Genomic DNA, 227,681 nt, shown 5'->3' on the forward strand with positions numbered 1-227,681 from the left:
CTGAAGGGCCGTCGAAGACTACGACGTTGATAGGTTGGGTGTGTAAGCGCTGTGAGGCGTTGAGCTAACCAATACTAATTGCCCGTGAGGCTTGACCATATAACACCCAAGCAATTTGCATGCTCTGTGCTGAAAAGCAAAGAGACCAGATTGCGGTGTGTGAAGACGAAATGAACCGAAAGTTCGAATCTCACAAAACACCGAAAGCTGTCACATACCCAATTTGCTGAAGCGAGGCCATCTGGTCACGACTCAGTACCCGAATTTCTTGACGACCATAGAGCATTGGAACCACCTGATCCCATCCCGAACTCAGCAGTGAAACGATGCATCGCCGATGGTAGTGTGGGGTTTCCCCATGTGAGAGTAGGTCATCGTCAAGATTAAATTCCAGAGCCCCTGTTTGCTAACGCAAACAGGGGCTTTGTTTTGGGCGGTCGAAAACATTCCGGTCATCACCGTTTCAGTCGGCTTGCCTCACTTGCAGCCTGCGGCCGCCTTCAATGCTAAAGTCGCTGCCTCGATTTTGCTTTTCCCAAGGAAGCCGTTATGCCGGATGCGACGTCCCTCAGCGCTGGATTCATGGTGGTTCACGGCAACCGCCTGGACGAGCTGCGCAGCTTGGTGGTCAGCTGGATGCGCCGCTATCCGCTCGCGCCCTTGGAAAACGAAATCGCTCTGGTACAAAGCAACGGCATCGCTCAATGGCTCAAGTTAGCCCTGGCTGAAGACCCAGAAGACGACGACATGGGGGGCTGCGGCATCGCTGCGGCAATCGACGTGCAACTGCCCGGCAGCTTCATGTGGCAGCTCTATCGCATGGTCCTGGGCCGTGACGAAATCCCGCCCAAGTCCCTGCTCGATAAAGCGCCTCTGACGTGGCGCCTGATGCGCCTGCTCCCTGAACTCATCGATCAACCGCACTTCGAGCCGTTGCAGCGCTTCCTTACTCACGACACTGACCTGCGCAAACGCTATCAACTGGCTGAACGCCTGGCCGACCTGTTCGACCAATACCAGGTGTACCGTGCCGACTGGCTGGAAGACTGGGCTGCTGGCCGCCACCAATTGCGTAACGGGCGAGGCGAATCCAAGCCCCTTAATCCCGCAAACTGCTGGCAGGCCGAATTGTGGCGTGCATTGCTGATCGACGTCGGTGAGGAGGGGATGGCCGAAAGCCGCGCCGGTGTGCACCAGCGCTTTATTGAACGCATCAATACCCTTGAACAGGCGCCCGCAGGCTTACCATCCCGAGTGATTGTTTTCGGCATTTCCTCATTGCCTGCGCAAGCCCTTGAGGCGCTCGCCGGCTTAGCGAGGTTCAGCCAAGTCTTGCTCTGCGTGCACAACCCTTGCCGTCATCACTGGTCCGACATCGTTGCCGACAAGGACCTGCTGCGTAATGAATACAAACGCCAAGCGCGCAAAGCCGGCATGCCGGTCACCATCGATCCGCAAACCCTGCACCAGCACGCCCACCCGCTGCTGGCCGCTTGGGGCAAACAGGGCCGTGACTACATCAGCCTGCTGGACAGTTACGACGACCCCAACAGCTACCGCGCCGCCTTCCGTGATGGCCGCATCGACCTGTTCAGTGACAGCGAGCCCACCACGCTGCTCAACCAGTTGCAGGATGACATCCTCGAACTGCGCCCACTCAACGAAACGCGCGAGCTATGGCCGGCCGTCGATCTAAATAACGACAGCTCCATCCGCTTCCACATCGCCCACAGCGCCCAACGCGAAGTGGAAATTCTCCACGACCAATTGCTCCAACGTTTCAGTGCCGACCCGACGCTGCGCCCGCGCGACATCATCGTCATGGTCCCTGACGTTGACAGCTACGCGCCGCACATTCGCGCCGTGTTTGGCCAACTTGAGCGAAGCGACCCACGCTTCATTCCCTTCACCCTTACCGACCAAGGCCAGCGCGGCCGTGACCCTCTGCTGATTGCCGTCGAACACCTGCTCAAACTCCCGGACAGCCGCTTCCCGGTCAGCGAAATCCTCGACCTGCTCGACGTCCCCGCCTTGCGCGAACGTTTTGCCATCAAGGAGCGTGACCTGCCTACGTTGCACCGCTGGATCGAAGGGGCGGGTATCCGTTGGGGCCTCAACGCCGAGCAACGCGCGGGCCTCGGCTTGCCGCATGAGCTGGAACAAAACAGCTGGCGATTTGGCCTGCGCCGCATGCTGCTGGGTTACGCCGTCGGCACCGGCGTCGCCTGCGACGGCATCGAACCCTACGATGAAATCGGCGGCCTCGACGCGGCCCTGATCGGCCCGTTGGTCTCCTTGCTCGATGCGCTAAACGACGCCCATCAGGCCTTGTCTCAACCGGCAGCGCCCCATGAGTGGGGTGAACGCCTGCAACGCCTGATGCAACTCTTCTTCCTGCCCAGCAGCGAACACGACGACTACCTCTTAGGCCAACTCGAACAACTGAGAGAGGACTGGCTGGAAACCTGCGAGTCCGTCGGCCTGCAGGACGAGTTACCCCTCACTGTAGTCCGCGAGGCTTGGTTGGCCGGCCTGGACCAGGGCCGTCTGTCCCAGCGCTTCCTCGCCGGAGCTGTCAATTTTTGTACCCTGATGCCCATGCGCGCCATCCCGTTCAAACTCGTTTGCCTGCTCGGCATGAACGACGGGGATTACCCGCGCGCGCAACCGCCGTTGGACTTCGACCTGATGGGCAGCGACTACCGCCCCGGCGACCGTTCACGCCGCGAGGACGATCGCTACCTGCTGCTCGAAGCCCTGCTGTCCGCCCGCGACCAGCTCTACATCAGTTGGGTCGGCCGCAGCATCCGCGACAACAGCGACAGGCCGGCCTCGGTACTGATCGGCCAACTGCGTGACCATATCGCCAGCGGCTGGCACAACGCACACCAGCAAGAATTGCTCGAAGCAATGACCCAGGAACACCCGCTCCAACCCTTCAGTGCGCGTTATTTCCATGAGGGCGATGCGCTTTTCAGTTACGCCCGCGAGTGGCAGTTGCTCCACGAGGCACCCGAGGTTCCAGTTAAAGAACACGAACTGGCAGAGCACCAACAGGAAGAACCCCTGAGCCTCGGCCAGTTGCAGGATTTCCTGCGCAACCCGGTCAAACACTTCTTCAGTCAACGTCTGAAAGTGTTCTTCGAAGCCGCCGAAGTACCGCTCGCCGATGAAGAGCCCTTCGTGCTCGACGCGCTGCAACGCTACAGCCTCAGCGACAGCCTGCTGAACGCCGCACTGACCCAGCCCGATCATGTGGATCAAGCACTCAGCGCCCAGGCCCTGCGCCTGCAAGGCAGCGGCCTGCTGCCCATGGTGGGTTTCGGCGAGTGCCTGCGTAACGAACTGATCGAGCCGTTGCCCGATTTGCTGCAACGCTACCGCCACTTATTGGCACTTTGGCCCACGCCACAAACCACCGCCGAGCCGATCAGTTTTGAGCATCAAGGCATCCAGTTGGAAGGCTGGTTCAGCGGCCTGCACCGACGCAGCGATGGCGGCTTGCTCAGCGTGACCACCATCCCCAACAGCATCGGTTCGATCAAGACGCGTAAGTGGCACCGTCTGATTCGCCCCTGGGTCAATCATGTGGTGGCGTGCGCCTGCGGCCTGCCACTCAGCACCGGTTTGGTGGCGAGTGACGACACCTTGTTACTCGCCCCGCTGGATCAATCCAATGCTCGGGAAATCCTTGGCAACGTGCTGCTGGCCTGGCATACCGGCATGCGCAAGCCGCTCCCGGTAGCCGTTAAAACCGCCTTCGCCTGGCTCGGCCAAACCGATCCCGCCAAAGCCCTGGCCGCCGCAAGCAAAGCCTATGAAGGCGACGGCCTGACCACCGACGGTGAGCGCCGCGAAACCCCTGCACTCACCCGCCAATTCCCCGACTTCGCCACGCTCATCGCCAGCGAAGAATTCGAAGGCTGGGCCGAAACCCTGTATCGCCCATTGCTCAATGCACCCTGGCGATCGCTCAACAGTGAGGAGGCCAGCGCATGATGGGTAAACCTTTAGCCCTGGCCTTCCCGCTAAAAGGCAGCCAACTGATCGAAGCCAGCGCCGGCACCGGCAAGACCTTCACTATTTCCGCGCTGTACCTGCGCCTGGTGCTTGGCCATGGCGGCGACGAAGCCGGCTTCGGCCGCGAGTTACTGCCGCCTCAAATTCTGGTGGTGACCTTCACCGATGCCGCCACCAAAGAGCTGCGCGAACGCATCCGCGTTCGGCTGGCGGAAGCCGCACGTTTCTTCCGCGACGAAATCGAGCAACCGGACGCATTGATCGCCGACCTGCGCGACCAATACCTCCCCGAACAATGGCCCGCCTGCGCCAATCGCCTGGACATCGCCGCGCAATGGATGGACGAGGCCGCCGTCTCGACCATCCACAGTTGGTGCCAGCGCATGCTGCGCGAGCACGCGTTCGACAGTGGCAGCCTGTTCACCCAAACCCTGGAAACCGACCACAGCGACCTGCTCGGCGAAGTGCTGCGTGACTACTGGCGGCTGTTTTGCTACCCGATGCACGACGACGCGCTCAACTGGGTGCGCAAAAACTGGAGCGGCCCCGCCGCCTTGATGCCCCGCGTACGTGCGCTGTTCGGCAGCGAACGGCCCACTGGCGAAAGCCGTGAGCCCGCCGAGCTGATCAACGCGTGCCTGCAAGAGCGCCGCGAAGCCTTGGTAAGTCTCAAGGCGCCGTGGCAACAATGGGCCGCCGAACTGCGTGATATCTGCCTGCAAGCCGTGGCCGCGAAAGCCGTCGACGGCCGCAAGATGCAGGCGCGTTACTTCGAGCCCTGGTTTGAAAAAATCAGTGCCTGGGCGGCTGACGAAACCCTCGAACAACTGGACATCGGCACCGGCTTCACGCGCCTGACGCCCGACGGCATGGCCGAAGCCTGGAAGGGCGAGCCGCCGAATCACCCCGGCATCGACGCCATGGCCACTCTCAAAGCCAGCCTCGATGCCTTGCCAACACCCGACGCCGCGGTGCTGCAACACGCCGCCGGCTGGGTGGGTAAACGCTTCGAAGAAGAAAAACGCCGCCGCGCCGAAATGGGTTTCGACGACATGCTGATCCGCCTCAACGCCGCCCTGCAGGCCGACGGTGGCGAACGTCTTGCCAGTGTGATCCGCGAGCAATTCCCGGTCGCCTTGATCGACGAATTCCAGGACACCGACCCGGTGCAATACAGCATCTTCGACAGCATCTACCGCATCGAAGAAAACCACCTCGACAGCGGCCTGTTCCTGATCGGCGACCCCAAGCAGGCGATCTATGCCTTCCGCGGCGCCGACATCTACACCTACCTGCGCGCCCGTCAGTCCACCACTGGCCGTCACCACACACTGGGCACCAACTTCCGCTCCAGCCACGCAATGGTCGAGGCGGTGAACCACGTGTTCCAGCGCGCCGAAAGCGGCCGGGGGGCTTTCCTGTTCCGCGAGCCGAATGGCGACAACCCGGTGCCGTTCCACTCGGTGCTGTCCCAGGGCCGCAGGGAGCAACTGCAAGTCGATGGCCACACGTTGCCGGCAATGAACCTCTGGCACCTGCCCACCGATCAGCCGATTTCCAACGCGGTGTATCGCCAGCAACTGGCGGCTGCCTGCGCCACCCAAATCGTCGCGTTGCTCAATGGCGGGCAGCAAGGTACCGCCGGTTTCCTACACGCGGACGCCAGCTTCAACGGCGTCCTTCCGTCAGACATCGCCATCCTGGTACGTGACGGCAAAGAAGCCCAAGCCGTGCGCGCCGAGTTGGCCGCTCGGGGCGTGCGCAGCGTGTACCTGTCTGACAAAGACTCGGTCTTCGCCGCCCAGGAAGCCCACGACCTGCTCGCCTGGCTCAAGGCCTGCGCAGAGCCCGACGTCGAGCGCCCGCTGCGTGCCGCGCTGGCCTGCGTGACCTTGAACCTGTCACTGCCGGAACTGGAGCGTCTGAATCAGGACGAACTGGCGTGGGAAACCCGCGTGATGCAGTTCCGTGGCTACCGCGCGATCTGGCGCACCCAAGGCGTGCTGCCGATGCTGCGGCGCCTGCTGCATGATTTCAAACTGCCGCAAACCCTGATCGCCCGCAGCGATGGCGAACGCGTGCTGACCAACCTGTTGCACCTCAGCGAGTTGCTGCAGCAGGCCGCGTCAGAGCTGGACGGCGAGCAAGCGCTGATCCGTCATCTGGCCGAACACTTGGCCCTCTCTGGTCAGGCCGGTGAGGAGCAGATTCTGCGCCTGGAAAGCGATGAGCAATTGGTCAAGGTAGTGACCATCCATAAATCCAAAGGCCTGGAGTACGACCTGGTCTTCCTGCCGTTCATCTGTTCGGCCAAGCCCGTGGATGGCAGTCGCCTGCCGCTGCATTACCACGACGAACAGGGCAAATCGCAAGTCAGCCTGCGGCCCACCGCCGAATTGATTGCCCAGGCCGATGATGAGCGCCTCGCCGAAGACCTGCGTTTGTTCTACGTGGCGCTCACACGGGCCAAACATGCGTGCTGGCTGGGCATTGCCGATCTCAAGCGTGGCAATAACAGCAGCTCGGTCCTGCACCTGTCCGCGCTCGGCTATTTGCTCGGCGCCGGTGCGTCGCTGGGCGAGTCTGCCGGCCTGGCGCGCTGGCTGCTGGATTTGCAGCAAGGCTGCGCCGCGATCCACTACGGCCATGTCCCGGACGCGCAAGACACGCTGTTTCACCCGCCGCGCAACGCAGCCACGTTGCTCGCGCCGTTGCTGCCCAAGCGCAAGGCCGCCGAAAACTGGTGGATCGCCTCTTACAGCGCATTGCGCATCGGCGACAGCATGAGCGCCGCGCCCCTCGAAGCACCGGAGAGCCCACAAGCCCAGAAGCTGTTTGACGACGAGCGTCTCGACCCCGACGCACCGCGTGAAGTGGCGGCGTCTGGTGGCGACATACACCGTTTCCCACGCGGACCAAACCCCGGCACCTTCCTTCATGGCTTGTTGGAATGGGCGGGCGAAGAGGGTTTCAACGTCACCCCCGAAGCCATCGAAAAAGCCGTAGGCGCGCGCTGTAACCGGCGCAATTGGGAAGGCTGGATCGTCACCCTCAGCGCTTGGCTCGGCCACCTGCTGCAAACGCCGCTGCCGGTGGATAACGATCAGCTCACCCTGAGCAGCCTGCAGCAGTATCAGATCGAGATGGAGTTCTGGTTCGCCAGCCACAAAGTCGACGTGCTGGCCCTCGATAAACTGGTGTGCCAGTACACCCACAACGGCGTGTCCCGCGTCGCCGCCGAACCGGTGCTGCTCAACGGCATGTTCAAAGGCTTTATCGACCTGACCTTCGAACACGACGGCCGCTACTACGTGGCTGACTACAAATCCAATTGGCTCGGCCCTGACGATTCGGCCTACACCTTAGAGGCCATGGAACACTCGATCCTCGAGCATCGGTACGACCTGCAATACGTGCTTTACCTGCTGGCCCTGCACCGCCAGCTGAAGGCGCGCCTGCCGGATTATGACTACGACCGCCACGTCGGCGGTGCGCTTTACGTGTTCCTGCGCGGCACGGAGTCGGTGAGCAAAGGCGCGTATTTCACCCGGCCGCCACGTGAACTGATCGAAGGCTTGGACGCGTTGTTCCAGGGCAAACCCATACCGCCCAAGGTTGAGCCCGCCTGGGAACAAGGAGTGCTGCTATGAGCCTGTCGCCGTTACCGCTTGAAGCGCTGATGCCGCTCAACCGCGCCGCCGACCTGCTGCAACTGCTCGAACGCTGGGTTGACCGGGGTTGGCTGCGCGCGTTGGACAAGGCTTTTGTGGGCTTCCTGCACGAACTCGATCCGCAGGCCGACCCTCTGGTGTTGCTGGCCGCGGCCTTAACCAGCCACCAATTGGGCCATGGCCATGTGTGCCTCGACCTGTTCGAAACCCTCAAGGCGCCGGATTTCGCCCTGTCGTTGCCGCCCGAAGGCGACCTGCAGACCGGCGCGATGCTGCTGCCGTCGCAGCTGCTCGACGGCCTCGACGGCGCCCACTGGTGCCACGCGTTGGCTGCCAGCCAATTGGTCGCCCTGGCGCTTGATGGCAGCGAAGCCGCGCAGAGCCGCCCATTGGTCTTGTCCGGCAAACGCCTTTACCTGCGCCGCTACTGGACGTACGAACGGCGCATCGACACAGCCTTGCGCCTGCGCCTGGCCACCCAGGAAGACATCGCCGCCGATTTGCCGCAACGCCTCAACAGCCTCTTCAACCAACCGCCGCCCGACGGCGTGATCGACTGGCAAAAGCTTGCCTGCGCCTTGGCCACGCGCGGTGCTTTCAGCATCGTCACCGGCGGCCCCGGCACCGGCAAGACCACCACCGTGGTGCGCCTGCTCGCGCTGTTGCAGGCGCCGGCCGTGGAAGCCGGCAGCCCGTTGCGCATCCGCCTGGCTGCGCCCACCGGCAAAGCTGCCGCACGCCTTACCGAATCCATCAGCCAGCAAGTGCAGTCGTTGACCGTGCCCGACAGCGTGCGGGAAAAAATCCCGACAGAGGTCACCACTGTCCACCGTTTGTTGGGCAGTCGCCCGGGCACGCGGCACTTCCGCCATCACCTGGGCAACCCGTTGCCGCTGGACGTGCTGGTGGTGGACGAAGCCTCGATGATCGACCTGGAAATGATGGCCAACTTGCTGGACGCCTTGCCGCCCCACGCACGCTTGGTATTGCTGGGCGACAAGGACCAGCTTGCCTCGGTCGAGGCCGGCGCCGTACTGGGCGATTTATGCCGCGACGCCGAAGCCGGCTGGTACAGCCCCGACACGCGCCAATGGCTGCAAGCGGTCAGTGGCGAAGACCTCAGCGCCAGTGGCCTTCACGAAGACCTCGACGCCAGCCATCCGCTGGCCCAGCAAGTGGTGATGCTGCGCTATTCGCGACGTTTTGGTGAAGGCAGCGGCATCGGCCAATTGGCACGCTGGGTCAACCAGCAAAACGCCGAAGAAGCGCGCCAACTGCTCGCTGCGCGCAGCCACGATGACCTGTTCTGCCTCAGCCTCAAAGGCGAGCATGACCACGCCCTCGAACGGCTGATATTGGACGGGCAGGGTGGCGACGCCCAAGGCTATCGTTATTACCTTAACTTGCTGCAAAGCGCACGCCCGGCCCTCGACACCCCGCGCGAAGACCTCGCCTGGACGCACTGGGCGCAGCAACTGCTGCAAGCTTTCGACGCCTTCCAGTTGCTCTGCGCTGTGCGCAAAGGCCCGTGGGGCGTAGAAGGGCTGAACCTGCGCATCACCGCGGCCTTGCGCAAAGTGCGGTTGATCGAAGGGGACGAGCAATGGTACGAAGGCCGCCCGGTGCTGCTGACCCGCAACGATTACGGCCTGGGCTTGATGAACGGCGACATCGGCATCGCGCTCAAACTGCCCGAAAGCGATGGCGGCCCCCACGTGCTGCGCGTGGCCTTCCCACGTAACGATGGCCAGGGCGGCGTGCGCTTTGTACTGCCCAGCCGCCTGAACGATGTGGAAACCGTGTACGCCATGACCGTGCACAAGTCCCAGGGCTCGGAATTTACCCACACCGCGCTGATCCTGCCGGATGCGCTGAACCCGGTGCTGACCAAAGAACTGATCTACACCGGTATCACCCGCGCCAAACGCTGGTTCAGCCTGATCGAACCGCGTGGCGGCGTGTTTGAAGAAGCCGTGCGGCGTAAGGTCAAGCGCTTGAGTGGGTTGATGCTGGATTTGGACGTACCGGCTGGAAAAACTGACTGATTGGTCATGAAATATTTCTGATTCAGTCGTCTGAATTTTCTGGAAAAATAGCGGACTCCGCGAAGGCCCAGCTTCGCGGGGCCTTCCGCCGCTGTGCTATCGTTGCGGCATCACCCTGAAAAACCTGAAGAGAATCGCTGCATGAACGTGGCTGTCTCGCCCACAGAGCGCAGTTTGAGCTGGAGACGCATGTTACTGGTGGCACTTCTGTGCGTGCTCGCCCCGCGAGCATTTGCCCAGGCCCCCGGCCCGGCAGATCAGCGCGCCCAGGCGGTGACGCAAGTGGTGCTCGGCATCCTCAGCTATGCACGCTGGCCGGTGGAGCCTGCGCAACTGCGCTTGTGCATCGTCGGGCCCACCCAATACACCGATGACTTGGTCAAAGGCACTACCCAGGCGACCGGTCGTCCGGTGGTGGTGCAGCGTTTGCTCGCCGATCATCCTGATATCGTCAGTGCCTGCGACGCCGTGTACATCGGCAAACTCAGCGCCGATGAACGCTCGCGGTTGTTTACCTCACTGATCGGCCACCCGGTGCTGAGCATCAGCGAAGGCGGCGACCAATGCACCGTGGGCAGCCTGTTCTGCCTGCGCGTGGGCGATGAGCAGGTGTCATTTGAGGTCAACCTGGACTCCGTCGCCCGCAGCGGCGTGCGCATTCACCCCAGCGTGTTGCAGTTGTCCCGCCGTCGAGCGCCTGCGTCATGAGAACCCCGAAAGCGCGGCCGACCTTGCGCTCGGTCATCGGCCGTGGGCATTTGATCCTGGCGTTGGTGGCCGTGACCCTGGCCAGTGTGTCCTTAACCCTGCTCGGCGTGCTGGCGCTGCGCGTGTATGCCGAGCACAACCTGCACCTGATCGCGCGGTCGATCAATTACACCGTGGAAGCGGCTGTGGTGTTCAACGACAGCGCCGCCGCCACTGAAGCACTGAGCCTGATTGCCTCCACCGAAGAAGTGGCCCAGGCCGAAGTCTTCGATGCCAGCGGCAAACTGCTGGCGCAATGGGTGCGGCCGGAAACCGGCATGCTGTCCCAAGTCGAACTGGCACTGGCGCATGCCTTGCTCGAACAGCCCATCAGCCAGCCGATCCTGCACCAGGGGCAAACCGTGGGCAGCATTCACGTGGTCGGCCACGGCGGTAGCCTGCTGCGCTTCCTGCTCAGCGGCCTGGCCGGCATCGTGATTTGCACCGCCCTCAGCGCCTGGGTGGCGTTGTACTTGGCGCGGCGCCTGCTGCAGGGCATCACCAAACCGTTGCAAAGCCTGGCCGCGGTGGCCCACGCCGCCCGTAGCGAGCGAGACTTTGACCGACGCGTGCCACCGGCGCAGATCGCCGAGCTCGACAGCCTGGGCAGCGACTTCAACGCCCTGCTCGGCGAGATGGAAGCCTGGCAGAGCCACCTGCAAAGTGAAAACGAAACCCTGGCTCACCAGGCCAGCCACGACAGCCTGACCGGCTTGCCCAACCGCGCGTATTTCGAAGGCCGGCTGATCCGCGCGTTGCGCAGCGCCGCCAAGGTCAATGAACGGGTCGCCGTGTTGTTTCTCGACAGCGACCGTTTCAAAGACATCAATGACAACTTCGGCCACGCCGCCGGCGATGCAGTGCTGGTGGCCGTCGCCGAGCGGGTGCGCGCGCAGTTGCGTGAAGATGACCTGGTGGCGCGCCTGGGCGGTGATGAGTTCGCGGTGCTGCTGGCGCCATTGCATAAAGCGGAGGATGCCCAGCGTATTGCCGACAAGATCATTGCCAGCATGGACACGCCGATCCGGGTGCCCGGCAACACCGAGGTGTTGACCTCCCTCAGTATCGGCATTGCCATCTACCCCGATCATGGCGCCACTCCCGGCACCTTGCTCAATGCCGCCGATGCGGCGATGTACCAGGCCAAACGCTTGTCCCAGGGCGGCCAGCAAACGGCGGATTCGGAGCCCACCGCCGCAAACGTTATCCACAGGAGTTGATCCCTTGTTCTCGACCGCGCGTTTCATGTTTATCACGTTACTGGTGGCATTCCTTGCCCTCGGTGGGTGCCAGACGGCCCCACCCAAAGGCCTGACACCGGCGCAAATTGCAGTCCTCAAACAGCAGGGTTTTGAACTGACTGACGAAGGTTGGGCGTTTGGCCTGTCGGGCAAAGTGTTGTTTGGCAGCGACGTTGAAAGCCTCAACAAAGCCAGCACCGATATCGTTGAACGCATCGGCAAAGCCCTGTTGGGCGCCGGGATCGAACGCGTGCGCGTCGACGGCCACACCGACGCCTCGGGCAAAGAAACCTACAACCAGCAACTGTCCCTGCGCCGCGCCAAAAGCGTGAGCAACGTGTTGACCGGTGTGGGCATGAAGGAAGAAAACATCCAGCTGCGCGGTTTGGGCAGCAGCGAGCCGGTGGCGCCGAACACCACCGTAGCGGGCCGCACCGAAAACCGGCGCGTGTCGATTGTAGTGATCGCGGACTGAGCGGGTTCACCCCTCTCAATCTGAAATGCCATCAAACTGTGGGAGCGGGCTTGCCGGCGATAGCGGTGTATCAGCAGCAAATAAGCTGGCTGACCCACCGCCATCGCAGGCAAGCCAGCTCCCACACTAATTTGTGCCTGACGCAAAATTTCCACCCGGCACAGTTCAAAAATGTGGGAGCGGGCTTGCTCGCGAATGCGGTGTATCAGCAGCAAATAAGCTGGCTGACCCACCGCCATCGCAGGCAAGCCAGCTCCCACACTGATTTGTGCCTGACGCAAAATTTCCACCCGCCCCAGTTCAAAAATGTGGGAGCGGGCTTGCCCGCGAATGCGGTGTATCAGCAGCAAATAATCTGGCTGACCCACTACCATTGCAGGCAAGCCAGCTCCCACACTGATTTGTGCCTGACGCAAAATTTCCCGCCCACCACAGCCCCAAATGTGGGAGCGGGCTTGCCCGCGAATGCGGTGTATCAGCAGCAAATAATCTGGCTGACCCACCGCCATCGCAGGCAAGCCAGCTCCCACACTAATTTGTGCCTGACGCAAAATTTCCACCCGCCACAGTTCAAAAACTGTGGGAGCGGGCTTGCCCGCGAATGCGGTGTATCAGCAGCAAATAATCTGGCTGACCCACCGCCATCGCAGGCAAGCCAGCTCCCACCTACATTTGCGCCTGACGCAAAATTTCCCACCCACCATAGTCCCAAATGTGGGAACGGGCTTGCCCGCGAATGCGGTGTATCAGCAGCAAATAATCTGGCTGACCCACCGCCATCGCAGGCAAGCCAGCTCCCACCTACATTTGCGCCTGACGCAAAATTTCCCACCCGCCACAGTTCAAAAATGTGGGAGCGGGCTTGCTCGCGAATGCGGTGTATCAGCAGCAGATAATCTGGCTGACCCACCGCCATCGCAGGCAAGCCAGCTCCCACACTAATTTGTGCCTGACGCAAAATTTCCACCCGCCACAGTTCAAAAAGTGTGGGAGCGGGCTTGCCCGCGAATGCGGTGTATCAGCAGCAAATAAGCTGGCTGACCCACCGCCATCGCAGGCAAGCCAGCTCCCACACTAATTTGTGCCTGACGCAAAATTTCCACCCGCCACAGTTCAAAAAGTGTGGGAGCGGGCTTGCCCGTGAATGCGGTGTATCAGCAGCAAATAATCTGGCTGACCCACCGCCATCGCAGGCAAGCCAGCTCCCACACTGATTTGTGCCTGACGCAAAATTTCCCGCCCGGCACAGTTCAACTGTGGGAGCGGGCTTGCCCGCGATGGCGGTCGTTCAGGTAATGATGTATTGGCTGATCCAGCGCATTCGCGAGCAAGCCCACTTCCACCTTTATGCCGCAGTGTTCGCTTAACTGCCCGGCGTCATCGCTTGCGTCAGGTCATCCACCACGGCTTTGCCCATCTCACACAGGTAATGCGCGGCCCAGGCGTATTGCTCGCCGCGCACGTCCATGGCGGCTTCCATCGCGAGTTTCTTGGAGTAAAAAAGCAGGGTGGAGGCGTGTTCCAGGGCTTGCTCAATCGGCATGCCGGCGTTGACGCGGAACAGGGGTTGTTGGTTTTCGCCGTAGTCGCCGAACGTGACGACGCCGAGGGTGGTAATGGAGGAAAGCGGTGGATCGGGGACGATTTTTGACATGATGTTTCCCAAATTTGCAGTAGGGGTCACCACGGCATGTCGCTAAACATGAAGAGGTGGCAGCTGTACACGGGTTAGCGAACCGGTAAATTTGGGAACCCGGCAGACCCGAAGGTCTCCCGCGTACAGCCGCCATAAAACGGTAAAGACAGGTCAAACGCCTGGCAATACTTTGGCATCACATCCCCAACTAATCCGAGTCGCTAAACCCGATCGCTGATGAGCAGCGAAGTCAGGAGGCTAGTGACCCAAACGGTAAGGCGCAATGGGGTAGAGAGTCTCTAGGAAACGTCCTGCAAATTAAAGCGAATCGTCATTGATGGCCCTTTAATCCGCGAACGTTATCTCCCGCGTTTCCCCCATCAACAACCCGGTGTTCTGCTCTGTCACCTCTCGGATGTAATCCCACAACAACGTAATCCGCTTCAACTTGCGCAAATCCTCCCGGCAATACATCCAGAACTGCCGCGTGATCGAAATCTGCTCCCCCAATACCGGCAACAACCGCGGATCCTGCGCCGCCAAAAAGCACGGCAATATCGCCATCGACCGACCCTGCTGCGCCGCCACGTACTGCGCGATCACGCTGGTGCTGCGCAAACTCGCGCTGGCGCCGGGCACTACATTCGCCAGGTACAACAGCTCCGAGCTGAACGCCAAGTCATCCACATAACTGATAAACGGATGCTCAGCCAAATCCGCCGGGCGTTGGATGGGCGGGTGTTGGTCGAGGTACTCCTGGGTCGCGTACAGCTGCAGTTTGTAGTCGCACAGCTTGCAGCATACATAGGGCCCGTGCTCCGGGCGTTCCAGGGCGATGACGATGTCGGCTTCGCGCTTGGACAGGCTGATGAAGTGGGGCAGGGGCAGAATATCCACCGAAATCGCCGGGTACGTGTCGACAAAATGGCTGAGCTGCGGGGTGACAAAAAAACTGCCGAAGCCTTCGGTGCAGCCCATGCGCACGTGGCCGGACAGCGCCACGCCGGAGCCGGACACCTGCTCGCACGCCATGTGCAGCGTGCTTTCGATGGACTCCGCGTAACCCAGCAAACGCTGGCCTTCGGCGGTGAGCACGAAGCCGTTGGTCCGGGATTTTTCGAACAGCAGCGTGCCTAGCGACACTTCCAACGAGCTGATGCGCCGCGACACAGTGGTGTAGTCCACCGCCAGGCGCTTGGCGGCGACGCTGGCCTTGCGGGTGCGGGCCACTTCGAGGAAAAACTTCAGGTCATCCCAGTTCAGGGAGCCCAAGGACGTGATGTTTTTTTGCATATTGGACCGGCTTTTATGTGCGTTCTTATTAGAGATTTGCACATCTATACTCCAAAAACAGTCCGAACGCCTCATTCCCAAGGCGATTCACGCGCCTTGTCTCTGCATAACTACAAGATTGGAGACCACATGAACGCTTCTGCCGACATTTCCGTGCAACAGGTCAAGTTGCTGATCAACGGTGAATGGGTCGAGTCCAAGACCACCCATTGGCAAGACATCGTTAACCCGGCCACCCAGCAAGTGCTGGCCAAAGTTCCTTTCGCCACCGCCGATGAAGTCAACGCGGCCATCGACGCTGCCCATCAAGCCTTCCAAACCTGGAAGCTGACGCCGATCGGTGCGCGCATGCGCATCATGCTCAAGCTGCAAGCCTTGATCCGTGAACATTCCAAACGCATCGCTGTAGTCCTCAGTGCCGAGCAGGGTAAGACCATTGCCGATGCCGAAGGCGATATTTTCCGTGGCCTGGAAGTGGTCGAACACGCGTGCTCCATCGGCACATTGCAGATGGGCGAATTCGCCGAAAACGTCGCCGGTGGCGTCGACACCTACACCCTGCGCCAACCTATCGGTGTGTGCGCCGGTATTACCCCGTTCAACTTCCCGGCGATGATTCCGCTGTGGATGTTCCCGATGGCGATTGCCTGCGGTAACACCTTCGTACTCAAGCCGTCCGAGCAAGACCCGCTGTCGACCCTGTTGCTGGTGGAGCTGGCGCTGGAAGCCGGTGTGCCGGCCGGCGTGCTCAACGTGGTGCACGGCGGCAAGGATGTGGTGGATGCGCTGTGCACCCACAAAGACATCAAGGCTGTGTCCTTTGTCGGCTCAACCGCCGTGGGCACTCATGTGTACGACCTGGCCGGTAAACACGGCAAGCGCGTGCAGTCGATGATGGGCGCCAAGAACCACGCCGTGGTGCTGCCGGACGCCAACCGCGAACACACGCTGAATGCCTTGGTCGGTGCCGGTTTCGGCGCGGCGGGCCAACGTTGCATGGCCACCTCGGTGGTGGTGCTGGTGGGCGCGGCCAAGCAATGGCTGCCGGATCTGAAAGCGCTGGCGCAAAAACTCAAGGTGAATGCCGGCAGCGAAGCCGGTACGGATGTCGGCCCGGTGATTTCCAAACGCGCCAAGGCGCGCATCCTGGAGCTGATCGAAAGCGGCGTGAAAGAAGGCGCCAAGCTGGAGCTGGACGGTCGCGACATCAAGGTGCCGGGCTTCGAGCAAGGCAACTTCGTCGGCCCCACCCTGTTCTCGGGCGTGACCACGGACATGCAAATCTACACCCAGGAAATTTTCGGCCCGGTGCTGGTGGTGCTGGAAGTTGCGACCCTCGATGAGGCCATCGCGCTGGTCAACGCCAACCCATTCGGCAACGGCACCGGCCTGTTCACCCAAAGTGGTGCGGCGGCGCGTAAGTTCCAGAGCGAAATCGATGTAGGCCAGGTCGGCATCAACATTCCGATTCCGGTGCCAGTGCCATTCTTCAGCTTCACCGGTTCACGCGGTTCCAAGCTCGGCGACCTCGGCCCCTATGGCAAGCAAGTGGTGCAGTTCTACACCCAGACCAAAACTGTCACGAGCCGCTGGTTCGATGACGACACGGTCAATGATGGCGTCAACACCACCATCAACCTGCGCTGATTCGGGAGACGACCATGAAGATTGCATTTATCGGCTTGGGCAACATGGGCGCGCCCATGGCCCGGAACCTGATTAAGGCCGGGCACGCGCTGAACCTGTTCGACTTGAACCAGACCGTGCTCAAGGAACTCGCCGAACTGGGCGGCACCATCAGCGACTCACCACGCGATGCCTCAAAGGACGCTGAGCTGGTGATTACCATGCTGCCGGCCGCCGCCCATGTGCGCAGCGTGTGGCTGAATGAAGACGGCGTACTCGCTGGAATTGGAAAGGGCGTGCCCGCGGTGGATTGCAGCACCATCGACCCACAAACCATCCGCGATGTCTCTGCGGCGGCGGCCAAGCAAGGTGTTGCAGTGGCTGACGCGCCGGTCTCCGGTGGCACCGGCGGCGCACAGGCTGGGACGCTGACCTTTATGGTCGGCGCCACCCCGGAGCTGTTCGCCACCCTGCACCCGGTGCTGGCGCAGATGGGCCGTAACATTGTGCACTGCGGCGACGTCGGCACCGGCCAGATCGCCAAGATCTGCAACAACCTGCTGCTCGGCATCAGCATGGTCGGCGTCAGCGAAGCCATGGCGTTGGGCGATGCGCTGGGCATCGACACCCAAGTGCTGGCCGGTATTATCAACAGCTCCACCGGGCGCTGCTGGAGTTCCGACACCTATAACCCCTGGCCGGGTGTGATTGAGACCGCGCCGTCATCGCGGGGCTACACCGGTGGTTTCGGCGCCGACCTGATGCTCAAGGACCTGGGCCTGGCCACCGAGGCTGCGCGTCAGGCCAAGCAACCGGTGATTCTGGGCGCCGTGGCCCAGCAGTTGTATCAATCGATGAGCCAGCGCGGGGAAGGCGGTAAGGATTTCTCGGCGATCATCAATAGCTATCGCAAACCCCAGTAGAGTGCCAAGCCCGCTTGCCGTAGCAAGCGGGCTTTCTATGGCAAATGGGCTTGTATGGCAAATGGGCTTTTTGTGGCTGGCAGACTTGTTGTGGCGAGCGGGCTTGCCCCGCGTTGGGCTGCGCAGCAGCCCCAATAAAGTCAACGCATTTTCCCAGCCAAACCGCGGTGCCTGGACCAGGGGCCGCTACGCAGCCCAACGCGGGGCAAGCCCGCTCGCCACAAGGAAGTAGTCCGAGTTAGGTTGCTCAGGCAAACACAAAATACTTACGCACCGTCTCAACCACTTCCCACGTGCCCTTCATCCCCGGCTCCACCACAAAGATATCCCCAGCCCGCAGGTGAATCGGCTCCAGGCCTTCCGGGGTGATCACGCAATAGCCTTCCTGGAAATGGCAGTATTCCCACTTCACGTATTCCACGTACCACTTGCCCGGTGTGCAGATCCAGGTGCCCATGATCTTGCTGCCGTCTTCGCTTGTGTAGGCGTTGAGGTTGACGGTGTGCGGGTCGCCTTCGAGTTTTTCCCATTTGCAGGCATCCAGGACCGGCAGTGGGTGGGTGTCGCGCAGTACGGTGATGGGCTTGGACATGGTGGCTCCGAGGCAGGGGGACGAGAGTGGAACCCTATAGCGTCGGCGATCGGGTCAGTGGTCTGAACTCGACATCGGGATGCCCAGAAGCGCAGGCGAATGCGATTGCTCTGACACCCATGCAGTCCCTGTGGGAGCGGGCTTGCTCGCGAAAGCGGTGGCTCAGCCCGCACATGTCTTGACTGGCACACCGCCTTCGCGAGCAAGCCCGCTCCCACATTGGATCTCCAGTGTTTGAGCGGCTTTGGTCAGAAAAAATATTCGGGCGCCAATCCGGCATTTCCTCGCAGTAGCTGCGAAAGAATTCCCGCCTGGCGCTGGAATTAGCAAGAAAATGCACGGCCGGCCCTCGTATCATTCACCCCAGAACGAGTGAGAGCCTTGAAATGAACCCAATAAAAACGTGGTGGGATATCAGCCCGCCCTTGAGCACGGCGACCCCGACCTGGCCGGGCGATACGCCGTTTCAGGAAGAGCGCGTGTGGCAGTTTGGCCCCGAGTGCCCGGTGAATGTGGGCCGCGTGACGTTCTCGCCGCACACCGGCGCGCATGTAGATGCCCCGCTGCATTACAGCGCTGACGGCGCGCCGATCGGCGAAGTGTCGCTGGACGTGTACATGGGCCCGTGCCGGGTGTTGCATTGCCTGGGCAGTGGCGCGCTGGTGCAGCCGCATCAGTTGGAAGGCCGTGTGGATAACTTGCCCGAGCGTGTGTTGCTGCGCACTTATCCACAAGCGCCCCTGACCGAATGGGATTCGAACTTCACCGCCATTGCGCCGCAAACCATCGAGCTGCTCGCCAGCCTGGGCGTGCGCCTGATCGGTATCGACACGCCGTCCCTGGACCCGCAACAGTCCAAGACCATGGATTCGCACAATGCCGTGGCCCGCCATGGCATGGCGATTCTCGAAGGCATCGTGCTTGATGACGTGCCGGAGGGCGACTATGAATTGATCGCGCTGCCGCTGCGCTTTGCCAACCTGGACGCGAGCCCGGTCCGCGCCATCCTCCGCCCGCTCAAGGAGCCCACGCGATGAGCCAATGCCCCTTCTCACCTGATTACCAGCCCCCGGAAGAATGGCATAACGCCGAGCTGAATTTTTCCGAGTCCATGAGCTACGGCGACTACCTGAACCTGGGCAAGGTCCTGAGCGCCCAGCACCCGCTGTCGCCCGACCACAACGAAATGCTCTTTATCATCCAGCACCAGACGTCCGAGCTGTGGATGAAACTGATGCTCCACGAACTCAAGGCTGCCCGCGAACACGTGCGCCTGGGCGAGCTGCCGCCGGCGTTCAAGATGCTGGCGCGGGTGTCGCGGATCTTCGATCAACTGGTGCACGCCTGGGCGGTGCTGGCCACCATGACGCCGTCGGAATACAAGGCCATTCGCCCGTTCCTGGGGCAGTCGTCGGGGTTTCAGTCGTTCCAGTACCGTGAGATCGAATTTATCCTCGGCAATAAAAGCGCGGCGCTGTTGCGGCCTCACGCGCACCGGCCGCAGTTATTGAACGAGTTGAAAGTGGCGATTGCCACGCCGTCGCTGTATGACGAGGCGGTCAACCTGATGGCGAAAGCCGGTTTGGCGATTGACCCCAAACGCGCCGAGCGCGACCCGACAACGGCCACGGTTCACGATGAGTCGGTGGAAGCGGCCTGGCGTGAGGTGTATCGCGACCCGAACCGGTATTGGGATTTGTATCAGTTGGCCGAGAAGTTTATCGACCTGGAGGATTCGTTCCGCCAGTGGCGCTTCAGGCATGTGACCACGGTTGAGCGGATCATCGGCTTTCAACCTGGTACGGGCGGCACCGAGGGCGTGGGGTATTTGCGCAAGATGCTCGACACGGTGCTGTTCCCCGAATTGTGGCGAGTGCGTTCCACGCTATAAAAAAAGCCCCGGAATCCCGGGGCTTTTTCATGAGCAATCCAATCAAGTGTGGGAGGGGGCTTGCCCCCGATGGCAGCGTGTCAGCCACCGCATCCGGTGTCTGACTCACCGCCATCGCGGGCAAGCCCGGCTCCCACAGGGATCAATGTGCATTCACCACAGCGCTACCCTTTTTGACCCGCATCCGGTAGGCCATGTAGATAATCCCCACCCAAACCGGCATCGCATACACCGACTCACGAATGCCATCGATCGCCAGCATCACGCTGACAATCATCGCCATGAACGCCAGGCACAGGTAGTTGCTGAACGGGAACCAGAAGGTCTTGAACGACGGCGTCACGCCTTGCTCGCCCATGGCCTTGCGGAACTTGATGTGAGTGATGCTGATCAGCGCCCAGTTGATCATCAGCGAGGCAACCACCAGTGCGAACAACAACTCCAGGGCGCTCTTGGGCGCGACGTAGTTGACCACCACGCACAGCATCGTCACCAGTGCCGAAATCGCCAGGGCGCGCAGCGGCACGCCTTGCTTGTTCAGCTTCATCAGCGCTTTGGGCGCATCGCCTTGCTCGGCCAGGCCGAACAGCATGCGGCTGTTGCAGTACACGCCGCTGTTGTACACCGACAGCGCCGCGGTCAGCACCACGAAGTTGAGGATGTGCGCGGCGGTGTCGTTACCGATCAGCGAGAAGATCTGCACAAACGGGCTACCGCTGTAGGGATCGCCCGACGCGCCGAGGGTTTGCAGCAGTTGGTCCCACGGGTACAGCGACAGCAGCACGGTCAGTGCGCCGACGTAGAAAATCAGAATCCGGTAGACCACCTGGTTGATGGCTTTGGGGATCACTTTGCGCGGCTCGCTGGCCTCGGCAGCGGTGATGCCCACCAGCTCCAGGCCACCAAACGAGAACATGATAAAGGCCATCGACATCAGCAGCCCCATGCCGCCATTGGGGAAGAACCCGCCGTGGCTCCACAGGTTGCTCACCGCGGCTTGCGGGCCGCCGGTGCCGCTGAACAGCAGGTAGCAGCCGAGCACGATCATGCCGACAATCGCGACTACCTTGATGATCGCGAACCAGAATTCGGCCTCACCGAAGAACTTCACGTTCAGCGTGTTGATCAGGTTGACCGCCACAAAGAACACCAGCGCGCTGACCCAGGTCGGAATTTCCGGCCACCAGAACTGGATGTACTTGCCCACGGCGGTCAGTTCGGCCATGCCCACCAGCACGTAGAGCACCCAGTAGTTCCAGCCCGCCAGGAAGCCTGCGTAGCCGCCCCAGTATTTGTGGGCGAAGTGGCTGAAGGAGCCGGCCACCGGCTCTTCGACGATCATCTCGCCGAGCTGGCGCATGATCAGGAACGCGATGAAACCGGCAATCGCGTACCCCAGGATCATCGACGGGCCCGCCGACTTGAGCACCCCGGCCGAGCCGAGGAACAACCCCGTGCCAATCGCCCCTCCCAAGGCAATCAGCTGAATATGCCGGTTCTTCAGGCCACGCTTGAGGCCTACCGGGTTAACCATGTCATCCGCCATTAACATTCCCTTCTACTTGTTTTTCTCAGGGTTGATTGCACGCCGCACCCGCCCCTCAAAAGTACTGAGGGGTCAGATATTACTCTGCGTAAACTTTTCGTAATACAGCTGAACGCCAACAAGTGCCTGATCCAGCAGCCATTGTTGGATGGATTCGACCATCGGAGGGGGGCCGCACACGTACATATCCGCCGATTGGTCCCGCAATTCGGCCAGGTCGAAATGCTCGGTGAGGTAACCGCGCTTGCCGGGCCACTCGGGCGATGGGTCACTCAGCACTTGGGTGTAGCGAAACCCCGGGATTTTCGACGCGTAGGCTTCAATGCGTGTTGCTTCGCACAAGTCCTCGGCGCCCCGTACGCCGTAGTACAGGTGCACCGGCTGCTCGCAACCGTTGGCCGCCAGCTCATCGAGCATGCCGAGCAACGCCGACAACCCGGTGCCGCCGGCCACCAGCACCAGCGGTTGGGTGACATGCCGCAGGTAAAACGCGCCCAACGGTGCTTCCATCAACACTTCATCACCGACCTGGCAGCGCTCGCGCAGGTAGTTGCTCATGACGCCATCGGGCAGCAGGCGCACCAGAAACTGCAGCAGGTTACCCGGTCGGTTGGCGAAGGAATACGAGCGCCAGCTGTCGGTGCCGGGCACCGACAGGCGAGCGTATTGGCCGGGCAGGAAGTCCAGCGGCGCCTCCAACTGCACGTGCAATATGGCCGTGCTGGCCGAGACCAACTGCACCGCACTCACCAATCCGCGTACCTGCACCGGCCCCGGCGCATTGCACAGGCTCGAATCGAAATCGAAGTAAAACGTTGCATCGGATTTGACCCGCGTTTGGCAGCTGAGCATTTTACGTTGCTGCAGGTCGAGGCTGGAGAGCGCTTCCTCGTCGACATAATCCTGGCTGTAGTCGCCCGACTCGCAACGGCCCTGGCAGGTGCCGCACACACCTTCACGGCAATCCAGCGGGATCTTGATGCCGTTGCGCAAGGCCGCGTCCAGCAGGATTTCGTTGGCGCCCACCGGGAAAAACAGGGTTTTGCCGTCGGCAAAGCTGAAGGCCACTTTGTGATTCATCCGCATAACTCCGCGTATCTGATTGGATGGCTGACGAGTGAGCTTTTGTGGCGAGCGGCCTGTTGTGGCGAGCGGGCTTGCCCCGCGTTGGGCTGCGAAGCGGCCCCAATAAGGTCACTGCATTTGTGCAGTCAAACCGCAGTGGCTGGGCCAGGGGCGGCTTCGCGCCCCAACGCGGGGCAAGCCCGCTCGCCACAACAAGCCTTCTCGCCACAACCGGCCCGGTCGCCACGCCAGGCACGGTCAAAGGTGATAAAAATCCAGCACCGAATTGATGGTGTCGTTGAGCAGCAGGGCGTGCTTGCGGGTGATCAGCCAGCTGTCGCCGTGGGCTTTCAGGCTGTAGGTGGCGCTGCCATAGAACTGCTCCGACATGGCCAGCCGATAGAACAGCGTGTGCCAGTTCAACTTCACTTCCAACAGCCCGCCGGGTTGCTCGGCAATCCGCACATTATTGATCAGGTGCAAGGTGCGCGGCATTGGCGTGGCCGACGCCGCCTTGCCGGTGCGCAGGCGGAACACGCGGTCTTCCAGGCCCGAACGGTTGGCGTAATAGATCAATGACATCTCGCGCTTGGGGTCGCGGGTGTAGACGTGTTCCGAGTCCCATTGCGGCAGGTGAAACTCACTCTGCGGGTCGAACAACTGCACATACGCGTCCCAGTCCTGGGCGTCGCACAACTCGGATTTACGGTAGAAAAACTGCTCGATCTGGTACTGCAATTGCGCATTCATCACTTCACCTCCCGCAGCTTCAGCGCGTGTTGGTCCAGGCCGTTGAGCAGGAAGTACTGCCAGTTGCGGTGCTGGTTGACGTACAGGCCTTCGTGGGTGAACTCGGTGCCGGTCATCGCCGGTTGGATGCCGATGGCTTCGCTGTTCGGCGTAGGCCCGGTCTCCCAGCGATGGCTGCCGCGTGAGATATCGCTCCAGCGTTCCAGGCGGCCCTGGAAACCGCGCTGGGCTTCGCGAAATTCCACCAGGTCATCGGGTGTGCCCATGCCCGACACGTTGAAGAAATCCTCGAACTGGCGGATGCGGTTTTCGCGGTCGGCGTCGGACTCGTTTTTCACCCCCAGGCACTGACTGATAATTTCGGTCTTGTTCCACGCCACCGGGCGAATAATCCGCAGCTGCGAGCTGATCTGGTCGAGGAAGAACAGGCTCGGGTAGATGTTCAGGTTGCGCAGGCGGTGCATCATCCACTCGGCCTTTTGCTGCCCGTGTTCTTCCACCAGGCGGGGCATGATGGTGGCGTAACCGGAGCGCACGCTCGGGTTGGGCATGTCGCTGAACAACAGGCTGTGGCCGTTGTTGAAGGCGAACCAGCCGTCATCGGTGTTCGCATCGCCCGCGCCGAGCTTGCTGTAGTCCAGCGTGCTGGCGGAGCCGCTGCCGTTTTCGGTGTTCACCTGCTGACGATGCTGCACCGTGGCCACGTAGTTGTAGTGCACGGTGCTGACGTGATAACCGTCCAGGCCGTTTTCGTTCTGCAGTTTCCAGTTGCCGTCGTAGGTGTAGGCGGATTTGCCCGGCAGCACTTCCAGCTCACCGGTAGCGGACTGCGCGACCATCATGTCGAAGAACACTTTGGCGTCGCCGAGGAAGTCCTCCAGGCTGTCGCTGCCATTCACGTCCAGGCTGATAAACACAAAGCCCTTGTAGCTTTCGATGCGGGCTTTCTTCAGGCCGCGCGTGGCTTTGTCGAAGCCTTCCGGGTATTCCCCCGGCGCCTTGACCTTCACCAGCCGGCCATCGCTCTTGTAGCACCAGGCATGGAACGGGCAAGTAAAGGTGGATTGATTGCCTTTGCCGACGCGCGTCAGCGTGGTGCCGCGATGCTGGCAGGCGTTGATCAGCGCATTCAGTTGGCCCTCGCCATCGCGGGTGATGATCATCGGCTGGCGCCCGGCGCGCATCGTCACGAAGTCGTGGTTATGGGCCAGTTCGCTTTCGTGGCAGGCGTAGATCCAGTTTTTTTCGAAGATCAGTTCCATCTCCAGGTCGAACAGCTCCGGCTCGGTGAACATGTCCCGGGCGATGCGGAACACAGCGTCCGCCGGGCGAAAATCCAGGCAGCTTTCGATAAACGTTTTCCACTGCTCGACGCTTTTTGCACCACTCATGGGAGGCACCTTTTTGATAGGGGCTAATCGGTGGTTCATTAGAGGCAGCGCGGCAGGGTGCGGGCTATCCGCTTAATGGGCAGAGATGGGCCGCATAGTTGGGCCATATAGTTGGGCCGCATAGTTGGCGCGCGTCATTGGGCAGCAAATACCCAGTTCGGTGCAGCGAGGTGACGCGATGCGCTACTGTCATACCAAGGGAAAGTCGCAAAAACCTGCGGCTTATCCACATAGTCGATCGTTGCTATCCACCCCGTTGCATTACGGCGCGCGTGGCGTAGAACTTGCTGTCGATTGTCAACGACGCGCCGCCAGAGCGCGCAACCGCCTAACCGCCGTGGGTGCACCCTGATGAGTAGCCATACACGCGAAATCCATATTCGACGCTTCGACCTCGAAGGCGCCTGCAGCTGGATGTCCGGCATTTGTGGGCCGCACCGCCTGGCGACGTCGACGCCCGAGCGCCTGCGCTTTCACCACAGCGCCAATGTGTTCAAGTCCCGCGCTACCACCTTGGGCGTGATCGAGTACGGCACGGACGTGACCATCGGCATCGAAGACGCCGAGCACTTCAGCAGCTACAGCCTGAGCCTGCCATTGGTGGGCGAGCAGGAATTGAGCAAGAACGGCGAGCGGCTGAGTTCCAATCGCGACCAGGGCGTGATCCTGTCGCCCAACGAGCATCAGGTGCTGGCAATCTCCGGTGATTGCCGCAAGTTGCAGGTGGTGATCACCCGCGCGGCGATGAGTGAATCCCTGGAAGGCTTGCTGCAACGGCCGATTGAGGCGCCGCTGCGCTTTGAGTCGGTGATGGACGCGGTGGAGGGGGCTTCAGCGTCGTGGTGGCGCATGGCGCGGTATTTCATTGCCGAGCTTGAGCGCAGCAGCGAGTTGTATGAGCAGGCGGCCTTTACGCGTGACTTGGAAAGCTCGTTGATCAAAGGCTTGATCCTTGCCCAGCCCAATAACTATTCAGAAGAGCTGCGCGACGTGCTGGGCGTGAAGCTGCCGCATTACCTGATTCGTGCCCGGCAGTACATCCACGACAACGCCCGCGAAGCGGTGCATCTGGAAGACCTGGAAGCGGCTGCGGGCGTGTCGCGGTTCAAGCTGTTTGATGCGTTTCGCAAGTACTTTGCGCTGTCGCCCATGGCGTACTTGAAGAAGTACCGGCTGGGCGCTGTGCGCCAGGAAATCCTTGAGCAGGGCTCTACTCGGACCATTTCCGAGATTGCCCTGGGTTGGGGCTTTACCCATTTAGGGCGATTTTCGGCAGAGTACCGCAAGCTGTTTGATGAATCGCCCAGCCAGACCCTGCAGCGCAAGCGCCTGCGCAGTCTCTAAACCTTATGAAGATCAGAATGTGGGAGCTGGCTTGCCTGCGATAGCGGTGGTGAATGTTCCACCGCCATCGCAGGCAAGCCAGCTCCCACAGGGGATTTGTGTCGTTTGGGAGATCTCAGATCAACTCTTCCACCAACTGCAAACAATGACTGAGCCCCGGCGACTGATCATTCACCCGCCGGCTGAGAATGATCGGCGAGGTCGCGGTGGTTTCCACAATCGGCGTGTAGCCGATATCCGCGCGGTGCAGCACCTGCACCGAGGCCGGCACCAGCGTCACGCCCATGCCGGCACCGACCAGGCCGATGGCGGTCTGCAATTCGTTGGTCCACTGCGCCACCTTGAGGCTCAGCCCGTGGGCGTCGAACAGTGCGATCACATGGTCGGCATAGCTGGGGCGCGGGTTGCCGGGGTAAAGCACAAACGGCTCGGCGGCCAATTGGGCGAGGGTCGCGGGCGCACCCAGCAGCGGGTGGCCGGCGGGCAGTACGGCGACCAGTCGATCCTCCACCAGCACACGCTGGACGATGGCCGGGTCGTCGATGCGAATGCGCCCGAAGCCCACGTCAATGCGGCCGGCTTTCAGCGCGTCGACCTGCTGCAAGGTGGTCATCTCCGACAAGCCCAATTCCAGCTCCAGCACGGCGTGGTTGCGCAGCCGCCGAATCAACTCAGGCAGCACGCCGTACAAGGTCGACGGCGCAAAGCCGATGCCCAGCCAGGTCTTTTCGCCCTGGCCAATGCGGCGCGTGGTGTCGCAGACCTTGCCCAGTTGCTCGAGCAGCACATTGGCGTGTTCATAGAAAAACCGCCCGGCTGCGGTCAGCCGCAGCGGTCGGCCACGCTCGAGCAGAATTACCCCCAGTTCGTCTTCCAATTGCTGGATCTGGCGACTCAGCGGCGGCTGGGCGATGTGCAGGCGTTCGGCGGCGCGGGTGAAGTTCAGCGTTTCACCCAGCACCTGGAAATAGCGCAGATGACGCAGTTCCATGGCGGCTCCTTTCATACCTTGAAGGTATTGTGCGAGACCCATTCTATATTGGAAGCCACGAAAAATACGGCACAGAATCGGCTCAAACCTATAAAGAACCCCACGGGTATAGCCATGCCGATTTGCGCCATCGAGTCGATTGAAACGGTCATCGTCGACCTCCCCACCCTGCGCCCGCACAAGCTGGCCATGCACACGATGCAAAACCAGACGCTGGTGATCATCCGCCTGCGCTGCGCCGACGGCATCGAGGGCATCGGTGAGGCCACCACCATCGGCGGCCTGAGCTACGGCAACGAAAGCCCTGACAGCATCAAGGTCAACATCGACCGCCACTTCGCGCCGCTGTTGATTGGCCAGGACGCGAGCAATATCAATGCGGCGATGTTGCGCCTGGAGCGCAGCATTCGCGGCAATACCTTTGCCAAGTCCGGCATCGAAAGCGCGTTGCTCGATGCGCTGGGCAAACGGCTTGACTTGCCCGTCAGCGAGCTGCTCGGTGGGCGGGTGCGGGATGCCTTGCCGGTGGCCTGGACCCTGGCCAGCGGCAACACCGAACAAGACATTGCCGAAGCGGAAAAGATGCTCGACCTGCGCCGTCACCGCATCTTCAAATTGAAGATCGGCGCCGGTGAGGTTGGCCGCGACCTGGCCCACGTGATCGCGATCAAAAAAGCCCTGGGCGAGCGCGCCAGTGTGCGCGTTGACGTCAACCAGGCGTGGGACGAAGCCGTGGCCCTGCGTGCGTGCAAGGTGCTCGGCGACAACGGCATCGACCTGATCGAACAACCGATTTCGCGCAACAACCGCAGCGGCATGGCTCGGCTGAATCTATCGAGCCCGGTGCCGATCATGGCCGACGAGTCCATCGAGTGCGTGGAGGATGCCTTCAACCTGGCCCGCGAAGGCGCAGCCTCGGTGTTCGCGCTGAAGATCGCCAAGAACGGCGGCCCGCGCGCCGTGTTGCGCACCGCTGCCATCGCCGAAGCCGCCGGTATTGGCCTGTACGGCGGCACCATGCTTGAAGGCGGCATCGGCACCCTGGCCTCGGCGCATGCCTTCCTGACCTTGAACAAGCTGGCGTGGGACACCGAACTGTTCGGCCCGCTGCTGCTCACCGAAGACATCCTCACCGAGCCGCCGGTGTACCGCGATTTTGCGCTGCATGTTTCCACTGCACCGGGCCTTGGCCTGGCTATCGATGAAGAGCGTCTGGCGTTCTTCCGTCGTGACAACCACTAAGAGGCGCCTGCCATGTTGTTCCACGTAAAAATGACCGTGAACCTGCCCCTGGACATGAACCCTGAGCGCGCGGCTGGCCTGAAAGCCGAAGAAAAAGCCCTGGCGCAGCGCCTGCAGCAAGAGGGCAAATGGCGCCACCTGTGGCGCATCGCCGGGCATTACGCCAACTACAGCGTGTTCGACGTCGGCAGTGTGCAAGAGCTGCACGACCTGCTGATGCAGCTGCCGCTTTTTCCTTACATGGCCATCGAAGTGAATGCCTTGTGCCGCCACCCTTCGTCGATCCATGAGGACGACCGCTGAGCCTGTTTTGCACCCAATAATGACAAGATGAGGATTGCACCATGTCCATCCGACTTTCCCAGACTGCCCACGCCCAAGCGTTTCTCGAAGAAGCCAGCGGCAACCACAATGACGCTGGCAACCCGCGCGCCAAGGCGCTGATCTACCGGATCCTGCGCGACACGGTGAACATCATCGAAGACCTGGAAGTGACCCCGCAAGAGTTCTGGAAGGCGGTCAACTACCTCAACGAGCTGGGCAAACATCAGGAGGCCGGTTTACTCGCTGCCGGCTTGGGCCTGGAGCATTACCTGGATTTGCTGATGGACGCCGCCGACGAAGAAGCCGGCAAATCCGGCGGCACGCCGCGCACCATCGAAGGCCCGCTGTATGTGGCCGGGGCGCCGCTGAGCCAATACGAGGCGCGGTTGGACGACGGCAAGGACGACGCGGTGCCGCTGTTTATGCGCGGGCAAGTGCGCGGCACCGACGGCAAGCCATTGGCGGGTGCCATTGTGGATGTGTGGCAGGCCAATACCGGTGGCACCTATTCGTGGTTTGACCCGACGCAGTCGGAGTTCAACCTGCGCCGGCGCATCGAGACCGATGCCCAGGGCAACTACCGTTTTCGTAGCATCGTGCCATCCGGCTACGGCTGCCCGCCGACCGGGCCGACTCAACAGCTGCTCGACCAACTGGGTCGCCATGGGCAGCGGCCGGCGCATATTCACTTCTTTATCTCGGCGCCGGGGCATCGGCATTTGACCACGCAGATCAACTTGTCGGACGACCCGTACCTGCACGATGACTTTGCCTATGCGACACGCGATGAATTGATTGCTGAGATTCGCTTCAGTGACGATCAACAACTGGCGCGGGAGTTTGGGGTGGAAGGGCGCTTTGCGCAGATTGATTTTGACTTTGAGCTGCAACGGGCTGATGCGCCGGTAGAGCAAAAACGCATGCAACGCGTGCGCGCCCTTGAAGACTAAACACGGTTAAAAAATGTGGGAGCTGGCTTGCCTGCGATGGCATCAACTCGGTGTAACTGTTGCACCGAGGTGTCTGCATCGCAGGCAAGCCAGCTCCCACATTTGAATGGAGGCGTTTTGGCTATTTGCGCAGGACCAAGTCCAACACTTCATCCCGATCCTTGATCTTCTGCAACACAATCTCCGAGCGAATATCCATCACCCCCGCCGTACGGTTCAGGTGGTTCACGATAAAGTCCGAAAAGTGCTTTAAATTTCGCGCCTGCACCCGCAGCACATAATTGCTCGCGCCGGTAATCACGTACGCGCTGGCCACCTCCGGCCAGCCTTGCACCTTTTTGATGAACGTCTCGTGCCAATCCTCCACGTCCTGGCGCAAGGACAGGTGCACGATGGCTTCCAGCTCGATTCCCAGCTGCTCGGCATTCAGCACCGCGCGGTAGCCGCTGATGATTCCCTCGCTCTCCAGCAGGCGCAAACGGCGCAGGCAGGCGGAGGGCGACAGGGCGACTTTTTCGGCCAGTTCCTGGTTGCTGATGCGGCCATCCTGTTGCAGAAAATGCAGGAGGCGCAGGTCGGTGGCGTCGAGAATCATGCTTAGAATAAATCCGCGTGTTTTGGGGTTAAATTCGAATTTCCTACAGCTTAATTAGCCTGTTACCCACCACTTTGCACGAAAATTCTCTAAAGCTTCGTTCATTATTTGCTGCATCTTCACTATAAAAACCAGGACAGCCCATGACCACCCGAAGCCACTGCCAAGCCCTCGACGCTCAGGACCCGTTGGCGCCACTGCGTCGTCAGTTCGCCTTGCCTGAGGGCGTGATCTACCTCGACGGCAACTCCCTCGGTGCGCGCCCGGTGGCGGCGTTGGAGCGGGCGCAGCAGGTGATCGCCCAAGAGTGGGGCAATGGCTTGATTCGCAGCTGGAACAGCGCCGGTTGGGCAGATCTGTCCCAGCGCCTGGGCAACCGCCTGGCGCCCTTGATTGGCGCGCGCGACGGCGAAGTGGTGATCACCGATACCACCTCCATCAACCTGTTCAAGGTCCTCAGCGCCGCGTTGAGCGTGCAGCGCCAACGCCAGCCGGGCCGTAAGGTGATCGTCAGCGAGGCGAGCAACTTTCCCACCGACCTGTACATTGCCGAAGGCCTGGCCGAGTTGCTGCAGCAGGGTTATTCGTTGCGACTGGTGAACAGCCCCGATGAACTGCCGCAGGCTATCGACCAGGACGTGGCGGTGGTGATGCTCACCCACGTCAACTACAAAACCGGCTACATGTACGACATGCAGGCGCTCACCGCCTTGAGCCACGAATGTGGCGCGCTGAGCATTTGGGACCTGGCGCATTCGGCGGGCGCGGTGCCCATCGACCTGCACAAGGCGCGGGCCGATTATGCGATTGGCTGCACCTACAAATACCTCAATGGCGGGCCGGGTTCCCAGGCGTTTGTGTGGGTCAATCCGCTGCTGGTGGACGTGGTGCGCCAGCCGTTGTCGGGCTGGTTCGGACATACCCGGCAGTTTGCGATGGAAGCTCAATACGCGCCGAGCGCCGGCATTGCGCGCTATCTGTGCGGCACGCAGCCGATCACTTCGCTGGCCATGGTCGAATGCGGCCTGGAGATTTTTGCCCAGACCGACATGGCCAGCCTGCGGACTAAATCCCTGGCGTTGACTGACCTGTTTGTCGCGCTGGTCGAAGCCCGCTGCGCCGCCCACGGCCTGGTGTTGATTACCCCGCGCGAGCACGCCAGGCGCGGCAGCCATGTGAGCTTCGAGCACCCCGAAGGTTACGCGGTGATCCAGGCGCTGATCGCCCGAGGGGTGATTGGTGATTACCGCGAGCCGCGCATCATGCGTTTTGGTTTTACGCCGTTGTACACAAGCTTCACCGAGGTATGGGATGCCGTGGAGATCCTCGGCGACATTCTTGACAACGGCACCTGGGACCAGCCGCAGTTCAAGGTCCGCAACAGCGTCACCTGATTCACGCCGATTAAAAATGTGGGAGCGGGCTTGCTCGCGAAAGCGGTGGATCAGCCAGCACGTGTAGTGACTGGCACTGCGCATTCGCGAGCAAGCCCGCTCCCACAGTGGATCTGCGTCTATATCCAAACTGTGCAATCACAATAATAAAGGGGCACACCACGTGACCACACCCGACAACGGTTTTGCAGAGATCACCCATCGCGAACTGGGCCTGAGGCGCCAGCTCACTTCCGGCCAGATGAGCATGATCGCCATCGGTGGCGCCATCGGCACCGGACTGTTCATGGGCAGCGCCTATGCGATCGGCTATGCCGGGCCCAGCGTGCTGGTGAGCTACGCTATCGGCGCGCTGATCACCTTGCTGTTGATGGGCTGCCTGGCGGAAATGACGGTGGCGCATTCCACCTCGGGCTCATTCGGCGCGTACGCTGAGTTTTATATCAGCCCGCTGGCCGGGTTTCTGGTGCGTTACGCCTACTGGGCGGCGATTGTGCTGGCGGTGGGCGCCGAGGTCACGGCGGTGGCGATGTACATGAAGTACTGGTTCGCCAACGTGCCGGAGTGGGTGTGGATTGTGTCGTTTTCCAGTGTGCTGATCCTGCTCAATGCCATCAGCGTGAAGACCTTCGGCAATTTCGAATACTGGTTTTCGACGATCAAGATCAGCGCCATCGTCGGCTTCATCATCCTGGCGGTGTACGTGGTGTTCGGCTCCGGCAACCCGCAGTACGGCGTGCAGAACTACACCGCCCACGACGGCTTTTTCCCGCATGGCTTGAGCGGCATGTGGATCGCGGTGATCGTGTCGATCTTCAGTTACCTGAGCGTGGAGATGATCGCGGTGGCCGCCGGTGAAGCCGCCGACCCGGAACAGGCAGTGAAGAAAGCCTTTCGCGCGACCATCGTGCGGCTGGTGGTGTTCTACCTGCTGACCCTGGCGCTGATGCTGGCCATCGTGCCGTGGAACCAGGCCGGTCAGACCCAGAGCCCGTTCGTCACGGTGATGCAGACCATCGGCATTCCCGGCGCCACCGGGGTGATGAATTTTGTGATTCTGATCGCCGCGCTGTCGGCGATGAACAGCCAGCTCTACATCACCACGCGCATGATGTTCAGCTTGTCGCGGGCAGGCTTTGCGCCCAGGTCGATGGGCGCCTTGAGCAAGAGCGGCATTCCGCTGAACGCCTTGCTGCTGTCCAGTTCCGGGATTGCCCTGGCGACCTTGCTGAACGTGGTGTACCCGCAAAGCTCGTTCACACTGATGATGGCGATCTCGATGTTTGGCGCGATCTTCACCTGGTTTATGATCTTCCTCACGCACCTGTTTTTCCGCCGCTACCGCAAGCGCCATGGCGGGGCGAAGCTGTCGTTCCAACTGCGCCTGTTTCCCTACAGCACGCTGTTGGGCCTGGTGCTGATGGGGGCGGTGATGATCACCACGTATTTCACCGAGGCGTTCAAGATGACGCTGGTGTTTGGCGTGCCGTTCCTGCTGATTCTGTCGGCGGTGTATTACGGGTTTTTCCGCAAGGGCAGGGCGAGGGCATCGAACAAAGCCTTGGCGTAACCGGGCAATTGTTCGAAGGACCGCGCGCATAACAGCAGCGTGCGGCGGGCCCACTCTTCGTGCAGCGGTTGGGCTTTGAAGCGGCGCTGCAGCGGCCAGCGCTCCAGTGCCGCTTGGGGCACGATGCCCAGGCCGGCGCCGCCCGCGACCATGCGAATCAACCCATCAAAACCATCGGCGCGGATACGGGTTTGCAGGCGAAAGCCGGCGTGCAGCGCCTGTTCCTCCAAATACACCGCCAGCGCGCTGTTGGCGGCCAGGCCGACGTAGTCGTATTGCAGGCTGTCGATGAAACTCGCTGTCGTCAGCGGATGGTCGAGGGGCATGATCAGTACCAGCGGGTCATCGCGAAAGGGCAGGGTTTGCAAGCCGTGGGTGTCCACTGCGTCGGAAATGATGCCCAAATCCGCGGTGCCCTGACGCAAGGCCCGGGTGATGCGCAGGCTCGGCAGTTCTTGCAGGTCGATATCGAGGTTGGGGTGTTCGCGCAGAAAATCGGCAAGCAATTCCGGCAGGTATTCACTCAGGGCGGTGGTGTTGCACAGCAGGCGCACCTGGCCTTTGACGCCGTTGGCGTATTCGGCGAGGTCTTGTTGCAGGTGTTCGGCTTGTTGCAGCAGCAAGCGCGCGTGGCGGGCCAGGGCTTTGCCCGCTGGCGTCGGTGTGACGCCACGGCGGCCGCGCTCAAGAAATTCGATGCCCAATGACGCTTCCATCGCACGGATGCGCGCACTGGCGGCAGCCAGGGATAAATGGCTGCGCGCCGCGCCGGCGGTGATGTTGCCGGTGTCGAGAATGTGCAGGTAGAGGCGCAGGTCGATCAGGTCAAAGTGCATGGCTGAAGCTCTTCGGTGACTGGGCTGGCGCCTTCGCGAGCAAGCCCGCTCCCACAGTTGAAACGCATTCCAAAGGTGGGAGCGGGCTTGCTCGCGAAGAGGCCTTCAGCCTCACACAAAACAAGAGGCTGCCTCAGTATATGGCGAATTTGCGACCTCATCGAAATACACCACAATCCTGGCATGACTACTTTCATGGCGTTCTACCAAAACCTCGGCCCCGCCCTGACCCTATTGGTCATCGGCACCTTCCTGCTGGCCGGCACCGTCAAAGGCGTCATCGGCCTGGGCCTGCCGACCGTGGCCATGGGCATGCTCGGCCTGGCTATGCTTCCGGCGCAGGCTGCAGCATTGCTGATTATTCCGTCGACGGTCACCAACCTGTGGCAACTGGCATTCGGCGGCCACTTGAGCGCGTTGCTCAAACGCCTGTGGCCGATGCTGCTGCTGATTTTCCTCGGCACCGGGCTCGGCACGCTGTGGTTGGGCATGGACGGCGGCCATTGGGTCGTTCGCGCGTTGGGTGGCGCGCTGCTGGTGTATGCGTTGAGTGGGTTGTTCCTGCCCACGTTCAAGGTGCAGCCTCATACCGAGCGCTGGCTGGGACCTCTGTGCGGGCTGATCACCGGCATCATCACCTCGGCCACCGGCGTGTTCGTGATTCCCTCCGTGCCGTATCTGCAAGCCTTGGGCTTGAACCGTGATCAATTGGTGCAGGCGCTGGGGCTGTCGTTCACCGTTTCCACATTGGCGCTGGCGGCGGGGCTGGCATGGCGTGGCACCCTCGGCGGCGGCGAAATAAATGCCTCCATACTGGCCCTGCTGCCTGCGCTGTTGGGCATGTGGCTGGGTCAGGCACTGCGTCAGCGCATCAGTGCGGTGCTGTTCAAACGGGTATTTTTTATCGGCATGGCGCTGCTGGGCGGCCATTTGCTGATCAGCGGTTAAATCAAGAGTACGGCGTTATTCGTGCGTTTTGATCAAATGTATTTTGCCGCACCGCTGCTTATTCCGAGGGTTGAATGTCGATAGCCTGCCGGCAGACATTTCTAACCCTTTGGATTCGCTCCCATGAAAAAAGTACTCCTGCTCAACGGCGGCAAGAAATTCGCCCATTCCGACGGCCGCTATAACGCAACCCTGCATGAAGCCGCCGTGGCGGTGCTGGACCGCGGCGGTATCGACGTCAAAGTCACCCACATCGACGAAGGCTACGACGTGGCCGAAGAAGTGGCCAAATTCCTCTGGGCCGATGTGATCATTTACCAGATGCCCGGCTGGTGGATGGGCGCGCCGTGGATCGTCAAAAAGTACATCGACGAAGTCTTCACCGAAGGCCACGGCAGCCTCTACGCCAGCGATGGCCGCACCCGTTCCGACTCGTCGCAAAAGTACGGCAGCGGCGGCCTGATCCAGGGCAAGCAGTACATGTTGTCGCTGACCTGGAACGCGCCGCAGCAAGCGTTCGACGACCCGACCGATTTCTTCGAAGCCAAGGGCGTGGACGCGGTGTACTTCCCGTTCCACAAAGCCAACGAGTTCCTCGGCATGACCGGCCTGCCGACCTTTCTGTGCGTGGACGTGATGAAACGCCCAGCCATCGAGGCGGATGTGGCGCGCTACGAGCAGCATCTGGCGCAGGTGTTTAACCTGTCGGTGTAAGCTGCTACCCACCGATCAAGAAGGACAGCCTGTGAAAGCCCGATCCGATGAGTTACAGATCTTCGTCAGCGTGATTGAGTGCGGTTCGATTTCCGCCGCGGCGGAGCAGGTTGGGCAGACGCCGTCGGCGGTCAGCCGCACCCTGTCGCGCCTGGAAGCCAAGCTCGACACCACGCTGATCAACCGCACCACGCGGCGCATGGACCTGACCGAAGAGGGTAAGTACTTCTTCGAGCAGGCCAAGGTGATCCTGGCGCAGATGGATGATCTGGAAGAGCGCCTGTCGTCACGCCAGAAAAACCCGGCCGGGCGGCTGCGCATCAACGCCGCCGTGCCCTTCATGCTGCACGGGATCGTGCCTTACATCGCCGAGTTTCGCAGCCTCTACCCGGAAATCCAGCTGGAGCTGAACAGCGATGACTTGATCATCGACCTGCTGGAGCAGAGCACCGACATTGCCATCCGTATCGGCGCCCTGGCCGACTCCACGCTGCACGCGCGCTCGCTGGGCTGTACGCCGCTGCATATCCTTGCCAGCCCCGACTACCTCAAGCAGTTCGGCACGCCGACCACGGTGGCCGAGTTGGCGGACCATACATTGCTGGGCTTCACCCAGACCGAAACCCTTAACCATTGGCCGTTGCGCCATGTGGAAGGCGACCGTTGGCTGATCCAGCCGAGCATCGCCGCCTCCAGTGGCGAAACCCTGCGCCAGTTGGCGCTGGAAGGGCAGGGCATTTGCTGCCTGTCGAACTTCATGACGGTCGAAGACATCAATGTCGGGCGGCTTGTGCCGGTGCTGGAGGCGTTTAACAGTGGTTATCGCCAACCGATCCACGCAGTGTTCTATCGCAACTCGCAATTGGCGTTGCGCATCCAGTGTTTCCTGGACTTCATTCAGACCAAGCTGGCGCGGTATGCCTGCTGATTCGTGACCTGTGCGCAAGATTGAATTGGGCAATAGGCTCTTATTCGACAGGGATGAGTCCTCGATACTGGACCCATCACTTACCCAGTCAGGAGCACACTCCATGAATGTATTCGTTACCGGCGCAGCAGGTTTTATCGGCGGCTCCATCGCCACTGGCCTGGTCAAGGCTGGCCACACCGTTACCGGCCTGGTGCGTAGCGCCGAGCAAGCCGCTGAAATGACCGCCCTGGGCATCACCCCCGTGATTGGCACCCTGGATGACGCTGGCATGCTGACCGAGCAGGCCTCGAAGGCCGATGCGGTCATCAACGCCGCCAGCAGCGACCATCGCGCTGCCGTGGAAACCTTGCTGGCCGCCTTGAAAGGTTCGAACAAGCCCTTCCTGCACACCAGCGGTTCGAGCATCGTTGGCGATGCGTCGGGCGGTAAGGCCAGCGATGTCATCTATTTCGAGGACACGCTGCCGGCGCCAACCGTCGACAAGGCTGCACGCGTGGCCATCGACAACCTGATTCTGGCGGCGGCCAAAGACGGCGTGAATTCGGCGGTGATCTGCAACACCCTGATTTACGGCCACAGCCTGGGCGTGAAGCGTGACAGCGTGCAATTGCCACGACTGCTCAAGCAGGCGCGCAAAAGCGGCGTGGTGCGCCATGTGGGCACCGGGCAGAATATCTGGTCCAACGTGCATATCGAAGACGTGGTGGCGCTGTACTTGCTGGTACTTGAGAAGAATGTACCGGGCACTTTCTACTTCGTGGAAAGCGGTGAAGCGGCCTTTGTCGACATGACCACCGCCATCGCCGAAGCGCTGAAGCTGGGCAAGCCGCAGGATTGGCCGTTGGCCGAGGCTGAAGCCGAGTGGGGCTATGAAATGGCCAACTATGGCCTGGGCTCCAACAGCCGCGTACGTGGCAAGCATGCCCGTGAGTTGCTGGGCTGGGCGCCGAAGCGTACGTCGGTGGTGGAGTGGATTCGCAACGAAATGGTCTGACCCCGTAGCTGGCCCGGCATCCACGAATGCCGGGTCGCGTCGTTACGGCAGGCTATAGGTCAGCAGCAGTACGCCGAAACCGATAAAGCAAAGCCCAATCACCCGGCTCGCCAGGGTCGCGATTCGCGGCTGGCTCAGCAGCCTGACCATCTTGCGCGAAGCCAAGCCGTAACCTTGCAGCGTCAGCAGCGACAGCAGCATGAAGATTCCCGTCAACACCACAAACTGCATGCTCAAGGATGAGGTGGGCTTGATGAACTGCGGAAACAGTGCGGTGAAAAACAAGATGGGTTTGGGGTTGCTGATGGAGAGCAAAAATGACTCCTTGAACAGCGCGCCAAACGACCGCGCCGCAGCAGGGCTTTCTGCCTGCGCTCCAAACAGTTTCTTTTTTGCGATCAATTGCTGCACGCCCAGGTAGAACAGGTACAGCGCCCCTAAGGTTTTCAAGGCAGTGAATACCCATGGGTTAGTCTTGAGCAGCAAACCCACCCCGAGCATGGCCGCCAGCGACAGAAAAAACAGCCCGCAGATATTGCCCAATGCGCCGTACAGCACAGCCCCCGGACCTTGCCGCAGGCTGTTTTTTATCGCCAGCACGACCGCAGGGCCGGGGCTGGCAATGGACAGCCAGGCGATCAGGGAAAAAGTGAGGATCTGTCGTATATCCATATCGCCTCAGGGTCAGTCTTTTTTGGCCAGGACTGCGCGGTGCAGGCTGGGTGTTCCGTGATTGGCAATCAGCTCTTGGCGGATTCGGCAGATTCGCCATTCGCCCTCGCGCTTGGCCAGGTCAAAGAAGTAACGGCCGTAGGAGTGGAAAAAACCCGTCTCGCCCTGGCAGTTTGCGGTACGGAAGCGATAAATCTGGTAGTTGCACTGCGCACTGGCGTTATCCCCGCTGACGCTGACCAGGAGATTGGAGAAATTATGCTGCATCTTAAGCTCGCTCAGGGCTGCTTGGCGCAGGGCGATGTAGGCCTCACGCGTGATGAGCCCCGGCGGTTCGTCCCTGAAACTTGAATAATCAACGTGCAATTGCTCCCACAGGCAGCCCTCCATGCGCTGCCAGTCCAGCAAATCGAAGGTGGTTTGGAACTGGCAAAGCCGGTCATGAATGGCGAGCCTTTCAGCCAGTAACCTGTCGTTCATTCAACGGCCCTCACGTATGGTCACAGACGGTGCGCACGACGGTGTCCAGCGCCTGTTGCAGGTTGTTGGGAACGCAGGTCAAGGGCGGCATGATCTTGATCACGCGGCTCTGCCCGCCGCACTGCTCGACCAGGATGTGTTCGTTGCGCAGTTGTTCCAGCACCTGTTTCGCGGTGGCGGTATTTTCCAGTTCGATGCCGTGAATCATGTGGCGACCCCGCACCGGACAGCGCCCGGCAAGCTCGGCCATTGCCTGGCGCAAGATCTGTTCATTGCCCGTGAGCTGTTGGCGAAACGTGCTTGAAGCGAACATATCGAGCATGAAGCACGCTGACTGTACCGCCAACGTATTGCCCCTGAAGGTGCCGCTGTTTTCGCCAGGGTTCAAGGTGTCCAGTTCTTTTTTGACCAGCACCAGGGACATTGGCAGCCCAAAGCCGGAGAGGCTTTTTGCCAGGCAGATGATGTCGGGATAGGTCTGCGAGAGGGCTTCAAAGCTGAAGAACCCACCCGCGCGGCCACAGCCGACCTGGATTTCATCGGCAATGGTGACGATGCCTTTTCGCGCGCATAGCGCCAGCAGTCCTTCATACCAGGCGCCGGAGCAGGTGTGCAGGCCGCCTTCGGCCTGGATCGTTTCAAAGATCACGGCGGCCGGCAGGCCGTAGCCCGAGCTTTCGTCGTTGAGCAACTGTTCATACAGGGCGATGGCATCGACGTCTGTGCCCAAGTAGTGCTCATACGGCAGGCGCAGTACCGAGGCGAGATCGGTATAGGCGGACTTGCGCTTTGTAGCATTACCGGTCAATGACAAAGCGTTGTACGAAAGACCGTGGAACGCGTTGGTGAAGCACGCCACTTCGCGCCTGCCGGTGGCGTTTCGTGCGTATTTGATGGCCGCCTCGATGGCCAAGGTGCCGGCGGGCGGTGCGAAGTAGTAGTGGTAATAGCCCCGGTAGCGCTGCGGCAGGACAGTGGTTTCGAACAAGTGAATGAAGTCGGCCTTGGCGCTGGTGAAAAAGTCCAGGCTATGCACCGGCCCATCCTGCTGCAGGTAATCCATCAGGCGTGCTTTGATCGTGGGGTTGTTGTGCCCGAAGTTGGCCACGCCGGCAGATGAAAACAGGTCGAAATAGGCTTCGCCATCGGCAGTGAAAAAGTATTCATTGCGGGCCCGGACTATCTGTTTACCGAACGGTGTGCCATAGGCGTTGACATTAGATTCCATGGTTGACGTCCTTGTTGACCAAGCGGTGGTAGAGATCTTTTATGGCGGTGCGCGGGTTGCTGCCGTCGAACACAAAACCCCGGCTTTTGTTGTCGTTGTAATGCGGGTCGATCTCACTGAGCGCCTGGTCTGCGACAGCACTGTATTTCCAGTGCAGACGCGGATGCAGGTGATGCAGCAAATGGTAGGAATCGGTCAGTGGGCATACCAGTGTGCGCATCAGCAAGCCATTGAAGTGACCATACTCGGTGCGTTGGGTGACCTGTTTGTCATGCGCAGACTTGTCGTTGCCCGACGCGGTGTACGGCATGAACCAACGGTGTTCCACCAATAACGACCACCAGGAATACAGCGGGTAGAACACCAACAAGGCAACCACGTAGGCACAAAGGGCGTAAGGACCGGCAACAAGGTAAAGCACCGACAGGATCAGGCCATTCACCCCCAGGCGGGGCCACTGACTGTGCGAGCCTGCGCAGCCGTCCCTCATGATGGTCAGGGTTTCACGCAGGCCACTGGGTGTGAGCGGGTGGAAGAACAAGCGCCAGAACCGTGCCGGGCTGATTCCCGGTACCAGGCCGATTCTTCTCAGCCGTGCCACGTTCGGGTCTTCTTCGGTGGCGGCATGCGGGTGATGAGCGACGCAGTGGCTCTGATAACGGGCGCTGGAGTCCGCGCGAAAGGTCGGAAAATTGCCCAAGTAATCGGCGATGCGAAATTGCAGCTGCCGGTCTGTGCCGAACCCCATATGCAGGGCCGTGTGCCCGATTTCCTGGAGCACGCGAAAGCGTCCCCCCATGAACACGGCAGCCGCCAGGGCCATTACCGGGTGCGGCCACCCGTGACACAAACCGGCCAACAGGGCTATTTCCAGCCACACGGCGCTGAACGAGAGCACCTCGTACCAATGGTCATGGGCGAGCACTGTATTGGGCCGTTCGCCCGCCAGGATGGCTTCGCGCACCGGGCGGTCGTCGCGGTAGCGACGCCACTCCAACAGCCTAACCAGCGCCCAGGCGATCAGGATCATAGACATGGCGTGCTCCCTAGGCCCTGAGTGTCTTGAGCAGTTTGTCGACGCCACGCATATCGCGGCTCATGCTGGTTGACGTGGTGCTGAAGTGCGCGTGGACACCGTGCGCGGCGAGGATCGTTTCGTACATGCTGAAGTCATGCAGCAGAAAGCTGTCACGGGCATGCTCGATGGCATCGCTGAGAAAGTTCGCTTGTTGCGGTTCAAGGGCGTGCAACAAATCGTGGGTGGCTTCAATGAATATCAGCGAGTGAATGGCCTCGTCGCGGTTGTGCTGGTCCACCAGCGCGCGGTTACTCTCCTTGATGGTGGTGCAACGCGACAGGGTTTCCAGGAACGCATTGATACTGACTTCAGCCACTGCCGCATAGGCGACGATGATCAGTTCGCGATTGAACGGGTCCGGCTCCTCCTGCAGCTGTGCCTGCATCGTCTTGACCGTGACTGAAAGGGCCGGTGAAAACGCCAGTGCGTAGCGCTTCAAGGCGTCGTCGATAGCCAGGGTATGAAAGTAAGTGTGGTACTGCTCGTCGGTGGCGGTCTGCATCAAGCCGCGCTTGACGGTGGTGCGTAAACCTTTTTGGCTGACAAGAAAGCGAATCGCCGGCAGGGCGATATGTTCTTCGGCCTGGATAGTGCGCCAGTTGTAGTTGAGCCACAGTCCAGTGGCGATGGAGGCGCGCTGGGCTTCAAATTGTTCCAAGTCGGGCGTTGTAAACGCCGGCAGCAGTTCCAACGGGTAGTCGGGCTTCTCATCCGCGATGAACTCGGGGTACCAGTGGCGTACGGAGGCCTTGTTCTTCCAGTGGGTCAATGCAGTGTCGATCTTAGACATTGACGTTTCCCTCCAGGATCGACAGGTAAGTATCGACGCTGATCTTGTGGTGGGGCGACGGCGGAAAGACATTGGCCGTCGCCAACGTCAGCAACTTTGAAATGCAGGTATTGATGAGTTCATCGGTGTAATGCGTGGTGACTTTGTCGCGCTCGATCATGGCGGTCGGCGGAAAGAAGATCGATTCCCGCCCGGACTTGACCACCGCGTCCCATACATTCAGCGATTGCCCGGAAAAGCGCGCCTTGCCGGAGAAGATTGAGTAGGGGATTACGCCGTTGTCCAGGGCATGGCGGGTCAGGATCTGGTTGGCGATTTCGGTGACGCGCTCGAAGATGACAAATCGCGCACCGGCGGCAATACCCTGGTCGAGCAGCTGTTTGAGCCGGCCGATTTCTTCAGCGTCATTGCCGTAGACACGGTTTTCGTTTTTTTGCGGCGTATAACCGATATGGATCGCCCACTCATGGTGCTGGCTACCGACTTCAAGCAATGGCCATAGATCCGCCTGCTCAAGAATTTCCAGCTTGATGATGTCGGCGCCGGCCTGGATGTAATCCGCAGTAATCGCCAGGGTTTCCTTGGGGGTCAGGCCTCCGGGGATGTCGGCCATGAGGGCCGGTTTGGGGATGTTGTATTCGTTTTTGTCTATTTCCTGGCGCACCTCGGCCACCAGCCCAGGCAGCAGGGTCTTGGACAGCGTCAGGTCCTGCTCACTGAGTTGGGTGGTGTGGCGACCCAGGTGTGTCATGAAGTAGGAATCACCGACCATTACCGACTCGACATTCTTGAGCTTCAAATCGGCGATGGCGCGGGCGACCGCTTTGTATTCGAAGTCGCGGTAAAGGTTGATTTTCAGACCGCAGGCTGCATCTGGCGAGGTTCTTGAGTTGAGCATTGTGGTGATCATGTCAGTTCTCTCGGGCAATCAGGGAGGTCAACAGGGCAAGGCATTCCTTCAGACGTTGCGGGGGTTCCGAGGTGAAGCACAACCGGACATAGGAAGCGTAATGCGCACCGAACAATCGGCCGTCGACCACACCGATACCGGCATTGAGCAGGTCTTCCAGGGTGAGTGCGCCAGGCAGGGGCAGGAACGCAAAGAACCCGCCACTGGGTAACGGGCAGTGGCCGTTCAGTGCCGCGCGGGTGAGGTGCAGGTTCTCGAAATACAACCTGCGGCGCTCGCTGATCAGGTGTTTTTCCAGCAGGAAGTGATGGGCGATGGTCTGCGAGAAACTGTTGAGTGTGTAGTTGGTGTTACGGTATAGCCTTTCCAAGTGAGCGGCATGGGTTGCGCTGCTGTGGATAAAGCCGAGCCGGGCGCCGGGTATGCCCATCAGTTTGCTGAAGGTGAAGACGTTGCTGACCCTCGCGTGCTGGTACAGATCAGGCAGTGGCGCAAGGTGCTCGGTGTCGGTGTCGCGCTCACCGAAACCGAAATACGCGTGGTCGACGATCAGCGCGATATCGTGGCGTTCGCACAGGCCAATCAAGTGCATGACAAAGTCGTCGCTGGCGTAGTTACCCAATGGGTTGGCAGGCACCGCCAGGTACAGCGCCGCCGAGTCGCAGCCCAATCGTGATTCGATCAATGCCAGTAACTGTGGCTCAGGCACCAAGGCGCCGTCGTGGAGGGCCGCTATTTCATCCATTTGCCCGCCCGCCTGCTCAATCACACCGGGCAAGTACATCCAGTACGGACTGATCACGTGCACACGGTTTTTCCCAGGGTGCACGAACAGGTTGAAACACAGGCTTAGGCCGTGGGTTCCGCCGTTGCACAGGACGATTTCATCGTGCCGGCCTGCCTGCGCCAGAAAGACCTCGGCGAGCTTGCGCTTGAGCGGTTTTTCACCGCCCTCGATGGAGTGTTTCCCCGGCGCGATCAGCGGGGCGGGGATGTTCTTGAGGGTCTCGATCAGGTCGGGGTTTTTATACAGCTTGCCCTGATGCAGGGAATAACTGTGCGCAAGCAGGGATAGCCTGGCTTCCAAGTCGGCGAAAATGTCCATATTGCCCCTTCCATATCCATTGGCTGAGTGACTCGAATGCCTAAAACTGCATTTCAGATTCAGAGGTCACTACGGGGACAAATCCTTTCCACGACCCTAAGTGCAATACGTGCTGAGAAAGAATTGGATCCAATTAATGGCGCGCTTTGAGTTCTAGCTAATCGAAACCCGATCGCCAGTACAATGGCGTATTCGTCGTTATTCTTGGCGTATATGGCTTGCAAATAGGTCGTTGATGGGCGATTACCGATTGCTGGTCGGCATCACGTCAATTCCGTAAGATTCGCCACCTTCCTTTTCACCGCTGTTCGCCTGGTAGACCCATGAACCTGACTCGTCTGCGCGCCGATGCCCTGGCCGGCCTCACCACGTCCTTTGCGCTGCTGCCCGAATGCATTGCCTTCGCCCTGGTCGCCCACCTCAACCCGCTGATGGGGCTCTACGGCGCCTTTATCATCTGCACCCTCACCGCGTTATTCGGTGGCCGCCCCGGTATGGTTTCGGGCGCCGCGGGTTCGATGGCGGTGGTGATCGTCGCGCTGGTGGTGCAGCACGGCGTGGAGTATTTGCTGGCGACGGTGTTGCTGGGCGGGCTGATCATGGTCGCATTCGGTCTGTTGCGCCTGGGCAAGCTGGTGCGCATGGTGCCGCACCCGGTGATGCTCGGTTTCGTCAACGGCCTGGCGATCATCATCGCGCTGGCGCAATTGGAGCATTTCAAAAGCGGCGAAAGCTGGCTCAGCGGCGAGCCGTTATACGTAATGATCGGCCTGGTGGCGGTGACCATGGCGATTGTCTACTTGCTGCCGCGCCTGACGCGCGCTGTGCCGCCCGCGCTGGTGGCGATCCTCGGCGTCGGTTTGGCGGTGTACCTGCTCGGCTTGCCGACGCGCACCCTCGGCGATATGGCCCACATCGCCGGTGGCCTGCCGACCTTCGCGCTGCCGCAAATCCCCTGGACCCTGGAAACCCTCGGCATCATCGCGCCCTACGCGTTCCTGATGGCGATGGTCGGTCTGCTGGAAACCCTGCTGACCTTGAACCTCACCGACGAAATCACCGAGACCCGTGGCTACCCTGACCGCGAAAGCGTGGCCCTGGGCGCGGCGAATATGGTCTCGGGCCTGTTCGGCGGCATGGGCGGTTGCGCGATGATCGGGCAAACCGTGATCAACTTGAGCTCCGGCGGGCGCGGGCGTTTCTCCGGGGTGTTTGCCGGGGTGATGATCCTGTTGTTCATTTTGTTTCTGTCGCCGCTGATCGAGCGGATTCCGCTGGCGGCGCTGGTGGGCGTGATGTTTGTGGTGTCGCAGCAGACCTTTGCCTGGGCGTCGTTGCGGGTGATCAACAAAGTGCCGGTCAATGATGTGCTGGTGATTCTGGCGGTGACGGTGATTACGGTGTTTACCGACCTGGCCACGGCCGTGCTGTGCGGCATTGTGATTGCGGCGCTGAACTTCGCCTGGCAACAGGCGCGCGAGCTGTATGCCGATGAACATCTGGAAGCCGACGGCAGCAAGCTGTACCGCCTGCATGGCACGTTGTTCTTTGCCTCGACCACGCCGTTTCTGAACCAGTTCGACCCGGCCAACGACCCGGCTCAGGTGACGCTGGATTGTCGTCACCTGAGCGTTGTCGACTACTCGGCGATTGCCGCGCTGATGACCTTGCGAGAACGCTACCGCAAGGCCGGCAAACATCTGCGGGTGCTGCATTTGTCCGAGCGCTGCAAGAAGCTGTTAAAGCGTGCGCGCGTTCATCATGAGTAACTGATCATGGCCCGACCAGGTCTTCGAGCTCCTGCGCGCGGGTCTGGGTCATGTCCAGCACGCAGCCGGAGCCGTTGACCTGGTCGATGGTGCCGCCCGTGGCACTGCCGGCGAAGGCGCAATTGGCGTCACGGTATTTGAGCCACAGGCGCTGCACGTCCTGCAGCTTCTGCTTGCGGTCGCCTTCCTGGGCGGCCAGGGCGGTTTTATAGGCTTTGTTCAGGCGATCGTCCTGAACCTTGGTTTCCTTGACGTTGCAATTGACCATGTCGACGGTGGTGTTGGCGCTGTCCATGCATTTTTTCAGCGCCGCATTCTCGGCGGCCGAGGCGCTGGTGCAGAACGCCAGCAACAGCGCGCTGGCGGCGAAAGGAACAAGCAGGGTCTTGCGATTCATTGTCGGGATTCCTGATCGACGGTAGGGCTGCCCTCTCAGACTCGGCCCTTATGGTTGAGTTTCGGCGCGGCAAAAACTTCATGTAAGAACACCCCGCGGATTTTCATCGGCTGGCGCTGGGCATGTCCCCAAGCGACAGCACTTATCCGTGGGCGAAAATTACTTTCATAAAAATTGAAAATTTAGTCGAGGAATGATTTATGAGTTTCACAACCAATTCGACGTGACCCTTTCCAAGGAGTACCGCATGGCCGCACCACTGGGCTTGGGGCTGTTGGCATACGCTGCCATCGCCATCATTGCATTGATCGTGCTGATCGCACGTTACCGACTCAACCCGTTTATCGTCATCACCTTGGTGTCCATCGGCCTGGCGCTGATGGCCGGCATGCCGGCAGACACGATCATGGGCTCGTACGAGGCGGGCGTGGGTAAAACCCTGGGGCACATTGCTCTGGTGGTGGCGCTGGGCACCATGCTCGGCAAGATGATGGCCGAGTCCGGCGGCGCCGAGCAGGTGGCGCGCACGCTGATCAACCGCTTCGGCGAGCGCAATGCGCATTGGGCGATGGTGTGCATCGCGTTCCTGGTGGGGCTGCCGCTGTTTTTTGAGGTCGGTTTTGTGTTGCTGGTGCCGATCGCCTTTACCGTGGCGCGGCGCGTTGGGGTGTCGATCCTGATGGTCGGCTTGCCGATGGTCGCCGGTTTGTCGGTGGTGCATGCGCTGGTGCCGCCACACCCGGCGGCGATGATGGCGGTGCTGGCGTATAACGCCTCGGTTGGGCAGACCGTGCTGTACGCAATTTTGATCGGTATTCCCACGGCCATCATCGCCGGCCCGCTGTACGCGAAGTTCATCGTGCCGCGCATTCACTTGCCGGCGCAGAACCCACTGGAACGCCAGTTTATCGAGCGCGAGCCGCGCACCCGTCTGCCGAGCTTTACGTTGACCATGGGCACCATCCTGTTGCCGGTGGTGCTGATGATGATCGGCGGCTGGGCCAATGTGATTTCCACCCCCGGCACTGGCTTTAACCAATTCCTGCTGTTTATCGGCAACTCGGTGATTGCGCTGTTGCTAGCGACCTTGGTGAGTTTCTGGACCTTGGGCCTGGCCCAGGGTTTCAACCGCGAGGCGATCCTCAAGTTCACCAATGAATGCCTGGCACCGACCGCCAGCATCACCTTGCTGGTGGGCGCGGGCGGCGGCTTGAACCGCATTTTGGTGGACGCGGGCGTCACCAACGAAATTCTCGGCCTGGCCCACGCCTTCCATCTATCGCCGCTGGTGATGGGCTGGTTGTTTGCTGCGCTGATGCGCATCGCCACCGGTTCGGCCACGGTGGCCATGACCACGGCCTCCGGTGTGGTCGCGCCCGTGGCAATGGGCCTGGGTTATCCACACCCTGAATTATTGGTGTTGGCCACCGGCGCGGGTTCGGTGATCTTTTCCCACGTCAACGACGGCGGCTTCTGGCTGATCAAGGAATACTTCAATATGACGGTGATCCAGACCTTCAAGACCTGGACCGTGCTGGAGACGTTGATCTCGGTGGTCGCGTTCGGTCTGACTTACGGTCTGTCTCTGGTTCTATGAGCCTTATTGTGTAACCCGGAGCCCCGATGGACATCCTCTACCAGATCCGCGCCCGCCAGGATTCCTTCAGCGCCGGCGAAGGCCGTATCGCCAAGCTGATGCTCGATGACGTGGGCTTTGCCGCGTCGGCCAGCCTGGAAGAGTTGTCCCAGCGCGCCGAGGTCAGCACGGCGACCTTGTCGCGATTTGCCCGCAGCGTCGGCTGCCGCGACTTGCGCGATTTACGCTTGCAACTGGCCCAGGCCAGCGGGGTGGGCAGCCGCTTCCTGGACCCGGCGGGGTTGCCGGAGCAGTCGGCGTTCCATCGACAGATTCTCGGCGATATCGAATTGACCTTGCGCCAGCATCTGTCGGGGTTCAACCAGGCGAGTTTTGTCGATGCCGTCAGCCTGTTGGGCAAGGCGCGGATGATTCACGCCTTTGGCATGGGCGGCCCGTCGAGCCTGTGCAGTGAAGAGTTGCAAGTACGACTGGTGCGCCTGGGTTACCCGATTGCCGCTTGCCGCGACCCGGTGATGATGCGCGTCACCGCCGCGACCTTGGGCCCTGAACAGGCGCTGATCGTGTGCTCGCTCTCCGGCCTTACGCCCGAGTTGTTGGACGTGGTGAGGCTGGCGCGCAATTACGACGCGCCCATCGTCGCCATCACCCTGGCCGATTCACCGCTGGCGCAGCTGGCGGATGTGTTGTTGCCGCTGCAGCCGGCCGAAACCAGTTTTATCTACAAGCCCACCGCGGCGCGCTACGGAATGCTGTTGGCCATCGACCTGCTCGCCACTGAGCTGGCGCTGGTCATGCCGGACGAAAACCAGGAACGCCTGCGTCGGATCAAGCTGGCTCTGGACGATTATCGCGGCGGCCCCGATAGCCTGCCGCTTGGAGATTGATATGAAGTACGACACGCTGATACGCCAGGCGCTGATCATTGATGGCAGCAACACACCAGGTTATGTCGCCGATGTAGGGCTGCGTGACGGGCGTATCGAGACAATCGGCGATCTGTCGAACGCCCAGGCTGAGCATGAAATTGATGCAGATGGCCGCGTCTTGGCCCCCGGTTTTATCGACGTACACACTCACGATGACACGGTGGTGATCCGCCATCCGCAGATGCTGCCCAAACTCAGCCAGGGCGTGACCACGGTGATTGTCGGCAACTGCGGCATCAGCGCCTCGCCGGTGAGTCTGCGCAGTGATCCGCCGGACCCGATGAACCTGCTGGGCACGCGTGAAGCATTCGCTTACCCGCGGTTTGCCGATTACCGTGCTGCCGTGGAAAGTGCTCACCCTGCGGTCAATGTCGCGGCGTTGATTGGCCATACAGCGCTGCGCAGCAACCATATGGACGACCTGCACCGCACGGCCACACAGGCTGAAATCGCCGCCATGCGTGTGCAGCTGCGAGCAAGTCTTGAGGCTGGCGCGCTGGGTTTATCCACAGGCCTGGCCTACGCCAGCGCGTTTAATGCCGAGACCGATGAAGTGCTGCAACTCAGTGAAGAACTGACGGCGTTTGGCGCGGTGTACACCACGCATTTGCGCAGCGAATTCGAGCCCGTGCTGGAGGCGATGGACGAAGCGTTTTTGATCGGCCGACATGCCAAGGCACCGGTGATTATTTCCCACCTCAAGTGCGCCGGTGCAGGCAACTGGGGGCGCAGTCCGCAGCTGTTGGCGTCGCTGGAACTGGCGGCGAAAACCCACCCGGTGGGCTGTGATTGTTATCCCTATGCGGCCAGCTCTTCGACGCTGGACCTCAAGCAGGTCACTGACGCATTTCGCATCACCATTACCTGGTCGACGCCACACCCGGAAGTCGGCGGGCGCGACTTGCAGGACATCGCCGCCGAGTGGGATGTTTCGTTGCTGGACGCGGCACGCCGCCTGCAACCGGCGGGTGCGGTGTACTACGGCATGGATGAAGCAGATGTGCGACGCATCCTCGCGCATCCGCTGTCGATGGTGGGCTCCGATGGCTTGCCGGAAGACCCGTTCCCGCATCCACGCTTGTGGGGCGCGTTCCCACGGGTGTTGGGGCATTTCAGCCGCGATGTGGGGTTGTTTCCGCTGCACACGGCGGTGCACAAGATGACCGGGCTGTCGGCGGCGCGCTTTGGCTTGGCTGAGCGTGGGGAAATTCGTCAAGGGTATTGGGCTGACCTGGTGTTGTTCGACCCATTGCGGGTGCGCGACGTGGCGGACTTCAAGGAGCCCCAACGCGCGGCGGAGGGCATTGATGGCGTGTGGATCAACGGCGTGTTGAGCTACAGCGACGGGCAGGCCAATGGTCAGCGGCCAGGGCGGTTTTTGGCGCGCAATGGGGATTTGCGTGGTGGGTTTTCGACTCTATAGTGGGCGCTTTCATACACGGAGCTGTGGTCATGCACTTAGGAAAAGTCACCCCCATTCTGCGGATATTCGACGAAGCCAAAGCGTTGGAGTTCTACGTCGACTTCCTCGGGTTCAAGGTCGACTGGCAGCATCGCTTCGAGGCGAATTTCCCGTTGTATCTGCAGGTGTCGCTGGGTGAGTGCGTGCTGCATTTGTCCGAGCATCATGGCGATGCGTCGCCGGGGTCAGCGGTGCGGATTCAGGCGCAAGGCGTGGACGCGTATCAGCAGCAATTGCTGGCCAAGGATTATCGGTATGCCAAGCCTGGCGTTGAAGAAACGCCTTGGGGCTCGCGGGAGATGAGCATCGGCGATCCGTTTGGTAATCGGCTGGTGTTTGTCGAGGAAGGCGAGGGCTGATCGGTCAATTGCAGGCAATAAAAAACCGCCTTAGTAGGGCGGTTTTTTATTGCAAACCCAGTGAGTGGCTGGGGTTGCTGTCTCAAAGGACGCATCGACCCGCGGGTGGATACTACCTGCCAGTCACATCGTCACGCAAGACGGAAAGGATGGTCGGCAGGGAGCGCTTTTCGGACTTCATCCCTGGACAGATTTGATCGCAAAAGCTTGCAATGAATCTATCGATAAATGCTGGATGTTTGACCACTGTTGGACACACCTCCGGCAGGAATGTTGGTTAGGCTCTTCCTCGTTCTGCGTTTGTCGCTTTTCAGGTGAGCCGGGTATGCGCGCGAATTCTGGACCGACCGCCACGGGCTAGTAATCCGTGCCGGATTGATGCGGAAGGACCACTAGCCCGGCCACCTCAAAGGACGCATTGACCCGCGTCCAAAGGCTCACGTGTTCCGGTAAGTGCGCTGGAGGTAAGGCCCAACGCTTGGAGGGCCGAGTATGTCTAAGTTTGCACGACGTACGTGGAACCTCGTAGTGAGTGCCCTGCGTGTTTATCACGTGTGGACATTCCTGCGGGACAGCTTCGATGACCTGTAAGGTCTGAGAAGTGGAGCCGCCTCGATTTCGGCCGAGGCGGTTTTTTGGTTTTTTAAACCCGGAAGTGGCTGACCATCTGCTGCAATTGGCTGCCCAGACGCGCCAGTTCCACGCTCGACTTGGCCGTCTCGTCGCTCGCCGTTGCGGTCTGTTCGGACACATCACGCACGTTCACAATGCTGCGGCTGATCTCTTCGGCCACGGCACTCTGCTGTTCGGCCGCGGCTGCAATCTGCTGGTTCATCGATTGGATGTTCGACACGGTGCGGGTGATGTTTTCCAGCGACACGCCGGCCTTGCGCGTCAGCTCAACGCTGCTGTCGGTGAGGCTGCGGCTGTTGTTCATCACGGTGGCCACTTGCTGAGTGCCGTTCTGCAGGCCGGCGACCAGGCCTTCGATTTCTTCGGTGGATTTCTGTGTGCGCTGGGCCAGGCCACGCACTTCGTCGGCGACCACGGCAAAGCCGCGACCGGCTTCACCGGCACGCGCCGCTTCAATCGCGGCGTTGAGTGCCAGCAGGTTGGTTTGCTCGGCCACGGCCTTGATCACGTCCATCACGCTGCCGATCTTGTTGCTCTCTTGCTGCAGGTGCGTCATGGCGTCGGTGGAGCGCGCCACTTCAGCCGCCAGGCGTTCGATCTGGGCGATGGCCTCGGCCACCACTTTGTCGCCTGCGCGGGCTTGACCATCGGCATCGGCGGCGGCCAGGGACGCTTGCTCGGCGTTGCGTGCGACTTCCTGCACGGTGGCCGTCATTTCGTGCATCGCCGTGGCGACTTGATCGGTCTCGATCTTCTGGCTGTTGACGCCGGCACTGGTCTGCTCGGTTACGGCCGACAGTTCTTCGGCGGCGCTGGCGATCTGGGTCACGCCATCGCGAATACCGCTGATCAATTCACGCAGGGTGGTGCCCATGCGCTGGATGCCTTGTTGCAACACGCCCAGCTCGTCACGACGGGTCACCTGGATGTTGTGGCTCAGGTCGCCGGAAGCGATACGCTCCACCACGGCCAGGGTGTCCTGGATCGGGCGAGTGATTTGGCGGGTGATCACCAGTGCAGCAATGATGCCGACCAGCAGGGCGAGCAGCGTGCTGATCAGTTGCAGGCTGCGGGCCTGGGTACTTTCGGCGTCACGACGGTCTAGTTGAATGTCATACAGTTTGTCGCTGATGGTGACGATATCGGCGCCTTGAGTGGTCATTTCGGCGCGGGCGCTGACGATGTTGGCGTTGGCCGCCTTGTAGCTCTGCACGGCGCTGCGATAGGCGCCCAGGGCGGCTTCCAGCGAGGTCAATGCGCTTTGCTGGCTGGTGCCGAACGCCGCGCTGAGGCCTTTCAAACCGCCGATGGCTTTCTCGATTTGCGCAGTGGCGCGAGCTTCGGTCTCGGCATTGACGGTGTTGGTGTAGCCGCGCACCTCGTAACGGGCCAACTGGAACTCTTCCTTGGCGTGAGTCACGGCCTGGTACTGGGTGAAGCGCTCCGGGCTGTCGGGCATCTGCTGCACGCTGTTATCCAGTGCATCGATCTGTGCGTTGGCGATGTCGGCTTTGTCGCCCATGACCTGGCGCGCGGTGTTGCCATTACGGTAGGCCTCACGCATTTTGTTCAGGGACTGCTGATACGCGGTGATGACGGCCTTCTGCTCGGTGAGCAGCTTGAGGTTTTCCGGGCTCTTGAAGCTGTCCAGCAGTTTCTGTTGCTGTGCGGCGAAGGCGTCGAGACTGGTCTGTACGTTCTGTGCCACGGCTTCGTCGCCGTTGGCCAGCATGTATTGCAGGCGCACGATGCGCAGCTTGGTCAACGAGGCATTGAGCTGGGTGATGTCGCTCATCCAGTTGCTGCGGTCGATCAGGCTGCCCAGGCTGGTCCAGCCGGTCAGTGCCAGGATCGACGTGAGGACCAGCACCAGGCCGAAGCCCAGGCCGAGTTTGAGGTTGACGCTGATGTTGCCGAACCAGCTATTCATCGAATGCTCCGCAAGAATGATGTGTGTCTGCTGGACGGTGTTTTTTGTTTGAGCCAGCCAAAGTGTGTAGGGCTGTATCGGCGAAGGCGGGGGATTCTGAAATGTTTTTAATCTGGGTGCGACAAAGTGTCGCCATCGCCGCGGAGCAATCCATTCCCTGCCTGCCCTCAGAGGCCGGGGATGGGGGGCTCATCATCGGCCGGTCTTGTGTGCTAGTCTGCTGGCCCTTTTAGTTCAGGGCCGCCACGCAAAACAGCGTTTTTCGTAATGGCCCTACAGCGGAGCCTCTTCATGTCCGAAGTTAATCTGTCCACCGACGAAACCCGCGTCAGCTACGGTATCGGCCGTCAGTTGGGCGACCAACTGCGCGACAACCCGCCACCGGGCGTGAGCATCGACGCCATCCTGGCTGGCCTGACCGACGCGTTCGCAGGCAAACCAAGCCGCGTTGACCAAGAGCAAATGGCGGCCAGCTTCAAAGTTATCCGTGAAATCATGCAAGCCGAAGCGGCTGCCAAGGCTGAAGCCGCGGCTGGCGCTGGCCTGGCGTTCCTGGCTGAAAACGCCAAGCGTGATGGCATCACTACCCTGGCTTCCGGCCTGCAATTTGAAGTATTGACTGCCGGTACAGGCGCCAAGCCGACCCGTGAAGACCAAGTGCGTACTCACTACCACGGCACGCTGATCGACGGCACTGTGTTCGACAGCTCTTACGAGCGCGGCCAGCCTGCAGAATTCCCGGTTGGCGGCGTGATCGCCGGCTGGACCGAAGCCCTGCAACTGATGAATGCCGGCAGCAAATGGCGTCTGTACGTGCCGAGCGAACTGGCTTACGGCGCTCAAGGCGTTGGCAGCATCCCGCCGCACAGCGTTCTGGTGTTCGACGTCGAGCTGCTCGACGTTCTGTAAGACCTGAGAGCACTGGCATCGGCTTTATGTGGGAGCCGGGCTTGCCCGCGATGCGACGACTCGGTCTGACGTCTTACCGAGTTGAGGCTATCGCAGGCAAGCCAACTCCCACATAGGGCCTGTGTGTTGGCTCGCTCATGGATGGAACTTGCCATTGAGCTCCGTCGCCGGGCGCAACGCTCGGGCATAGCAGAACAGAAACAGATTACGCACCACTTCCTTCAGCACCCCAGGTTCACTGGAACTCAGGCCATTCACGTCCAGGTCGCCCTGGTCCTGCAGTTCATTCAGCGCTTCTTCTTCCAGCACTGCACAGACTTCCCCGGTTTCCCGATGCAGGATTCGCAGGTAGGGGTGTGGGCGGTCCAGCCAGGCATCTATCAAATAAGTCATGAGTCGTTCTCCTTGATGAGTTTCAATGAGAATAATTCTTATTCGTAGAATAGCAAGTGCCTATTGGCGGTTTCCTGGTTTTTCTGTGTGGATATTGCGCGTGATCAACGCTGAGGGCGAAACGCCATCCCGCGGCGGGCGCGGGATGGATGCAGCAGATTCAGACTTTACGGACGAACTCGGACTTGAGTTTCATCGGGCCGATGCCGTCGATCTTGCAGTCGATATCGTGGTCGCCGTCGCACAGACGGATGTTCTTGACCTTGGTGCCGACCTTGACCACCAGCGACGTGCCTTTGACCTTGAGGTCTTTGATCACGGTAATGGTGTCGCCGTCTTGTAGGACGTTGCCTACAGAGTCTTTCTTCACGGTTTCATCACCGGCTGCTTCGGCCTCGCCATCGGCGGACCACTCATGGGCGCATTCCGGGCAGATCAGCTGGGCGCCATCTTCGTAGGTGTATTCGGAATTGCATTTTGGGCAGGGTGGCAACGTGCTCACTAAAGCTCCTTGAAAGTCAGGAATGGCTAAAGTCGCACATTATATAGGGATTTGGGGCGCGAGCGGGGGAGTGGGTTGGCAGTGGGATCTGGATGTGGGAGCGGGCTTACTCGCGAAGGCGGTGGATCAGCTGGATATTTCTCACTGATCCACGGTTTTCGCGAGCAAGCCCGCTCCCACACAAGCCCACTTCATCAATCGTCTTCAGTGCGTACGCGCGACCGCGAACTCACTCAGTTCGACCAGGGCATCCCGGTATTCGCTGGCAGGCAGGGCTTCAAGGCACTTGATGGCGCGGGCGACGTAGTCACGCGCCAGTTGCGCGGTGTACTCCAGAGAGCCCGAAGCTTCAACGGCTTCGCGGATGGCCTCCAGGTTTTCGATCCCGCCTTTCTGGATCGCCTTGCGCACCAGGGCGGCCTGTTCTGGCGTACCTTCGCGCATGGTGTAGATCAGCGGCAAGGTCGGTTTGCCCTCGGCCAGGTCGTCACCGACGTTCTTGCCCAGGGTCTCGGCGTCGCCCTTGTAGTCGAGCAGGTCGTCCACCAACTGGAACGCCACGCCCAGGTGATCGCCAAAGGTGCGCAGGGCTTCGGCCTGTTCGGCAGTGGCGCCGCACAGGGCGGCAGCACTGTGAGTGGAGGCTTCGAAGAGCATCGCGGTTTTGCCGCGGATCACTTCCATGTAGGTTTCTTCGGTGGTGCTGGCGTCGCGGACCTTCGACAGCTGCAACACTTCACCTTCGGCGATGATGCGCGTGGCTTGTGAAAGAATCTTCATCACCGGCATCGAGCCCAGTTCGACCATCATTTCGAACGAGCGCGAGTACAGAAAGTCGCCGACCAACACGCTGGGGGCGTTGCCCCACATGGCGTTGGCGGTCTCACGGCCACGACGCATGCCGGACATGTCGACCACGTCGTCATGCAGCAGGGTGGCGGTGTGCAGGAATTCGATAGTGGCGGCCAGCAGGCGCAGGTCATCGCCTTCGCGGCCCAGGGCCTTGCCACACAGCAACACTAATAAAGGACGCAGGCGTTTGCCGCCCGCCGACGTAATGTAGTCGCCAATTTTGGAGACCAGCGGCACTTTAGAAGTCAGCTGCTGCTTGATGATGCCGTCGACGGCGCTAAAATCGTCCGCGACCGCGCGGTAGAAAGCTTGGGGTTGCATCAGCTACAGTCGCTCCAGAAGGGTTGCGCGGCATGCTAGGACCCTCACCCCCGGGTGTCAAGGCGCGATAGACGGCCTCTTGCAACGCTCCGTTGCCTTGCGTACAATCGCGCACCCTGAACTTCCTGGGCAGCACCTGCCTTACGCAATTGCATTCGGGACGTCCATCCCATGCAGCCATGCCAGCCAATACCTCTTCTTATAAAGCGCTGGGTGAGCAGGATTATCGGAGAAATACCATGTCGTACGCAGTAATTGTTACTGGTGGCAAGCAATACAAGGTCGCCCCAGGTGAATACCTGAAGATCGAAAAACTGGAAGTCGCCACTGGCGAATCCGTTACCTTTGATCGCGTTCTGTTGGTCGCCAATGGCGATGACGTCAACATCGGCGCTCCAGTTGTTGCTGGCGCTACCGTTGTGGCTGAAGTGATCTCCCAAGGTCGTCACGATAAAGTCCGCATCATCAAGTTCCGTCGTCGTAAGCACCACATGAAGCGTATGGGCCACCGCCAGTGGTACACCGAGATCAAAATCACCGGTATTCAGGCTTAATTTCAGCCTAATTCCTCACTAGGAGAATTGACTCATGGCACACAAAAAAGCTGGTGGTAGTACCCGTAACGGTCGCGACTCAGAAGCCAAACGCCTTGGCGTGAAGATGTATGGCGGCCAGAAAATCATTCCGGGCAACATCATCGTGCGTCAGCGCGGCACCCAATTCCACGCCGGTTACGGTGTTGGCATGGGTAAAGATCACACCCTCTTCGCTAAAATCGAAGGCGTGATCAAGTTTGAAGTAAAAGGCGCTTTCAACCGCCGTTACGTGAGCGTTGTCGCCGCTTAATTGCGCGATCGCTGGAAAAGCCCTGTCTCGCGACGGGGCTTTTTCGTTTGTGGAGTGAGTCTCTTGCAAAGCTGTTTGTAATGAGCTCAGGCGCTGGATAGGCGGTCATTGTTTGAGGTCGCTGCGCTCATTTTTGCAAGAGTCTTATGTCTTGGTTTCTTAAGCTCGTCCATGCGACGAGAGGCGTTTTGTTATGAAGTTCGTTGATGAAGTTTCCATCCGAGTAAAAGCAGGCGACGGCGGTAACGGTTGCATGAGTTTCCGTCGCGAAAAATTCATCGAAAACGGTGGCCCCAACGGTGGTGATGGCGGTGACGGCGGTTCCATCTACATGATGGCCGACGAAAACCTCAACACCCTGGTCGACTACCGTTACACCCGGCACTTCGATGCCGAGCGTGGCTCCAACGGCGGCAGCACCGACTGCACCGGTAAAAAAGGCGAAGACCTGGTGCTGCGCGTACCGGTCGGCACCACGATCATCGACTCGGCCACCCAGGAAGTGATTGGCGACCTGACCAAGGCCGGCCAGAAACTGATGGTTGTGCAGGGCGGCTGGCACGGTCTGGGTAACACCCGATTCAAGTCCAGTACCAACCGTGCACCACGCCAGACCACGCCGGGCAAGCCGGGCGAGCAGCGTGACCTCAAGCTGGAAATGAAAGTACTGGCAGACGTCGGCCTCTTGGGCCTGCCGAATGCCGGCAAAAGTACCTTCATCCGCTCGGTCTCGGCCGCCAAGCCGAAAGTCGCCGACTACCCGTTCACCACCCTGGTGCCAAACCTGGGCGTGGTCAGCGTGGACCGCTGGAAAAGCTTCGTGATCGCCGATATTCCAGGCTTGATCGAAGGTGCTTCCGATGGCGCCGGCCTGGGGATTCGCTTCCTCAAGCACTTGTCGCGTACCCGTCTGCTGCTGCACCTCGTCGACATGGCGCCGCTGGATGACACCAGCGCACCGGACGCCGCCGAAGTGATCGTCAGCGAACTGACCAAGTTCAGCCCGGCCCTGGCCGAGCGCGATCGTTGGTTGGTGCTCAACAAGTGCGACCAGATCCTGGAAGAAGAGCACGAAGAGCGCGTCAAGGAAATCGTCGATCGCCTGGAGTGGGAAGGTCCGGTCTACGTGATCTCGGCCATCGCCAAAGAAGGCACCGAGCGCCTGAGCCGCGACATCATGCGCTACCTGGAAGACCGCGCCGACCGCCTGGCGGCCGACCCGGTATTCAAGGCCGAACTCGCCGAGCTCGATCAACAGATCGAAGACGAAGCCCGTGCCCAGCTGCAAGCCCTGGATGACCAGCGTGCCCTGCGCCGCAGCGGCGTGAAGTCGGTCCATGACATCGGCGACGATGATTGGGACGAAGAAGACGTGGATGATGAAGACGGTCCGGAAATCATTTACGTGCGCGACTGATTCGTTGCAGTAAACTTAAGCGCCGCTCACTCGAGCGGCGTTTTGGTATCTGGGTATACGGGTAGTCACTAAAGTAGTCACGAATAACGTTATGGGCCGCGCTGGGTCGCGCAGCCCTCAATCTAAGGTTGAAGATGATGCGGAGCAAAGTGACAGGTGCGCAGCGCTGGGTCGTAAAGATCGGAAGTGCGCTGCTGACGGCGGATGGCAAAGGTCTGGATCGCGCAGCCATGAGCGTCTGGGTCGAGCAGATGGTGGCCTTGCATGAGGCCGGTGTCGAGTTGGTGCTGGTGTCGTCCGGGGCCGTTGCCGCCGGCATGAGCCGCCTCGGCTGGACCGCGCGACCCAGCGCGATGCACGAGCTGCAAGCCGCCGCTGCCATCGGCCAGATGGGCCTGGTGCAAGCCTGGGAATCCAGCTTTGCCGAACATGGCCGCCACACGGCGCAGATCCTGCTGACCCACGACGACCTGTCCGACCGCAAGCGTTACCTCAACGCCCGCAGCACCTTGCGCGCGCTGGTCGAGCTCAAAGTGATCCCGGTGATCAACGAGAATGACACGGTGGTCACCGACGAAATCCGCTTCGGCGACAACGACACCCTGGCTGCGCTGGTGGCCAACCTTGTGGAAGCCGACCTGCTGGTGATCCTCACCGACCGCGATGGCATGTTCGACGCCGACCCGCGCAACAACCCCGATGCCCAACTGATCTACGAAGCCCGCGCCGATGACCCGGCGCTGGATGCCGTGGCCGGCAGCGTCGGCGGCGCGCTGGGCCGTGGCGGCATGCAGACCAAGCTGCGTGCTGCACGCCTGGCCGCGCGTTCCGGCGCGCATACCATCATCGTCGGCGGGCGCCTGGAGCGTGTGCTGGACCGTCTCAAGGCCGGTGAGCGTATTGGCACGTTGCTGTCGCCGGAACGCGGCATGCTGGCGGCGCGCAAGCAGTGGCTGGCCGGGCACCTGCAAACCCGTGGCACGCTGGTGCTGGACGATGGCGCCGTGTCGGCGCTGTCCCAAGGCAACAAGAGCCTGCTGCCAGTGGGTGTCAAGCTGGTGCAGGGCAGCTTCCGCCGTGGCGAGATGGTGGTGTGCGTTGCGCCCGACGGTCGTGAGATCGCCCGTGGCCTGGCCAACTACAGCGCCCTTGAAGCGCAGAAAATCATTGGACAATCGTCTGACGCGATTGTCGGACTATTAGGGTACATGGCCGAACCGGAACTGGTTCACCGCGATAACCTGATCCTGGTCTAAATAAAGGGAATACACGATGCGCGTGATGAACGGAGTACTCGGTCTGTTGCTGGCCCTGCCGCTGCTGGCCTCGGCTGAAGAAATTGGCCAGGTGTCGACGGTGTTCAAGTTTGTCGGGCCTAACGACCGGATCGTGGTCGAGGCGTTTGATGATCCCAAGGTTGATGGCGTGACCTGCTACCTGTCGCGCGCCAAGACGGGCGGCGTCAAAGGCGGCCTGGGCCTGGCCGAGGACCGCGCCGAAGCCTCGATCGCCTGCCGCCAGGTTGGCCCGATTCACTTCAAGGGTGAACTCAAGGATGGCGACGAAGTGTTCAAGGAGCGCACCTCGCTGGTGTTCAAGACCATGCAGGTGGTGCGCTTCCTCGACAAGAAGCGCAATACCCTGGTTTACCTGGTTTACAGCGACCGTTTGATCGAAGGCAGCCCGCAAAACGCAGTCACGGCGATTCCGATTTTGCCGTGGCCGACCGCTCAGTAGCCGACAGGCGAGTTTTGTAATCGGCGTCTATGATTGCAGGCTTGCAGTCTGTAATCTCGAACGGCCGCAATGCGAAGAACATGGGATATCTGGAGTTCGTCATGAGTGCTTTCCACGACCTGAAACTCAAAGCTTTGGATGGTCAAGAGCTACCGCTGGCGCCCTTCAAGGGGCAAGTTGTGCTGGTGGTGAATGTGGCCTCCAAATGTGGCTTGACCCCGCAATACGCGGCGTTGGAAAACCTCTATCAGCAGTACAAGGGCCAAGGGTTTACCGTATTGGGCCTGCCGTGCAACCAATTTGCGGGCCAGGAACCGGGCACCGAGGAAGAAATCCAGGCGTTCTGCAACGTGAACTACGGTGTGACCTTCCCGTTGGGCAGCAAGCTCGACGTCAACGGCCACGATCGCCACCAGCTCTACCGTTTACTCGCGGGCGAGGGCGCCGAGTTTCCTGGGGATATCACCTGGAACTTCGAGAAGTTCCTGCTTGGCAAGGACGGGCGAGTGCTGGCTCGATTCTCGCCGCGTACCGCGCCGGATGATCCGACAATCGTGCAGGCCATCGAAAAAGCCCTGAGCTGAACGCCACCAAAGGTTTTTGTCGGCGAGTGCGCTTCTGTGACAAGCGCGCTTGTTGTGGCGAGCGGGCTTGCCCCGCGTTGGGTTGCCAAGCAGTCCCAAAACAGACACCGCCATTAAGCCGATCAACGCGCTGGCTTCACATGGGGCTGCTGCGCCGCCCAACGCGGGGCAATCCCGCTCGCCACGGTTTTTTTGGTGATTCACTTCCTGACTTTTACCCCTTAATCACCCAGATCAATAGTGCTTTCAGGCGCTGCACACTGCTCATATTATCCGCATCATAAATACCTCTTCCGCGGAATGCTCCCATGCCTGTCCAAGCCTTGTTCAAACCTTTCCAGCTCGGTGCACTGCAACTGTCGACCCGCGTGGTCATGGCGCCCATGACGCGTTCGTTTTCGCCGGGTGGCGTGCCCAATGCCAAGGTCATCGAATACTACCGCCGCCGTGCCGCCGCCGGCGTGGGCCTGATCATCACCGAAGGTACCGTGGTCGGTCATCAGGCCTCCAACGGTTACCCGAACGTTCCGCATTTTTACGGTGAGGCCGCGCTGGCTGGCTGGAAGAAAGTGGTCGACGCCGTACACGCCGAAGGCGGCAAGATCGTGCCGCAACTGTGGCACGTGGGCAGCGTGCGCCGTATCGGCACCGAGCCTGACGCCAGCGTCCCGGCCTACGGCCCGATGGAAAAACTCAAGGACGGCAATGTGGTCGTCCACGGCATGACCACCCAGGACATCCAGGACGTGATCAATGCCTTCGCCCAAGCCGCCAAGGATGCCCAGCGCATCGGCATGGACGGCGTGGAGATCCACGGCGCCCACGGTTACCTGGTCGACCAGTTCTTCTGGGAAGGCAGCAACCAGCGCACCGACGAATACGGTGGCAGTCTGGCCAACCGTTCGCGTTTTGCCATCGAACTGATCCAGGCCATCCGCGCCGCCGTAGGCCCGGACTTCCCGATCATCCTGCGTTTCTCGCAGTGGAAGCAGCAGGACTACACTGCGCGCCTGGTGCAAACACCCGAGGCGCTGGGTGAGTTCCTCAAGCCATTGTCCGACGCGGGTGTGGATATTTTCCACTGCTCAACCCGTCGTTTCTGGGAGCCGGAATTCGAAGGTTCCGACCTCAACCTGGCCGGTTGGACGCGCCAGCTCACCGGCAAGCCGACCATCACCGTTGGCAGCGTCGGCCTGGACGGCGAGTTCCTGCAGTTCATGGTCAACACCGACAAGGTCGCGCAGCCGGCCAGCCTGGAAAAGCTGCTGGAGCGCCTCAATAACGATGAGTTCGACCTGGTCGCCGTGGGCCGTGCCTTGCTGGTGGATCCGGATTGGGCGGTGAAGGTGCGCGAGGGGCGTGAGGGCGACATCCTGCCGTTCAGTCGTGAGGCGTTGACGACCCTGGTGTAAGAGGCGAAAGGGCGGGCACCGGGTGTCCGTCCTTGCACACGCCGCGTAACTGACGTTCGAACTGTTCGATAATCGCCGGCCAGCCCTGGCGGCTCGCATGTTGGCGAGCGTTCAGGCGCATACGGCGCAGGCTCTCTGCATCTTCCATCAACCAATTGGCGGCATCGCAAAACGCAGCCTCATCCCCTGGCATCGCCAGCACGCCGTTGTAGCCATGGCGGATATGCTGGGTTGCGGCCGCCTGATCGTAGGCCACCACCCCCAATCCCGAGGCCATGGCTTCCAGCACCACGTTGCCGAAGGTTTCGGTCAGGCTGGGGAACAGGAACACATCGCCGGAAGCGTAATGCCGGGCCAGTTCTTCACCGCGCAGGGTGCCGCAGAAAATCGCCTCTGGCAGTTCCTTTTCCAGCATCGTGCGTTGTGGGCCATCGCCGACGATGATCAGTTTCATCTGGCGCAACGGATAGGTGTCTTGCAAGGTTTCAAAGCAGCGCTTGAGCAACCCCAGGTTTTTCTCCTGCGCCAGTCGACCTACGTGCAGCACGGCGATCTGCTCAGCGTTCAATGCCCAACTTTCACGCAAGGCGTGGTCGCGTTTCGCTGGGTGGAACAACTGGCTGTCGACCCCGCGCGCCAACATTCCCAGACGCTCGAAATTCCGCCGCTCCAGCTCCAGGCGCTGACTGGTGCTGGGGACCAGCGTCAGCGTCGAACGGTTATGGAACCAGCGCAAATAGTGCGTGACCATGCGGCTGAGCAGGCTCAAACCGTACTGGTTCGAGTACTGCTGGAAGTTGGTGTGAAAGCCGCTGACCACGCTGATGCCCAGGCGCCGTGCCGCGCGCAACGCCGACAAGCCCAACGGCCCTTCGGTGGCGATGTAGAGCACGTCGGGGCGCTGACGGGTCCAGCGGCGCAGTAACTTATGCATCGACGACTGGCCCCATTGCAGGCCGGGGTAGCCTGGCAGCGGCCAGCCGCGGCACAGCAGCAGCGCGTCATCGCTGGGGCGGGTCTGATCGCTGCCCTGGCGTGGACGCACTAACTCGACCTGATGGCCGCGCGCGCGCAAACCTTCACACAGGCGGCCAAGGGTATTGGCCACCCCGTTGATCTCTGGCGGGAAGGTTTCGGTGATCAGGGTGATGTGAAGCGAAGCTGTCGTCATGACCCACAGTGTCACCGTGGGCCATGTCGTCATTGTGTCATTGGCATGATGGATTTATGACCGGGTCACTTTCTGCATCGCCATGGCCTCGGCGCCTTGTTCGCGCACCCAGAACAGCGTGGCCCCGGCCACCGCCGCTGGCATCATCAGCAGGTTGACCACCGGCACCAGCAGCACCAGATAGACGATGCCGCCGAAGCTCATGCTCTGCCAGCGCTTCTGGCGCAGCCAGGCGAGCATTTCGTTCCAGCCCAGCTTGTGGTTGTCTGCCGGGTAGTCAATGTACTGGATCGCCATCATCCACACGCCGAACAGCAGCCACAACGGCGCCGCGATCAGGTTGACCACCGGAATGAACGACAGGATAACCAGGCCGATGGCGCGTGGCAGGAAGTAGCCCAGCTTGCGCATTTCCCGCGCCAGCGTGCGGGGCACCATCGCCACCAGTTCGCCCCAGCTGAACGGCGGGAAGTCGTCGGTGCCGCGCACCACCACTTCAACTTTCTCGGCGAGAAAGCCGTTGAAGGGCGCCGCGATGATATTCGCCAGCATGGTGAAGGTGAAAAACACCATCAGCACCACCAGCACCACAAACAGCGGCCACAGGATGTAACTGAGGAAACTCAACCAGCCCGGCAGCGTCGGCATCAAGGTGTCGACCCACAGGCTGAACTGATGGCCGGCGAAGTAGATCAAACCGACGAACAGCACCAGGTTGATCGTCAGCGGCAGCACTACAAACAGGCGCAGGCCTGGGCTCAATACCAGTTTGAGGCCTTCGCGCAGGTACTGCGGGCCGGAAAGAGCAGGGGCGGGCATTGGAGAACTCCGAGCAGGATGACAAACGCGCCGACCTTACCGCCTTTGCATCTTGGGTGAAAGCAGCGACATCAGCGGTAACATCTAAGCACAATGGCGTCGATTAATCGGGTGGCAGGGATAGAGACCACCTATGAGCTGGATTGTTATTCCGTATTTCCTTAATCTTGCCCCCCTCTATACGCTGCACCCATTATTTTCAGGATCTGCGAGTTCAAGCCTTCCCCAAGTGCTTCGCGGTCCTTTTTTATTCCAGCCGTTCTGTAGTCCGGACGGTCGATAGGAGTGAGTCATGTCTGATACCCGTCATTCGCGAGTGATTATTCTCGGTTCCGGCCCTGCCGGTTACAGCGCTGCCGTTTACGCTGCCCGAGCCAACCTCAAGCCGCTGCTGATCACCGGCATGCAGGCGGGCGGTCAGTTGACCACCACCACTGAAGTCGACAACTGGCCGGGCGACGTCCACGGCCTGACCGGTCCGGTGCTGATGGAGCGGATGAAAGAACACGCCGAGCGCTTTGAAACCGAGATCGTTTTCGACCACATCAACCAGGTCGACTTCTCGAAAAAGCCTTACAGCCTGACTGGCGACAGCGGTGTGTACACCTGTGACGCGCTGATCATCGCCACTGGCGCCAGCGCCCGTTACCTGGGCCTGCCGTCGGAAGAAGCATTCATGGGCAAAGGCGTATCCGCCTGCGCGACCTGCGACGGTTTCTTCTACCGCAACAAGCCTGTTGCCGTGGTCGGTGGTGGCAACACCGCCGTGGAAGAAGCGCTGTACCTGGCTAACATCGCCAGCACCGTGACCCTGGTTCACCGCCGCGAGACCTTCCGCGCCGAGAAGATTCTGATCGACAAGCTGCACGCCCGTGTCGCTGAAGGCAAGATCATCCTCAAGCTCAACGCCACCCTCGACGAAGTTCTGGGCGACAACATGGGCGTGACCGGCGCTCGCCTGAAAAACAACGACGGCAGCTTTGACGAGCTGAAAGTCGACGGCGTGTTCATCGCGATCGGCCATACCCCGAACACCTCGCTGTTCGAAGGCGTGCTGGAAGCCAAAGACGGCTACCTGGTGGTGCAAGGCGGCCGTGAGGGCAATGCCACCGCAACCAACATCGAAGGCATCTTTGCCGCCGGTGACGTGGCTGACCACGTCTATCGCCAGGCCATCACCTCGGCCGGCGCCGGCTGCATGGCGGCCCTGGACGCCGAGCGTTACCTCGACGGTTTGAAGAACGCTTCGTTCTAAACCCGTTGAAATGAAAAAACCGGCTGCGAGGCCGGTTTTTTTATGTCTGCGATTTATGCAACACCGCCGTTCAAATGTGGGAGCGGGCTTGCTCGCGAATACGGTGTATCAGTCACCAGACGTATTGACTGACACTCTGCATTCGCGAGCAAGCCCGCTCCCCCATTTTGGTCTATGCCTGACTCAGGATTTGCGGGTCAGTGGCTGTGCGGCGAACTTCACACCCGCCAACTCATGCTCGATCAGCGCACGAATGTTGCCGTGATCGCTGCCTTCAGGCGTAGCCACCACCGAGCGGTAATGCTCGCCAAACGCCAGCAGTGCTTCCTGATCGCTCAAGCCTTCCAGCAACGCCAGGCCCAGGGTCTTGCACGACCCTTCGTTCTGCCCGGCAGCGTTTTCCACGTTGCCATTGGTGAAGGCTTGCGGCTGGTAGTCGTAACCCGCGGCTACAAAAGCCAAGGTGTCAGCAAAGGCATGTTCGCCGCTGTTGAGGCTGGCGCGCAGGGTGTTCAAATCAGTCATGGGTTTTTCCTTCGGCAAACGCCGCCTGTTGCTCGGCATTGGCTTCTTTCTGGTATTGGGCTTTCCACTCGGCGTACGGCATGCCGTACACCACTTCACGGGCGTCATCGAGGCTCAGCTCGATGTGGCGCTCATCGGCCTCGGCCTTGTACCACTTGGACAAGCAGTTACGGCAGAAGCCCGAGAGGTTCATCAGGTCGATGTTCTGTACATCCTTGCGGCTGTCCAGGTGTGCAACCAGCCGGCGGAAGGCGGCGGCTTCAAGTTCGAGGCGTTGTTGATCGTTCATGGTGGTCTCTTTGAGACAGCTTCAAGCGGGCGAGCTTCAAGCTGCAAGTTGGAGTGTGGTCGGCCTTTAGCTTAGCGCTTGCAGCTAGCGGCTTGCAGCTAGCGTTATCGACACCGACTCGGCAAAGCGCAGCGCGTGAGGCTTGTCCACTTCGACTTCGGCGTACAGCACCGACTCGTTGCTCATCACCAGGTCCAGCAGCTCCTGGGTCAGGCGCTCGAGCAGGGCGAAGCGGTTGCCTTCGACGTGGGCGATGATGGCCTTGGTGATGGTGCGGTAGTTCAGCGCGTGATCGATGTCGTTGTCGCGCACGGCTTCCTGGGCGGCGTACAGGATGGTCAGGTTGATCAGCACGTCCTGCTTGTTGAGGATCTCGTCCTCGTTGATGCCGATAAAGGTGCGCAGGCACAGGTCCTTGACCCGGATGCGCGCCATGCCTGGTTGAAGTTGTGGCATTGCTACTTGCTCCGTCCAATCAGTTGCAGGAACTCCATGCGGGTGGTGTTCGACTCGCGGAACGCGCCGAGCATCACCGAGGTGTTCATGGTTGAATTCTGTTTTTCCACGCCGCGCATCATCATGCACATGTGCTTGGCTTCGATCACCACTGCCACGCCGGCGGCCTGGGTGACCTGCTGAATCGCGTCGGCAATTTGCCGCGTGAGGTTTTCCTGGATCTGCAGGCGTCGCGCGTACATGTCGACAATGCGCGCCAGCTTCGACAGCCCGAGCACCTTGCCGGTCGGAATATAGGCCACATGGGCCTTGCCGATAAAGGGCAGCAAATGGTGCTCGCACAGCGAATACAGCTCGATGTCCTTAAGGATCACCATTTCGTCATTGTCGGACGCGAACAGCGCACCGTTGACGATTTCGTCCAGGTTCTGCTCGTAGCCGTGACACAGGTACTGCATGGCCTTGGCAGCGCGCTTGGGGGTGTCGAGCAAGCCTTCGCGTTCCGGGTCTTCGCCCAGGCCTTTGAGAATTTCGCGGTAGTGTTGGGGCAGGGACAAGGTCATACAACATCCTCACAAACGGCTTACTTGATATGCCGCCCGCCGTTGACGGTCAGGGTGGTACCGGTGACATAAGGGTTGTCCAGCAGGTAACGCACGCTCTGGTAGATCACCTCGGGCCCGGGTTCGATGCCCAGTGCCGATTTGGCCAGGACGTTGGCGCGGTAGGCCGCGTCGTCGCCCTCGTTGAACATCACCATCGCCGGCGCAATGCCATTGACCTTGATCAGCGGCGCGAACTGCGCAGCAAACGACAACGTGAGGCTGTCGAGCCCGGCCTTGGTGGCGCAATAGGCAATATGCTGGCGGCTGCCTTTGCGCACTACGTCGTCGCTGATATGCACGATATCGGCAGGTGAAGAGCGTTGCAGCAAGGGTGAACAATGCAGGTTGATCAGGTACGGCGCAAGCATGTGCACGCTGAACATGTCGGTAAACGCGCGGCTTTCGTCGCCGGGCGTTTCCGCGACCCACGCCGATGCGTTATGGATGATCGCGCGCAGGCTGTTGGTGTGGGTTTGCAGTTGGGCGATGAAGGCCAGAATCCCGGCTTCACTGGAGAAGTCGGCAAACACGGCGACCGCGCCACGCTCGCGCAAGGCCTCAACGCCTGGACGCTCGCTGCGGTAGCTGAAAATAACCGGCTGGCCCTCGTCCAGCAGGCGCTCGGCGCAATGCAGGCCGACACGCTGGCCGGCACCAGTGATCAGGATCGGGGCGTTCGTTGCAGTCATGGGAGGCTCAAGTCGCTGGCAGGCTGAAACTATACCAGCGACCGGCCGCCCCTGTACTCAAGCGGCAGCTTCGGCGACCTTGCGCGTCGGCGGTGTGGGGTGCAGCCAGTGCGCCAGCAGGTGCGTCGACAGGGGAATGAACCAGAAAACCATCAAGGGCGTGAGCGCCAAAGTGCTGACCAGCACGCGTGGGGCCAGGTCCAATTCGTTGAGCAGCGGCCCCAGGACGAAGTTGAACAGCAGCGACACCGGGAAAAACGCCAGCCAGATCGCCACAGCCTGTTTCCAACGCGGCGGCCGTGCACCCACGGCGCCGAACCAGCCATCGATGCCACTGACGCGATGCTCGGACGGGTCGGCGAACAGCTCGCTGCCACGGCTCAACCAGGCACTGCGCGAGGCGGAAAACTCCCAGGCGTGCAGGGTTTTTTCGTCGGCAAAGCGGAAGATGATTTGAAACTCGTCGTCATGGGGCGGCGGAGCCAGTACACCGGAACCCAGGTAACCGGGGAAGTCAGTGGCCAATTGCTCGCCTTCACGCAGCCAGGCCATCAGTTCTTCATAACGCCCTTTGGCCACGCGGCGCGCAACCATCAAGGTGACAGGGGAGGTAGACATTGTGTATCTCCAAATAATCAGGTGCGCTGAGCCGGGTAGACGGCGCACAAAGGTGGCGGCCGGGTAGGCCATCACCTGAAAAACAGGCAAGGATTATTCCTGTTTTGCAAAAATACGCCAGTGACATTGGTCAGAAGGGTGCGGGCCTTGAAAAGGAGAAGTGGAAAGGTGTTAAATGGGATCCAAATCTACATGGATGTTTTTTGATCCCCGATGCCCGAAATTACTGCTCCTGTTCACGAAATCGCCCACGGCAGCCTTGCCGATTCCAGCGAGCTTTTTCCGATTCGTGAAGTCTCGAGATTGACAGGTGTCAATCCGGTCACCTTGCGAGCCTGGGAGCGACGGTATGGCCTGATCCAGCCCGCGCGCACCGAAAGTGGGCATCGCCTCTACTCCAGGACCGATATTGAGACCGTCAACAGGATTCTCGATTGGATTGAGCGCGGCGTTGCGGTAAGCAAAGTCGGCAAGATCCTCGCCCGCGATGATCAGCAAGCCGATGTGGTTCGCGCCGAGCGAGACTCGATCGAGGACACGCAATGGCAAACGCGGTTGAGACAGGCCATCAGTGCTTTCGATGATCGCGCCCTTGAACACCTGTACAGCCAGTTGTCAGCGACCTACCCGCCGAGTGTGGCGTTTCAAGACATCCTCATGCCCCTTTGGAGCAACTTGCTGCGTCATCAAGGCCGCTTCGGCCAAGCCAGCGAGTGGTTATTTTTCGATGCTTTCCTGCGTGAGCAAGCCTGGCTGCGCTTGCAACTGGGCAGCGGCTCGCCCGGGTCCCTGGTCTTGCTGGCGGCGTTGCCCGGCGAATGCCGTAAGTTGGAATTGCTGGTGGCGGCGCTATTGGTCGGCCGGCAGGATTTGCCCATGAAGGTGCTGGAAGTGGGTCAGCCCCTGGACGAACTGACATTGGTCTGTGAAAAAATCCGGCCCCAGGCGCTCGTCATCTTCTCCAACCATTCACACAACCATGAGCTGGCCGAGCGCCTGAGTCGCTTGGCGATGACGCTCGATTGCCCACTGTTTCTGGCGGGCGCCGCGTCTGACTTCGCCGAAAAAGACCTGGCAGGTTCCTCGGTCGGCTGCCTGGGCAGCGATGGGCTTGTGATGCAGCGCCGCTTGCAACAGTTTCTGAGTGGGCAGCTGGATACCTGAAGTCAGGCGTGTACGTGCGGATGAACCAGGCGATGCTGGTGCAGGATGAACTGGCGCAGCCGCTCGATTTCATCCGCATCGCTTTGGCTCAGGCGGTAAGCGAATAAGCCGCGAGCCGTTTCCCGCTCCAGCGCGCCGCGCAAGGCAATGCGTTCGTAGCCGGACGGGCTGAACCACAGGGAAAAGGTTTTCGGCGGTTTGACCCGGCCACGAATCTCAACCAGCACGCCTTTGAATGACACCTCGTGAACCCATAACGCGGCAGGGTTGCCCTTGACGTTTTCCAGTGCCACCGGTGCTTCAAGGGCCAGACGCCACGGCCGGATCATCGGCCCGTCTTCAAAAATGCTCGGCACGCCCAGGCGCAGATGAACTGCGTGAAACTCGTCTTCTACCAGGTGCAGCGGGAACGTGAGTTGCTGGTTGTCGAACTGCGCCTGGATGGTGACGTGGTCGTGAGCGGCCAAGCGCGTGAGCAAATCACGAATCTGTGCACCGCCGTTGACCGTCAGGCTCGACCACGCATCCCGCAGGTTGAGCTGCGGGTTGTGCTGCATGTCCTGGATAAAATCCAGTTCGTCCTGCGTCAAAAGCGCGTCGCGGTGCATTGATGGAGCTCAACGATGAGACATTAAAAAGCCATTATCGCTCTAAAGACCGTGTTTTTTACACTTTGTTAATTCCGCTCGTCGCTTTGAGCGCCGCCAACTCGCCTTTAAGCTCGGCCACCTGTGCTTCCAGCTGGGCCACGCGTAGTTGTGCTTTCACCTGCGCGCTGACGTCTTTTTGCAAGCCCACAAAATAGGTCTGCTTGTCGGCTTCGTTGTAAACCGTCGACAGCGATAGCTCGTTCCAGAAAGGCGCGCCGTCCTTGCGGTAATTGCGCAGGATCTCCCGGCAAGAACCGCCGCTGTCGAGGGCTTCACGAATCGCCATCAAGGCTGGCTGGTCGCGGTCGCCCGCCTGCAGGAAGCGGCAATCCTGATACAGGATGTCGTCCAGTGCATAGCCGGTCATGCGCTCGAAGGCCGGGTTAACGTAGATCAGCGGCTTGTCTTTGCCTTCGCGTTCGGCGACGACGATGCCGTCGTTGGAGGCGTTGATGACCAGCTGCATCAGTTTGGCGTTAATCATTGAGCGGTCCATGGCTTGTTTTTAGAGCCTGCAGTGTATGGCATGCCCTGAATGTTGCGCGGCATGCGCCGAAATATTTGCGCCAGCTGCTAACATCCCACGCTTTGGCTCAACTACAGGATCAGATTGATGAAAGTCGCCATCCTTTCCGGCTCGGTCTACGGCACCGCTGAAGAAGTCGCTCGCCACGCGGCCGGCATCCTCAACGCGGCCGGTTTTGAAGCCTGGCACAACCCGCGCGCCACCTTGGCCGATGTGCAGGCCTTTGCTCCTGAAGCCCTCCTGGCGGTGACGTCCACCACCGGCATGGGCGAGCTGCCTGACAACCTGCAACCGCTGTATTCGAGCATCCGTGACCAACTCCCCGCCGCCTGGCGCGGGCTGCCCGGTGCCGTCATCGGGCTGGGCGACGCCAGCTACGGCGACACCTTCTGCGGCGGCGGCGAGCAAATGCGCGAGCTGTTCGGCGAGTTGGGCGTGCGCGAAGTGCTGCCGATGCTGCGCCTGGACGCCAGCGAAAGCGTCACCCCGGAAGCCGATGCAGAACCGTGGCTGGCCGAGCTGGTCACTGCACTGCGCGGTTGACCGGGAATTCACGCAGCAGCGCCAGCCAGGCCTGGGCGGCTTTGGACAGATAAGCGCCCTCACGCCAGATAAAGGCAATGTCCCAGCGCAGGAAGTCCGGCGCCTTGAGTGTCAGGCGCACCACGCCCGGTCGCACCAACCCGCGGGCGACCACGCTGGGCAACAGCACCACGCCCTGACCGGCCGCGACCAGGGCGACGAGAAAGTCCGCCTGGCCGCTGCGGCCGATCTCCTTCGGCGTAAAGCCCAATTGCTGACAAGCCTGCATCAGTCGGTCATTGAGCACAAAACTGCGTTGGTACATCAGGAAGGGCGTGTCCGCCAGTTCCTCCAGGCGTACCTGGGCATTCTCGGCCAATGGGTGATCCATCGGCAGCAAGGCATCCAGCGGCTCGTCGCAAAAGGGTTGCCAGGCAAAGGCCGGATCACTGGGCATCAGCGTGCCACCCACGTCCAGCTCACCACTGAGAATCGCCTGCTCGATCGTGCGGCTGCCGCCTTCGAGCAATTGGATGGTGACCTTGGGGTAACGCCTGCGGTACTCGGCAAACAGCCCGGCAAACAGCGTGTCGCCCGCCAACAGCGGCAAGCCCAGGCGCAGCTCGCCACGGGCCAGTTGCTGCATATCATCGAGCTCACTGAGCAGTTCTGTTTGCAGGCGCAACATGGCTTCGGCGCGCTGCAACACCACCTCGCCGGCGGCCGTCAGGCGAATGTGCGAGCCCGTGCGTTCCAGCAGCGGCGTGCCGAGGCTCTGCTCCAACTGTGCCACTTGTTTGCTGACGGCCGATTGGCTGATGTGCAAGGTTTTACCGGCCTGGGTAAAGCCGCCCCGACGGATCACTTCGACAAAACTGCGCAGCTGTTTGAATTCCATAGGCCTGATTCCAGTTTGGAATAGCTGGCAGTCTAACAATTCGCTGTGGGGATGGGGGAGGCGTCTTTAAACTGAGCGCCTGTGAGGATCAAACGCTTATGAATCGTTTCAGCTTCAAACATATCGCCCGCCTGCTGACTGAGCTGGTTGTGCTGCTGGCTATCTATTTTCTGGGTACCCAGCTTGCTGTGTGGTTGGCTTGGCCCATACCCGGTGGCGTGGTGGGCTTGGGCCTGTTGCTGGCGACATTCGCCACCGGCCTGGTCAAGCCGGCCGCCCTGCAACTGGGCGCCGGGGTGTTGATGGCAGAGATGCTGCTGTTTTTTATTCCCGCACTGATGAGCCTGCTTGATTACGGCGGCCTGGTGCGCAACGACGGCTGGCGCATCCTGCTGGTGATCGGTTTCAGCACACTGTCGGTGATGCTGGTGACGGCATTCACCGTAGAGATGGTCTGCCGCTGGAGCATGCGCCGTGAAGCTTGAGCTGATGCCGGTGTTCTGGCTCGCCCTGACCCTGGGCGCCTATGTCTTCAGCCGCTGGATCTATCGCCGCACCGGGCGCTACGTGCTGTCGCCCTTGATCCTCGTGCCGGCGCTGCTGTTGGCGGTGGCCGCGCCGATGCACACGGCGTACGCCGAATATGCCGCCGACACCCACTGGCTGATGCTGGTGCTGGGCCCGGTCACCGTGGCGTTTGCGGTGCCGATCTGGCAACAACGCCGCTTGCTGGCGCGTCATTGGTCGGCGTTGCTGCTGGGCATGGTCGCCGGCAGCGCGGCCTCCATCGGCACCTCGTTCGGGCTGGCCAAGGCGCTGGCATTGAACAGCTCGGTGACGATGTCGCTGTTGCCGCGCTCGATCACCACGCCGTTTGCCATGCCGGTTTCCTCTGACCTGGGCGGTGTACCGGAACTGACCGCTGTGTTTGTGATGTTCACCGGCGTGTTCGGCGCCATGCTCGGCGGCGTGCTGCTCAAGTGGTTGCCGTTGCGCACGCCCCTGGCGCGTGGCGCGTTGTTTGGTGTGGGCGCTCATGGCGCGGGCGTCAGCCGGGCGCAGGAAGTGGGCGGTGAAGAGGGCTCGGTTGCGGGCCTGGTAATGGTGTTGACGGGCTTGCTCAACCTGTTCGCCGTGCCTTTATTGGCGGCGCTTCTCTGACGCGGCGCCCGCTGACTTCAACTATTCTTGTTGCTGACTCGTTCGGTCATCAAGCTGGCTGCGAAGGCGACTACTTGCGCGATGGCGTCTGACTAGACTGGCCCTTCACTCAAAAAAACAATAAGAAAATGTGCCAAGGAGGTCGTTGCCGTGAGCCTAGCCCCCGTTCTATCGCCACAGAATGTCAAAGACCAGGTCAGCGCTGCCGAATGGCAAGCCCGTGTCGACCTGGCCGCCTGTTATCGCCTGGTCGCGCTGCATGGCTGGGATGACCTGATCTTCACGCATATTTCGGCCAAGGTGCCGGGCACCGATGATTTTCTGATCAACCCCTACGGGCTGATGTTTCACGAGATCACGGCGTCGAGCCTGGTCAAGGTCGACCAGGCCGGCAACAAGCTGATGGACAGCCCCTACGAGATCAACCCCGCGGGCTACACGATCCACAGCGCCATCCATGACGTGCGCCACGACGTGGCATGCGTGATACACACCCACACGCCCGCCGGTGTTGCTGTTTCGGCGCAGAAGCAAGGCGTGTTGCCGATCAGCCAGCAATCGTTGTTCGTGCTCGCAAGCCTGGCGTATCACGCCTACGAAGGTGTGGCGCTCAACCATGAAGAAAAGGCGCGCTTGCAGGCAGACCTGGGCGACAACAATTTCCTGATGCTGCACAACCATGGCCTGCTGACCTGCGGCGGCACCATCGCTGACACGTTCCTGATGATGTTTATCTTCCAACGCGCCTGCGATATCCAGGTGCTGGCGCAAAACGGCGCGGCTGAGTTGATTGCCATCGAGCCGCAGATTCTTGCCGGGTCCAGGGCTATGGTGGCCGCGGTCACCAAGAGCGCTCAGGGTATGGGCGGCGCGCTGGCCTGGCCCGCGCTGCTGCGTAAATTGGACCTGCAAGATCCCGGGTATAAAAGCTGATGCCACTCGCCGAAATCCCGCTCAGAGCCTGGCGCAAACGCGCTCAGGAATTCGTCTTCCGTGGTCGTACGATCCGTTACTGGGTGGCCGGGCAGGGCGAGCCACTGCTGTTGATTCATGGCTTCCCCACGGCCAGTTGGGACTGGCACTACCTGTGGCAGCCGCTGGCCCAGCGCAACCTGGTGATTGCCTGCGACATGCTGGGGTTCGGCGACTCGGACAAGCCGGTGGATCACGACTATTGCCTGTTGGAGCAGGCCGACCTGCAGCAGGCGTTGCTCGACCACCTGCGCGTGGAGCAACCGGTGCATGTGTTGGCCCACGACTACGGCGACAGCGTCGCCCAGGAATTACTCGCCCGTCATTACGAAGGCCGTTTTCAGATGGCCAGTTGCGTATTCCTCAACGGCGGGCTGTTCCCGGAAACCCATCGCCCGGCGCTGGTGCAAAAACTGCTGCTCAGCCCGCTTGGCTGGATGATCGGCCGTGCCTTCGGGCGCAATGCCTTGTCGAACAGCTTCAGCCAGATTTTTGGCCCGAATACGCGGCCCAGTGAAAGCGCGCTGGATGATTTCTGGAGCCTGATCAATTGCAATGACGGCACGCGCATCCTGCACAAACTGATTGCCTACATTCCCCAGCGCCGCCGCTTGCGGGAGCGCTGGGTGGACGCGTTGCAGCGCGGCGAGGTGCCGTTGCGCGTGATCGACGGCGAAGTCGACCCGATCTCCGGTGTGCATATGGTGGAGCGTTATCACCAGTTGGTGCCGCACGCCGACACGGTGTTGCTGGCCAATATCGGTCACTACCCGCAGATAGAAGCGCCGGTACTGGTGCTCAAGCATTACCTGGCGTTTCGCGAGCGCGTCGGCCAGCCCGCGCCACGGGTGGCCTATTCCTGAGCCACCCGTTGTGGCGAATGAGCTTGTTGTGGTGCGCCAGGCTTACATCAGCGAGCGGGCTTGTTGTGGCTGCGCCAGGTTTACATTAGCGAGCGGGCTTGTTGTGGCGAGCGGGCTTGCCCCGCGTTGGGGCGCGAAGCGGCCCTGAAACCTGCCACCGCGATACACCAGAACACTGTGCAGTAACCTTATCGGGGCGGCTTCGCCACCCAACGCGGGGCAAGCCCGCTCGCCACAACAGCCCGCTCGCCACAAGAGGCCTGCTGCTCAGCAAGCCTGCTTACCACAGAAGACTCGCTCGCCACTGAGAAGGCGACGCCCTGCGAAAATCTGGGACGCACAATCATCCCGCTGCCTTATCGAGCACCATTCAGCCTCGGCCGACTTTATTGTGACCGGAGGCTGTGTGCCTGACACTCACGCCATTGCCATTGTCGCCAGCGGAGTTCGGTATGAGTGAGTCAGTGCAGTTCCAGGATAAGGTCGTGATCGTTACCGGTGCCGGCGGCGGGTTGGGCCGGGCGCATGCGCTGCTGTTCGCCCGACACGGGGCCAAGGTGCTGGTCAATGACCTCGGCGGTTCTACTCAAGGCGAGGGCGCCAACGCCTCGGCCGCCGATCGCGTGGTCGCCGAAATCCGCGAAGCGGGCGGCATTGCCGAAGCCAACCATGACTCCGTCACCGACGGTGACAAAATCGTGCAGAACGCGCTCGATGCATTCGGCCGCATCGATGTGGTGGTCAACAACGCCGGCATCCTGCGCGACAAGACCTTCCACAAAATGGACGACGGCGACTGGGACCTGGTGTATCGGGTGCATGTCGAGGGTGCCTACAAAGTGACCCGCGCTGCCTGGCCGCATTTGCGTGAGCAAGGTTATGGCCGGGTGATCTTCACCGCGTCCACTTCGGGCATCTATGGCAACTTCGGCCAATCCAACTACGGCATGGCCAAGCTGGGCTTGTACGGCTTGACCCGCACCCTGGCGCTGGAAGGGCGCAAGAACAATATTCTGGTCAACGCCATCGCCCCCACCGGCGGCACGCGCATGACCGAAGGCCTGATCCCGCCGCAAGTGTTCGACCGCCTCAAGCCGGAGCTGGTCAGCCCGTTGGTGGTGTACCTGGGCAGCGAGGCGTGCCAGGAAACCTCCGGCCTGTTTGAAGTGGGCGGCGGCTGGATCGGCAAGACCCGCTGGGAGCGCAGCCTGGGTGTGGGGTTTGACCCCGAAGCCGGGTTTTCACCCGATGATGTGGCTGCGCATTGGGCGCAGATCTGCGACTTCGAAGGCGCCGCGCACCCCAAGGACAATATCGAGGCATTGAAGGAGATGATGGCCAACTTGCAGAAATTCAGCCTCTGATCGTTGCTCGAACACTATCGAATACCGCGGGGCGCTGATGGCGCCCCGTTTTCGTTCAGGCATAAAAAAGGCCGCTGCATAGGCAGCGGCCGAAGTAAGACGTTGGATCAAGGAGCGACAAATCAACGTCAGTGAACACGGGTAACAGATTGAATAAATTAGCCAATCCGTCGAAATTCAGCTGTTCTCCCCAGGTTGGGAGCGGGCCGTTTGCCCTGAGAGCGAGGTAAGAATAGTCGGTTGTAACAAATTGAGTAATAGCGGTTCAAGACAAGGACTGTTACCAAATTGGCAACAGTCGCGCCGCAGGCCATCCATTCCCCTGATAACGCGCTATCTACCCCAATCATGGGCCGGTCAAAACCCCGGCCAGAGCGGCTGCTAATCCTTTCGAGCGACACTGCGAATACCCCTTTGGTGCGCTTATCGCTCCTCGCGGGCGGCAGTAGGGTGGGGCCTTCTGTCACTCACCGGGGAAGACGCATGACAAAAACAACAATGCGCGCCATCTTCACGCCACAGGCGCTCGCCGCGGCGGTTGCACTGGGCTGCTGCGCCCAGGCACAGGCTGTTTCGTTCAACATTGGCGAGATCGAAGGGCAATTCGATTCTTCGCTGTCGGTCGGCGCCAGTTGGGGCATGCGCGATGCCGACAAAAAGCTGGTGGGCATTCCCAATGGCGGCACGGGTCAGGCGTCCACCGGGGATGACGGGCGGCTGAACTTCAAGAAGGGCGAAACCTTCTCCAAGATCTTCAAAGGCATTCACGACCTGGAGCTCAAGTACGGCGACAGCGGCGTGTTTGTGCGCGGCAAGTACTGGTACGACTTCGAACTGCAGGACGAAGACCGCGAGTTCAAGCAGATCAGCAATCACCATCGCGACGAAGGCGCGCGGTCGTCCGGCTATGAGCTGCTGGATGCCTTCGTCTATCACAACTATTCGATTGGCGACCTGCCCGGCAACGTGCGCGTCGGCAAGCAGGTCGTCAGCTGGGGCGAAAGTACGTTCATCGGTAACTCGATCAACAGCATCAACCCCATCGACGTGTCGGCCTTTCGTCGCCCCGGTGCCGAAATCAAGGAAGGCCTGATCCCGGTGAACATGCTGTTCGCGTCCCAGAGCCTCACCAACCAGCTGTCGGTGGAAGGGTTCTACCAGTTGAACTGGGAAAACACCGTGGTGGACAACTGCGGCACTTTCTTCGGCAACGACGTGGTTGCTCACGGCTGCAACAACAACTACACCGTCGGCAGCCCGGCGATTGCGCCGCTGCAGCCGGTGGCGGCCGCGTTCGGCCAGGGCTTTCAAGTCACGCGCGAAGGCGTGGTGGTGCAGCGTGCCAAAGACCGCGAAGCCCGCGATGGCGGGCAGTTCGGGGCGGCCTTGCGCTGGCTTGGCGATGACACCGAGTACGGCCTGTACTTCATGAATTACCACAGCCGCACACCCACCGTGGGCACGATCACCGCCAACACCAACCTGGCCACCATCGGGCGTATCGCGGCCACCGCCAACGCCATCGCGCCCGGCAGCGGCTCGGGCCTGGCCCAGAGCACCATGCTCGGTCGTGGCCAGTACTACCTCGACTACCCGGAAGACATCCGTCTGTACGGCGCCAGTTTCTCCACCACCTTGCCCACCGGCACGGCGTGGACCGGCGAGATCAGCTACCGCCCGAATGCGCCGGTGCAGCTCAACACCACCGACTTGACGCTGGCGTTGGTCAACCCGATTGCCGGCCAAACCGCCTCGCCGATCCGCAGCTCGTTCGGCTCGGATAACTCAGGCTACCGCCGCAAGGAAATCACCCAGATCCAAAGCACCATGACCCAGTTCTTCGATCAGGTGCTGGGCGCCGAACGTCTGACATTGGTGGGCGAGGCGGCCTATGTGCACGTCGGCGGCCTGGAGGCCAAAACCAAACTGCGCTACGGCCGCGACTCGGTGTATGGCGCCTATGGTTTCGGCGGCGATACCGACGGCTTCGTCACCGCCAATTCCTGGGGTTATCGCGCCCGCGCAATCCTGGATTACAACAACGTGTTTGCCGGGGTGAACCTCAAGCCCAACCTGTCCTGGTCCCATGACGTCAGCGGCTATGGGCCGAACGGGATATTCAACGAAGGCGCCAAGGCGATCAGCGTCGGTGTGGACGCGGATTACCGCAACACCTACACCGCCAGCCTGAGCTACACCGATTTTTTTGGCGGCGACTACAACACCCTCACCGACCGCGACTTTATCGCCCTCAGCTTCGGCGTGAACTTCTGATCTGCTTTAAGAAAGGACAACAACCTATGCGTAAGATATTTGCAGTGATGGCCCTGAGTCTGCTGGCCGCCCACGTGATGGCGGCGGTATCGCCCGAAGAGGCCGCCAAGCTGGGCACCACCCTGACGCCGGTCGGCGCTGAAAAAGCCGGCAACGCCGACGGCTCGATCCCGGCCTGGACCGGCGGCATCCCCAAAAACGCCGGCGCGGTGGACAGCAAGGGTTTTCTGGCCGACCCATTTGCCAATGAAAAACCGCTGTTCGTGATCACCGCCGCCACGGTCGACAAGTACAAAGACAAGCTCTCCGACGGCCAGGTGGCGATGTTCAAGCGCTACCCCGAAACCTACAAGATCCCGGTGTACCCAACCCACCGCACGGTCAACCTGCCGCCGGACATCTACGAGTCGATCAAGCGCAGCGCGCTCAACGTGCATGCGATCAACGACGGCAATGGCCTGGAGAATTTCACCGGCAACCGCTACTACGCGTTCCCGATTCCGAAAAATGGCGTGGAAGTGCTGTGGAACCACATCACCCGCTACCACGGCGGCAACCTCAAACGCATCATCACCCAGGCGACTCCGCAAACGAATGGCAGCTACACGCCGATCCGTTTCGAGGAAGAAGTGGCAGTGCCGCAAGCCATCCCGGACATCGACCAGGCCAAGGCGGCCAACGTGCTGAGCTTCTTCAAGCAATCGGTCACCGCCCCGGCACGTCTGGCGGGCAACGTGCTGTTGGTGCACGAAACCCTTGACCAAGTGAAGGAACCACGCCTGGCCTGGATCTACAACGCCGGCCAGCGCCGGGTTCGCCGCGCGCCGCAAGTCTCCTACGACGGCCCGGGCACCGCTTCCGACGGCCTGCGCACCACCGACAACTTCGACATGTTCTCTGGCGCGCCCGACCGCTACGACTGGAAGCTGGTCGGCAAAAAAGAGATCTACATCCCCTACAACAGCTACAAGCTCGATTCGCCGACCCTCAAGTACGACGACATCATCAAGGCCGGGCACATCAACCAGGACCTGACCCGCTACGAACTGCACCGCGTGTGGGAAGTGATCGGCACCGTCAAGCCGAGCGAACGGCACATCTACGCCAAGCGCCACATGTACATCGACGAAGACAGCTGGCAGGTCGCGCTGGTTGATCACTACGACGGCCGTGGCCAACTGTGGCGGGTTGCCGAGGGCCACGCGCAGTTTTACTACGACCATCAGGTGCCGGCCTACACCGTGGAAACGCTGTACGACATCATCGCCGGGCGCTACATCGCGCTGGGCATGAAAAACGAGGAGAAGAGCAGCTTCGTGTTCGGCTTTGCGGCCAAGGCGGCGGATTACACACCGGCAGCGTTGAGGTCTGAGGGCGTGCGCTGATCCGGGACCAAACTGGGATCAAAATGTGGGAGCGGGCTTGCTCGCGAAGGCGCAGTGTCAGTCACCGAATGCCTGGACTGATACACCGCCTTCGCGAGCAAGCCCGCTCCCACATTGGGTTTTGTGCATGGCTATAAATCACCCCGCTGAATACTTCTTCAACAACCTCCGACCACAGGACTAGGGTAGGCGCCAGGTTGCATAACAATAAAAAGCAGGATGCAGCAATGACCGCCATGACACGCTGCCTGGACCGTCCTGGATTCATGCCACGGCTGTCCGCCCACCATCTGTTGCGCCCGCGCCTGGCCGGGCCTTTGCTGGCGGCGCCGGTCAGGGTGAAGCTGCTCTGCGCGCCGGGTGGCAGTGGCAAGAGCGCGTTGCTCGCCGAGTGTGCGTTGCAGGCGCCGGCGGAGTGTCAGGTGTATTGGCTGGCGCTCAATGGCGCCGTGCTCAGCCCCGATGATTTTGGCGCGCGGCTGGCGCAACACCTCGGTTTGTCGTTCGTCGACGAAGCCACCTTGTTGCTCGACCTCAGCCGCTGGCACAGCCCGGCGTGGATATTTCTCGACGATTTCTGCCGCCTGCCGGCCCCCGAACTGGACGCCTTGCTCGACCGTTTGCTGAGCGCCGCCAGCCCGGCGCTGACCTGGTGGCTGGGCGCCCGGCGGCGCCCGCTGTGCAACTGGCCGCGTCTGCTGCTCGACGATGAGCTGCTGGAATGCAGTGAGTTGATGTTCAACCCTGCGGAAATCCAGCAACTGCTCGGGCCCACGCACACCGTCGACAGCGTGATGCAGTTCAGCGGCGGCTGGTGCGCCGGCGTGCGCATCGCCTTGCTCGGTGACGGGCACCCGGACAGAACCTTGCTCGACTACCTGCAACACGAACTCTTCGGCACCTTGCCCGCCGAGCTGGCGGAGGCCTGGCGTGTGTTGGCGCATATGCCGCGCTTCAACCCGGGCCTGTGTGAGCACTTGTTCGGCTTTGGTGACGGCGATCACTACCTGCGCGACCTGCAAGCGCTGGGCGCATTTATCCAGCCGTGGGAGGACACCACTGATTGGCTGCAAATTTTTGCGCCATTGGCGCAACTGATCCGCGATGAGCCCTGGCCGGCCAAGCGTTCCTGGCACCGTCGCGCCTGCCAGTGGTTCACCGCGCAGCAGGACTGGCAGGCCGCCTTTGAACAGGCGCTGCTGGCCGAAGCCTACGAAGTGGCGGTGAGCCTGTTGCAGCACTTCAGTTTTGAAGACTTGTTCCGTCAGCAGAACGCAGTGCTGCTGTTGCGTCTGCATGAGCAGCATGGCGATGAATTGATGCTCGGCTCGGCGCAACTGGTGGGGCTGGTCACGGCGGCGTTGCTGTTTGCCGGACGCTTCGACCAGGCAGCCTTGTGTATCGATCAATTGGCGCGGTTCGCCCCGCAACCGACGGCGGCGCAACAGCGTTATCTGTTGGCCCGCTGGCAGGCGCAATGGGGCTGGCTGTTGCACTTGAGCGGCGATGCCCAGCGCTCCCGCGAGCATTTTCTCGAGGCGCTGCAAGCCTTGCCCGACAGCGCTTGGACCTCGCGCCTGATGTGCCTTTCGGGCCTGACCCAGCAAGCTTTGCTGCGCGGTGAACTGGACGTGGGCCAGGCCTTGAACCGCGAAGCCCTGTGCCTGGCGCGTGCACAGGGTTCGTTGGTGCTGGAGGCATTGCTGGAGCTGGATCACGCGCAACTGCTGGAACAACGCGGCGCACCCTATCGGGCGCAGAGCCTGTTGGAGCATGTGCAGGCAATGCTGGTGGGGCAGCGGCTCAAGGCCGGCCCGTTGGTGGGGCGGATTGCCTTGCGGCGCGGGCATCTTGCGCTGCGACAAGGCCAGGATGCGCTGGCCACTGAGTGTTTCGAGGCCGGTTTGACGATGTGCCTGCACAGCCAGGACAAGCGCGTGCTGTACGGTTTTCTCGGCCTGGCGCTGCTGGCAGCGAACCGAGGCGATTACGCCCAGGCGTTTATCCAGCTGCGTGAGGCCGAGCGCTTGATGCAGCAGCGCCAGGTACCGGACACGGTGTATCGCGCGGTGCTGCTGTTGGTCAGCGGGCATTTCTGGTTGCAGCAGGGCCGCGCCGAATTGACGCTGGAAGCGATGCGCCGGGTGCTGCGCCACTTTCGCGGGCCCGATGCCAAGCAGGCGCCGCCGGCCACGCTGGAATTGATCCCGCGCCTGGAGTATTTGCTGGTGCTGGCCGAAGTGAAGCTGGGCTGTGCCGAGCAGCCGATTGCACGGCTCAACGATTTGCTCGACACCACTCGGCAGCGCGGCATGCTGTGCCTGGAAACCGAGTTGCAACTGGTGCTGGGCGAGGTGGCCTGGCAACTCGGTGATCCGCTGATGGCTCGTCGGGCCCTGGAGGCTGGGCTGGCGCTGGCCGGGCGCTGCCAGGTGCAGCAGGCGATTCGCGAACTGCGGTTGCGCTCGCCAGGGTTACTGAGTGAACTGGGCCTGGAGGCGCAGGCGGCGCCCAGCGGCGTGGCGGAAAATCCCCTGAGCCAGCGCGAGCTGCAAGTGCTGCAATTGATCGCCCTGGGCAACTCCAACCTGGAAATCGCCGACCGGCTGTTTATCTCGTTGCACACCGTCAAGACCCACGCGCGGCGTATCCACAGCAAGCTCGGCGTGGAGCGGCGCACGCAGGCGGTGGCGAAAGCCAAGACATTGGGGTTGATGGCGTAGGCGGCGGGATCATCCATAGGGTTTGAATGCCGTCTCATGCTTTCGTGGCGAGCGGGGCAAGCCCGCTCGCCACGGGTGCGGGTGTGCTGGAGGGGTTGTGTTTAGCCGTAGAAGGCTTGGCGGTAGTCGCCGGGTGTGGCCCCATGGCTTGGCGAAAGCGATGGGCAATGACGTCTCATGCTCTCGTGGCGAGCGGGCTTGCCCCGCGTTGGGCTGCGCAGCGGCCCTGTAAGGATATTGAGATTTTCCTCGTGGAGCACGGCGACTGTTTTTGGGGCTGCTGCGCAGCCCGACGCGGGGCAAGCCCGCTCGCCACGGGTACGGGCGGGCTGGAGGGTTGTGTTTAGGCGTGGAAGGCTTGGCGGTATTCGCCGGGTGTGGCCCTATGGCTTGGCGAAAGCGATGGGCAATGACGTCTCATGCTCTCGTGGCGAGCGGGCTTGCCCCGCGTTGGGCTGCGCAGCGGCCCTGTAAGGATATTGAGATTTTCCTCGTGGAGCACGGCGCCTGTTTTTGGGGCTGCTGCGCAGCCCGACGCGGGGCAAGCCCGCTCGCCACGGGTACGGGTGTGCTGGAGGGGTGTGTTTAGCCGTGGAAGGCTTGGCGGTAGTCGCCGGGTGTGGCGCCCATGGCTTGGCGAAAGCGGTGGGTGAAGTGGCTGGCGCTGGAGAAGCCGCACATCCAGGCAATGTCGCCCAGTGGGAGCGTGCCGGCACGCAGCAGGCTTTGCGCGCGGGCCAAGCGTCGCGCCAACAGGTATTGATGGGGTGGCAGGCCGAAGCTTTGGCGGAACATCCGCGCGAAATGGTATTCCGACAGCGCACACATCCCGGCCAATTGCCCCAGGCTGATCGGGTCGTCGAGGTGATGGTCGATGTAGTCCATCAACCGCCGGCGCTGATGCGCGGCCAATCCGCCTTTCAAACGCAGACCGTCGCGCGCGCCAACCTGGCTGAGCAAGGTGTGGCTGAGCATTTCATGGGCCAGGCTGCTGGTCAGCAGGCGTTCGGCGGGCTCGTGCCAGTTGAGCGCGATCAACTGGTGAAAGCGCCGGGCCTGGCTGGCGTCTTCAAGAAAGGTGCTTTCGCGCAATTGCAATGCGCGCGGTTCGCGGTCCAGCAGGGTGACGCAGCCGAGGGCAAATTGCTCGGGGCTGAAGTACACATGGGCCAGGCGGATTTCACCATTTATCACCCAGGCTGACTGATGCTCGGCCGGCAGGATGCAGAGTTTGTCAGGGCCACCTTTGGTGCCGGGCTGATCACGGCGAAAAGTCCCGGTGCCGCCGCCGATGTAGCAGGACAAGGTGTGGTGGGTGGGCGCCTGGTAGTCCTGAGCATCGTGATGGTTGCTCCACAACGCCGCAGACAGGCCGTCACCGAGCTCGGCGCAGGCTTCGAGGCGTGCGTTGGGCGAGCGGTTAAGGGCTTGAAAGACTTGCAGGGATTCCAGCTCTGGCATGGTTGTTCTCTCCGACGCCTTGCATCCTACTCCGCAGCGCGGGCGCTGTGATCCCGCCGCCCGACAAAAGCGCAAGAATGTGCAAGAGCGCGGGCCGGTCTGCGGGCAACACTGTGGCTCAATCGACGGAGCCCGCTATGAACCTTTTCCTGTACTTACTTACCGTGCTGATCTGGGGCACTACCTGGATTGCCCTCAAGTGGCAATTGGGTGTCGTGGCGATTCCTGTGTCGATCGTCTATCGCTTTGGCCTGGCGGCGCTGGTGCTGTTTGCGCTGTTGCTGCTCAGCCGCAAATTGCAGGTGATGAACCGGCGCGGGCACCTGATTTGCCTCGCCCAGGGCGTGTGCCTGTTTTGCGTCAACTTCATGTGTTTTCTGACGGCCAGCCAATGGATTCCCAGCGGCCTGGTGGCGGTGGTGTTTTCCACGGCCACGCTGTGGAATGCCCTCAATGCGCGGGTGTTTTTCGGTCAGCGGGTGGCGCGCAACGTATTGATGGGCGGCGCGCTTGGATTAATGGGGTTGGGTTTTCTGTTCTGGCCGGAGCTGGTCGGGCACACCGCCAGCCCGCAGACGTTGCTGGGCTTGGGCTTGGCGTTGTTGGGGACGATGTGTTTTTCGGCCGGCAACCTGCTGTCTAGCCTGCAGCAGAAGGCCGGGCTCAAGCCGTTGACCACCAATGCCTGGGGCATGGCCTACGGTTCGGTGATGCTCGCGACCTATTGCGCGGTGCGCGGGATACCGTTCGACATGGATTGGAGTGCGCGTTATGTCGGAGCGCTGTGGTACCTGGTGATTCCGGGCTCGGTGATTGGTTTTACCGCCTACCTCACGTTGGTGGGCCGTATGGGCCCGGAGCGCGCGGCGTATTGCACGGTGCTGTTTCCGGTGGTGGCGCTGAATGTGTCGGCGTTTGCCGAGGGGTATCAGTGGACGGCGCCGGCGTTGATGGGGCTGGTGCTGGTGATGCTGGGGAATGTGTTGGTGTTTCGTAAGGTCAAACCGAGCCAGCCTGTGGATCCGATGCTCAAGGCCAAGCAAATCTGATGGGGGCGCTGGCTTGCCGGCGATGGCGGTAAGTGGATGAGCCGGCAGGTACACCGCTATCGCCGGCAAGCCAGCTCCCACCTTGGAGCGAGTTGTTCCTGCGTTCAGGCTGGGTGATCGTTCTATTTGAGACCCAGACGCCTGGCCATGCGGCCGAGGTTGGCGCGGTCGAGGCCCAGTTCGCGGGCGGCGCCGGCCCAGTTGTGCTGGTGGCGCTCCAGGCAGGCGCTGATGACTTGGCGCTGGTAATGCTCGGTGGCCTGGCGCAGGTCGCCGGTGACCAAAGGGGCCACATCGGCCGGTGCTTCGATTGCCAGCGGCGCGCTGACATCGGGCAGGTCCAGGTCGTGGGCACTCAGGCTCAGGATCTTCGGACGTTCGCGACAGTTTCCCAGGGCTTTTAGCGCGCAGCGTCCGATCAAATGTTCCAGCTCGCGCACATTGCCCGGCCAGTTGTACGCCAGCAGCGCCGCTTGAGCGTCGCTGGTCAGGCGCAGACTGCCCAGGCCCATGCGTGAACGGTTCTGCTCGAGGAAGAAGCCCGCCAGCAGCAGCACATCACGGCCACGTTCACGCAGCGCCGGCACTTGCAGCGGGTACACGCTCAGACGGTGATAAAAGTCGGCACGGTAGCGGCCGTTGCGCACCTCTTCGGCCAGGTCGCGGTTGGTGGCGGCGATCAGGCGCACGTCCACTTGATGCTCCTTGTCCGAGCCCAGGCGCTGCAGTTGGCCGCTTTGCAGCACGCGCAACAGTTTGGCCTGCACGGTCAGCGACAGCTCGCCCACTTCATCCAGAAACAGCGTGCCGCCATTGGCCAGTTCGAATTTGCCGCGGCGCTCGTTCAGCGCGCCGGTAAAGGCACCGCGCACATGGCCGAACAGCTCGCTTTCCACCAGGGTTTCCGGGAGTGCAGCGCAGTTGAGGCTGATCAGGGGTTTGTCTGCGCGCGGCGACGCGGCGTGGATGGCCTGGGCGACCAGTTCCTTGCCGACGCCGGTTTCGCCGGTAATCAACACGGTCAGGTCGCTGCCGCCCACCAGCTTGATTTCTTCGACCAGGTGCTTGTGGGCCTTGCTCTGGCCAATCATTTCCTTGTGCTGCTGGCCGCTGGCCTGGCGATAGATCTCGGCGCGCTGGTGCTCATCTTCGGCGCGCAAGGCCAAGCGCTCCATACGTTCGGCGACGTTGACGGTAGCCGCTGCCAGGCTGGCGAAGGCCTGCAGGGCGTCGAGTTCGACACGCTCGAAGCGCTCGGTGTCCAGCGCGTCGAGGGTCAGCAGGCCCCAGGGTTTGTCGTCGATAAACAGCGGGCAGCCCATGCAGTCGTGCACTTGCAGGTGGCCGTGCAGGCCATCGACCAAACCATCGTAGGGGTCCGGCAGTTCGCTGTCGGTGTCAAAGCGGGTAGGGCCGGGGCTGCTCAGCAGCACCGCAAAGCGTGGGTGCTCGCTGACCTTGAAGCGTCGGCCGAGGGTGTCGGTGCTCAAACCGTCCACCGCCAACGGCACCAGCCATTCACCGTCCAGGCGCAACAGCGCGGCGGCATCGCACGGCAGCAGCGCGCGCATGGCTTGCAACAGGCGTCGGTAGCGCTCGCCTTCGGGCAGGTCGCGCGACAAGTCGGCAACCAGAGGCAGCAGGGTAGTGAGCAGCGATTGTGCAGTCATAATGACTCCTTGTAGTCCTTATGACTATAAAGTGTAGGAAGTCATATTGACTACTTTATATTTAACTTATTGAAAAATAACGGTTTATAAGTTGGCACGAATACTGAGTACGTAAGGGCAATCAGTAAAAAGACCCAGGAGTCTGCCATGCTTAGTGCCCAAGACCGTGCCATCGTCAAATCCACCGTGCCCCTGCTGGAAAGCGGCGGCGAAGCGCTGATCACGCACTTCTACCGCATGATGCTCAGCGAGTACCCGGACGTTCGCCCGCTGTTCAACCAGGCCAATCAGGCCAACGGCGACCAGCCCCGCGCCTTGGCCAATGGCGTGCTGATGTATGCGCGGCATATCGACCAGTTGGACCAACTGGGCGATCTGGTCGCAAAGATCATCAACAAGCACGTGGCCCTACAGATCCTGCCGGAGCACTACCCGATTGTGGGCACGTGCCTGCTGCGGGCCATTGCCGAGGTGCTGGGCAGCGAGATTGCCACGCCCGAGGTGCTGAGCGCCTGGGGCGCCGCCTATGGTCAGTTGGCCGATATCCTGATTGGCGCCGAAGCCGCCATCTACGACGAAAAAGCCCAGGCCCCGGGCGGCTGGCGCGGCGCGCGGCCGTTCCTGTTGGTCAAGCGCGTGGAGGAGAGCAACGAAATCATTTCGTTCTATTTTGCCCCGGTGGATAACGGCCCGATCCTGGCGGCCGCGCCGGGCCAGTACCTCGGCATGAAGCTGATGATCGATGGCGAAGAAGTGCGCCGCAATTATTCCTTGTCGGCCCTGAGCGATGCGGGTTTGTACCGCATCAGCGTCAAGCGCGAGGCCGGTGGGCGGGTGTCCAACTACCTGCATGACCAGATGCACGTCGGCGCGACCCTCGACCTGTTCCCTCCATCGGGCGAATTTACCCTGGTTGCCAGCGACAAGCCGCTGGTGCTGATCAGCGGCGGGGTGGGCATCACACCGACGCTGCCGATGCTCGAAGCAGCCCTGGCCACCGAGCGCCCGGTGCACTTTATCCACTGCGCGCGAAACGGCGGGGTGCATGCGTTCCGTGACTGGGTCGACGCCCTGGCGGCCAAGCACCCGCAACTCAAGCGCTTCTATTGCTACGCAGAAGACGATGGCGTGAGCCCGGCCGCAGACAAAGTTGGGATGCTGAGCCAGGAGCAACTGGCGGCGTGGTTGCCCGAACAGCGCGACCTCGACGCCTACTTCCTGGGCCCTAAAGGCTTCATGGCGGCGGTCAAGCGCCACCTTAAAGCCCTCGGTGTGCCGGACAAACAGGCGCGCTACGAATTTTTCGGCCCGGCCGCGGCCCTGGAATAAGGTTTCCAGGCACAGCACCGTTCAACCTGTGGGAGCGGGCTCGCTCGCGAAGGCTCAGTGTCAGTCGACTTATAAGTGGCTGATCCACCGCCTTCGCGAGCAAGCCCGCTCCCACAATTGGCTTTGCATGCCTCCCGATTAATCCGCCGTTAACCCCTTTCTGTTTTAACCATCCCCTGTGTGTAAACTTGCGGCCATCAGGCACAACCATAATCAGGCAAAGGGAAACGGGGATGAGTGACGAATTGCGTTTAGGCAGGGAGCGGCGCTTTCTGGTGTTGCTGGGCATCATCTGCCTGGCGCTGATCGGCGGTGCGTTGTACATGCAGGTGGTACTGGGCGAAGCGCCATGCCCGCTGTGCATCCTGCAGCGCTACGCCTTGCTGTTGATCGCGGTGTTTGCGTTCATCGGTGCCGCCATGCGCCGCAAAGGCGCGGTCACCTTCTTTGAAGGGTTGGTGGTCCTCAGCGCCTTGGGCGGCGTGGCTACGGCCGGCCATCATGTGTACACGCAGTTTTTCCCTGCGGTCAGCTGTGGCATCGATGTCCTGCAGCCGATTGTCGATGACTTGCCGCTGGCCAAAGTCTTTCCCCTGGGCTTCCAGGTCGATGGCTTCTGCAGCACGCCGTACCCGCCGATCCTTGGCCTGTCCCTGGCACAGTGGGCGCTGGTAGCGTTTGTGCTGACGGTGATCCTGGTTCCGCTGGGCATCTATCGGAATCGCCAACGCACGGCCTGAAGCGGCCCACTGAAACGCCCTGTTCTGGCTTAATGGAAGGACGGGGCGTTTTTGTATGTAGGGTTTTGTGAAAGGGACGTGACGAAGGGCAACTTGAGGTGCGCGCAGCGTGCGACATGTTGTCACACGGACACGGTCGCAGGACGTTTCTGACGCGCCGCGCCGGTCCATAAATTTGCATAAAACGGCCAAGATGTGCTGTCAGTTCGTCGATTGAGCGGTGCCGCGAACGTCGCACCGGTTGCCTCATTCGGTGATGTCCGAATGCCTTGTTTTATGGGGACTTGGATACGTTTTGCATGCCCTTACAAGGTGTAAGGGAAGGGCGCTGTCACGCAATAACACGGCAATTTTTGTGGTTTTTGTTGAGAATCGAACACGATAAGATCCCGAACCTTTACAAGATTGGTGAAGGATTGTTGCTGGAATCGATAAAAATTATTTCTTTATAAGACATGGTTTATACATCGCTAGCTAACTACAATCGCCCGCACTGAATGTCCGGTGCTGTTCAATCTTTGAGCATTGGAGCGGTCGAGGGGCAGATGGATGGCTCTGTGCGACCCCAGGTTCCGGCAGCCTTTCAACTATCCGCACCAAATGGAATTGGTCTGTAACAAGGCCTTTAGCCACGAAATCGAATAAGAACTCACCGCAGGTCCGTGCAACGTCCATGTATGGCGTGCCGGGCAGGCTCTTATTCAATCGAAGAGAAATGCCAACCCTTGGCAGGGTGAAGTGTTGGCGATCAAAACCCAACTGCATTGCGCAAGCTGCTTTAGAGGTCGTGAGATGAGTAAAAACAGGTACCCCCGATTACTAGGCTTTTTGCCGCTGCTTGGCATGTTGTTAATGCTGGGAGGCTGCAAGTGGACCTTGCTCGACCCAAAAGGACAGGTCGGTCTGGATGAACGAAACCTGATCATCACCGCCACCCTGCTGATGCTGCTGGTCGTGGTCCCCGTGATCATCATGACCTTCGCCTTCGCCTGGAAATACCGCGCGTCGAACACCAGCGCTACCTACGCGCCGAAGTGGTCGCACTCCACCAAGATCGAAATCGCAGTGTGGCTGGTGCCGGTCCTCATCATCATTGCCCTGGGTTATGTGACCTACAAGTCCACCCACGCACTGGACCCGTACCGTCCGCTGGAATCCGACGTCAAGCCGATCAACATCGAAGTCGTCGCGCTGGACTGGAAGTGGCTGTTCATCTACCCGGACCTGGGTATCGCCACTGTTAACGAAATCCAGTTCCCGGAGCACACTCCGCTGAACTTCAAGATCACCTCCGATGCTGTGATGAACTCGTTCTTCATCCCTGCTCTGGGCGGCCAGATCTACGCGATGGCAGGCATGCAGACCAAGCTGCACCTGATCGCCAACCAGAAAGCTGAAATGGAAGGCATCTCCGCCAACTATAGCGGCGCTGGCTTCACCGGCATGAAATTCAAAGCGATCTCGACGAGCCAGGAAGATTTCGACGCCTGGGTAGCCAAAGTCAAGGCCGCACCTAAACAGCTTGATCAAGCTGAATACGATGCTCTTGCCAAACCAAGCCAGAACAACCCAGCCACTCTGTACTCCGCGTACACGCCGGACCTGTTTCAGAAAATCGTCGACAAGTACGAAGGTATGAAGCCAGGCAAGCCGGTCAAGCACGAGAAGAAAGAAGTGGCCGTGGTTGAAGGTTCTGACACGGGCTCGCATTCAACTGCTGGGGCAGAGGAGTAAACGATGTTTGGTAAATTAAGTTGGGATGCGGTCCCGTTCCACGAGCCGATCGTGATGGTGACTATCGCCATGATCGCGCTGGGTGGTCTGGCACTGTTTGCTGCAATCACGTATTTCAAGAAGTGGACCTACCTGTGGACCGAGTGGCTGACCTCTGTCGACCACAAAAAAATCGGTGTCATGTACGTCATCGTTGCCATGGTCATGCTGCTGCGTGGTTTTGCCGACGCCATCATGATGCGTACCCAGTTGGCCATGGCCACCGAGGGTTCGCCTGGCTACCTGCCGCCTGAACACTATGACCAGATCTTCACCGCTCACGGTGTGATCATGATCATCTTCATGGCGATGCCATTCTTCACCGGCTTGATGAACCTTGCCTTGCCGCTGCAGATCGGTGCGCGTGACGTTGCCTATCCGTTCCTGAACTCCTTGAGCTTCTGGCTGCTGGTTTCCGGCGTGGTGCTGATCAACCTGTCCCTGGGCGTCGGCGAATTCGCCAAGACCGGTTGGGTTGCGTATCCACCGCTGTCGGGCATTCAGTACAGTCCGGGCGTGGGTGTGGACTACTACATCTGGGCGCTACAGTTATCAGGACTCGGGACGACACTGACGGGGGTCAACTTCCTGGCCACCGTCCTGAAAATGCGCGCCCCTGGCATGAAACTGATGGACATGCCGATCTTCACCTGGACCTGCACCTGGGCCAACGTCCTGATCGTGGCTTCGTTCCCGATCCTGGCCGCTACCATGGCGCTGCTGTCGCTTGACCGTTACCTGGATTTCCACATTTTCACCAATGAACTTGGTGGCAATCCGATGATGTACGTGAACCTGTTCTGGGCATGGGGTCACCCTGAGGTGTACATCCTGATCCTGCCAGCGTTCGGTATCTTCTCTGAAGTGATCTCGACCTTTACCGGCAAGCGCCTGTTCGGTCACCACTCGATGGTTTACGCATCGGGCGCGATCTCTATACTGGGCTTCATGGTGTGGCTGCACCACTTCTTCACCATGGGCTCGGGGGCCAGCGTCAACGCCTTCTTCGGCCTGGCGACGATGCTGATTTCCATCCCGACGGGGGTGAAGCTATTCAACTGGCTATTCACCATCTACCACGGCCGTCTGCGTATCACCAGCCAGGTTCTGTGGACCCTGGGCTTCATGGTGACCTTCGCAATCGGCGGCATGACCGGCGTACTGCTGGCCATCCCGGGTGCTGACTTCGTACTGCACAACAGCCTGTTCGTGATCGCTCACTTCCACAACGTGATCATCGGTGGTGCTGTATTCGGTTACATCGCTGGTTTCGGCTTCTACTTCCCGAAAGCGTTCGGCTTCAAGCTGCACGAAGGTTGGGGCAAGGCTGCATTCTGGTTCTGGATCTCGGGCTTCTTCGTCGCTTTCATGCCGCTCTATGCACTGGGCTTCATGGGCATGACACGTCGCCTGAACGCTACCACCAACCCTGAGTGGGTGCCGTACCTGTACGTTGCCATGTTCGGTGCGTTGATGATCGCTGCCGGTATCGCCTGCCAGCTGATCCAGCTGTACGTGAGTATCCGTGACCGTAAGCAGAACGCTTGCGAATCCGGCGACCCATGGAATGGCCACACCCTGGAATGGTCGACTTCGTCGCCACCGCCGTTCTACAACTTCGCTGTGATTCCTACTGCGAACACGATCGATGCGTTCACCGAAGCGAAGGAAAACGGTACTGCGTACCAGCAACCCAAGCATTACGAGCCGATCCACATGCCGAACAACACCGCCACTGGCGTGGTGATGGGCGCGCTGTTGACCGTGTTCGGTTTCGCGATGATCTGGCACATCTGGTGGCTGGCAATCGTGGGCCTGGTAGGCACCATCGGTTACTTCATCATTCACGCTGCCCGTGATGATCAAGGCTACATGGTGCCGGTCGAAACGATCGAGCGCATCGAAGCCGAGCAACACGCTCGCCTGGTAGCCGAGAAGAAAATCCCGGCCAACCGTGTAGAAACCTCGTTGGAACAGGCTTAAACCATGTCGAACTTAGTGACCAATGCTGGACACGCCCATGTCGATGACCATGGGCACGATGACCATCACCACGACTCGGGGCCAATGACCGTATTCGGTTTCTGGCTCTACCTGATGACCGACTGCATCTTGTTTGCGTCGATCTTCGCGGTGTACGCGGTACTGGTAAACAACGTAGCGGGTGGCCCATCGGGCCACGACATCTTCGAACTGCCTTACGTGCTCGGCGAAACCGCCTTGCTGTTGTTCAGTTCGATCACCTACGGCTTCGCCATGCTGGCCTTCTACAAGGGCAGCAAAAAGGGCGTACTGAGCTGGTTGGCACTGACCTTCCTGTTCGGCCTGGGCTTTATCGGTATGGAGGTCAACGAGTTCCACCTGCTGATCTCCGAAGGCTACGGCCCGCACCGTTCCGGCTTCCTGTCCGCGTTCTTCACGCTGGTAGGCACCCACGGTCTGCACGTATCTGCCGGCCTGCTGTGGATGGCGGTGATGATGTATCAGGTCAATAAACACGGCCTGACCAACACCAACAAGACTCGCCTGAGCTGCCTGAGCCTGTTCTGGCACTTCCTGGACGTGGTCTGGATCTGCGTCTTCACCGTTGTTTACCTGATGGGGACTCTGTAATGGCTAATGCACACTCCCATGACCATGACAGCCATGATGCGAGCCACGGCAGCGTTAAGTCGTACGCCATCGGCTTCATCCTGTCGGTAATCCTGACGCTCATCCCGTTTGGTCTGGTGATGTACCCGACCCTGCCGAAGTCCATCACGTTGATGATCGTTCTGGCATTCGCGGTGATTCAGGTTCTGGTTCACCTGGTGTACTTCCTGCACCTGGATCGTTCCAAAGAGCAGCGCGATAACGTGATTGCGTTTGTGTTCGCAGGCCTTGTGATCCTGCTGCTGGTTGGTCTGTCGATATGGATCATGTTCAGCATCCACACGTTCATGATGGCGAAGTGAGGTAAGACCCGATGTCGCTTAAGCACTTTATCCAAATCACCAAACCGGGGATCATTTTCGGTAACGTGCTTTCTGTGGCAGGCGGTTTCTTCCTGGCCTCCAAGGGACATGTCGATCTGGCCATCTTCCTGGCTGCAATGATCGGCACCTCCCTGGTGGTAGCTTCCGGTTGTGTATTCAACAACTGCATTGACCGCGACATCGATATCAAGATGGAACGCACCAAGAACCGCGTGCTGGTCCAGGGCCTTATCTCCCTGAAACTGGCACTGCTGTTCGCGACCGTCCTGGGTGTTGCCGGCGTCGTGTTGTTGTACAAGGTGGCCAACCCGTTGGCGGCGCTGTTTGCCGTGATCGGCTTTGTCATCTACGTCGGCCTTTACAGCCTGTACCTCAAGCGCAAGTCGGTTCACGGCACGCTGGTGGGCAGTCTGTCGGGGGCGATGCCGCCGGTGATTGGTTATGTGGCTGTGACCAATAGCTTCGACATGGCCGCGCTGGTGCTGCTGGTGATGTTCAGCCTGTGGCAGATGCCGCACTCTTATGCCATCGCGATTTTCCGCTTCAATGACTACCTGGCTGCTTCGATCCCGGTTCTGCCGGTCAAGCGTGGCATCCAGGTGGCCAAGAAACACATCCTGCTCTACATCCTGGCCTTCCTCGTGGCGACCTTGATGTTGACCTTCAGTGGCTATGCCGGCATGAGCTACCTCGCCGTCGCTGCCGCCATGGGCATGTACTGGTTGTACATGGCCTGGACCGGCTACAAGGCGGTGGATGACACCGTCTGGGCGCGCAAGCTGTTCGTGTTCTCGATCTTCACCATCACCGCGCTCAGCGTGATGATGTCCCTGGACTTCCAGGTACCGAAAGAGCTGTTGCTGACCTACGCACACTGAGTCATCGAGCAGTAAAAACCCCGCCTTCGCAAGAAGCGCGGGGTTTTTTTATGGAGTGGCCTTTAAACTATTGCCGAATTCTACAAATGCAGGAAGCAAACCGATGAGTAAAAAAGCCGTTATCGTATTCAGTGGCGGGCAGGACTCCACGACCTGTCTGATCCAGGCACTGCCGCTGTATGACGAAGTGCACTGCATTACCTTCGACTATGGCCAGCGCCATGTGGCAGAAATCGAGGTCGCCCAGAAGCTTGCCAAGCAGTTGGGCGCTACCGTTCACAAAGTCATGGACGTGTCCCTGCTCAACGAGTTGGCCATCAGCAGCCTGACTCGGGACAACATCCCGGTGCCGACCGTGAACAGTTCAGGCGACAGCCTGCCCAGCACCTTTGTGCCGGGGCGCAATATTCTGTTTCTGACCCTGGCGTCGATCTACGCCTATCAGGTAAAGGCGCAAACCGTCATTACGGGGGTGTGCGAAACCGACTTCTCAGGCTATCCCGATTGCCGCGATGAGTTCGTCAAAGCGCTGAACAAGGCGCTTGAACTGGGCATGGAGTACACGCTGCGCCTGGACACCCCGCTGATGTGGCTGAACAAGGCCGAAACCTGGGCCCTGGCGGATTACCATAACCAGTTGGACCTGGTTCAGCACCAGACCCTGACCTGCTACAACGGCGTCCTCGGCAGCGGTTGCGGTAACTGTGATGCGTGCAACTTGCGGGCTCGCGGCCTGAATGACTACCTGCAGAACAAGGCCGATGTGATGCACAGCCTCAAGCAGAAGTTGCAGCTGAACTAAATCAGCCCACACCCGCCTCGTCATACTCCTCTGTACGTGTTGTGCGAATCCAACACCCGCCTACAAGGAGTAGTCCATGGTCAGCGTAAGTCGTCGGTCCCTTCTCGCCATTGGCGCGGCCCTGCCGGTGCTGGGGCGCCTGGATTGGGCGGTGGCCAGCCCGCCGCCGGCACCCGCTGACAAGGTGCGGCTCAATTACAACGAAAGCCCCTACGGCCCCTCAGCCGCTGCCCGTGAGGCGATGCAGCGCGGGGTGGCCATCTCCGGGCTGTATCCCTATGGCCACATGTACGCCTTGGCTGGGCTGTTTGCCCAGCAGCAAGGCATCGCCGAAGAACAGGTCGCCGTGTTTGCCGGCTCCATGGCAGCGCTGCGCTACGCCGTGCTGGCGTTTACCAGCCAGACACGCGGGCTGGTGATGGCCACGCCGTCCTACGAAGTACCGCGCCAGGCCGCCGACTCATGGAAAGCGCCGGTGCGCGAAGTGAGCCTCAATGCCGAGCATGCGCACGACGTGCCCGCCATGCTTGCCGCCGATCCGCAGGCGGGCATGCTCTACCTGTGCAACCCCAACAACCCTACCGGCACCCTGACGCCAACCGAGGCGATCCGCCAGGCGTTGGCGAACAAGCCCAAAGGCAGCGTGCTGGTGGTGGACGAGGCGTACATCGACTTCTCTGATGCCCCAAGCTGTGTGAGTTGGGTCAAGGACCATGACGATTTGCTGGTGCTGCGCACCTTCTCGAAACTCTACGGCATGGCCGGCGCGCGTCTGGGCTTGGCGATTGGCCACCCGGCGCTGCTGGAACGGCTGGCGGTGTTCGGCGGCGACAACGTGCCAGCAGCCTCCACCTTGCTCGGCGCCCGGGCGAGCCTGGAAGACGTCAAGCTGCTGCCCCATCGCAAGGCGCTCAACGCTCGGTTGCGGGATGAGACCGTGGCGTGGCTGAAGGCGCGGGGGTTTGCCTGCACCGCGTCGCACAGCAACTGCTTCATGATCGACGTGAAACAACCGGCCCAGCAGGTCATCGAAAAGCTCGCAGCACACAATGTGTTGATCGGGCGGGTCTGGAAAGACTGGCCGCAATGGGTACGGGTGACGGTGGGCAATCAGCACGAGATGCAGCGGTTTCGCGAAGTATTTGCGGCGCAGGTGGCCTGAGCCAGGGCGCTCGGCAGCGCAAATGGCCATTGCGTGCTGATGGTCGGCTCGGTCCAGGAAGCACTGGACAAGCCCTGTACGGCATGTTTCATTCTTGTCTTTGTGTAGAGATATTTCCTACAGTATGGGTCGACTCTGACCAGAGGCTTCGGGATTGAAGCGTTCCCGTCAGAGCATTAGCCTCATACGTTGTCACTCATCAGGGACGATATTCATGCGAAGCGATGGCCAATCCAGCAACACCATGTCCATACAGCCCGCCGATGTGCGCCAATTGCTCGATGCCGAACTGACCCGGCGCGGCCTGGGGCACTTCGAGGTGTATCAGTGTGGGCCGACACTGGATGAAGCAGAGATCATCACCAACTACCCCGACGCGCTGGACCGCTCCGACTCGGCGGACGACTTTTACCAGCGTGGCCAACTGCTGTCCTTGTCCAAGGAGCGGGTCAAACCTTTTTTCTGGAGCGATGAAAACATCCTCGCGCCTGCCGCAGAAGCGGTGCCGGTGCCTGGGCCCTGTGCACCGGTGGGCGAGGGCGCAAGCTTTATCGTGCATGGCAACCGCGGTTTTTACTCGATCCTCAACCTGTGCAGCTTCGGCGAAGACCAGCAGTTTCGCGACACGGTGTTGGCCAACAAAAGTGAGCTGCAGATGCTGCTGGTCTCGGTCTACGACGAGGCCCTCGAAAGCTGCGCCACGGTCACGCCTGCGCCGATACAGGAAACGGTACTGACCCCACGAGAAACCGAAGTGTTGTCCTGGACCAGCCTGGGCAAGACCTACAACGAAATAGCCCTCCTGACCTCAATGAGCCCGCGTACCGTCAAGTTTCATATGAAGAATATCTTCAGCAAGCTGGACGTCACCAACGGCAAATCGGCGATTCGCAAGGCCCTGAACCTGGGGTACATCCGCGAACAGGCCTGATCTAGAGGCTTCCCACCTTATAAACGCTACGCTCGCCGGTGATTTTTCAGCGGCGAGTCTACGCGTGCGTCTCGTCGCAGCCTACCTGTCTAAAAGGGCAGCTTGTTCGCCATCGAGCGGTGCTTTAGTTTTTTTTGCAGCCGATGAGTCTAGCTCAGGCAAAAAAAACAATAGCCGCACCACCTGAAAAAAATCCTTTGCCCAGCAATGAGACGGGTGTTGCAGCGTGCCGCTTAATTATGGAGTGATTATGCTGGTCGATAAAAACAAAGAACCTGCTGGCGAATACGCCGCGGGCATTTCCCGTGAAACCTTTGGAATGCTCAAGCACCTGTGCAAAAAAGATAACTATCACTGGGCCATCGCGTTGGGTAAGGATTACGCAATCATTGCCTTTGCCATCTACCTCTCCTTGGGCATCAGCTACTGGTTCTACCCGGTTTCGCTGTTTCTGATCGGCACCACACAACGCGCCCTGGCGAATGTGCTGCACGAGTCGGCGCACAAGATGCTGGCCAAGAACCGCGTTATCAATTGGGTCTCCGGCACGTTTCTCTCAGGCTACCTGATCTTCCACCTGCATCAGTCCTACAGCACATCGCACATCAAGAACCACCACGTGCACCTGGGCGATCCGGAAAAAGACCCTGACTACGCCTTCCACTTGCAGTGCGGCCTGTACGACGTCCAGCAAAGTGAACGTGAGTTCTTCCTCAAGAACGTCTTGCTGGCGCTGTCCGGCTACCGGACCGTGCAGTACATCCGGTACATCATCAAAGACCGCGTCAAAGCCCAGGGTGCGGATAAAACCATCCGCAACGAACGCATCATGCTGTGGGCTTACTGGGCGGTAATCTTCGCCGTCGCCGCCTGGTTCGGGGTGGTCGCGCAGCTGTTGCTGTTCTGGCTGGTGCCGCTGTTCACCACCGCCGTGGCCGTGGGCTGGATCATCGAGTTGGCCGAGCATTACCCATTGCCGGCTGCTGAGACCGAGAAGCTGCTGCTCACCCGCAATCGCAAGGGCAACGCCCTGGAGAACTTCTTCTTCGGCCGACATGACGACAACTACCACCTCGTGCACCACCTGCACCCGGCCATTCCTCACTGGAACATGCGCAAGGCTCATGAGCTGCTGATGTCGCACCCGGAGTACGCGCGTTGGGACAACCTGTGGGCGGGGATCTTTACCCGTGACCGCCATGGCCGCCACAAGGAAACCATGCTCAGTTACGCGGCCAAGTTTCGCGCGCACAAGATTGCCAACCACACCGATGATTCGAGCTTCGCACGTCGGATGCTGAACCAGGCCTACGGGGTTTAACGCCATGAATGACATCGACAACAGCCTGCTGGCAACCCTGGCCCTGAAGAAACTGGCGGCGAACAAGACGTACCGCGACCTGTTCCTGGCCAGTGACACGCTGCGCGACTTCCTGCGCCCGGCCGCCCTGCGCTACATCATTTCCGAAGACCGCCTGGAGATGCTCGACAAGCTGGCCGCCCTGCAAGGCAAAGGCTATCGCACCGGCGTCGAATACGTCGGTGAAGAGGCCACCACCCTGGCCGAGGTGACCACGGCCACCGACGAATACCTGAAGCTGATCGACCTGATGGCGCTGCACCCCACACTGGCCGAGCCGCCACAGCTGGGTTTTGACCTGTCCAACGTCGGCACGATCATTTCCCGTGAACTGGCGATCGAGAACTGCTCGAAGATCCTTGCCCATGCAGCCGACAAGGAGGTCGGTGTGATCCTCAGCATGGAGCGGTCCCAGTGGACCGACTCGATCCTGGATATCTTCATGCACCTGAGTGCACGTTTTGCCAACTTGGGTATCACCCTGCAGGCGCAGTTGAACCGTACGCCCGATGACCTGGCGCAAGTGCTCGCAACGGGCTGCAAGGTGCGCCTGGTCAAGGGCGTCTATGCTGAGCCTGCTGCGATTGCCTTGCCGCGCGGTGCGCAACTGAACGAGCGTTACCTGGGGCTATTGGACCGCATCAACGGCGCCAGCACGAACTACGCGTTCGCCACCCAGGACCCGCTGCTGGTGAAGGAGATTCTAGCCAGCGGGATTGCCAGCCGAGGCGAGCTGGAGATGCTGCACGGCGTGCGCCCCGAGCTGATCAAGGCGGTCAAGGACCAAGGCCAGGTCAAGACGCGTGTTTCAGCGGTCTACGGCACCAACTGGTACCTGCACCTGCTGCACCGCGTGGCTGAGTTCCCACAGAATATTTTTCTGGCGCTCGATGACGTGGCCTCGCCACGGCCTTCCGAAACCGCCAATCACTACTGAAAAGGACATTCTCATGAAGCAGTACGTCGCGTTGGTAGATGTCTATTCGAGCGGTAACTTTTTGCCGCAGTTCTTCCATGAGGCGGGCATCGGCCTGATCCATGTGCAGAGCACGCCGGAACTGATGCCGAGCATGCTGGGGCCGAACCTTTCGGAGTTCGAACACAACCTGATTTTCAACGGCAACCCCGAAGACGTCGTGCGTCGCCTGCGTGAGTTCAACGTGATTGCGGTGATCGCCGGCCAGGAACCCGGCGTGCCGTTCGCGGACTACTTGAGCGAACAGCTGCAACTGCCTTCCTCCAACGGCAGTGCCGGTTCCCGGGCACGTCGCGACAAGTTCGAGATGATCAGCAAAGTGGCCGCCGCCGGCCTGCTGACCGCGCGGCAAATCAAGTCCGCCGACCCGGCCGAGTTGCTGGCCTGGGTGCAGGACGGCCACGTGTTCCCATGCGTGATCAAGCCGCTGAGCTCGGCCTCAACTGACGGCGTGTCGATCTGCCATAACGTCGAGGACGTGAAACGCGCCTGCGAGGAAGTGGTGTCCAACCTGGATATCTTCGGCCTGGCCAATACCGAAATTCTTTGTCAGTCCTACCTCAAGGGCCCGGAGTACATCGTCGATACGGTCAGCCGTGACGGGCAGACCTATGTCTGCGGTATCTGGCGCTATGTGAAGCGCGAGATCAGCGGTGGCAAGAACATCTACGACCGCGACGTGCTGATTGCTCCGGACAGTGCCGAGGCCAACGTGCTGGTGGACTACATCGTGCAAGTGCTCAAGGCGCTGGGGATCAATAACGGCCCGGCCCATTCGGAAGTGATTCTCACCGAGGCCGGCCCTGCGCTGGTGGAAGTCGGCGCACGCTTGAACGGCAACATGGAACCCAGGTTCCATGACATCAGCCTGGGCGGCAACCAGGCGCAGCTCACCTATCTGGCGTACTGCGACGGTGAGGCGTTCAAAGCCGGTTATGCCGGCAAGCGCTACCACAAGCTCAAGGAAGCCTGTGTGATCAACACCGATACCACGCTTCAAGGTGAGGTCACCGGGTTCAACGACGCCGCCATCCACCTGATCGAGGCATTGCCCTCGGTGCATAAACTGAGTGTCAAATACAAGGCTGGCAAGTTGATGAAAAAGACCGTGGACCTGCTCAGCAGCCCGCTGCGCGTGTTCCTGGTATCGGAAAACCAGCGCGATATCGACAAGGACTACGAGCAGATCCGCCAGTACAAAGACAACGTGTACGTGATCCGCTGATGATGGGCACCTATCGCGCGTTACGCGGGCTCAACGGTCGGTTGCAGTCGCTGTTCCTGATTACCCTGGTGTTCCGCATGGGCACCATGGCGTTCCCTTTCTATGCGGCGTACCTGATTCATCAGCACGCCGTGTCGGCGGGCACGGCTGGCTTGCTGGTCGGGGTGTACGGCGCGGGTGCGCTGTTTGTGGACTTGATCATCGGCGCGGTGATCAAGCGCTTTTCCGCCAACCGGGTGATCCTCGGTTCGTTGCTGCTCAATGCCGTGCTGTTGCTGATCATTCCTTCAGTGGACAACACGGCCGCGCTGTTTGTGTTGTCGTTTCTGTGGGGCGCCTGTTACGAGGCGTTCACGCCGGCGACGTTCTCCGAAACCGTCACCCACAGCAGCAGTGAGACGCGCAAAGTGGCGTTCTCCTGCAACCGTCTGGCCATCAACATCGGCATGGCCATCGGGCCACTGTTGGGCAGTCTGATATTCCTCAGCAACGCCGACGCAGTGTTCTACCTCAACGCCGCCTTGTCGTTGGTGTCGTTCGTCGCCTGCCTGCGGTTTGGACGCGCGGTTCCGGTGGCACCGGTGACCACGCTCGCCGGCAAGGGCAATGGGTTGCCGGAGAGCGCGCCGCATGAGCGGTCGCGGTTGCTGGTGATCCTGTTGGCGGCATTGCCGGTGCACATCGCCTACGCGCTGCCGCCGACTTTCCTGTCGGCCTACATCATCAATTACACCGAGTTGCCGGCTTACTACGTCGGCATCATTTTCTTTATCAATGCATTGTTGGTGATTCTGTTCGAGGTACCGATCAACCAACGTATGTCGCACCTGTCGAGCAGCCGCTCGTTGGTGGCCGGTTTCCTGGTGGCCGGCGTGGGGTTTTTCCTGATGGGGTTCAGTCACATCGGCGCGTTGCTGCTGGTGGCCACTGTGCTCTGGAGCCTGGGCGAAATGATCGTGTTTCCCGGCATCACCCACTACGTCAGCAGTATTTCCAGTCGCCATACCGTGGACCGCAACCTCGGTTACTACTCGGCGGGCGTCAACATCGGGGTCATGATCACCCCGTCGCTGGCGTTTATGTTGGTGTCCCAGCCGTCCTTGCCTTCGCCGTGGCTGCTGGCCGGCACCGTATTGCTGCTGTTCGCGGTGGCGGTGGGCGTGATGAAAAGCTCGACACTTTTGTGGAACAAGGAAGCGTGAAATGAATATCGTGCATTTGAACACTGCCGGTGCCGGCCTGATGTCATCGGCCACCCTGAACGCGATCCAGCGCTTCACGGCCATCGAGGCCCAGATGGGCAGTTATGAGACCGAGCTGGCCTACGACGAGTTGCTCAACGTCGACCTGTATCGGGCGGCAGCCGGGCTCTTGAATGCACAGCCCGCGGACATCGGTTTTTTCAGCAGTGCCACCGAAGCCTGGACCAGCATCCTCGGCAAACTGAAATTTCCCCGTGGTAAGCGCGTGTGGGTGTCGACCTCGGAGTACGCCGCAAACCTGATCTTCTTCAACTACCTCAAGCTGTCGCGCGATATTCGCGTTGAAGTGATCCCGACCACCGCCACCAGCCCGCTGGACCTGGAATGGGTGCGACGTCATCTGGACGACGATGTGTTCCTGGTCAGCGTGTCGCACTTGCCGTCGTGCTGCGGCGTGATCAACCCGGTGGAAGCCCTGGGCGCGCTGCTCAAAGAGTCGAACACGCTGTATGTGGTGGATGCGTGCCAGTCGCTGGGGCAACTGCCGCTGGACGTGCGGGATATCCATTGTGATTTGCTCACCGGCGCGGGCCGCAAGTTTCTCTGTGGGCCACGCGGCAGTGGGATCGCCTACGTGTCGCCACGCCTGCTCAGCCAGTTGACGTTGAATTTCGCTGACTTGCACGCGGCCAGCACGGATGGCCAGGTCAATCGGATCGAGGTGTCCGGGGCTCGGGTGCTGGAGATTGCAGAAAAGAGCTTTTCAGCGTTGGTGGGGTTGCACACCGCGTTGAGTGAATACACGCAGGTGGCAGCAAAGGTGAGCACCGAACCCTACGCGCTGCTGGCACAGGAGCTACGGCGCCTGCCGCAGTTGACGCTGCTGTGTGATCAGTTTCAGCAGACCGGGATTGTCTCGTTCGTGCCGCACAACCTGTCGGCCAAGGCGTTTGTCGGCCAGGCCCGCGAGCTGGGGCTCAATCTGTGGGCGGGCACTGCCGCCCATACGCCGCTGCTGTTGAAGGACCTCGGCGCGACGCATTTCGTGCGCGCCTCGGTGGGCCGGCATGTCACCCAGGCCCAGGTTGAGCAGGCCCTGGTGACCTTGCGCGCACTTATTGCGCAGTGATGGCGTAACCGTCAAAGGCGCTTTGTTGTTGCAGCGCGGTCACGATGCTTTTGCGCGTGACCGGCTGTTCTACGCCGCTGTTGTCCACAAAGGTTTCACTTTCCAGTTCCGCCTCGTTGCCTTCACCCACGAACGTAAAGCCCAGGAATTCCAACGCCTCACGGTCAACGTTCAGCTTGGAGCGAGGTGTACGCAGTGGCAGGGTGACGCTGATGCCATCCTTGCTGATCACAAACACTTCGGCTTCCTTCTTCGCGCGTGCTGCCTTGCTCTTGCCGGCGCTGGGGTTGCTGATGGCCTGGTGAGACTGGTTCAGCACCTTCAGGGCCAGGCCATAGACCAGTTCCTGGAACTCGGGGTCGTCCTTGAAGCTGGACAGAATGCGGCTGATCGAGAACTTGCTGCTGAGGTCCTCCAGGGCGATGTTGTCGGCGGCCTCGGCGTCTTTCAGTTGCTTGAGCTGGCCCATCAGGTCGTAGGCCTTGTCGTCGTCGAAGGCGTCGTGGGCCTGGCGGATGGCCACGCGCAATTCGCGGATCTGGTCGCTTTCCTTGGAAGTGTGGAATGCGTCCAGCACCATCTCACTGATGATCTTGGCCGCAGGCACATGCTGTGAAAGATTGATGGCGTTTTCGTATTCAGCTTTGGACTGCAGGGCTGTTACGGATTCTTCGGTGGAGTGTTCGGTGTAAGAATCGGACATTGAAATTTCACTACTTCAGTAAACGGGACAAAAAAGCGTCGCGCATTTTCAGCGGGGTGGGTGATCAGGTCAAGGCGGCACAATGCCCTTGTCGCGGCGCAACGCGGTCAGCGCCCGCTGCAGCCGCAGGGCGCGTCCACAGAACAGACCAACGGTAAACCCCGAGACACCGCCCACCGCCACCAGCATCGCTGGCGTGCTCAAAAACAGCGGATGCACCGCCTGCTGGTAGCCGAAGCAGTACTTCGCTGCAAAGAACAACTGCGAGATCAGCAAGGTTTTCCACGTGCCTGGCAGCACCAGGGTGTCGCCATCGGCGTCGAGCCTTGCGCCTTCTGCGTTGAACAGCAACATGCCCAGCAGGCCGCCCATCAATGCGCCGCCGACCCAGGCGCTGCTCGACAGCATCGACGGCGTCAGCGACGTCAGCGACCACACCACCAGCACCACCGGCAGGATTATCAACGCGCGACGATTCTCGCGCCCGCCCAGGCAGGCCTTGAGGCCGTAGTAACAAATCCACAGGTAAACGGCGTACACCCAAAGGGGCGTGCCTTGAAGAATATCGAGCATGGGGCGCTTCCGTGCGGTGAGGGTAGGTGGCGGATAGTCGTTGAGGCGTCAGGGGGTTGTCCATCAATTTGGCCCTGACCCACATCAACACCGTGCCCGACAAAAGCCGTTACAACACAGAGGCCTGATGAACCCATAAAAACGATGACCTACCTGCGCCGAGGAGACCGCTCCAGGCCAGGTTATTAAAGGATTAATGCCATGGCCTTTTCTCTGTCACGCCTGGCCTTGCTGGGGGCGACGCTCTGTCTGGCGCTACCCCTGCACGCCGCCTCCACCGAAATCGAACACGGCAAATATGTTGCGCAACTGGGCGACTGCATCGCCTGCCATACGGCCAAGCAAGGCAAGGTGATGGCCGGCGGGCTGGCCCTGAGCACGCCGATGGGCACGATCTATTCGAGCAACATCACACCCGACCGTGAGTCCGGCATCGGCAGCTACACCTTTGAACAGTTCGACAAGGTGATGCGCGAAGGCGTGACGCCTGCAGGTGTGAATCTTTACCCGGCAATGCCCTATCCGTCCTACGCCAAAATGAGCGAAGAGGACATGCGCGCCTTGTACGCTTACCTGATGCAGGGCGTTGAGCCGGTGCAGCAGGCCAACCTTGAGGCGGACATGGGCTTCCCGTTCAATCAACGCTGGGGCCTGGCACTGTGGAACGTTGCCTTTCTGGACACGCAACCGTTCCAGCCGGACCCGAGCCGCAACGAGGTGCTCAACCGTGGCGCCTATCTGGTCCAGGGCCTGGGCCATTGCGGCTCCTGCCATACCCCGCGCGGCATCGCCTTCCAGGAAAAAGCCATGAGCGATGAGGGCCGCAGTGGCCGGCATTACCTGGCTGGCGAAACCGTCGAGCACTGGCGCGCCCTGAGCCTGCGCAACTTGTGGACCGTGGAAGACACCGTGCAACTGCTCAAGACCGGGCAGAACCGCTTCGCCACCGTGGCCGGCAACATGGCCGATGTGATTCACCACAGTACTCAGCACTTCAGTGACTACGACCTCACGGCCATCGCTAGCTACCTCAAATCCCTGCCGCCAGGCGAAGACGATCTGCTAATGCCGTCGGTGGCCCGTGCACCCGCCGCGCCGCCGGCCGACTTGTTTACCAGCCGTGGCGGCTTGGGTTACCTGCAGTTTTGCAGCGACTGCCATCGTAGCGACGGCGGCGGCGTGAAAGGCCTGTTTCCACCGTTGGCCGGTAACCCGAGCATCGCTGCCAACGACCCGACCTCGCTGCTGCACATCACCCTGACCGGCTGGAAGACCGCACAAACCGCCACCCACCCACGGGTCTACACCATGCCCGGTTTCAGCCGGCTGGCGGACTCGGAAATCGCCGAGATCCTGAGCTTCGTGCGCACCCGCTGGGGCAACGAGGGCACGCCGATCAGCGCCGCCCAAGTGAAAACGCTGCGTGACCAACTCAACCCCGCCACCAGCGATTCATCGGCCTTCGAAACCCCACGCCTGGCCGACTTGCTCGCCGCACCGAATGCCGACCAAGTGGTGCGCGGCATGCGCCTGCACCTGCAGACCCAGGCGCTGCTGCCGGAGAACGTCGGCAACGCGCTCAACTGCACCAGTTGCCATCTCAACGCTGGCACCGTGGCGGACGGCTCGCCGTTTGTGGGCGTGTCGGCGTTCTTCCCCAGCTATGCGCCGCGTGCCGGCAAGGTGGTGACCCTGGAGGAGCGCATCAACGGTTGCTTTCGTCGCTCGATGAATGGCAAACCGCTGCCGCCGCAATCGGCGGATATGCAGGCGATGGTCGCGTACTTCGACTGGATGAAAAACAACACCCGCCCCGAAGACAAAGTCGCCGGGCGCGGTGTGGGCAAGATCGACCCTTCAATCAAGCCAGACCTGGAAAACGGCAAGCAGGTGTACGCCAAGCAATGCGCGGTGTGCCACGGCGACAACGGCCAAGGCCTGGCGCGTGCCGACGGCGAGCAAGTGTACCCGCCGTTGTGGGGCGAGCAGTCGTTCAACATCGGCGCCGGCATGGCGCGGCCGTACACGGCGGCGGCGTTCGTCAAACGCAACATGCCGATTGGGTTCCACGAGAAATTCCCGTTGGGGCAGGGTGGTTTGTCGGACCAGGAAGCCGTGGACGTCGCGGCGTATTTCTCCGGCCAACCGCGCCCGGATTTTCCGGACAAGGTCAAAGACTGGCCCAACGGCGGCAAGCCCGCCGATGCGCGCTACTGAGTCAGTTGCTTGAGACAGGCCTCAAGGATATCCAGGCCTTCCTCCAGCACCGCAGGCTCGGTGGTCAGCGGTGCCAGCAGGCGGATGATGTGTCGCGACTTGCCGCTGGGCATCAGCAGCAAACCGGCATCCCGCGCCAGGCCCAGCAGCTGGGTCAGTTGCCTGGACGCGGGCGTGCCGTTGGCATTGGCCAGCTCGATGCCGCGCATGGCACCGACGCCGGTCAGGCGGCCCAGATAGGGCACACCTTGCGCACGCCATTGTTCATAACGGCTGACGATGGCTTCGGCCTGGTGTGAACCCCAGGTTTTCAGGTGTTCATCCGTCATCGCGTCCAGCGTGGCCAATGCGGCCGCGCACGCAATCGGGTTGCCGGAGTAGGTGCCGCCCAGGCCGCCTTTGGGCAAGGTGTCGAGCAAGGCTTTGCGCCCGACCACCGCGCCCAATGGCACGCCGCCGGCGATGCTTTTGCCGAGCAGGATCAGGTCCGGTTCAATTCCAAGGCGCGAGAAGGCGAAGCGCTGGCCGGTGCGGCCGAAGCCGGACTGGATTTCGTCGGCGATCAGCAGGATGTTTTTCTCATCACAGAAACGTCGCAAGGCCTGGGCGAATTCGACGTCCAAGGCCAGGAAACCGCCTTCGCCCTGTACCGGCTCGATGATGAAACAGGCCACGTCCTCAACGTCGATTTCCACGCTGAACAGGCGGTCCATGGCCTTGAGTGCTTCGGCACAACTCACGCCGTTATCAACACTGGGGTAGGGCAGGTGGTACACCGGCCCAGGCAACACACCGACCTTTTGCTTGTAGGGCGCTACCTTGCCATTGAGGTTGAGTGTGGCCAGGGTGCGGCCGTGAAAGGCACCGTCAAACGCGATCACCGCCGTGCGCCCAGTGGCGCCGCGCACAATCTTCAACGCGTTTTCCGCTGCTTCCGCACCGCTGTTGGTGAGCATGCCGCTTACCGGGTAATCCACCGGGATAAACGCGGTAAGACGGTCCATCAATTCGATGTAGGGCGCGTGAGGTGCGGCGTTGAACGCGTAGTGGGTCAGTTTGGTTGCCTGCTGCCGAATCGCTTCGACCACGCCTGGGTGGCAATGCCCGAGGTTGAGCACGCCGATGCCGCCGACAAAATCGATGTAGCGTTTGCCCGCGGTGTCCCAGACCTCGGCGTTCTTGCCGTGGCTGAGGCTGATGGGGTGAACGATGGAAATCGACTGGCTGATGGTTTCGCGGCTCATGAATCTCGGACTCGGCAATGGCGGGCGTCTTTTTATCTAAGCCGCGCGCCCGGTCTTGCCGCAAACGAAATAAAGTCGCCGGGTCATTATTAAAAGTCGGGATGTGCTTTTAAGTAGTCCACCATCCAGTTCAAGAATGCTTTTACCTTAGGGACCTCGCCGGCGTGTTCGGCATGCGCGATAAAGTGCGCGCCGGCGCTGGGCATTGTGTAATCCCAGGGTGTCATCAGGCTGCCACTGGCCAACTCTTCGGCCACAAGGTATTGCGGCACCAACGCCACGCCGTAGCCCGACTGCGCTGCGCGAATGCACATGTAGAAGGTGTCGAAACGCGGCCCGTGATAGCTGTTCTGCGAATGCAGGCCCTGCTCCAGAAACCACTCATGCCAGGCTTGCGGGCGTGACGTGCATTGCAGCAAGGTGTGGCGCGAGGAGGCATCGCTGCCTTCGGCGACAAACCCCGGTGCGCAGACCGGCACCACCGCCTCGCGAAACAGCTCGATGCACGTCGCTCCCGGCCAAGAGCCCTGGCCGAAGAAAAACGCAATATCGGCCTTGGCCTGCAACACGTCGAAGGGCTCCAGCTCGTTGCGCACATCCAGGTGGATGTTCGGATATCTGGCCGCAAAATCCTTGAGCTTGGGCACCAGCCAGCGGTCGCCGAAGGTCGGCTGGGTGGCGATGCGCAGCACTTCGGTCTCGCCGCCGTAGGTGAGGATGTAACGGCTGGAAATGTCCACCTGAGTCAAAATCTTGTGGACCTCGGCGAGGTACAACGAGCCCGCTGGCGACAGGTACAGACGCTGGCGCACGCGCTCGAACAGGTTGTGGCAGAGCATCTCTTCGAGCTGCGCGACCTGCTTGCTCACGGCACTTTGGGTCAGGTGCAGCTCTTGGGCGGCGCGGGTGAAACTCAGGTGGCGGGCGGCGGCTTCGAAGCACTGCAGGGCGGTCATCGAAGGGGTCAAGCGTTTAGAGATCATGCAGTTCATTCCAAATCGGAAGGAGCCTTTGCCTAAAGGTCGTTTGTGACAGGGGCGTAAAGCCGTCGATACTGCGCGGCCACACTATAAACCGGCGCGGGCTGTGCGGCGCCGAATAATAAAGATCGACAGGGAGTGCCTCGCATGAACAACCTCAAGACCACCTTGACCGCCTTCATCGCTGCTGCGGTGGTGGGCCTGGCGGGCAGTGCCCACGCCGGCGTGACCCTCGACGCAATCCAGAAAAAAGGCTTTATCCAGTGCGGCGTCAGTGACGGTTTGCCGGGCTTCGGCGTGCCGGACGCCACCGGCAAAATGACCGGCATCGATGTAGACGTGTGTCACGCCGTCGCCGCGGCGGTGTTCGGCGACGCCTCAAAAGTGAAGTTCAGCCAGTTGACGGCCAAAGAGCGGTTTACCGCGCTGCAGTCCGGCGAAATCGACTTGATCTCACGCAACACCACCTGGACCAGTTCCCGTGACTCGGGCATGGGCCTGGTGTTCACCGGCGTCACCTATTACGACGGCATCGGTTTTCTGGTTAACAACAAGCTGGGGGTGACCGGCGCCAAGCAACTCGACGGCGCGACTATCTGCATCCAGGCCGGTACCACCACCGAGCTCAATGTCTCGGATTACTTTCGCACCAATGGCATGAAGTACACGCCAATCACCTTCGACACCGCCGACGAAAGCGCCAAGGGTCTCGAAGCCGGGCGCTGCGATGTGTTGACCACCGACCAGTCGGGCCTTTACGCGCAGCGCATCAAGATGGCTCACCCGGATGAGTTCGTGGTGTTGCCGGAAGTGATCTCCAAGGAGCCACTGGGGCCGCTGGTACGCAAAGGCGATGACGAGTGGTTCAGCATCGTCAAATGGACGCTGTTCGCCATGCTCAATGCCGAGGAAATGGGCATCACCTCGCAGAACGTCGTAGCGCAGGCCAAATCCAGCAAGAACCCCGACGTTGCGCGGCTGCTGGGTGCCGACGGCGATTACGGCAAAGATTTGAAACTGCGCAAGGACTGGGTGGTGCAGATCGTCAAGCAAGTGGGGAACTATGACGAAGTGTTCGAGCGCAATATCGGCCAGGGCAGCGTGTTGAAGATCAAGCGTGGGCTCAATGCCTTGTGGAGCAACGGCGGCATCCAGTACGCGCCGCCGGTGCGCTGATCACGCCAAGCCGGTGCGGCCGCTGTATTTACTCCGACACCACGTCCTTTCCCGCCGCCTTGGATCGATACAGCGCTTGATCGGCGCGTGCCATCAAGGCGGCAGGGGCCTCACCCATACGACGCTCGACCACACCCAGGCTCAGGGTCACTTTGAAATCGCCCACGGCAGGGATCTCGGTGATTTTCTGCCGCACGCTTTCGGCCAGTTGCTTGGCCGAATCGAGGGTGCTTTTGGGTAGCACCACCATAAACTCGTCACCGCCCCAGCGCGCCAGCAAATCACCGGGCCGCACACAGGCTTCCAGGTTTTCCACTACCCGAATCAAGGTCCTGTCGCCGACGCCATGGCCGTGTTGGTCATTGATCGGCTTGAAGTCGTCGATATCCATGGCCACCAATGCCAATGGCACGCGGAAGCGCTCGGCGCGCTCACATTCCTCCAGCAGCACTTTTTCCAGGCGATACCGGTTGGCGATACGCGTCAGGGCGTCCTGTTCGGCCAGGGAGCGGTTCTCATCCAGCTGCAATTGCAGTTGCTGATTGACCCGAGACAACTCACGGGTGCGTTCGGCCACCAGAGCCTCCAGCGATTGATTACGCTTTTGCAGCTGTTCGATGGAGTTCTTGCGGGTGTGAATATCGCGGTGGGCGCCGACCATTCGGGCTACCGAGCCGTCAGGGTTACGCGCAATGACGTAGCCCCGGTCTTCGATCCACAGGTAGCTGCCGTCTTCTTTTCGGCAGCGGTACTCGGCCTGGTAATGGGGGGCGCGCTGATTGATGTAGTCATCAAACACGGCCATCACGCGGGGGTAATCCTCGGCGTGGATCACGCTCTCCCAGGTGAACACAGTGTTTTCCAGGGAGTGGCGGGGGTAACCCAGCATTTCGTACCAACCGGGGTTGCGGTAGACGAAGCCGGTATTGGCGTTCCAGTCCCAGATGCCATCGCTGACCAGTTCCATGACGGCATGCAACATATCGGCGTTGAGTTCGGAAAAGTCATTGCGCAGCGGGTTATTGCCGGAGGTATCGTCCATCTTTGCGCTTCCCTGCGTGGGCTGGTTTATAAGGCCAGTCTTCGTTGACGCCGATACTCCGTGGCTGGCGCTACTGTACATCGGGACTTGCGCGGTTTGAATAGGGCGGCTGTGCTGCTTTAGATGTATGGCTATGAGCCATCTATGCTGCAGTGCAACACTATTTGCTGAATTTACGTGGGCTGAGTTTCACGTCATCACCGGTCATGTATTGGTGTTCGGTAAAAGCCGTACTTCTACCCGCTGGCCCAAAGCTCTTGCAGCACTCGCCAGGGTTGCCAGAGTCATGCCGGCATCGTTTTGATCCAGCGCCCTATCCACAGCAGTGCGGCTGGTGTGCATACGTTCTGCCAGCGCTTTCTTGCTGACTTTCTGTGCCTTCATTGCTTGCGCCAACTGCCAGGCGATAACACGCTTCAATGCGGCAGCGGAGACTTCTTCTATGAGCCCATCGTCACTGAGAAAATCATCGAAGTTTGAGCCGATATGTTTATTCATGGTGGTCCCTCAAAGCTTGTTTTTACGACGCCTGGCAGTGTTCAGGTCCACTGACGTCGTTTTCTGGCTCTTTTTGATAAAGCCGTGCAGCAACACAATTTCGCGGTCAACTAACGTAAAAATGACCCGTGCAATGTTCTCATTGAGGTCACTTCGTATTTCCCAAAGGCTGTGCTCCAGCTTTCGAACCAGCGGCATTCCCAGCGGCCATCCAATCTGGACTGCTTTGATGTCAATGCCTATGAGTCTGCGTGACTCCCTTGGCAGTTCCAGCAGCCATTCACGCACCGGCTCGTTGCCAGCCTGCGTCCGGAAAAACGCGACGCTCAACATGAGAGGTAAGTCGTTCACAAGAGTGCACCAAAATAGGTTCATGCGGCAATCGACGATTGATGAAGCTTTTCGCGAAAAGCGGTCAGAGCCTGGCACTTTTTTTGTGAGCGATGGATGTTGAAGGTTTTCTGAAAATTACAGCAAAAACAGGTGTTTATGATTTTTCCGCAAAGTGAGTGCGAGCGTGGTTTTGCATGTGTAAGAAAATTTACTCCGGCGCCAGCATCCTCGTCCGGGGCTTTCCATCGGCGTTGTGCTGGTAAATCGCCTCCGGTTGGCCGTGGTCGTTGAAAAACACCTGACCGATGCCCGCCGAGTTCCACAGCCGTTCGCCCGCTTCGGCATGTTCCGGAATATGGGGCACCACCTGCATGGTACGGCGGCGTGTAAACCAGTTGAGCGGTGAGCGTGGTGAGTAGAGCCAGCGGTTCAGGCGGTCGAACCATTCCAGCAGGCGTGGGGGGAACTCGTTCTTGATGCCGCTGCTGGTGATCTGCCAGATTCTCGGCCCGCCGTTGCGGTGGCGGATCAGCACTTGGTAGACGAACGAGTAATGCACGTCGCCCGAGAGGATTACGTAGTTACCCGGCGTGCGCGAGTGGCGGAAGATGTTGAGGATTACCTGGGCGGCGCCGCGATGGGCCATCCAGTTTTCGGCGTCTACCAGCAGCGGGTAGCCGCACCAACTGAACACCTTCTGCACGGTTTCGATTAGCTTGACGCCAAAGATCGGCGCGGGCGAGACGATGATGGCGCAGGGGTGGTCCAGCAGTTCCTGTTGCAGCTCGCTCAAAGCTTCCCAGTCCAGCAGGCCGGAGGGCTGCTTGAGCGTGAACTCGCTGCGCCAGCGGCGGGTACGGGTGTCGAGCACCACCAGGGCCGGTGTGGTGGGCAGCACGTAATGCCAGTGCTGGAATTTCAGCAGCGCTGCCAGCAGGCCATCTTGCAGGGCGGCGTCCAGATGGTTGCCTTTAACCTCGTTGGCCAGTGCCTGGGTTTGGCTCAGCAGCTCAGCAAATACATCTGGCTGGTTGCCCCAACCCTGGCACAGCAGGTAGGCGAGCAGGGCATTGCCGATAATGCGCCTTGAAAACGGGTGGCCGTAGGCGGTTTCCTCCCATTGGGCACTGAGGTTCCAGTCGTCGGTGATGTCGTGATCGTCGAAGATCATCAGCGTCGACAAGTGAGCCAAGACCCGTGCGGCGCCCGGCAACCCGTGTCGGAATTGATCAATGGGCACCTGTTCGCGGGCATAACGCTGCTGCTCCTCGACGCTCAGTTGCGGTGGTTGTGGCGTGATCAATTGCCAGGGCGTGGGCGACCAGGCCAGCAAGTACATTGCAATGACCTCGGCAAAGCTCACCAGGTGATTGTCGGCCGTGCTGCTGGTGAAAATCGGCTTTTTAACGCCACCAAAAAACCGCTCGCGCAGGGTCTCGTTGCTGTCCAGCGCCGGGAGCAGGTCGGCGCGATGGTAATAGCTGGCGCGGTGCCCGTAGAGGCTGGCGCTGTCAGTCACCACCGCACCCTCCAGGTATTCGTCAAACAGGCCCAGTCGCGCGATCAGCGCATGAATCGCGCGCAGCATCGGGCCGGCGACATCGTCGGCGTAGATCTGGTCACCGCTCATCATCAGCAAGGCCGGGCGTTCGGCCGACGTGTGTGCGTCGGCCAGCAGGCGGTCGATGCACAGCAGGCCGTCGTCGGCTCGGTGGTGCGGTTTGCGGCAGGAACCGTGTACCAACTGGTGGATACGGCTGTGCAGCACGAAGTTCGGCTGCCGGGCGTCGGCATACAGCAGGTGCGGCGCCCACTCGGCGATGCCCAGGTTGTCGATCAGCAGGTCATAGCCGATGACCACGTCCAACGGCAGGGCGTCGTCCAGCGCCACGTCGAGCAGGTGAATGAAAGCGTGGCGCCCCACCGGCACGACTTGGCATTGGCCTTGATCCAGGCGGATATCGCGGCTGTGTTCGGCAACGTGCAGCCTCAAGGTCGGCGACAGTTCACGGCTTGCCACTAACCACAACACCAGGCGGCGAGGCTCCAGCCGCCGTAACAGCGGCCCGGCAAGAACGGCGGGCAGTGTGCCTGCTTCAAGCATAGGGATGAGAACTCTGTGCAGGAAAGGCCGGCAGGTTAACCCAGCGGATGTCAGTGTTTTGTTAAGGGATGGCGGGGGCGGGATGGCTTGGCCCCGCCTTGCATAGGCTAGAGCAGATTGCCCTTGCCCAGGCTTTCCAGGTTGCCTGAGCGGTTGTCCTTGTCTGGGGCATTTGCGCCGCTCAGGCCTGTGGCTGCCGCCTGATCGGAGCTTGGCTTCGGCGGTTGTGGGGGCGGCGCGGCGTTGGTCAGCTGGATAGTGTTGATGTAGTTCAGGTTAGCGCTGAGAAAAAAATCCATTGGGGTGTGCTCGGTAAGGCCAGGAAAGTGTTGTTGCGTTGCGAACGCGCACAGAACTTACAAAGCCTTGGCTGGCGCGGCTATACACGCGTTGGGTCAAAACGTGACAAGGCTACCGGCCACCAATCCGTGGCGGGCGAGACGCCCAGCGCCGGGGTGGTGTGTTGCCGGTATCGCCAGCCGGCCTGATGTGGAGAGCAAGCCCGCTCGCCACATCAAGTGCACTTGCCGCTGTCAGGGGTGTGCCCCCTCAGTTCCCCTGGGCACCGTAAAGCGAAACTCGCTGCCCCGGCCAACCTCACTGTGCGCGTCGATTTGGCCGCCATGGGCCTGGACGATGCCCTGAGTGATGTACAGCCCCAAACCACTGCCGGTCGGGTTGTTTTCGGTCTGGGTCCAGTAGCGATCAAACACATGCGGTAACTGTTCAGGCGCAATGCCTTCGCCGGAATCGCGCACCGAAAACACGATCTCTTCGTCATTGCTCATGGCGCTCACGCCGATATTTCCCTGGCGCGGGGTGAACTTGATGGCGTTGCCGATCAGGTTCGACAACACCTGGAACAGGCGCTCAGGGTCCCCGTTGATCTGCAACCCCGGTTCCGCGTTGAACGACAGCTCGATGCCTTTCTCCATCGCCAGCGGCGCGAGCAGGGCATAGGCTTCTTCAAACATCTGGCTGACGTCCAGCACCACCGGCTTGACCACATAACGGCCCGCCTCGATCTTCGAGGTGTCGAGCAAGTCCTCCAGCAGCACGTTCATGCGCCCTGCGGCCTGTTGCATGGTGTCGATCGCCGAAGAAATACGTCGCGAGGTGTGCGGGCCTTCGGAGCTGAACGCCTTTTGCATCATGCCGCAAAGCATCGAGATAACAGTCATCGGGTTACGCAGGTCGTGGGACACCACGGCCACCAGGTCATCGCGCGCGCGTACGGCTTGTTGTTCGCGTAACACTTGGCGGGCGAGGTCATTTTCCAGGGCTGAACGGCGCAGGTCGTTGGCAGCAAACCGGTCACCATGGCTCCATTTGGTGGAGATGCCGGCCATTTCCACTTTCCAGATTTCAAACGAAGTCCGTGGGCGAAGGCGCAAGCCAGCGTCTGACTCTTCCAGATTCAACGGCTTGTCCGGGTTGCCGCTCCAGTTGATGTTCTCTTTGACTTCCGGGCGAAACCACAGCACGCCGTTATCCACAGGCTTTGGCAGGCTCATGGCCAACACGCCACTGGCCACGTGCTGGAACTCGGCGGCCGGCGGGTACACCGAGGTCAGGTTGTGGCTGGAAAACACCGGTTCGCCGCTGGCTTGCAGCCATGCGTGCAACGCGCGAATCTGCTCGGGCTGCGGGCAGTTGCCGTAACGGTGCAACTGTTTGTCCTCGATGATCGCCACGCCGCCCGACAGGGTCAGGTCCATCAAGACTTGCGGCTGCTGGGCCAGGCCGTCGAACACGTTTTGTTCGGATGCTTTCATCGCGCGATCAAGCAGGGCCAGGGCCTCGACTTTTTCGTCGCGTTGGCGGCTCAGGTCCAGGGCCTCCATGGCGCTGATCTGCAACGACAGCACCTGGCCGATGGTTTGGCAGGCCAGGCGCAGGTCATTGGGCACCAGCAGTGGCTCGCGGTTACCGCAACTGATCAGGCCCCAGAGCTTGTCGCCTGCCATCAAGGAGATGCTCATGGACGACAGCACGCCCATGTTCTGCATGTACTGGCAGTGAATCGGCGACACGCTGCGCAGGGTCGCAAAGCTCAGGTCCAGCGGTTGGCCGGTGTCCGGGCGCAGCTTGGGCAGCAACGGCACAGGCTCATAGGCGGCATTCGGGATGATGCGCAGCCAGTTGGTGCGGTACAGCTCGCGGGCCTGCTCGGGGATGTCGGACGCCGGAAAGAACAGCCCGTTGAACAGCTCCATGGACGGCGCCGAGGCTTCGGCGATCACCTGGCCATGGCCTTCCTCTTCAAAGCGGTAGATCAGCACCCGGTCGTAGCCGGTGATGGCCTGGATTTCATGCACGCTGATTTCGTACAGCGCTTGCAGGGTTTTCGCTGACTGTAGGCGTTGCAGCATCTTGCCCAGATCGCTGGTGCGACCCTTCAGGGCTCGCGGTTTGAAATCTTCCAGGCGCGGTTCGAATTCGAGCACCAGCACCTCTTGATGGCGGTGCAGCAGGCCTTCGAATTGCGCGCCGTTGAAGGTGACATGCAGCGCTGGGCCGTCGGAAAACGTGTTGTGTTCAGCCATGGTCTGCACGGCTTGAGCATGTTCTGCGCCCATCAGCGTGTGCAGCGGCTGACCCAGCAGCGACTCGGGCGTGTGACCGAACAGGCTGCCAACGTTGGCGCTGACCTGAATGATGCGCAGGTCCGGCTCCGACAACGTCAACAGCACGCCATGGGGCTGTATCGCGCCGGGGGTGCGGATGGGTTCGTCGGCACAGTTGGCAAGCAGTTCTTCAAAATCTTCGGGTTTCATAGCAGTACCTCCTGGCTGACGAGCCAATGCTCGAAGCCGCTGAATGTCGAACAAGCTGCATGCACTGCGCGCTGTTTGGCGTGCGCATCCAGGGGTTGGCGGCTCAGGTAATCGAGAAAGTCTTTCCAGCGTCGACCGGTCTCGGCGCCGTATACATTGAGAAACGCGCCGCCGTGTTCGGCGTCGATGCCCAGGCGCTGGGCCATTTCCCGGCGCAGCACTTGCCCACCCAGGGTTGCGCCTTCCAGTACATAGAGGGCACCGAGGCAGGCAGCAGGGGTCTCGAACAGGGGGAGGCTGGAACAGCGGGGCAGGGCGGTGATGGCGTCGTCAGTCAACCCAAGGGCGTAAAGATCGTGCAGGAGTGTGGGCGTTTTCACACGCAATGACGTATCGAATCCATCGGGGATCAAGCCACTGTCATACAGCGCGGCTTCCATCGGCTCATAAAAACCGTAGTACGCCTGAAGCAATCGTCGGTACCAGTCGGCATCCAGACGCTCGGAAAAAAACGGCAGGCGTTTTTCCAGCGCAACATGCAGCGAGCCAGTGCCTGAACGTAACGCTTCCAGCAATGAGGGCGCACTGACGTCAGGGGCCTGTGAATGCATTCAATGAGCTCGAACTGTGGGCCTTTCGGCCATGAATGACGCTGTAAATGGGCGACGATTCTACACAACTCATTGCCACCACCTGTGCGCACTAGGCGAAAAGGCTGACCGGCGGATCAGAAAAGTCACTCCTTGCGTGATTAATGACCACGGAAAAGCACCTCAAGTTCGCTTTCAGTGATATCGCGGCGATATCAGTGCAGGGACATACCCTGTTGGTTCAGCGCCGTTTGTACGCACTCAACCAGGTGTTCGGCGCTCCACGGCTTGGGTAAAAAACGCACGGAACCGCCCAACTGCGCCGCCAGCTTGATATTGCCGGAGGTCAGCACCACGGGCACAGACGGCCAGCGATGCGCCACCACCTTGCTCAAGTCATAACCATTGAGCAAACCGGGCATCTGGATATCACTGACAATCAAATCCACGGGGTCGTCGCCGCGCTCCAGGTAAATCATCCCTTCATCCGCCGAAGGAAATGACGTGACGTGCGCCCCGAAATCCTCCAGTACATCCACCATTAACGAGCGAATGATCTCGTCGTCTTCCAGCACTAAAATCGATGGCTGAGCCATGATCCTTACTCCACCATCAGGGTTCAGTAAGGTGGAGTGGGGCGGGCGTGAATAGGTTCGATTGGATATATTCCGGGCGATGGATGGTCGTTTTAGAGCGGTCAGGAAGGCGTTGCCCGCAGCGGCATACGTCGCTTGCAGGCATAATCGCCCCACCGTTGCCTGATGTGGAGCCTTCATGAAGCACGCCTTATTGACCCTCGCCCTGATTCTCACCACCGGCCCGGCTTTAGCGGCAGGCGATGCCGAGGCCGGCGGTAAGCTTTTCAGCAAGACCTGCGGCGGTTGCCACAGCATCGGCGAAGGCGCGCGCGGCGGCTTCGGTCCGCAGCTTAACGGCATCATCGGCCGCCCTGCCGGCACCACCACGGACTACCAGTACTCCGACGCGATGAAAAACTCGGGCGTGGTCTGGACCCGCGACAAACTCGCCGCCTATATCGAGGCGCCAAAAAAAGTCGTCAGCGGCACGCGCATGATCTTCTGGGGCATCAGCGACCCGCAAAAGATCGAAGACATCCTGGCCTACCTCGAAACCTTCCAGCCCAAATGATCACTCGCGCACGTTCCTGAACAGCATCAACCGCGCACTTTCATGCAGCCCGCGCGTCAGGCCCTGCAGGCGGTGAAACTCTTCAGGGTGCTGCTTGGCCACGTCTTCGCGAGGTGTTTGCGACGCCAGGTCATGCAGGGTTGGTGAACTGCCATCGTGTTGCATCTGCAACAGGAAGTCCTGGGTCACGCCGCCGATAATCGGGAACGTGCCCTCGTGCAACACCAGTGGCACCACACGTTCGCCTTCCGGGGCCGGCTGCTGGATGTCGCGGCCCATCGCGCCAGTGCGAAAGGGGATGCCTGCCATGCCGGCGACTGTCGGCAACAAATCCGCAAGGCCCACCGCCTCTTCAATCATCCGTGGTTGCAGGCCCGGCGCGTGGATCAGCAACGGTACGTTGTTGCTTTCCAGACCCAGTTGCTCGAAGGCCGGGGCCATGTGCGGTATCTGGCTGATGCGGGTGTTGTGGTCGCCGAAGAACACAAAAATGCTGTTGTCGTACCAGCCGCCGGCCTTGGCGATGTCCATCAGGCGGCCGATGTTGAAGTCCAGTAAACGCACTGCGTTGTACTGCTCGACGCTGCGCGAGCCAGCGGCCTGGGCCTGTTCCAGGGTCACGTCTCTGACCTGGAAGCCGTCGTTCTGCTTGGGAATGGTGAACGGGCGATGGTTGCCGGAGGTTTGCACGTAAGCGAAGAACGGCCTGTCCTTGGGCACGGCGCGCAGCAGTTGGTCGCCCTCCTTGAACAGGTCCAGGTCAGAGATGCCCCACACGTCCACCCGCGGTGAGCGCCAGTAGCTTTCGTCAAACAGCTGCACGCCATCGATGCTTTGGCGGATCAGCGCATTGATATTCGCCCAGCCAGCGTTGCCGTTGATCATGTAGAACTTCTGGTAGCCCTCGAACGCGTTGATCAACGTGTGCTGCCGCGTGATCAGCGGGTTACGCGTGGCGGTCTCCTGGCGGGTCACATCGGGCACGCCGGTGATGCTCGCCCACACGGTTTTGGCGGTGCCGGTGACGGGCACATAGAAGTGTTTGAAGAACCAGCTTTGCGTTGCCAACGTGTCCAGGTTCGGTGTGGGGTTCAGCGGGTTGCCGTAGGCACCGACGGCGCTGGTGCCGAGGGATTCGAGCATCACGAAAATCACATTGGGCGGGCGCTCGCCTTGCAGACGGTAGGGTTGCACGCCTTGTTCGCGGGTGAAATTCAGTTGTTGGGGATCGGGCTGGTCAACGCCCAGATACTCGGCAACCTGCGCATAATGTTCGCGCACTGTGGCTTCATCGAATTGCGCCTGGCCGACCTTGAGCGTGTCGTACAAAAACAGCACCGGGTTCAGGCCCACGGCGGCAACCTGGCTGTTGCCGGAAAAAAACGCATCGCTCCAGCGCAGCGGCACCGGGTTTTCCAGGTTGAGGTTGGCCACGCGGCCAAGCAGCGCCAGCAGCACGGCGACAACGCCGACGACGGCCACACAAGCCACGGCCCATTTGCTGATGACTGTGGGTTCGCGATCCAGGGTCAATCGCTCCAGGCACATCAACGCCCATACCCACAGCGCCACGGCGGCCAGCCAGCAGGCGGTTATCCACAGCACCGGGTAGGTTTCCCACACCATCTGTTGCGAAATCTGTGCGTCTTGCGGGTAGCGCAACACGGTCGCGTTGATGCGCACGCCGAGGTAGGCGTAGTGGCCGAAGTCGATGATGTACACCAGGCCGACCACGGCCAGGGCTACGACCAGATAGCCGCGCGCCAGCCAGCGCAGGGCGGGCAGGGTGGTGAGGTTCCAGCGGGGAAGCCAGGCCAGCACGGCCAGTGGCAACATGATCAACACGGCCAGGCGCAGGTCGAAACGCAGGCCGATGCCCAGGGTTTCCGCCAGCGCCGGGGTGTTTAAATCCAGACCGGAAAAGCTGATCAAAAACACCAGCCGCAGAGCCGCCAGCAACGCAAATACCAACCCGATCGCGCCCATGCCGTAGCGCAGGCTGCGTGATTGCAACACACCCATCATTGACCTCTACTCAGTCTCACAAACACCACACAGCAAATGTGGGAGCGGGTTTGCCCGCGATAGCGGTGCTTCAGTGCCAGCGTGGTTGCCTGACACGCCGCCTTCGCGGGCAAGCCCGCTCCCACAGTTTGAGTTGCATTAACCGGGTGACTACGCAGTAGCCCGCCAGAACCGGATCGACCCAATCGGATCGCCATCAGTGACCCTTCCCAATTTCCAAAACGACATCACTCCAATGTGGGAGCGGGCTTGCTCGCGAAAGCGGTCTATCAGTGCCAAAGTTGTTGCCTGACACGCCGCCTTCGCAGGCAAGCCAGGTCCCACAGTTTGGATCGTGTTAACCAGTGACTACGCAGTAGCCCGCCAGGAGCGGATCGCCATCGGTGACCCTTCCCAATTTCCAAAACGACGCTGATCAAAGGTGGGAGCGGGCTTGCCCGCGAAAGCGGTTGATCAGTGCCAAAGTTGTTGCCTGACACGCCGCATTCGCGGGCAAGCCCGCTCCCACAGGTTGAGTTGCATTAACCCGACGACTACGCAGTAGCCCGCCAGAACCGGATCGACCCAATCGGATCGCCATCAGTGACCCTTCCCAATTTCCAAAACGACACCACTCCAATGTGGGAGCGGGCTTGCCCGCGAAAGCGGTGGTTCAGTGCCAGCGTGGTTCCCTGACACGCCGCATTCGCGAGCAAGCCCGCTCCCACAGGTTGAGTTGCATTAACCCGGCGACTATGCAGTAGCCCGCCAGGAGCGGACCGCCATCGGTGACCCTTCCCAATCTCCAAAACGACGCTGATCAAAGGTGAGAGCGGGCTTGCCCGCGAAAGCGGTTGATCAGTGCCAAAGTTGTTGCCTGACACGCCGCCTTCGCGGGCAAGCCCGCTCCCACAGGTTGAGTTGCATTAACCCGACGAATACGCAGTAGCCCGCCAGGAGCGGATCGATCAGGTAATCCCAATAGTTCTCCGACGCCTTGAGCCGCAGTGCGAAGGCCAGGGTGCCCACTGCCAGCATCCACACCGCCAACGTGTTGCGCAGCCAGAGCAGCAGTAACGCCGCCGCGCCCACCAGTACAATCATCGGCCGCGGGTTGAAGCCCCAACGGTAAGGGTCGTAATACGTCAGGCCCATCGTGGCTGGATACGCGTATTGGCAGCCAGTTGCTGACCATGGCGCGCATCGAACCGCAACTGAACAACCCCGTGTGTAAGCCTGTGCAACTGACGGAACTGGTGCGCGAAGAACTGGCTGAGCTGACGCCACTGGCGATGGAGAAGGGTGTGGAGCTGGTGCTGGAAGGGGAAGAAGAATGCTGGGTGCAAACTGAGCCGGTGGCGCTGGCGATTGCGTTGCAGAACCTGGTGACCAATGCGCTTAACTTTTCGCCTGCGGGCAGTGAAGTGAAAGTGGTGATCGACGCTGACTGCTTGAGCGTGGAAGACCAAGGTCCGGGGATTGATGAAGCGGAAATGGAGCGGTTGTTTGAGCGGTTTTACAGTCGGGATAACGCTAATGGCGCTGGGCTGGGGTTGGCGATTGTAGAGATGATTGTGGGGAAGATTGGATGCAGGCTTACGCTGCACAATCTGGAGCAGGGCGGCCTGCGCGCGCGGCTGGTATTCAACGAAACCTGAATCAACCCCGGCTCAAATGTGGGAGTTGTCGAGCCCCAGCGAGGCTACGATGGGATCGCCTCGGTACGCCTGACTGACCGAAGCACTTGCATCGCTGCGCTCTTATGTCCTTTGCGCCTCTAGCGGCAAAAAATCCGTCTGGTACGCCGCGAAGGCGACGCGGAACAGCGCATGAAAACACGGAGATAGTGTGTTGAGGGACAGTGACTAGGCCAAGTAGAGCTAAGAGATCGGGCCGAACAAATGCGGGTGCTGCGCCTGGAAGGACCTGAAGGTCTGGTACTTCCAGCGCTCACCACCTGGGTCTTCGTCTGTCGTGCTGACCTCGCCGAAGTACCAGTGCTCTGACTCGAAGATATCTCCGTCTTCATTCTCGTGAACGAAGTGAAAGCCGACTTCGTGAAGCCCCGGTGGGATGGTCAGGCTCCATTCTTTGGCCAGGCTTCGGCCAGTGATTCGAGCTTGGCGAAAGTACTCATAGTCGAAAGGTTGAGTGTGGCCGAGATAGCGAGCTTTATCGGTGTAGATACAGACGCGGCTTGAGAACATATCCGGAACCATGACGCAGGCGACAACCCAGCATTCCGGGGCGTCGTCTGGTCGCGCTTTAAGCAGATGGCCTGAGACATTGATCAACTGTTGAGCACAGTGCGCCTGAATTTCCGGTGTGGTTTGTTTGCCCTCAACAAGATTTTCGATGACGGGGATTCTTTCGGTTACGTAGTCAGGTTGAGGCGGTAATTCTTCGTAGAAACAGCCTTCGAAGCTGTCGGCCCAGCGGCTCAGGGCTCTTAGGCGCCTGGGGATGTTGCGGAGCTTTTTGTTTGTTAGTGAAAGTCTGCGCATGGAGTCTTATTTTTCCTAAGTGAGGTCACAGTTATGCATCTTCGTAATCGAGTGCTATGAAATAGTCGCTGTCTGTAAGAGCGATTTCATGAGCGAATAAGGGTTGCACAAGCGATAGCCATTCCCGGCGCAGTTCAAACATGCCGTTATTGACTACCTCCTCCTTCGAGAGCCCTAGCGTTGTGACAACGGAGTAGTCCTCCCCCAGATCCTTTGAGTCTTCGGTGCCAACCAACCATTCCGTGGTTTTGTCGAACCAATCTAATCTCACTTTAAGTCCCATATAGCCTCACAAGTATTTAGCGATGTTTCGTTTTTTGTTTGCCGGTTTCAGTTGCTCGCCCGTTATATGACTGAATGCCCCGATGTGGCTTCCATCACTTGCTCGATAGGCTTCTAGCTCGCCGTGTTGTGAATCCCATTCATAGATTGTCCGCCCTTTTTCATCAATCCAGCGTTCTCTTAACCCACCGCCGCCCTGTTTTGGAGTTTTAGGCTTTGCCTTTATCAGGTTCAAAAATCCGGTTATTTGCTCCGCTTTAGGCGCCTTGTGGTACTTGTGATCCCCAGCCCGAACGCTAACCACCACATACAGCGGCCGAACCCCCGACTCCACTGGAAACACCAGAATAAAGTCCCGATACTCCGGCGGATAAATCGGGTTCACCAGAATCTGTGCGGCCTTCTCCGTCGGGGGGTAAATCCAAATCACCGGCGCTTGTGGCGCAGCTTCCAATGCCGGAATACCCAGCGTATCCCCCGGATCAACCGCAGGCGTCCAGATCAGTTCCACGCCCTCACCCAAGTCCGCCACAAACTGGTCGCCACGGCTTTGGAACTGCACCACATCAATCATCTGCCAGTCGGCATGGTTGCCCGTGTAAAACCCGTACCCCTTGAGCGTACCGTCCCCACGCTGCTCGACATGCAAACGCATCTGCGACCGCGCCCGTTGCAGCGAACGCAACTGCTCCTCGCTGTAGAGCGCGCTATCACCCAGCTCCGACGGCCAAGCCAGCGCCACCAAGCCCGCCAATAAACCACCGGCTACAGTGCCAGCGGCGGTTGCTGCGGATTCCACCACCGCCGAACGCAACGCCAACTGCCCCAAGCCAACGGGCAGGGCACTGCCGCTGATCTTGCGCAAAGCAACCGCGCCTCGGCTGTCCACCTCGCGCCCACCCAACAGGCTGAAGTGGCCGTAATCCTTGATCAGCTCCAACGGTACGTAACCGCTGGGGTCGTTGTAGCGAATGATGCCGTCGGGCAGTTGGCAGGGTTTGGTGAACACGCAACCGGGAAGCTTCGCGGGCGTAGGCGCCGGTGCAGGTGTTCGGTCGAGCAACACCATGGGCGGCGAATAGGGCACCCGTTTCGGCTGCGGCATCAGGATTCGTCGTTTGAGTTGTTCTTCTTCGGTGATGGGGTACACGCGTTCTGACATGACGGGCTCACTTCCTTGTGCGAGGGAGTGAGCGTACGAGGTGGGATCAGAGGTTGATGTCGGGTTTGTTCGATGGTGTGCGTGGGAAAAGTCAGCTGGTTTCTAGCGACCCAAAAATGGGGAGTTGGGTTGCTGATGTTAGTGCCTACAGGCAGGTAGGACCGTTCTGAATTTGCTCCTGGGTCATCTTTAGCTCCTAAGCGTTTGCTACGGTCGCGAGCCAAATACGCGATGGATACGCCGAATGCTCACGTTCAACACCCTTTGGAAAAACCATCCCGAAATTTTCGGAGACGCTGCTCCATGCCGAACCAACGGCGCCAAGAATTTCAGTGATCAATGCGCGATCAACCTTGGCGTGCCGCCATGGACAACAGCACGGATCGCTGCGCCTGGGCGGCGCATTATTTGGGGGAGATGGCGAAGGCGGTGGTGGATGATTTGGCCAATGGGCTGTTGCCGAATGGGTGATGGAGGAGGGTGACGCTGTTGGTGTGTAGGCGGGTGAGTTGAGGGTGTGGCGGCTGGCGTCTTCGCAGGCAAGCCAGCTCCTACATTGGAGGGTGTACATCCGTTGAATCAGTGTTGGCAGTAAAAGAGACCTTGGGGCGCCAAGGTCTCTTTATTTGTCTATGTGTATGACGTTTTGCTCGCGGATCTGTATCTAACGGCCTGCTTTTCAACGCCCTACCATGGTGCCCAGCACAACTCTTAAGGAGCGACACCATGCCCGAACTGTCCAGCTGGCTGGCCTACGGCCTGATCTCACTCGGCATGGTACTCACGCCCGGGCCGAACATGATTTACCTCATTTCCCGCTCGATTTGCCAGGGGCGCACGGCCGGGTTGATCTCACTGGGCGGCGTTGCGTTGGGCTTCCTTGTTTATATGTTTTGCGCGGCATTGGGCATCACCGCGTTGGTGATGGCGGTGCCGTTTGCCTACGACGCGCTGCGACTCGGCGGGGCGTTGTACCTGGTGTACCTGGCCTGGCAGGCGGTCAAGCCGGGTGGTCGTTCGCCCTTTCAGGTTCGGGAATTGCCCCAGGACAGCCCGCGCAAGCTGTTCATGATGGGCTTTGTGACCAACCTGCTGAACCCCAAAGTGGCGGTGATGTATTTGTCGCTACTGCCGCAGTTCATCGACCCGAACGGGCATGGCAGCGTGCTGACGCAGTCCCTGGTGCTGGGCTTTACGCAGATTGCCATCAGCGTGAGCGTTAACGCGTTGATTGCCATGATGGCGGGCTCCATCGCGGTGTTCTTCGTCACCCGCCCGGGCTGGCAGGTGGTGCAGCGCTGGGTGATGGGCTCGGTGTTGATGGGGTTGGCGCTGCGGATGGCGGTTGAGGGGCGGCGGTAAGTCGCGCGTCACAGGATGGCTTTCAGGTAGTCCTTGAGTGCGTTGAGCGGGGCGTGGAGTGCTTCCAGTGTCGGGGCTTGGCGCACGTCCACCGCAAGCCGTTGCAGCTCACGCCCCATCACCGTGCTTGGGCCGCCCAAGGAGTCGAGTGCTAACGTTAGGCATTCATCAAGCTTGAGTTGAATCGTGGCCAAATCCCCCTGACGCACCAACAAACCGAATACCTCGCGCTCATACCCGTCCATGACCAGGTCATCGCGCAGAATCGGGCTCGCGCCTTCGGTCTCATGCACCAGCTTGAGAGCAAAAAGGGCAACAGCTTCCAGCGTCAATTCCATGGTCCCGGCTCCTTAACGTCTGCGTTCGCCTGCGGCTGCTCACTTTTCGACAGGCGAAAAAAAAGACCTTGAATTTCAAGGTCTTTCTTTAAGATGGTGCCCCGAGGGAGACTCGAACTCCCACTCCTTTCGAAAACGGATTTTGAATCCGCCGCGTCTACCAATTCCGCCATCAGGGCTCAATGGCGGCGAAGTATAGAGATGAGATTACCGTTGGTCAATCACGTTTCATGGTCTATTTTCACTATTTCCGCTAGACTTCCCGGCCCTGCTAGACGAACCCCATCATGCGCGTTGCTGACTTTACTTTTGAGCTCCCTGATTCGCTGATCGCTCGCCACCCTTTGGCCGAGCGTCGCGCCAGTCGACTGCTGACCCTGGACGGGGTGAGCGGTGCCCTCGCACACCGTCAATTCACTGATTTGCTTGAGCATTTGCGCCCAGGCGATCTGATGGTGTTCAACAATACCCGGGTGATTCCGGCACGGCTGTTTGGCCAGAAAGCGTCCGGCGGCAAGCTGGAAATTCTGGTCGAGCGGGTCCTGGACAGCCATCGCGTGCTGGCCCATGTGCGCTCCAGCAAGTCGCCGAAACCGGGCTCGAGCATCCTGATCGATGGCGGTGGCGAGGCCGAGATGGTCGCGCGCCATGACGCGCTGTTCGAGCTCAAGTTTGCCGAAGAGGTGTTGCCGCTGTTGGAACGCGTCGGCCATATGCCGTTGCCTCCTTATATAGACCGCCCCGACGAAGACGCGGACCGCGAGCGCTACCAAACGGTGTACTCCCAGCGCCTGGGTGCTGTTGCCGCGCCGACGGCCGGGCTGCACTTTGACCAGCCGCTGCTGGATGCGATCGCCGCCAAAGGCGTCGAAAGCGCCTACGTGACTCTGCACGTGGGGGCCGGCACGTTTCAGCCGGTGCGTGTGGATAACATCGAAGACCACCATATGCACAGCGAGTGGCTGGAAGTCAGCCAGGAAGTGGTGGATGCGGTGGCGGCGTGCAAGGCGCGCGGCGGTCGTGTTGTGGCGGTGGGCACCACCAGCGTGCGGTCGTTGGAGAGTGCGGCGCGTGATGGCGTGCTCAAGCCGTTCAGCGGCGACACCGATATCTTTATCTTCCCGGGCCGGCCGTTTCATGTGGTCGATTGCCTGGTGACCAACTTCCATTTGCCGGAATCCACGCTGTTGATGCTGGTGTCGGCATTTGCCGGTTACCCGGAAACCATGGCCGCTTATCAAGCTGCTATCGCCAACGAGTACCGTTTTTTCAGCTACGGTGATGCGATGTTTATCACCCGAAACCCTGCGCCGACTGCTCCTAAAGAAGCGGGCCCTGAGGAACAACTATGAGTCGTATGTCGTTTGAATTGTTGGCCACGGATGGCAAGGCTCGTCGTGGTCGCCTCACGTTTCCGCGCGGCACCGTCGAAACCCCGGCTTTCATGCCCGTGGGGACTTACGGCACCGTCAAAGGCATGCTGCCGCGTGACATCGTCGCCACCGGCGCCGAAATCATCCTCGGCAACACCTTCCACCTGTGGCTGCGCCCGGGCACGGAAGTGATCAAGAAGCATGGCGACCTGCATGACTTCATGAAGTGGCAGGGCCCGATCCTCACCGACTCCGGTGGTTTCCAGGTGTTCAGCCTGGGCGCCATGCGCAAGATCAAGGAGGAGGGCGTGACCTTCGCCTCGCCGGTCGACGGTTCCAAGGTGTTCATGGGCCCGGAAGAGTCGATGCAGGTGCAGCGCGACCTGGGCTCCGACATCGTGATGATCTTTGACGAATGCACGCCGTACCCGGCGGACGAAGACGTGGCGCGTATCTCCATGGAGCTGTCGTTGCGCTGGGCTCAGCGTTCGAAGAATGCCCACGGCGACAACACCGCGGCGCTGTTCGGTATCGTTCAGGGCGGCATGCACGAAAGCCTGCGCAAGCGCTCGCTGGAAGGCCTGGACAAGATTGGCTTTGACGGCCTGGCCATCGGCGGTTTGTCGGTGGGCGAGCCCAAGCACGAGATGATCAAGGTGCTGGATTACCTGCCAGGCCTGATGCCGGCTGACAAACCTCGTTACCTTATGGGCGTTGGCAAACCGGAGGATCTCGTAGAGGGTGTGCGCCGCGGTGTGGACATGTTCGATTGCGTGATGCCAACCCGTAATGCCCGCAATGGGCATCTGTTCATCGATACAGGCGTGCTGAAGATCCGTAACGCGTTCCATCGCCATGATGATTCGCCGCTGGATCCCACCTGTGACTGCTACACCTGCCAGAACTTCTCGCGCGCTTATCTGCACCATCTGGACAAGTGCGGGGAAATGCTGGGTAGCATGTTGAATACCATCCACAATTTGCGTCACTACCAAGTCCTGATGGCTGGTTTGCGCGAGGCTATTCAACAGGGTACATTGGCCGCCTTCGTCGATGCCTTCTATGCCAAGCGCGGGCTCCCTGTGCCGCCCTTGGACTGAGTTTTCCGACCCTAAGATTCACTATTTGCAACTGGAGTGCTAAATGAGCTTTTTTATCTCTAATGCCATGGCTGACGCCGCTGCGCCTGCCGCTGCCGGCCCTATGGGCGGTGGTTTTGAGTGGATTTTCCTGGTCGGCTTCCTGGTTATTTTCTACCTGATGATCTGGCGTCCACAGGCCAAGCGCGCCAAAGAGCAGAAAAACCTGCTGGGCAGCCTGCAAAAAGGCGACGAAGTTGTGACCACTGGCGGCATCGCCGGCAAGATCACCAAGGTTTCCGATGCTTTCGTGGTTCTGGAAGTCTCCGACACCGTAGAAATGAAGTTCCAGAAGGGCGCCATCGCCGCCACGTTGCCAAAAGGCACGCTCAAAGCGATCTGAGTAACAACCTTTACCAATCGACGGGGCGCGCAAGGCGCCCCGCGTTATAAGCGGGCGGCGTGATGCTGAACAAATACCCTCTGTGGAAATACGTACTGATCCTGGCGGTGCTGGCGATCGGTTTTATTTATTCCGCTCCCAATCTTTATCCTGATGACCCTGCGATCCAGATCACGGGCGCCAGCACTTCGCTGCAAGTCAATCAGGCTGACCTGGAACGCGCGAGCAAAGCGCTCACCGACGCGGGCATTCAGGTTAAAGCGGCAACATTGGCGGCTGATGCGAAGGGCGGCTTGTTGCGCCTGACCAAGGCAGAAGACCAATTACCGGCCAAAGACGTTGTGCGCAAGGTCATGGGTGACGACTACGTTGTCGCGCTGAACCTGGCACAGACCACGCCAAAGTGGCTGCGCAGCATTGGCGCGCACCCGATGAAGCTGGGTCTGGACTTGTCCGGTGGTGTGCACTTCCTGTTGGAAGTCGACATGGACAAAGCCCTCGACGCACGCCTGAAAGTCTACGAAGGCGATGTGAAGAGCCTGCTGCGCAAAGAGAAGTTGCGTTATCGCAGCCTGCCGCAGCTCAACGGTGCCATCCAGCTGGGCTTCTCTGACGAAGCGTCCCGCGAACAGGCCCGTGCGCTGATCCGCAAGAACTTCAACGATTTTGACATCGTGCCGGCCGACCTCAATGGTCAACCTGTACTGCGTCTGGCGATGACCCCAGCCAAGCTGGCGGAAATCCGCGAATACTCCATCAAGCAGAACTTGACCACGGTACGTAACCGCGTCAACGAGCTGGGTGTGGCTGAGCCGATTGTTCAGCGTCAAGGCGCCAACCGCATTGTGGTTGAGCTGCCGGGCGTGCAGGACACTGCTGAAGCCAAGCGTATCCTGGGTAAGACCGCCAACCTGGAGTTCCGTCTGGCTGCTGAGCCGGGTGCTTCTCGCGCGACTGCCGAAGAATTCGAGTTCCGTGAAGGTAACCGTCCTCCAGCGTTGATCGAGCGTGGCTTGATCATCACCGGCGACCAGGTCACCGACGCCAAGGCAGGTTTTGGCGAGCACGGCACGCCTGAAGTGAACATTCGTCTGGATGGTCATGGCGGCGAATTGATGAGCCGCGCCACGCGCAGCAACGTTGGTCGCAGCATGGCGGTGATCTTCATCGAGCAGCGCCCGATCACCACCTACACCAAGCAAGTGGTCAACGGCGTCGAGAAAGACGTGCCGGTGCAGACCTTCAAGGAAGAGAAGAAGATCATCAGCCTGGCGACCATCCAGTCGCCGCTGGGTGCTCAATTCCGCATCACGGGCCTGAACGGCCAGGGCGAATCGTCCGAGCTGGCACTGCTGCTGCGTGCCGGTGGTCTGGCGGCGCCGATGTACTTCGCTGAAGAGCGCACCATTGGCCCGAGCCTGGGTGCTGACAACATCACCAAGGGTATCGACGCAGCCTTGTGGGGCATGCTGTTCGTGTCGCTGTTCATCATCGCCATCTACCGCTTCTTCGGTATCATCGCCACCGTGGCCCTGGCGGGCAACATGGTCATGCTGCTGGCGCTGATGTCGCTGCTGGGCGCTACGCTGACCCTGCCAGGCATCGCCGGTATCGTACTCACCATGGGTATGGCGGTAGACGCCAACGTACTGATCTTCTCGCGGATTCGTGAAGAGATCGCGGCGGGCATGACCGTACAACGTGCAATCAACGAAGGCTTCGGCCGGGCATTTACCGCTATTCTCGACTCCAACTTGACCACTTTGCTGGTCGGCGGGATTCTCTTTGCCATGGGCACCGGCCCGGTCAAAGGTTTTGCGGTCACCATGTCCCTCGGTATCTTTACCTCGATGTTCACGGCCATCATGGTGACCCGCGCAATGGTCAACCTGATCTTTGGCGGGCGTGACTTCAAGAAGTTGTGGATTTAAGGGGCTGCCATGTTACGTACAATCAACTTCATGGGCGTTCGCAACATTGCGTTCGGCGTCACTGTGCTCCTTACCGTTCTGGCGCTGTTCAGCTGGTTCCATAAGGGCCTGAACTACGGTCTGGACTTCACCGGCGGTACGCTCATCGAGCTGACCTACGAGAAGCCGGCCGACGTTACGCTGGTGCGCAACGAGCTGGTCAAGGCCGGCTATCACGAAGCCATCGTGCAGAGCTTTGGTGCGACCACCGACCTGCTGGTGCGTATGCCAGGTGAAGACCCGCAACTGGGTCACCAGGTAGCCGAAGCCTTGCAGAAGGTCGGCGGCGACAACCCGGCGTCGGTCAAGCGCGTTGAGTTCGTAGGCCCGCAGGTGGGTGAAGAGCTGCGCGACCAGGGCGGCCTCGGCATGCTGATGGCGCTGGTCGGCATCATGATCTACCTGGCGTTCCGCTTTCAGTGGAAGTTCGGCGTCGGCGCAATTGTGTCGCTGATCCACGACGTGATCGTGACCGTGGGTATCCTCGCGTACTTCCAGATCACCTTCGACCTGACGGTGTTGGCGGCGGTGCTGGCGATCATTGGTTATTCGCTCAACGACACCATCGTGGTATTCGATCGGGTGCGTGAAAACTTCCGCGTACTGCGCAAGGCGTCGCTAATCGAGAACATCAACGTCTCGACGACCCAGACCCTGCTGCGGACCATGGCGACATCGATCTCCACCTTGCTGGCGATTGCTGCGTTGATGATCTTCGGTGGCGACAACCTGTGGGGCTTCTCCCTGGCGCTGTTTATCGGCGTTCTGGCGGGTACCTACTCGTCGATCTACATCGCCAACGTGGTGCTGATCTGGCTGAACCTCAACAGTGAAGACTTGATCCCTCCTGCCGCTACCGGCAAGGAGGTCGACGACCGTCCTTGACGGGCGCTTGTTGACACGCTGTTACAAAGAAGGCGCGAGTATTGAACTCGCGCCTTTTTTTTTGCTCCAAGGCTGGGTATAGCGCGGACGTTTCGGTCCGTTTGTGATGGTCAGGAGGTTCACGTGAACAAGTCGTTGCTGGTTGGTGCGGTATTGGGTGCTGTCGGTGTGACTGCCGGGGGTGCTGTTGCCACCTACAGCCTGGTAAAAAGCGGCCCTGAGTATGCGCAAGTGCTGGCGGTGCAGCCGGTGAAGACCCAGATTAAAACCCCGCGCGAGGTCTGCAAGGACGTCGCCGTAACCCGGCAGAAGCCGGTGCAGGATCAACATCAAATCGTCGGCACCGTGGTTGGTGCGCTGGCCGGTGGCCTGTTGGGCAACCAGGTCGGTGGCGGTAATGGCAAGAAGCTGGCGACTGTAGCCGGTGCGGTGGGTGGCGGTTACGCCGGTAACAAGGTTCAGGAAGGCATGCAGAACCGCGATACCTACACCACCACACAAACCCGTTGTAACACCGTCAACGACATCAGCGACAAGGTTGTCGGCTATGACGTGCGGTACACCCTGGATGGCAAAGAAGGTTCGGTGCGCATGGACCGTGATCCAGGTGGCCAGATTCCAGTGGATAAAGAAGGTCGTTTGGTCCTGGGGCAAAACCAGCAGTAATTCCAGGCCGAGCGCGGTTCAAAATGTGGGAGCGGGCTTGCTCGCGAACGCGGAGTGTCAATCAACAGATTTATTGACTGGCTACCGCTTTCGCGAGCAAGCCCGCTCCCACATTGGGTATGGGTGACGCTGGAATTGCCGTATCGCCCAAATGACAGGCATAAAAAAAGCACCCCTCGGGGTGCTTTTTTGTGCCCGCTCGCTTAGCGCTTCAGCGAAGCCGGCAGGTGCGGCTGGATCGCCGTCAGTACAGCCTTGAAGCACTTGGTGTTACCGGCAACGACGTGGCCTTTCTCAAGGAAGTCGTGGCCGCCAGTGAAGTCGCTCACCAAACCGCCAGCTTCTTGAATCAGCAGGGCGCCTGCGGCCATGTCCCACTCGGACAGGCCCGACTCCCAGAACGCATCAAAACGACCGGCAGCTACATAGGCCAGGTCCAGGCTGGCTGCGCCAGCGCGACGGATACCGGCGGTCTGGCCAACCAGGGCGCGGAACATGCCCAGGTAGTTTTCCAGGTTGTCCATCTGGTCGTCACGGAACGGGAAGCCCGTGCCCAGCAGGGCGCCGTCCAGGCTGGTGCGACCGCTGACACGCAGACGGCGACCATTCAACTGGGCCCCACGGCCGCGGCTGGCGGTGAATTCTTCCTGGCGAACCGGGTCCAGAACCACTGCGTGTTCCAGGCGGCCGCGGTATTTGCAGGCAATGCTCACGGCAAAGTGTGGAATGCCGCGCAGGAAGTTGGTGGTGCCATCCAGTGGGTCGATGATCCACAGGTAGTCTTCGCCTTCGCCGCTGCCTTTGTGCAAACCGGTTTCTTCGCCGAGGATGCCGTGGGTAGGGTAGGCCTTGCGCAGAGCGTCGATGATTTTCTGTTCGGCGGCGCGATCCACCTCGGACACATAATCCTTGGCGTCTTTTTCGTCGACCTTGATGGTATCCAGGCGCTCGATGGAGCGGAAGATCAATTCACTGGCGCTGCGGGCGGCGCGCAGCGCGATATTCAGCATGGGCTGCATGGATGTGTCACCTAAGGTTGTTAAAGAAAGCCGGGCATTCTAGCAGAAACTTTCTTCAGGTGAAGGACGACGTTAGCTTTCATGGCATAACCTTAGGCTGTTCTGTAAGATTTGCTCCCCTTTCCCGTGTCCGAGAGCGCCTCCCTTGCTGCAAAACATTCGTGTCGTTTTGGTCAATACCAGTCATCCCGGCAACATCGGCGGGGTGGCGCGAGCCATGAAAAACATGGGGCTGACGCGCCTGGTGCTGGTCGAGCCGCGCGTGTTCCCGCACCACGAGGCCGATGCCCGTGCATCCGGCGCCAATGACATCCTCGAAAAAGCCCAGGTCGTCGCCACGCTGGAAGACGCCTTGGTCGGCTGCAACCTAGTGCTCGGCACCAGCGCCCGCGACCGTCGCATCCCCTGGCCGCTGCTGGATCCGCGCGAGTGCGGCACCAAAGTAGTGGAAGAAGCTGCCGGCGGCGCAGAAATCGCCTTGGTATTCGGCCGTGAAGACTCCGGCCTCACCAATGAAGAGCTGCAGCGATGTCATTACCATGTGCACATTCCATCAGACCCTGAATTCAGTTCGCTGAACCTCGGGGCGGCGGTGCAGGTATTGAGTTATGAAGTGCGCATGGCCTGGCTGGCCGCTGAAGGTCAGCCGAGCAAGGTAGAAAAGGATGAAGTCGCATCGACCAAGAGTGGCGAACTGGCCACGATGGACGAGCTGGAGCGATTCTATGAGCACCTGGAGCAAACCCTGGTGGCCATCGAATTCCTCGATCCGGAGAAACCACGGCACTTGATGGCGCGCCTGCGTCGCTTGTACGGGCGCAGCTCGGTCAGTCGAGCAGAGATGAATATATTGCGTGGCATCCTCACGGAAACCCAGAAAGCGGCCCGTGGCGAGCTGCTTAAGCGGAAGGATTAAAAATGTTCGAGCGTTTGCGAGAAGATATCCAGAGTGTTTTCCACCGTGACCCGGCGGCGCGCAACGCCTTTGAAGTGCTGACCTGCTACCCGGGCATGCACGCGATCTGGATTCACCGCCTGTCCGGCGCGTTGTGGGGCATGGGCTGGAAATGGCTGGCGCGCGTGGTGTCGAACTTCGGCCGCTGGTTGACCGGCATCGAGATTCACCCGGGTGCCAAGGTGGGGCGTCGCTTCTTTATCGACCATGGCATGGGCATTGTGATTGGCGAGACCGCCGAAATCGGTGATGACGTGACCCTGTATCAAGGCGTGACGCTGGGTGGCACCACCTGGAATAAAGGCAAGCGCCACCCGACTTTGGGTGATGGCGTGGTGGTAGGGGCGGGCGCCAAGGTGCTCGGTCCCTTTACGGTGGGTGCCGGTGCCAAAGTAGGTTCCAATGCTGTGGTGACCAAGGCCGTGCCGCCTGGCGCCACCGTTGTGGGCATTCCTGGGCGGATCATCGTCAAGCCGGAAGTCGGCGACGAGCAGGAAGCCAAGCGCAAGGCCATGGCTGAGAAGATCGGCTTCGATGCTTACGGCGTCAGCGAAGACATGCCTGACCCCGTGGCGCGTGCCATTGGGCAATTGCTTGACCACTTGCAGGCAGTTGACGGCAAGCTGGACGGCATGTGCGGCGCGTTGAAGGAGCTGGGCAGCAGCTATTGTGCGAAAGATCTGCCTTCGCTGCGCGAAGAAGACTTCGCTGAGATCAAGAGCGAACACGCCACAACCAAGGCTGGGTGAGCGCGGCCCCTGTGGGAGCTGGCTTGCCTGCGATAGCGGTCTGCCAGCCACCCTTTCATTGCTGATCCACCACTTTCGAGGGCAAGCCAGCTCCCACATTTGATCTCCACTGGTCTTGAGATAAGGCTTGGGCCCTGTTCCCGCTGTTCGATCCCACCCCATCCTGCTATGATTCGCGCGCCCTTTTTACGGGTAATCCTGACTAAAGTACTAGGTCTTATAGTTGACTTAAATACTCGGGAATCGCATACTTGCTCCCATTCTGAAACACCTTGGTACTTGTCCATGAGACTGACTACAAAAGGCCGATACGCGGTAACCGCCATGCTTGACCTGGCCTTGCACGCGCAAACTGGGCCGGTGTCCCTGGCCGATATCTCCGAGCGCCAAGGCATTTCCCTGTCCTACCTCGAACAGCTGTTTGCCAAATTGCGCCGTAGCAACTTGGTTTCCAGCGTACGTGGGCCGGGTGGTGGCTACCAACTGTCCCGTGACATGCAGGGCATTCAAGTAGCCCAGGTGATTGACGCGGTCAACGAATCCGTCGATGCCACCAAATGCCAGGGTTTGGGTGATTGCCACGCCGGCGACACCTGCCTGACGCACCACTTGTGGTGTGACTTGAGCCTGCAGATCCATGAGTTTTTGAGTGGTATCAGCTTGGCTGATCTTGTGACTCGCCGTGAGGTGCAAGAAGTAGCCCAGCGTCAGGACCAGCGCCGTTGCAACACCAAGGCGCCGCGTCTGGACAAGATCGAAGCGTCCGCCGTCGAGTGACAGCCGCAGAGCTAACGGCACGCCAGCCAGCCTGATTTAGGAGAAAGTCCATGAAATTGCCGATTTACCTTGATTACTCAGCGACCACCCCGGTTGATCCGCGTGTCGCGCAAAAGATGAGCGAATGCCTGCTGGTTGACGGAAACTTCGGCAACCCGGCCTCCCGTTCCCACGTGTTCGGCTGGAAAGCCGAGGAAGCGGTCGAGAATGCTCGTCGCCAGGTTGCTGACCTGGTGGGCGCCGACCCACGCGAAATCGTCTGGACCTCCGGTGCTACCGAGTCCGACAACCTGGCAATCAAGGGCGCGGCGCATTTCTACGCGACCAAAGGCAAACACCTGATCACCACCAAGATTGAGCACAAGGCTGTCCTCGACACCATGCGCCAACTGGAGCGTGAAGGTTTTGAGGTCACCTACCTCGAGCCAACCACCGACGGCATCGTCACCCCGGCCATGATCGAAGCCGCGCTGCGTGAAGACACCATCCTGGTTTCCGTGATCCACGTGAACAACGAAATCGGCACCATCAACGACATTGAAGCCATCGGCGAGCTGACCCGTTCCAAGGGCATCCTGCTGCATGTCGACGCGGCTCAGTCCACCGGCAAGGTCGACATCGACCTGTCGAAACTGAAAGTCGACCTGATGTCGTTCTCCGCCCACAAGACCTACGGTCCTAAAGGCATCGGCGCGCTGTACGTGAGCCGCAAGCCTCGCGTGCGCATCGAAGCCACCATGCACGGCGGCGGTCACGAGCGCGGCATGCGTTCCGGCACCCTGGCGACCCACCAGATCGTCGGCATGGGTGAAGCCTTCCGTGTAGCCAAAGAAGACATGGCTGCCGAAAACGTGCGCATCAAGGCGTTGAGCGATCGCTTCTATAAGCAGGTCGAGAACCTTGAAGAGCTGTACATCAACGGCAGCATGACCGCCCGTGTACCGCACAACCTGAATTTGAGCTTCAACTACGTCGAAGGCGAGTCGCTGATCATGGCGCTCAAGGACCTGGCGGTTTCGTCCGGTTCGGCCTGTACCTCGGCCTCGCTTGAGCCTTCGTACGTGCTGCGCGCCCTGGGCCGCAACGACGAATTGGCACACAGCTCGATCCGCTTTACGTTCGGCCGTTTCACCACCGAAGAGCAAGTCGACTACGCCGCGCAGAAAGTCTGCGAAGCCGTCAACAAGCTGCGCGTTCTGTCGCCGCTGTGGGACATGTACAAAGACGGTGTCGACATTTCCAAGATCGAGTGGGCGGCACACTAAATATAGAAGCCGCCACCCAAGCTCTGTAGGAACGTGGCGGAAAACGCAGGCGTTTTTACAGGGTTCCAGAGCGGCCCTGATGAGTGAGGATTCAGTACCATGGCTTACAGCGAAAAGGTCATCGACCACTACGAAAACCCGCGCAACGTCGGCAAGATGAACGCGGAAGACCCTGATGTCGGCACTGGCATGGTCGGCGCTCCGGCGTGCGGCGACGTTATGCGCCTGCAGATCAAGGTCAACGACGCTGGCGTTATCGAAGACGCCAAGTTCAAGACTTACGGCTGCGGTTCCGCCATTGCCTCAAGCTCCCTCGCGACCGAGTGGATGAAAGGCAAGACCCTGGATGAGGCTGTCACCATCAGCAACACCCAGCTGGCCGAAGAACTGGCCTTGCCGCCAGTGAAAATTCACTGCTCCGTACTCGCAGAAGACGCCATCAAGGCGGCCGTTCGCGACTACAAGCAGAAGAAAGGCTTGATCTAAGCATTTGGCGACGAGTAAGGAGTCAACGATGGCTATCAGCATGACAGAAGCGGCTGCGCAGCACATTCGCCGCTCCCTGAATGGGCGCGGTAAAGGTGAGGGGATTCGTCTGGGTGTTCGCACCACGGGCTGTTCCGGCCTTGCCTACGTGCTGGAGTTTGTCGACGAGGTGGTCGAAGAGGATCAGGTGTTCGAAAGTCACGGCGAGAAAGTGATCATCGACCCTAAAAGCCTTACCTACCTGGACGGCACCGAGCTCGATTTCGTCAAGGAAGGGTTGAACGAAGGCTTCAAGTTCAACAACCCAAACGTGCGCGGTGAATGTGGCTGCGGCGAAAGCTTCAACATCTGAGGCTATCTGTGGGTACTCCTTGTCATTTCGCTTTATTCGAGCTGCAGCCGAGCTTTCGGCTGGACCTCGAGCAGCTTGCCACGCGCTACCGAGAATTGGCGCGTGGCGTGCATCCGGACCGCTTCGCTGACGCTTCCGAGCGTGAGCAACGCCTGGCGCTGGAGAAGTCGGCCAGCCTCAATGAAGCCTATCAGACGCTTAAAAGCCCCCCGAAACGCGCGCGTTACCTGCTCGCGATGAATGGTGGCGAGTTGACGATTGAAGTCACGGTGCACGACCCGGACTTCCTGATGCAGCAGATGCAGTGGCGCGAAGAACTCGAAGACTTGCAGGACGAAGCCGATGTGGCCGGTGTCGCAGTCTTCAAGCGCCGTCTGAAAGTGGCCCAGGATGAGCTCAACGAAAGCTTCGCAGCCTGTTGGGATGATGCAGCGCAACGTGAACAGGCCGAACGCCTGATGCGGCGCATGCAGTTCCTCGACAAGCTCACCTACGAAGTGCGCCAGCTAGAAGAGCGCCTCGACGATTAACCCAGTGCTGCCCGTGCACGCCTGATAGACAGATAAGACCTGATTACCATGGCCCTACTGCAGATCGCCGAACCCGGCCAAAGCCCTCAACCGCACCAGCGTCGCCTGGCGGTCGGGATTGACCTGGGCACCACCAATTCCCTGGTCGCCGCCTTGCGCAGCGGCCTGTCCGAACCGCTGCCCGACGCCGATGGCCAGGTTATCCTGCCGTCGGCCGTGCGCTATCACGCTGACCATATTGAAGTCGGTGAGTCGGCCAAGCTGGCGGCGTCCTCCGATCCTTTGAACACCGTGCTGTCGGTCAAGCGCTTGATGGGTCGTGGTCTGTCCGACGTCAAGCAATTGGGCGACCAGCTGCCGTATCGCTTTGTCGGTGGCGAATCGCATATGCCATTCATCGACACCGTCCAGGGCCCCAAAAGCCCGGTGGAAGTGTCGGCCGATATCCTCAAGGTGCTGCGCCAGCGCGCGGAAACCACCTTGGGCGGCGAACTGGTCGGCGCGGTGATCACCGTGCCTGCGTATTTTGACGACGCTCAGCGCCAAGCCACCAAGGACGCGGCGAAACTCGCCGGTCTGAACGTGCTTCGCCTGCTCAATGAGCCGACGGCCGCCGCTGTGGCCTATGGCCTGGATCAGCACGCCGAAGGCCTGGTTGCAATTTACGACCTGGGTGGCGGCACCTTTGATATTTCGATCCTGCGCCTGACCGGCGGTGTGTTCGAAGTGCTGGCCACCGGTGGCGATACCGCCCTGGGCGGCGATGACTTCGATCACGCCATTGCCGGCTGGATCATCACCAGCGCCGGTTTGTCCGCCGACCTTGACCCGGGCGAGCAGCGTCATTTGCTGCAAACCGCCTGTGCGGCCAAAGAAGCGCTGACTGACGCCCGTTCTGTCGATGTTTCCTACGGTTCCTGGTCGGCCCAGCTGACGCGCGAAGCCTTCGACGCGCTGATCGAGCCGATGGTCGCTCGCAGCCTTAAAGCCTGTCGCCGTGCGGTACGTGATTCCGGTGTTGAGCTGGAAGACGTGGCTGCCGTGGTCATGGTCGGCGGTTCGACCCGTGTGCCGCGTGTGCGCGAAGCCGTTGCTGAGGCATTTGGTCGCCAGCCGCTGACCGAAATCGATCCGGATCAAGTGGTCGCCATCGGCGCCGCCATCCAGGCCGATACCCTGGCCGGCAACAAGCGCGACGGTGGCGAATTGCTGCTGCTCGACGTGATCCCGTTGTCCCTGGGGCTGGAAACCATGGGCGGCCTGATGGAGAAGGTGATTCCACGCAACACTACCATCCCCGTTGCCCGCGCCCAGGACTTCACCACGTATAAAGATGGCCAGACGGCCATGATGATTCATGTGCTGCAGGGTGAGCGCGAGCTGATCAGCGACTGCCGTTCCCTGGCACGCTTTGAATTGCGCGGCATTCCGGCGATGGTGGCCGGTGCAGCGAAAATTCGCGTGACCTTCCAGGTTGACGCCGATGGTCTGCTCAGCGTGGCTGCGCGTGAACTGGGTTCGGGCGTAGAAGCCAGCATCCAGGTCAAGCCGTCCTACGGCCTGACCGACGGCGAAATCGCCAAAATGCTCAAGGACTCGTTCCAGTACGCCGGTGACGATAAAGTCGCCCGCGTACTGCGTGAACAGCAAGTTGATGCGCAGCGCTTGCTTGAGGCCGTACAAGGCGCTCTCGACACCGACGGCGAGCGCCTGTTGGACGCCGAAGAGCGCATGGTCATCGACCTGCAGATGCAGGAACTGGCCGAACTGATGAAAGGCAACGATGGTTACGCCATCGAGCAGCAGACCAAGCGCCTGTCGCAAGTGACTGATGCCTTTGCCGCCCGCCGCATGGATCAGACGGTGAAAGCCGCACTGGCCGGGCGCAACCTGAATGAAATCGAGGAATAATTAATGCCGCAGGTCATTTTTCTGCCACACGCCGAGCATTGCCCGGACGGTATGGTCGTGGAGGCTGAGACCGGCAAGTCCATCCTCGAAGTTGCCCATGACAACCACATCGAGATCGAGAGTGCCTGCGGCGGTGTTTGCGCCTGCACCACCTGCCACTGCGTGATTCGCGAGGGTTTCAACTCGCTTGAAGAAGCGGATGAGCTGGAAGAAGACTTTCTGGACCGCGCGTGGGGCCTCGAAGCGACTTCTCGCCTAAGCTGTCAGGCAAAGGTTGGGACCGAAGACATCACCGTCGAAATTCCGAAATATTCCCTCAACCATGCGGCTGAAGCACCGCATTGATTCAAGGAAATGTCATGAGCCTGAAATGGGTTGATGTACAAGAAATCGCTATACAACTTGCTGAAGCCCACCCTGAGGTCAATCCTCTGACGGTCAACTTCGTCAAGCTGCGCAATCTGGTGATGGAGCTGCCGGACTTTGACGACATCCCCGACCGGGGTGGCGAAAAGGTTCTGGAGGCGATTCAAGGCCTGTGGATCGAAGAAGCAGACTGAGCCGCCTTATTACGCAGTTAGGCAATACCCAATAACCCGCGTATAATTCGCGGGTTTAATTTTTCGTAAATTACCGTTTCTGGAGTTACACCATGGCTGTTCAACGTACTTTCTCCATCATCAAGCCTGACGCTGTTGCAAAAAACGTCATCGGCGAGATCACCACTCGTTTCGAAAAAGCCGGCCTGAAGGTTGTAGCTTCGAAACTCAAGCAACTGTCCAAAGCTGAAGCTGAAGGCTTCTACGCTGAGCACAGCGCTCGTGGTTTCTTCGGCGACCTGGTTGCCTTCATGATCTCCGGTCCTGTTGTTGTTCAGGTTCTGGAAGGCGAAAACGCTATCGCTCTGAACCGTGAGCTGATGGGCGCTACCAACCCTAAAGAAGCAGCTGCCGGCACCATCCGTGCTGACTTCGCTGAGTCCATCGACGCCAACGCTGTTCACGGTTCGGACTCCGAAGCCGCTGCTGCTCGCGAAATCTCGTACTTTTTCGCTGCTACTGAAGTAACCGCTCGCTAAGCATCGGCTTAAAGAGTGAGGGTGAATCCATGACTACATCGACTGTTAAAACCAACCTGCTGGGTCTGACTCAGCCGGAAATGGAGAAATTCTTCGACTCAATCGGGGAGAAGCGTTTCCGTGCCGGTCAGGTAATGAAGTGGATTCACCACTTTGGTGTCGACGATTTCGACGCCATGACGAACGTCAGCAAGGCCTTGCGCGATAAGCTCAAGGCCATTGCTGAGGTCCGTGGTCCCGAAGTGGTCAGCGAGGACATCTCCAGCGACGGCACCCGTAAGTGGGTGGTGCGCGTGGCGTCCGGCAGCTGCGTCGAGACCGTCTACATTCCCCAGGGCAAGCGCGGCACTTTGTGCGTTTCGTCCCAGGCAGGCTGTGCCCTGGACTGCAGTTTCTGCTCCACCGGCAAGCAAGGCTTCAATAGCAACCTCACCGCCGCCGAAGTCATCGGCCAGGTGTGGATTGCCAACAAATCCTTTGGCAGCGTCCCGGCAACCGTCGACCGTGCCATCACCAACGTGGTGATGATGGGCATGGGTGAGCCGCTGCTGAACTTCGACAACGTGATTGCGGCCATGCACCTGATGATGGACGACCTGGGCTACGGCATTTCCAAGCGCCGTGTGACCCTGTCGACCTCAGGCGTAGTGCCGATGATCGATGAGCTGGCCAAGCACATCGACGTCTCCCTGGCGTTGTCGCTGCACGCGCCCAATGACGCATTGCGTAATCAATTGGTGCCGATCAACAAGAAGTATCCGCTTAAGATGCTGCTCGAATCTTGCCAGCGTTACATGGCGACTTTGGGCGAGAAGCGTGTGTTGACCATTGAGTACACCATGCTCAAGGACATCAACGACAAGGTTGAGCACGCCGTCGAGATGATCGAGTTGCTCAAGAACACCCCGTGCAAGATCAACCTGATTCCGTTTAACCCGTTTCCACATTCTGGCTACGAGCGGCCGAGCAACAATGCTATCCGCCGTTTCCAGGATCAACTGCACCAGGCCGGCTACAACGTCACCGTACGCACCACGCGTGGTGAAGACATCGACGCCGCCTGTGGCCAATTGGTAGGGCAGGTGATGGACCGCACCCGCCGTAGCGAACGTTATATCGCCGTGCGCGAACTTAACGCCGCCGAAGATTTGCCGCAAATTGCTGTGAATCGAATCTGAGAGAGGATCTCTATGCCCTTGCGCCTTGCGCTGCTTTTGCTAGTTACCGGCCTCGCGGCCGGTTGTGTTTCATCGGGCCATGACAGCCCGCTGCAGACGGGTAAAGGCCGTGACGAGGCGCGAGTTGCCTATGTGCAACTGGGCTTGGGTTATTTGCGGCAAGGCATGAGCGAGCAGGCCAAGGTGCCGTTGAAAAAGGCCCTCGAACTGGACAGCGATGATGCCGACGCGAATGCCGCATTGGCTTTGGTGTTCCAGGCCCAGGCTGAGCCTGAGTTGGCCGATCAATATTTCCACAAGGCTTTGGCCTCGCGTCCTGCCGACCCTCGGCTGCTGAACAATTACGGCAGCTTCCTGTTCGAGCAGAAACGTTATGACCAGGCCTCCCGTTATTTCCAGCAAGCCTCCGCCGACGCCCTTTACCCGGAGCGGTCGCGGGTATTCGAGAACCTTGGGGTCACCTCGATGCGCCTCGGCCAGCGTGACAGCGCGCGCCAGCAGCTGGAAAAAGCCCTGCATTTGAACAGTCGTCAGCCACTCGCGTTGCTCGAAATGGCTGAGTTGTCTTACGAAGACAGGCATTATGTGCCGGCACGTGACTATTACGAGCGTTTTAGCCTGCTCAGCGGGCAAAATGCACGTAGTCTATTGCTCGGTGTGCGGCTGGCGACGGTTCATGATGAACGCGATACAGCCGCACGTTTTGGCCAGCAACTCGAACGACTCTATCCCGGTACGCCGGAATATCAGCAATACCTGTCGGAGCAATGATGAAAGCGGCGCACCCGGAAGTTGTAGCAGCTAATCGCGTAAACCCAGGCGAGACCTTGCGTCAGGCCCGCGAAAGCAATGGTTGGTCGCTGGCAGAAGTGGCCCTCAAGCTCAATTTGACCACGACTTCCCTGGGCAACCTGGAAGCCGGCGCGTTCGACAAGCTGCCTGGGCATACCTTCGCCCGCGGCTATATCCGCGCCTATGCCAAGCTGCTGGGCATTGACCAGACCGTGCTGGTCCAGGAATTCGACCAATTTACCGGCACCGACTCTCAGGGCAGCAATGTGCATGGCCTGGGTCGCATCGAAGAACCGGTGCGGGTTTCCCACACGATTTTGCGCATTGTCAGCCTGTTGCTGCTGATTGCCGTGATCGGCGGCGGTTTCGTCTGGTGGCAAGACCAGGCCTCCCAGCGCAGCAAGGACCTGACCAGCAACGCCATGGAGCACGTCGAAGTCGAAAGCGCCGACGGCACCACCCAAATTCACCCGCTGGACGAGCCGGAAGACCAGGCCGTTGCCGAAGGGCAGGCCGCGCCAGAAGCGCCGGCCGCCGCCGAGCAGCCCACGCCGGAAGCGGGTACTGCAGCGGCGACTGCTGCCGTGCCGACTCCAGCCGCACCGGCGGCCCCGGCCGCGCCAACTGCCCAGGCCCATACCCCAGCCGTTGCCGCTCAGGCTCCAGCGACCGCCGCGCCAGCTGCACCGGCAGCGCCGACCGTTGCGCCGCCTGCTGCGCCTGCGTTGATCGCCGGTGACGGCCATATCCAGATTACCTTCGTCGCTGACTGCTGGACGCAAGTCACCGATGGCAACGGCAAAGTGCTGTTCAGTGGTTTGAAGCGTAAGGGAGATACGCTTGACCAAGGCGGCAAGCCTCCTTTGACGCTGCGTCTGGGCTTTGCCCGTGGCGCGCAAGTGGCCTACAACGGCCAGCCTGTGGACGTAGCGCCGTTCACCAGTGGCGAGACCGCTCGCCTCAAGTTGGGACAATAGTCATGCACGGCGAATCTCCAATCAAACGTCGCGTATCGCGCAAGATCTGGGTCGGCTCGGTGCCGGTGGGTGGCGATGCCCCCATCGCGGTGCAGAGCATGACCAACAGCGACACCAATGATGTCGCCGCCACCGTCGCCCAGATCAACCGTCTGGAAGCGGCCGGCGTAGACATCGTGCGGATTTCCGTGCCAGACATGGACGCTGCCGAAGCCTTCGGCCGCATCAAGCAGCTGGTCAAGGTGCCGCTGGTTGCCGACATTCACTTCGATTACAAAATTGCCTTGCGTGTCGCCGAGTTGGGCGTCGATTGCCTGCGCATCAACCCGGGCAACATTGGCCGCGAAGACCGTGTGCGCGCGGTGGTGGATGCTGCCCGTGATCGCGGCATTCCGATCCGCATCGGTGTCAACGCCGGTTCCCTGGAAAAAGACCTGCAGAAGAAATACGGCGAACCGACCCCGGCCGCGCTGGTTGAATCGGCGCTGCGCCACGTTGAGCACCTTGAACGCCTGAATTTCCAGGACTTCAAGGTCAGCGTAAAGGCTTCCGACGTGTTCATGGCGGTAGAAGCCTACCGCCTGCTGGCCAAGGAAATCGTGCAGCCGCTGCACCTGGGTATCACTGAAGCGGGCGGTTTGCGCTCAGGCACAGTGAAATCTGCGGTAGGTCTCGGTATGCTGCTCGCCGAAGGGATTGGCGATACTATCCGCATCTCCCTGGCGGCGGACCCGGTAGAGGAAGTGAAGGTCGGTTACGACATTCTCAAATCCCTGCATTTGCGTTCCCGTGGCATCAACTTCATTGCCTGCCCGAGCTGCTCGCGGCAGAACTTCGACGTGGTGAAAACCATGAACGAACTGGAAGGGCGCCTCGAAGACTTGCTGGTGCCACTGGATGTTGCGGTGATTGGCTGTGTGGTTAACGGCCCGGGTGAAGCCAAAGAGGCGCACATCGGCCTGACTGGCGGTACGCCCAACCTGATTTACATCGACGGCAAGCCGTCGCAGAAGTTGACGAATGACAATCTGGTGGATGAGCTCGAAAGACTGATCCGCGAGAAAGCGGCCGAGAAGGTCGCGGCTGACGCAGCGCTGATCGCGCGCGGCTAAGAACGAATTTAAGGATTAGATGTGAGCAAGTCTCTGCAAGCCATTCGTGGCATGAACGACATCCTGCCGGAGCAGACGCCGTTGTGGCGCTACTTCGAAAGCACGGTCGCGCGCCTGCTGGATAACTACGGTTACAAGCAGATCCGCATGCCGATCGTCGAATTCACCGAGCTGTTCAAGCGCTCTATCGGTGAAGTGACCGACATCGTCGAAAAAGAGATGTACACCTTTGAAGACCGCAACGGCGACTCCCTGACCCTGCGTCCGGAAGGCACCGCTGCGTGCGTGCGCGCCGTGCTCGAGCATGGCATCACGGGTGGCGGCCAGACCCAGAAGCTGTGGTACATCGGCCCGATGTTCCGCCACGAGCGCCCGCAGAAAGGTCGCTACCGTCAGTTCCACCAGATCGGTTGCGAAGTCTTCAACCTGGATGGTCCGGACATCGACGCCGAGCTGATCGTGCTGACCTGGCGCCTGTGGGGCCAACTGGGTATCCGCGACGCGGTCAAACTCGAACTCAACAGCCTGGGCACCAGCGAATCCCGGGGCCGCTATCGCGAAGCCCTGGTCGAGTACCTGTCCGCGCACCTGGACAAGTTGGATGAAGACAGCCAGCGCCGTCTGAAAACCAACCCGTTGCGTGTACTGGATACCAAGAACGCCGACACCCAGGCCGTACTGGTCGATGCGCCGAAAATGGCCGACTACCTGGACGACGAATCGCGCACGCACTTCGAGGGCCTCAAGGCTCGTCTGGATGCGGCCGGTATTCCCTACGTGATCAACCCGAAACTGGTGCGTGGCCTCGATTACTACAGCAAGACCGTATTCGAGTGGGTCACCGACAAACTCGGCGCTCAGGGCACCGTGTGTGCCGGTGGTCGCTACGACGGCCTGGTTGAGCAAATGGGCGGCAAGCCGACCACGGGCGTGGGCTTTGCCATGGGTATCGAGCGGCTGATCCTGCTGCTCGAAACCCTGGAGCAGGTTCCGGAAGAAATTTCCCGTCAGGTGGATGTGTACCTGTGCGCCTTTGGCGAGGCCGCCGAACTGGCAGCCCTGGCCCTGAGCGAGAAAGTACGCGACCAACTGCCGAACCTGCGCCTGCAGGTCAATGCCGGCGCCGGCAGCTTCAAGAGCCAGTTCAAGAAGGCCGACAAGAGCGGTGCGCTGTATGCACTGATCCTCGGCGATGACGAGCTGGCCCAGCAAGTGATAGGTTTCAAACCCCTGCGTGGCCAGGGCGAGCAACAGAACATTGCCTTTGATGCGCTTGCCGCGCACTTGGCCACCTGCGTCGTGCAGGGTTGAAGCTGTCGAACAGCCGAATTTAGCGATTAAGGAGTATTGGGGTGTCGAGTACTGATGATGAGCAGATGGCCGAGTTCAAGGACTGGTGGCAGCGTAACGGCAAGCCCCTGGTTACCGGCGGTCTGCTGGCTTTAGTGGTGGTGTTCGGCTGGCAAGCCTGGCACAAGTATCAGGCCAACCAGTCCCAAGGCGCCTCGGTCCTCTATCAGCAATTGCTGGAAACCACGCTCACGCCGGACGGCAAGCCTGATCCTGCCCAGGTTGCAGACCTGGGCGGCAAGCTCAAAAGCGAATTCGGCGGTAGCACCTACGCCCAGTACGGCAGCCTGTTCGTCGCGAAAGTTGCGGTGGACACCGGCAAATTGGATGACGCCGCGACCGAACTGAAGGCCATCGCCGACAAGCCGACCAACCCGACCCTGGGTGAAATCGCACGTCAGCGCCTGGCACAGGTATTGGCGGCACAGAACAAGGCTGACGAAGCACTCAAACTGCTCGACGGCGATGCTGACAAAGCATTTGTGGCCACTCGTGAAGAGCTCAAGGGCGACCTGTTGGTCCAATTGGGTCGTACCGACGAAGCCCATGCTGCGTACCAAAAAGCCAAGGCGGCGCTGTCTGATGAAGCGGCAGTCGGTGGCTTACAAATCAAGCTGGACGACTTGGCCAAAGGGGATGCGTGACGTGATCCGTTGGAAACATGCAGCATTGCTGGCTCTGGCCGTTCTGGCCGCGGGTTGCAGCAGCAACAGTAAAAAAGAACTGCCTCCGGCCGAGCTGACCAGCTTCAAGGAAGAAGTGGTCCTGCAAAAGCAGTGGAGCCGCTCCGTCGGTGATGGCCAGGGCGACCTGTACAACCTGCTGCAGCCGGCAATCGACGGCGAAAACATTGTGGCCACTGACTCCACTGGCGTGATCATTGCCATGGATCGCATGAATGGCGACGTGAAGTGGAAGAAAGACCTCGAGTTGCCGGTTTCCGGTGGCGTGGGTGTGGGCTACGGCATGGTGCTGGTCGGTACGCTCAAAGGCGACGTGGTTGCTCTGGACTCGGCGACGGGCGAAGAGAAATGGCGCGCTCGTGTGACCAGTGAAGTGCTCGCAGCGCCTGCCACCAACGGCGATGTCGTAGTGGTGCAGACCCAGGATGACCGTGTGATCGGCCTGGACGCCGCCACCGGCAACCAGCGTTGGTTGTACGACAGCACCCCTGCGGTGCTGACGCTGCGCGGTACCAGTGGTCCGATTGTGACCAACAACCTGGCCGTTGCAGGCCTGTCGACCGGTAAAGTGGTCGCCCTGGATACCCAGAACGGCGTGCCGGCCTGGGAAACCCGTGTGGCAATCCCTCAAGGTCGTTCCGAACTGGATCGCGTTGTGGACATCGACGGCGGCTTGCTGCTGTCGGGCGAAACCCTTTACGTGGCCACCTACCAGGGCCGCGTTGCGGCGCTGGACCTGCAAAGCGGCCGCATCAACTGGCAGCGTGATGCTTCCAGTTATGCCGGTGTCGCCCAAGGGTTTGGCAGCGTCTACGTAAGCCTGGCGTCCGGCACCGTTGAAAGTGTCGATGAGCGTTCCACCACTGCATTGTGGAGCAACGACTCTCTGGCCCGCCGTCAACTGTCGGCACCGGAAGTGTTCTCCAGCTACGTAGCGGTAGGCGACTTCGAAGGTTACCTGCATCTGCTGAGCCAAGTGGACGGTCGTTTTGTCGGCCGCGAGCGTATCGACAGCGACGGCCTGCGTGCCCGTCCGCTGGTCGTGGGTAACATGCTTTACGTGTATGGCAACAGCGGCAAGCTGGAAGCCCTGACCATCAAGTAAGAACTATGCTTGGGGTAAAACCCAGGCGGCCCCGCTTCGGCGGGGCATGCGGCATTTAAATATGCTGCCCCGAGCACCAGCCGCTGCCTTGCAGCGGCTTTTGTATTTTCTGAAATAACGAAGTGGAGAGCCGCATGGTTCCCGTAATCGCCCTGGTGGGCCGACCTAACGTCGGCAAGTCCACCTTGTTCAACCGCCTGACCAGGACTCGCGACGCCATCGTCGGCGACTTGTCCGGTCTGACCCGTGATCGCCAATACGGTGAGGCAAAGTGGCAAGGGCGCTCCTACATTATTGTCGACACCGGTGGTATCTCCGGTGACGAGCATGGCATGGACGAAAAGATGGCCGAGCAGTCGCTGCTCGCTATCGAAGAAGCCGATGTCGTGTTGTTCCTGGTGGACGCCCGCGCGGGCTACACCGCTGCCGACCAGATGATTGGCGAGCACCTGCGCAAGCGCAACAAGCGTTCCTATCTGGTCGCCAACAAGATCGATAACATCGATCCTGAGGCGGCCCGTGCCGAGTTCAGCCCGATGGGCCTGGGCGACGCGATCCCGGTCGCCGGTGCTCACGGTCGCGGTATCACCCAGATGCTGGAAATCGCCCTGCGCGACTTCCCTAAGGATGACGCCGAGGAAGAAGAAGGCATCGAGGAGATCGTCGCCGAAGGTGAGGAAGCCAAGCGCATTCCTGGCCCGAGCGAAAAAGACGGTATCAAGATTGCCATCATCGGCCGCCCGAACGTTGGCAAGTCGACCCTGGTTAACCGCATGCTCGGTGAAGACCGCGTAATCGTTTATGACCAGCCCGGTACCACCCGCGACAGTATCTACATCCCGTTCGAGCGTAACGACGAGAAGTACACGCTGATCGACACCGCCGGTGTGCGCAAGCGCGGCAAGATCCACGAGGAAGTTGAAAAGTTCTCGGTGGTCAAAACCCTGCAAGCGATCAAAGACGCCAACGTGGTGATCTTCGTGATGGACGCCCGCGAAGGCGTGGTGGACCACGACCTCAACTTGCTGGGCTTTGCCCTGGAAGCCGGTCGCGCCCTGGTGATCGCGATCAACAAGTGGGACGGCATGACGCCGAGCGAGCGCGATTTCGTCAAGATCGAGCTGCAGCGTCGCCTGTTCTTTGTTGAGTTCGCCGATATCCACTTTATCTCGGCACTGCACGGCACTGGCGTGGGTAACCTCTACGCGTCCGTACAGAACTCGTTCAAGTCCGCGGTCACCCGATGGCCGACCAACCGTCTGACCCAGATCCTGGAAGACGCGGTTGGCGAGCACGCGCCACCGATGGTCAACAACCGCCGGATCAAACTGCGTTACGCCCACTTGGGTGGTGCCAACCCGCCGATTATCGTGATCCACGGTAACCAGATCGAGAAGGTGCCAAAGTCCTATGTGCGTTACCTGGAAAACACCTACCGCCGTGTCTTGAAACTGGTCGGTACGCCGATCCGTATCGAGTTCAAAGGTGGCGAGAACCCATACGAAGGCAACAAGAACACATTGACTGACCGTCAGGTGAACAAGAAGCGTCGTTTGATGACTCACCACAAGAAGGCCGACAAGAAGCGCCGCGACAAGAAATAAGCGCCGCTTCAAGTTCTAAGCTACACGCTGCAAGAGAGGGCTCTTTTTGAGCCCTTTTTTGTGCCTGATGGATTGCTGGCTTGACCTGCTTGCAGCTTGCAGCTTAAAACTTGCAGCTCACCCGAAGGGGGCTCCCATGATCACCAGCAAGCTGCCGAATGTCGGTACGACCATTTTCACCACCATGTCGCAACTCGCTGCCGAGACCGGCGCGCTCAACCTGTCCCAGGGCTTTCCCGATTTCAATGGACCCAAGGCGTTGCTCGATGCGGTGGGCCAGCACGTTGCCAGCGGGCATAACCAGTATTCACCGATGACCGGTTTATCAGCCCTGCGCCAGCAAGTGGCGGCCAAGATCGCCCGCAGCTACGGCGCTACGGTTAATCCCGACAGCGAAGTGACCATTACTCCCGGCGCCACTGCCGCGATTTTCTGTGCGATTCAGGCGGTGATCCGCAACGGCGATGAAGTCATCGTGTTCGACCCCTGCTACGACAGCTACGAGCCCTCGGTCGAGCTGGCCGGCGGTCGCTGCGTGCATGTGCAACTGAGCCTGCAGGGCTTCTCCCTGGACTTTGAAAAGATCAAGGCCGCGCTGTCGCCGCGCACGCGCATGATCATCCTCAACACCCCGCACAACCCGACCGGCGCACTGATCAGCCGCGCCGAGCTGGACCAGTTGGCCGAATTGGTCCGCGACCGTGATATCTATCTGGTCAGCGATGAAGTCTACGAACACTTGGTGTTCGACGGCGTGCCCCATGTCAGCGTATTGGCCCATGAAGAACTGTATCAGCGTGCGTTCGTGGTCAGCTCTTTTGGCAAGACTTACCACGTCACCGGCTGGAAAACCGGCTACGTGGTCGCGCCACCGGCGCTGACCGCTGAACTGCGCAAGGTGCATCAATATGTCAACTTCTGCGGCGTGACCCCTTTGCAGTACGCTTTGGCGGACTTCATGGCCGATCACCCGGAACATGTCGAACAATTGCCGGCTTTCTACCAGGCCAAGCGCGATCTGTTCTGCGACTTGCTGGCGCCGTCGCGCTTCAGCTTTGCCCGGGTGACCGGTACTTACTTCCAATTGGTGGATTACTCACAGATTCGCCCGGACCTGGATGACGTCGCCATGTCGCTGTGGATGACCCGCGAGCACGGCGTGGCGACGATCCCGGTCTCGGTGTTCTACCAGAACCCACCCCAAGGCCAGCGCCTGGTGCGCCTGTGCTTTGCCAAACGCGAGGAGACGCTGCAACAAGCAGCCGAAAAACTATGCGTGATCTGAGTGCGTTACCCAACCTGAACATCGCCCTGGTGCAGACCAGCCTGGTGTGGCATGACCGTCAGGCCAACCTGGAACATTTCGAGCTGTTGCTGGAGCAGGCCAAAGGGGCCGACCTGATTGTGCTGCCGGAGATGTTTACCACCGGGTTTTCAATGGCGTCGCAGACCCTTGCTGAACGGGAAAACGGCCCGACCCATCACTGGCTCCAGGCTCAGGCGGCGAAGTACAACGCCGTGATCACCGGCAGTGTAATTATCCAGGCCGCCGACGGCAGTCATCGCAACCGCCTGCTGTGGGCGCGGCCGGACGGCGAGGTGTTGCACTACGACAAGCGCCACTTGTTCCGTATGGCGGGCGAGCACGATCACTACACGCCGGGCGAGCGCCAGGTGCAGTTCGAATTGAAGGGTTGGCGTATTCGGCCGTTGATTTGCTATGACCTGCGCTTCCCGGTGTGGAGCCGTGATGCTCAGGACACTGACTTGCTGCTGTACACCGCCAACTGGCCGGGTGCGCGGCGCCTGCACTGGAACCGTTTGCTGCCAGCGCGCGCGATCGAAAACCTGTGCTACGTGGCGGCGGTGAATCGCGTGGGCACGGATGGGAAGGGCTTTGCCTACACCGGAGACAGTCAGGTGCTGGATTTCCAGGGCGAGACCTTGCTGAGTGCAGGGGAGGCGGATGGCGTGTTTCAGGTGTGCCTGGAGGCGGCGGAGCTGGCGGCGTATCGCGAAAAATTTCCGGCGAACCTTGACGCAGACAGGTTTGAGTTTGTCTGAAAGACCGCTTTGGCGAGCAAGCCCGCTCCCACATTTGGAATGCATTGCGCCTGTGGGAGCGGGCTTGCCCGCGAAGGGGCACTTACTGACCCCACAAATCCTGCGCCCAACAAAAAGGCCCCTGAGTGCTCACCCAGGGGCCTTTTGCATTTCCACGAACCCGCTTACGCCGCTTTCGCTTCCTGCTGGCTCAACGAGCGGTTCAGGGCACTGAACAGCGCCTTGAAGCTGGCCGTGGTGATGTTTTCATCGATGCCCACGCCATGCACCGGACGCTCGCCATTCACACGCAGCTCAATGTAGGCCGCTGCCTTGGCGTTGGTGCCTGCCCCGATGGCATGTTCGTTGTAGTCCATGATCTCTACGCCAATCGGCAAGCCAGCCACCAGCGCTTCCAGGGCGCCGTTGCCTTTGCCTTTCCAGTGCAGGTTGGTTTCGCCCTGGCCTTTGCCCGAGACTTCCACTTCGACAAAGCTGTTGCCGTTTTCTTCCTGCAGACGATGGCTGACCAGCGCGTACGGCGTGTTGGCTTGCAGGTATTCACGCTGCAGCAAGGCGTAGATCTGTGGCGCGGTCATCTCAAGACCCACGCGGTCGGTTTCAGCCTGGACCACCTGGCTGAATTCGATCTGCATGCGGCGCGGCAAGCTGATGTCGTATTCCTGCTCCAGCAGGTAGGCGATGCCGCCTTTGCCCGACTGGCTGTTCACACGAATCACCGCTTCGTAGCTGCGGCCAATGTCGGCCGGGTCGATCGGCAAGTACGGCACTTCCCACAGCGCGTCGGCTTTCTGCTGGGTGAAGCCCTTGCGGATCGCGTCCTGGTGGGAGCCGGAGAACGCGGTGTGCACCAGGTCGCCGACGTACGGGTGGCGTGGGTGCACTTGGATCTGGTTGCATTCCTCGACGACTTTGCGCACGCCGTCGATGTCGGAGAAGTCCAGTTGTGGGTCCAGACCCTGGGTGTACATGTTCAGTGCCACGGTCACGAGATCGACGTTACCGGTGCGCTCGCCGTTGCCGAACAGGCAGCCTTCGACACGATCGGCGCCGGCCATCAGGCCCAGCTCGGTGGCGGCTACGCCGGTGCCACGGTCGTTGTGCGTATGCAGGCTGATGATCACGCTGTCGCGGCGGTTGATATGACGACCGAACCACTCGATCTGGTCGGCATAGATGTTCGGCGTTGCGCACTCGACGGTGGCGGGCAGGTTGAGGATCATCTTGTGCTCAGGCGTCGGGTTCCACACCTCGATCACCGCGTCACACACTTCTTTGGCGAACTCCAGCTCAGTGGCGCTGAAGGTTTCCGGGGAATATTCGAAGGTCCATTGGGTTTCCGGCTGCTGGGCGGCGTATTTGACGAACAGCTTGGCGGCGTTGACCGCAATGGCCTTGATGCCGTCCTTGTCCTGGTTGAACACGATGCGGCGGAAGGACGGCGAAGTGGCGTTGTACAAGTGCACGATGGCCTTTTTGGCGCCGCGCAGGGATTCGAAGGTGCGTGCGATCAAGTCTTCACGGCCCTGGGTCAGCACCTGGATGGTGGTGTCCTCGGGGATATGGTTGTCTTCGATCAGGGTGCGCACGAAGTCAAAGTCGGTTTGCGAGGCAGCCGGGAACGAGGCTTCGATTTCCTTCACGCCCACCGCAACCAGGGTCTTCCAGAAACGCAGTTTTTTTGCGGCGTCCATCGGCTCGATCAGCGACTGGTTGCCATCACGCAAGTCGGAACTGCACCAGATCGGCGCTTCGGTGATGGTTTTCGACGGCCAGGTGCGGTCCGGGATATCGATGGTCGGGAACGCACGGTACTTCGAAGACGGGTCTTTGAGCATGCTCATCGGGAAATCCTTTGTTGTAGGGGCCGAGAAAAGGCGGCCTGCCGTAGAACTGTTTTTAGGGATAAAGCAAGAAGACGAGGCAGATCGATTCAGCCTGGCAGTCGTGCGCTGACGAGGCACAGGCTGCGGTGCTGGCGGAGCTGAATGAGGGTGTGAGAGGTTTTCATAAGCTCAACCCTAACCGCCGGGGTGAAAGATGGCAAGCTGTCGAGAAAAATTGAGATAAGTTCTGCTATCTGGCGGGCGTGCGAGATTTTATGGCGGGTTTGTAGCTGAGAGTTGATTTTAATTGCGTGGCCTTTATTAGGGGCGCAATTGTGTTGGCAGACCTGGCGTCATCGCGGGCAAGCCCGGCTCCCACAGGGAATCGCGATCACCTGTGGGAGCCGGGCTTGCCCGCGATGAGGCCGGTATGTTCAATATTTATATCAGGGCTGGAACGCGCCAATAAAGATCGCCGGGTCGACTCGTGCATCGTTGAGGCTGATGTTCCAATGCATGTGCGGCCCGGTCGCGCGGCCCGTCGAGCCGACCTTGCCCACCACCGCGCCGCGCGCCAGTTGGTCGCCCACCTTCACGTCGATCTTGGACATATGGCAGAACATGCTGATAAAGCCCTGGCCATGGTCGACAAAGACGGTGTTGCCGTTGAAGAAGTAATTGCCGGTAAGGATGACTTTACCGGCCGCCGGGGTCTTGATCGGCGTGCCGGCGCCGACGGCGAAGTCGAGGCCCGAATGCGGGTTGCGCTCCTCGCCGTTAAAGAACCGGCGTACGCCAAACTTGCTCGACAGCGGCCCGTTCACGGGTTTATCCAGCAGTAAGTTGCTGGGCGTGTTTGGACTGAAACTGCGGTAAGCCTTGAGCTGAACCGCCAGTTCGCCCTCGATACGCTTGAGCTGTGCCGGGTCAGGATTGACCTGGCTTTTGTTTTTCAGGGTGATGTGCTGCTCGGGGTATTTCTTGAAGCCCACCACAAACGGCAGGGTTTGCCCACCGCTGGTGAGGCGTTGGGTGCCGGGTTTAACCGTCAGGGGAATCCCGACAATCGCCAGCCAGGTGTTCTGTTCCTTGACCACCAACACCGGCCTGTTCTGATAGGTGGCTTTGGGCGCGGTTGCCGACGCACCCAGATCGACCACTGCGACGCCGCCCGGCACCGGCTTGTTCAGCAGCCTGGTGATGTAGCTGTCGGCATGGGCATTGAAGGTGAGGCACAACAGCATCAGCAGGCTAAATAGACGGGGCATCAATCAATCCAATAACGAAAGGGTGACGGGCGTCAGGTGGTTATCTTCCACCCGCACCTGCAATTGGCCTTCACCGAGGCGCGCGGTCAGGCGCTGGCCGGTGTGGGTTTGCGCGGCGTTGCGGATCGCCTGGCCACGTTCGTCCAGCAAAATGCTGTAGCCACGGCCCAGGGTCGCCAGCGGGCTGACCACTTGCAGCGTCTGCACCTGGCTTTGCAGTTGCAAGCGACGCGCCTTGAGGCCTTCGCGCATGGCGCGCGGCAGGCGTTCGGCGAGGCTGTCCAGGCGCTGGCGCAGCAGGGCCAGTTGACGGCCGGGGTGCTGACCGGCGAGGCGGGTTTCCAGGCGGATCAGGCGTTCGCGGCGGGTATTGAGGCTGCGTTCGAAGGCGCGGCGCATGCGCATGTCCAGGTCATCCAGGCGCTGGGCCTGTTGACGCAGACGTTCGCCGGGGTGACGCAGGCGGCGGGCCATGCCTTCCAGGCGCAGGCGCTCGTGACTCAGGCGATTGCGCATTAGCATCACCAGGCGGCGGTGCAGGTTTTCGACCTGGCGCACCAAATGGCTGGCATCGGGGGCGAGCAATTCGGCGGCAGCGGAGGGCGTGGGCGCGCGCACGTCGGCCACGAAGTCGCAGATCGACACATCGGTTTCATGGCCGACGGCGCTGACAATCGGCGTCACGCACGCGTCCACCGCACGCGCCACGGCTTCTTCGTTGAAGCACCACAGATCTTCCAGGGAGCCGCCGCCGCGAGCGAGGATCAATGCGTCGAAGCCGCGTGCGTCGGCCAGCTTGAGGGCGCGCACAATCTGCGACACGGCCTCGCGGCCTTGCACGGCCGTCGGGATCAGCGTTAATTCAACGTTCGGCGCGCGGCGGCCGAACACGCTGATGATGTCGCGGATCACCGCACCTGTGGGCGAACTGATGATGCCAATGCGCCGAGGATGCGCCGGCAGCGGCACCTTGCGTTCGGCACTGAACAAGCCTTCGGCGCTGAGCTTTTCCTTCAACGCATCAAAGGCCAGGCGCAGCGCGCCATCACCGGCGGGCTCTACGGTGTCGAGGATCAATTGATAGTCGCCACGGCCTTCGAACAGCGAGACCTTGCCGCGCACTTTGACCGCCAAACCATCCTTCAAGGCTTGGCGCACCCGTGCGGCATTGTTGCGAAACAACGCGCAACGTACCTGGGCGCCGCTGTCCTTGAGGGTGAAGTACACATGGCCGGACGCCGGGCGGGCGAGGTTGGAGATCTCGCCCTCGACCCAGATATTGGTGAACACGTCTTCCAGCAACACCCGCGCGCGGCCGTTGAGCTGGCTGACAGTCAGGACTTCGCGGTCCAGGCCCAGACGGGCAAAAGGATCTTTAATCATGGGCGGCAGTTTATAGGCATTCGCGCAAGGTTTGGCAGAATTGCTCGACCAGCGCGCTCGGCGTCTGCGCGCAGGCCAGGGCCACGGTGCTGAGGCAGTCCGGATCAGCCAGGGGCAAAAAGTGCAGGTTGGCGGGAGCGATGTCCTGCATGGATTTTGGTAACAAGGCAATTCCGAAACCGGCCTGGATCAGTTGCAGCTGCGTGGTTTTGCGTGACATCACCCGTGCAGCCTTGGGGAAAAATCCTGCGCGCATGCAGAGTTCGGCTGACAGATAACTCAGGCCGCCGCGTTGGGGATGGGGGATCGAGATAAACACTTCGTCCTTGAGCTGTTCCAGGTCGACAGGTGCATTGCTGCGCGCCAGCGCGTGATCAGGCGGCACAGCCAGCACCAACTGTTCGTTGTACAAGGGCACCACCCGGACACCTTCGCGTTGGCGCAACACCGGCAAGCGCAACAGCCCGACTTCAAGCCGACCCTCGGCGATTTCCTCAAGTTGCGCCTCGGAGGACAGTTTGACGATGTCCATCGACACGCCAGGGCAGCGCTCCAGCCAGGTGCTGATGGCTTTCAACAAGTGCCCGCTCATCGGCACGGTGCTCGAATGGCTCAGGCGCAACGTGCCCAGCTGGCCATGGCCCACCTGGGTGGCCATTTCGCCGGCCTTGAGCAACTCGCTCAGCAGGTTGCGCGCCCTTGGGTAAAAGGCTTCGCCGGCCGCCGTCAGCCGGGGTTGGCGCGCGGTGCGTTCGAACAGTGGCGTTTGCAGCTGGGTTTCCAGCTCTTTGATCTGTCGGCTCAGGGCCGATTGCGCCACAAACAGGCGTTCGGCGGCGGCGCTGAAGCTGCCGCTGTCGGCGATTTCGACGAAGTAGCGCAGTTGGCGAGTGGAAATCACGCGTCATGCCTTTTCGAGATGAGTGGAGGGCTTTGAAGATATTAGTCGCAACCTTCGCCGATGGCTAAAGTGCACGTCATCTCTTTCAAGGAAGTGCCCATGAGCCCGGTTGAGCTGATGAGTCAGTGGTCGTTTAGCGGCGTTGATTGGCTGGTGATCGGCCTCGGCATTGTCGTGGCCTACATCGTGTTTGGTATCGCAGGCTTTGGTACGGCGCTGGTCGCGGGGCCGATCCTGATTGTGTTTATGCCGTTGTCGAAAATCATCCCGCTGCTGGTGTTGCTCGACTTTGTCGCGGCCTTTGGCAACCTGCTGCAATCGCGGCGAGAGGTGAACAAGCCGGAGCTGTTGCGATTGCTGCCGTGCATGGCCGTCGGTTGCACGCTTGGGGTGGTGTTTTTGCTCAATCTGCATTCGGACCTGCTGCTGCTGTTGATGGGGCTGTTTATCAGCGCCTATGCGATTTACAGCCTGGCGGTAAAGGCGCGGCCGACGCAGCTGGCGGCGGGCTGGTCGATTCCCATGGGCACGGTCGGTGGGTTGTTTGGTGCCTTATTTGGCAGTGGCGGCTTTTTATATGCGATCTACCTGAACAGTCGTTTGCCCAAGGACGCGGCGCGGGCCACGCAAAGTGCGTTGATCAGTTGCAGCACGGTGGTGCGCCTGAGCCTGTTCCTGATTGCCGGGGTGTATGCTGATTGGCCGCTGTTGATGTTGGCGCTGTGCCTGTTGCCGGCGATGGCCCTGGGGCTGTGGGTGGGGCGCAGGCTGACGATGCGGATGTCGCGTGAGGCGTTTGTGCGGTGGGTGACTTGGCTGGTGTTGGCGAGCGGCATTGCGTTGATCGGGCGGTACTTGAGCACTTGACCTGTGTGGGGCAGGGATTAAGCTGCCAGCCTTCAGGGCCTCATCGCGGGCAAGCCCGGCTCCCACATTTTTGATTTGTGAACGCAGTCAAATGTGGGAGCGGGCTTGCCCGCGATGGGGCCAGTAGCCACACCGCAGGACTCTCATGAACTCCCAAAGCATCCTTGTCCCGAAAATTTCCACCTTGCCCGTCCACGAACCCCGCGCGCGTGCGATCGTGCGCTGGCTGGTGCGCAAGAACATCATCAAGGAAGAGCTGACCACCTGCGGGCGCACCGGCAATCGCATGGCCTACGCCCTGGCCGACGGCGCCCGTGCCGTGGTGTTGCACCCCGACGCGCTGCCGTTCAACGAGCCGATCAATGGCCTCGAGATTATCTACAAACGCTGCATCTATACGCCGGCCAAGGGTTTTCTCGAAGAAGCCGGCTGCCCGGAGTGCCTTAAAGAAGTCGGCGAGGCGCTCTTCGAAAGCCTGGAAGACTGGATGCCCGGCCACACCGACAACTTCACCTGCCCTTTGTGTGGGCATGAAGACGACATCAACGGGTTTCTGTTCCTGCAGGAATGCGGGTTTTCCAACCTGGGTTTCATTTTCAACAACTGGGCAGAGGCGGGCTTCAAGCAGAGCTTTATCGACGAATTCGCCGATTGGCTGGACCAAAAGATGAGTTGGGTCAAAGTCGAGCTTTAACCCTTCTATCAGTATTACCAAGTTTGTCAGAGTTTTACATTGAGCCTGACAGGGTGCATGTATATAATGGCGCGCTTCCATTTTCCCGCTCGGGAGCCCCCGCGATGCTGCGTATCAGCCAAGAAGCTCTGACATTCGACGACATTCTCCTAGTGCCCGGTTATTCCGAGGTGCTTCCTAACGAAGTCAGTCTCAAGACCCGCCTAACCCGTGGCATCGAGCTGAATATTCCCCTGGTTTCCGCTGCCATGGACACCGTCACCGAAGCCCGTTTGGCAATCGCCATGGCTCAGGAAGGCGGCATCGGCATCATCCACAAGAACATGACCATCGAGCAGCAAGCTGCCGAAGTGCGCAAGGTCAAGCGTTACGAAGCCGGTGTGGTGAAAGATCCAATCACCATCGAAGCCGACGCCACCGTGCGTGACCTGTTCGACCTGACCCGCCTGCACAACATCTCCGGCGTCCCGGTACTGCACGATGGCGACCTGGTCGGCATCGTCACCTCCCGTGACGTGCGTTTCGAGAACCGTCTTGAAGTCACCGTCCGCGAAGTGATGACGCCTAAAGAGCGCCTCGTGACTGTCAAGGAAGGCGCCGACAAGAACGATGTGCGCGAGCTGCTGCACAAGCACCGCATCGAGCGCGTGCTGATCGTCGACGACAAATTCGCCCTCAAAGGCATGATGACCGTCAACGACATCGAAAAAGCCAAGGCTTACCCGCTGGCCAGCAAGGATGACCAAGGTCGTCTGCGCGTTGGCGCTGCGGTCGGCACCGGTAAAGACACCGGCGATCGCGTTTCGGCCCTGGTCGCTGCCGGCGTTGACGTGGTGGTGGTCGACACTGCCCACGGTCACTCCAAAGGCGTGATCGACCGCGTGCGCTGGGTCAAACAGAATTTTCCTGACGTGCAAGTGATCGGCGGCAACATTGCCACCGGCGCTGCCGCCAAGGCCCTGGCCGAAGCGGGCGCCGACGCCGTCAAGGTCGGTATCGGCCCGGGCTCGATCTGCACCACGCGTATCGTCGCCGGTGTGGGCGTGCCACAAATCAGCGCCATCGCCAACGTCGCCGCTGCCCTTGAAGGCACCGGCGTTCCGTTGATCGCCGACGGCGGCATCCGTTTCTCCGGTGACCTGTCCAAGGCCATCGTCGCCGGTGCTTCCTGCGTGATGATGGGCTCGATGTTCGCCGGTACTGAAGAAGCGCCGGGCGAGATCGAACTGTTCCAGGGCCGTTCGTACAAGGCTTACCGCGGCATGGGTTCGCTGGGCGCCATGTCCCAGGCGCAAGGCTCTTCCGACCGTTACTTCCAGGACTCCTCGGCAGGCGCCGAGAAGCTCGTACCGGAAGGCATCGAAGGCCGTGTGCCGTACAAAGGCACCTTGAGCGCGATCATCCATCAACTGATGGGCGGCCTGCGTTCCTCGATGGGCTACACCGGCAGCGCCGACATCGAAGAAATGCGTACCAAGCCTGAATTTGTACGGATCACCGGCGCCGGCATGGCTGAATCCCATGTCCACGACGTGCAGATCACCAAGGAAGCGCCAAACTACCGCGTAGGTTGAGGCTTCCAGCAAAATGTTAAGTAACCGGGGCTGTTTTATTCAGCCCCGAGTTGTTTCTGAATTACATAGACGAGACTGATCCTCATGGCCCTCGACATTCACGCCCACCGCATCCTGATCCTCGACTTCGGTTCCCAGTACACCCAGCTGATCGCCCGCCGCGTGCGCGAAATCGGCGTGTACTGCGAACTGCACCCGTTCGACATGGATGACGAAGCGATTCGCGAATTCGCCCCTAAAGGCGTCATCCTCGCCGGTGGCCCCGAGTCCGTGCACGAAGCCAACAGCCCGCGCTGCCCGCAAGCCGTATTCGACCTGGGCGTGCCCGTCTTCGGTATCTGCTACGGCATGCAGACCATGGCCGAGCAACTGGGCGGCAAGGTTGAAGGTTCCGAGCTGCGTGAATTCGGTTACGCCCGTGTTGATGTGGTCGGCAAGAGCCGCCTGCTGGACGGCATCGAAGACCACATCGACGCTGACGGCCTGTTCGGCCTCGACGTGTGGATGAGCCACGGTGACAAGGTCACCAAGATGCCGGAAGACTTCCACATCCTGGCCAGCACTCCGAGCTGCCCGATTGCCGGCATGTTCAGCGACGAGCGTCGTTACTACGGCGTGCAGTTCCACCCTGAAGTCACCCACACCAAGCAAGGCGGGCGCATCCTGTCGCGCTTCATCCTCGACATCTGCGAGTGTGAAGCCCTGTGGACCCCGTCGAAAATCGCTGAAGACGCCATCGCCCAGGTTCGCGCCCAGGTCGGCACCGACAACGTGCTGCTTGGCCTGTCCGGCGGCGTTGACTCCTCGGTAGTTGCTGCCCTGCTGCACAAAGCCATCGGCGACCAGCTGACCTGCGTGTTCGTCGACAACGGCCTGCTGCGCCTGCACGAAGGCGAGCAAGTGATGGCCATGTTCGCCGAGAACATGGGCGTCAAGGTGATCCGCGCCAACGCGGAAGACCAGTTCCTGAACAACCTGGCCGGCGAGTCCGATCCAGAGAAGAAGCGCAAGATCATCGGCCGCACCTTCATCGACGTATTCGATGCCCAGTCCAACAAACTGGACAACATCAAGTACCTCGCCCAGGGCACCATCTACCCTGACGTGATCGAGTCGGCTGGCGCCAAGAGCGGCAAGGCTCACGTGATCAAGTCCCACCACAACGTGGGTGGCCTGCCTGAGGAAATGAACCTCAAGCTGGTAGAACCGCTGCGCGAGCTGTTCAAAGACGAAGTCCGCCGTCTGGGCCTGGAACTCGGCCTGCCGTACGACATGGTCTACCGCCACCCATTCCCAGGCCCGGGCCTGGGCGTGCGGATCCTCGGTGAAGTGAAGAAGGAATACGCCGACCTGCTGCGTCGCGCCGACCACATCTTCATCGAAGAACTGCGCAAAGCCGACTGGTATCACAAAGTCAGCCAGGCGTTCGTGGTATTCCAGCCGGTGAAATCGGTTGGCGTTGTAGGCGATGGCCGTCGTTACGCCTGGGTTGTTGCTCTGCGTGCGGTAGAAACCATCGACTTCATGACCGCCCGTTGGGCACACCTGCCGTACGAACTGCTGGAGACTGTCAGCGGCCGTATCATCAATGAGATCGAAGGTATTTCGCGCGTGACGTATGACGTGTCGAGCAAGCCGCCTGCGACGATTGAGTGGGAGTGATCCTGCGCTAGCAGGTAAACGCTAAATAACAAAACCCCGGCCATGTGCCGGGGTTTTGCGTTTCAGGCGTCAGGCGTTTAGAAAAACTCATCCAGCAGGCAGTAAAACTTCATCCGCTGCTCATCAGGCTCAACACCATAAAGCTCAAAGAATGGCTTTACCCATTTCGGCCCAACGTTGCGTTCGATGCTGCGTGCCGCCAGGGCCAGGTCTTGATAGCGGTCGCTGATGCCAAGGCGTCCGCAGTCGATATAGCCGCTGAAACGGCCGTCTGCGGCCATGAAATTCGGCAGGCAGGCGTCACCGTGGGTCACTACCAGGTCGTGGGTGTTGGGCTGGTTCGACAATAGCTCGGCGAACACATCCTCGAGGCTTCGCCCGAGTCGTTCGTCGTCGAAGTCCGTCTCATCGATCAGCCCGGCATTGACGTGCGCCCGCGCGAGCGCGATGCGCTGTTGCAGGGCGTGATCGAAGGGGCATTGCGCGATGGGTACCTGGTGCAGGGTGCGCAGGGCTGTCGCCAGGATGTCGACGGTCTGCGCGGCGGACAGCGTGTTGGCGCTGGCCAGGTCCTGCCCAGGCACGGCGGTCATCAGCAGCCAATGGTGGTGGGTGTCTATCAGCTCATCCAGTACAACGGGTGCAGGCAAATTAACCTGCTGGAGCCACCGAAGGCGCTCGATTTCGTCCGCAAGTTCGCTGAACTCCACCAGGGGTTCGGCCTTCAGGAACAAATCCTTACGCCCTACCTGGCGCAGGCGGAACACGTCCGCCCGCGATTCACCGATGGCCTGTTGCTCAATCAGCGCCTGCGCAAACTGTGCACGCCATTTGTCTGGGATATTCACAGTACCTGACCTCTCTGGCCTCAGCGCCGCGCAATATCCGAGAAGTAAAACTTGTCCAGCGTATGCCGCGACTCGGTGTACTCGAACTGCCGCCCATCCTGCAAAAACGTCTGGTTACTCACCACGATCACATGGCTCTGACCTTCGAGGTCCAGGTGGGTCTGATCGTCCTTGCTGCGCGGCAGCGCTTCGATGGTGCGTTGCGCGTAGCTGATCTGCAGCTGCAGCGTTTGTTCGATAAACGCGTAGATGGACTGTTCGGCGATGTCGCGGTCCAGACCGGGGATCAGTTCGGCAACGAAGTAGTTGATGTCGAGGATCACCCGTTTGCCGCCGATGCGCCGTACCCGTTTGATCCGCGTGATCAGAGTGCCGGGTTCGGCCTCGATGTGTTGCAGCAGTGAACCTTCCAGCGGGACTTGGCTGAACTCGACGACTTCGGTGCGTACGTCATCGCCCAGGTCAGCGTGGGTTTCGTGGAAGCTGACGATGCCGCCCAGTTGAAACTCGATCGGGTTGGGCGACAGCACGAACGTGCCCTTGCCGTGAATTTTTTGCGCGAAACCGCGCTCCTGCAGCTGCTCGATTGCGCGACGCACGGTGCCACGGCTGGCCTGGTAGGCGTCCATCAGTTCGGTTTCGGAGGGAAGGCGCGTGCCGCGTTGCAGGCGTTCGGTGGTGATGTTGGCAAGCAGATCCGTATAGATCTGGTTGTATTTGCTCATGGGGATGGCTCTATGCCCGACTTGATGAGGGTGAAGTGCGCGTTCAAGGCAGGAACCTTAGTGGCAGAGGTGGGCTTTGTCCATTGGCCACCTGTGGAATAGAGGAAAAGTCTGACTCCACATTCAGAAAATTAAACTATTTGTAACTCGTACAGACGAGTTGTTGCTTTAACTCGTACAGACGAGTACTTTTGCCCTCGGCGTGCTGCCAATGACTGCCCCCAAATAAAAAAATCAAAGTGGAAACCAAGCATGAGCCACGACTATTCGACTATTGCCCGCGAGATTCTCGAGAACCTTGGGGGCAGCGACAACCTTGAGCAGGCTGCCCACTGCGTGACCCGCCTGCGCCTGGCGCTCAAGGACCCGAGCCTGGTCAACAGCAGTGCGTTGAACCAGGTCGATCTGGTCAAGGGGTCGTTCTTCACCGGCGGCCTGTTCCAGGTGGTGATCGGCCCCGGCGAAGTGGAGCGGGTTTACGCCGCCCTGCGCGAGCAGACCGGTCTTGCCGCCTCCACCATCGCCGACGTGAAAAAGAAAAGCGCTGACAAGATCAACCCTATGCAGCGCCTGGTGCGGGTGTTCTCCGATGTGTTCATGCCGATCCTGCCGGCGCTGATCATTGCCGGCTTGCTCATGGGTGTGAACAACCTGATGGGCGCAAAGGGCATGTTCATCGCGGACAAGACCTTGCTGGAGGCCTATCCGAACCTAGACGGGGTGTGGAGCCTGATCAACCTGATGGCCAACACTTCGTTTGTGTTCCTGCCCGCGCTGGTGGGCTGGTCGGCGGCCAAGCGGTTTGGCGGCAGTGAAATCCTCGGCATCGTGCTCGGCCTGATGCTGGTGCACCCGGACCTGCTCAATGCCTGGAACTACGGTAAGGCGGTCAGCGGGCTTGATGGCCAGAGCATGCCGTACTTCGATATTTTCGGCTGGTTCAAAATCGAGAAGGTGGGCTATCAGGGGCAAATACTGCCGATCCTGATGGCCGCCTATGTCATGAGCGTCATCGAGAAATGGCTGAAGGCGCGTGTACCCAATGCCATTCAATTGCTGGTGATTCCAATCACCACCATTGTCGTCACGGGCGTGCTGGCGCTGGCGATTATCGGCCCTGTGACCCGTCACCTGGGCATCCTGATCACCCAAGGCCTGGTCACGCTGTTCGACCTGGCGCCAATGTTGGGCGGGGCGATATTCGGTCTGCTGTTTGCACCGCTGGTGATCACCGGCATGCACCACATGTTCCTTGCCGTGGACCTGCAATTGATCGCCATTCAGGGTGGCACCTTTATCTGGCCAATGATCGTCATGTCTAACCTGGCCCAGGGCAGTGCGGCGCTTGGGGTGTTCTACATGACGCGCAATGCACGAGACAAAAGCATGGCGTCCACCTCCGCAATCTCCGCTTACTTCGGCATCACTGAACCGGCGATGTTCGGCATCAATCTGCGCTTCAAGTTTCCGTTCTATTCAGCGTTGCTCGGCTCGGCCATGGCCAGTGTTTTCCTGGCGATGAACCAGGTCCAGGCCTCTGCCATTGGGGTGGGCGGCTTGCCTGGGTTTATCTCGATTATTCCGCAGTTCATCCCGGTGTTTTTGATTGGGATGTCGATCGCGATTGTCGTGCCGTTTGTTTTGACCTGTGTGTTGAGCATGAAGATTGTTCAGCCTGGATACAGGGTCGCCTGACCTACCGCTATCGCAGGCAAGCCAGCTCCCACAGTTTATCGCATTTCAAATTGAAGGAACCCACCATGCAAAACTGGCAGCACTCGGTGATCTACCAGATCTACCCAAAAAGCTTCCACAGCCACGCGGGTAACGCCACCGGTGACCTGCTGGGCATCGTGGACAAGCTCGATTACCTGAAATGGCTGGGCGTGGATTGCCTGTGGATCACCCCATTCCTGCGCTCGCCGCAGCGCGACAACGGCTATGACATCAGCGACTACTACGCCATCGACCCAAGCTACGGGACCATGGCCGACTGCGACCTGCTGATCAGCGAAGCGGCCAAGCGCGGCATCACGCTGATGCTCGACATCGTGGTCAACCACACCTCCATCGAGCACGAGTGGTTCCAGCAGGCGCGCAGCAGCCTCGATAACCCGTACCGCGACTTCTACATCTGGCGCGACCAGCCGAACAACTGGGAATCCAAGTTCGGCGGTTCGGCCTGGGAATACGAGGCGCAAACCGGCCAGTACTTCCTGCACCTGTTCGACCACACCCAGGCCGACCTGAATTGGGACAACCCCCGAGTGCGCGCCGAGGTGTTCAAGTTGATGCGCTTCTGGCGCGACAAAGGCGTGGGCGGTTTCCGCCTGGACGTGATCAACCTGATCTCCAAGCCCGCCGATTTCCCCGAAGACAACACGGATGGTCGTCGCTTCTACACCGACGGCCCGAACGTGCACGAATACCTGCAGGAAATGCACCGCGAAGTCTTCGAAGGGCATGACCTGATCAATGTCGGCGAGATGTCGTCCACCAGCCTGGAACACTGCATTCGCTACTCCAATCCTGAGTCGAAAGAGCTGTCGATGACCTTCAACTTTCATCACTTGAAGGTCGATTACCCGAACCTGCAAAAGTGGGTGAAGGCCGACTTTGATTTCCTGCAGCTCAAGCAAATTTTCTCTGACTGGCAACTGGGCATGCAGGCCGGTGGTGGCTGGAATGCGCTGTTCTGGTGTAACCACGACCAACCGCGGGTGGTCTCGCGTTTTGGTGACGACGGTGAGCACCGCGTGGTCTCGGCCAAAATGCTCGCCACGGCGCTGCACTTCCTTCAGGGCACGCCGTATGTGTACCAGGGCGAAGAGTTGGGCATGACCAATCCTGGCTTCAACACGATCGAGCAGTACCGCGATGTCGAGACCCTGAACATCTTCCGGCTCAAGCGCGATGCCGGTGAGTCCGAGGCCTCGAGCATGGCGGCGATCATGCAGAAGTCGCGCGACAACGGCCGCACGCCGATGCAGTGGAGCACTGAAGTCAACGCCGGTTTCAGCAGCGGTGAACCCTGGATCGGTATTCCAGCCAACGCGGCGCAGATCAACGTCGAAAGCCAACGGGATGACCCGGATTCGGTGCTGCATCACTACCGTGCGCTGATTGCGTTGCGTCGGCATGAGCCGCTGATTCAGGCGGGGGTTTATCGCCCACTGCTGCAAGACCACCTTCAGGTCTGGGCCTACCTGCGCGAAGGCCATGGCGAACGCTTGCTGGTGGTGAACAACTTCTATGGCAAACCCTGCGAAATCCAGCTGCCGCAAGGCGTGATCAACGCGTCGAGCGCGCAGCGCCTGCTGATCAGCAACTACCCCGATTGCCCGTTGCGTACGGCCACGGTGGTGTTGCGCCCCTATGAATCTTTCGTACTGCACCTGACCGACTGAAACACCGCGGGTCACCCGTAGGAGCCCACTTGCCGGCGATAGCGCCCTGAGCGCGCCATTGCCAGCGAGCAGGCCCCTGCACGCCGCGCGAAAGACAAAAAGTAAGAAAAAAATAAAAATAAAAGGAGTGCTTCATGAAAACAACAATAAAGCTGGGCCTCATTGCGTCATGCCTCACCGCACCTTTTGCCGCGCAGGCCCTGGAATTTGCCGGTTACTTGCGCAGCGGCGCGGGCACTTCAACGGGCAGTGGCAAGCAGCAGTGCTTCCAGTTGCCGGGGGCGCAATCCAAATACCGTCTGGGTAACGAATGCGAGCAGTACGCCGAGCTTGAGCTGCGCCAGGACCTGTTGACCCTCGACGACGGCTCGGTGCTCAGCGTCGATGCCATGGCATCGCTGTACAACAAGTACGACCGTGCCCTGAAGTTCCAGGGCGAAGACAACGGCTCGGCGCGCATGCCGCAGATGTATGCGCAGTGGTCCAATTTGCCCAGCCTCAATGGCGGCTCGGTGTGGGCGGGCCGGCGTTACTACAAACGTAACGACATCCATATCTCCGACTTCTACTACTGGAACCAGAGCGCCACGGGCGGCGGCGTCGAGGACGTGCTGATCGGCGACCTCAAATACAGCTACGCCATTTCCCGCAAGGACAACCTGTACCAGAAGGAATACGCCACCCGTCACGACTTCAACGTCGCGGGGTTCAAGACTAACCCCGGCGGTGAACTGGAGTTCGGCTTGAGCTACATCGAAAAAGCCGGTGGTCGTGACGCCAACAGCGGTTGGGCGATCACGGCGCAGCATGTGCAAAAACCTTTCCTGGGCGGCAAAAACAAATTCGCCTTGCAGTACGGCGAAGGCCCCGGCACGGGCTTGGGCTACACCGGCAACACGGCGTTGGATAACAGCAGTAAAAGCTACCGCGCCGTGGAGTTTTTCGACTGGCAGGTGACCCCGCGTTTCGGCGGGCAGGTCGAGGCGGTGTATCAAAAAGATATTCGCCCTGGCAGCCAGGACCAAACCTGGATGTCCATCGGCGTGCGCCCGGCGTATGCCATCAGCGAGCAGTTCAAACTGGTCACCGAACTTGGGCATGATCAGGTCGACGCCACCGGTGGCACGCGCAAGCTGAGCAAAATCACCTTCGCCCCGACCTGGTCGCCCAATGGCCCGGATTTCTGGGCGCGGCCGGAAGTGCGTTTGTACTACACCTATGCAACCTGGAACGAAGCGGCCAAGCGCGCGGCGAATGAATTGGCGGCGGGCTCGGCGTTGTCCGACACCGGCGCCTACGGCACAGCGCGGCATGGCTCGAATGTGGGTGTGCAGGTCGAATATTGGTGGAAATAACGCGGATTTAAGTGAATGAGTTTTATGTGGGAGCTGGCTTGCCTGCGATAGCAACACCTCGGTTTTACTGAGAAACCGAGTCGCCAGCATCGCAGGCAAGCCAGCTCCCACATTGGATCTTCGTTCGCCCTATGATTTTTACAGAACAAAACAGCAGGTGAAGTCATGACCACAACGCAACCCCTGGAACTGCTGGCGCCGCTATCGGGCGTGCTGCTGGCCCTGGATCAGGTGCCCGACCCGGTGTTCGCCAGTCGCATGATCGGCGACGGCCTGTGCATCGATCCCACCTCGCAGACCCTTTGCGCGCCGCTGGCCGGGGTGATCAGCAGTCTTCAGGACAGTGGCCATGCGGTCAGCGTTACCGACGACAACGGCGTCCAGGTGTTGATGCATATCGGCCTGGACACGGTGAACCTGGCAGGCCAGGGCTTCACGCGGCTGGTGCAGGAAGGCCAGCGAGTGGAAGCTGGGCAGCCGCTGATTGAATTCGATGCCGATTACGTGGCGCTCACTGCGCGCAGTTTGTTGACCTTGATGCTGGTGGTCAGCGGCGAGCCGTTTACGCTGTTGGCGCCCGACGGCAATTGCGTGGATGTGGGCCAGCCGCTGCTGCGAGTATCACCCGGCGAGGCAACTGCAGCAGTCGCGCAGGAGGAGGGTGAGGCCCTGTTCTCCAAGCCGCTGAGCTTGCCCAACGCCAATGGCTTGCACGCCCGCCCTGCGGCGGTGCTTGCCCAGGCGGCCAAGGGTTTTGAGGCGAGCATTTATTTGCACAAGCAAACCCAAAGCGCCAACGCAAAATCCCTGGTGGCGATCATGGCGCTGCAAACCGCACAGGGCGACACCTTGCAGGTCAGTGCGGCAGGTAACGATGCCGACGCGGCGATCAAGGCATTGGTCGCGCTGTTGGCCGAGGGCTGCGGCGAAACGGTTGCGGCACCGGCGCAGGTGATTGAGGCAGTCGCGCCCGTGTCGTCGGCCGCGTTGCTGCGTGGCGTGTGTGCGTCACCGGGTTCGGCATTTGGCCAGGTTGTGCAGGTGGCAGAACCGGAGCTGAACATCATTGAAAACGGCACTGGCGAAACCGCCGAGCGCGACGCGTTGACGCGTGGCCTGCTGGCGGCGACCGAGGCGCTGCAAACCCTGCAAGCCAAGGCGGCCGGCAGCGCCCAGGCCGAAATTTTCAGGGCCCATCAGGAGTTGCTCGAAGACCCGACCCTGCTGGAGCAAGCCCACGGCCTGCTGGCCGAAGGCAAAAGCGCCGCCTTTGCCTGGAACAGCACCACCGTTGCCACCGCCAAGCTGTTCCAGGGCCTGGGCAATGCGTTGCTCGCCGAGCGCGCGGCGGATTTGGCCGATGTCGGCCAGCGCGTGTTGAAGCTGCTTCTCGGTATCCAGGACCGCGCATGGGACTTGCCCGAGCAGGCCATCCTGATCGCCGAGCAACTGACGCCGTCACAAACCGCCAGCCTGGATACGCGCAAGGTGCTGGGGTTTGTCACTGTCGGCGGCGGCGCGACCAGTCATGTGGCGATCCTCGCCCGTGCGCTCGGCCTGCCGGCGATTTGCGGTGTGCCAGGGCAGGTGTTGGCACTGGCTAATGGCAAACAAGTCCTGCTTGACGCCGACAAAGGCGAGCTGCACCTGGAGCCAGACCTGGCTGAAATCGAGACACTGCAGGCGGCCCGTGATCAGCAAGTGCAGCGCCGTCAGCGTGAGGTGGCGCAGGCGGCCTTGCCGGCCACGACCCGCGACGGTCATCACGTTGAGGTCACGGCCAACGTCGCTTCATTGCAGGAAGTGGAGCAATCCCTGGCCCTGGGCGGTGAAGGCGTCGGCCTGCTGCGTTCGGAATTTCTCTACCTGGACCGCAACCGCGCACCCAGCCCCGAGGAGCAAGCGGGCACCTACAGCGCCATCGCCCGCGCCCTGGGCACTGAGCGTAATTTGGTCGTGCGCACCCTGGACGTGGGGGGCGACAAGCCGTTGGCCTATGTGCCGATGGAAAGCGAGATCAACCCGTTTTTGGGCTTGCGCGGTATCCGCCTGTGCCTGGAACGCCCGGAGCTCCTGCGCGAACAGTTTCGCGCGATCCTTGCCAGCGCCGGTTTGGCGCGGCTGCACATCATGTTACCAATGGTCAGCCTGCTCTCGGAGCTGCACCTGGCGCGCAGGATTCTTGAAGAGGAAGCGCTGGCGCTGGGGCTCGAAGCGTTGCCGAAGCTGGGCATCATGATCGAGGTGCCGTCTGCGGCGCTGATGGCCGATGTCTTTGCCCCGCATGTGGACTTTTTCTCCATGGGCACCAATGACCTCACCCAATACACTTTGGCCATGGACCGTGATCACCCACGGCTGGCCAGCCAGGCTGACAGCTTTCACCCTGCGGTGTTGCGCCTGATCGCCACCACCGTCAAGGCCGCGCATGCCCATGGCAAGTGGGTGGGCGTGTGTGGCGCGTTGGCGTCCGAAGCGTTGGCGGTACCCATGTTGATCGGGCTAGGCGTGGATGAGTTGTCGGTCAGCGTGCCGCTGATCCCGACCATCAAGGCCACCGTGCGCGAGCTGGACCTGGCTGACTGCCAGATCATTGCCCGCCAGGTGCTGGGCCTGGAAGAAGCCGCGCACGTACGCGAGGCCCTGCGCCAGTACCACGCGGCTACCGTTCAAACCTCACCTGTCGTGGAGCACTGAGCATGTTCGAGAAATTGCAGCGGGCGTTCTGGAAAGCCCTGACCCCGGATTTGATTGCCGAGACGGTCGCGGCGCCGACGCCGAGTCTGTTGTCGGCCAGCGTGCTGAGTGCATTGGGTGGCGCGGATAACCTCAAGTCGCAGCAACGCGTGGCGCTGACGCGGGTGCGTGTGCAACTGCAGGATGCGGCGCGGTTGGATGAGCCGGCGTTAAAGGCGGCGGGTGTGCCGGGGGTGATGGTGTTGGGCGGCGGCGTCGTGCATTTGCTCACGGGTCTCTGAAGCCAGGCGCAGCTCAAAAATGTGGGAGCGGGCTTGCTCGCGAAGAAGGAGTGCCAGTCACTGAATGTGTCGACTGACACACCGCTGTCGCGAGCAAGCCCGCTCCCACACGGGTTTTGGGGTGTTTGGGCGAGTGGCTTACAGCTGCGGGTTATCTTCCGGCGGCTTGGTCTTGTCCACGCCCGGCACATGCAAATTGCCGTCGACCACCTGGTTGCCTTCCAGCTGCGGCTGGGTCACCCAGGTGAGGATGTCGTAGTAACGCCGGATGTTCGCCACAAAATGCACCGGCTCACCGCCGCGCGCATAGCCATAGCGGGTTTTGCTGTACCACTGCTTCTGCGCCAGGCGCGGCAGCATCTTCTTCACGTCCAGCCATTTGTTGGGGTTCAGGCCGTCCTTCTTCGCCAATGTGCGCGCGTCTTCGAGATGGCCGGTGCCGACGTTGTAGGCGGCGAGGGCGAACCAGGTGCGATCCGGCTCGGCGATGCTGTCGTCCAGCTCATCCTTGATTTTCGCCAGGTATTTGGCGCCGCCCATGATGCTTTGCTTGGCATCCAGGCGGTTGGACACGCCCATGGCCTGGGCGGTGTTCTGGGTCAGCATCATCAGGCCACGCACGCCGGTCTTGGAGGTGACGGCCGGTTGCCACAGTGATTCCTGATAGCCGATGGCCGCCAATAGGCGCCAGTCGACTTTTTCTTCCTTGGCGTAAGTCCGAAAATGCTTCTCGTATTTGGGCAGGCGTTGCTGCAAGTGCTGGGCAAAGGTGTAGGCGCCGACGTAACCGAGAACATCGACGTGCCCGTAATAGCGGTCTTTAAGACGCTGCAGGGTGCCGTTCTTTTCCACCTTGTCCAGGTAGCTGTTGATCTCGTTGAGCAGGCTATTGTCATCGCCTGCCGCCACGGCCCAGCTTTGGTGGCTGGCATTGCCGAGGTCGAAGGCCACGCGCACGTTGGGGAAGTACACCTGGTTCATCGCGACTTCGTTGGAGTCCACCAGGGTCAGGTCGATTTGCCCCTCGTCGACCATGCGCAGCAGGTCGACGACTTCAACGGCGTCGGACTCTTCGTATTCAATCGCGGGATTTTGCTTTTTCAGCTCGGCCAATTGCTCGGCGTGGGTGCTGCCCTTGAGCACCATGATCTTCTTGCCCACCAGGTCGGCTGCGGTGGTGGGGCGCGACTGGCCGTTGCGGTAGATGATCTGCGGCGTCACTTCCAGGTAAGGGTGCGAGAAGCGCACCTGTTGTTCGCGTTGTTCGCTGCTGACCAGACCGGCGGCGGCTAGAACCGGGCCGTTGGGTTTGCCCAACTGGCCGAACAGGTCATCGAGGTTGTCGGCGGTCTCGATTTCCAGCTTCACGCCCAGGTCGTCGGCAAACCGCTTGACCAGTTCGTATTCGAAACCGGTTTCACCGTTGCGGTCCTGGAAATACGTGGCCGGGCTGTTTCGGGTGATCACCCGCAATACGCCATCCTCCTTGATTCGCTCGAGCGTGCTGGGTTTATCAACACAGGCGCTGAGCATCAGGAAGAGTCCGGTTGCGATCAGCCATTTGGCGCATCGCGGGCGCAAAGCAGTAGGGGAGAACATCTGCGCAGTATACGCAAACGACCCTCAGCGCCATATCTCGACAGCAGCGGACTTGTCTGCTAGCGCCCGCAGAACCGGGCTGCAGCCCGCAGAAACGCGGGTTGGCGAGGGTTTGTGACGGTTAAAATAACTGCGCGCCCAGCCCCGCAAAATGCCCCGATACTGTGCAAACCGTGCCAACTGACGTTCGGCAGCGGCCAGCCGTGCCGTTTCGGGTGCCGTTGGCGATGGTTTACGCTAGAATGCACGGCCTCAAAGCACACCCCCTTCCCGAGGCTGTCCCGAAGATGTTGATCCTGCGCGGCGCTCCTGCCCTTTCTGCCTTTCGCCACAGCAAACTCCTTGAGCAACTGAGCCAGAAGGTTCCAGCGGTTACAGGCTTGTATGCTGAATTTGCTCACTTCGCCGACGTCACCGGCGTGTTGACCGCCGACGAACAGCAAGTGCTGGCGCGCCTTCTGAAGTACGGCCCAAGCGTTCCCGTTCAAGAGCCTGACGGCCGCTTGTTCCTGGTTCTGCCGCGGTTCGGCACCATCTCGCCCTGGTCGAGCAAGGCCAGTGATATCGCCCGCAACTGTGGCCTGGAAAAAATCCAGCGTCTGGAGCGCGGTATCGCTTTCTATGTTGCCGGCCAGTTCAGCGATGCCGAAGCCGAGCTGATCGCCAGCAGCCTGCACGACCGCATGACGCAGATCATCGTCAGCCAGCTGGAACAGGCTGCCGGCCTGTTCAGCCACGCCGAACCCAAGCCGCTGACTGCGATCGACGTGCTCGGCGGTGGCCGCGCCGCCCTCGAGAAGGCCAACACCGAACTGGGCCTGGCCCTGGCCGAAGACGAGATCGACTACCTGGTCAACGCCTTCAACGGCTTGAAGCGCAACCCGCACGACATCGAGCTGATGATGTTTGCGCAGGCCAACTCCGAGCATTGCCGTCACAAGATCTTCAACGCCAGTTGGGACATCGACGGCCAAAGCCAGGAAAAAAGCCTGTTCGGCATGATCAAGAACACCTACGTGATGCACAGCGAAGGCGTTCTGTCGGCTTATAAGGACAACGCCTCGGTGATCGTCGGCTCGGTGGCCGGCCGTTTCTTCCCGGACCCTGAGACCCGCCAGTACGGCGCGGTGCAGGAGCCGGTGCACATCCTGATGAAGGTTGAGACCCACAACCACCCGACCGCAATTGCCCCGTTCCCGGGCGCAGCTACGGGTTCGGGCGGCGAAATCCGCGACGAAGGCGCCACCGGCCGTGGCGCCAAGCCAAAGGCGGGCCTGACCGGTTTCACCGTGTCCAACCTGCAGATCCCAGGTTTCGAACAGCCGTGGGAAGTGCCGTACGGCAAGCCCGAGCGCATCGTGACCGCGCTGGACATCATGATCGAAGGCCCGCTGGGCGGCGCCGCGTTCAACAACGAATTCGGGCGTCCGGCCCTGACCGGTTACTTCCGTACCTTTGAACAGTCCATCACCACGCCGCGTGGCGATGAAGTGCGCGGCTACCACAAGCCAATCATGTTGGCCGGCGGCATGGGCAACATCCGTGAAGAACACGTCAAGAAAGGCGAGATTCTGGTCGGCTCCAAGCTGATCGTACTCGGCGGCCCGGCCATGTTGATCGGCCTGGGCGGCGGCGCTGCTTCCTCCATGGCCACCGGCACCAGCTCGGCCGACCTGGATTTTGCTTCCGTACAGCGCGAAAACCCAGAGATGGAACGCCGCTGCCAGGAAGTCATCGACCGTTGCTGGCAGCTGGGTGACAAGAACCCGATCAGCTTCATCCACGACGTCGGCGCCGGCGGTTTGTCCAACGCCTTCCCGGAACTGGTCAACGATGGCGAGCGTGGCGGTCGTTTCGAACTGCGCAACATTCCAAACGACGAGCCGGGCATGGCCCCGCACGAAATCTGGAGTAACGAATCCCAGGAACGCTACGTACTGGCCGTTGGCCCTGAAGACTTCGCGCGCTTCCAGGCCATCTGCGAGCGTGAGCGTTGCCCGTTTGCCGTGGTCGGCGAAGCCACTGCCGAGCCGCAACTGACGGTCACCGACAGCCACTTCGGCAACAGCCCGGTCGACATGCCGCTGGAAGTGCTGCTGGGCAAGGCCCCGCGCATGCACCGTTCGGCGGTGCGTGAAGCCGAGCTGGGCGACGACTTCGACCCAAGCACTCTCGAACTGGCCGACAGCATCGAACGCGTGCTGCACCACCCGGCCGTGGCGAGCAAAAGCTTTCTGATCACCATCGGCGACCGCACCATCACCGGCCTCGTGGCCCGTGACCAAATGGTTGGCCCATGGCAAGTGCCGGTGGCCGACGTTGCCGTCACCGCCACCAGCTTCGACGTTTATACCGGTGAAGCCATGGCCATGGGCGAGCGCACGCCGCTGGCCCTGCTGGATGCTCCGGCGTCGGGCCGCATGGCCATTGGTGAAACCCTCACCAACATCGCCGCCTCCCGCATCGGCAAGCTGTCCGACATCAAGCTGTCGGCCAACTGGATGTCCGCTGCCGGTCACCCAGGTGAAGATGCGCGCCTGTACGACACCGTCAAGGCTGTCGGCATGGAGCTGTGCCCTGAGCTGGGCATCACCATTCCGGTGGGCAAGGACTCGATGTCCATGGCCACCCGTTGGAACGAAGACGGCACCGACAAGAGCGTGACCTCGCCGCTGTCGTTGATCGTTACCGGTTTTGCACCGGTGACCGACATCCGCCAGACCCTGACCCCGCAACTGCGCATGGACAAGGGCACCACCGATCTGATCCTGATCGACCTGGGTCGTGGCCAGAACCGCATGGGCGCCTCGATCCTCGCGCAAACCCACGGCAAGCTCGGCAAGCACGCGCCGGACGTGGATGACGCCGAAGACCTGAAAGCCTTCTTCGCCGTGATCCAGGGTTTGAACGCCGACGGCCACCTGCTGGCTTACCACGACCGTTCCGACGGCGGCTTGCTGACCAGCGTTGTAGAAATGGCCTTCGCCGGTCACTGCGGCCTGAACATCGTGCTCGACAGCGTTGCCGAGGATGCGTCCGAAATCAACGGCATCCTGTTCAACGAAGAGTTGGGCGCCGTGATCCAGGTTCGCCAGGACGCCACGCCAGACGTGCTCGCACAATTCAGCGCCGCCGGCCTGGACGACTGCGTGGCAGTGATCGGTCAGCCGATCAACAACGGTGAGGTCAACATCTCCTTCAATGGCGACACTGTGTTTGCCGGCCAGCGCCGTCTGCTGCAACGCCAGTGGGCCGAGACCAGCTACCAGATCCAACGCCTGCGTGACAACGCCGACTGCGCCGAGCAGGAATTCGACGTGATCCTGGAAGAAGACAACCCGGGCTTGAGTACCAAGCTCAGCTTCGACGTCAACCAGGACATCGCCGCGCCTTACATCAAAAAAGGCATTCGGCCACAAGTTGCGGTACTGCGTGAGCAGGGCGTCAACGGCCAGGTGGAAATGGCGGCTGCGTTCGACCGCGCCGGCTTCAATGCGATCGACGTGCACATGAGCGACATCCTCGCCGGTCGCGTTGACCTCAACGCGTTCAAAGGCCTCGTCGCCTGCGGTGGTTTCTCCTACGGCGACGTGCTGGGTGCGGGTGAAGGCTGGGCCAAGTCGGCGCTGTTCAACAGCCGTGCGCGTGATGCGTTCCAAGGCTTCTTCGAGCGCAACGACAGCTTCACCCTGGGTGTGTGCAACGGTTGCCAGATGATGTCCAACCTCAGCGAACTGATCCCGGGCAGCGAGTTCTGGCCGCACTTTGTGCGTAACCGTTCCGAGCAGTTCGAAGCCCGTGTGGCCATGGTGCAGGTGCAGGAGTCCAACTCGATCTTCCTGCAAGGCATGGCCGGTTCGCGCATGCCAATCGCCATCGCCCACGGCGAAGGCCATGCCGAGTTCGAAAGCGAAGAAGCCCTGCTCGAAGCCGACCTGTCCGGCTGCGTGGCGATGCGGTTTGTCGATAACCACGGCAAGGTCACCGAAAGCTACCCGGCCAACCCGAACGGCTCGCCGCGCGGGATCACCGGCCTGACCAGCCGCGACGGCCGCGTGACCATCATGATGCCGCACCCGGAGCGTGTATTCCGCGCCGTGCAGAACTCGTGGCGCCCGGAAGAGTGGAACGAAGACGGCGCCTGGATGCGCATGTTCCGCAACGCCCGCGTGTGGGTGAACTAAGGCGGTGTACAAGCTCGCTTTCTTTGTGCCCGCAAGCCATGTGGAGACGGTGAAAACCGCCGTCTTCGCTGCTGGCGGCGGGCGCATCGGCAACTACGACAGCTGTGCCTGGCAAGTGCTGGGCCAGGGCCAATTCCGCGCGTTGGACGGCAGTCAGCCGTTTATCGGGCAAGTGGGCCAGGTTGAAGTGGTTGAAGAATGGAAGGTTGAGCTGGTGGTGGCGGATGAGTTGATTGTGGCTGTAGTGGCTGCGCTCAAACTGAGTCACCCGTATGAGACACCGGCGTATGAGGTGTGGCAGCTGGCGGATTTTTGATGTGCTGGCTGTGAAAACAAGAAACCCGCTGGGCCAGTTTGGTCAGCGGGTTTTTTGTTGGCTGTGATGGCCTCTTCGCGAGCAAGCCCGCTCCCACATTTGACCGCATTGCCACGTCGGGCACCGATCAAACTGTGGGAGCGGGCTTGCCTGCGAAGGCGTCGGGACAGGCACCTCAGACCTTTCCCACATGCCTTTCAGGTTGTCCCTCGGAACTGGCGTCACTAATCTTCTCGGGTTGCTGCCAATGTGGTGACCAGGACTGCAAGCCTGAATTTCACCAGGAGCCTATTACGTCTGGAGCTTTATGATGATCAGCGAAAACTTGCGGTCTGGTTCAACCATGTTTCAATCCGAATCCCAGCAGGTTGGTAATTCGCCCACCGATCAAATCTTCACCGTACTCCCCAATCTGAACAGCGAAACCCTCCTGGCCAATGCCTCCCAAGACCTGGCATCCGTGCAAGCACTGGCGGGCAATCTGGCGTTTGACATCGACGGCCCGCAGCGTGATGCGGTGCTGGGAATTCATCGGATGCTGGAGGGTATCCAGTTGATGGTGGATCGGGTGTTGGATTTAGTTGAGGTGCCTGAACCGAAGTAATCGGGCGCCTGTCGGGCCCAATCGCGGGCAAGCCCGCTCCCACATTTTGAGCTGTGAATACAGTCAAATGTGGGAGCCGGGCTTGCCCGCGATGAGGCCAGAACAGCCGCTACGGCGCTAGACCCTGGCGCCGACCTCACGGCCACTGACCAACCGCTCCAGCGCCTCACTCAACCCCGAGGCCTTGTCACCAATCAACAAGTGCCAAACACCGCTATCCAACTGGCTCACGCCCTGGCAACCGAGCGCCGTCAGATCAGTCTCGGACAACACCGAATCATCCCCCAATTCCACCCGCAACCGGGTCATCGCCACGGCGTCCAGCTGGCGTACATTTTCGCGGCCACCCAAGGCCTTCAGCCATTTCTCGGCCTCCTGCACATTCACCGCAACCGGCTTATCCACAGGTGCAGCCGCCACGGGCGCACTGGCAACAAACGATGGCATGGCCAAGCGAATCTCGTCAGCAATGCTGTCGGCCATCGGCCCGACCACCACCTGCAAGCTCCCGCCATTGCCTGGGCGAACCACGGCCATGGCGCCAAGTGCTTTCAAATCCGCGTCCACTGCTTTGTTGCGATCCACCATGTCCAGGCGCAGGCGGGTGGTGCAGGCGCCGACACTCAGCAAATTCGCTGCACCGCCCAGCGCACGGATGTAGGCGCCGGCCCGTTGGTTATCACTCATCGCTTCGGCCTGCACCACCTGGATGTCTTCACGCCCCGGCGTCTTCAGGTTGAAGCGGCGAATGCAGTAGTTGAACACGCTGTAGTAGATCACCGCGTACGCCAGGCCGACCGGGAACACCAGCCAGCCGTTGGTGGACTTGCCCCAGCCCAGCACCATGTCGATAAACCCACCGGAGAAGGTAAAGCCGAGGTGGATATTCAGCATGTTGGTCACGGCCATCGACAGGCCGGTGAGTACCGCGTGAATCAGGTACAAAAACGGCGCGAGGAACATGAACGCGAACTCAATCGGCTCCGTCACGCCGGTCAAGAACGAGGTCAGCGCCATCGACAGGAAAATCCCGCCCATCACCTTGCGGCGCTCCGGCAGGGCGTTGCGGTACATCGCCAGGCAGGCGGCGGGCAGGCCGAAGAGCATCACCGGGAACATGCCGGTCATGAACTGGCCACCTTTGGGGTCGCCGGCAAAGTAGCGGGTCAGGTCGCCCGTGACGACGGCGCCGGTGGTCGGGTCGGTGAAGGTGCCGAACACGAACCACGCCATGTTGTTGAGGATATGGTGCAGGCCGGTGACGATCAGCAGGCGGTTGAACACGCCGAACACGAAGGCGCCAAAGCTGCCGCTTTCCATCAGCAGCACACCGAAACTGTTAATGCCGTGCTGGATCGGCGGCCAGATCAGGCCAAAGATCACGCCCAGGGCCACTGCCGAAAAGCCGGTGACAATCGGCACAAAACGTCGCCCGCCAAAGAAGGCCAGGTATTCGGGCAACTTGATGTCCTTGAAGCGGTTGTACAGCCCGCCCGCCATCAAGCCGCTGGCGATACCGGCGAGCATGCCCATGTTGATGGTGGTGTCCATCACCTTGAGCGTGGAAACCATCACCAGGTAACCAATTGCACCGGCCAGGCCCGCCGTGCCGTTATTGTCGCGGGCAAACCCCACGGCAATACCGATGGCGAAGATCAGCGCGAGGTTGGCGAAGATCGCTTGCCCGGCGTCGTGCATCACGGCGATGTTGAGCAAGTCGGTGTCGCCCAGGCGCAGCAAGAGGCCGGCGATCGGCAGAATCGCGATCGGCAGCATCAGCGCGCGGCCCAGGCGTTGTAAGCCTTCGATAAAATGTTGGTACATGGCGTGTCTCCCTTTTTCTTGTTGTTGTCAGCTCAGCGGCCAGTGGTGTTGGCAGGCTTGGCGAACCGCCTTGGCGCTGCTCAGGTCGAGCAGGCCAAGACTCAGTTGCCGGCAGTGAGCCGCGTCCAGGTGACGGACGCGGTCCTTGATTTCTCCGATCTGTGGCGGGCTCACCGACAGCTCGCTGACGCCCAGTCCGACCAGCACTGGCGTGGCCAGCGGATCGGACGCGAGGGCACCGCAAACGCCGACCCAACGCCCATGCTTGGCGGCGCCCGCGCAGGTTTGCGCGATCAGGCGCAGCAGCGCCGGGTGCAAGGCATCGACCCGCGCGGCAAGGCCGGCGTGGTCGCGGTCCATGGCCAGGGTGTACTGGGACAGGTCATTGGTGCCGATGGAGAGGAAGTCGGCGTGCTGGGCCAACTGCTCGGCCATCAACGCGGCGGCGGGTACTTCGATCATCACGCCCAGCTCCGGGCGCTGAGTCAGCCCCAACTCGGCACACAACTCGTCCAGGCGCTGGCGGATCTGCAGCAGTTCATCCACTTCGCTGACCATCGGCAGCAGAATGCGGCACCGTGCCAAGGGGCTGACTTGCAGCAGCGCGCGCAGTTGCTGGTCGAGCAGTTCGGGCCGCACCTGGGCCATGCGGATACCGCGCAGGCCCAACACCGGGTTGGCCTCCACGGGCAGCGGCAGGTAGTCGAGCTGCTTGTCGCCGCCCACGTCGATGGTGCGGATGATCACCGACTTGTCGCCCATGGCATCCAGCACGGCTTGGTAGGCTTGGCGCTGCTCTTGTTCATCCGGCGCGGTGCGGCGATCGACGAAGAGGAATTCGGTGCGCAGCAGGCCGACGCCATCGGCGCCGTTTTCAAACGCCACATGGGCCTCGGCGCTGGAGGCGACGTTGGCGGCCACTTCAATACACACGCCATCGCGGGTGTGCGCCGGTTCTTGTGCTTGTGTCTGTTGCTGCTGGCGGCGCAGTTTTTGCGCGTCGCGAATTTGGTGCACTTCAGCGTGACGCGCCTCGCTGGGCGTCAGTTCCAGGCGCCCATTGACCGCGTCGAGCACCACGCGTTGGCCTTGGGGCACATCAAGCACTGCTGCGCCCAGCGCCACCACGCAGGGCAAGCCTTTGCCGCGAGCCAAAATGGCCACGTGGGACGTAGCACCGCCTTCGGCCATGCAGATGCCGGCCGCGTGTTGCGCACTCAGTTGCAGCAGGTCGGACGGCGTCAGCTCGTGGGCGCTGACAATCGCCCCGGCGGGCAATTCGAAATGCCAGGTTTCGCCCAGCAGTGAACGCAGCACGCGTTGCTGCAAGTCGCGCAGGTCGTTGGCGCGCTCGGCGAACAGCGGTTTGCCCAACGCCAGCAACACCGCGCATTGCGCCTGGATTGCATCGCGCCAGGCGTGGGTGGCGGCGCTGCCTTGTTCGATGGCCGCGGTGGCCGCGTCCAGCAGGGCCGGGTCTTCCAGCAGGGCGAGGTGGGCGGCGAAGATCTCTTCTTCTTCGACGTTTTTGCGTTGGCGGGCGTGGTCCAGGGTCGTGCGGATCTCGCCACGCACTTGCTCAAGGGCCGTGTCCAAACGTTGCAGTTGTTCATCGGCCGAGTGATTGCCGGTGTCGGCCGGCAGTTCTATACCGGTGAGACGCAACAGCGGCCCGCAGACCAGGCCGGGTGCCGCGCACACGCCTTGCAACACACCGGCTTCGGTGTTCGCCTTGCGTGGGGCGACCGCCACGGGCGCGTGATGTTCTTCGCTGACCGCCACGGACAGCGCCGCCACCAACGCCTGCAACGCCGCCTCGCAATCCTTGCCGCGGCAAGTGACGCGCACTTCGTCGCCTTCACCGATCCCCAGCCCCATCAAGCCAATCAGGCTGTCGCACGGCGCTGACTTGCCCGCGAAGTGCAAGTGCGCGTGGCTGCTGAAACCCTGTGCGGTTTTGCGGATCAATGCGGCGGGGCGCGCATGCAAACCGCCACGGTGTGTAATGCGCACGCAGGCGCGGACTTCGGTGACCGAGTTATCCACAACCGCCTGCTGGGTGGTCGCTGAGCGCGTGACGATGTGCAGCAACGGCTCACCGACCTGGGTGATTTTTCCTGCCACCGGCCGCAGCTCAAAACGCTCGCCATTGGTCAGGATAATCAGGCTGACCAGGCTTTTGCACTGGCGCGCAATGCGGTCCAGATCAAACTGCACCAGCGCCTGGCCCTTGCTCACCCGTGCGCCTTCCTTGACCAGCAGCGCAAACCCTTCGCCATTGAGTTCCACCGTGTCGATGCCCACGTGCATCAGCACCTCGGCGCCGTTTTCGGCACGAATCGTCAGGGCATGCCCGGTGCGCGCGACATGGATGATCACCCCGTCACACGGTGCGTGCAGGCAATCGTTCAGCGGGTCGATGGCGATACCGTCACCCATGGCACCACTGGCGAACACTTCGTCGGGCACCTCGCCCAGGGCGAGCACCGGGCCACTGAGTGGGGCGCTGAGGGTCAATTCATTATTGTTGTTGGACATGGGCACGGTACTCATCAGGAAAACACGGCAATCGACTCAGTGAGTGCGGGTAACTTTGCTCAGGTGACGCGGCTGGTCGGGGTCCATGCCCCGGGCTTGCGCCAGGCCGGCGGCCATTACGTAGAAGCTTTGAATCGCCAGGATCGGGTCCAGGCTTGGGTGTTCGGCGCGGCTCAGGGTCAGGTCGCGCTCGGCGATATCGTCTGGCGCAGCCAGCAGCACGCGCGCGCCGCGTTGGCGCATGTCGGCGGCCAGGCTCAGCAGCCCGGCTTGCTCGGCGCCACGTGGGGCGAATACCAGCAGTGGGTAGTTTTCGTCGATCAAGGCCATCGGCCCGTGGCGGACTTCAGCGCTGCTGAAGGCTTCGGCCTGGATCGCCGAGGTTTCCTTGAGCTTGAGCGCAGCTTCCTGGGCGATGGCAAAACCGGCGCCACGGCCGATCACCATCAATTGCTGGCAGCCACGCAGGGCCTCGATGGCGCTGCTCCAATCCTGTTTGGCCGCTGCACGCAGTTCATCGGGCAGCGCGCGGCAGGCTTGCAGCAAGGCGGCTTCCTGGTTCCAGTGGCCAATCAACTGCGCGCTGGCGCTGAGGGTGGCGATGAAGCTTTTGGTCGCGGCCACGCTGTGTTCCGGCCCGGCGCACAGCGGCAGGTGGAATTCGCAGGCGGCTTCCAGTGGCGAGTCTTCAGCGTTGACCAGCGAAATGCTCAGGGCACCGCGTTTGCGCAGCAAGCGCAGGCTGTTGACCAAGTCCGGGCTTTGCCCCGACTGCGAGAAACCGAATGCCACCTGACCGCTGACTTTCAATGGCGCCTGCAACAGGGTCACCACTGACATCGGCAGCGACGCCACCGGAATGCCCACGTGCTGCATGGCCAGGTAGGCGAAGTAGCTCGCGGCGTGGTCCGAGCTGCCACGGGCAATGGTCATTGCCACTTGCGGCGGCTGGCGGCGCAGGCGACCGGCGATTTCCTCCAGCAGCGGGTCCAGGCGCTGCAGTTGCGCGGCCACGGCATCACAGGAGGCCAGGGCCTCTTCAAGCATTTTTGAAGTCAATGGTTTCTCCTTCGACCATTACGTCGGTGAGGTGCAGGGAGCGGTCCAGGCGTACGCAGTCGGCGAAGCTGCCGGGTTGCAGGCGGCCGCGTTCTTCCAGGCCCAGGTAATCCGCAGGAAATTGCGACAGGCGTTGTGAGGCTTCGCTGACGGGCAGGCCGATTTTCACCAGGTTGCGCAGCGCCTGGTCCATGGTCAGCGTGCTGCCGGCCAGGGTGCCGTCGGCCAGGCGCACGCCGCCCAGGCATTTGGTCACGGTGTGGCTGCCCAGCTTGTATTCGCCGTCGGGCATGCCGGCGGCGGCGGTGGAATCGGTGACGCAGTACAGGCACGGGATCGAGCGCAGGGCCACGCGCATGGCGCCGGGGTGTACGTGCAGCAAGTCGGGGATCAACTCGGCGTACTTGGCGTGGGCCAGGGCGGCGCCGACGATGCCCGGTTCGCGGTGATGCAGCGGGCTCATGGCGTTGTACAAATGCGTGAAGCTGGTAGCGCCGGCGGCGAGGGCGGCGACGCCTTCTTCATAACTGCCCAATGTGTGGCCGATCTGCATGCGCACGCCGCGTTGGCTGAGGGCGCGGATCAGGCCGTCATGCCCGGCGATTTCCGGGGCGATGGTGATCACCCGGATCGGCGCCAGGCGCAGGTAGGCTTCCACTTCGGCCATCAGCGCGGTGTGGGCGAAGTTGGGTTGCGCGCCGAGTTTGCCCGGATTGATATAGGGGCCTTCCAGGTGCACCCCGAGTACGCGGGCGCTGCCGGTCGGGCGCTGCTCGCAGAAGCTGCCAAGCTCGCCGAGCACGCGGGAGATCTCGTTCACCGGCGCCGTCATGGTGGTGGCCAGCAGCGACGTCGTGCCAAAACGCACGTGGGTGCGGGTGATGGTCGCGAAGGCGTCTGCGCCTTCCATGATGTCTTTGCCGCCACCGCCGTGCACATGCAGGTCGATGAAACCCGGCAGCAAGTAGGGCAGGTCGTTGTCAGCCGGGTCGCACGGGGTGCCTTGGACGGCGACCACTTTGCCGTGTTCGTGCACCAGGCGGCCGCGAATCCAGCCGCTGGGCGTGAGGATGTTGTCTTCGGACATGGGCAGTTCTCTAAATGCGCAGTTCAGCGGAATAGTCATGGCGGCGCAGCTCTGCGACGAAGTCGTAGTAGTCGTTGCGGCAGTAGGTGTCGGTGATTTCAATCGGCGTGTTGTCGGCGGTGTAGCCGACCCGCGTCATCAGCAGCATGGCGGTGCCGGGGGCAATGCCCACCAGCTTGGCGAACTCATCCGAGGCGTTGATCGCCTGGATATGCTGCAAGGCGCGCACGATGGGCTTGCCGATGCTTTCCAGGTACTCGTACAGCGAATTGCCGATGGCCTGCGGATGCGGCAGCACCGAGGCGGGCATGGCGGTCATTTCAATTGCCATCACCGTGTCGTCGGCTTTACGCAGGCGTTTGAGGCGCGCGACTTTGTCGGTCGGCGACAGGCCCAGGCGGATCAGTTCTTCGTGGGTGGGCGGGGTGATGTCGCGTTCCAGCCACTGCGAAGTAGGTACAAAGCCTTTCAGGCGCAGCATTTCGCTGAAGCCCGACAGGCGTGACAGCGGTTGTTCCAGACGCGGCGTGATAAAGGTACCGGAGCCCTGGCTGCGACGGATCAGGCCTTGGGCAAACAACACTTCCAAGGCCTTGCGCGCGGTCACCCGCGAGATGCTCAGTTGCTCGCTGAGGGCGCGTTCCGACGGCAAGGCCTGCTCGGATTTCCACTGGCCGGCATGGATCGCCGCTTCAAGGTTACGGGCCAGTTGCAGGTACAGCGGCGTGGATTGTTTCTCGTCGGGGCGCAGCGTCTGGATGGGATTCATCTGTGAAGTTTCCGATGCGGTTATTGGAGTGTTGTCGCCCGGTAATGGCTGGAAATTAATACCACTTAAATACCATGTCAATGCAGCCAAAACGGTGCAGGACCCGGTTTCAGGGCGCTTTAAGGGTGCGTGGTATCAAGTGGTATTAGAGAGGTCTTTATCGCGCGCAGAACTGTGCAGCCCGGCGCGGTGAACTGGTATTCACCGGCAGGCGCTGCCAGGGGCAGGAATTATTTTCAGATTATTTTACGAACGGTACGAAATTACGGCCGAATCTCGATCATGGTGCCGTCTTTGACCAGGTTCCAGACTTCGCGCATGTCGACATTGCGCATTCCGATACAGCCATCGGTCCAGTCTAGGGTGTGGAACCATTGCTCCGGGTATTCTTCGGTGTCGGGCGTGCCGTGGATCATGATCATGCTGCCCGGTCTCACGCCTTCGCGGCGCGCGCGGGCGGAGTCGCTGATGTTGGGGTAGGAAATGTGCAGGGCCAGGTTGTAGCGGTCGCTGGTCTTGCGCCAGTCGATCCAGTAAAAACCTTCCGGCGTGCGGCGGTCGCCCTCGAACTGCTTGGTGCCCTTGGGGTTTTTGCCCAGCGAGATGCGGTAGGTTTTGAGCGGTTTGCCGTCGTTGATAAGTTGCAACTGGTGCGCGGACTTGAGCACCAGGATTTTCTCGACAGGTTTGCCGCCGAGGATTTCCACCGTGGAGGCTGAGGACAGGGTAGCGAACGACAGGCAGATGAAAGCGAGCAACCAACGCATTGAAACGGTTTCCCTTGTTAGACGGTGCTGCCTGAAGGTGTTATTTGGCCGGCCGCGTCATCGGCGGCACCGACTCGCTGCGTACCGGGAACTGTTGTTGCCGGCGGTCAGCGAAGAAGCATTCTAAGGTACGCCCGACCGTGCGGAAAGCCAGCTCTGACCAAGGGATATCGGCTTCATCGAACAGCTTCACCTCAAGGCTTTCGGGGCCTGCGGTAAAGTCCAGGTCGACCAGTTCGGCACGGTAGAAAATATGCACCTGGCTGATGTGCGGCACGTCGATCAGGGTGTAGATGCTCATGTTGCGCACGCGGGCGCAGGCTTCTTCCAGGGTTTCGCGCATGGCGGCCTGTTCCACGGTCTCGCCGTTTTCCATAAAGCCTGCGGGCAAGGTCCAGTAACCCAGGCGCGGCTCGATGGCGCGGCGGCACAGCAGCACTTGATCGCCCCACACTGGCACGGTGCCGGCGACGATATTGGGGTTCTGGTAGTGAATGGTCGAGCAGTGATCACACACATAGCGCAGGCGTGTGTCGCCTTCGGGAATGCGCTGGGTAACCGGTTTACCGCACTGGCTGCAGAAGTTCATGCTGGGGTTCCTGGAGAGTGGGCCTATCTTGGCTTGGCGGGCAGGGCCCTGCAAGTTGTCGTTTCGCGACATGTGCCGGGTTTTGGGGTTGGGCACCCGCCCGCTTTGGTGCATGATGCAAGGTAGCCAACAGACCGAGATGACTCATGCTGGACGAGCTACTTCGCCGGGTAAGCAATCACACCCCTCACACACTGGAAACTGACGGGCGTTTCCCCGAGGCTGCCGTGTTGGTGCCGATTACCCGCAGTGACGAACCCGAGCTGATCCTGACCCTGCGCGCCAGCGGCCTGTCGACCCACGGCGGCGAGGTGGCGTTTCCGGGCGGGCGGCGTGACCCCGAAGACCCGGACCTGATCTTTACCGCGCTGCGCGAAGCCGAAGAAGAAATCGGCCTGCCGCCCGGCCTGGTGGAAGTCATCGGCCCGTTGAGCCCACTGATTTCCCTGCACGGTATCCGCGTAACGCCGTATGTCGGGGTTATTCCCGATTACGTTGAATACCTGGCCAATGATGCCGAGATCGCCGCCGTATTCAGCGTGCCTCTGGAGTTCTTCCGCCAGGACCCGCGCGAACATACCCACCGTATCGATTACCAGGGCCGCAGTTGGTATGTGCCCAGCTATCGGTTTGGCGAATACAAAATCTGGGGGCTGACGGCAATCATGATTGTCGAGCTGATCAACCTGCTCTATGACGACGCGCAGATCAGCTTGCACCAGCCACCCAAGAGTTTCATCAATACCTGAGCCATCGCTTGAATGGCACCGCCGTGAGGACACACCATGAAATACCGCCTGGGCGACGCCCGCGTCGAGACTCATCCGCAAAGCTGGGTGGCGCCCAATGCCACGCTGGTCGGCAAGGTCAAGCTGGAGGAGGGCGCCAATGTGTGGTTCAACGCGGTGTTGCGTGGCGACAACGAACTGATCCTGATCGGCAAGAACAGCAACGTGCAGGACGGCAGCGTGATGCACACCGACATGGGCTACCCGCTGACCCTGGGCACCGGCGTGACCATCGGCCATAACGCCATGCTGCATGGCTGCACCGTCGGCGATTACAGCCTGATTGGCATCAACGCGGTGATCCTCAACGGCGCCAAAATCGGCAAGCATTGCATCATTGGCGCCAATTCGCTGATCGGCGAAGGCAAGGAAATTCCCGATGGCTCGCTGGTAATGGGCTCGCCGGGCAAAGTGGTGCGCGAGTTAACCGAAGCGCAGAAGCGCATGCTCGAAGCCAGCGCCGCGCACTATGTGCATAACGCGCAGCGCTATGCGCGGGACTTGGTTGAGCAGGAAGAATGAACCCGATTGAACGCCCTGTTGCCTCGCCCTGCGTGAGCATTTGCGCGCTGGATGATGATGATATTTGCACAGGCTGCCAGCGCAACGTGGATGAGATTACGCGCTGGAGCCGCATGGACAATGCCGAACGCCGGGTGGTGCTGGGGTTGTGCCACGAGCGGGCGAAGGCGAGTGGGTTGGTGTGGATGATGCCGGGAAAATCCGGCGCCTGAGCCATCACTATCGCAGGCAAGCCAGCTCCCACAATTGCTATGTGAATACTTTCAAAAATGTGGGAGCTGGCTTGCCTGCGATGAGGCCCTGCCAGACGACATCCCTGTAATTGTGTACCCTGTGCGGCATTACCCACAGGTCCATCTCCATGCTCTTCCTGATCGCCTACATCAGCAGCGTCGTGCTGATCAACTTCGCCTTTTCCACCGCTCCGCACCTGGACGTCATCTGGTCCGCCTGGGGCGGCCTGGTGTTTATCCTGCGCGACATGGTGCAAACCCGCTTCGGCCATGGCGCGATACTCGCCATGCTGGCGGCGCTGGTGCTGTCGTATATCACTTCCGACCCGTCCATCGCCCTGGCCAGCGCCACGGCATTTGCGGTGTCCGAATGCATTGACTGGCTGGTGTTCAGCATCACCAAGCGTCCACTGCACGATCGCCTGTGGATAAGTTCGGCGCTGAGTATTCCCCTCGATACCTTTATCTTCTTCGGCCTGATCGGCGCGCTGACGCCAGCGGTGGCGGGCACGGCGTTGGTGTCGAAATTCGCCGGGGTCACGGTGGTGTGGCTGATCATGGCCTGGCGCCTGCGCAAACGCGCCGTCGCCAACTGAGGCCAATTCTTGCAGTTCATGTAAAATGCCGGCCTTTCTCCCCATGATCCGCTCCCCTGAGGACCTGAGATGACCCGAATCGGAACTCCATTGTCGCCAACCGCGACCCGCGTTTTGCTGTGTGGCTGCGGTGAGCTGGGCAAGGAAGTGGTAATCGAACTGCAACGCCTGGGCGTTGAAGTGATTGCCGTGGATCGTTACGCCAACGCGCCGGCCATGCAGGTTGCGCACCGTAGCCACGTGATCAACATGCTCGACGGCGCCGCCCTGCGTGCCGTGATCGAAGCCGAGAAGCCGCACTTTATCGTGCCGGAAATCGAAGCCATCGCCACCGCCACGCTGGTAGAGCTTGAAGCCGAAGGCTTCACCGTGATTCCGACCGCGCGTGCCACCTCGCTGACCATGAACCGCGAAGGCATCCGTCGCCTGGCCGCCGAAGAGCTGGACCTGCCGACGTCGCCGTACCACTTTGCCGACACCTTCGAGGACTACAGCAAGGCCGTCCAGGACCTGGGCTTCCCGTGTGTGGTCAAGCCGGTGATGAGTTCTTCGGGCAAGGGCCAGAGCCTGCTGCGCAGCGCCGATGACGTGCGCAAAGCCTGGGATTACGCTCAGGAAGGCGGGCGTGCCGGTAAAGGCCGCGTGATCATCGAAGGCTTTATCGACTTCGATTACGAAATCACCCTGCTGACTGTGCGCCACATTGGCGGCACCACCTTCTGCGCGCCGGTCGGCCACCGTCAGGAGAAAGGCGACTACCAGGAATCCTGGCAGCCGCAAGCGATGAGCCCGATTGCCCTGGCAGAATCCGAGCGCGTCGCCAAAGCCGTGACCGAGGCGCTGGGTGGCCGTGGTCTGTTTGGCGTGGAATTGTTCATCAAGGGCGATCAAGTGTGGTTCAGCGAAGTGTCGCCGCGCCCGCATGACACCGGCTTGGTGACCTTGATTTCTCAGGACCTGTCGCAGTTCGCGCTGCACGCGCGTGCGATCCTGGGCCTGCCGATTCCGTTGATCCGCCAGTTCGGGCCTTCGGCCTCGGCGGTGATTCTGGTAGAAGGGCAGTCGACCCAGACCGCGTTCGCCAACCTCGGCGCGGCCTTGAGCGAGCCGGACACGGCGTTGCGTCTGTTTGGCAAGCCAGAAGTCAATGGTCAGCGCCGGATGGGTGTGGCGTTGGCGCGGGATGAGTCGATTGAGGCGGCGCGGGCCAAGGCGACTCGTGCTTCGAAGGCTGTTGTAGTAGAACTCTAAACCGCGTCGCGCCCATCGCAGGCAAGCCAGCGCCCACATTTGATTGGGTTCACATATTTTGAATTGTGAATGCCTTCAAATGTGGGAGCGGGCTTGCTCGCGAAAGCGGTCTATCAGACGACCCTGTTCAAATCATTATCCCGCGTCTCTTTCAAGCACAGCACAGCAATCAAGCTGAGCAACGCTGCCGCTGACACATACCCGCCCACATAACTCAGCCCGCCCATCGCCACCAGCTTGGTCGCGAAAAATGGTGCGGCCGACGCCCCGACAATCCCGCCCAGGTTATACGCCGCCGACGCGCCGGTGTAACGCACGCGGGTCGGGAACAGTTCCGGCAGCATCGCGCCCATTGGGGCGAAGGTCACGCCCATCAGAAACAATTCCAGTGCCAGGAACAGAGCGACGGCCCAAGTCGAGCCGTGTGTGAGCAGCGGCTCCATGGTGAAACCCGACAGAATCGCAAGAAGGGCGCCGACGATCAGCACCGGCTTGCGCCCGTAACGGTCGCTGGCCAAGGCCGCCAGCGGCGTAGCCAAGCCCATGAACAACACCGCAAAGCAGAGCAGGCCCAGGAACGTCTCGCGGCTGTAGCCCAGTGTTGAAACGCCGTAACTCAGCGAGAACGCGGTGGTGATGTAGAACAACGCATAGCACACCACCATCGATGCCGCGCCCAGCAGGACCGGCAGCCAATGCTGGCTGAACAACTCCACCAACGGCACTTTCACCGGCGCTTCTTTGGCGACGGCGTTGGCGAACACCGGGGTTTCATGCAGTTTGAGGCGTGCATACAGGCCAACCATCACCAGCGCTGCGCTGAGAATGAACGGGATGCGCCAGCCCCAACTGCGGAACTGCTCGTCGTTCAGGCTCATGGCCAGGATCAGGAACAAACCGTTGGCCGCCAGAAAGCCAATCGAAGGGCCCAATTGCGGAAACATGCCAAACCAGGCGCGCTTGCCCTTGGGGGCGTTCTCGGTGGCCAGCAACGCCGCGCCGCCCCATTCGCCGCCAAGCCCCAGGCCCTGGCCGAAGCGCAGCACACACAACAGGATCGGGGCCCACGCGCCAATGCTGTCGTAACCCGGCAGCAAACCGATCAGCGTGGTGCACACGCCCATCAGCAGCAACGAGGCGACTAAGGTTGATTTGCGCCCGATACGGTCACCGAAGTGGCCGAAAAGCGCCGAACCCAGCGGGCGAGCGATAAAGGCGATGCCAAAGGTCAGGAACGACGCCAGCATCTGCGCGGTGCCGGAGGTCTGTGGGAAGAACACCGGGCCGATCACCAGCGCAGCGGCCGTGGCGTAGATGTAGAAATCGTAGAACTCGATGGCGGTGCCGACGATGCTCGCGGTGGCGACCCGTGCGGTCGAGTTGAGCGGGGCGGCGGTTGCAGCCTCGTTATAGGTGGTGCTCATTGAGGTATCCCTGACGGTCATTGCGCGTTTGGACGCGGATTATTATTGGTCAAACACCCATGGATCAGGGGTGTAAGCGGGGCGGCTCGGGATGGGAGCAAACACCGGTCAGACACGGTAACGCAGTGCCTGGACGCGCTGAGTGCGGGTAGCACGCGGTCGGGCGGGGCTCTGGTAAGCCGCACGGATTATAGGAAGGGGTTTGAACATACAACAAGAGGGCGGGCGAGGATCTCTTGGCTGGAAACCGGATCAATGTGGGAGCTGGCTTGCCTGCGATACAGGCGCCCCGGTACATCAGGAGTACCAAGGTGATGCCATCGCAGGCAAGCCAGCTCCCACATGGGCAATGTGTTTTGCCAGGGGGTCAGGCGGCGACAGGCACGCGGCTGGTGTGCCAGATCAGTACCTTGCTCACGCGGTTGTCCTCGGTCTCAAGGATTTCCAGGCGATAGCGGCCGATCTTCAGGCACACCGCGCAATCCGGAATGGTCTCCAGCGCTTCGGTCACCAGGCCGTTGAGGGTCTTGGGGCCGTCGCTGGGCAGGTGCCAGCCCAGGCTTTTATTCAGCTCGCGGATCGAAGCGGCGCCGTCGATGATGTAGCGGCCATCGGGCTGCGCTTCGATATGCGGGTTGTCCGTTGCCTGATCACTTTCGAATTCGCCGACGATTTCTTCGAGGATATCTTCCAGAGTGACGATGCCCAGCACTTCGCCGTATTCGTCCACCACCATGCCCAGGCGTCGCTGCTGCTTATGGAAGTTCAGCAATTGCAGTTGCAGGGGCGTGCTTTCGGGGACGAAATAGGGCTCGTGGCAGGCGGCGAGCAAGGCTTCTTTGGTCAGGCTGGCGTCGGGCAGCAGGTGTTGGATCTGCCGGGTATTGAGCACCGCTTCGACCTGATTGATGTCACTGTGGAACACCGGCAAACGGGTGCGCTGCGAGGTGCGCAGTTGCTCGATGATTTCCTCGACCGAGTCATCCAGGTTGATACCGTCCACTTCGCTGCGCGGCACCAGGATGTCGTTGACCGTGATGTTGTCCAACGCGTGAATGCCGGGCATGCCGGGCGTACGATTGTCGTCGGCCTCGGGCTCGGGTTCATCGTCGTGATCGGGCAATGGTTCGTCGCTCTTTTTCACCACGCCGGATTTGCGAGCGAACGGGCGCAGCAATAACAGGCTGATGCCATTGAGCAGCCAGGCCAGGGGGTAGAGGATTTTCAGCGGCACACTCAGCAGCGTATTGCCAAAGCCCAGTACGGCTTGCGGGTGGCGAACCGCCAGGGCGCGCGGCAGGTAGTCGGCGAGCACCAGCAGGATCGCGCAAGAGATCAGCCAGCCGAGCCACGGGCCGTTCTGCGCCCAGGCGTAGATTGCCAGCAGCGTGCAGAGAATCACCACGGCCGCGCGACACAGGCTGTTGCACAGAATCAGGCTGTTACGCGGGAAGTTCAGGCGGGCGGCAGCCTTGTCACCCTGGCGTGTACCGGGGCGCAGCGCCAGCACGTGTTGTTGTGCGGCTTCGATGGCGGTAAACAGCGCCGCCCATAACACCAGCAAGGCGATTACCGCGAGCATCGGCCCAAGGGGCAAGTTGTCCATGATCGCTGCCCGTCAGATATGCAGGATGTATTCGCGAACCAGCTTGCTGCCGAAATAGGCCAGCATCAGCAGGCAGAAACCGGCCAGGGTCCAGCGGATCGCCTTGTGCCCACGCCAGCCGAGGCGGTTGCGCCCCCACAGCAGCACGCTGAACACCACCCAGGCCAGGCACGCCAGCAGGGTTTTGTGCACCAGGTGTTGGGCGAACAGGTTTTCGACGAACAGCCAGCCGGAAATCAGCGACAGCGACAACAGCGTCCAGCCGGCCCACAGGAAGCCGAACAGCAGGCTTTCCATGGTTTGCAGCGGCGGGAAGTTCTTGATCAGCCCGGACGGGTGCTTGTTTTTAAGCTGGTGGTCCTGCAGCAGCAGGAGCAACGCCTGGAACACCGCAATCGTGAACATGCCGTAAGCCAGGATCGACAGCAGGATGTGGGCGAGAATGCCCGGCTCCTCGTCGATCACTTGCACGGTGCCGGTCGGGGTGAATTGCGCCAGCAGCACCGTCAGCATTCCCAGCGGGAATAGCAGCACCAGCAGGTTTTCCACAGGAATGCGGTAACAGGCCAGCAGCGTCAGGGCGATGACGGCCGCGGCGATCAGACTGGCGGCACTGAAAAAGTCCAGGCCCAGGCCGACCGGCGTCATCAAGTGAGTGAACAGGCTCGCGGCGTGGGTGAGCAGGGCGACGACGCCCAGGCCTACCAGCAGACGTTTATCCGCTTTTGTGCCTTGGGCCAGACGAGTGCCCTGATAGAGAGTCGCAGCGGCGTACAAAATGGCGGCGGCGAGGCTGGGTAGCAAACTGGGTGACAAGGGGACCATAAATCCTGATAGACAAGCCCGAAAGGCGCTGAGTTTGGCACACACCAACGCTGCACGAAAGACTCCCGGGCCAGACAGCGGGTGTGCACAGGCGCAGTCTTCGCTATAATCCGCGACCTGCCCACGCCGCAGGCTCGCCGAGCGCTGTTTTTAACAGCGATTTACCACAGCCTGGGCCGCCATTACCTCGGTCTACAAAGCATTTCGATGAATAGGGCCTGAAAGGATCGCGCATGTTTGAAAACTTGACTGACCGTCTCTCGCAGACGCTGCGCCACGTAACCGGCAAGGCCAAGCTGACCGAGGACAATATTAAAGACACCCTGCGTGAAGTACGCATGGCGTTGCTGGAAGCCGACGTGGCCTTGCCGGTGGTGAAGGACTTCGTCAACTCGGTCAAGGAGCGCGCGGTCGGCACCGAAGTGTCCCGCAGCCTGACCCCGGGCCAGGCCTTTGTGAAGATCGTGCAGGCCGAACTCGAAAGCCTGATGGGCGCGGCCAACGAAGACTTGAACCTCAGCGCCGTGCCACCGGCCGTCGTGCTGATGGCCGGTCTGCAAGGTGCGGGTAAGACCACCACCGCCGGCAAGCTGGCGCGCTTCCTTAAAGAGCGCAAGAAGAAGTCGGTAATGGTGGTGTCGGCCGACGTTTACCGTCCGGCGGCCATCAAGCAGCTGGAAATGCTCGCAGGCGAAGTGGGCGTGACCTTCTTCCCGTCCGACCTGAGCCAGAAGCCGGTCGACATTGCCAACGCGGCTATTAAAGAAGCCAAGCTCAAATTCATCGACGTGGTCATCGTCGATACCGCCGGTCGCCTGCACATCGATGAAGAGATGATGGGCGAGATCAAGGCGCTGCATGCCGCGATCAATCCGGTCGAGACGCTGTTCGTGGTCGACGCCATGACCGGCCAGGATGCGGCCAACACCGCCAAGGCCTTTGGTGATGCGCTGCCGTTGACCGGCGTGATCCTGACCAAGGTCGACGGTGATGCCCGTGGCGGTGCTGCGCTGTCGGTACGTGCAATCACCGGCAAGCCGATCAAGTTCATCGGTATGGGCGAGAAGAGCGACGCGCTCGAGCCGTTCCACCCTGAGCGTATCGCTTCGCGTATCCTCGGCATGGGCGACGTGCTCAGCCTGATCGAGCAGGCCGAAGCCACGCTCGACAAGGACAAGGCCGATAAGCTGGCCAAGAAGCTGAAGAAGGGCAAGGGCTTCGACCTCGAAGACTTCCGTGACCAGCTGCAACAAATGAAGAACATGGGCGGCCTCGGCGGCCTGATGGACAAACTGCCGAACATCGGCGGTGTGAACCTGGCGCAAATGGGCAATGCCCAGGGCGCGGCAGAGAAGCAGTTCAAGCAGATGGAAGCCATCATCAACTCCATGACCCCGGCCGAGCGCCGCGACCCTGAGCTGATCAGCGGTTCGCGCAAGCGTCGGATCGCCATGGGCTCCGGCACCCAGGTGCAGGACATCGGTCGCTTGATCAAGCAGCACAAGCAGATGCAGAAGATGATGAAGAAGTTCTCCGCAAAAGGCGGAATGGCCAAGATGATGCGCGGCATGGGCGGTATGTTGCCCGGCGGCGGCATGCCAAAAATGTAAAGAATTCGAGCGGAAGTTCACTTCTGCTCCGACCCACAGGGATGTGGGATCTCCAGCAAACCCGCGGTTAGCGGGAGCTGACTCGCCGTTTTAACCGACGGCTCTATAGCAGATCTGAGTGGCACGCTGATAGGCGCCAGAAAAAGACATTTGCAAAAGTCCGGATATTCCTTAGAATATGCGGCCTTTCGGGCACCTATGCCCGCTGTGCATTTAGATTTGCAGCACCGACTACAGGAACGATGTTCACATGCTAACAATCCGTCTTGCCCTTGGCGGCTCCAAAAAGCGCCCGTTTTACCACTTGACCGTAACCGACAGCCGCAACCCGCGCGACGGTTCGCACAAGGAACAGGTTGGTTTCTTCAACCCTGTTGCTCGTGGTCAAGAAGTTCGTCTGTCCGTGAACCAAGAGCGCGTAGCCTACTGGCTGAGCGTGGGTGCACAGCCATCCGAGCGCGTTGCAAAACTGTTGAAGGACTCGGCTAAGGCCGCAGCCTGAGCAATATGAACGCGACGCCAGCTGTTGCTGATGATTTGATCGTTATCGGCAAGATTTACTCTGTTCATGGCGTTCGCGGCGAAGTGAAGGTGTATTCCTTTACTGATCCGACTGAAAACCTGTTGCAGTACAAAACCTGGACGCTCAAGCGCGAAGGTAGTGTGAAACAGGTCGAGCTGGTCAGTGGACGCGGGAGCGATAAGTTCCTGGTCGCAAAGCTCAAGGGTCTTGATGATCGTGAAGAAGCTCGTCTTCTGGCCGGTTATGAGATCTGCGTGCCGCGCAACCTGTTCCCTGAATTGACCGACGGCGAGTACTACTGGTACCAGCTGGAAGGTCTGAAGGTTATTGATCAACTCGGGCAATTGCTCGGGAAAATCGACCATCTTCTGGAAACCGGCGCCAATGATGTAATGGTGGTCAAGCCTTGCGCTGGCAGCCTGGATGATCGCGAACGCCTGTTGCCGTATACCGAGCAATGCGTGTTGGCCGTCGACCTGGCAGCGGGCGAGATGAAGGTGGAATGGGACGCGGACTTCTAAGCGTGGCTAATTTGCGCATTGAAGTGATCAGTTTGTTTCCCGAGATGTTTTCCGCCATCAGCGAGTACGGCATCACCAGTCGGGCGGTGAAACAGGGGCTGTTGCAGCTTACCTGTTGGAACCCGCGAGACTACACGACAGATCGACATCACACTGTGGATGATCGCCCATTTGGCGGTGGTCCGGGCATGGTGATGAAGATCAAGCCCCTGGAAGACGCGTTGGTTGAGGCCAAGGCCGCCGCCGGGGAGAAGGCGAAGGTAATTTACCTGTCCCCTCAAGGCCGTCAGCTGAAACAGGCTGCGGTACGCGAACTGGCGAATGAGGAAGCACTGATCCTGATTGCCGGTCGCTATGAAGGCATTGACGAGCGGTTTATTGAAGCTCATGTCGATGAAGAGTGGTCGATTGGGGACTATGTCCTGTCTGGCGGCGAGCTGCCGGCGATGGTCCTGATAGATGCGGTTACACGACTGCTGCCTGGAGCTTTAGGGCATGCGGACTCCGCGGAGGAAGATTCCTTCACGGATGGTTTGCTGGATTGCCCGCACTACACCCGACCGGAGGTGTATGCGGATCAGCGTGTTCCCGACGTATTGCTAAGTGGCAATCACGCACACATCCGGCGTTGGCGTTTACAGCAGTCCCTTGGTCGGACCTATGAACGACGCGCCGATCTTCTGGAAAGCCGCTCGCTTTCTGGAGAAGAGAAGAAGCTGCTCGAGGAATACATCCTCGCGCGGGACGATAGTTAACAACGTATCGATGGTAGGTCCATTGACTTACCTTAGGAGCACAGCATGACTAACAAAATCATCCTTGCACTCGAAGCAGAGCAGATGACCAAAGAGATCCCTACCTTTGCCCCGGGCGACACTATTGTCGTTCAGGTGAAAGTGAAGGAAGGCGACCGTTCGCGTCTGCAAGCGTTCGAAGGCGTGGTAATCGCCAAGCGTAACCGTGGTGTGAACAGTGCTTTCACTGTTCGTAAAATCTCCAACGGTGTTGGCGTAGAGCGTACTTTCCAGACCTACAGCCCGCAAATCGACAGCATGGCCGTTAAGCGTCGCGGTGACGTACGTAAAGCCAAGCTGTACTACCTGCGTGACCTGTCCGGTAAAGCAGCTCGCATCAAGGAAAAACTGGCTTAAGTCCAGCTTCCCGATGCAGAAAAAAGCAGCCTACGGGCTGCTTTTTTGTGCCTGAAATTTGTCCCTTGCCGGTACTTGCCCATGACCACCCGCCTCGAAGAAATCCAGCGCCGCACCGACCTGTCCGTGACCCACGTGACCAAGGCTGTGTTTCCGCCGACTACCAACCACCACAACACCCTGTTTGGCGGCACTGCCTTGGCCTGGATGGACGAGGTGTCGTTCATTACGGCCACGCGTTTTTGCCGCTTGCCGCTGGTGACGGTCTCCACCGATCGCATTGATTTCAATCACGCGATTCCGGCCGGTTCTATCGTTGAACTGATCGGCCGTGTGATCAAGGTGGGCAACACCAGCCTCAAGGTCGAAGTCGAAGTGTTCGTCGAGAGCATGAGCGCCGATGGTCGCGAAAAGGCGATCCAAGGCGTGTTCAGCTTTGTCGCGATCGATGCCGACAAGCGTCCGGTGCCGGTGCTGCCAGGGTTTGTTGACTGACCCTCAACCGAGTCGCGGCCATCGCAGGCAAGCCAGCTTCCACATTCGATCGGTGTTAATGATGCTATCAGGCAAAACACAAAAACCATGTGGGAGCTGGCTTGCCTGCGATAGGATCTACCAGACACTCCAGTCATCAGCCTGAGCCCCTATGCCCGCCATTGACCACCCTCTGATCGACCGCTTTCTCGACGCCTTGTGGCTGGAAAAAGGCCTGTCGGACAACACCCGCCAGGCCTATCGCAGTGACCTTGCCTTGTTCAATGGTTGGCTGCAGGAAAGAAACCTCGAACTGAGCAATGCCGGTCGCGAGCTGATCCTCGATCACCTGGCATGGCGTCTTGAGCAGAACTACAAGCCGCGTTCCACTGCGCGATTTCTCTCCGGCGTGCGTGGCTTTTATCGCTACCTGCTGCGGGAAAAGCTCATCGCCACCGACCCGACGCTGCAAATCGATATGCCACAACTGGGCCGGCCATTGCCCAAATCCCTGTCGGAAGCCGACGTGGATGCCTTGCTCGCCGCGCCTGACCTCAGCGAAGCCATCGGCCAGCGCGATCGCGCCATGCTCGAAGTGCTCTACGCCTGCGGCCTGCGCGTGACCGAACTGATCAGCCTGACCCTTGAGCAAGTCAACCTGCGCCAGGGCGTGCTACGGGTGATGGGCAAGGGTAGCAAGGAGCGCTTGGTGCCGATGGGCGAGGAAGCAATCGTGTGGGTCGAGCGCTACATGCGTGATGCCCGCATCGAGTTGCTCGGTGGGCGGCCCAGCGATGTGCTGTTTCCCAGCCTGCGCGGCGAGCAGATGACCCGCCAGACCTTCTGGCACCGTATCAAGCACCAGGCCAAGGTGGCCGGGATCGGCAAGGCGCTGTCGCCGCACACGTTGCGCCATGCGTTCGCCACCCACTTGCTCAACCACGGTGCGGACCTGCGTGTGGTGCAAATGCTGCTGGGGCACAGTGACTTATCCACAACCCAGATCTATACGCATGTCGCGCGGGCACGCTTGCAGGATATGCACGCCAAGCACCACCCGCGCGGATGAAATTCCACCCGAAACGGCCCAATTTGCCCGCCGCAGTCTGCCCTCCGGCCCAACTGTGGTAGGCTTTGCCGGTTAGCAAAGGGGACGGTCAGACTTTTGTTTGCCTTGTGCGTATGACCCCGTATTTTCAGATCGGTGTTCCACACCCGTCCCTGCATCTGCCTTCAGGAGTTCCCATGCGCTTGACCCAGATTATTGCCGCCGCAGCGATTGCGTTGGTTTCCACTTTTGTTGTCGCCGACGACGCCGCCGAGCAAACGATTCGCAAGAGCCTGGCCAATCTGCAGCTCGACACGCCGATCGAAAGCATCAGCGCCAGCCCGATGGCCGGCCTGTATGAAGTCAAGCTCAAAGGCAGCCGCGTGCTGTACGCCAGTGCCGATGGCCAGTACATCGTTCAGGGCTACCTGTTCCAGTTGAAAGATGGCAAGCCGGTCAACCTGACCGAGAAGGCCGAGCGCCTGGGCGTGTCCAAGCTGATCAACGGCATCCCGGTGGCTGAAACCGTGGTGTACCCGGCCATCGGCGAGACCAAGACCCACATCACCGTGTTCACCGACACCACCTGCCCGTACTGCCACAAGCTGCACGCCGAAGTGCCTGCGCTGAACAAGCTCGGTGTGGAAGTGCGCTACGTAGCGTTCCCGCGCCAGGGCCTGGGCTCGCCGGGTGACGAGCAGTTGCAGGCGGTATGGTGCTCGACCGACAAGAAAGCCGCGATGGACAAAATGGTCGATGGCAAGGAAATCAAGGCGGCCAAATGCGCCAACCCGGTTTCCAAGCAGTTTGCCTTGGGTCAGTCGATTGGCGTGAACGGTACACCGGCCATCGTTTTGGCTGACGGCCAAGTCATTCCGGGCTACCAGCCGGCGCCACAAGTTGCCAAACTGGCATTGGGTGCGAGTAAGCAGTAATCGTCGAGCCTTTGGCGATCATGCTCCGCCGAACAGTCGGCGGGGCATTAATTGAGAGCCGCAGTTGTGCGGCTGTTTTCCACGGCCGACCTTGAGTCGGCCGTTTCATGGGGAGTTCTTCAGTGAAACCGGTCAAAGTAGGCATCTGTGGGTTAGGGACCGTCGGTGGCGGCACCTTCAACGTACTTCAGCGTAATGCTGAAGAAATTTCCCGCCGTGCAGGGCGTGGGATTGAAGTGGCACAAATTGCCACGCGTACGCCAAAGCCTCAGTTCCAAACGACCGGTATTGCGATTACCAACGATGTCTTCGCCGTGGCGACCAACCCTGAAATCGATATCGTCATCGAGCTGGTTGGTGGCTACACCGTGGCCCGCGAGCTGGTGCTCAAGGCCATTGAGAACGGTAAACACGTGGTCACCGCCAACAAGGCGCTGATTGCCGTGCATGGCAACGAGATCTTCGCCAAGGCGCGCGAGAAGGGCGTGATCGTGGCGTTCGAAGCGGCCGTGGCCGGTGGCATTCCGGTGATCAAGGCGATCCGTGAAGGCCTGTCCGCCAACCGCATCAACTGGGTGGCCGGGATCATCAACGGCACCGGTAACTTCATCCTCACCGAAATGCGCGAAAAGGGCCGTACCTTCGAAGACGTGCTGGCCGAAGCCCAGGCCCTGGGTTACGCCGAAGCCGACCCGACTTTCGACGTGGAAGGCATCGACGCCGCGCACAAGCTGACCATCCTGGCGTCCATCGCCTTTGGCGTCCCGCTGCAGTTCGACAAGGCCTACACCGAAGGCATCACCAAGCTGACCACCGCCGACGTGAATTACGCCGAAGCCTTGGGCTACCGCATCAAGCACTTGGGCGTAGCGCGCAGCACCCCGGCCGGTATCGAGCTGCGTGTACACCCGACGCTGATCCCGGCCGATCGGCTGATCGCCAACGTCAATGGCGTGATGAACGCGGTGATGGTCAACGGCGACGCGGCAGGTTCGACCCTGTTCTACGGCGCCGGCGCTGGCATGGAGCCGACCGCTTCGTCGGTGATCGCCGACCTGGTTGACGTGGTTCGCGCCATGACCAGCGACCCGGAAAACCGCGTGCCGCACCTGGCGTTCCAGCCGGACTCGCTGTCGGCCCACCCGATCCTGCCGATCGAAGCCTGCGAAAGCGCCTACTACCTGCGTATCCAGGCCCAGGATCATCCTGGCGTGTTGGCCCAGGTGGCGAGCATCCTGTCGGAGCGCGGCATCAACATCGAGTCGATCATGCAGAAGGAAGTCGAGGAGCAAAACGGCCAGGTGCCGATGATCCTGCTGACCCACCGCGTGCTCGAGCAGCACATGAACGATGCCATCCGGGCTCTCGAAGCTCTTCAGGGCGTGGTTGGGCCGGTCGTTCGTATTCGCGTCGAACATCTAAATTAATTCAGCTGCAAGCGCCAAGCTGCAAGCTGCAAGTAAAAGCAGATCCGCTGTTACTTGCAGCTTGTCACTTGAGGCTTGAAGCCCAAACCGAAGGTTTGCCCCTATGCGTTACATCAGCACCCGCGGCCAGGCACCGGCCCTGAATTTCGAAGACGTTTTGCTGGCAGGCCTTGCCACGGACGGCGGCCTGTATGTGCCGGAAAACCTGCCACGCTTTACCCAGGAAGAAATCGCTTCGTGGGCCGGCCTGCCGTACCACGAGCTGGCCTTCCGCGTGATGCGCCCGTTCGTGACTGGCAGCATTCCGGATGCAGACTTCAAGAAGATCCTGGAAGAAACCTACGGCGTGTTTTCCCACAGCGCCATCGCGCCATTGCGTCAGCTCAATGGCAACGAATGGGTACTTGAGCTGTTCCACGGCCCGACCCTGGCGTTCAAGGACTTCGCCCTGCAGCTGCTCGGTCGCTTGCTCGATTACGTGTTGGAAAAACGCGGCGAGCGCGTGGTGATCATTGGCGCGACCTCCGGTGATACCGGTTCGGCGGCCATCGAAGGCTGCAAGCACTGTGAAAACGTCGACATCTTCATCCTGCACCCGCACAAGCGCGTGTCGGAAGTGCAGCGTCGCCAGATGACCACCATTTTTGGTGAGAACATCCACAACATTGCCATCGAAGGCAACTTCGATGACTGCCAGGAAATGGTCAAGAACAGCTTCGCCGACCAGAGCTTCCTCAAGGGCACGCGCCTGGTCGCCGTGAACTCGATCAACTGGGCGCGGATCATGGCCCAGATCGTTTACTACTTCCACGCAGCCCTGCAGCTGGGCGGCCCGGCGCGTTCGGTGTCGTTCTCGGTGCCGACCGGCAACTTCGGCGACATTTTCGCTGGTTACCTGGCACGCAATATGGGCCTGCCGATCAACCAGTTGATCGTCGCCACCAACCGCAACGACATCCTGCACCGCTTCATGAGCGGCAACCAGTACGTCAAGGAAACCCTGCACGCGACGCTGTCGCCGTCGATGGACATCATGGTGTCGTCGAACTTCGAACGCCTGCTCTTCGACATGCACGGTCGCAATGGCGCCGCCCTGGCCGAGCTGATGAGCAGCTTCAAGAGCGGTGGCGGTTTCAGCGTCGACCAAGAGCGCTGGACCGAAACGCGCAAGCTGTTCGACTCCCTGGCGGTGGACGATGCACAGACCTGCGAAACCATCGCTGAAGTCTATGCCCAGACCGGCGAACTGCTGGACCCGCACACCGCTATCGGTGTGAAGGCAGCGCGCGAATGCCGTCGCAGCCTGGATATTCCGATGGTCATTCTGGGTACGGCTCACCCGGTCAAATTCCCGGAAGCGGTGGAGAAGGCGGGCGTAGGCAAGGCGCTGGAATTACCGGAGCACTTGGCTGACCTGTTCGAGCGCGAAGAGCGTTGCACGGTGCTGGCCAATGACTTGAAGACTGTGCAGGCGTTTGTCAGCCAGCACGGGAACCGTGGCAAGCCGTTGTAAGGCGAACCGCGTAGGCAAAAACGCCGCTTTCCCTTCCTCGGGTCAGCGGCGTTTTTTGTTTAAGGCAGGCCTGCTTGCTACGAGCGCTTACCCGAGCAGCTGCTGCGCAGGGGCTACGACGGTGCCCAATACCGTAAACATGGCCATGACGACACCCATTGGGTACCAGGCATTCTCTCGGGTGATCTTGTGAGCTTGCGCACTGCATGTGCGTTGTTCGGCATCGATGCGTAAGCAGGAGTGTACGCGCGTTTTTTGCCTGTCATGTTTCAAGTGCATGCTGGTTCACGTCACTCCCTGACGGCCCCATAAAGACGATAAAGCGAACTTTCCTACGTCATAACCAGTCACTTAGGATAGATGCAGCTCCCGTTGAAACGATTGTTCCCGAACTATTGAGTGGTGATCGAGATGGAAAGTATCAGCCTATTGCTCGAAGAAGCACTGAGCCCTTATCAGGTGACATTGACCACCGCTGGTGTGCAGGACGAATGCCTGGTGACCGTGAAGAACCCGGCCGGCGCCATCGTTGTCGAGCGTGAAGTTGACCGCGCGCAATTGACCGATAAACGCGTGTTGGTGGATGTGGTGGATTGCTTGCTGCGCGATCTGAAAATCGCCGAAGGGCGTCTGGAGCCGTCCGTCATCGCGGCCTTGCGCAGTGCTGCCCAGACCCGCAATGGCGCCCTTGCATGAAGAATTGTTTAACTAGGGAAACTTCCTACAGCATGGCCGGTCAGATTTTGTAACAGCAAGAGCAAACATTGTGCTCCGGTGTTTGTGGCTTGTTGTACTGGTCTTTGTAGGCCACGTTTAACCCCGAAGTGTCTCCCCACTCTTCGGGGTTTCTTTTTGCCTGCGATTTGTCCTGTGATCACTCAGGGTTCGGTGAATCCTGGAAAAAACCAGGGTTGTCGCGCAAGTATTGTTCTCGCGTGACCGGGTCCAGCCACGATGTGTAGGACTGCTGTAACTGCTCCTGCGGGATGTCGCGTAATACCTGGTCGATACGTGCCATGGCCAGGCGGCCTTGAGGCGTATCCGAGCAACCGATATGCGTACGCTGATAAGGCGCTGAGCCCTTGATGGGATAAAACACCAGGTCTCGTGCGGCGATGCCTTGTTGCGTGGCGTGATAGCGGATTTCCGGCCAGTAGCCCAGCACCGCTTCCAGCCGCCCAAGGCGTTGCATTTGCAGCAGGCTGCCAAGGGCGTCATTGCCGTAATGGAGCGCCAGAATGTGGGGATCGACGCCTTTTAGCTGTTCGTCGATGACGGGGCCGTAACTGCGTTCGGCGGTGGCGCCGATGCGTGCTTTGTGGGCGTCGAGGAAGGCTTGCAGGTCAAAGTGTTCGTCGACGATAAAGGGCCTCATTGCCGCTTGCTGGTTTCGCCTTATGGCTACGCCGTTGCTCGCCACCGCAAATGCCTGGGCAGAGAACACGATGTACTTCGCGCGTTCCGGCGTCCACAGCAGCGACGGGTCGCAGGTCAGGGAGGCGGCGCGCAGCATCTGGATGCCGCGGGCGCGATTGACGTGCATCACGGTGTGCCGGTATTGCGGCAGACGCTCGCTGAGCACAGGCAGCAATTGATCCAATGCCCCTTGGCCTTTCTGTGGGCCCTCGAAGATGGTCAGCGGCGGCAGGTCGCGCAGCAACCAGATCATCGTGTCCTCGGCACGCACGGCGAGCGGCCATACGCCGAACATCGCGCCGATGAAGCACAAGGGAATGGACCAGCGTCTACACGGGCCAGCCATCAGATCGCGCCGCCCTCGCGCAAGCGGGTGATGGCCGCCGTGTCGTAGCCCAATTGGTTAAGTACCTCGCCGTTGTGCTCGCCCAGCTGCGGCCCGACCCATTCACAACTGCCGGGCGTGTCCGACAGCTTGGGCACGATCCCTGGCATCTTGAAGTCCTTGCCGCCCGGCAACTGAGCCTGGAGGAACATTTCCCGCGCCAGAAATTGTGGGTCGCCGAGCATGTCTTCGGCGCTGTAGATGCGGCTGGCGGGCACTTGGGCCTGGTTGAGTTGCTCGACCACCTGGTCCAGTGGCAGCGAATTGACCCAGCGGTCGATCACGCCATACAGCTCGTCACGGCGGCTGTCGCGCCCATCATTGCTCGCCAATGTCGGATCGTTGGCCAGGTCCTCACGCCCAATGGCCGACATGAAGCGCTTGAAGATCGCGTCGCCATTGGCCCCAATCTGCACATGCTTGCCATCGGCGCTGGTATGGATCGAAGACGGCGTGATGCCGGGCATGATGTTGCCGGTGCGTTCACGGATAAACCCGAACACATCAAACTCCGGAATCATGCTCTCCATCATCGCGAAGATAGCCTCATACAGCGCCACGTCCACCACCTGGCCAAGCCCGCCGTTGACTTCGCGATGACGCAACGCCATCAGCGCACCAATCACCGCCCACAAGGCGGCTATCGAATCGCCGATGGAAATTCCGGTGCGTACCGGCGGGCGATCTTCGAAACCGGTGATATAGCGCAAACCGCCCATGGATTCGCCCACCGCGCCGAACCCTGGCTGGTCCTTCATTGGCCCGGTCTGGCCAAAACCTGAAAGCCGTACCATCACCAGCTTGGGGTTCAGGGCATGCAGGGTTTCCCAGCTCAAGCCGAGTTTTTCCAGTACGCCCGGGCGAAAGTTTTCGATCAGGATGTCGGCGTCTGCCAGCAACTGTTTGAGAATCGCCAAGCCATCCGGGTGCTTGAGATTCAGCGTCAGCGACTTCTTGTTACGCGCCTGCACAAACCACCACAGCGACGTGCCCTCATACAGCTTGCGCCATTTACGCAGCGGGTCGCCGCCATCAGGAGACTCGACCTTGATCACCTCGGCCCCGAATTCGGCACAGATACGTGACGCAAACGGTCCGGCGATCAGGGTGCCCAGTTCGATGACTTTCAGGCCGGCAAGCGGTTTGGCATTAAACGACATGAGGATCCTTAGCAAGCGCGGGACGGTGGTGTGATGCCTTTTAACATAGGCGAGCGGCCCAGGGATAAGGATGATGCAGCGCAGTATTCGTTGATTGACCTCGCCATCGGTTAGACTGGCCGCCTTTCCCTGTCTCTAGAAGCCCGTTCATGGCCCAGCCGTCCACGACCTACAAATTCGAACTCAACCTCACCGACCTCGATCGCTCGGTGTATGAGAGCGTCAAACAGACCATCGCCCGCCATCCATCGGAAACCGAAGAGCGCATGACCGTGCGCCTGCTGGCCTACGCCCTCTGGTACAACGAGCAACTGGCGTTCGGTCGTGGCCTGTCAGATGTCGACGAACCAGCCCTGTGGGAAAAAAGCCTGGATGATCGGGTGCTGCACTGGATCGAAGTCGGCCAGCCTGACGCCGACCGCCTGACCTGGTGTTCGCGCCGTACCGAGCGCACCAGTTTGCTCGCCTATGGCAGCTTGCGCGTGTGGGAAGGCAAAGTGGTGCCGGTGGCCAACAACCTGAAGAACGTGCACATCGCTGCCGTGCCGCAGGAAGTCCTCGAGACCCTGGCCAAGGACATGCCGCGCGTGATCAAGTGGGACGTGATGATCAGTGAGGGCACGATTTTTGTGACCGACGACCGTGGCCAACATGAAGTGCAATTGCAATGGCTGGTCGGCGAACGCGGCTGAAATTCTGGGAGTCGGGTTGTGTGGGCGCTGGCTTGCCTGCGATGCAGACACCTCGGCCTTTCAGCGATACCGAGGTGATGCATTTGCGAGCAAGCCCGCTCCCACAGGAGCCGGCTCCTACAGCTGATCCATGTTGCTTTCAGCATTATTGTTTAACCGTTGTACTAGAAGAGAAGCTTCCGTCACCCCATGCGTATCGATCCTCGCCCGTTGCCCGCTGTCCTGCCGTTTCTCGGTGAATTGCCACCGCTGTTGACCCGTCTTTACGCCGCACGCGGGGTGCAGTCCGAAGCTGAGCTGGACAAAAGCCTGGCGCGGTTGATTCCCTACCAGCAGCTCAAGGGCATCGACGCGGCGGTGGACCTGCTGGTGACGGCCTTGGAGCAGCGCCAGCGCATCCTCATCGTGGGTGACTTCGACGCCGATGGCGCCACTGCCAGCACGGTAGGCACTCTGGGCCTGCGTTTGCTCGGTGCGGCCCATGTCGACTACCTGGTGCCCAACCGCTTCGAATACGGCTATGGCCTGACGCCGGAAATCGTTGCGGTGGCGCTGCAGCGCGAGCCGCAGTTGCTGATCACCGTGGACAACGGCATTTCCAGTGTCGAAGGCGTGGCGGCGGCCAAGGCGGCAGGGTTGAAGGTGTTGGTCACCGACCACCACTTGCCGGGTGATGAGTTGCCGGCGGCGGATGCCATCGTTAATCCGAACCAGCCCGGTTGTGAATTTCCCAGCAAGGCGCTGGCTGGCGTAGGCGTGATCTTTTATGTGCTGATGGCCTTGCGCGCGCGACTGCGCAGCCTGGGTTGGTACGCCAACAAGCCACAGCCGAACATCGGCGAGTTGCTCGACCTGGTGGCCTTGGGCAGTGTCGCCGACGTGGTGCCTCTGGACGCCAACAACCGCATCCTGGTGCACCAGGGCCTGGAGCGTATTCGCGCCGGTCGCGCGCGGCCGGGCATCAAGGCGATTCTTGAAGTCGCCAAGCGCGACCACGCGCGCATCACCTCCACCGACCTCGGTTTTATCCTCGGGCCGCGCTTGAATGCCGCCGGGCGCCTGGACGATATGAGCCTGGGCATCGAATGCCTGCTCACCACCGACTTCGCCGCCGCGCGGGAAATGGCAGCGCAGCTGGACGGGATGAACCAGGACCGCAAATCCATCGAGCAGGGCATGCAGCGCGAAGCGCTCGCTCAGCTCAAGGACTTGCCCGTGGAATCGATGCCCTATGGTTTGTGCCTGTTCGACCCGGAATGGCACCAGGGCGTGATCGGCATTCTGGCGTCGCGAATGAAAGAGCGGTATTTCCGTCCGACCATCGCCTTCGCCGATGCCGGTGACGGCCTGCTCAAGGGCTCAGGGCGCTCTGTGCAGGGTTTTCACATCCGTGATGCGCTGGCGGTCGTCGCAAGCCAGCATCCCAGCCTGATCACCAAATACGGCGGCCACGCAATGGCGGCCGGTCTGACCTTGCCAGAGGCGAATTTCCCGCTGTTTGCCGAGGCCTTTGACGCTGAAGTCCGTCGGCAACTGCGAGAAGAAGACCTGACGGGCCGGTTGCTGTCGGATGGCACGCTGGCGGTGGAAGAGTTTCACTTGGAACTGGCGCGCGCATTGCGGCATGCCGGGCCGTGGGGGCAGCACTTTCCCGAGCCGTTGTTCCACGGTGTGTTTCAGTTGGTCGAGCAGCGCGTGGTCGGTGAGCGGCACCTCAAAGTGGTGCTCAAGAGCGAATGCGGGTCGGTGAAGCTTGATGGCATTGCGTTTGGTGTGGACCGTGAGGTCTGGCCTAATCCGACGGTGCGTTGGGTCGAGTTGGCCTACAAGCTGGACGTGAACGAGTTTCGTGGGAATGAGACTGTGCAGTTGATGATTGCGCACATCGAACCGCGCTGAATCTAAACCACACTGCAAAAACACATGTGGGAGGGGGCTTGTCCCCGATAGCGGTACTTCAGTCAGCGTATCTGTAGCTGACCCACCGCCATCGGGGGGCAAGCCCCCTCCCACATTTCAAGCCATGCAATACCCGGAATTACTCGGCTTTGTCCTTGGCCTGATGCTTGACGATGATATCCACCAGGCGCTGTGCCAGCGCTGGGTAGTTCTCGTCAAAGTGATGCCCGCCTGGCAGCTTCACGGCTTCGCCAACAGCGGTCTTGTCGGTGCAGCCACTCTCGTCGACTTCTTCGGCGCCGTAGATGCACACTACTTTGTCAGCCGGCAACTTGGCCATTTCCGGGCCGGTGGCGGCTTCTTTACCGGCGTTGCCCAACCAACCTTCCACTTCGATCTCAAAGCTGCCGGTGCGTGCAAATGCCAGCAGGATGATTGCGTCGACGCGCTGCTGTTCGTTTTCCGGCATGCGGTTGTAGATCGCCGGCAGTACGTCGGCGCCGAATGAATAACCGGTCAGCACGAAGCGTTTGGTGCCCCATTTCTGCCGGTAGTGCTGCATCAATTCGGTGAGGTCCTTGGCGCTTTGTTCAGGCGTTTTGTGCTGCCAGTAGTAGCGCAGGGTGTCGATGCCCACGACCGGGTAACCGATCTTGGCCATTTCACCGGCGACGTCACGGTCCAGGTCACGCCAGCCGCCATCACCGGAGAGGAACAGGGTGACGGTGTCCTTGGCTTGGCCGGCCGGTACTTCAACTACCGGAATCGCCAGACCGCCGTTGTCCGAACCCACCAGCTGCTTGCGCAGTTCGTTGTTCAGCACTTGCGGGTAGTGGATGTCGTAGTCGCTGATGCTGGTAGTCGCGCGCGGGGTGTCGCGTACGAAACTGGCACTTTCGTCGTCAGGATTATCGTTCCACGCCACCAGCCAATTGCCATGGGCAGAGGTCTTCGGCAGTGGGTCCTTGCAGCCTTCCTGCACCAGGGCGAAGCCGACGGAGATGGCGTTGGCCTTGTCATCGTTCTGTGTGGCCAGCCAGCGCCAGGCGAGTGCTGCGCCAGGGCCGATGCCGCTGACCAGCGTTGCCGGGCCTTTGAGCTGTGCCAGGGCGCTTTGCAGCGCTTGTTCCTGCAGCTTGCAGTCATCCTTTGGCAGGATCACTTGAACGATTTGCGCAGAGCCGCCCTGGCTCAGAGCAATCAGTTGGCTATCGGTCAGGGTCTCATCGGCCATTACGGCCACGGCCACACGGGCTTTTGCCGAGCCGTTAGGCGTCACACGGGTCATCACCGAACCGTCGGCCTGGGGCAATTGTTCCAGGGTCGGTTGCGGGGCAGGGCGGTTCCAGTACCAGAAGCCACCCGCCGCGATCAGCGCGAGCAGCACTACAAAGGCCAATACATACCGCCAGGAGCGTCGAATCATCAGCGTTTCACCAATCCAGTCAAGCCGCCCGCAATCAGGGCGGCGGTATCGGCCAGTGCCACCAGCGGATCAAGTCCTGCGGGCACGGCCATATAACGGGGTTCCCAGTCAGGCTGGAACTTGTCTTTAAAGCGGCGCAAACCTTGGAAGTTATACAGTTGCTCGCCACGTCGGAACACCATCGAGCCCAGGCGTTGGGTCAGCGGTGCGCCACGGCGTGGTTGCAGGCCCGACAACGGCACCATGCCGAGGCTGAAGCGGGCGTAGTCGTGGTTCTTATAATGTTGAATCAGGCCAACCATCATGAATTCCATGGTCAGCTTCGGCGCGTCCGGGTGCGCACGCATCAGGTCGAGACTGGCCAGGTCATGGTTGTAAGTCTCGAGCAGGTTGGCGAAGGCCACCGGGCGCCCTTCGAAGCGAATGATCGCGATACGAAAGTGCTTGAGGTAGTCGTCGCTGAAACGGCCTAGGGAAAAGCCCTTTTCCCGCACGTTCTTGCCGGTCAGCCAGGCATCGGAGATGACCTTGAGTTCTTCCATCGGCGCCTGGCCCGGTTCGAAGATCTCCAGGGACAGGCCGTCCCGGGTGCCACGGTTCCAGGTGTAGCGCAGGTCCTTCATCTCTTTGCCCTTGGCTTCCAGGTCAAAGCGTTTCAGGTCGACACGAGCTTCTTCGCCCAGCTTGATCGCGGTCAGGCCGATGTCCATGTAGTACGGCAGGTTCTCGGCGCGGACCTGATAAAACACCGGGCGCGCGTGATGGATGTCGCACAGGTCACGGAACTGCCAGATCATCTCGGCGCGCGGCTGGGTCGGGCCGATCGGGTCATACAAGGCCACCAGGCTGCGCCCGCGGCGGGCATACATCAGGAAGGCTTCATCGTTGGGGTGGAACAGCAGCGCCTTGTCGCCGGTCAGCGCCAGACCACCGTCGGGCTGTGAGGAGGCCATCAGGATCTTGGTGGCGCGTTCCAGTTCGTCCGGGGTTGGCAGATGAATCACCGGGCGCGCGGTGCGCAGCAGCCAGGTCAGCGAGACGATCACCAACAGCACCGCTGCACCCAGCAGCGAGCGCAGGCCGCGTGGGGCGTTGGCGTCCAGGGTGAACTGCCACCACAGCTGGTGGCTGTACGGCACGTCTTGATAGGCAAACAGCAGCAACCAGATCGAGGCGCCCAACACACAGACGCTGGCCACCAAATACAGCGGCGAGAACGGCAGTTCGGTCAGGCGGCTGGCGCGGTAGAACGAGCGCCGGAAGATCGCCAGCAGCACGGCGGTCATGATCATCAGGCTGGCTTCTTCCCAATCGAAGCCTTTAAGCAGTGAGAGCAGGGCGCCGGTGAGCAGCAACACCATGGTCAGCATCCAGGCGGCCGACAAACGCCGACGCAAGCCCTGGGCGAGCAACAGGCACAGCACGCCGATCAAGCTGGCACCGAAGTGCGAGGCGTCAATCAGGCGGTGGGGAATCAGGAAGCCGATGTTTTCCAGGCGTGAGTCGATTTCCGGCGTTGCGCCGGAAAACAGCAGGACCACGCCTGACAAAAAAACCAGTACGGCCAACACCGGAGCGGCCAGGCCGGAGGCGACCCGTAGGCTTTGCTGGGTCTGGAACAGGCGCTGGGCTTCGTTGACCAGCAGGAACACGCAGGCGATCAGCAGCGGCAGCACCACATAAATCATGCGGTAGAGCAGCAGGGCAGCAGCCAGTGGCGCGGCGCCAAGCTTGTCGGCGAATGCCGCGAGCAGAATCGCCTCGAACACGCCAACACCGCCTGGCACGTGGCTGAGTACACCGGCGGCCAGGGCCAGCAGGTACACCAGCAGGAAGGGGCCGAACGGCGGCGCTTCCGGCAGCAGCATATAAAGGACGGTGGCGGCAGCGGCAACGTCCAGCGCGGTGATGATCAGTTGCAGGAACGTCAGGCGCCGGCCCGGCAGGCGCAGGGTGCGACGCCCCGCCTTGACCAGCAGGTTGTCTGGATAAGGTTGCTCCGGCAGGCGACGGCGGTAAATGCCGATGCACAGCGCGGCGGACAGCAGCAGCACTGCACCGGCAATACCGCCGAGCACGCCTTGCGACAGGTGCAGGTAGGTCGATGCCGCCGGCAGGTTGCTCAGTGTGGCCAGTGCTGCCAGTGGCGGCAGCGCCGTACCAAGGGCCAGGCTGGCGAACACGGTCATGTGCGCCACTTCCGAAGCCCCAATACCGTGGCGTGCGTATAAACGGTAGCGCACGGACCCGCCGGAGAGCATCGACAAGCCAATGGCGTTGCCGATGGCAAAGGCGGTGAAGCCGCCCAGCGCCAGGGTCTTGGCCGGCAGTTTTACGCCGGCGTAGCGTGCGCCGGAGAATTCATAACCCAGCAGAATGATGAAACCGGCGACGGCCGCCGCGAACGCACCCAGCAGGGCGGGTCTGGGCACTTCCAGGATCGAGTCGTGGAGCGCATACAGGTCCAGTTCCAGCAGTAAGTGTCGGCAGGCGATCAGGGCGATTGCGAACAGCAACAGGGTAACGGCCAGCCCGATCGGCTGACGGTATTTGCTCAACAGATCCAGCCAACGCAAACGGGTGGGTGTGATCGGTTGTGTCGCTGTGACGGTGTCTTGTGGTTCAGACGAGTTGGCGCGCATCAATCACCTCGTGGATTGTGCGCGACAGGATGGAGGTATCCAGCCAAGTTACCAATCCCTATGGACAAAATAATTACAAATATTAACGCGTATCGCCGGGTGCGGCGACTGCGGCCATTGGTCGTAGAGGGTAATGCTTGAGCATTCAGCATAGCTTGCAATGAGATGGACTCTACAAACCGTGTACGGTTTCATGAAAGATGCCATGCCATTGTTTCAGAAGAACTTTTTCGCCAGATACAAAAAAGGCCACTCTTTCGAGTAGCCTTTTTTGATGTTTGGTTGCGGGAGCCGGATTTGAACCGACGACCTTCGGGTTATGAGCCCGACGAGCTACCAGACTGCTCCATCCCGCGTCTGTGGGCGGCATTCTACAGCCCAACGCCGAGGTGTCAACCGTTAATGGGCCGATGGGTCAAATTAGTGTGAATTAGCCCGTTGCACGCCGACCACGTGCGGTAAGTGCGCGCAGGACAACGATTTTTCTGTCTTACAATTTGCGTACACATGCAAAACAAGCGCGCACAAAAAAGGCCACTCTTTCGAGTAGCCTTTTTTGATGTTTGGTTGCGGGAGCCGGATTTGAACCGACGACCTTCGGGTTATGAGCCCGACGAGCTACCAGACTGCTCCATCCCGCGTCTGTGTGTCGGCATTCTACAGAGGAACGCGAGTGTGTCAACCCGTGAATAGAAGAAAAGCGCTTGTGGTTCAATCGGTTAGCTCTCCAAGGCAACCCGTGGAAGGGCGCGGGGCCAGTGTGGCCGAGGGTTTCAGCTCTATCGGCAGGCGAATTTCGATTGAGAAAATAAATTCATCAGTAAAATTTCCTACCGCTGAAGCGGAAGATTCAAACTACTGGTGCTATATACAGGGGTGAGTGCGATACTGGCCACCCGTTGGATTACACCCTCTGTTTATATGACGCAGCGCAAAATCATCCACGTCGACTGTGATTGCTTCTACGCCGCCATCGAGATGCGCGACGATCCGAGCCTGGCACAAAAGCCCCTCGCGGTTGGCGGCTCGGCGGACAGAAGGGGGGTGATCGCCACCTGTAATTATGAGGCGCGGGCTTACGGGGTGCGTTCGGCCATGTCTTCCCGCCACGCCTTGAAGCTGTGCCCGGACCTGACCATCGTCAAGCCGCGCATGGATGCCTATAAGGAAGCGTCGAAGGAAATCCAGACGATCTTTCGCGATTACACCGACCTGATCGAGCCACTGTCGCTGGACGAAGCCTACCTGGACGTCTCTGACAGCCCGCACTTTGGCGGCAGTGCCACGCGCATCGCTCAAGACATTCGTCGCCGAGTCTCCAACCAGCTGCACATCACCGTGTCCGCCGGCGTTGCGCCGAACAAATTTCTGGCCAAGATCGCCAGCGACTGGAAAAAACCCAACGGCCTGTTTGTGATCACCCCGGATCAGATCGAAGACTTCGTCTCCCAGTTGCCGGTGAACAAGTTGCACGGCGTTGGCAAGGTGACCGCCGATAAGCTGGCGCGCCTTGGGATTGCAGACTGTCTGCAATTGCGTGAGTGGAACAAGCTGGCGCTGGTGCGTGAATTCGGCAGTTTTGGCGAGCGTCTGTGGAGCCTGGCTCGTGGGATTGATGACCGCGTGGTGCAGAACGACAGCCGTCGGCAATCCATCAGTGTGGAAAATACCTACGACGTGGACTTACCGGATCTCTCAAGTTGCTTGGCGAAACTGCCCGAGCTGATGGAAACCCTGGCCGGACGCATGGCGCGCATCGACAGCAGCTATCGCGCGGGCAAGCCGTTCGTCAAAGTGAAGTTTCACGACTTTACTCAAACCACCTTGGAGCAGGCTGGGGCAGGGCGTGATCTGGAGAGTTATCAACAGCTGTTGACCCAGGCGTTCAATCGCGGCGGCAAACCGGTGCGGTTATTGGGGATCGGGGTGCGGTTGCTGGATCTGAGCAGCGGGAACGAACAGCTGCAGTTCCCCTGGTAGAAGCCGGAAGCCAAATGCGGGAGCGGGCTTGCTCGCGAAGGCGCCGTGTCAGTGGATACATTCATCACTGATACGCCGCTTTCGCGAGCAAGCCCGCTCGCACATTTAGCTCTTTACCTGTCTTGAGGTCCTAGCGTGCCCCAGGGTCCGCCACCAACCGTCCCGCATCCTTGGTCAGCGCCTGCACAAACTCCTGCTGCAACTCGGGATCATTGCGGGTCAGCTCGATCAGGCTTTGTTCCAGCTCACTGGCTTCTTCCTCAAGGCCCAGCTCCGACAGGCGCTTGACCCGGTGCACCCACTGGTTGACTTCGTCGTCTTCCAGGTCGTCGTAGATCAGGCCATGGGCTTCCAGCAACTTGCCGCGCAGGGTATTGCTGATCGCCAGGGTGGAGTCCGAGTGCACGTCGTCCTGGCCATCTTCCACGCTGATCTTCAAGGTGGTGACGCGGTTCAGGTCCTGCTCGGCAAACGGGCTGTCCAACAGGTTCAGGCGCAGCACGCCGTCGCGGTCGGTGGTCAGCTCGTGGGTCTGCTTGCCGGCGGTGACCTGTACCGGACGCTCGCTCCAGGGCAGGCTCGAATACTCTGTGCGCTTGTCACGCTGGACTTCATCGATACCGGCCAGGTTCTGTTGCGCACGGCCGTGGGATTGCACGTTCATGAACGGGTTGATGCCGTCCACGCCGTAGCTCAGCCAGTCGCGCGTCATGCTGGTCGGCAGGTTGCCGAGGGCGAAGATGTTCGCCACGTTGGCCCCCGCGCCGGCCACCAGGGCGACCGCACCCAAGGGCATCTCATAGAGTTTGCGCCAGGGCTGGTAGGGGGTGTAGCGATCGTAACGGCGGGTGACTTCGAATTCGGTGACCTCAAAGGTCTTTTGCTCGTGAATGCGAACCCGGCGTTGCGGCAGTTCCAGCACTTTGGGTTCACCTACATCGATCTGCAGGCTGTGGTCGAGCAATTTGCGCTCGACCCGCTCCTCGTGCTCACTGCGTTGCGACATCTGGTTGGCGCAGCCGCTGACCAGCAGGGCGCCGCACAAGGCGGCGCCCCCCAGGGCTCTGGTGTTTCGCTTGAACATGACTTCTCTTGATCTGGTTTTCAGCGACGAATACGCGCCTGAAGGAAAGACAGCACGTCAGCCACCGGCAACGGTTGGGCTTCGGCTTCGGTCCGGCTCTTGTATTCCAGATTGCCATCGGCCAGGCCGCGGTCACTGACCACGATTCGGTGCGGGATGCCAATCAGTTCCATGTCAGCAAACTTGATGCCGGGACTGGTTTTCTTGTCGCGGTCATCCAGCAACACTTCAAAACCGGCGGCCGTCAGTTCGGCATACAGTTTGTCGGTGGCTTCGCGTACTTGCTCGGTTTCGTAGCGCAGCGGCACCAGAGCGACCTGGAACGGCGCCAGGGCGTCACTCCAGATGATGCCTTTCTCGTCGTTGTTCTGTTCGATGGCCGCTGCCACCACACGGGAAACACCAATGCCGTAGCAGCCCATGTCGAGGGTGATCGGCTTGCCGTTCTCGCCCAGTACTTCGCACTTCATCGCCTTGCTGTACTTGTTGCCCAGCTGGAAGATGTGCCCGACTTCGATGCCGCGTTTGATTTCCAGGGTGCCCTTGCCATCCGGACTTGGGTCGCCGGCAACAACGTTACGCAGGTCGGCCACGGTTGGAACTGGCAGGTCACGCTCCCAGTTCACGCCGAAGTAGTGCTTGTCGTCGATGTTCGCGCCAATGCCGAAGTCGCTCATCAGCTCGACCGAACGGTCGATGATGATCGGCAGCGGCAGGTTCAGTGGGCCGAGCGAACCGGCACCGGCGCCAATTGCATCGCGCAGTTCTGCGTCTGTGGCCATGACCAGCGGGCTGGCCACGCCAGGTTGCTGGGCAGCCTTGATTTCGTTGAGTTCGTGGTCGCCACGGATGACCAGGGCGATCAGCTTGCCTTCTTCTTCGGCGCGCACGATCAGGGTCTTGACGGTCTTTTCAATCGGCAGATTGAATTTTTCCACCAGCGCCGCGATGGTCTTGGTCTCTGGGGTGTCCACCAGGCGCAGCTCTTCGCTTGGCGCCGGGCGGGACGTTTCCCGTGGCACGGCTTCGGCTTTCTCGATGTTCGCCGCGTAGTCGGAACCGTTGCTGAAGACGATATCGTCTTCACCGGACTCGGCCAGCACGTGGAACTCGTGGGAGCCGGCGCCGCCGATGGAGCCGTTGTCCGCTTCAACCGGGCGGAATTTCAGGCCCAGGCGCGTGAACACGTTGCAGTAAGCCTGGTGCATGCGGTCGTAGGTGACCTGCAAGGAGGCCTGGTCAGCGTGGAAGGAGTAGGCGTCCTTCATGATGAATTCGCGGCCGCGCATCAAACCGAAGCGTGGGCGGATTTCGTCACGGAATTTGGTCTGGATCTGATACAGGTTCAGCGGCAGCTGCTTGTAGCTGCTCAGCTCATTGCGCATCAGGTCGGTGATCACTTCTTCATGGGTCGGGCCGGCGCAGAAGTCGCGGCCATGACGGTCCTTGAAGCGCAGCAACTCAGGGCCATACTCTTCCCAGCGCCCGGATTCCTGCCACAACTCAGCCGGTTGCGTGCTCGGCATCAACACTTCCAGAGAGCCGGCGGCGTTCATTTCTTCGCGAACGATGGCTTCGACCTTGCGCATCACCTTCAAGCCCATGGGCAGCCAGGTGTACAGGCCGGAGGCCAGTTTGCGGATCATGCCGGCGCGCAGCATCAGCTGATGGCTGATCACAACCGCGTCGGAAGGCGTTTCTTTCTGTGTGGCGAGCAAATATTGACTGGTACGCATGGTAGGCCGTTGTCGGTTGCTTGGACTTGAAATGACTTGGGATTGTACGGGCGCAAACTGCTGGAGTACAGGTATCAGAATGCAGAGGCGGTGTGGGAGCGGGCTTGCTCCCACATTGACAGAGGTGTGTCAGTCTTCGGTGGGCGGGCTCAACCGAATCCGTCTATTTTCCTGAAACCAGTGCAGGGCAATCAGGAACAGCGTCGGTACGCCCAGCAGGCAGGTGATCAGGAAGAAGTTGTGATAGCCGAACTTCTCCACCATCACCCCTGAATAGCCGCCAATCAGGCGCGGCAGCAACAGCATGATCGAGCTGAGCAGCGCGTATTGGGTAGCGGAGAACTTGAGGTTGGTCAGGCTCGACAGGTAGGCGACAAACGCCGAGGTGGCAAGGCCGGAGCTGAAGTTGTCCAGCGAGATGGTGAAGATCAGCATCTGCAGGTCGGGGCCCATGTCCGCCAGCATCACGAACAACAGGTTGGTGCCGGCCGAGGCCACGCCGCCGATAAACAGGATCGGCAGGATCCCGAAGCGCACGATCAGCAAGCCGCCCATGCCGGCGCCAAGCAGGGTCATGATCAGGCCGAAAATCTTGCTCACTCCGGCAATCTGGTCCTTGGTGAAGCCCTGGTCGATGTAGAACACGTTGGCCATCACGCCCATCACCGTGTCCGACATGCGATAGGTGGCGATCAGCCCGAGCAGCAGCAAGGCCTGCCAGCGGTAGCGCAGGATAAAGTCGTTGACCGGCGTCAGTACCGGCGCCAGGCCGCGTCGGCCCATGGCCGACAGGCACAGCGTGGTCAGGATGATATAGAGGATGGCGCGCAGGAAGGCGCGGTCCTCCATCAACAGTTCCCACAGGCTGACGCCGTGGAACAGGACGCTGGCGAAATCGGTGTTGTAGAGCTGGGTGAACATCGCCGGGACGGACACCAGCAACACGATCAGTACAAACACCGAGACCAGCTGATGCACGAAGCTGTAGCGGCCGGCCTGCAACTGCGTTCGCAGTGGCACATTGGGTTCGCGCATGAACAGGGTGGTCAGCAGCGCCGGAATCATCAGCAGGCCGAACAGCACGTAAGTGCCGGTCCACGCCGAGTGCTTATAGTTGAAACCGGTCGAGCCGAAGCCTTCGGCAAAGAACAGTGCGCCGGCGGTGGCCAGCAGGGCGGCGATGCGATAACCGGACATGTAGCTGGCGGCGAGGGCGGCCTGGCGGCTGTCGTCGGCGATTTCCAGGCGATAGGCGTCTACCGCGATGTCTTGGGTGGCCGAGGCGAAGGCGACGATCACAGCAATAGCAATCAGCCACGACAAGTGCTTTTGCGGGTCGCAAAAGCCCATGCCGATCAACCCGAGGATCACCAGCGTCTGGGCCAGCACCAGCCAGGAGCGACGTCGTCCGAGTTTACCGAGCAGCGGCAAACGCCATTGGTCGAGCAGCGGTGACCAGACCCATTTGAAGGCATAGGCCAAGCCGATCAGGCTCGCATAACCGATGGTCTCGCGGGCCACACCGGCCTCGCGCAACCACACTGAAAGCGTCGAGAACACCAACATGTAAGGCAAGCCGGCGGCGAAACCGAGCAACAACAGCACTAACGTCGAGGGGCTGGCATAGGCGGCGAGCGCGGCGCGCCAGGTTTTACGGGGCATGGGCTGGAGTCTGCCTCAGATTTGCGGAAACAAAGCGCGCACTCTAACCGCTGTGCTCTACCGGGCGCCAGCCATGACGCTGAATATCAACGCGATTGTTCAGGATACTGACACCTTCGCTGCGTAAACGCGCACGTTGCTCGTCACCTGAGGCACTGCCCACTGGCAGACTTATCCGACCACCGGCGCCCAGCACCCGGTGCCAGGGCAGCCGGCTGTCCTCGGGCAACTGGCTCAGCGTGCGGCCGACCCAGCGGGCCGCCCGGCCCAGCCCGGCCAGCTGCGCCAATTCGCCGTAACTCACCACGCAGCCTTCGGGCACCTGCGCCAACGTCAGGTACAACGCCGTACGGCGCATTTCTGCCGGGCTTTGGGGGGGATCGGCGGGTTCAATCACTGTGGGCATCGTCAGGGTCTTTGTAAGAAACGTCTGTAATCATGGTGTTGAGAATTGAACTCAATATAAATACTTGAGTCAGTCCTAGCTATCTAACACGATAACGCCCCTTTTTCGCCAACCCTGAGCCCCGAATACGCTTATGTTGTCCAGAACCTTGCTGTGCCTCGCTGTTATCAGCGCCTCCACGCCCCTGCTCGCCGACACCGTGTGGTTAAAGAACGGTGACCGCCTGACCGGCAAGATCAAAGTCTTCGACGGTGGCAAGTTGCTGATTCAGACCAGCTACGCAGGGGCCATCCCGGTGGATTGGAAGCAGGTGAAAACCCTGGAAAGTGACCAGGAGTTGCTGGTCAAGCAGGACGCATACAGCGGTGAGAAGGCCAAATCCCTGAAAGCTGCGGATGACGGCAAGGTGGTGCTGGCCAATGGCGAGGCGCCCAAAACCGTGGAACTGGCCAGTATCCAGCAAATCCTCAAGCCCAAGCCGGTCATCGAAGACCTTGTGTGGAAGGGCAACGTCGACCTGGCGCTGGACTACAAGCGCGCCGACAAAGACACCAATGATTACGACGTGGACTTCAAGACCACGGCCCGTCACGGCCAGTGGCGCCATACCGCGCAGGGCGAATACAACCGCGAGTTCCAGGATGACGTCACCACCACCGACAACTGGGCGCTGGAATATGACCTGGACCGTTTCATCACCGAGCATTGGTTCTGGCAAGGCCGCCTGACCTACAAGCGCGACAAGGTGGAAGACTTGTCCCGCCAGCGCACGGTCGGTACCGGCCCTGGCTACCAGTTCTGGGACGATGAGCTGGGCGCGTTCTCCCTCGGTTCGCTGGTGAACCGCACCGATTACGAATATGCCGACGGCGGTAAATCCAATTTCTACTCGCTGGCCATGAAGTGGAACTACAACCGCTATCTGGTGGGCAAGACTGTGGAGTTCTTCACCAACGGCGAAGTGGGCAAGCCGCTCGCCGGGCCGTCCGATTACTCCCTCGATGCGGAAATGGGCCTGCGTTACAAGGTCACCGAATGGGCGTCCCTCAACCTCAAGGCTGAACGCGACATCATCAGTGGCGAATCGCAAAGCAGCTTGAGCAAGACCCGTTACACCGCAGGGTTCGGCGTGGCCTGGTAAGTGCACTCTGGCAACCTGCGCGGATATTGATTACCTTGTGTTGAGATCCATTCCCATATGCTGTGGGCGGCGGAATACCCGAGGAGTCATACGTTGAGCGCGCACGTTGCCAAGAACGCCCGAGAGCTGTTGCTCAAGGAATACCGTGGGGCTCTCTCCACATTGTCCAAAGCCATGCCCGGGTTTCCCTTCGGCTCGGTCGTGCCGTATTGCCTCGACGAGCAGGGCCGCCCGCTGATCCTGATCAGCCGTATCGCCCAGCACACCCATAACCTGCAAAAAGACCCCAAGTGCTCGCTGCTGGTGGGTGAGCGCGAGGCCGATGACGTGCAGGCAGTGGGGCGTCTGACCTACCTGGCTGAAGCCGAGAAACTCGAAGATGCCACTGCCATTGAAGCGGCTGCCGAGCGTTATTACCGTTACTTCCCCGATTCGGCCAACTACCACAAGGCCCACGATTTCGACTTCTGGGTACTCAAGCCGGTGCGTCACCGCTATATAGGCGGGTTTGGCGCGATTCACTGGGTCGACCACCTGACACTGGCCAACCCATTTGCAGGCAAGGCCGAGCGCAGCATGGTCGAGCACATGAACGCCGACCACACCAAGGCCATCGCCCATTACGTCGCGCTGACCGGCTTGCCGACCTTTGAACCTGCGCAATTGGCCGGCATCGACAGCGAAGGCATGCACCTGCGCATTGGCCAGTCGCTGCATTGGTTGCCGTTCGCGACGCCTTGCAACACTCCGACACAAGTACGCGAAGCCCTGGTTTCATTGGCCCACGCTGAGGTTTGGCCGAAAAAAGAGCCTACCAACGCTTGAATTCACGAAATGGCGACGTCATCTAAGGTGGACTGGCAAGGCATTCTTGCGTTGAGGAACCATTTGATGCGCCCTTTTTTATTGCTCTTTCTGCTGTTCCCGGTGCTGGAGCTGTTCGTATTCGTTCAAGTCAGCAGTGCGATCGGGTTTTTCCCGGCCCTGTTATTGATCATTCTCGGCTCGATGCTCGGCGTTCTGGTGCTGCGCGTCGCCGGCTTGGCCACAGCGTTGCGTGCGCGTGAAAGCCTGAACCGCGGCGAGCTGCCCGCGCAAACCATGCTGGAAGGCCTGATGATGGCCCTGGCCGGTGGCCTGTTGATCCTGCCGGGTTTCATCAGCGACGTGGTCGGCCTGGTCATGCTGCTGCCGGTCACTCGCAAGCTGCTGGCCGGCAAGATGCGTCAGCGCGCCGAAGAAGCGGCGATTCGCCAGCGTGCGTTCGCCGATGACCTGCAACCCCGTGGTGGCCCGGCTCCGCGCCAGCCTTTGGGACGCGAGGGCGATGTGATCGAAGGCGAATTCGAACACCGCGACAGCAAATAACCGCTTTATTGGCACGGCACCTTCGGGTGCCGTGTTGCTTTTGTGCGTCGGCAAACATAAAAAATTTCCGCCGCGGCCCCTTGTAATAAGCTTATGCGCCCTTATGTAACGGTCACCGCAAGGTTTCTGGTGGCGACACCAGACAGACTTCCGCGTCCTGCTTGGCGAGGCGCGACCGGCACAGCCGGAATACAACCCGCCGGTACCGATACCGGCCGATGAAAAACACAATTAGGAGAGATCGACAATGAGCAAGCTTCGTCCTCTGCACGACCGCGTCGTTATCCGTCGCAGCGAAGAAGAAAAGAAAACCGCTGGCGGTATCGTTCTGCCAGGTTCGGCTGCTGAAAAAGCCAACCACGGTGTGATCGTCGCTGCAGGCCCAGGCAAGACTCTGGAAAACGGTGAAGTGCGTGCGCTGGCCGTTAAAGTCGGTGACAAGGTTGTTTTCGGCCCTTACTCCGGCAGCAACACTGTGAAAGTTGACGGCGAAGACCTGCTGGTAATGGCTGAGAACGAAATTCTCGCTGTACTGGAAGGCTGATTTTCCCGCTCATTTTTCCGTTACTCCAAAGAATTTAAGGAATATCGATCATGGCTGCTAAAGAAGTTAAATTCGGCGATTCCGCCCGTAAAAAAATGCTCACCGGTGTCAACGTCCTGGCTGACGCAGTAAAAGCGACCCTGGGCCCTAAAGGCCGTAACGTGATCATCGAGAAGAGCTTCGGCGCTCCGACCATCACTAAGGACGGCGTTTCTGTAGCAAAAGAAATCGAACTGGAAGACCGTTTCGAGAACATGGGCGCGCAGCTGGTCAAAGACGTTGCCTCCCGTGCCAACGATGACGCAGGCGACGGCACCACCACCGCTACCGTTCTGGCTCAAGCTATCGTCAACGAAGGCTACAAAGCCGTTGCTGCCGGCATGAACCCGATGGACCTCAAGCGCGGCATCGACAAGGCGACCATCGCTGTTGTTGCTGAGCTGAAAAACCTGTCCAAGCCATGCGCTGACACCAAGGCTATCGCTCAGGTCGGTACCATCTCCGCCAACTCCGACAGCTCCATCGGCGACATCATTGCCGAAGCCATGGAAAAAGTCGGTAAAGAAGGCGTGATCACCGTTGAAGAAGGCACTGGCCTGGAAAACGAACTGTCGGTTGTAGAAGGCATGCAGTTCGACCGTGGCTACCTGTCCCCGTACTTCGTCAACAAGCCAGAAACCATGGTTGCCGAGCTGGACAGCCCGCTGATCCTGCTGGTCGACAAAAAGATCTCCAACATCCGCGAAATGCTGCCAGTGCTGGAAGCCGTTGCCAAAGCCGGCCGCCCACTGCTGATCGTTTCCGAAGACGTTGAAGGCGAAGCCCTGGCGACGCTGGTTGTGAACAACATGCGTGGCATCGTTAAAGTCGCAGCCGTCAAGGCTCCAGGCTTCGGCGACCGTCGCAAGGCCATGCTGCAGGACATCGCTGTGCTGACTGGCGGTACCGTTATCTCCGAAGAGATCGGCCTGAGCCTGGAAAGCGCCACCCTGGAAAACCTGGGCAGCGCCAAGCGTGTGACCATCTCCAAGGAAAACACCATCATCGTTGACGGTGCTGGCGTAGACCAGGACATCCAGGCTCGCATCACTCAGATCCGTGCCCAGGTTGCCGAAACTTCCTCGGACTACGACCGTGAAAAACTGCAAGAGCGTCTGGCCAAGCTGTCCGGCGGCGTTGCAGTGATCAAGGTTGGCGCTGGTTCCGAAGTTGAAATGAAAGAGAAGAAAGCCCGCGTTGAAGACGCCCTGCACGCAACCCGTGCAGCCGTTGAAGAAGGCGTGGTACCTGGCGGTGGCGTTGCGCTGATCCGTGCTCTGGAAGCGCTGGTTGACCTCAAAGGCGACAACGCAGACCAGAACGTGGGTATCGCTGTACTGCGTCGTGCCGTTGAAGCTCCACTGCGTCAGATCGCTGCCAACTCCGGCGACGAGCCGAGCGTTGTGGTCAACGAAGTCAAGAACGGCAAAGGTAACTACGGTTACAACGCTGCAACTGGCGTCTACGGCGACATGATCGAAATGGGCATCCTGGACCCTACCAAGGTAACCCGTTCGGCATTGCAGGCAGCGGCCTCCATCGGCGGTCTGATCCTGACCACCGAAGCTGCGATCGCTGATGCACCGAAGAAAGAAGGCTCGGCTGGCGGCGGTATGCCAGACATGGGCGGCATGGGTGGCATGGGCGGCATGATGTAAGCCAGCCTTACCCGGCACCTGAAAAACCCCGCCTGCAGTGATGCAGGCGGGGTTTTTTTATGCGCGGTATTTGCCGCAGGCACGCGGGTCAGCGCGTGCTCACCTGTGGGATTACTTCCTTGGGTGCCTTCCAGCTCAGCAATTGTTGCTTGAAGCCGTAGCTCGCGCCTTGGTAGTACGCGATTGCGCGCTGGATCAACGGGTCGTCACTGCCCACACGCAACTCCTGGCTCTCACCCAGCGCCTGGTCATGGCGACGCAGGGCCTGGCGCGGGCTGAGGATCGCCAGGTCATTGCCGTCAAACAGCCCAAGGTGCTGGTAGTTGCCGATGACGACGCGTGGCGGCAGCGGATTGTCCTGCAACAGGTTGCGGCCGAAGAAGGTCGACTCGTAGCTCAGGTTGATCAGGCCCAGCAAGGTGGGCGCCAGGTCGATCTGGCTGGCCAGTTGCGCTGTTTCACGCGCTTCAATCAACTTGGGTGCATAGATGAACAGCGGGACCTGGTAGTTGGCGACAGGCAAGTCCTCTTTGCCTGCGCTGCCGGCGGTGTGGTCGGCGACAAACACGAAGATCGTGTTATCGAACCAGGGTTTCTGGCGTGCCGCATTGAGGAACTCGCCGATGGCGTAGTCGGTGTATTTCACCGCGCCGTCACGGCCATTGCCGGACTTGATATCAATGCGGCCTTCCGGATAGGTGTAGGGGCGATGATTGGAGGTGGTCATCAGTTGCAGCAAGAAGGGTTGCTGTTTGGCGTAATCGGCGTCGGCCAGCTTCAGGGTTTGCCGGTAGAGGTCTTCGTCGGCCATGCCCCACGCGTTTTTGAACGAAATTTCTGATTCGGCCACGCTGCTCTGGTCCACCACCCGGTAACCGTTGCCGCTGAAAAACGCGTTCATATTGTCGAAATAACCGCGCCCGCCGTAGACGAATACGCTGTCGTAGCCGATGGCCCCGAGGTGCTGGCCGAGGCTGGCGAAACCGCTTTCACGGCCGATACGTTTGACAATCGATCGGCCTGGCGTGGGGGGAATCGCCAGCGTGATCGCTTCCAGGCCACGGTCCGTACGGGTGCCGGTGGCATAAAAGTTACTGAAGTACAGGCTTTGTTTGCGCAAGGCATCCAGATTGGGCGTGAGGTTGCGCCCATCGCCGTTGCTGCCCATGTACTTGGCACTGAAGCTTTCGATGGTCACCAGCACAATATTGGGTTTGCGCAACGTGCCGGGGTTGGTGATTGCCCGGCGTATGTCCAGCGGGTCAGTGCCGACGAAGCGCGCATTGGGCTCACTGAGCTCGGCGCGCAATTGCCTGGCGACCACGTCGTCAGGCAGGCTTTTGTAGAACTGCGTGTAATCGAGCTCGTTGTTTCGGAACGCGGCGAAAAACTGATACGGGCCATTACTGGCCAATTCATTGTTGTACGCGTTACCGCCTTGGGCGCGTGGGCTGTCCTGGCTGATCAATTGCAGGCTGAGCCCGGCGACGATCAATAAGCCCAGCGCATTCAGCAGCCGGCCACGCATGGGCGGCAGAGGCGCGCGCATCGCCGCGTTGAAGGGCGTGCGCAGGGCCAGGCTCAACACAATCGCCAACATCGCCAGCAAGCTGAGCAGCTTGCCGATCGGGTACGACTCCAACAGGTTGTTCAATACTTCATTGGAGTACACCAGGTAATCGACGGCGATAAAATTGAAACGCACGCCAAACTCATCCCAGAACAGCCACTCCGCAACCGAGGTGAACAGCATCGCGAACAGGCTGACCGTCAGCACGGCCTGCAGGAACCAGCGATGGCCGCGGCGACGCCACAGCGCGGGCGGGCACAGCAGCAAATACAGCCCCAGCGGCAGGGCGGCGTAGGTGAGAAAGCCCAGGTCGTAGAGCAAGCCGACGCCAAACACCGGCAGCAGGTTGCCACCGACTTCGTCCAGGTGCGTGAAGAGCAGCACACTGCGCGTGAGCAGGAAAATAACCAGCCACGTGCCGGTTACGAGCAGCAGAAAGCGCATAGGCGCTGTTTTGAGAAACCCCATGTCTATGTTCCTTATATCGATGGGCGGTGATCTTCGGCCTGACACTGTAGTCAGTTTGTGAAGCTATAGTGAAAAACTTGTTGGT

The 227,681-nt window shown here is 60.5% G+C and carries 205 protein-coding genes, 3 tRNA genes, 2 rRNA genes and 5 pseudogenes; 131 read left to right on the forward strand and 84 right to left on the reverse strand.

Annotated features, from left to right (window positions below; all coding sequences use genetic code 11):
* From AACW30_RS25490 to AACW30_RS25525, 8 genes are all read left to right on the forward strand, one after another.
* Window positions 1-99 (forward strand): 23S ribosomal RNA (locus AACW30_RS25490); the annotation flags it as partial.
* A gap of 168 nt (window positions 100-267) precedes the next feature.
* Window positions 268-383: ribosomal RNA gene (gene rrf / locus AACW30_RS25495) — 5S ribosomal RNA — on the forward strand.
* Window positions 384-549: 166 nt separating this feature from the next.
* A complete protein-coding gene (gene recC, locus AACW30_RS25500; protein WP_200623771.1) occupies window positions 550-3,999 on the forward strand; it encodes an exodeoxyribonuclease V subunit gamma in 3,450 nt (1,149 codons plus the stop codon).
* The gene (recB, locus tag AACW30_RS25505; protein WP_200623772.1) at window positions 3,996-7,670 is read left to right on the forward strand and encodes an exodeoxyribonuclease V subunit beta; all 3,675 of its coding nucleotides are present in this window, start codon (window positions 3,996-3,998) and stop codon (window positions 7,668-7,670) included. Before recC ends, recB begins: the two co-directional genes overlap by 4 nt.
* Window positions 7,667-9,736 carry an exodeoxyribonuclease V subunit alpha gene (gene recD, locus AACW30_RS25510; RefSeq protein ID WP_200623773.1) on the forward strand — a complete coding sequence of 690 codons (2,070 nt, stop codon included), beginning with the start codon at window positions 7,667-7,669 and terminating at the stop codon, window positions 9,734-9,736. The genes recB and recD overlap by 4 nt, the downstream gene beginning before the upstream one ends.
* Before the next feature lie 141 nt (window positions 9,737-9,877).
* Window positions 9,878-10,444, forward strand: a complete 567-nt coding sequence (locus tag AACW30_RS25515) for a YfiR family protein (RefSeq protein ID WP_106578168.1) — start codon at window positions 9,878-9,880, stop codon at window positions 10,442-10,444.
* Window positions 10,441-11,703: a diguanylate cyclase domain-containing protein gene (locus AACW30_RS25520; protein ID WP_106578169.1), complete on the forward strand. Its 1,263-nt coding sequence runs from the start codon at window positions 10,441-10,443 to the stop codon at window positions 11,701-11,703. The genes AACW30_RS25515 and AACW30_RS25520 overlap by 4 nt, the downstream gene beginning before the upstream one ends.
* 4 nt (window positions 11,704-11,707) lie before the next feature.
* Complete coding sequence (locus AACW30_RS25525; RefSeq protein WP_200623774.1) at window positions 11,708-12,199, forward strand: OmpA family protein; 492 nt, start codon at window positions 11,708-11,710, stop codon at window positions 12,197-12,199.
* Between the two features lie 1,363 nt (window positions 12,200-13,562).
* On the opposite strand, the gene AACW30_RS25530 is transcribed toward AACW30_RS25525, so the two are convergent.
* Window positions 13,563-13,853, reverse strand: coding sequence for a DUF3077 domain-containing protein (locus AACW30_RS25530; protein ID WP_124418471.1), 291 nt, complete (start codon window positions 13,851-13,853; stop codon window positions 13,563-13,565).
* Window positions 13,854-14,180: 327 nt separating this feature from the next.
* Window positions 14,181-15,128 (reverse strand): LysR family transcriptional regulator, encoded by a 948-nt coding sequence (locus AACW30_RS25535; protein WP_106578172.1) that lies wholly within the window; start codon window positions 15,126-15,128, stop codon window positions 14,181-14,183.
* Between the two features lie 129 nt (window positions 15,129-15,257).
* Here AACW30_RS25535 and AACW30_RS25540 point away from each other — a divergent pair, with 129 nt between their 5' ends.
* The gene (locus AACW30_RS25540) at window positions 15,258-16,775 is read left to right on the forward strand and encodes a CoA-acylating methylmalonate-semialdehyde dehydrogenase (protein ID WP_106578173.1); all 1,518 of its coding nucleotides are present in this window, start codon (window positions 15,258-15,260) and stop codon (window positions 16,773-16,775) included.
* 14 nt (window positions 16,776-16,789) lie between these two features.
* Window positions 16,790-17,677 carry a 3-hydroxyisobutyrate dehydrogenase gene (gene mmsB / locus AACW30_RS25545; RefSeq protein WP_200623775.1) on the forward strand — a complete coding sequence of 296 codons (888 nt, stop codon included), beginning with the start codon at window positions 16,790-16,792 and terminating at the stop codon, window positions 17,675-17,677.
* A gap of 247 nt (window positions 17,678-17,924) precedes the next feature.
* Here mmsB and AACW30_RS25550 read toward each other — a convergent pair whose 3' ends face one another.
* Window positions 17,925-18,269 carry a cupin domain-containing protein gene (locus tag AACW30_RS25550; protein ID WP_010566207.1) on the reverse strand — a complete coding sequence of 115 codons (345 nt, stop codon included), beginning with the start codon at window positions 18,267-18,269 and terminating at the stop codon, window positions 17,925-17,927.
* Between the two features lie 386 nt (window positions 18,270-18,655).
* Between AACW30_RS25550 and kynB the strand changes: the two genes are divergently transcribed.
* Both kynB and kynA read left to right on the forward strand, forming a co-directional pair.
* Entirely contained in the window at window positions 18,656-19,306 is a 651-nt protein-coding gene (kynB, locus tag AACW30_RS25555) for an arylformamidase (RefSeq protein WP_106578176.1), read from the forward strand.
* The gene (kynA, locus tag AACW30_RS25560; RefSeq protein WP_200623776.1) at window positions 19,303-20,160 is read left to right on the forward strand and encodes a tryptophan 2,3-dioxygenase; all 858 of its coding nucleotides are present in this window, start codon (window positions 19,303-19,305) and stop codon (window positions 20,158-20,160) included. Before kynB ends, kynA begins: the two co-directional genes overlap by 4 nt.
* Before the next feature lie 142 nt (window positions 20,161-20,302).
* Here kynA and AACW30_RS25565 read toward each other — a convergent pair whose 3' ends face one another.
* From AACW30_RS25565 to antA, 4 genes are all read right to left on the reverse strand, one after another.
* Window positions 20,303-21,706, reverse strand: a complete 1,404-nt coding sequence (locus tag AACW30_RS25565; RefSeq protein ID WP_200623777.1) for an amino acid permease — start codon at window positions 21,704-21,706, stop codon at window positions 20,303-20,305.
* Between the two features lie 72 nt (window positions 21,707-21,778).
* Complete coding sequence (gene antC / locus AACW30_RS25570; RefSeq protein ID WP_179609818.1) at window positions 21,779-22,786, reverse strand: anthranilate 1,2-dioxygenase electron transfer component AntC; 1,008 nt, start codon at window positions 22,784-22,786, stop codon at window positions 21,779-21,781.
* Between the two features lie 243 nt (window positions 22,787-23,029).
* Complete coding sequence (gene antB / locus AACW30_RS25575) at window positions 23,030-23,521, reverse strand: anthranilate 1,2-dioxygenase small subunit (protein WP_124418464.1); 492 nt, start codon at window positions 23,519-23,521, stop codon at window positions 23,030-23,032.
* Window positions 23,521-24,912 carry an anthranilate 1,2-dioxygenase large subunit gene (gene antA / locus AACW30_RS25580; RefSeq protein WP_200623778.1) on the reverse strand — a complete coding sequence of 464 codons (1,392 nt, stop codon included), beginning with the start codon at window positions 24,910-24,912 and terminating at the stop codon, window positions 23,521-23,523. The genes antB and antA overlap by 1 nt, the downstream gene beginning before the upstream one ends.
* 351 nt (window positions 24,913-25,263) lie before the next feature.
* Between antA and AACW30_RS25585 the strand changes: the two genes are divergently transcribed.
* Complete coding sequence (locus AACW30_RS25585; protein WP_200623779.1) at window positions 25,264-26,256, forward strand: AraC family transcriptional regulator; 993 nt, start codon at window positions 25,264-25,266, stop codon at window positions 26,254-26,256.
* A gap of 115 nt (window positions 26,257-26,371) precedes the next feature.
* Here AACW30_RS25585 and AACW30_RS25590 read toward each other — a convergent pair whose 3' ends face one another.
* Entirely contained in the window at window positions 26,372-27,247 is an 876-nt protein-coding gene (locus AACW30_RS25590; RefSeq protein ID WP_106578183.1) for a LysR family transcriptional regulator, read from the reverse strand.
* A gap of 114 nt (window positions 27,248-27,361) precedes the next feature.
* Here AACW30_RS25590 and AACW30_RS25595 point away from each other — a divergent pair, with 114 nt between their 5' ends.
* From AACW30_RS25595 to catA, 3 genes are read left to right on the forward strand one after another with little or no spacing between them, the layout of a single operon-like run.
* The gene (locus AACW30_RS25595; RefSeq protein WP_106578184.1) at window positions 27,362-28,489 is read left to right on the forward strand and encodes a muconate cycloisomerase family protein; all 1,128 of its coding nucleotides are present in this window, start codon (window positions 27,362-27,364) and stop codon (window positions 28,487-28,489) included.
* Between the two features lie 12 nt (window positions 28,490-28,501).
* Window positions 28,502-28,792, forward strand: coding sequence for a muconolactone Delta-isomerase (gene catC / locus AACW30_RS25600; protein ID WP_106578185.1), 291 nt, complete (start codon window positions 28,502-28,504; stop codon window positions 28,790-28,792).
* Between the two features lie 41 nt (window positions 28,793-28,833).
* The gene (catA, locus tag AACW30_RS25605; RefSeq protein ID WP_119736689.1) at window positions 28,834-29,763 is read left to right on the forward strand and encodes a catechol 1,2-dioxygenase; all 930 of its coding nucleotides are present in this window, start codon (window positions 28,834-28,836) and stop codon (window positions 29,761-29,763) included.
* Between the two features lie 121 nt (window positions 29,764-29,884).
* Here catA and AACW30_RS25610 read toward each other — a convergent pair whose 3' ends face one another.
* Window positions 29,885-30,358 (reverse strand): Lrp/AsnC family transcriptional regulator, encoded by a 474-nt coding sequence (locus AACW30_RS25610; protein WP_003194103.1) that lies wholly within the window; start codon window positions 30,356-30,358, stop codon window positions 29,885-29,887.
* A 143-nt stretch (window positions 30,359-30,501) separates the two neighbouring features.
* Between AACW30_RS25610 and kynU the strand changes: the two genes are divergently transcribed.
* Window positions 30,502-31,752, forward strand: a complete 1,251-nt coding sequence (gene kynU, locus AACW30_RS25615; RefSeq protein ID WP_200623780.1) for a kynureninase — start codon at window positions 30,502-30,504, stop codon at window positions 31,750-31,752.
* A 163-nt stretch (window positions 31,753-31,915) separates the two neighbouring features.
* Window positions 31,916-33,322, forward strand: a complete 1,407-nt coding sequence (locus AACW30_RS25620; RefSeq protein ID WP_119736693.1) for an amino acid permease — start codon at window positions 31,916-31,918, stop codon at window positions 33,320-33,322.
* On the opposite strand, the gene AACW30_RS25625 is transcribed toward AACW30_RS25620, so the two are convergent.
* Window positions 33,268-34,158, reverse strand: coding sequence for a LysR substrate-binding domain-containing protein (locus AACW30_RS25625; RefSeq protein ID WP_200623781.1), 891 nt, complete (start codon window positions 34,156-34,158; stop codon window positions 33,268-33,270). The two genes, AACW30_RS25620 and AACW30_RS25625, sit on opposite strands and share 55 nt — an antisense overlap.
* A gap of 183 nt (window positions 34,159-34,341) precedes the next feature.
* On the opposite strand from AACW30_RS25625, the gene AACW30_RS25630 reads away from it, so the two are divergent.
* From AACW30_RS25630 to AACW30_RS25645, 4 genes are all read left to right on the forward strand, one after another.
* The gene (locus AACW30_RS25630) at window positions 34,342-35,106 is read left to right on the forward strand and encodes a sulfite exporter TauE/SafE family protein (RefSeq protein WP_200623782.1); all 765 of its coding nucleotides are present in this window, start codon (window positions 34,342-34,344) and stop codon (window positions 35,104-35,106) included.
* Window positions 35,107-35,229: 123 nt separating this feature from the next.
* Window positions 35,230-35,820, forward strand: a complete 591-nt coding sequence (locus AACW30_RS25635; protein ID WP_179609808.1) for an NAD(P)H-dependent oxidoreductase — start codon at window positions 35,230-35,232, stop codon at window positions 35,818-35,820.
* Window positions 35,821-35,851: 31 nt separating this feature from the next.
* Window positions 35,852-36,748, forward strand: a complete 897-nt coding sequence (locus AACW30_RS25640; protein ID WP_200623783.1) for a LysR substrate-binding domain-containing protein — start codon at window positions 35,852-35,854, stop codon at window positions 36,746-36,748.
* A gap of 103 nt (window positions 36,749-36,851) precedes the next feature.
* Entirely contained in the window at window positions 36,852-37,745 is an 894-nt protein-coding gene (locus AACW30_RS25645) for an NAD-dependent epimerase/dehydratase family protein (RefSeq protein WP_200623784.1), read from the forward strand.
* Window positions 37,746-37,787: 42 nt separating this feature from the next.
* Here AACW30_RS25645 and AACW30_RS25650 read toward each other — a convergent pair whose 3' ends face one another.
* The 7 genes from AACW30_RS25650 to AACW30_RS25680 are packed head-to-tail and all read right to left on the reverse strand — an operon-like array spanning window position 37,788 to window position 44,008.
* A complete protein-coding gene (locus AACW30_RS25650) occupies window positions 37,788-38,417 on the reverse strand; it encodes a LysE family translocator (protein WP_169367606.1) in 630 nt (209 codons plus the stop codon).
* Between the two features lie 12 nt (window positions 38,418-38,429).
* Window positions 38,430-38,897, reverse strand: a complete 468-nt coding sequence (locus AACW30_RS25655; protein ID WP_200623785.1) for a nuclear transport factor 2 family protein — start codon at window positions 38,895-38,897, stop codon at window positions 38,430-38,432.
* A gap of 10 nt (window positions 38,898-38,907) precedes the next feature.
* Complete coding sequence (locus AACW30_RS25660) at window positions 38,908-40,125, reverse strand: diaminobutyrate--2-oxoglutarate transaminase (protein ID WP_169367604.1); 1,218 nt, start codon at window positions 40,123-40,125, stop codon at window positions 38,908-38,910.
* Window positions 40,115-41,161, reverse strand: a complete 1,047-nt coding sequence (locus AACW30_RS25665; protein ID WP_169367603.1) for a fatty acid desaturase — start codon at window positions 41,159-41,161, stop codon at window positions 40,115-40,117. Before AACW30_RS25665 ends, AACW30_RS25660 begins: the two co-directional genes overlap by 11 nt.
* Window positions 41,162-41,171: 10 nt before the next feature.
* Window positions 41,172-41,993: a diiron oxygenase gene (locus AACW30_RS25670; RefSeq protein ID WP_169367602.1), complete on the reverse strand. Its 822-nt coding sequence runs from the start codon at window positions 41,991-41,993 to the stop codon at window positions 41,172-41,174.
* The gene (locus tag AACW30_RS25675; RefSeq protein WP_169367601.1) at window positions 41,986-42,903 is read right to left on the reverse strand and encodes a 3-methyl-2-oxobutanoate hydroxymethyltransferase; all 918 of its coding nucleotides are present in this window, start codon (window positions 42,901-42,903) and stop codon (window positions 41,986-41,988) included. The genes AACW30_RS25670 and AACW30_RS25675 overlap by 8 nt, the downstream gene beginning before the upstream one ends.
* Before the next feature lies 1 nt (window position 42,904).
* A complete protein-coding gene (locus AACW30_RS25680) occupies window positions 42,905-44,008 on the reverse strand; it encodes a pyridoxal phosphate-dependent aminotransferase (protein WP_179609805.1) in 1,104 nt (367 codons plus the stop codon).
* 323 nt (window positions 44,009-44,331) lie between these two features.
* On the opposite strand from AACW30_RS25680, the gene AACW30_RS25685 reads away from it, so the two are divergent.
* Window positions 44,332-45,777 carry a SulP family inorganic anion transporter gene (locus tag AACW30_RS25685; RefSeq protein ID WP_106578195.1) on the forward strand — a complete coding sequence of 482 codons (1,446 nt, stop codon included), beginning with the start codon at window positions 44,332-44,334 and terminating at the stop codon, window positions 45,775-45,777.
* Window positions 45,778-45,781: 4 nt separating this feature from the next.
* Here AACW30_RS25685 and AACW30_RS25690 read toward each other — a convergent pair whose 3' ends face one another.
* A complete protein-coding gene (locus AACW30_RS25690) occupies window positions 45,782-46,174 on the reverse strand; it encodes a lysozyme inhibitor LprI family protein (RefSeq protein WP_106578196.1) in 393 nt (130 codons plus the stop codon).
* Between the two features lie 247 nt (window positions 46,175-46,421).
* Here AACW30_RS25690 and AACW30_RS25695 point away from each other — a divergent pair, with 247 nt between their 5' ends.
* The 4 genes from AACW30_RS25695 to AACW30_RS25710 are packed head-to-tail and all read left to right on the forward strand — an operon-like array spanning window position 46,422 to window position 50,521.
* Complete coding sequence (locus tag AACW30_RS25695; RefSeq protein WP_164487961.1) at window positions 46,422-47,771, forward strand: GntT/GntP/DsdX family permease; 1,350 nt, start codon at window positions 46,422-46,424, stop codon at window positions 47,769-47,771.
* A 26-nt stretch (window positions 47,772-47,797) separates the two neighbouring features.
* Window positions 47,798-48,658, forward strand: coding sequence for a MurR/RpiR family transcriptional regulator (locus AACW30_RS25700; RefSeq protein ID WP_119736703.1), 861 nt, complete (start codon window positions 47,798-47,800; stop codon window positions 48,656-48,658).
* A gap of 1 nt (window position 48,659) precedes the next feature.
* On the forward strand, window positions 48,660-50,123 hold the full coding sequence (locus AACW30_RS25705; protein WP_200623786.1) for an N-acyl-D-amino-acid deacylase family protein: 1,464 nt from the start codon (window positions 48,660-48,662) through the stop codon (window positions 50,121-50,123).
* 29 nt (window positions 50,124-50,152) lie between these two features.
* Window positions 50,153-50,521 (forward strand): glyoxalase superfamily protein, encoded by a 369-nt coding sequence (locus AACW30_RS25710; RefSeq protein WP_106578200.1) that lies wholly within the window; start codon window positions 50,153-50,155, stop codon window positions 50,519-50,521.
* 643 nt (window positions 50,522-51,164) lie between these two features.
* On the opposite strand, the gene AACW30_RS31635 is transcribed toward AACW30_RS25710, so the two are convergent.
* Both AACW30_RS31635 and AACW30_RS31640 read right to left on the reverse strand, forming a co-directional pair.
* Window positions 51,165-52,028: a methyl-accepting chemotaxis protein gene (locus AACW30_RS31635; protein WP_371317720.1), complete on the reverse strand. Its 864-nt coding sequence runs from the start codon at window positions 52,026-52,028 to the stop codon at window positions 51,165-51,167.
* Window positions 52,029-52,067: 39 nt separating this feature from the next.
* A pseudogene (locus AACW30_RS31640) lies at window positions 52,068-53,084 on the reverse strand (methyl-accepting chemotaxis protein); the annotation flags it as partial.
* 291 nt (window positions 53,085-53,375) lie between these two features.
* Between AACW30_RS31640 and AACW30_RS25720 the strand changes: the two are divergent.
* Window positions 53,376-53,993, forward strand: a complete 618-nt coding sequence (locus AACW30_RS25720) for an FKBP-type peptidyl-prolyl cis-trans isomerase (RefSeq protein ID WP_106578202.1) — start codon at window positions 53,376-53,378, stop codon at window positions 53,991-53,993.
* Window positions 53,994-54,128: 135 nt separating this feature from the next.
* Here the strand turns inward: AACW30_RS25720 and AACW30_RS25725 are convergent, their stop codons facing one another.
* From AACW30_RS25725 to AACW30_RS25735, 3 genes are all read right to left on the reverse strand, one after another.
* Window positions 54,129-54,386: a PA4570 family protein gene (locus AACW30_RS25725; protein WP_003194088.1), complete on the reverse strand. Its 258-nt coding sequence runs from the start codon at window positions 54,384-54,386 to the stop codon at window positions 54,129-54,131.
* Window positions 54,387-54,546: 160 nt separating this feature from the next.
* Window positions 54,547-54,888, reverse strand: coding sequence for a zinc ribbon domain-containing protein YjdM (locus tag AACW30_RS25730; protein ID WP_200623788.1), 342 nt, complete (start codon window positions 54,886-54,888; stop codon window positions 54,547-54,549).
* A gap of 204 nt (window positions 54,889-55,092) precedes the next feature.
* Window positions 55,093-56,061: a polyprenyl synthetase family protein gene (locus AACW30_RS25735; RefSeq protein ID WP_106578203.1), complete on the reverse strand. Its 969-nt coding sequence runs from the start codon at window positions 56,059-56,061 to the stop codon at window positions 55,093-55,095.
* Window positions 56,062-56,300: 239 nt separating this feature from the next.
* Here AACW30_RS25735 and rplU point away from each other — a divergent pair, with 239 nt between their 5' ends.
* The 7 genes from rplU (at window position 56,301) to AACW30_RS25770 (ending at window position 62,057) form a co-directional block, all read left to right on the forward strand.
* Complete coding sequence (gene rplU, locus AACW30_RS25740; protein ID WP_007950961.1) at window positions 56,301-56,615, forward strand: 50S ribosomal protein L21; 315 nt, start codon at window positions 56,301-56,303, stop codon at window positions 56,613-56,615.
* A 34-nt stretch (window positions 56,616-56,649) separates the two neighbouring features.
* Window positions 56,650-56,907 (forward strand): 50S ribosomal protein L27, encoded by a 258-nt coding sequence (gene rpmA / locus AACW30_RS25745; protein WP_003176049.1) that lies wholly within the window; start codon window positions 56,650-56,652, stop codon window positions 56,905-56,907.
* 193 nt (window positions 56,908-57,100) lie between these two features.
* A complete protein-coding gene (gene cgtA / locus AACW30_RS25750; protein WP_200623789.1) occupies window positions 57,101-58,324 on the forward strand; it encodes an Obg family GTPase CgtA in 1,224 nt (407 codons plus the stop codon).
* Window positions 58,325-58,461: 137 nt separating this feature from the next.
* Window positions 58,462-59,580: a glutamate 5-kinase gene (gene proB / locus AACW30_RS25755; RefSeq protein ID WP_026013771.1), complete on the forward strand. Its 1,119-nt coding sequence runs from the start codon at window positions 58,462-58,464 to the stop codon at window positions 59,578-59,580.
* A gap of 16 nt (window positions 59,581-59,596) precedes the next feature.
* Window positions 59,597-60,061: a CreA family protein gene (locus AACW30_RS25760; RefSeq protein WP_106578204.1), complete on the forward strand. Its 465-nt coding sequence runs from the start codon at window positions 59,597-59,599 to the stop codon at window positions 60,059-60,061.
* Between the two features lie 101 nt (window positions 60,062-60,162).
* Window positions 60,163-60,645, forward strand: coding sequence for a glutathione peroxidase (locus AACW30_RS25765; RefSeq protein ID WP_106578205.1), 483 nt, complete (start codon window positions 60,163-60,165; stop codon window positions 60,643-60,645).
* Between the two features lie 308 nt (window positions 60,646-60,953).
* On the forward strand, window positions 60,954-62,057 hold the full coding sequence (locus AACW30_RS25770) for an NADH:flavin oxidoreductase (RefSeq protein WP_200623790.1): 1,104 nt from the start codon (window positions 60,954-60,956) through the stop codon (window positions 62,055-62,057).
* On the opposite strand, the gene AACW30_RS25775 is transcribed toward AACW30_RS25770, so the two are convergent.
* Window positions 62,026-63,228, reverse strand: coding sequence for a glycosyltransferase family 4 protein (locus AACW30_RS25775; RefSeq protein WP_200623791.1), 1,203 nt, complete (start codon window positions 63,226-63,228; stop codon window positions 62,026-62,028). The two genes, AACW30_RS25770 and AACW30_RS25775, sit on opposite strands and share 32 nt — an antisense overlap.
* Before the next feature lie 54 nt (window positions 63,229-63,282).
* Window positions 63,283-64,047, reverse strand: a complete 765-nt coding sequence (gene cysZ, locus AACW30_RS25780) for a sulfate transporter CysZ (protein WP_200623792.1) — start codon at window positions 64,045-64,047, stop codon at window positions 63,283-63,285.
* Between the two features lie 292 nt (window positions 64,048-64,339).
* Here cysZ and trxB point away from each other — a divergent pair, with 292 nt between their 5' ends.
* Complete coding sequence (trxB, locus tag AACW30_RS25785) at window positions 64,340-65,302, forward strand: thioredoxin-disulfide reductase (RefSeq protein ID WP_200623793.1); 963 nt, start codon at window positions 64,340-64,342, stop codon at window positions 65,300-65,302.
* 183 nt (window positions 65,303-65,485) lie between these two features.
* Here trxB and AACW30_RS25790 read toward each other — a convergent pair whose 3' ends face one another.
* From AACW30_RS25790 to AACW30_RS25815, 6 genes are all read right to left on the reverse strand, one after another.
* On the reverse strand, window positions 65,486-65,827 hold the full coding sequence (locus AACW30_RS25790) for a HopJ type III effector protein (protein ID WP_200623794.1): 342 nt from the start codon (window positions 65,825-65,827) through the stop codon (window positions 65,486-65,488).
* Window positions 65,820-66,116, reverse strand: a complete 297-nt coding sequence (locus AACW30_RS25795; protein ID WP_200623795.1) for a DUF1244 domain-containing protein — start codon at window positions 66,114-66,116, stop codon at window positions 65,820-65,822. The genes AACW30_RS25790 and AACW30_RS25795 overlap by 8 nt, the downstream gene beginning before the upstream one ends.
* An 84-nt stretch (window positions 66,117-66,200) precedes the next feature.
* Complete coding sequence (gene folX, locus AACW30_RS25800; RefSeq protein WP_003194073.1) at window positions 66,201-66,572, reverse strand: dihydroneopterin triphosphate 2'-epimerase; 372 nt, start codon at window positions 66,570-66,572, stop codon at window positions 66,201-66,203.
* Between the two features lie 2 nt (window positions 66,573-66,574).
* Entirely contained in the window at window positions 66,575-67,135 is a 561-nt protein-coding gene (gene folE / locus AACW30_RS25805) for a GTP cyclohydrolase I FolE (RefSeq protein ID WP_053257937.1), read from the reverse strand.
* 20 nt (window positions 67,136-67,155) lie between these two features.
* Window positions 67,156-67,866 (reverse strand): dihydromonapterin reductase, encoded by a 711-nt coding sequence (folM, locus tag AACW30_RS25810; RefSeq protein ID WP_200623796.1) that lies wholly within the window; start codon window positions 67,864-67,866, stop codon window positions 67,156-67,158.
* A 57-nt stretch (window positions 67,867-67,923) separates the two neighbouring features.
* Window positions 67,924-68,484: an antibiotic biosynthesis monooxygenase gene (locus AACW30_RS25815; protein ID WP_200623797.1), complete on the reverse strand. Its 561-nt coding sequence runs from the start codon at window positions 68,482-68,484 to the stop codon at window positions 67,924-67,926.
* A gap of 213 nt (window positions 68,485-68,697) precedes the next feature.
* On the opposite strand from AACW30_RS25815, the gene AACW30_RS25820 reads away from it, so the two are divergent.
* Window positions 68,698-69,648, forward strand: a complete 951-nt coding sequence (locus tag AACW30_RS25820; protein ID WP_200623798.1) for a MerR family transcriptional regulator — start codon at window positions 68,698-68,700, stop codon at window positions 69,646-69,648.
* Between the two features lie 2 nt (window positions 69,649-69,650).
* On the opposite strand, the gene AACW30_RS25825 is transcribed toward AACW30_RS25820, so the two are convergent.
* Window positions 69,651-70,256: a hypothetical protein gene (locus AACW30_RS25825; protein WP_106578214.1), complete on the reverse strand. Its 606-nt coding sequence runs from the start codon at window positions 70,254-70,256 to the stop codon at window positions 69,651-69,653.
* 58 nt (window positions 70,257-70,314) lie between these two features.
* On the reverse strand, window positions 70,315-70,782 hold the full coding sequence (locus tag AACW30_RS25830) for a PAS domain-containing protein (RefSeq protein WP_200623799.1): 468 nt from the start codon (window positions 70,780-70,782) through the stop codon (window positions 70,315-70,317).
* A gap of 129 nt (window positions 70,783-70,911) precedes the next feature.
* Between AACW30_RS25830 and AACW30_RS25835 the strand changes: the two genes are divergently transcribed.
* A complete protein-coding gene (locus AACW30_RS25835) occupies window positions 70,912-71,367 on the forward strand; it encodes a flavodoxin (RefSeq protein WP_124418448.1) in 456 nt (151 codons plus the stop codon).
* On the opposite strand, the gene AACW30_RS25840 is transcribed toward AACW30_RS25835, so the two are convergent.
* Window positions 71,348-72,244, reverse strand: coding sequence for a LysR family transcriptional regulator (locus tag AACW30_RS25840; protein WP_106578217.1), 897 nt, complete (start codon window positions 72,242-72,244; stop codon window positions 71,348-71,350). The two genes, AACW30_RS25835 and AACW30_RS25840, sit on opposite strands and share 20 nt — an antisense overlap.
* A gap of 98 nt (window positions 72,245-72,342) precedes the next feature.
* Between AACW30_RS25840 and AACW30_RS25845 the strand changes: the two genes are divergently transcribed.
* The 8 genes from AACW30_RS25845 to AACW30_RS25880 all read left to right on the forward strand — a co-directional run bounded on the left by AACW30_RS25845 (window position 72,343) and on the right by AACW30_RS25880 (window position 82,986).
* Window positions 72,343-72,729 carry a CidA/LrgA family protein gene (locus AACW30_RS25845; RefSeq protein WP_200623800.1) on the forward strand — a complete coding sequence of 129 codons (387 nt, stop codon included), beginning with the start codon at window positions 72,343-72,345 and terminating at the stop codon, window positions 72,727-72,729.
* Window positions 72,719-73,405, forward strand: a complete 687-nt coding sequence (locus tag AACW30_RS25850; RefSeq protein WP_200623801.1) for an LrgB family protein — start codon at window positions 72,719-72,721, stop codon at window positions 73,403-73,405. Before AACW30_RS25845 ends, AACW30_RS25850 begins: the two co-directional genes overlap by 11 nt.
* A gap of 150 nt (window positions 73,406-73,555) precedes the next feature.
* Window positions 73,556-74,338, forward strand: a complete 783-nt coding sequence (locus AACW30_RS25855; RefSeq protein ID WP_169367593.1) for a class II aldolase/adducin family protein — start codon at window positions 73,556-73,558, stop codon at window positions 74,336-74,338.
* Window positions 74,338-75,240, forward strand: coding sequence for an alpha/beta fold hydrolase (locus tag AACW30_RS25860; protein WP_169367592.1), 903 nt, complete (start codon window positions 74,338-74,340; stop codon window positions 75,238-75,240). Before AACW30_RS25855 ends, AACW30_RS25860 begins: the two co-directional genes overlap by 1 nt.
* A 452-nt stretch (window positions 75,241-75,692) precedes the next feature.
* The gene (locus tag AACW30_RS25865) at window positions 75,693-76,604 is read left to right on the forward strand and encodes an SDR family oxidoreductase (protein WP_124418443.1); all 912 of its coding nucleotides are present in this window, start codon (window positions 75,693-75,695) and stop codon (window positions 76,602-76,604) included.
* Window positions 76,605-77,087: 483 nt separating this feature from the next.
* Window positions 77,088-78,878 (forward strand): DUF1302 domain-containing protein, encoded by a 1,791-nt coding sequence (locus AACW30_RS25870; RefSeq protein WP_119736743.1) that lies wholly within the window; start codon window positions 77,088-77,090, stop codon window positions 78,876-78,878.
* A 26-nt stretch (window positions 78,879-78,904) separates the two neighbouring features.
* The gene (locus AACW30_RS25875; protein ID WP_200623802.1) at window positions 78,905-80,263 is read left to right on the forward strand and encodes a DUF1329 domain-containing protein; all 1,359 of its coding nucleotides are present in this window, start codon (window positions 78,905-78,907) and stop codon (window positions 80,261-80,263) included.
* A 227-nt stretch (window positions 80,264-80,490) separates the two neighbouring features.
* On the forward strand, window positions 80,491-82,986 hold the full coding sequence (locus tag AACW30_RS25880) for a LuxR C-terminal-related transcriptional regulator (protein WP_200623803.1): 2,496 nt from the start codon (window positions 80,491-80,493) through the stop codon (window positions 82,984-82,986).
* 585 nt (window positions 82,987-83,571) lie between these two features.
* Here the strand turns inward: AACW30_RS25880 and AACW30_RS25885 are convergent.
* Window positions 83,572-84,447, reverse strand: coding sequence for a helix-turn-helix domain-containing protein (locus tag AACW30_RS25885; protein WP_200623804.1), 876 nt, complete (start codon window positions 84,445-84,447; stop codon window positions 83,572-83,574).
* Between the two features lie 137 nt (window positions 84,448-84,584).
* Between AACW30_RS25885 and AACW30_RS25890 the strand changes: the two genes are divergently transcribed.
* A complete protein-coding gene (locus tag AACW30_RS25890) occupies window positions 84,585-85,496 on the forward strand; it encodes a DMT family transporter (protein ID WP_119736752.1) in 912 nt (303 codons plus the stop codon).
* Between the two features lie 122 nt (window positions 85,497-85,618).
* On the opposite strand, the gene norR is transcribed toward AACW30_RS25890, so the two are convergent.
* Entirely contained in the window at window positions 85,619-87,166 is a 1,548-nt protein-coding gene (norR, locus tag AACW30_RS25895) for a nitric oxide reductase transcriptional regulator NorR (protein WP_200623805.1), read from the reverse strand.
* A gap of 147 nt (window positions 87,167-87,313) precedes the next feature.
* Here norR and hmpA point away from each other — a divergent pair, with 147 nt between their 5' ends.
* The 15 genes from hmpA to AACW30_RS25975 all read left to right on the forward strand — a co-directional run bounded on the left by hmpA (window position 87,314) and on the right by AACW30_RS25975 (window position 103,648).
* Window positions 87,314-88,495: an NO-inducible flavohemoprotein gene (gene hmpA / locus AACW30_RS25900; protein WP_200623806.1), complete on the forward strand. Its 1,182-nt coding sequence runs from the start codon at window positions 87,314-87,316 to the stop codon at window positions 88,493-88,495.
* Between the two features lie 233 nt (window positions 88,496-88,728).
* Window positions 88,729-89,235, forward strand: coding sequence for a disulfide bond formation protein B (locus tag AACW30_RS25905; protein WP_200623807.1), 507 nt, complete (start codon window positions 88,729-88,731; stop codon window positions 89,233-89,235).
* A gap of 792 nt (window positions 89,236-90,027) precedes the next feature.
* Window positions 90,028-90,969, forward strand: a complete 942-nt coding sequence (gene cyoA / locus AACW30_RS25915) for a ubiquinol oxidase subunit II (protein ID WP_200623872.1) — start codon at window positions 90,028-90,030, stop codon at window positions 90,967-90,969.
* A 3-nt stretch (window positions 90,970-90,972) separates the two neighbouring features.
* Window positions 90,973-92,991, forward strand: coding sequence for a cytochrome o ubiquinol oxidase subunit I (gene cyoB / locus AACW30_RS25920; protein WP_200623808.1), 2,019 nt, complete (start codon window positions 90,973-90,975; stop codon window positions 92,989-92,991).
* A gap of 3 nt (window positions 92,992-92,994) precedes the next feature.
* Complete coding sequence (locus AACW30_RS25925) at window positions 92,995-93,621, forward strand: cytochrome o ubiquinol oxidase subunit III (RefSeq protein WP_016971084.1); 627 nt, start codon at window positions 92,995-92,997, stop codon at window positions 93,619-93,621.
* Window positions 93,621-93,962, forward strand: coding sequence for a cytochrome o ubiquinol oxidase subunit IV (gene cyoD, locus AACW30_RS25930; RefSeq protein ID WP_010206434.1), 342 nt, complete (start codon window positions 93,621-93,623; stop codon window positions 93,960-93,962). Before AACW30_RS25925 ends, cyoD begins: the two co-directional genes overlap by 1 nt.
* A gap of 11 nt (window positions 93,963-93,973) precedes the next feature.
* On the forward strand, window positions 93,974-94,861 hold the full coding sequence (cyoE, locus tag AACW30_RS25935) for a heme o synthase (protein ID WP_106578233.1): 888 nt from the start codon (window positions 93,974-93,976) through the stop codon (window positions 94,859-94,861).
* 103 nt (window positions 94,862-94,964) lie between these two features.
* Complete coding sequence (gene queC, locus AACW30_RS25940) at window positions 94,965-95,663, forward strand: 7-cyano-7-deazaguanine synthase QueC (RefSeq protein ID WP_119736761.1); 699 nt, start codon at window positions 94,965-94,967, stop codon at window positions 95,661-95,663.
* A gap of 76 nt (window positions 95,664-95,739) precedes the next feature.
* A complete protein-coding gene (gene ptaA, locus AACW30_RS25945; RefSeq protein ID WP_106578235.1) occupies window positions 95,740-96,825 on the forward strand; it encodes a pyoverdine biosynthesis transaminase PtaA in 1,086 nt (361 codons plus the stop codon).
* 214 nt (window positions 96,826-97,039) lie between these two features.
* Window positions 97,040-97,756 (forward strand): helix-turn-helix transcriptional regulator, encoded by a 717-nt coding sequence (locus AACW30_RS25950; RefSeq protein WP_106578236.1) that lies wholly within the window; start codon window positions 97,040-97,042, stop codon window positions 97,754-97,756.
* A 250-nt stretch (window positions 97,757-98,006) separates the two neighbouring features.
* Window positions 98,007-99,077: a fatty acid desaturase family protein gene (locus AACW30_RS25955; RefSeq protein WP_119736768.1), complete on the forward strand. Its 1,071-nt coding sequence runs from the start codon at window positions 98,007-98,009 to the stop codon at window positions 99,075-99,077.
* Window positions 99,078-99,081: 4 nt separating this feature from the next.
* On the forward strand, window positions 99,082-100,053 hold the full coding sequence (locus AACW30_RS25960; RefSeq protein WP_169367586.1) for a proline dehydrogenase family protein: 972 nt from the start codon (window positions 99,082-99,084) through the stop codon (window positions 100,051-100,053).
* 13 nt (window positions 100,054-100,066) lie between these two features.
* Complete coding sequence (locus AACW30_RS25965; protein WP_200623809.1) at window positions 100,067-101,317, forward strand: ATP-grasp domain-containing protein; 1,251 nt, start codon at window positions 100,067-100,069, stop codon at window positions 101,315-101,317.
* Window positions 101,317-102,519 (forward strand): MFS transporter, encoded by a 1,203-nt coding sequence (locus tag AACW30_RS25970; RefSeq protein ID WP_106578240.1) that lies wholly within the window; start codon window positions 101,317-101,319, stop codon window positions 102,517-102,519. Before AACW30_RS25965 ends, AACW30_RS25970 begins: the two co-directional genes overlap by 1 nt.
* 1 nt (window position 102,520) lies before the next feature.
* Complete coding sequence (locus AACW30_RS25975) at window positions 102,521-103,648, forward strand: aminotransferase class V-fold PLP-dependent enzyme (RefSeq protein WP_119736777.1); 1,128 nt, start codon at window positions 102,521-102,523, stop codon at window positions 103,646-103,648.
* Here AACW30_RS25975 and AACW30_RS25980 read toward each other — a convergent pair.
* Window positions 103,635-104,351, reverse strand: coding sequence for a hypothetical protein (locus AACW30_RS25980; RefSeq protein ID WP_106578242.1), 717 nt, complete (start codon window positions 104,349-104,351; stop codon window positions 103,635-103,637). The two genes, AACW30_RS25975 and AACW30_RS25980, sit on opposite strands and share 14 nt — an antisense overlap.
* A 69-nt stretch (window positions 104,352-104,420) precedes the next feature.
* Window positions 104,421-104,930 (reverse strand): annotated as a pseudogene (locus AACW30_RS25985) (hypothetical protein); the annotation flags it as partial.
* Between the two features lie 195 nt (window positions 104,931-105,125).
* Here AACW30_RS25985 and AACW30_RS25990 point away from each other — a divergent pair.
* On the forward strand, window positions 105,126-107,141 hold the full coding sequence (locus AACW30_RS25990; protein WP_200623811.1) for a c-type cytochrome: 2,016 nt from the start codon (window positions 105,126-105,128) through the stop codon (window positions 107,139-107,141).
* Here the strand turns inward: AACW30_RS25990 and AACW30_RS25995 are convergent.
* Both AACW30_RS25995 and AACW30_RS26000 read right to left on the reverse strand, forming a co-directional pair.
* On the reverse strand, window positions 107,135-108,385 hold the full coding sequence (locus AACW30_RS25995) for a 2-aminoadipate transaminase (RefSeq protein WP_200623812.1): 1,251 nt from the start codon (window positions 108,383-108,385) through the stop codon (window positions 107,135-107,137). The genes AACW30_RS25990 and AACW30_RS25995 overlap by 7 nt on opposite strands.
* A gap of 89 nt (window positions 108,386-108,474) precedes the next feature.
* Entirely contained in the window at window positions 108,475-109,368 is an 894-nt protein-coding gene (locus AACW30_RS26000; RefSeq protein WP_106578246.1) for a LysR substrate-binding domain-containing protein, read from the reverse strand.
* Window positions 109,369-109,512: 144 nt separating this feature from the next.
* Between AACW30_RS26000 and AACW30_RS26005 the strand changes: the two genes are divergently transcribed.
* On the forward strand, window positions 109,513-110,541 hold the full coding sequence (locus AACW30_RS26005; protein ID WP_200623813.1) for an amino acid ABC transporter substrate-binding protein: 1,029 nt from the start codon (window positions 109,513-109,515) through the stop codon (window positions 110,539-110,541).
* A 28-nt stretch (window positions 110,542-110,569) separates the two neighbouring features.
* Here AACW30_RS26005 and AACW30_RS26010 read toward each other — a convergent pair whose 3' ends face one another.
* The 8 genes from AACW30_RS26010 to AACW30_RS26045 form a co-directional block, all read right to left on the reverse strand.
* On the reverse strand, window positions 110,570-111,583 hold the full coding sequence (locus AACW30_RS26010; protein ID WP_106578248.1) for a sensor domain-containing diguanylate cyclase: 1,014 nt from the start codon (window positions 111,581-111,583) through the stop codon (window positions 110,570-110,572).
* A 204-nt stretch (window positions 111,584-111,787) separates the two neighbouring features.
* Window positions 111,788-112,081 carry an XRE family transcriptional regulator gene (locus AACW30_RS26015; protein ID WP_119736790.1) on the reverse strand — a complete coding sequence of 98 codons (294 nt, stop codon included), beginning with the start codon at window positions 112,079-112,081 and terminating at the stop codon, window positions 111,788-111,790.
* Window positions 112,082-112,090: 9 nt separating this feature from the next.
* Window positions 112,091-112,432, reverse strand: a complete 342-nt coding sequence (locus AACW30_RS26020) for a type II toxin-antitoxin system RelE/ParE family toxin (protein WP_325167542.1) — start codon at window positions 112,430-112,432, stop codon at window positions 112,091-112,093.
* 190 nt (window positions 112,433-112,622) lie between these two features.
* The gene (locus AACW30_RS26025) at window positions 112,623-114,518 is read right to left on the reverse strand and encodes an alkaline phosphatase D family protein (protein WP_200623815.1); all 1,896 of its coding nucleotides are present in this window, start codon (window positions 114,516-114,518) and stop codon (window positions 112,623-112,625) included.
* A gap of 107 nt (window positions 114,519-114,625) precedes the next feature.
* Complete coding sequence (locus AACW30_RS26030) at window positions 114,626-114,817, reverse strand: hypothetical protein (RefSeq protein WP_169367578.1); 192 nt, start codon at window positions 114,815-114,817, stop codon at window positions 114,626-114,628.
* A 234-nt stretch (window positions 114,818-115,051) separates the two neighbouring features.
* A complete protein-coding gene (locus AACW30_RS26035) occupies window positions 115,052-117,295 on the reverse strand; it encodes an ATP-binding protein (protein ID WP_169367577.1) in 2,244 nt (747 codons plus the stop codon).
* Complete coding sequence (locus tag AACW30_RS26040) at window positions 117,292-117,906, reverse strand: biliverdin-producing heme oxygenase (protein ID WP_200623816.1); 615 nt, start codon at window positions 117,904-117,906, stop codon at window positions 117,292-117,294. The genes AACW30_RS26035 and AACW30_RS26040 overlap by 4 nt, the downstream gene beginning before the upstream one ends.
* A gap of 194 nt (window positions 117,907-118,100) precedes the next feature.
* Window positions 118,101-118,481, reverse strand: coding sequence for a response regulator (locus tag AACW30_RS26045; RefSeq protein ID WP_106578253.1), 381 nt, complete (start codon window positions 118,479-118,481; stop codon window positions 118,101-118,103).
* 178 nt (window positions 118,482-118,659) lie between these two features.
* Here AACW30_RS26045 and AACW30_RS26050 point away from each other — a divergent pair, with 178 nt between their 5' ends.
* Window positions 118,660-119,034, forward strand: coding sequence for a c-type cytochrome (locus tag AACW30_RS26050; protein WP_106578254.1), 375 nt, complete (start codon window positions 118,660-118,662; stop codon window positions 119,032-119,034).
* Here AACW30_RS26050 and AACW30_RS26055 read toward each other — a convergent pair whose 3' ends face one another.
* Both AACW30_RS26055 and AACW30_RS26060 read right to left on the reverse strand, forming a co-directional pair.
* Window positions 119,035-121,056 carry an LTA synthase family protein gene (locus tag AACW30_RS26055; RefSeq protein WP_200623817.1) on the reverse strand — a complete coding sequence of 674 codons (2,022 nt, stop codon included), beginning with the start codon at window positions 121,054-121,056 and terminating at the stop codon, window positions 119,035-119,037.
* Between the two features lie 840 nt (window positions 121,057-121,896).
* A pseudogene (locus AACW30_RS26060) lies at window positions 121,897-122,205 on the reverse strand (hypothetical protein); the annotation flags it as partial.
* Here AACW30_RS26060 and AACW30_RS26065 point away from each other — a divergent pair.
* Window positions 122,205-122,696: pseudogene (locus AACW30_RS26065) on the forward strand (sensor histidine kinase); the annotation flags it as partial. The pseudogenes AACW30_RS26060 and AACW30_RS26065 sit on opposite strands and share 1 nt — an antisense overlap.
* A gap of 222 nt (window positions 122,697-122,918) precedes the next feature.
* Here AACW30_RS26065 and AACW30_RS26070 read toward each other — a convergent pair.
* The 3 genes from AACW30_RS26070 to AACW30_RS26080 are packed head-to-tail and all read right to left on the reverse strand — an operon-like array spanning window position 122,919 to window position 124,986.
* Window positions 122,919-123,542, reverse strand: coding sequence for a DUF3916 domain-containing protein (locus tag AACW30_RS26070; RefSeq protein ID WP_124418423.1), 624 nt, complete (start codon window positions 123,540-123,542; stop codon window positions 122,919-122,921).
* Between the two features lie 31 nt (window positions 123,543-123,573).
* Window positions 123,574-123,825 carry a colicin E3-like toxin immunity protein gene (locus AACW30_RS26075; protein ID WP_124418422.1) on the reverse strand — a complete coding sequence of 84 codons (252 nt, stop codon included), beginning with the start codon at window positions 123,823-123,825 and terminating at the stop codon, window positions 123,574-123,576.
* 6 nt (window positions 123,826-123,831) lie between these two features.
* The gene (locus AACW30_RS26080; protein ID WP_200623818.1) at window positions 123,832-124,986 is read right to left on the reverse strand and encodes a colicin E3/pyocin S6 family cytotoxin; all 1,155 of its coding nucleotides are present in this window, start codon (window positions 124,984-124,986) and stop codon (window positions 123,832-123,834) included.
* Between the two features lie 360 nt (window positions 124,987-125,346).
* Between AACW30_RS26080 and AACW30_RS26085 the strand changes: the two are divergent.
* Both AACW30_RS26085 and AACW30_RS26090 read left to right on the forward strand, forming a co-directional pair.
* Window positions 125,347-125,486: pseudogene (locus tag AACW30_RS26085) on the forward strand (DUF3077 domain-containing protein); the annotation flags it as partial.
* Window positions 125,487-125,712: 226 nt separating this feature from the next.
* Window positions 125,713-126,348 carry a LysE family translocator gene (locus tag AACW30_RS26090; protein WP_169367566.1) on the forward strand — a complete coding sequence of 212 codons (636 nt, stop codon included), beginning with the start codon at window positions 125,713-125,715 and terminating at the stop codon, window positions 126,346-126,348.
* 8 nt (window positions 126,349-126,356) lie between these two features.
* Here AACW30_RS26090 and AACW30_RS26095 read toward each other — a convergent pair whose 3' ends face one another.
* Entirely contained in the window at window positions 126,357-126,686 is a 330-nt protein-coding gene (locus AACW30_RS26095) for a hypothetical protein (protein WP_200623820.1), read from the reverse strand.
* Window positions 126,687-126,780: 94 nt separating this feature from the next.
* Window positions 126,781-126,865 (reverse strand) — tRNA-Leu (locus tag AACW30_RS26100).
* Between the two features lie 108 nt (window positions 126,866-126,973).
* On the opposite strand from AACW30_RS26100, the gene queA reads away from it, so the two are divergent.
* The 6 genes from queA (at window position 126,974) to AACW30_RS26130 (ending at window position 133,062) form a co-directional block, all read left to right on the forward strand.
* A complete protein-coding gene (queA, locus tag AACW30_RS26105; RefSeq protein WP_119736825.1) occupies window positions 126,974-128,038 on the forward strand; it encodes a tRNA preQ1(34) S-adenosylmethionine ribosyltransferase-isomerase QueA in 1,065 nt (354 codons plus the stop codon).
* Between the two features lie 5 nt (window positions 128,039-128,043).
* Window positions 128,044-129,159 carry a tRNA guanosine(34) transglycosylase Tgt gene (gene tgt, locus AACW30_RS26110; RefSeq protein ID WP_003175976.1) on the forward strand — a complete coding sequence of 372 codons (1,116 nt, stop codon included), beginning with the start codon at window positions 128,044-128,046 and terminating at the stop codon, window positions 129,157-129,159.
* 43 nt (window positions 129,160-129,202) lie between these two features.
* Entirely contained in the window at window positions 129,203-129,541 is a 339-nt protein-coding gene (yajC, locus tag AACW30_RS26115; protein ID WP_003175975.1) for a preprotein translocase subunit YajC, read from the forward strand.
* 62 nt (window positions 129,542-129,603) lie between these two features.
* Window positions 129,604-131,472, forward strand: coding sequence for a protein translocase subunit SecD (gene secD / locus AACW30_RS26120; protein WP_106578266.1), 1,869 nt, complete (start codon window positions 129,604-129,606; stop codon window positions 131,470-131,472).
* Window positions 131,473-131,481: 9 nt separating this feature from the next.
* On the forward strand, window positions 131,482-132,396 hold the full coding sequence (secF, locus tag AACW30_RS26125; protein WP_106578267.1) for a protein translocase subunit SecF: 915 nt from the start codon (window positions 131,482-131,484) through the stop codon (window positions 132,394-132,396).
* 123 nt (window positions 132,397-132,519) lie between these two features.
* On the forward strand, window positions 132,520-133,062 hold the full coding sequence (locus AACW30_RS26130; RefSeq protein ID WP_015885750.1) for a glycine zipper 2TM domain-containing protein: 543 nt from the start codon (window positions 132,520-132,522) through the stop codon (window positions 133,060-133,062).
* Between the two features lie 203 nt (window positions 133,063-133,265).
* Here AACW30_RS26130 and suhB read toward each other — a convergent pair whose 3' ends face one another.
* Window positions 133,266-134,081 carry a type III secretion system regulator SuhB gene (suhB, locus tag AACW30_RS26135; RefSeq protein ID WP_003175971.1) on the reverse strand — a complete coding sequence of 272 codons (816 nt, stop codon included), beginning with the start codon at window positions 134,079-134,081 and terminating at the stop codon, window positions 133,266-133,268.
* Between the two features lie 145 nt (window positions 134,082-134,226).
* Between suhB and trmJ the strand changes: the two genes are divergently transcribed.
* The 21 genes from trmJ to AACW30_RS26240 all read left to right on the forward strand — a co-directional run bounded on the left by trmJ (window position 134,227) and on the right by AACW30_RS26240 (window position 153,049).
* A complete protein-coding gene (gene trmJ / locus AACW30_RS26140; RefSeq protein ID WP_003210307.1) occupies window positions 134,227-134,997 on the forward strand; it encodes a tRNA (cytosine(32)/uridine(32)-2'-O)-methyltransferase TrmJ in 771 nt (256 codons plus the stop codon).
* A gap of 2 nt (window positions 134,998-134,999) precedes the next feature.
* The gene (cysE, locus tag AACW30_RS26145; RefSeq protein ID WP_106578268.1) at window positions 135,000-135,785 is read left to right on the forward strand and encodes a serine O-acetyltransferase; all 786 of its coding nucleotides are present in this window, start codon (window positions 135,000-135,002) and stop codon (window positions 135,783-135,785) included.
* A gap of 285 nt (window positions 135,786-136,070) precedes the next feature.
* Window positions 136,071-136,562, forward strand: coding sequence for a Fe-S cluster assembly transcriptional regulator IscR (iscR, locus tag AACW30_RS26150; RefSeq protein WP_003194020.1), 492 nt, complete (start codon window positions 136,071-136,073; stop codon window positions 136,560-136,562).
* A 50-nt stretch (window positions 136,563-136,612) separates the two neighbouring features.
* The gene (locus AACW30_RS26155; protein ID WP_057723964.1) at window positions 136,613-137,827 is read left to right on the forward strand and encodes an IscS subfamily cysteine desulfurase; all 1,215 of its coding nucleotides are present in this window, start codon (window positions 136,613-136,615) and stop codon (window positions 137,825-137,827) included.
* Window positions 137,828-137,926: 99 nt separating this feature from the next.
* Window positions 137,927-138,313 (forward strand): Fe-S cluster assembly scaffold IscU, encoded by a 387-nt coding sequence (iscU, locus tag AACW30_RS26160; protein WP_003175965.1) that lies wholly within the window; start codon window positions 137,927-137,929, stop codon window positions 138,311-138,313.
* A gap of 28 nt (window positions 138,314-138,341) precedes the next feature.
* On the forward strand, window positions 138,342-138,665 hold the full coding sequence (gene iscA / locus AACW30_RS26165; RefSeq protein WP_003209680.1) for an iron-sulfur cluster assembly protein IscA: 324 nt from the start codon (window positions 138,342-138,344) through the stop codon (window positions 138,663-138,665).
* Window positions 138,666-138,673: 8 nt separating this feature from the next.
* Window positions 138,674-139,195, forward strand: a complete 522-nt coding sequence (gene hscB, locus AACW30_RS26170; protein ID WP_200623821.1) for a co-chaperone HscB — start codon at window positions 138,674-138,676, stop codon at window positions 139,193-139,195.
* A gap of 48 nt (window positions 139,196-139,243) precedes the next feature.
* A complete protein-coding gene (gene hscA / locus AACW30_RS26175) occupies window positions 139,244-141,106 on the forward strand; it encodes a Fe-S protein assembly chaperone HscA (protein WP_106578270.1) in 1,863 nt (620 codons plus the stop codon).
* A 3-nt stretch (window positions 141,107-141,109) separates the two neighbouring features.
* Entirely contained in the window at window positions 141,110-141,451 is a 342-nt protein-coding gene (gene fdx / locus AACW30_RS26180) for an ISC system 2Fe-2S type ferredoxin (protein WP_015885743.1), read from the forward strand.
* A gap of 14 nt (window positions 141,452-141,465) precedes the next feature.
* The gene (gene iscX, locus AACW30_RS26185; protein ID WP_003238461.1) at window positions 141,466-141,666 is read left to right on the forward strand and encodes a Fe-S cluster assembly protein IscX; all 201 of its coding nucleotides are present in this window, start codon (window positions 141,466-141,468) and stop codon (window positions 141,664-141,666) included.
* Window positions 141,667-141,758: 92 nt separating this feature from the next.
* Window positions 141,759-142,184 carry a nucleoside-diphosphate kinase gene (ndk, locus tag AACW30_RS26190; protein WP_003175956.1) on the forward strand — a complete coding sequence of 142 codons (426 nt, stop codon included), beginning with the start codon at window positions 141,759-141,761 and terminating at the stop codon, window positions 142,182-142,184.
* A gap of 29 nt (window positions 142,185-142,213) precedes the next feature.
* Window positions 142,214-143,362 carry a 23S rRNA (adenine(2503)-C(2))-methyltransferase RlmN gene (rlmN, locus tag AACW30_RS26195; RefSeq protein ID WP_005791178.1) on the forward strand — a complete coding sequence of 383 codons (1,149 nt, stop codon included), beginning with the start codon at window positions 142,214-142,216 and terminating at the stop codon, window positions 143,360-143,362.
* Between the two features lie 12 nt (window positions 143,363-143,374).
* The gene (gene pilW, locus AACW30_RS26200; protein ID WP_200623822.1) at window positions 143,375-144,133 is read left to right on the forward strand and encodes a type IV pilus biogenesis/stability protein PilW; all 759 of its coding nucleotides are present in this window, start codon (window positions 143,375-143,377) and stop codon (window positions 144,131-144,133) included.
* On the forward strand, window positions 144,133-145,131 hold the full coding sequence (locus tag AACW30_RS26205) for a RodZ domain-containing protein (protein WP_200623823.1): 999 nt from the start codon (window positions 144,133-144,135) through the stop codon (window positions 145,129-145,131). Before pilW ends, AACW30_RS26205 begins: the two co-directional genes overlap by 1 nt.
* Before the next feature lie 2 nt (window positions 145,132-145,133).
* Window positions 145,134-146,243 (forward strand): flavodoxin-dependent (E)-4-hydroxy-3-methylbut-2-enyl-diphosphate synthase, encoded by a 1,110-nt coding sequence (ispG, locus tag AACW30_RS26210; protein WP_071485714.1) that lies wholly within the window; start codon window positions 145,134-145,136, stop codon window positions 146,241-146,243.
* A gap of 21 nt (window positions 146,244-146,264) precedes the next feature.
* Window positions 146,265-147,554 (forward strand): histidine--tRNA ligase, encoded by a 1,290-nt coding sequence (gene hisS / locus AACW30_RS26215; RefSeq protein ID WP_106578273.1) that lies wholly within the window; start codon window positions 146,265-146,267, stop codon window positions 147,552-147,554.
* 41 nt (window positions 147,555-147,595) lie between these two features.
* Window positions 147,596-148,237: a YfgM family protein gene (locus AACW30_RS26220; protein WP_200623824.1), complete on the forward strand. Its 642-nt coding sequence runs from the start codon at window positions 147,596-147,598 to the stop codon at window positions 148,235-148,237.
* Window positions 148,230-149,381, forward strand: a complete 1,152-nt coding sequence (bamB, locus tag AACW30_RS26225; RefSeq protein ID WP_106578274.1) for an outer membrane protein assembly factor BamB — start codon at window positions 148,230-148,232, stop codon at window positions 149,379-149,381. The genes AACW30_RS26220 and bamB overlap by 8 nt, the downstream gene beginning before the upstream one ends.
* 134 nt (window positions 149,382-149,515) lie before the next feature.
* Window positions 149,516-150,985, forward strand: a complete 1,470-nt coding sequence (gene der / locus AACW30_RS26230) for a ribosome biogenesis GTPase Der (RefSeq protein ID WP_106578275.1) — start codon at window positions 149,516-149,518, stop codon at window positions 150,983-150,985.
* A 136-nt stretch (window positions 150,986-151,121) separates the two neighbouring features.
* A complete protein-coding gene (locus AACW30_RS26235; protein WP_200623825.1) occupies window positions 151,122-152,270 on the forward strand; it encodes a pyridoxal phosphate-dependent aminotransferase in 1,149 nt (382 codons plus the stop codon).
* The gene (locus tag AACW30_RS26240; RefSeq protein ID WP_106578277.1) at window positions 152,258-153,049 is read left to right on the forward strand and encodes an amidohydrolase; all 792 of its coding nucleotides are present in this window, start codon (window positions 152,258-152,260) and stop codon (window positions 153,047-153,049) included. The genes AACW30_RS26235 and AACW30_RS26240 overlap by 13 nt, the downstream gene beginning before the upstream one ends.
* A 164-nt stretch (window positions 153,050-153,213) precedes the next feature.
* On the opposite strand, the gene leuA is transcribed toward AACW30_RS26240, so the two are convergent.
* From leuA to AACW30_RS26260, 4 genes are all read right to left on the reverse strand, one after another.
* Entirely contained in the window at window positions 153,214-154,893 is a 1,680-nt protein-coding gene (leuA, locus tag AACW30_RS26245) for a 2-isopropylmalate synthase (RefSeq protein ID WP_083356880.1), read from the reverse strand.
* 428 nt (window positions 154,894-155,321) lie between these two features.
* Window positions 155,322-156,143 carry a peptidoglycan DD-metalloendopeptidase family protein gene (locus AACW30_RS26250; protein ID WP_106578279.1) on the reverse strand — a complete coding sequence of 274 codons (822 nt, stop codon included), beginning with the start codon at window positions 156,141-156,143 and terminating at the stop codon, window positions 155,322-155,324.
* A 3-nt stretch (window positions 156,144-156,146) separates the two neighbouring features.
* A complete protein-coding gene (xseA, locus tag AACW30_RS26255; protein ID WP_106578280.1) occupies window positions 156,147-157,526 on the reverse strand; it encodes an exodeoxyribonuclease VII large subunit in 1,380 nt (459 codons plus the stop codon).
* A 10-nt stretch (window positions 157,527-157,536) separates the two neighbouring features.
* Window positions 157,537-158,427 carry a LysR family transcriptional regulator gene (locus tag AACW30_RS26260; protein WP_200623826.1) on the reverse strand — a complete coding sequence of 297 codons (891 nt, stop codon included), beginning with the start codon at window positions 158,425-158,427 and terminating at the stop codon, window positions 157,537-157,539.
* 99 nt (window positions 158,428-158,526) lie between these two features.
* Here AACW30_RS26260 and AACW30_RS26265 point away from each other — a divergent pair, with 99 nt between their 5' ends.
* The 4 genes from AACW30_RS26265 (at window position 158,527) to guaA (ending at window position 163,224) form a co-directional block, all read left to right on the forward strand.
* Entirely contained in the window at window positions 158,527-159,294 is a 768-nt protein-coding gene (locus AACW30_RS26265) for a sulfite exporter TauE/SafE family protein (protein WP_200623827.1), read from the forward strand.
* Between the two features lie 145 nt (window positions 159,295-159,439).
* Entirely contained in the window at window positions 159,440-159,988 is a 549-nt protein-coding gene (locus AACW30_RS26270) for a sugar ABC transporter ATPase (RefSeq protein WP_200623828.1), read from the forward strand.
* A gap of 104 nt (window positions 159,989-160,092) precedes the next feature.
* Complete coding sequence (gene guaB, locus AACW30_RS26275) at window positions 160,093-161,562, forward strand: IMP dehydrogenase (RefSeq protein WP_016977684.1); 1,470 nt, start codon at window positions 160,093-160,095, stop codon at window positions 161,560-161,562.
* Window positions 161,563-161,646: 84 nt separating this feature from the next.
* Window positions 161,647-163,224 (forward strand): glutamine-hydrolyzing GMP synthase, encoded by a 1,578-nt coding sequence (gene guaA, locus AACW30_RS26280; RefSeq protein ID WP_015885725.1) that lies wholly within the window; start codon window positions 161,647-161,649, stop codon window positions 163,222-163,224.
* Window positions 163,225-163,301: 77 nt separating this feature from the next.
* On the opposite strand, the gene AACW30_RS26285 is transcribed toward guaA, so the two are convergent.
* Both AACW30_RS26285 and treR read right to left on the reverse strand, forming a co-directional pair.
* On the reverse strand, window positions 163,302-164,072 hold the full coding sequence (locus AACW30_RS26285; RefSeq protein WP_200623829.1) for an APH(3')-II family aminoglycoside O-phosphotransferase: 771 nt from the start codon (window positions 164,070-164,072) through the stop codon (window positions 163,302-163,304).
* Window positions 164,073-164,092: 20 nt separating this feature from the next.
* The gene (treR, locus tag AACW30_RS26290; RefSeq protein ID WP_200623830.1) at window positions 164,093-164,797 is read right to left on the reverse strand and encodes a trehalose operon repressor; all 705 of its coding nucleotides are present in this window, start codon (window positions 164,795-164,797) and stop codon (window positions 164,093-164,095) included.
* A gap of 252 nt (window positions 164,798-165,049) precedes the next feature.
* Here treR and treP point away from each other — a divergent pair, with 252 nt between their 5' ends.
* The 5 genes from treP to AACW30_RS26315 all read left to right on the forward strand — a co-directional run bounded on the left by treP (window position 165,050) and on the right by AACW30_RS26315 (window position 172,537).
* Window positions 165,050-166,492: a PTS system trehalose-specific EIIBC component gene (treP, locus tag AACW30_RS26295; RefSeq protein ID WP_119736847.1), complete on the forward strand. Its 1,443-nt coding sequence runs from the start codon at window positions 165,050-165,052 to the stop codon at window positions 166,490-166,492.
* A 65-nt stretch (window positions 166,493-166,557) separates the two neighbouring features.
* Window positions 166,558-168,204, forward strand: a complete 1,647-nt coding sequence (gene treC, locus AACW30_RS26300; protein WP_200623831.1) for an alpha,alpha-phosphotrehalase — start codon at window positions 166,558-166,560, stop codon at window positions 168,202-168,204.
* 134 nt (window positions 168,205-168,338) lie between these two features.
* A complete protein-coding gene (locus AACW30_RS26305; protein WP_200623832.1) occupies window positions 168,339-169,559 on the forward strand; it encodes a maltoporin in 1,221 nt (406 codons plus the stop codon).
* A 165-nt stretch (window positions 169,560-169,724) separates the two neighbouring features.
* Window positions 169,725-172,256: a phosphoenolpyruvate--protein phosphotransferase gene (ptsP, locus tag AACW30_RS26310; protein ID WP_200623833.1), complete on the forward strand. Its 2,532-nt coding sequence runs from the start codon at window positions 169,725-169,727 to the stop codon at window positions 172,254-172,256.
* A gap of 2 nt (window positions 172,257-172,258) precedes the next feature.
* Window positions 172,259-172,537, forward strand: a complete 279-nt coding sequence (locus tag AACW30_RS26315; protein ID WP_169367541.1) for a PTS transporter subunit EIIB — start codon at window positions 172,259-172,261, stop codon at window positions 172,535-172,537.
* A 138-nt stretch (window positions 172,538-172,675) separates the two neighbouring features.
* Here AACW30_RS26315 and mltF read toward each other — a convergent pair whose 3' ends face one another.
* The gene (mltF, locus tag AACW30_RS26320; RefSeq protein WP_106578293.1) at window positions 172,676-174,136 is read right to left on the reverse strand and encodes a membrane-bound lytic murein transglycosylase MltF; all 1,461 of its coding nucleotides are present in this window, start codon (window positions 174,134-174,136) and stop codon (window positions 172,676-172,678) included.
* Window positions 174,137-174,423: 287 nt separating this feature from the next.
* Here mltF and purL point away from each other — a divergent pair, with 287 nt between their 5' ends.
* The 3 genes from purL to AACW30_RS26335 all read left to right on the forward strand — a co-directional run bounded on the left by purL (window position 174,424) and on the right by AACW30_RS26335 (window position 179,240).
* Complete coding sequence (purL, locus tag AACW30_RS26325; RefSeq protein ID WP_179609767.1) at window positions 174,424-178,320, forward strand: phosphoribosylformylglycinamidine synthase; 3,897 nt, start codon at window positions 174,424-174,426, stop codon at window positions 178,318-178,320.
* A 4-nt stretch (window positions 178,321-178,324) separates the two neighbouring features.
* On the forward strand, window positions 178,325-178,636 hold the full coding sequence (locus AACW30_RS26330) for an NGG1p interacting factor NIF3 (protein ID WP_106578295.1): 312 nt from the start codon (window positions 178,325-178,327) through the stop codon (window positions 178,634-178,636).
* Window positions 178,637-178,979: 343 nt separating this feature from the next.
* Window positions 178,980-179,240, forward strand: a complete 261-nt coding sequence (locus AACW30_RS26335; RefSeq protein WP_200623873.1) for a DUF6124 family protein — start codon at window positions 178,980-178,982, stop codon at window positions 179,238-179,240.
* 117 nt (window positions 179,241-179,357) lie between these two features.
* Here the strand turns inward: AACW30_RS26335 and nagE are convergent, their stop codons facing one another.
* The 7 genes from nagE to AACW30_RS26370 all read right to left on the reverse strand — a co-directional run bounded on the left by nagE (window position 179,358) and on the right by AACW30_RS26370 (window position 187,873).
* Complete coding sequence (gene nagE, locus AACW30_RS26340) at window positions 179,358-181,064, reverse strand: N-acetylglucosamine-specific PTS transporter subunit IIBC (RefSeq protein ID WP_200623834.1); 1,707 nt, start codon at window positions 181,062-181,064, stop codon at window positions 179,358-179,360.
* 27 nt (window positions 181,065-181,091) lie between these two features.
* Window positions 181,092-183,602 (reverse strand): phosphoenolpyruvate--protein phosphotransferase, encoded by a 2,511-nt coding sequence (gene ptsP, locus AACW30_RS26345; protein ID WP_124418401.1) that lies wholly within the window; start codon window positions 183,600-183,602, stop codon window positions 181,092-181,094.
* 36 nt (window positions 183,603-183,638) lie between these two features.
* The gene (locus tag AACW30_RS26350) at window positions 183,639-184,661 is read right to left on the reverse strand and encodes an SIS domain-containing protein (RefSeq protein WP_119736857.1); all 1,023 of its coding nucleotides are present in this window, start codon (window positions 184,659-184,661) and stop codon (window positions 183,639-183,641) included.
* On the reverse strand, window positions 184,642-185,748 hold the full coding sequence (gene nagA, locus AACW30_RS26355) for an N-acetylglucosamine-6-phosphate deacetylase (protein ID WP_200623835.1): 1,107 nt from the start codon (window positions 185,746-185,748) through the stop codon (window positions 184,642-184,644). Before nagA ends, AACW30_RS26350 begins: the two co-directional genes overlap by 20 nt.
* Before the next feature lie 10 nt (window positions 185,749-185,758).
* Window positions 185,759-186,517 carry a GntR family transcriptional regulator gene (locus AACW30_RS26360; protein WP_106578301.1) on the reverse strand — a complete coding sequence of 253 codons (759 nt, stop codon included), beginning with the start codon at window positions 186,515-186,517 and terminating at the stop codon, window positions 185,759-185,761.
* A 263-nt stretch (window positions 186,518-186,780) separates the two neighbouring features.
* Window positions 186,781-187,284: a L,D-transpeptidase family protein gene (locus AACW30_RS26365; protein ID WP_106578302.1), complete on the reverse strand. Its 504-nt coding sequence runs from the start codon at window positions 187,282-187,284 to the stop codon at window positions 186,781-186,783.
* 40 nt (window positions 187,285-187,324) lie between these two features.
* On the reverse strand, window positions 187,325-187,873 hold the full coding sequence (locus AACW30_RS26370) for an NUDIX hydrolase (RefSeq protein ID WP_200623836.1): 549 nt from the start codon (window positions 187,871-187,873) through the stop codon (window positions 187,325-187,327).
* Between the two features lie 146 nt (window positions 187,874-188,019).
* Here AACW30_RS26370 and AACW30_RS26375 point away from each other — a divergent pair, with 146 nt between their 5' ends.
* The 5 genes from AACW30_RS26375 (at window position 188,020) to purT (ending at window position 191,263) form a co-directional block, all read left to right on the forward strand.
* Window positions 188,020-188,622, forward strand: coding sequence for a CoA pyrophosphatase (locus AACW30_RS26375; RefSeq protein ID WP_060754282.1), 603 nt, complete (start codon window positions 188,020-188,022; stop codon window positions 188,620-188,622).
* Between the two features lie 36 nt (window positions 188,623-188,658).
* Window positions 188,659-189,183, forward strand: coding sequence for a gamma carbonic anhydrase family protein (locus AACW30_RS26380; protein ID WP_106578304.1), 525 nt, complete (start codon window positions 188,659-188,661; stop codon window positions 189,181-189,183).
* A complete protein-coding gene (locus AACW30_RS26385; protein WP_119736859.1) occupies window positions 189,180-189,395 on the forward strand; it encodes a DUF1289 domain-containing protein in 216 nt (71 codons plus the stop codon). The genes AACW30_RS26380 and AACW30_RS26385 overlap by 4 nt, the downstream gene beginning before the upstream one ends.
* Window positions 189,396-189,544: 149 nt before the next feature.
* The gene (locus AACW30_RS26390) at window positions 189,545-190,012 is read left to right on the forward strand and encodes a VUT family protein (RefSeq protein ID WP_106578306.1); all 468 of its coding nucleotides are present in this window, start codon (window positions 189,545-189,547) and stop codon (window positions 190,010-190,012) included.
* 69 nt (window positions 190,013-190,081) lie between these two features.
* The gene (purT, locus tag AACW30_RS26395) at window positions 190,082-191,263 is read left to right on the forward strand and encodes a formate-dependent phosphoribosylglycinamide formyltransferase (protein WP_094951941.1); all 1,182 of its coding nucleotides are present in this window, start codon (window positions 190,082-190,084) and stop codon (window positions 191,261-191,263) included.
* 113 nt (window positions 191,264-191,376) lie between these two features.
* Here the strand turns inward: purT and AACW30_RS26400 are convergent, their stop codons facing one another.
* The 3 genes from AACW30_RS26400 to AACW30_RS26410 all read right to left on the reverse strand — a co-directional run bounded on the left by AACW30_RS26400 (window position 191,377) and on the right by AACW30_RS26410 (window position 195,118).
* Window positions 191,377-192,687, reverse strand: a complete 1,311-nt coding sequence (locus AACW30_RS26400; protein ID WP_169367533.1) for an MFS transporter — start codon at window positions 192,685-192,687, stop codon at window positions 191,377-191,379.
* Between the two features lie 367 nt (window positions 192,688-193,054).
* Entirely contained in the window at window positions 193,055-194,293 is a 1,239-nt protein-coding gene (locus AACW30_RS26405; protein WP_200623837.1) for a transporter associated domain-containing protein, read from the reverse strand.
* A gap of 12 nt (window positions 194,294-194,305) precedes the next feature.
* The gene (locus AACW30_RS26410; protein ID WP_169367532.1) at window positions 194,306-195,118 is read right to left on the reverse strand and encodes a cytochrome C assembly family protein; all 813 of its coding nucleotides are present in this window, start codon (window positions 195,116-195,118) and stop codon (window positions 194,306-194,308) included.
* Window positions 195,119-195,351: 233 nt separating this feature from the next.
* Here AACW30_RS26410 and ffh point away from each other — a divergent pair, with 233 nt between their 5' ends.
* The 11 genes from ffh to AACW30_RS26465 all read left to right on the forward strand — a co-directional run bounded on the left by ffh (window position 195,352) and on the right by AACW30_RS26465 (window position 205,016).
* Window positions 195,352-196,728 carry a signal recognition particle protein gene (gene ffh / locus AACW30_RS26415; RefSeq protein WP_010207982.1) on the forward strand — a complete coding sequence of 459 codons (1,377 nt, stop codon included), beginning with the start codon at window positions 195,352-195,354 and terminating at the stop codon, window positions 196,726-196,728.
* A gap of 250 nt (window positions 196,729-196,978) precedes the next feature.
* On the forward strand, window positions 196,979-197,230 hold the full coding sequence (gene rpsP / locus AACW30_RS26420; protein ID WP_003175899.1) for a 30S ribosomal protein S16: 252 nt from the start codon (window positions 196,979-196,981) through the stop codon (window positions 197,228-197,230).
* Window positions 197,231-197,235: 5 nt separating this feature from the next.
* A complete protein-coding gene (rimM, locus tag AACW30_RS26425) occupies window positions 197,236-197,772 on the forward strand; it encodes a ribosome maturation factor RimM (RefSeq protein ID WP_003175898.1) in 537 nt (178 codons plus the stop codon).
* The gene (gene trmD, locus AACW30_RS26430) at window positions 197,754-198,527 is read left to right on the forward strand and encodes a tRNA (guanosine(37)-N1)-methyltransferase TrmD (RefSeq protein ID WP_177343966.1); all 774 of its coding nucleotides are present in this window, start codon (window positions 197,754-197,756) and stop codon (window positions 198,525-198,527) included. Before rimM ends, trmD begins: the two co-directional genes overlap by 19 nt.
* Before the next feature lie 45 nt (window positions 198,528-198,572).
* A complete protein-coding gene (rplS, locus tag AACW30_RS26435) occupies window positions 198,573-198,923 on the forward strand; it encodes a 50S ribosomal protein L19 (RefSeq protein ID WP_003175895.1) in 351 nt (116 codons plus the stop codon).
* Window positions 198,924-199,004: 81 nt separating this feature from the next.
* Window positions 199,005-199,418 carry an acyl-CoA thioesterase gene (locus AACW30_RS26440; protein WP_003193963.1) on the forward strand — a complete coding sequence of 138 codons (414 nt, stop codon included), beginning with the start codon at window positions 199,005-199,007 and terminating at the stop codon, window positions 199,416-199,418.
* Window positions 199,419-199,569: 151 nt separating this feature from the next.
* Window positions 199,570-200,466 carry a site-specific tyrosine recombinase XerD gene (xerD, locus tag AACW30_RS26445; protein ID WP_200623838.1) on the forward strand — a complete coding sequence of 299 codons (897 nt, stop codon included), beginning with the start codon at window positions 199,570-199,572 and terminating at the stop codon, window positions 200,464-200,466.
* A 176-nt stretch (window positions 200,467-200,642) separates the two neighbouring features.
* Complete coding sequence (locus AACW30_RS26450; protein WP_106578312.1) at window positions 200,643-201,380, forward strand: thioredoxin fold domain-containing protein; 738 nt, start codon at window positions 200,643-200,645, stop codon at window positions 201,378-201,380.
* A 122-nt stretch (window positions 201,381-201,502) separates the two neighbouring features.
* The gene (locus AACW30_RS26455) at window positions 201,503-202,807 is read left to right on the forward strand and encodes a homoserine dehydrogenase (RefSeq protein WP_119736870.1); all 1,305 of its coding nucleotides are present in this window, start codon (window positions 201,503-201,505) and stop codon (window positions 202,805-202,807) included.
* A gap of 103 nt (window positions 202,808-202,910) precedes the next feature.
* A complete protein-coding gene (gene thrC, locus AACW30_RS26460; RefSeq protein ID WP_119736873.1) occupies window positions 202,911-204,320 on the forward strand; it encodes a threonine synthase in 1,410 nt (469 codons plus the stop codon).
* A gap of 411 nt (window positions 204,321-204,731) precedes the next feature.
* Window positions 204,732-205,016, forward strand: a complete 285-nt coding sequence (locus tag AACW30_RS26465; RefSeq protein WP_106578316.1) for a DUF3509 domain-containing protein — start codon at window positions 204,732-204,734, stop codon at window positions 205,014-205,016.
* Between the two features lie 178 nt (window positions 205,017-205,194).
* On the opposite strand, the gene AACW30_RS26470 is transcribed toward AACW30_RS26465, so the two are convergent.
* Window positions 205,195-206,082 (reverse strand): TIGR02285 family protein, encoded by an 888-nt coding sequence (locus AACW30_RS26470; protein WP_200623839.1) that lies wholly within the window; start codon window positions 206,080-206,082, stop codon window positions 205,195-205,197.
* Window positions 206,082-207,281, reverse strand: coding sequence for a CaiB/BaiF CoA transferase family protein (locus AACW30_RS26475; RefSeq protein ID WP_179609763.1), 1,200 nt, complete (start codon window positions 207,279-207,281; stop codon window positions 206,082-206,084). Before AACW30_RS26475 ends, AACW30_RS26470 begins: the two co-directional genes overlap by 1 nt.
* A 149-nt stretch (window positions 207,282-207,430) precedes the next feature.
* Here AACW30_RS26475 and AACW30_RS26480 point away from each other — a divergent pair, with 149 nt between their 5' ends.
* Entirely contained in the window at window positions 207,431-207,973 is a 543-nt protein-coding gene (locus AACW30_RS26480) for a YaeQ family protein (protein WP_003193952.1), read from the forward strand.
* Between the two features lie 189 nt (window positions 207,974-208,162).
* Window positions 208,163-209,872: a single-stranded-DNA-specific exonuclease RecJ gene (gene recJ / locus AACW30_RS26485; RefSeq protein ID WP_106578319.1), complete on the forward strand. Its 1,710-nt coding sequence runs from the start codon at window positions 208,163-208,165 to the stop codon at window positions 209,870-209,872.
* A gap of 139 nt (window positions 209,873-210,011) precedes the next feature.
* On the opposite strand, the gene AACW30_RS26490 is transcribed toward recJ, so the two are convergent.
* From AACW30_RS26490 to AACW30_RS26505, 4 genes are all read right to left on the reverse strand, one after another.
* Entirely contained in the window at window positions 210,012-211,298 is a 1,287-nt protein-coding gene (locus AACW30_RS26490; protein ID WP_106578320.1) for a virulence factor family protein, read from the reverse strand.
* Complete coding sequence (mprF, locus tag AACW30_RS26495) at window positions 211,298-213,940, reverse strand: bifunctional lysylphosphatidylglycerol flippase/synthetase MprF (RefSeq protein ID WP_106578321.1); 2,643 nt, start codon at window positions 213,938-213,940, stop codon at window positions 211,298-211,300. Before mprF ends, AACW30_RS26490 begins: the two co-directional genes overlap by 1 nt.
* Before the next feature lie 279 nt (window positions 213,941-214,219).
* A tRNA-Met gene (locus AACW30_RS26500) sits at window positions 214,220-214,296 on the reverse strand.
* 208 nt (window positions 214,297-214,504) lie between these two features.
* Window positions 214,505-214,581: transfer RNA gene (locus tag AACW30_RS26505), tRNA-Met, on the reverse strand.
* 280 nt (window positions 214,582-214,861) lie between these two features.
* On the opposite strand from AACW30_RS26505, the gene dinB reads away from it, so the two are divergent.
* A complete protein-coding gene (gene dinB, locus AACW30_RS26510) occupies window positions 214,862-215,920 on the forward strand; it encodes a DNA polymerase IV (RefSeq protein WP_119736885.1) in 1,059 nt (352 codons plus the stop codon).
* 130 nt (window positions 215,921-216,050) lie between these two features.
* Here the strand turns inward: dinB and AACW30_RS26515 are convergent, their stop codons facing one another.
* The 4 genes from AACW30_RS26515 to AACW30_RS26530 all read right to left on the reverse strand — a co-directional run bounded on the left by AACW30_RS26515 (window position 216,051) and on the right by AACW30_RS26530 (window position 220,808).
* Entirely contained in the window at window positions 216,051-217,004 is a 954-nt protein-coding gene (locus AACW30_RS26515; protein ID WP_106578323.1) for a hypothetical protein, read from the reverse strand.
* 20 nt (window positions 217,005-217,024) lie between these two features.
* Window positions 217,025-218,740 (reverse strand): proline--tRNA ligase, encoded by a 1,716-nt coding sequence (locus AACW30_RS26520; protein WP_200623840.1) that lies wholly within the window; start codon window positions 218,738-218,740, stop codon window positions 217,025-217,027.
* Between the two features lie 129 nt (window positions 218,741-218,869).
* Entirely contained in the window at window positions 218,870-220,402 is a 1,533-nt protein-coding gene (locus AACW30_RS26525) for an AmpG family muropeptide MFS transporter (protein ID WP_106578325.1), read from the reverse strand.
* 43 nt (window positions 220,403-220,445) lie between these two features.
* Window positions 220,446-220,808, reverse strand: coding sequence for an MGMT family protein (locus tag AACW30_RS26530; RefSeq protein ID WP_106578326.1), 363 nt, complete (start codon window positions 220,806-220,808; stop codon window positions 220,446-220,448).
* Window positions 220,809-220,941: 133 nt separating this feature from the next.
* Between AACW30_RS26530 and AACW30_RS26535 the strand changes: the two genes are divergently transcribed.
* The 5 genes from AACW30_RS26535 (at window position 220,942) to groL (ending at window position 225,558) form a co-directional block, all read left to right on the forward strand.
* Complete coding sequence (locus AACW30_RS26535) at window positions 220,942-221,949, forward strand: DUF481 domain-containing protein (protein ID WP_106578327.1); 1,008 nt, start codon at window positions 220,942-220,944, stop codon at window positions 221,947-221,949.
* A gap of 93 nt (window positions 221,950-222,042) precedes the next feature.
* Entirely contained in the window at window positions 222,043-222,774 is a 732-nt protein-coding gene (locus AACW30_RS26540) for a HugZ family pyridoxamine 5'-phosphate oxidase (RefSeq protein ID WP_200623841.1), read from the forward strand.
* A 66-nt stretch (window positions 222,775-222,840) separates the two neighbouring features.
* Window positions 222,841-223,317: an FxsA family protein gene (locus AACW30_RS26545; RefSeq protein ID WP_016971150.1), complete on the forward strand. Its 477-nt coding sequence runs from the start codon at window positions 222,841-222,843 to the stop codon at window positions 223,315-223,317.
* A 247-nt stretch (window positions 223,318-223,564) separates the two neighbouring features.
* On the forward strand, window positions 223,565-223,861 hold the full coding sequence (locus tag AACW30_RS26550; protein ID WP_017846112.1) for a co-chaperone GroES: 297 nt from the start codon (window positions 223,565-223,567) through the stop codon (window positions 223,859-223,861).
* A 50-nt stretch (window positions 223,862-223,911) separates the two neighbouring features.
* Complete coding sequence (gene groL, locus AACW30_RS26555; protein WP_106578329.1) at window positions 223,912-225,558, forward strand: chaperonin GroEL; 1,647 nt, start codon at window positions 223,912-223,914, stop codon at window positions 225,556-225,558.
* Window positions 225,559-225,646: 88 nt separating this feature from the next.
* Here groL and AACW30_RS26560 read toward each other — a convergent pair whose 3' ends face one another.
* Complete coding sequence (locus AACW30_RS26560; protein ID WP_200623842.1) at window positions 225,647-227,596, reverse strand: LTA synthase family protein; 1,950 nt, start codon at window positions 227,594-227,596, stop codon at window positions 225,647-225,649.
* Window positions 227,597-227,681: the final 85 nt, after the last annotated feature.

This window comes from Pseudomonas sp. MF6747 (genome assembly GCF_963890955.1).
GTDB lineage: Bacteria > Pseudomonadota > Gammaproteobacteria > Pseudomonadales > Pseudomonadaceae > Aquipseudomonas.

Coding starts and splice junctions, on each gene's coding strand:
- recC (WP_200623771.1), top strand. CDS start 550: ATGCCGGATGCGACGTCCCTCAGCGCTGGATTCATGGTGGTTCACGGC.
- recB (WP_200623772.1), top strand. CDS start 3,996: ATGATGGGTAAACCTTTAGCCCTGGCCTTCCCGCTAAAAGGCAGCCAA.
- recD (WP_200623773.1), top strand. CDS start 7,667: ATGAGCCTGTCGCCGTTACCGCTTGAAGCGCTGATGCCGCTCAACCGC.
- AACW30_RS25515 (WP_106578168.1), top strand. CDS start 9,878: ATGAACGTGGCTGTCTCGCCCACAGAGCGCAGTTTGAGCTGGAGACGC.
- AACW30_RS25520 (WP_106578169.1), top strand. CDS start 10,441: ATGAGAACCCCGAAAGCGCGGCCGACCTTGCGCTCGGTCATCGGCCGT.
- AACW30_RS25530 (WP_124418471.1), bottom strand. CDS start 13,853: ATGTCAAAAATCGTCCCCGATCCACCGCTTTCCTCCATTACCACCCTC.
- AACW30_RS25535 (WP_106578172.1), bottom strand. CDS start 15,128: ATGCAAAAAAACATCACGTCCTTGGGCTCCCTGAACTGGGATGACCTG.
- AACW30_RS25540 (WP_106578173.1), top strand. CDS start 15,258: ATGAACGCTTCTGCCGACATTTCCGTGCAACAGGTCAAGTTGCTGATC.
- mmsB (WP_200623775.1), top strand. CDS start 16,790: ATGAAGATTGCATTTATCGGCTTGGGCAACATGGGCGCGCCCATGGCC.
- AACW30_RS25550 (WP_010566207.1), bottom strand. CDS start 18,269: ATGTCCAAGCCCATCACCGTACTGCGCGACACCCACCCACTGCCGGTC.
- kynB (WP_106578176.1), top strand. CDS start 18,656: ATGAACCCAATAAAAACGTGGTGGGATATCAGCCCGCCCTTGAGCACG.
- kynA (WP_200623776.1), top strand. CDS start 19,303: ATGAGCCAATGCCCCTTCTCACCTGATTACCAGCCCCCGGAAGAATGG.
- AACW30_RS25565 (WP_200623777.1), bottom strand. CDS start 21,706: ATGGCGGATGACATGGTTAACCCGGTAGGCCTCAAGCGTGGCCTGAAG.
- antC (WP_179609818.1), bottom strand. CDS start 22,786: ATGAATCACAAAGTGGCCTTCAGCTTTGCCGACGGCAAAACCCTGTTT.
- antB (WP_124418464.1), bottom strand. CDS start 23,521: ATGAATGCGCAATTGCAGTACCAGATCGAGCAGTTTTTCTACCGTAAA.
- antA (WP_200623778.1), bottom strand. CDS start 24,912: ATGAGTGGTGCAAAAAGCGTCGAGCAGTGGAAAACGTTTATCGAAAGC.
- AACW30_RS25585 (WP_200623779.1), top strand. CDS start 25,264: ATGAGTAGCCATACACGCGAAATCCATATTCGACGCTTCGACCTCGAA.
- AACW30_RS25590 (WP_106578183.1), bottom strand. CDS start 27,247: ATGGAACTGCGTCATCTGCGCTATTTCCAGGTGCTGGGTGAAACGCTG.
- AACW30_RS25595 (WP_106578184.1), top strand. CDS start 27,362: ATGCCGATTTGCGCCATCGAGTCGATTGAAACGGTCATCGTCGACCTC.
- catC (WP_106578185.1), top strand. CDS start 28,502: ATGTTGTTCCACGTAAAAATGACCGTGAACCTGCCCCTGGACATGAAC.
- catA (WP_119736689.1), top strand. CDS start 28,834: ATGTCCATCCGACTTTCCCAGACTGCCCACGCCCAAGCGTTTCTCGAA.
- AACW30_RS25610 (WP_003194103.1), bottom strand. CDS start 30,358: ATGATTCTCGACGCCACCGACCTGCGCCTCCTGCATTTTCTGCAACAG.
- kynU (WP_200623780.1), top strand. CDS start 30,502: ATGACCACCCGAAGCCACTGCCAAGCCCTCGACGCTCAGGACCCGTTG.
- AACW30_RS25625 (WP_200623781.1), bottom strand. CDS start 34,158: ATGCACTTTGACCTGATCGACCTGCGCCTCTACCTGCACATTCTCGAC.
- AACW30_RS25630 (WP_200623782.1), top strand. CDS start 34,342: ATGACTACTTTCATGGCGTTCTACCAAAACCTCGGCCCCGCCCTGACC.
- AACW30_RS25635 (WP_179609808.1), top strand. CDS start 35,230: ATGAAAAAAGTACTCCTGCTCAACGGCGGCAAGAAATTCGCCCATTCC.
- AACW30_RS25645 (WP_200623784.1), top strand. CDS start 36,852: ATGAATGTATTCGTTACCGGCGCAGCAGGTTTTATCGGCGGCTCCATC.
- AACW30_RS25650 (WP_169367606.1), bottom strand. CDS start 38,417: ATGGATATACGACAGATCCTCACTTTTTCCCTGATCGCCTGGCTGTCC.
- AACW30_RS25655 (WP_200623785.1), bottom strand. CDS start 38,897: ATGAACGACAGGTTACTGGCTGAAAGGCTCGCCATTCATGACCGGCTT.
- AACW30_RS25660 (WP_169367604.1), bottom strand. CDS start 40,125: ATGGAATCTAATGTCAACGCCTATGGCACACCGTTCGGTAAACAGATA.
- AACW30_RS25665 (WP_169367603.1), bottom strand. CDS start 41,161: ATGTCTATGATCCTGATCGCCTGGGCGCTGGTTAGGCTGTTGGAGTGG.
- AACW30_RS25670 (WP_169367602.1), bottom strand. CDS start 41,993: ATGTCTAAGATCGACACTGCATTGACCCACTGGAAGAACAAGGCCTCC.
- AACW30_RS25675 (WP_169367601.1), bottom strand. CDS start 42,903: ATGATCACCACAATGCTCAACTCAAGAACCTCGCCAGATGCAGCCTGC.
- AACW30_RS25680 (WP_179609805.1), bottom strand. CDS start 44,008: ATGGACATTTTCGCCGACTTGGAAGCCAGGCTATCCCTGCTTGCGCAC.
- AACW30_RS25685 (WP_106578195.1), top strand. CDS start 44,332: ATGAACCTGACTCGTCTGCGCGCCGATGCCCTGGCCGGCCTCACCACG.
- AACW30_RS25690 (WP_106578196.1), bottom strand. CDS start 46,174: ATGAATCGCAAGACCCTGCTTGTTCCTTTCGCCGCCAGCGCGCTGTTG.
- AACW30_RS25695 (WP_164487961.1), top strand. CDS start 46,422: ATGGCCGCACCACTGGGCTTGGGGCTGTTGGCATACGCTGCCATCGCC.
- AACW30_RS25700 (WP_119736703.1), top strand. CDS start 47,798: ATGGACATCCTCTACCAGATCCGCGCCCGCCAGGATTCCTTCAGCGCC.
- AACW30_RS25705 (WP_200623786.1), top strand. CDS start 48,660: ATGAAGTACGACACGCTGATACGCCAGGCGCTGATCATTGATGGCAGC.
- AACW30_RS25710 (WP_106578200.1), top strand. CDS start 50,153: ATGCACTTAGGAAAAGTCACCCCCATTCTGCGGATATTCGACGAAGCC.
- AACW30_RS31635 (WP_371317720.1), bottom strand. CDS start 52,028: ATGGGCACCACCCTGCGTGAATTGATCAGCGGTATTCGCGATGGCGTG.
- AACW30_RS25720 (WP_106578202.1), top strand. CDS start 53,376: ATGTCCGAAGTTAATCTGTCCACCGACGAAACCCGCGTCAGCTACGGT.
- AACW30_RS25725 (WP_003194088.1), bottom strand. CDS start 54,386: ATGACTTATTTGATAGATGCCTGGCTGGACCGCCCACACCCCTACCTG.
- AACW30_RS25735 (WP_106578203.1), bottom strand. CDS start 56,061: ATGCAACCCCAAGCTTTCTACCGCGCGGTCGCGGACGATTTTAGCGCC.
- rplU (WP_007950961.1), top strand. CDS start 56,301: ATGTCGTACGCAGTAATTGTTACTGGTGGCAAGCAATACAAGGTCGCC.
- rpmA (WP_003176049.1), top strand. CDS start 56,650: ATGGCACACAAAAAAGCTGGTGGTAGTACCCGTAACGGTCGCGACTCA.
- cgtA (WP_200623789.1), top strand. CDS start 57,101: ATGAAGTTCGTTGATGAAGTTTCCATCCGAGTAAAAGCAGGCGACGGC.
- proB (WP_026013771.1), top strand. CDS start 58,462: ATGCGGAGCAAAGTGACAGGTGCGCAGCGCTGGGTCGTAAAGATCGGA.
- AACW30_RS25760 (WP_106578204.1), top strand. CDS start 59,597: ATGCGCGTGATGAACGGAGTACTCGGTCTGTTGCTGGCCCTGCCGCTG.
- AACW30_RS25765 (WP_106578205.1), top strand. CDS start 60,163: ATGAGTGCTTTCCACGACCTGAAACTCAAAGCTTTGGATGGTCAAGAG.
- AACW30_RS25770 (WP_200623790.1), top strand. CDS start 60,954: ATGCCTGTCCAAGCCTTGTTCAAACCTTTCCAGCTCGGTGCACTGCAA.
- AACW30_RS25775 (WP_200623791.1), bottom strand. CDS start 63,228: ATGACGACAGCTTCGCTTCACATCACCCTGATCACCGAAACCTTCCCG.
- cysZ (WP_200623792.1), bottom strand. CDS start 64,047: ATGCCCGCCCCTGCTCTTTCCGGCCCGCAGTACCTGCGCGAAGGCCTC.
- trxB (WP_200623793.1), top strand. CDS start 64,340: ATGTCTGATACCCGTCATTCGCGAGTGATTATTCTCGGTTCCGGCCCT.
- AACW30_RS25790 (WP_200623794.1), bottom strand. CDS start 65,827: ATGACTGATTTGAACACCCTGCGCGCCAGCCTCAACAGCGGCGAACAT.
- AACW30_RS25795 (WP_200623795.1), bottom strand. CDS start 66,116: ATGAACGATCAACAACGCCTCGAACTTGAAGCCGCCGCCTTCCGCCGG.
- folX (WP_003194073.1), bottom strand. CDS start 66,572: ATGCCACAACTTCAACCAGGCATGGCGCGCATCCGGGTCAAGGACCTG.
- folE (WP_053257937.1), bottom strand. CDS start 67,135: ATGACCTTGTCCCTGCCCCAACACTACCGCGAAATTCTCAAAGGCCTG.
- folM (WP_200623796.1), bottom strand. CDS start 67,866: ATGACTGCAACGAACGCCCCGATCCTGATCACTGGTGCCGGCCAGCGT.
- AACW30_RS25815 (WP_200623797.1), bottom strand. CDS start 68,484: ATGTCTACCTCCCCTGTCACCTTGATGGTTGCGCGCCGCGTGGCCAAA.
- AACW30_RS25820 (WP_200623798.1), top strand. CDS start 68,698: ATGCCCGAAATTACTGCTCCTGTTCACGAAATCGCCCACGGCAGCCTT.
- AACW30_RS25825 (WP_106578214.1), bottom strand. CDS start 70,256: ATGCACCGCGACGCGCTTTTGACGCAGGACGAACTGGATTTTATCCAG.
- AACW30_RS25830 (WP_200623799.1), bottom strand. CDS start 70,782: ATGATTAACGCCAAACTGATGCAGCTGGTCATCAACGCCTCCAACGAC.
- AACW30_RS25835 (WP_124418448.1), top strand. CDS start 70,912: ATGAAAGTCGCCATCCTTTCCGGCTCGGTCTACGGCACCGCTGAAGAA.
- AACW30_RS25840 (WP_106578217.1), bottom strand. CDS start 72,244: ATGGAATTCAAACAGCTGCGCAGTTTTGTCGAAGTGATCCGTCGGGGC.
- AACW30_RS25845 (WP_200623800.1), top strand. CDS start 72,343: ATGAATCGTTTCAGCTTCAAACATATCGCCCGCCTGCTGACTGAGCTG.
- AACW30_RS25860 (WP_169367592.1), top strand. CDS start 74,338: ATGCCACTCGCCGAAATCCCGCTCAGAGCCTGGCGCAAACGCGCTCAG.
- AACW30_RS25865 (WP_124418443.1), top strand. CDS start 75,693: ATGAGTGAGTCAGTGCAGTTCCAGGATAAGGTCGTGATCGTTACCGGT.
- AACW30_RS25870 (WP_119736743.1), top strand. CDS start 77,088: ATGACAAAAACAACAATGCGCGCCATCTTCACGCCACAGGCGCTCGCC.
- AACW30_RS25875 (WP_200623802.1), top strand. CDS start 78,905: ATGCGTAAGATATTTGCAGTGATGGCCCTGAGTCTGCTGGCCGCCCAC.
- AACW30_RS25880 (WP_200623803.1), top strand. CDS start 80,491: ATGACCGCCATGACACGCTGCCTGGACCGTCCTGGATTCATGCCACGG.
- AACW30_RS25885 (WP_200623804.1), bottom strand. CDS start 84,447: ATGCCAGAGCTGGAATCCCTGCAAGTCTTTCAAGCCCTTAACCGCTCG.
- AACW30_RS25890 (WP_119736752.1), top strand. CDS start 84,585: ATGAACCTTTTCCTGTACTTACTTACCGTGCTGATCTGGGGCACTACC.
- norR (WP_200623805.1), bottom strand. CDS start 87,166: ATGACTGCACAATCGCTGCTCACTACCCTGCTGCCTCTGGTTGCCGAC.
- hmpA (WP_200623806.1), top strand. CDS start 87,314: ATGCTTAGTGCCCAAGACCGTGCCATCGTCAAATCCACCGTGCCCCTG.
- AACW30_RS25905 (WP_200623807.1), top strand. CDS start 88,729: ATGAGTGACGAATTGCGTTTAGGCAGGGAGCGGCGCTTTCTGGTGTTG.
- cyoA (WP_200623872.1), top strand. CDS start 90,028: ATGAGTAAAAACAGGTACCCCCGATTACTAGGCTTTTTGCCGCTGCTT.
- cyoB (WP_200623808.1), top strand. CDS start 90,973: ATGTTTGGTAAATTAAGTTGGGATGCGGTCCCGTTCCACGAGCCGATC.
- AACW30_RS25925 (WP_016971084.1), top strand. CDS start 92,995: ATGTCGAACTTAGTGACCAATGCTGGACACGCCCATGTCGATGACCAT.
- cyoD (WP_010206434.1), top strand. CDS start 93,621: ATGGCTAATGCACACTCCCATGACCATGACAGCCATGATGCGAGCCAC.
- cyoE (WP_106578233.1), top strand. CDS start 93,974: ATGTCGCTTAAGCACTTTATCCAAATCACCAAACCGGGGATCATTTTC.
- queC (WP_119736761.1), top strand. CDS start 94,965: ATGAGTAAAAAAGCCGTTATCGTATTCAGTGGCGGGCAGGACTCCACG.
- ptaA (WP_106578235.1), top strand. CDS start 95,740: ATGGTCAGCGTAAGTCGTCGGTCCCTTCTCGCCATTGGCGCGGCCCTG.
- AACW30_RS25950 (WP_106578236.1), top strand. CDS start 97,040: ATGCGAAGCGATGGCCAATCCAGCAACACCATGTCCATACAGCCCGCC.
- AACW30_RS25955 (WP_119736768.1), top strand. CDS start 98,007: ATGCTGGTCGATAAAAACAAAGAACCTGCTGGCGAATACGCCGCGGGC.
- AACW30_RS25960 (WP_169367586.1), top strand. CDS start 99,082: ATGAATGACATCGACAACAGCCTGCTGGCAACCCTGGCCCTGAAGAAA.
- AACW30_RS25965 (WP_200623809.1), top strand. CDS start 100,067: ATGAAGCAGTACGTCGCGTTGGTAGATGTCTATTCGAGCGGTAACTTT.
- AACW30_RS25970 (WP_106578240.1), top strand. CDS start 101,317: ATGATGGGCACCTATCGCGCGTTACGCGGGCTCAACGGTCGGTTGCAG.
- AACW30_RS25975 (WP_119736777.1), top strand. CDS start 102,521: ATGAATATCGTGCATTTGAACACTGCCGGTGCCGGCCTGATGTCATCG.
- AACW30_RS25980 (WP_106578242.1), bottom strand. CDS start 104,351: ATGTCCGATTCTTACACCGAACACTCCACCGAAGAATCCGTAACAGCC.
- AACW30_RS25990 (WP_200623811.1), top strand. CDS start 105,126: ATGGCCTTTTCTCTGTCACGCCTGGCCTTGCTGGGGGCGACGCTCTGT.
- AACW30_RS25995 (WP_200623812.1), bottom strand. CDS start 108,385: ATGAGCCGCGAAACCATCAGCCAGTCGATTTCCATCGTTCACCCCATC.
- AACW30_RS26000 (WP_106578246.1), bottom strand. CDS start 109,368: ATGATCTCTAAACGCTTGACCCCTTCGATGACCGCCCTGCAGTGCTTC.
- AACW30_RS26005 (WP_200623813.1), top strand. CDS start 109,513: ATGAACAACCTCAAGACCACCTTGACCGCCTTCATCGCTGCTGCGGTG.
- AACW30_RS26010 (WP_106578248.1), bottom strand. CDS start 111,583: ATGGACGATACCTCCGGCAATAACCCGCTGCGCAATGACTTTTCCGAA.
- AACW30_RS26015 (WP_119736790.1), bottom strand. CDS start 112,081: ATGAATAAACATATCGGCTCAAACTTCGATGATTTTCTCAGTGACGAT.
- AACW30_RS26025 (WP_200623815.1), bottom strand. CDS start 114,518: ATGCTTGAAGCAGGCACACTGCCCGCCGTTCTTGCCGGGCCGCTGTTA.
- AACW30_RS26030 (WP_169367578.1), bottom strand. CDS start 114,817: ATGGATTTTTTTCTCAGCGCTAACCTGAACTACATCAACACTATCCAG.
- AACW30_RS26035 (WP_169367577.1), bottom strand. CDS start 117,295: ATGAAACCCGAAGATTTTGAAGAACTGCTTGCCAACTGTGCCGACGAA.
- AACW30_RS26040 (WP_200623816.1), bottom strand. CDS start 117,906: ATGCATTCACAGGCCCCTGACGTCAGTGCGCCCTCATTGCTGGAAGCG.
- AACW30_RS26045 (WP_106578253.1), bottom strand. CDS start 118,481: ATGGCTCAGCCATCGATTTTAGTGCTGGAAGACGACGAGATCATTCGC.
- AACW30_RS26050 (WP_106578254.1), top strand. CDS start 118,660: ATGAAGCACGCCTTATTGACCCTCGCCCTGATTCTCACCACCGGCCCG.
- AACW30_RS26055 (WP_200623817.1), bottom strand. CDS start 121,056: ATGGGTGTGTTGCAATCACGCAGCCTGCGCTACGGCATGGGCGCGATC.
- AACW30_RS26070 (WP_124418423.1), bottom strand. CDS start 123,542: ATGCGCAGACTTTCACTAACAAACAAAAAGCTCCGCAACATCCCCAGG.
- AACW30_RS26075 (WP_124418422.1), bottom strand. CDS start 123,825: ATGGGACTTAAAGTGAGATTAGATTGGTTCGACAAAACCACGGAATGG.
- AACW30_RS26080 (WP_200623818.1), bottom strand. CDS start 124,986: ATGTCAGAACGCGTGTACCCCATCACCGAAGAAGAACAACTCAAACGA.
- AACW30_RS26090 (WP_169367566.1), top strand. CDS start 125,713: ATGCCCGAACTGTCCAGCTGGCTGGCCTACGGCCTGATCTCACTCGGC.
- AACW30_RS26095 (WP_200623820.1), bottom strand. CDS start 126,686: ATGGAATTGACGCTGGAAGCTGTTGCCCTTTTTGCTCTCAAGCTGGTG.
- queA (WP_119736825.1), top strand. CDS start 126,974: ATGCGCGTTGCTGACTTTACTTTTGAGCTCCCTGATTCGCTGATCGCT.
- tgt (WP_003175976.1), top strand. CDS start 128,044: ATGTCGTTTGAATTGTTGGCCACGGATGGCAAGGCTCGTCGTGGTCGC.
- yajC (WP_003175975.1), top strand. CDS start 129,203: ATGAGCTTTTTTATCTCTAATGCCATGGCTGACGCCGCTGCGCCTGCC.
- secD (WP_106578266.1), top strand. CDS start 129,604: ATGCTGAACAAATACCCTCTGTGGAAATACGTACTGATCCTGGCGGTG.
- secF (WP_106578267.1), top strand. CDS start 131,482: ATGTTACGTACAATCAACTTCATGGGCGTTCGCAACATTGCGTTCGGC.
- suhB (WP_003175971.1), bottom strand. CDS start 134,081: ATGCAGCCCATGCTGAATATCGCGCTGCGCGCCGCCCGCAGCGCCAGT.
- cysE (WP_106578268.1), top strand. CDS start 135,000: ATGTTCGAGCGTTTGCGAGAAGATATCCAGAGTGTTTTCCACCGTGAC.
- iscR (WP_003194020.1), top strand. CDS start 136,071: ATGAGACTGACTACAAAAGGCCGATACGCGGTAACCGCCATGCTTGAC.
- AACW30_RS26155 (WP_057723964.1), top strand. CDS start 136,613: ATGAAATTGCCGATTTACCTTGATTACTCAGCGACCACCCCGGTTGAT.
- iscU (WP_003175965.1), top strand. CDS start 137,927: ATGGCTTACAGCGAAAAGGTCATCGACCACTACGAAAACCCGCGCAAC.
- iscA (WP_003209680.1), top strand. CDS start 138,342: ATGGCTATCAGCATGACAGAAGCGGCTGCGCAGCACATTCGCCGCTCC.
- hscA (WP_106578270.1), top strand. CDS start 139,244: ATGGCCCTACTGCAGATCGCCGAACCCGGCCAAAGCCCTCAACCGCAC.
- fdx (WP_015885743.1), top strand. CDS start 141,110: ATGCCGCAGGTCATTTTTCTGCCACACGCCGAGCATTGCCCGGACGGT.
- iscX (WP_003238461.1), top strand. CDS start 141,466: ATGAGCCTGAAATGGGTTGATGTACAAGAAATCGCTATACAACTTGCT.
- ndk (WP_003175956.1), top strand. CDS start 141,759: ATGGCTGTTCAACGTACTTTCTCCATCATCAAGCCTGACGCTGTTGCA.
- rlmN (WP_005791178.1), top strand. CDS start 142,214: ATGACTACATCGACTGTTAAAACCAACCTGCTGGGTCTGACTCAGCCG.
- pilW (WP_200623822.1), top strand. CDS start 143,375: ATGCCCTTGCGCCTTGCGCTGCTTTTGCTAGTTACCGGCCTCGCGGCC.
- AACW30_RS26205 (WP_200623823.1), top strand. CDS start 144,133: ATGAAAGCGGCGCACCCGGAAGTTGTAGCAGCTAATCGCGTAAACCCA.
- ispG (WP_071485714.1), top strand. CDS start 145,134: ATGCACGGCGAATCTCCAATCAAACGTCGCGTATCGCGCAAGATCTGG.
- bamB (WP_106578274.1), top strand. CDS start 148,230: ATGCGTGACGTGATCCGTTGGAAACATGCAGCATTGCTGGCTCTGGCC.
- der (WP_106578275.1), top strand. CDS start 149,516: ATGGTTCCCGTAATCGCCCTGGTGGGCCGACCTAACGTCGGCAAGTCC.
- AACW30_RS26235 (WP_200623825.1), top strand. CDS start 151,122: ATGATCACCAGCAAGCTGCCGAATGTCGGTACGACCATTTTCACCACC.
- AACW30_RS26240 (WP_106578277.1), top strand. CDS start 152,258: ATGCGTGATCTGAGTGCGTTACCCAACCTGAACATCGCCCTGGTGCAG.
- leuA (WP_083356880.1), bottom strand. CDS start 154,893: ATGAGCATGCTCAAAGACCCGTCTTCGAAGTACCGTGCGTTCCCGACC.
- AACW30_RS26250 (WP_106578279.1), bottom strand. CDS start 156,143: ATGCCCCGTCTATTTAGCCTGCTGATGCTGTTGTGCCTCACCTTCAAT.
- xseA (WP_106578280.1), bottom strand. CDS start 157,526: ATGATTAAAGATCCTTTTGCCCGTCTGGGCCTGGACCGCGAAGTCCTG.
- AACW30_RS26265 (WP_200623827.1), top strand. CDS start 158,527: ATGAGCCCGGTTGAGCTGATGAGTCAGTGGTCGTTTAGCGGCGTTGAT.
- AACW30_RS26270 (WP_200623828.1), top strand. CDS start 159,440: ATGAACTCCCAAAGCATCCTTGTCCCGAAAATTTCCACCTTGCCCGTC.
- guaB (WP_016977684.1), top strand. CDS start 160,093: ATGCTGCGTATCAGCCAAGAAGCTCTGACATTCGACGACATTCTCCTA.
- guaA (WP_015885725.1), top strand. CDS start 161,647: ATGGCCCTCGACATTCACGCCCACCGCATCCTGATCCTCGACTTCGGT.
- treR (WP_200623830.1), bottom strand. CDS start 164,797: ATGAGCAAATACAACCAGATCTATACGGATCTGCTTGCCAACATCACC.
- treP (WP_119736847.1), top strand. CDS start 165,050: ATGAGCCACGACTATTCGACTATTGCCCGCGAGATTCTCGAGAACCTT.
- treC (WP_200623831.1), top strand. CDS start 166,558: ATGCAAAACTGGCAGCACTCGGTGATCTACCAGATCTACCCAAAAAGC.
- AACW30_RS26305 (WP_200623832.1), top strand. CDS start 168,339: ATGAAAACAACAATAAAGCTGGGCCTCATTGCGTCATGCCTCACCGCA.
- ptsP (WP_200623833.1), top strand. CDS start 169,725: ATGACCACAACGCAACCCCTGGAACTGCTGGCGCCGCTATCGGGCGTG.
- AACW30_RS26315 (WP_169367541.1), top strand. CDS start 172,259: ATGTTCGAGAAATTGCAGCGGGCGTTCTGGAAAGCCCTGACCCCGGAT.
- mltF (WP_106578293.1), bottom strand. CDS start 174,136: ATGTTCTCCCCTACTGCTTTGCGCCCGCGATGCGCCAAATGGCTGATC.
- purL (WP_179609767.1), top strand. CDS start 174,424: ATGTTGATCCTGCGCGGCGCTCCTGCCCTTTCTGCCTTTCGCCACAGC.
- AACW30_RS26335 (WP_200623873.1), top strand. CDS start 178,980: ATGTTTCAATCCGAATCCCAGCAGGTTGGTAATTCGCCCACCGATCAA.
- nagE (WP_200623834.1), bottom strand. CDS start 181,064: ATGTACCAACATTTTATCGAAGGCTTACAACGCCTGGGCCGCGCGCTG.
- ptsP (WP_124418401.1), bottom strand. CDS start 183,602: ATGTCCAACAACAATAATGAATTGACCCTCAGCGCCCCACTCAGTGGC.
- nagA (WP_200623835.1), bottom strand. CDS start 185,748: ATGTCCGAAGACAACATCCTCACGCCCAGCGGCTGGATTCGCGGCCGC.
- AACW30_RS26360 (WP_106578301.1), bottom strand. CDS start 186,517: ATGAATCCCATCCAGACGCTGCGCCCCGACGAGAAACAATCCACGCCG.
- AACW30_RS26365 (WP_106578302.1), bottom strand. CDS start 187,284: ATGCGTTGGTTGCTCGCTTTCATCTGCCTGTCGTTCGCTACCCTGTCC.
- AACW30_RS26370 (WP_200623836.1), bottom strand. CDS start 187,873: ATGAACTTCTGCAGCCAGTGCGGTAAACCGGTTACCCAGCGCATTCCC.
- AACW30_RS26375 (WP_060754282.1), top strand. CDS start 188,020: ATGCTGGACGAGCTACTTCGCCGGGTAAGCAATCACACCCCTCACACA.
- AACW30_RS26380 (WP_106578304.1), top strand. CDS start 188,659: ATGAAATACCGCCTGGGCGACGCCCGCGTCGAGACTCATCCGCAAAGC.
- AACW30_RS26385 (WP_119736859.1), top strand. CDS start 189,180: ATGAACCCGATTGAACGCCCTGTTGCCTCGCCCTGCGTGAGCATTTGC.
- AACW30_RS26390 (WP_106578306.1), top strand. CDS start 189,545: ATGCTCTTCCTGATCGCCTACATCAGCAGCGTCGTGCTGATCAACTTC.
- purT (WP_094951941.1), top strand. CDS start 190,082: ATGACCCGAATCGGAACTCCATTGTCGCCAACCGCGACCCGCGTTTTG.
- AACW30_RS26400 (WP_169367533.1), bottom strand. CDS start 192,687: ATGAGCACCACCTATAACGAGGCTGCAACCGCCGCCCCGCTCAACTCG.
- AACW30_RS26405 (WP_200623837.1), bottom strand. CDS start 194,293: ATGGACAACTTGCCCCTTGGGCCGATGCTCGCGGTAATCGCCTTGCTG.
- AACW30_RS26410 (WP_169367532.1), bottom strand. CDS start 195,118: ATGGTCCCCTTGTCACCCAGTTTGCTACCCAGCCTCGCCGCCGCCATT.
- ffh (WP_010207982.1), top strand. CDS start 195,352: ATGTTTGAAAACTTGACTGACCGTCTCTCGCAGACGCTGCGCCACGTA.
- rpsP (WP_003175899.1), top strand. CDS start 196,979: ATGCTAACAATCCGTCTTGCCCTTGGCGGCTCCAAAAAGCGCCCGTTT.
- rimM (WP_003175898.1), top strand. CDS start 197,236: ATGAACGCGACGCCAGCTGTTGCTGATGATTTGATCGTTATCGGCAAG.
- trmD (WP_177343966.1), top strand. CDS start 197,754: ATGGGACGCGGACTTCTAAGCGTGGCTAATTTGCGCATTGAAGTGATC.
- rplS (WP_003175895.1), top strand. CDS start 198,573: ATGACTAACAAAATCATCCTTGCACTCGAAGCAGAGCAGATGACCAAA.
- AACW30_RS26440 (WP_003193963.1), top strand. CDS start 199,005: ATGACCACCCGCCTCGAAGAAATCCAGCGCCGCACCGACCTGTCCGTG.
- xerD (WP_200623838.1), top strand. CDS start 199,570: ATGCCCGCCATTGACCACCCTCTGATCGACCGCTTTCTCGACGCCTTG.
- AACW30_RS26450 (WP_106578312.1), top strand. CDS start 200,643: ATGCGCTTGACCCAGATTATTGCCGCCGCAGCGATTGCGTTGGTTTCC.
- thrC (WP_119736873.1), top strand. CDS start 202,911: ATGCGTTACATCAGCACCCGCGGCCAGGCACCGGCCCTGAATTTCGAA.
- AACW30_RS26465 (WP_106578316.1), top strand. CDS start 204,732: ATGGAAAGTATCAGCCTATTGCTCGAAGAAGCACTGAGCCCTTATCAG.
- AACW30_RS26470 (WP_200623839.1), bottom strand. CDS start 206,082: ATGGCTGGCCCGTGTAGACGCTGGTCCATTCCCTTGTGCTTCATCGGC.
- AACW30_RS26475 (WP_179609763.1), bottom strand. CDS start 207,281: ATGTCGTTTAATGCCAAACCGCTTGCCGGCCTGAAAGTCATCGAACTG.
- AACW30_RS26480 (WP_003193952.1), top strand. CDS start 207,431: ATGGCCCAGCCGTCCACGACCTACAAATTCGAACTCAACCTCACCGAC.
- recJ (WP_106578319.1), top strand. CDS start 208,163: ATGCGTATCGATCCTCGCCCGTTGCCCGCTGTCCTGCCGTTTCTCGGT.
- AACW30_RS26490 (WP_106578320.1), bottom strand. CDS start 211,298: ATGATTCGACGCTCCTGGCGGTATGTATTGGCCTTTGTAGTGCTGCTC.
- mprF (WP_106578321.1), bottom strand. CDS start 213,940: ATGCGCGCCAACTCGTCTGAACCACAAGACACCGTCACAGCGACACAA.
- dinB (WP_119736885.1), top strand. CDS start 214,862: ATGACGCAGCGCAAAATCATCCACGTCGACTGTGATTGCTTCTACGCC.
- AACW30_RS26515 (WP_106578323.1), bottom strand. CDS start 217,004: ATGTTCAAGCGAAACACCAGAGCCCTGGGGGGCGCCGCCTTGTGCGGC.
- AACW30_RS26520 (WP_200623840.1), bottom strand. CDS start 218,740: ATGCGTACCAGTCAATATTTGCTCGCCACACAGAAAGAAACGCCTTCC.
- AACW30_RS26525 (WP_106578325.1), bottom strand. CDS start 220,402: ATGCCCCGTAAAACCTGGCGCGCCGCGCTCGCCGCCTATGCCAGCCCC.
- AACW30_RS26530 (WP_106578326.1), bottom strand. CDS start 220,808: ATGCCCACAGTGATTGAACCCGCCGATCCCCCCCAAAGCCCGGCAGAA.
- AACW30_RS26535 (WP_106578327.1), top strand. CDS start 220,942: ATGTTGTCCAGAACCTTGCTGTGCCTCGCTGTTATCAGCGCCTCCACG.
- AACW30_RS26545 (WP_016971150.1), top strand. CDS start 222,841: ATGCGCCCTTTTTTATTGCTCTTTCTGCTGTTCCCGGTGCTGGAGCTG.
- AACW30_RS26550 (WP_017846112.1), top strand. CDS start 223,565: ATGAGCAAGCTTCGTCCTCTGCACGACCGCGTCGTTATCCGTCGCAGC.
- groL (WP_106578329.1), top strand. CDS start 223,912: ATGGCTGCTAAAGAAGTTAAATTCGGCGATTCCGCCCGTAAAAAAATG.
- AACW30_RS26560 (WP_200623842.1), bottom strand. CDS start 227,596: ATGGGGTTTCTCAAAACAGCGCCTATGCGCTTTCTGCTGCTCGTAACC.